At 31.7% G+C, this 219,783-nt stretch carries 198 protein-coding genes, 3 tRNA genes and 1 pseudogene (1 of these 202 only partly in view); 83 read left to right on the top strand and 119 right to left on the bottom strand.

All coding sequences use genetic code 11. The features are described 5' to 3' along the window. Positions 1-2 precede the first annotated feature (2 nt). The 7 genes from MK851_RS02965 to bioA all read left to right on the top strand — a co-directional run bounded on the left by MK851_RS02965 (position 3) and on the right by bioA (position 4,773). Positions 3-76 (top strand) — tRNA-Asn (locus MK851_RS02965). Positions 77-136: 60 nt separating this feature from the next. After that, positions 137-210: transfer RNA gene (locus MK851_RS02960), tRNA-Asn, on the top strand. Between the two features lie 47 nt (positions 211-257). Further along, positions 258-1,406, top strand: coding sequence for a pyridoxal phosphate-dependent aminotransferase family protein (locus MK851_RS02955; protein WP_320241259.1), 1,149 nt, complete (start codon positions 258-260; stop codon positions 1,404-1,406). Then, a complete protein-coding gene (locus tag MK851_RS02950; RefSeq protein ID WP_320241258.1) occupies positions 1,396-1,776 on the top strand; it encodes a putative signal transducing protein in 381 nt (126 codons plus the stop codon). The genes MK851_RS02955 and MK851_RS02950 overlap by 11 nt, the downstream gene beginning before the upstream one ends. Further along, positions 1,773-2,381 (top strand): dethiobiotin synthase, encoded by a 609-nt coding sequence (gene bioD / locus MK851_RS02945; protein ID WP_320241256.1) that lies wholly within the window; start codon positions 1,773-1,775, stop codon positions 2,379-2,381. Before MK851_RS02950 ends, bioD begins: the two co-directional genes overlap by 4 nt. After that, complete coding sequence (locus MK851_RS02940; protein WP_303505494.1) at positions 2,382-3,530, top strand: hypothetical protein; 1,149 nt, start codon at positions 2,382-2,384, stop codon at positions 3,528-3,530. It begins immediately after the preceding gene. Next, positions 3,508-4,773: an adenosylmethionine--8-amino-7-oxononanoate transaminase gene (gene bioA / locus MK851_RS02935; RefSeq protein WP_320241255.1), complete on the top strand. Its 1,266-nt coding sequence runs from the start codon at positions 3,508-3,510 to the stop codon at positions 4,771-4,773. The genes MK851_RS02940 and bioA overlap by 23 nt, the downstream gene beginning before the upstream one ends. Here bioA and MK851_RS02930 read toward each other — a convergent pair. Next, a complete protein-coding gene (locus MK851_RS02930) occupies positions 4,759-5,196 on the bottom strand; it encodes a cytochrome c oxidase assembly factor Coa1 family protein (RefSeq protein WP_320241253.1) in 438 nt (145 codons plus the stop codon). The genes bioA and MK851_RS02930 overlap by 15 nt on opposite strands. Positions 5,197-5,284: 88 nt before the next feature. Between MK851_RS02930 and MK851_RS02925 the strand changes: the two genes are divergently transcribed. After that, complete coding sequence (locus tag MK851_RS02925) at positions 5,285-6,448, top strand: beta-ketoacyl synthase N-terminal-like domain-containing protein (protein ID WP_320241251.1); 1,164 nt, start codon at positions 5,285-5,287, stop codon at positions 6,446-6,448. 106 nt (positions 6,449-6,554) lie between these two features. After that, positions 6,555-7,652, top strand: coding sequence for a biotin synthase BioB (bioB, locus tag MK851_RS02920; RefSeq protein ID WP_320241249.1), 1,098 nt, complete (start codon positions 6,555-6,557; stop codon positions 7,650-7,652). 21 nt (positions 7,653-7,673) lie between these two features. Here bioB and MK851_RS02915 read toward each other — a convergent pair whose 3' ends face one another. Then, positions 7,674-8,264: a methyltransferase domain-containing protein gene (locus MK851_RS02915; protein WP_320241247.1), complete on the bottom strand. Its 591-nt coding sequence runs from the start codon at positions 8,262-8,264 to the stop codon at positions 7,674-7,676. 81 nt (positions 8,265-8,345) lie between these two features. Here MK851_RS02915 and MK851_RS02910 point away from each other — a divergent pair, with 81 nt between their 5' ends. Beyond that, on the top strand, positions 8,346-9,218 hold the full coding sequence (locus MK851_RS02910; protein ID WP_320241245.1) for a cupin-like domain-containing protein: 873 nt from the start codon (positions 8,346-8,348) through the stop codon (positions 9,216-9,218). Positions 9,219-9,249: 31 nt separating this feature from the next. Here the strand turns inward: MK851_RS02910 and MK851_RS02905 are convergent, their stop codons facing one another. From MK851_RS02905 to panB, 6 genes are read right to left on the bottom strand one after another with little or no spacing between them, the layout of a single operon-like run. Beyond that, a complete protein-coding gene (locus MK851_RS02905; protein WP_320241243.1) occupies positions 9,250-9,612 on the bottom strand; it encodes a hypothetical protein in 363 nt (120 codons plus the stop codon). Positions 9,613-9,637: 25 nt separating this feature from the next. After that, positions 9,638-9,907 carry a TM2 domain-containing protein gene (locus MK851_RS02900; protein ID WP_320241241.1) on the bottom strand — a complete coding sequence of 90 codons (270 nt, stop codon included), beginning with the start codon at positions 9,905-9,907 and terminating at the stop codon, positions 9,638-9,640. 35 nt (positions 9,908-9,942) lie between these two features. Further along, on the bottom strand, positions 9,943-10,335 hold the full coding sequence (locus tag MK851_RS02895; RefSeq protein ID WP_320241240.1) for a VOC family protein: 393 nt from the start codon (positions 10,333-10,335) through the stop codon (positions 9,943-9,945). Between the two features lies 1 nt (position 10,336). Further along, positions 10,337-10,795, bottom strand: a complete 459-nt coding sequence (locus tag MK851_RS02890; RefSeq protein WP_320241239.1) for a DUF1801 domain-containing protein — start codon at positions 10,793-10,795, stop codon at positions 10,337-10,339. Positions 10,796-10,819: 24 nt separating this feature from the next. After that, positions 10,820-11,758: a 2-hydroxyacid dehydrogenase gene (locus tag MK851_RS02885; RefSeq protein WP_320241238.1), complete on the bottom strand. Its 939-nt coding sequence runs from the start codon at positions 11,756-11,758 to the stop codon at positions 10,820-10,822. 39 nt (positions 11,759-11,797) lie between these two features. Further along, on the bottom strand, positions 11,798-12,616 hold the full coding sequence (panB, locus tag MK851_RS02880) for a 3-methyl-2-oxobutanoate hydroxymethyltransferase (protein ID WP_320241236.1): 819 nt from the start codon (positions 12,614-12,616) through the stop codon (positions 11,798-11,800). A 166-nt stretch (positions 12,617-12,782) separates the two neighbouring features. Here panB and MK851_RS02875 point away from each other — a divergent pair, with 166 nt between their 5' ends. The 5 genes from MK851_RS02875 to MK851_RS02855 all read left to right on the top strand — a co-directional run bounded on the left by MK851_RS02875 (position 12,783) and on the right by MK851_RS02855 (position 15,790). After that, a complete protein-coding gene (locus tag MK851_RS02875) occupies positions 12,783-13,253 on the top strand; it encodes a nuclear transport factor 2 family protein (protein WP_303505460.1) in 471 nt (156 codons plus the stop codon). 8 nt (positions 13,254-13,261) lie between these two features. After that, positions 13,262-14,182, top strand: coding sequence for a hypothetical protein (locus MK851_RS02870; protein ID WP_320241233.1), 921 nt, complete (start codon positions 13,262-13,264; stop codon positions 14,180-14,182). Positions 14,183-14,197: 15 nt separating this feature from the next. Then, positions 14,198-14,770: a sigma-70 family RNA polymerase sigma factor gene (locus MK851_RS02865; RefSeq protein WP_303505456.1), complete on the top strand. Its 573-nt coding sequence runs from the start codon at positions 14,198-14,200 to the stop codon at positions 14,768-14,770. A gap of 7 nt (positions 14,771-14,777) precedes the next feature. Then, on the top strand, positions 14,778-15,038 hold the full coding sequence (locus MK851_RS02860; protein WP_303505454.1) for a hypothetical protein: 261 nt from the start codon (positions 14,778-14,780) through the stop codon (positions 15,036-15,038). Positions 15,039-15,148: 110 nt separating this feature from the next. Beyond that, positions 15,149-15,790: an O-methyltransferase gene (locus MK851_RS02855; protein WP_303505452.1), complete on the top strand. Its 642-nt coding sequence runs from the start codon at positions 15,149-15,151 to the stop codon at positions 15,788-15,790. 85 nt (positions 15,791-15,875) lie between these two features. Here MK851_RS02855 and MK851_RS02850 read toward each other — a convergent pair whose 3' ends face one another. The 8 genes from MK851_RS02850 to MK851_RS02815 form a co-directional block, all read right to left on the bottom strand. Further along, complete coding sequence (locus MK851_RS02850) at positions 15,876-16,157, bottom strand: twin-arginine translocase TatA/TatE family subunit (RefSeq protein ID WP_303505525.1); 282 nt, start codon at positions 16,155-16,157, stop codon at positions 15,876-15,878. A 99-nt stretch (positions 16,158-16,256) separates the two neighbouring features. Then, entirely contained in the window at positions 16,257-16,550 is a 294-nt protein-coding gene (locus MK851_RS02845) for a FoF1 ATP synthase subunit delta/epsilon (protein WP_115899854.1), read from the bottom strand. Between the two features lie 71 nt (positions 16,551-16,621). Beyond that, entirely contained in the window at positions 16,622-18,133 is a 1,512-nt protein-coding gene (gene atpD / locus MK851_RS02840) for a F0F1 ATP synthase subunit beta (protein ID WP_320241226.1), read from the bottom strand. 170 nt (positions 18,134-18,303) lie between these two features. Beyond that, positions 18,304-19,659: an OmpA family protein gene (locus tag MK851_RS02835; RefSeq protein ID WP_303505443.1), complete on the bottom strand. Its 1,356-nt coding sequence runs from the start codon at positions 19,657-19,659 to the stop codon at positions 18,304-18,306. Between the two features lie 119 nt (positions 19,660-19,778). Then, positions 19,779-20,972 (bottom strand): glycine C-acetyltransferase, encoded by a 1,194-nt coding sequence (kbl, locus tag MK851_RS02830; protein ID WP_320241223.1) that lies wholly within the window; start codon positions 20,970-20,972, stop codon positions 19,779-19,781. Positions 20,973-21,018: 46 nt separating this feature from the next. Further along, positions 21,019-24,144: a UvrD-helicase domain-containing protein gene (locus MK851_RS02825; protein ID WP_320241221.1), complete on the bottom strand. Its 3,126-nt coding sequence runs from the start codon at positions 24,142-24,144 to the stop codon at positions 21,019-21,021. A 76-nt stretch (positions 24,145-24,220) separates the two neighbouring features. Further along, a complete protein-coding gene (locus MK851_RS02820) occupies positions 24,221-25,057 on the bottom strand; it encodes a ZIP family metal transporter (RefSeq protein ID WP_320241219.1) in 837 nt (278 codons plus the stop codon). Positions 25,058-25,075: 18 nt separating this feature from the next. Beyond that, complete coding sequence (locus MK851_RS02815; protein WP_320241217.1) at positions 25,076-25,735, bottom strand: metal-dependent transcriptional regulator; 660 nt, start codon at positions 25,733-25,735, stop codon at positions 25,076-25,078. 131 nt (positions 25,736-25,866) lie between these two features. Here MK851_RS02815 and MK851_RS02810 point away from each other — a divergent pair, with 131 nt between their 5' ends. The 5 genes from MK851_RS02810 to MK851_RS02790 all read left to right on the top strand — a co-directional run bounded on the left by MK851_RS02810 (position 25,867) and on the right by MK851_RS02790 (position 33,770). Further along, positions 25,867-28,197, top strand: coding sequence for a TonB-dependent receptor (locus tag MK851_RS02810; protein ID WP_320241216.1), 2,331 nt, complete (start codon positions 25,867-25,869; stop codon positions 28,195-28,197). 134 nt (positions 28,198-28,331) lie between these two features. Beyond that, positions 28,332-31,148 carry a TonB-dependent receptor gene (locus tag MK851_RS02805; RefSeq protein WP_320241214.1) on the top strand — a complete coding sequence of 939 codons (2,817 nt, stop codon included), beginning with the start codon at positions 28,332-28,334 and terminating at the stop codon, positions 31,146-31,148. A gap of 44 nt (positions 31,149-31,192) precedes the next feature. After that, positions 31,193-32,392, top strand: coding sequence for a multidrug transporter (locus MK851_RS02800; protein WP_320241213.1), 1,200 nt, complete (start codon positions 31,193-31,195; stop codon positions 32,390-32,392). A 152-nt stretch (positions 32,393-32,544) separates the two neighbouring features. Next, positions 32,545-32,904: a hypothetical protein gene (locus MK851_RS02795; protein WP_320241211.1), complete on the top strand. Its 360-nt coding sequence runs from the start codon at positions 32,545-32,547 to the stop codon at positions 32,902-32,904. After that, complete coding sequence (locus tag MK851_RS02790) at positions 32,898-33,770, top strand: thrombospondin type 3 repeat-containing protein (protein WP_320241209.1); 873 nt, start codon at positions 32,898-32,900, stop codon at positions 33,768-33,770. Before MK851_RS02795 ends, MK851_RS02790 begins: the two co-directional genes overlap by 7 nt. Positions 33,771-33,817: 47 nt before the next feature. Here MK851_RS02790 and MK851_RS02785 read toward each other — a convergent pair whose 3' ends face one another. From MK851_RS02785 to rimP, 4 genes are all read right to left on the bottom strand, one after another. Further along, positions 33,818-34,243: a hypothetical protein gene (locus MK851_RS02785; protein WP_320241207.1), complete on the bottom strand. Its 426-nt coding sequence runs from the start codon at positions 34,241-34,243 to the stop codon at positions 33,818-33,820. Between the two features lie 378 nt (positions 34,244-34,621). Next, positions 34,622-37,513, bottom strand: a complete 2,892-nt coding sequence (infB, locus tag MK851_RS02780) for a translation initiation factor IF-2 (protein ID WP_320241206.1) — start codon at positions 37,511-37,513, stop codon at positions 34,622-34,624. Positions 37,514-37,636: 123 nt separating this feature from the next. Further along, positions 37,637-38,893 (bottom strand): transcription termination factor NusA, encoded by a 1,257-nt coding sequence (gene nusA, locus MK851_RS02775; RefSeq protein ID WP_303505418.1) that lies wholly within the window; start codon positions 38,891-38,893, stop codon positions 37,637-37,639. A gap of 12 nt (positions 38,894-38,905) precedes the next feature. Then, positions 38,906-39,367: a ribosome assembly cofactor RimP gene (gene rimP / locus MK851_RS02770; RefSeq protein WP_115899840.1), complete on the bottom strand. Its 462-nt coding sequence runs from the start codon at positions 39,365-39,367 to the stop codon at positions 38,906-38,908. 164 nt (positions 39,368-39,531) lie between these two features. On the opposite strand from rimP, the gene MK851_RS02765 reads away from it, so the two are divergent. Next, positions 39,532-40,359, top strand: a complete 828-nt coding sequence (locus MK851_RS02765; protein ID WP_320241202.1) for a universal stress protein — start codon at positions 39,532-39,534, stop codon at positions 40,357-40,359. Positions 40,360-40,391: 32 nt separating this feature from the next. Here MK851_RS02765 and MK851_RS02760 read toward each other — a convergent pair whose 3' ends face one another. Further along, entirely contained in the window at positions 40,392-41,096 is a 705-nt protein-coding gene (locus tag MK851_RS02760; protein WP_303505412.1) for a glycosyltransferase, read from the bottom strand. Positions 41,097-41,147: 51 nt separating this feature from the next. Beyond that, entirely contained in the window at positions 41,148-42,083 is a 936-nt protein-coding gene (locus MK851_RS02755) for a hypothetical protein (protein WP_320241199.1), read from the bottom strand. Positions 42,084-42,185: 102 nt separating this feature from the next. On the opposite strand from MK851_RS02755, the gene MK851_RS02750 reads away from it, so the two are divergent. Genes MK851_RS02750 through mscL form a run of 3 tightly spaced genes read left to right on the top strand, consistent with a single transcriptional unit; the run spans position 42,186 to position 44,349 of the window. Then, positions 42,186-42,800, top strand: coding sequence for a thymidine kinase (locus MK851_RS02750; RefSeq protein WP_303505407.1), 615 nt, complete (start codon positions 42,186-42,188; stop codon positions 42,798-42,800). Further along, complete coding sequence (gene alr / locus MK851_RS02745; protein ID WP_320241197.1) at positions 42,793-43,896, top strand: alanine racemase; 1,104 nt, start codon at positions 42,793-42,795, stop codon at positions 43,894-43,896. The genes MK851_RS02750 and alr overlap by 8 nt, the downstream gene beginning before the upstream one ends. A 51-nt stretch (positions 43,897-43,947) precedes the next feature. Then, the gene (gene mscL / locus MK851_RS02740) at positions 43,948-44,349 is read left to right on the top strand and encodes a large-conductance mechanosensitive channel protein MscL (RefSeq protein ID WP_320241280.1); all 402 of its coding nucleotides are present in this window, start codon (positions 43,948-43,950) and stop codon (positions 44,347-44,349) included. Between the two features lie 63 nt (positions 44,350-44,412). Here mscL and MK851_RS02735 read toward each other — a convergent pair whose 3' ends face one another. Then, complete coding sequence (locus tag MK851_RS02735) at positions 44,413-45,003, bottom strand: carboxymuconolactone decarboxylase family protein (protein ID WP_320241196.1); 591 nt, start codon at positions 45,001-45,003, stop codon at positions 44,413-44,415. Between the two features lie 119 nt (positions 45,004-45,122). Between MK851_RS02735 and MK851_RS02730 the strand changes: the two genes are divergently transcribed. From MK851_RS02730 to MK851_RS02720, 3 genes are all read left to right on the top strand, one after another. Beyond that, the gene (locus tag MK851_RS02730) at positions 45,123-45,548 is read left to right on the top strand and encodes an OsmC family protein (RefSeq protein WP_320241194.1); all 426 of its coding nucleotides are present in this window, start codon (positions 45,123-45,125) and stop codon (positions 45,546-45,548) included. Positions 45,549-45,569: 21 nt separating this feature from the next. After that, complete coding sequence (gene recJ, locus MK851_RS02725) at positions 45,570-47,255, top strand: single-stranded-DNA-specific exonuclease RecJ (protein ID WP_320241193.1); 1,686 nt, start codon at positions 45,570-45,572, stop codon at positions 47,253-47,255. Positions 47,256-47,329: 74 nt separating this feature from the next. Beyond that, complete coding sequence (locus tag MK851_RS02720; protein ID WP_303505399.1) at positions 47,330-47,674, top strand: hypothetical protein; 345 nt, start codon at positions 47,330-47,332, stop codon at positions 47,672-47,674. Between the two features lie 32 nt (positions 47,675-47,706). Here the strand turns inward: MK851_RS02720 and MK851_RS02715 are convergent, their stop codons facing one another. Continuing rightward, entirely contained in the window at positions 47,707-48,756 is a 1,050-nt protein-coding gene (locus MK851_RS02715; RefSeq protein ID WP_320241190.1) for an endonuclease/exonuclease/phosphatase family protein, read from the bottom strand. Positions 48,757-48,942: 186 nt separating this feature from the next. Between MK851_RS02715 and MK851_RS02710 the strand changes: the two genes are divergently transcribed. Continuing rightward, positions 48,943-51,702 (top strand): TonB-dependent receptor, encoded by a 2,760-nt coding sequence (locus MK851_RS02710; protein WP_320241189.1) that lies wholly within the window; start codon positions 48,943-48,945, stop codon positions 51,700-51,702. A gap of 13 nt (positions 51,703-51,715) precedes the next feature. Further along, positions 51,716-53,689 (top strand): DUF5689 domain-containing protein, encoded by a 1,974-nt coding sequence (locus MK851_RS02705; protein WP_320241187.1) that lies wholly within the window; start codon positions 51,716-51,718, stop codon positions 53,687-53,689. Positions 53,690-53,805: 116 nt separating this feature from the next. Here the strand turns inward: MK851_RS02705 and MK851_RS02700 are convergent, their stop codons facing one another. Genes MK851_RS02700 through tssD form a run of 5 tightly spaced genes read right to left on the bottom strand, consistent with a single transcriptional unit; the run spans position 53,806 to position 57,871 of the window. Then, a complete protein-coding gene (locus tag MK851_RS02700; protein WP_320241185.1) occupies positions 53,806-54,390 on the bottom strand; it encodes a hypothetical protein in 585 nt (194 codons plus the stop codon). A 56-nt stretch (positions 54,391-54,446) separates the two neighbouring features. Further along, complete coding sequence (locus MK851_RS02695; RefSeq protein WP_320241183.1) at positions 54,447-55,328, bottom strand: hypothetical protein; 882 nt, start codon at positions 55,326-55,328, stop codon at positions 54,447-54,449. Between the two features lie 3 nt (positions 55,329-55,331). Continuing rightward, the gene (locus tag MK851_RS02690; RefSeq protein WP_320241181.1) at positions 55,332-56,465 is read right to left on the bottom strand and encodes a GIY-YIG nuclease family protein; all 1,134 of its coding nucleotides are present in this window, start codon (positions 56,463-56,465) and stop codon (positions 55,332-55,334) included. A 51-nt stretch (positions 56,466-56,516) separates the two neighbouring features. After that, on the bottom strand, positions 56,517-57,071 hold the full coding sequence (locus tag MK851_RS02685) for a hypothetical protein (protein ID WP_320241179.1): 555 nt from the start codon (positions 57,069-57,071) through the stop codon (positions 56,517-56,519). An 8-nt stretch (positions 57,072-57,079) separates the two neighbouring features. After that, a complete protein-coding gene (gene tssD, locus MK851_RS02680; RefSeq protein WP_320241176.1) occupies positions 57,080-57,871 on the bottom strand; it encodes a type VI secretion system tube protein TssD in 792 nt (263 codons plus the stop codon). 270 nt (positions 57,872-58,141) lie between these two features. Between tssD and MK851_RS02675 the strand changes: the two genes are divergently transcribed. After that, a complete protein-coding gene (locus MK851_RS02675) occupies positions 58,142-58,876 on the top strand; it encodes a hypothetical protein (protein ID WP_320241174.1) in 735 nt (244 codons plus the stop codon). A gap of 266 nt (positions 58,877-59,142) precedes the next feature. Here MK851_RS02675 and MK851_RS02670 read toward each other — a convergent pair whose 3' ends face one another. After that, a complete protein-coding gene (locus MK851_RS02670) occupies positions 59,143-61,227 on the bottom strand; it encodes a M20/M25/M40 family metallo-hydrolase (protein WP_303505379.1) in 2,085 nt (694 codons plus the stop codon). Between the two features lie 191 nt (positions 61,228-61,418). Between MK851_RS02670 and MK851_RS02665 the strand changes: the two genes are divergently transcribed. The 3 genes from MK851_RS02665 (at position 61,419) to MK851_RS02655 (ending at position 66,104) form a co-directional block, all read left to right on the top strand. Continuing rightward, positions 61,419-62,303, top strand: coding sequence for a metallophosphoesterase (locus MK851_RS02665; RefSeq protein WP_320241170.1), 885 nt, complete (start codon positions 61,419-61,421; stop codon positions 62,301-62,303). 264 nt (positions 62,304-62,567) lie between these two features. After that, positions 62,568-63,770, top strand: a complete 1,203-nt coding sequence (locus tag MK851_RS02660; protein WP_303505375.1) for a porin — start codon at positions 62,568-62,570, stop codon at positions 63,768-63,770. 72 nt (positions 63,771-63,842) lie between these two features. After that, positions 63,843-66,104: an inorganic phosphate transporter gene (locus MK851_RS02655; protein ID WP_320241167.1), complete on the top strand. Its 2,262-nt coding sequence runs from the start codon at positions 63,843-63,845 to the stop codon at positions 66,102-66,104. 63 nt (positions 66,105-66,167) lie between these two features. Here the strand turns inward: MK851_RS02655 and MK851_RS02650 are convergent, their stop codons facing one another. The 6 genes from MK851_RS02650 to MK851_RS02625 all read right to left on the bottom strand — a co-directional run bounded on the left by MK851_RS02650 (position 66,168) and on the right by MK851_RS02625 (position 73,733). Then, positions 66,168-67,037 carry an acyl-CoA thioesterase II gene (locus MK851_RS02650; protein ID WP_320241165.1) on the bottom strand — a complete coding sequence of 290 codons (870 nt, stop codon included), beginning with the start codon at positions 67,035-67,037 and terminating at the stop codon, positions 66,168-66,170. A 30-nt stretch (positions 67,038-67,067) separates the two neighbouring features. Beyond that, the gene (locus MK851_RS02645; RefSeq protein ID WP_320241163.1) at positions 67,068-68,081 is read right to left on the bottom strand and encodes a GNAT family N-acetyltransferase; all 1,014 of its coding nucleotides are present in this window, start codon (positions 68,079-68,081) and stop codon (positions 67,068-67,070) included. Positions 68,082-68,321: 240 nt separating this feature from the next. Continuing rightward, positions 68,322-69,278: a hypothetical protein gene (locus tag MK851_RS02640; RefSeq protein ID WP_320241161.1), complete on the bottom strand. Its 957-nt coding sequence runs from the start codon at positions 69,276-69,278 to the stop codon at positions 68,322-68,324. 106 nt (positions 69,279-69,384) lie between these two features. Beyond that, the gene (locus tag MK851_RS02635) at positions 69,385-69,852 is read right to left on the bottom strand and encodes a hypothetical protein (protein ID WP_320241159.1); all 468 of its coding nucleotides are present in this window, start codon (positions 69,850-69,852) and stop codon (positions 69,385-69,387) included. A gap of 85 nt (positions 69,853-69,937) precedes the next feature. Beyond that, positions 69,938-70,390, bottom strand: coding sequence for a hypothetical protein (locus MK851_RS02630; RefSeq protein ID WP_320241157.1), 453 nt, complete (start codon positions 70,388-70,390; stop codon positions 69,938-69,940). A 106-nt stretch (positions 70,391-70,496) separates the two neighbouring features. After that, positions 70,497-73,733, bottom strand: a complete 3,237-nt coding sequence (locus MK851_RS02625; RefSeq protein WP_320241154.1) for a leucine--tRNA ligase — start codon at positions 73,731-73,733, stop codon at positions 70,497-70,499. Positions 73,734-74,129: 396 nt separating this feature from the next. On the opposite strand from MK851_RS02625, the gene MK851_RS02620 reads away from it, so the two are divergent. Next, the gene (locus MK851_RS02620) at positions 74,130-75,128 is read left to right on the top strand and encodes a phytanoyl-CoA dioxygenase (protein ID WP_320241153.1); all 999 of its coding nucleotides are present in this window, start codon (positions 74,130-74,132) and stop codon (positions 75,126-75,128) included. A gap of 66 nt (positions 75,129-75,194) precedes the next feature. On the opposite strand, the gene MK851_RS02615 is transcribed toward MK851_RS02620, so the two are convergent. The 6 genes from MK851_RS02615 to tyrS form a co-directional block, all read right to left on the bottom strand. Further along, entirely contained in the window at positions 75,195-75,737 is a 543-nt protein-coding gene (locus tag MK851_RS02615; protein WP_320241151.1) for a DUF2911 domain-containing protein, read from the bottom strand. Between the two features lie 121 nt (positions 75,738-75,858). After that, a complete protein-coding gene (locus MK851_RS02610; protein WP_320241149.1) occupies positions 75,859-76,845 on the bottom strand; it encodes a transporter in 987 nt (328 codons plus the stop codon). Beyond that, positions 76,808-77,839 carry a cytochrome-c peroxidase gene (locus MK851_RS02605; protein WP_320241147.1) on the bottom strand — a complete coding sequence of 344 codons (1,032 nt, stop codon included), beginning with the start codon at positions 77,837-77,839 and terminating at the stop codon, positions 76,808-76,810. The genes MK851_RS02610 and MK851_RS02605 overlap by 38 nt, the downstream gene beginning before the upstream one ends. 99 nt (positions 77,840-77,938) lie before the next feature. Continuing rightward, a complete protein-coding gene (locus MK851_RS02600) occupies positions 77,939-78,727 on the bottom strand; it encodes an MbnP family protein (protein ID WP_320241145.1) in 789 nt (262 codons plus the stop codon). Positions 78,728-78,887: 160 nt separating this feature from the next. Then, complete coding sequence (locus MK851_RS02595; RefSeq protein WP_303505343.1) at positions 78,888-79,256, bottom strand: hypothetical protein; 369 nt, start codon at positions 79,254-79,256, stop codon at positions 78,888-78,890. Positions 79,257-79,692: 436 nt separating this feature from the next. Then, entirely contained in the window at positions 79,693-80,997 is a 1,305-nt protein-coding gene (gene tyrS, locus MK851_RS02590; protein WP_320241144.1) for a tyrosine--tRNA ligase, read from the bottom strand. A gap of 61 nt (positions 80,998-81,058) precedes the next feature. Here tyrS and MK851_RS02585 point away from each other — a divergent pair, with 61 nt between their 5' ends. Then, a complete protein-coding gene (locus MK851_RS02585) occupies positions 81,059-82,060 on the top strand; it encodes an NAD-dependent epimerase/dehydratase family protein (protein WP_320241142.1) in 1,002 nt (333 codons plus the stop codon). A gap of 5 nt (positions 82,061-82,065) precedes the next feature. Here MK851_RS02585 and MK851_RS02580 read toward each other — a convergent pair whose 3' ends face one another. The 3 genes from MK851_RS02580 to MK851_RS02570 are packed head-to-tail and all read right to left on the bottom strand — an operon-like array spanning position 82,066 to position 84,619. Beyond that, positions 82,066-82,554 (bottom strand): DUF4296 domain-containing protein, encoded by a 489-nt coding sequence (locus MK851_RS02580; RefSeq protein WP_303505336.1) that lies wholly within the window; start codon positions 82,552-82,554, stop codon positions 82,066-82,068. Next, positions 82,555-83,892, bottom strand: a complete 1,338-nt coding sequence (locus MK851_RS02575) for a dihydroorotase (protein ID WP_303505333.1) — start codon at positions 83,890-83,892, stop codon at positions 82,555-82,557. 4 nt (positions 83,893-83,896) lie between these two features. Next, positions 83,897-84,619: a polyprenol monophosphomannose synthase gene (locus tag MK851_RS02570; protein WP_303505331.1), complete on the bottom strand. Its 723-nt coding sequence runs from the start codon at positions 84,617-84,619 to the stop codon at positions 83,897-83,899. 77 nt (positions 84,620-84,696) lie between these two features. Between MK851_RS02570 and MK851_RS15650 the strand changes: the two genes are divergently transcribed. From MK851_RS15650 to MK851_RS02550, 5 genes are all read left to right on the top strand, one after another. Next, positions 84,697-85,335 (top strand): DUF4271 domain-containing protein, encoded by a 639-nt coding sequence (locus MK851_RS15650; RefSeq protein WP_303505329.1) that lies wholly within the window; start codon positions 84,697-84,699, stop codon positions 85,333-85,335. A gap of 14 nt (positions 85,336-85,349) precedes the next feature. After that, entirely contained in the window at positions 85,350-86,096 is a 747-nt protein-coding gene (locus MK851_RS02565; RefSeq protein WP_303505327.1) for a uroporphyrinogen-III synthase, read from the top strand. A 117-nt stretch (positions 86,097-86,213) separates the two neighbouring features. Then, positions 86,214-87,206 carry an anion permease gene (locus MK851_RS02560; protein ID WP_320241139.1) on the top strand — a complete coding sequence of 331 codons (993 nt, stop codon included), beginning with the start codon at positions 86,214-86,216 and terminating at the stop codon, positions 87,204-87,206. A 38-nt stretch (positions 87,207-87,244) separates the two neighbouring features. Continuing rightward, positions 87,245-88,129 carry a sterol desaturase family protein gene (locus tag MK851_RS02555; protein ID WP_303505323.1) on the top strand — a complete coding sequence of 295 codons (885 nt, stop codon included), beginning with the start codon at positions 87,245-87,247 and terminating at the stop codon, positions 88,127-88,129. A gap of 90 nt (positions 88,130-88,219) precedes the next feature. Further along, positions 88,220-90,313, top strand: coding sequence for a S46 family peptidase (locus MK851_RS02550; protein WP_320241136.1), 2,094 nt, complete (start codon positions 88,220-88,222; stop codon positions 90,311-90,313). Positions 90,314-90,423: 110 nt separating this feature from the next. Here the strand turns inward: MK851_RS02550 and MK851_RS02545 are convergent, their stop codons facing one another. The 5 genes from MK851_RS02545 to MK851_RS02525 all read right to left on the bottom strand — a co-directional run bounded on the left by MK851_RS02545 (position 90,424) and on the right by MK851_RS02525 (position 93,607). Further along, a complete protein-coding gene (locus tag MK851_RS02545) occupies positions 90,424-90,906 on the bottom strand; it encodes a hypothetical protein (RefSeq protein ID WP_320241133.1) in 483 nt (160 codons plus the stop codon). Between the two features lie 22 nt (positions 90,907-90,928). Beyond that, positions 90,929-91,723 (bottom strand): POTRA domain-containing protein, encoded by a 795-nt coding sequence (locus MK851_RS02540; RefSeq protein WP_320241131.1) that lies wholly within the window; start codon positions 91,721-91,723, stop codon positions 90,929-90,931. Next, a complete protein-coding gene (locus MK851_RS02535; protein WP_320241129.1) occupies positions 91,707-92,714 on the bottom strand; it encodes a glycoside hydrolase family 113 in 1,008 nt (335 codons plus the stop codon). The genes MK851_RS02540 and MK851_RS02535 overlap by 17 nt, the downstream gene beginning before the upstream one ends. Positions 92,715-92,750: 36 nt before the next feature. Then, positions 92,751-93,371 (bottom strand): transporter, encoded by a 621-nt coding sequence (locus tag MK851_RS02530; RefSeq protein WP_320241128.1) that lies wholly within the window; start codon positions 93,369-93,371, stop codon positions 92,751-92,753. Positions 93,372-93,484: 113 nt separating this feature from the next. Continuing rightward, entirely contained in the window at positions 93,485-93,607 is a 123-nt protein-coding gene (locus tag MK851_RS02525) for a hypothetical protein (RefSeq protein ID WP_320241126.1), read from the bottom strand. Between the two features lie 137 nt (positions 93,608-93,744). On the opposite strand from MK851_RS02525, the gene MK851_RS02520 reads away from it, so the two are divergent. The 6 genes from MK851_RS02520 to MK851_RS02495 are packed head-to-tail and all read left to right on the top strand — an operon-like array spanning position 93,745 to position 100,717. After that, positions 93,745-95,088, top strand: coding sequence for an FAD/NAD(P)-binding oxidoreductase (locus MK851_RS02520; protein WP_320241124.1), 1,344 nt, complete (start codon positions 93,745-93,747; stop codon positions 95,086-95,088). Position 95,089: 1 nt separating this feature from the next. Then, entirely contained in the window at positions 95,090-96,712 is a 1,623-nt protein-coding gene (locus MK851_RS02515; protein ID WP_320241121.1) for a 4Fe-4S binding protein, read from the top strand. Beyond that, positions 96,702-97,178, top strand: a complete 477-nt coding sequence (locus MK851_RS02510) for a hypothetical protein (RefSeq protein WP_320241118.1) — start codon at positions 96,702-96,704, stop codon at positions 97,176-97,178. Before MK851_RS02515 ends, MK851_RS02510 begins: the two co-directional genes overlap by 11 nt. A 3-nt stretch (positions 97,179-97,181) precedes the next feature. Continuing rightward, positions 97,182-97,874, top strand: coding sequence for a glycosyltransferase family 2 protein (locus tag MK851_RS02505; RefSeq protein WP_320241116.1), 693 nt, complete (start codon positions 97,182-97,184; stop codon positions 97,872-97,874). Then, complete coding sequence (locus tag MK851_RS02500; protein WP_320241114.1) at positions 97,874-99,364, top strand: cellulose synthase family protein; 1,491 nt, start codon at positions 97,874-97,876, stop codon at positions 99,362-99,364. Before MK851_RS02505 ends, MK851_RS02500 begins: the two co-directional genes overlap by 1 nt. Further along, entirely contained in the window at positions 99,365-100,717 is a 1,353-nt protein-coding gene (locus MK851_RS02495; protein ID WP_320241112.1) for a mannosyltransferase, read from the top strand. Positions 100,718-100,841: 124 nt separating this feature from the next. Here MK851_RS02495 and MK851_RS02490 read toward each other — a convergent pair. From MK851_RS02490 to MK851_RS02455, 8 genes and pseudogenes are all read right to left on the bottom strand, one after another. Next, positions 100,842-101,412 (bottom strand): annotated as a pseudogene (locus tag MK851_RS02490) (N-acetyltransferase). A 48-nt stretch (positions 101,413-101,460) separates the two neighbouring features. Further along, entirely contained in the window at positions 101,461-102,204 is a 744-nt protein-coding gene (locus tag MK851_RS02485) for an energy transducer TonB (protein WP_303505300.1), read from the bottom strand. Positions 102,205-102,311: 107 nt separating this feature from the next. Further along, on the bottom strand, positions 102,312-103,034 hold the full coding sequence (locus MK851_RS02480) for an energy transducer TonB (RefSeq protein WP_320241108.1): 723 nt from the start codon (positions 103,032-103,034) through the stop codon (positions 102,312-102,314). Positions 103,035-103,097: 63 nt separating this feature from the next. Continuing rightward, the gene (locus MK851_RS02475; protein ID WP_303505296.1) at positions 103,098-103,478 is read right to left on the bottom strand and encodes a VanZ family protein; all 381 of its coding nucleotides are present in this window, start codon (positions 103,476-103,478) and stop codon (positions 103,098-103,100) included. Further along, complete coding sequence (gene gcvH, locus MK851_RS02470; protein WP_303505293.1) at positions 103,444-103,824, bottom strand: glycine cleavage system protein GcvH; 381 nt, start codon at positions 103,822-103,824, stop codon at positions 103,444-103,446. Before gcvH ends, MK851_RS02475 begins: the two co-directional genes overlap by 35 nt. A 25-nt stretch (positions 103,825-103,849) precedes the next feature. After that, entirely contained in the window at positions 103,850-110,920 is a 7,071-nt protein-coding gene (gene sprA, locus MK851_RS02465; protein WP_320241104.1) for a cell surface protein SprA, read from the bottom strand. A 21-nt stretch (positions 110,921-110,941) separates the two neighbouring features. Beyond that, positions 110,942-111,523: a Holliday junction branch migration protein RuvA gene (gene ruvA / locus MK851_RS02460; protein ID WP_115899789.1), complete on the bottom strand. Its 582-nt coding sequence runs from the start codon at positions 111,521-111,523 to the stop codon at positions 110,942-110,944. Between the two features lie 64 nt (positions 111,524-111,587). Continuing rightward, positions 111,588-113,882, bottom strand: a complete 2,295-nt coding sequence (locus MK851_RS02455; RefSeq protein WP_303505284.1) for an NADP-dependent malic enzyme — start codon at positions 113,880-113,882, stop codon at positions 111,588-111,590. A 137-nt stretch (positions 113,883-114,019) separates the two neighbouring features. On the opposite strand from MK851_RS02455, the gene MK851_RS02450 reads away from it, so the two are divergent. Both MK851_RS02450 and MK851_RS02445 read left to right on the top strand, forming a co-directional pair. Further along, on the top strand, positions 114,020-114,637 hold the full coding sequence (locus tag MK851_RS02450; protein WP_303505282.1) for a PAS domain-containing protein: 618 nt from the start codon (positions 114,020-114,022) through the stop codon (positions 114,635-114,637). Positions 114,638-114,959: 322 nt separating this feature from the next. Beyond that, complete coding sequence (locus MK851_RS02445; protein WP_303505280.1) at positions 114,960-115,598, top strand: PAS domain-containing protein; 639 nt, start codon at positions 114,960-114,962, stop codon at positions 115,596-115,598. 40 nt (positions 115,599-115,638) lie between these two features. Here MK851_RS02445 and queG read toward each other — a convergent pair whose 3' ends face one another. Next, complete coding sequence (gene queG, locus MK851_RS02440; protein ID WP_320241100.1) at positions 115,639-116,562, bottom strand: tRNA epoxyqueuosine(34) reductase QueG; 924 nt, start codon at positions 116,560-116,562, stop codon at positions 115,639-115,641. Between the two features lie 119 nt (positions 116,563-116,681). On the opposite strand from queG, the gene MK851_RS02435 reads away from it, so the two are divergent. Beyond that, positions 116,682-119,282: an AsmA-like C-terminal region-containing protein gene (locus MK851_RS02435; RefSeq protein ID WP_320241098.1), complete on the top strand. Its 2,601-nt coding sequence runs from the start codon at positions 116,682-116,684 to the stop codon at positions 119,280-119,282. 129 nt (positions 119,283-119,411) lie between these two features. Continuing rightward, positions 119,412-121,877, top strand: a complete 2,466-nt coding sequence (locus tag MK851_RS02430) for a DUF5686 and carboxypeptidase regulatory-like domain-containing protein (protein WP_320241096.1) — start codon at positions 119,412-119,414, stop codon at positions 121,875-121,877. A gap of 82 nt (positions 121,878-121,959) precedes the next feature. Here MK851_RS02430 and MK851_RS02425 read toward each other — a convergent pair whose 3' ends face one another. Both MK851_RS02425 and MK851_RS02420 read right to left on the bottom strand, forming a co-directional pair. After that, a complete protein-coding gene (locus MK851_RS02425) occupies positions 121,960-122,148 on the bottom strand; it encodes a hypothetical protein (protein ID WP_320241094.1) in 189 nt (62 codons plus the stop codon). 4 nt (positions 122,149-122,152) lie between these two features. Beyond that, positions 122,153-122,929: a hypothetical protein gene (locus MK851_RS02420; protein ID WP_320241092.1), complete on the bottom strand. Its 777-nt coding sequence runs from the start codon at positions 122,927-122,929 to the stop codon at positions 122,153-122,155. Between the two features lie 460 nt (positions 122,930-123,389). Here MK851_RS02420 and MK851_RS02415 point away from each other — a divergent pair, with 460 nt between their 5' ends. Then, on the top strand, positions 123,390-123,632 hold the full coding sequence (locus MK851_RS02415) for a MoaD/ThiS family protein (RefSeq protein WP_320241091.1): 243 nt from the start codon (positions 123,390-123,392) through the stop codon (positions 123,630-123,632). 113 nt (positions 123,633-123,745) lie between these two features. Here MK851_RS02415 and MK851_RS02410 read toward each other — a convergent pair whose 3' ends face one another. From MK851_RS02410 to recO, 3 genes are read right to left on the bottom strand one after another with little or no spacing between them, the layout of a single operon-like run. Further along, on the bottom strand, positions 123,746-124,027 hold the full coding sequence (locus MK851_RS02410) for a DUF3817 domain-containing protein (protein WP_320241089.1): 282 nt from the start codon (positions 124,025-124,027) through the stop codon (positions 123,746-123,748). 11 nt (positions 124,028-124,038) lie between these two features. After that, positions 124,039-126,504 (bottom strand): TonB-dependent receptor domain-containing protein, encoded by a 2,466-nt coding sequence (locus MK851_RS02405; RefSeq protein WP_320241087.1) that lies wholly within the window; start codon positions 126,502-126,504, stop codon positions 124,039-124,041. 1 nt (position 126,505) lies between these two features. Beyond that, positions 126,506-127,228, bottom strand: coding sequence for a DNA repair protein RecO (gene recO / locus MK851_RS02400; protein ID WP_303505261.1), 723 nt, complete (start codon positions 127,226-127,228; stop codon positions 126,506-126,508). Between the two features lie 92 nt (positions 127,229-127,320). Here recO and MK851_RS02395 point away from each other — a divergent pair, with 92 nt between their 5' ends. Continuing rightward, positions 127,321-127,791, top strand: coding sequence for a CYTH domain-containing protein (locus MK851_RS02395; protein ID WP_320241085.1), 471 nt, complete (start codon positions 127,321-127,323; stop codon positions 127,789-127,791). Positions 127,792-127,847: 56 nt separating this feature from the next. Here MK851_RS02395 and MK851_RS02390 read toward each other — a convergent pair whose 3' ends face one another. The 3 genes from MK851_RS02390 to MK851_RS02380 form a co-directional block, all read right to left on the bottom strand. Continuing rightward, positions 127,848-130,463, bottom strand: coding sequence for a zinc-dependent metalloprotease (locus MK851_RS02390; RefSeq protein ID WP_320241083.1), 2,616 nt, complete (start codon positions 130,461-130,463; stop codon positions 127,848-127,850). A 153-nt stretch (positions 130,464-130,616) separates the two neighbouring features. Then, positions 130,617-131,258 (bottom strand): PAQR family membrane homeostasis protein TrhA, encoded by a 642-nt coding sequence (gene trhA / locus MK851_RS02385; RefSeq protein WP_320241081.1) that lies wholly within the window; start codon positions 131,256-131,258, stop codon positions 130,617-130,619. Continuing rightward, positions 131,230-132,021: a lysophospholipid acyltransferase family protein gene (locus MK851_RS02380; RefSeq protein WP_413788378.1), complete on the bottom strand. Its 792-nt coding sequence runs from the start codon at positions 132,019-132,021 to the stop codon at positions 131,230-131,232. The genes trhA and MK851_RS02380 overlap by 29 nt, the downstream gene beginning before the upstream one ends. Positions 132,022-132,193: 172 nt before the next feature. On the opposite strand from MK851_RS02380, the gene trpS reads away from it, so the two are divergent. The 4 genes from trpS to MK851_RS02360 all read left to right on the top strand — a co-directional run bounded on the left by trpS (position 132,194) and on the right by MK851_RS02360 (position 134,418). Next, on the top strand, positions 132,194-133,162 hold the full coding sequence (trpS, locus tag MK851_RS02375) for a tryptophan--tRNA ligase (RefSeq protein WP_320241079.1): 969 nt from the start codon (positions 132,194-132,196) through the stop codon (positions 133,160-133,162). A 274-nt stretch (positions 133,163-133,436) separates the two neighbouring features. Then, complete coding sequence (locus MK851_RS02370) at positions 133,437-133,559, top strand: hypothetical protein (RefSeq protein ID WP_320241078.1); 123 nt, start codon at positions 133,437-133,439, stop codon at positions 133,557-133,559. 91 nt (positions 133,560-133,650) lie between these two features. Further along, on the top strand, positions 133,651-133,956 hold the full coding sequence (locus MK851_RS02365; protein ID WP_320241075.1) for a DUF6370 family protein: 306 nt from the start codon (positions 133,651-133,653) through the stop codon (positions 133,954-133,956). Positions 133,957-134,235: 279 nt separating this feature from the next. After that, on the top strand, positions 134,236-134,418 hold the full coding sequence (locus tag MK851_RS02360) for a hypothetical protein (protein ID WP_320241073.1): 183 nt from the start codon (positions 134,236-134,238) through the stop codon (positions 134,416-134,418). A gap of 73 nt (positions 134,419-134,491) precedes the next feature. Here MK851_RS02360 and MK851_RS02355 read toward each other — a convergent pair whose 3' ends face one another. Both MK851_RS02355 and MK851_RS02350 read right to left on the bottom strand, forming a co-directional pair. Next, positions 134,492-135,532 carry an NADP(H)-dependent aldo-keto reductase gene (locus MK851_RS02355; RefSeq protein WP_320241276.1) on the bottom strand — a complete coding sequence of 347 codons (1,041 nt, stop codon included), beginning with the start codon at positions 135,530-135,532 and terminating at the stop codon, positions 134,492-134,494. A gap of 156 nt (positions 135,533-135,688) precedes the next feature. Then, positions 135,689-136,876 carry a phosphoglycerate kinase gene (locus tag MK851_RS02350; protein WP_320241071.1) on the bottom strand — a complete coding sequence of 396 codons (1,188 nt, stop codon included), beginning with the start codon at positions 136,874-136,876 and terminating at the stop codon, positions 135,689-135,691. A gap of 109 nt (positions 136,877-136,985) precedes the next feature. Between MK851_RS02350 and MK851_RS02345 the strand changes: the two genes are divergently transcribed. After that, entirely contained in the window at positions 136,986-137,408 is a 423-nt protein-coding gene (locus tag MK851_RS02345; protein WP_320241069.1) for a molybdenum cofactor biosynthesis protein MoaE, read from the top strand. A 29-nt stretch (positions 137,409-137,437) separates the two neighbouring features. Then, a tRNA-Ala gene (locus MK851_RS02340) sits at positions 137,438-137,511 on the top strand. Between the two features lie 4 nt (positions 137,512-137,515). Here the strand turns inward: MK851_RS02340 and MK851_RS02335 are convergent. Next, positions 137,516-140,272, bottom strand: coding sequence for a PD-(D/E)XK nuclease family protein (locus tag MK851_RS02335; RefSeq protein ID WP_320241067.1), 2,757 nt, complete (start codon positions 140,270-140,272; stop codon positions 137,516-137,518). A 68-nt stretch (positions 140,273-140,340) separates the two neighbouring features. Between MK851_RS02335 and MK851_RS02330 the strand changes: the two genes are divergently transcribed. Then, positions 140,341-141,126 carry an amidohydrolase gene (locus MK851_RS02330; RefSeq protein ID WP_320241065.1) on the top strand — a complete coding sequence of 262 codons (786 nt, stop codon included), beginning with the start codon at positions 140,341-140,343 and terminating at the stop codon, positions 141,124-141,126. Positions 141,127-141,156: 30 nt separating this feature from the next. On the opposite strand, the gene MK851_RS02325 is transcribed toward MK851_RS02330, so the two are convergent. The 10 genes from MK851_RS02325 to MK851_RS02280 form a co-directional block, all read right to left on the bottom strand. After that, positions 141,157-142,137, bottom strand: a complete 981-nt coding sequence (locus MK851_RS02325; protein ID WP_303505230.1) for an acyl-ACP desaturase — start codon at positions 142,135-142,137, stop codon at positions 141,157-141,159. 32 nt (positions 142,138-142,169) lie between these two features. Continuing rightward, a complete protein-coding gene (locus MK851_RS02320) occupies positions 142,170-142,898 on the bottom strand; it encodes a lysophospholipid acyltransferase family protein (RefSeq protein ID WP_320241063.1) in 729 nt (242 codons plus the stop codon). 141 nt (positions 142,899-143,039) lie between these two features. Further along, positions 143,040-143,462 carry a hypothetical protein gene (locus MK851_RS02315; protein WP_320241275.1) on the bottom strand — a complete coding sequence of 141 codons (423 nt, stop codon included), beginning with the start codon at positions 143,460-143,462 and terminating at the stop codon, positions 143,040-143,042. A 99-nt stretch (positions 143,463-143,561) separates the two neighbouring features. After that, positions 143,562-146,345 (bottom strand): TonB-dependent receptor, encoded by a 2,784-nt coding sequence (locus tag MK851_RS02310; protein ID WP_320241061.1) that lies wholly within the window; start codon positions 146,343-146,345, stop codon positions 143,562-143,564. A gap of 211 nt (positions 146,346-146,556) precedes the next feature. Then, positions 146,557-148,134, bottom strand: coding sequence for a glucose-6-phosphate isomerase (gene pgi, locus MK851_RS02305; RefSeq protein ID WP_320241059.1), 1,578 nt, complete (start codon positions 148,132-148,134; stop codon positions 146,557-146,559). Positions 148,135-148,136: 2 nt separating this feature from the next. Next, on the bottom strand, positions 148,137-149,417 hold the full coding sequence (locus tag MK851_RS02300) for a peptidoglycan DD-metalloendopeptidase family protein (protein WP_320241057.1): 1,281 nt from the start codon (positions 149,415-149,417) through the stop codon (positions 148,137-148,139). A 97-nt stretch (positions 149,418-149,514) separates the two neighbouring features. Continuing rightward, positions 149,515-150,291 (bottom strand): DUF3108 domain-containing protein, encoded by a 777-nt coding sequence (locus MK851_RS02295; protein ID WP_303505219.1) that lies wholly within the window; start codon positions 150,289-150,291, stop codon positions 149,515-149,517. 102 nt (positions 150,292-150,393) lie between these two features. Continuing rightward, positions 150,394-151,311 carry a tryptophan 2,3-dioxygenase family protein gene (locus MK851_RS02290; RefSeq protein ID WP_303505216.1) on the bottom strand — a complete coding sequence of 306 codons (918 nt, stop codon included), beginning with the start codon at positions 151,309-151,311 and terminating at the stop codon, positions 150,394-150,396. A gap of 96 nt (positions 151,312-151,407) precedes the next feature. Continuing rightward, positions 151,408-152,568, bottom strand: coding sequence for a 4-hydroxyphenylpyruvate dioxygenase (gene hppD, locus MK851_RS02285; protein ID WP_303505214.1), 1,161 nt, complete (start codon positions 152,566-152,568; stop codon positions 151,408-151,410). 84 nt (positions 152,569-152,652) lie between these two features. Next, positions 152,653-153,810 (bottom strand): homogentisate 1,2-dioxygenase, encoded by a 1,158-nt coding sequence (locus MK851_RS02280; RefSeq protein ID WP_303505212.1) that lies wholly within the window; start codon positions 153,808-153,810, stop codon positions 152,653-152,655. Positions 153,811-154,176: 366 nt separating this feature from the next. Here MK851_RS02280 and MK851_RS02275 point away from each other — a divergent pair, with 366 nt between their 5' ends. From MK851_RS02275 to MK851_RS02245, 7 genes are all read left to right on the top strand, one after another. Further along, positions 154,177-156,525 carry a TonB-dependent receptor domain-containing protein gene (locus tag MK851_RS02275; RefSeq protein ID WP_320241051.1) on the top strand — a complete coding sequence of 783 codons (2,349 nt, stop codon included), beginning with the start codon at positions 154,177-154,179 and terminating at the stop codon, positions 156,523-156,525. A 50-nt stretch (positions 156,526-156,575) separates the two neighbouring features. Further along, on the top strand, positions 156,576-157,304 hold the full coding sequence (locus MK851_RS02270) for a DUF4198 domain-containing protein (RefSeq protein ID WP_320241049.1): 729 nt from the start codon (positions 156,576-156,578) through the stop codon (positions 157,302-157,304). Between the two features lie 100 nt (positions 157,305-157,404). Continuing rightward, positions 157,405-159,804: a TonB-dependent receptor gene (locus MK851_RS02265; RefSeq protein ID WP_320241047.1), complete on the top strand. Its 2,400-nt coding sequence runs from the start codon at positions 157,405-157,407 to the stop codon at positions 159,802-159,804. An 88-nt stretch (positions 159,805-159,892) separates the two neighbouring features. Next, entirely contained in the window at positions 159,893-160,222 is a 330-nt protein-coding gene (locus tag MK851_RS02260) for a hypothetical protein (protein WP_320241045.1), read from the top strand. A 1-nt stretch (position 160,223) separates the two neighbouring features. Then, a complete protein-coding gene (locus MK851_RS02255) occupies positions 160,224-160,526 on the top strand; it encodes a hypothetical protein (RefSeq protein WP_303505203.1) in 303 nt (100 codons plus the stop codon). After that, a complete protein-coding gene (locus tag MK851_RS02250) occupies positions 160,526-162,601 on the top strand; it encodes a PepSY-associated TM helix domain-containing protein (RefSeq protein WP_320241042.1) in 2,076 nt (691 codons plus the stop codon). The genes MK851_RS02255 and MK851_RS02250 overlap by 1 nt, the downstream gene beginning before the upstream one ends. Before the next feature lie 118 nt (positions 162,602-162,719). After that, positions 162,720-163,613, top strand: coding sequence for an AraC family transcriptional regulator (locus MK851_RS02245; protein ID WP_320241041.1), 894 nt, complete (start codon positions 162,720-162,722; stop codon positions 163,611-163,613). A 1-nt stretch (position 163,614) separates the two neighbouring features. Here the strand turns inward: MK851_RS02245 and MK851_RS02240 are convergent, their stop codons facing one another. From MK851_RS02240 to MK851_RS02145, 20 genes are all read right to left on the bottom strand, one after another. Then, a complete protein-coding gene (locus MK851_RS02240; protein ID WP_320241039.1) occupies positions 163,615-164,445 on the bottom strand; it encodes a crotonase/enoyl-CoA hydratase family protein in 831 nt (276 codons plus the stop codon). Positions 164,446-164,458: 13 nt separating this feature from the next. Further along, positions 164,459-165,388: a sterol desaturase family protein gene (locus MK851_RS02235; protein ID WP_320241038.1), complete on the bottom strand. Its 930-nt coding sequence runs from the start codon at positions 165,386-165,388 to the stop codon at positions 164,459-164,461. Between the two features lie 7 nt (positions 165,389-165,395). Then, positions 165,396-166,421 (bottom strand): alpha/beta hydrolase, encoded by a 1,026-nt coding sequence (locus tag MK851_RS02230; protein WP_320241036.1) that lies wholly within the window; start codon positions 166,419-166,421, stop codon positions 165,396-165,398. Between the two features lie 2 nt (positions 166,422-166,423). Further along, positions 166,424-167,533, bottom strand: coding sequence for a heparan-alpha-glucosaminide N-acetyltransferase domain-containing protein (locus MK851_RS02225; RefSeq protein ID WP_320241033.1), 1,110 nt, complete (start codon positions 167,531-167,533; stop codon positions 166,424-166,426). A 3-nt stretch (positions 167,534-167,536) separates the two neighbouring features. Beyond that, positions 167,537-168,121, bottom strand: a complete 585-nt coding sequence (locus MK851_RS02220; RefSeq protein ID WP_320241032.1) for a nitroreductase — start codon at positions 168,119-168,121, stop codon at positions 167,537-167,539. A gap of 1 nt (position 168,122) precedes the next feature. Next, positions 168,123-169,943: an IucA/IucC family siderophore biosynthesis protein gene (locus tag MK851_RS02215; protein WP_320241030.1), complete on the bottom strand. Its 1,821-nt coding sequence runs from the start codon at positions 169,941-169,943 to the stop codon at positions 168,123-168,125. Continuing rightward, positions 169,933-170,523: a GNAT family N-acetyltransferase gene (locus MK851_RS02210; protein ID WP_303505185.1), complete on the bottom strand. Its 591-nt coding sequence runs from the start codon at positions 170,521-170,523 to the stop codon at positions 169,933-169,935. The genes MK851_RS02215 and MK851_RS02210 overlap by 11 nt, the downstream gene beginning before the upstream one ends. 2 nt (positions 170,524-170,525) lie before the next feature. After that, positions 170,526-172,943 carry a GNAT family N-acetyltransferase gene (locus MK851_RS02205; protein WP_320241029.1) on the bottom strand — a complete coding sequence of 806 codons (2,418 nt, stop codon included), beginning with the start codon at positions 172,941-172,943 and terminating at the stop codon, positions 170,526-170,528. 3 nt (positions 172,944-172,946) lie between these two features. After that, positions 172,947-174,140: an MFS transporter gene (locus MK851_RS02200; RefSeq protein WP_320241028.1), complete on the bottom strand. Its 1,194-nt coding sequence runs from the start codon at positions 174,138-174,140 to the stop codon at positions 172,947-172,949. Next, positions 174,127-175,449: a lysine N(6)-hydroxylase/L-ornithine N(5)-oxygenase family protein gene (locus MK851_RS02195; RefSeq protein ID WP_303505179.1), complete on the bottom strand. Its 1,323-nt coding sequence runs from the start codon at positions 175,447-175,449 to the stop codon at positions 174,127-174,129. Before MK851_RS02195 ends, MK851_RS02200 begins: the two co-directional genes overlap by 14 nt. A gap of 5 nt (positions 175,450-175,454) precedes the next feature. Continuing rightward, the gene (locus MK851_RS02190; RefSeq protein WP_320241027.1) at positions 175,455-176,963 is read right to left on the bottom strand and encodes an aspartate aminotransferase family protein; all 1,509 of its coding nucleotides are present in this window, start codon (positions 176,961-176,963) and stop codon (positions 175,455-175,457) included. Positions 176,964-177,137: 174 nt separating this feature from the next. Next, a complete protein-coding gene (locus tag MK851_RS02185) occupies positions 177,138-177,470 on the bottom strand; it encodes a 2Fe-2S iron-sulfur cluster-binding protein (protein ID WP_115899741.1) in 333 nt (110 codons plus the stop codon). Between the two features lies 1 nt (position 177,471). Further along, positions 177,472-178,374, bottom strand: coding sequence for a sterol desaturase family protein (locus tag MK851_RS02180; RefSeq protein WP_320241024.1), 903 nt, complete (start codon positions 178,372-178,374; stop codon positions 177,472-177,474). Positions 178,375-178,376: 2 nt separating this feature from the next. After that, positions 178,377-179,432, bottom strand: coding sequence for an NAD(P)/FAD-dependent oxidoreductase (locus tag MK851_RS02175; RefSeq protein WP_303505172.1), 1,056 nt, complete (start codon positions 179,430-179,432; stop codon positions 178,377-178,379). A 191-nt stretch (positions 179,433-179,623) separates the two neighbouring features. Further along, positions 179,624-179,860 carry a NifU family protein gene (locus tag MK851_RS02170; RefSeq protein WP_303505170.1) on the bottom strand — a complete coding sequence of 79 codons (237 nt, stop codon included), beginning with the start codon at positions 179,858-179,860 and terminating at the stop codon, positions 179,624-179,626. Positions 179,861-179,866: 6 nt separating this feature from the next. Further along, positions 179,867-180,997 carry an Mrp/NBP35 family ATP-binding protein gene (locus MK851_RS02165; RefSeq protein WP_115899737.1) on the bottom strand — a complete coding sequence of 377 codons (1,131 nt, stop codon included), beginning with the start codon at positions 180,995-180,997 and terminating at the stop codon, positions 179,867-179,869. 227 nt (positions 180,998-181,224) lie between these two features. Beyond that, entirely contained in the window at positions 181,225-181,770 is a 546-nt protein-coding gene (locus MK851_RS02160; RefSeq protein WP_320241021.1) for a DUF4269 domain-containing protein, read from the bottom strand. After that, complete coding sequence (locus tag MK851_RS02155; RefSeq protein WP_320241019.1) at positions 181,767-182,090, bottom strand: MGMT family protein; 324 nt, start codon at positions 182,088-182,090, stop codon at positions 181,767-181,769. The genes MK851_RS02160 and MK851_RS02155 overlap by 4 nt, the downstream gene beginning before the upstream one ends. Before the next feature lie 153 nt (positions 182,091-182,243). Then, positions 182,244-182,915 carry a tRNA (guanosine(46)-N7)-methyltransferase TrmB gene (gene trmB, locus MK851_RS02150; RefSeq protein WP_303505159.1) on the bottom strand — a complete coding sequence of 224 codons (672 nt, stop codon included), beginning with the start codon at positions 182,913-182,915 and terminating at the stop codon, positions 182,244-182,246. Positions 182,916-182,927: 12 nt separating this feature from the next. Continuing rightward, positions 182,928-183,149, bottom strand: a complete 222-nt coding sequence (locus MK851_RS02145; protein WP_115899732.1) for a DUF6341 family protein — start codon at positions 183,147-183,149, stop codon at positions 182,928-182,930. A gap of 42 nt (positions 183,150-183,191) precedes the next feature. Here MK851_RS02145 and MK851_RS02140 point away from each other — a divergent pair, with 42 nt between their 5' ends. Then, positions 183,192-184,097 carry a DUF6427 family protein gene (locus MK851_RS02140; protein WP_320241014.1) on the top strand — a complete coding sequence of 302 codons (906 nt, stop codon included), beginning with the start codon at positions 183,192-183,194 and terminating at the stop codon, positions 184,095-184,097. A 1-nt stretch (position 184,098) separates the two neighbouring features. Here the strand turns inward: MK851_RS02140 and upp are convergent, their stop codons facing one another. Beyond that, the gene (upp, locus tag MK851_RS02135) at positions 184,099-184,752 is read right to left on the bottom strand and encodes a uracil phosphoribosyltransferase (RefSeq protein ID WP_303505152.1); all 654 of its coding nucleotides are present in this window, start codon (positions 184,750-184,752) and stop codon (positions 184,099-184,101) included. Between the two features lie 43 nt (positions 184,753-184,795). Then, positions 184,796-185,569, bottom strand: a complete 774-nt coding sequence (locus MK851_RS02130; RefSeq protein WP_320241012.1) for an alpha/beta hydrolase — start codon at positions 185,567-185,569, stop codon at positions 184,796-184,798. 39 nt (positions 185,570-185,608) lie between these two features. On the opposite strand from MK851_RS02130, the gene brnQ reads away from it, so the two are divergent. Next, entirely contained in the window at positions 185,609-186,895 is a 1,287-nt protein-coding gene (gene brnQ, locus MK851_RS02125) for a branched-chain amino acid transport system II carrier protein (protein ID WP_320241010.1), read from the top strand. A 102-nt stretch (positions 186,896-186,997) separates the two neighbouring features. On the opposite strand, the gene MK851_RS02120 is transcribed toward brnQ, so the two are convergent. The 3 genes from MK851_RS02120 to MK851_RS02105 all read right to left on the bottom strand — a co-directional run bounded on the left by MK851_RS02120 (position 186,998) and on the right by MK851_RS02105 (position 190,056). Continuing rightward, a complete protein-coding gene (locus MK851_RS02120; RefSeq protein WP_303505144.1) occupies positions 186,998-187,501 on the bottom strand; it encodes a DUF3575 domain-containing protein in 504 nt (167 codons plus the stop codon). A gap of 215 nt (positions 187,502-187,716) precedes the next feature. After that, entirely contained in the window at positions 187,717-189,822 is a 2,106-nt protein-coding gene (gene feoB / locus MK851_RS02110) for a ferrous iron transport protein B (protein WP_320241006.1), read from the bottom strand. 3 nt (positions 189,823-189,825) lie between these two features. After that, entirely contained in the window at positions 189,826-190,056 is a 231-nt protein-coding gene (locus MK851_RS02105) for a FeoA family protein (RefSeq protein ID WP_303505137.1), read from the bottom strand. Between the two features lie 115 nt (positions 190,057-190,171). Here MK851_RS02105 and MK851_RS02100 point away from each other — a divergent pair, with 115 nt between their 5' ends. From MK851_RS02100 to MK851_RS02085, 4 genes are read left to right on the top strand one after another with little or no spacing between them, the layout of a single operon-like run. After that, positions 190,172-191,323 carry a DNA polymerase III subunit delta' gene (locus MK851_RS02100; RefSeq protein ID WP_320241005.1) on the top strand — a complete coding sequence of 384 codons (1,152 nt, stop codon included), beginning with the start codon at positions 190,172-190,174 and terminating at the stop codon, positions 191,321-191,323. A gap of 2 nt (positions 191,324-191,325) precedes the next feature. Continuing rightward, positions 191,326-191,796, top strand: coding sequence for a hypothetical protein (locus tag MK851_RS02095; RefSeq protein ID WP_320241004.1), 471 nt, complete (start codon positions 191,326-191,328; stop codon positions 191,794-191,796). A gap of 50 nt (positions 191,797-191,846) precedes the next feature. After that, positions 191,847-193,259 (top strand): sensor histidine kinase, encoded by a 1,413-nt coding sequence (locus tag MK851_RS02090; RefSeq protein WP_320241003.1) that lies wholly within the window; start codon positions 191,847-191,849, stop codon positions 193,257-193,259. Between the two features lie 7 nt (positions 193,260-193,266). After that, positions 193,267-194,049: an enoyl-CoA hydratase/isomerase family protein gene (locus MK851_RS02085; RefSeq protein ID WP_320241002.1), complete on the top strand. Its 783-nt coding sequence runs from the start codon at positions 193,267-193,269 to the stop codon at positions 194,047-194,049. 198 nt (positions 194,050-194,247) lie between these two features. Here MK851_RS02085 and MK851_RS02080 read toward each other — a convergent pair whose 3' ends face one another. Both MK851_RS02080 and MK851_RS02075 read right to left on the bottom strand, forming a co-directional pair. Beyond that, positions 194,248-194,901: an HD domain-containing protein gene (locus MK851_RS02080; RefSeq protein ID WP_320241001.1), complete on the bottom strand. Its 654-nt coding sequence runs from the start codon at positions 194,899-194,901 to the stop codon at positions 194,248-194,250. Between the two features lie 64 nt (positions 194,902-194,965). Beyond that, positions 194,966-195,973 carry an aspartate-semialdehyde dehydrogenase gene (locus MK851_RS02075; protein WP_303505125.1) on the bottom strand — a complete coding sequence of 336 codons (1,008 nt, stop codon included), beginning with the start codon at positions 195,971-195,973 and terminating at the stop codon, positions 194,966-194,968. A gap of 223 nt (positions 195,974-196,196) precedes the next feature. On the opposite strand from MK851_RS02075, the gene MK851_RS02070 reads away from it, so the two are divergent. From MK851_RS02070 to dinB, 5 genes are all read left to right on the top strand, one after another. After that, entirely contained in the window at positions 196,197-197,228 is a 1,032-nt protein-coding gene (locus tag MK851_RS02070; RefSeq protein WP_320240998.1) for a rhodanese-related sulfurtransferase, read from the top strand. Next, positions 197,228-198,475 carry a peptidase U32 family protein gene (locus tag MK851_RS02065; protein WP_320240996.1) on the top strand — a complete coding sequence of 416 codons (1,248 nt, stop codon included), beginning with the start codon at positions 197,228-197,230 and terminating at the stop codon, positions 198,473-198,475. The genes MK851_RS02070 and MK851_RS02065 overlap by 1 nt, the downstream gene beginning before the upstream one ends. Beyond that, the gene (locus MK851_RS02060) at positions 198,475-198,705 is read left to right on the top strand and encodes a ferredoxin (RefSeq protein ID WP_073182300.1); all 231 of its coding nucleotides are present in this window, start codon (positions 198,475-198,477) and stop codon (positions 198,703-198,705) included. The genes MK851_RS02065 and MK851_RS02060 overlap by 1 nt, the downstream gene beginning before the upstream one ends. Before the next feature lie 107 nt (positions 198,706-198,812). Continuing rightward, positions 198,813-199,211: an ACT domain-containing protein gene (locus MK851_RS02055; RefSeq protein WP_303505116.1), complete on the top strand. Its 399-nt coding sequence runs from the start codon at positions 198,813-198,815 to the stop codon at positions 199,209-199,211. A gap of 9 nt (positions 199,212-199,220) precedes the next feature. Beyond that, the gene (gene dinB, locus MK851_RS02050; protein ID WP_303505114.1) at positions 199,221-200,303 is read left to right on the top strand and encodes a DNA polymerase IV; all 1,083 of its coding nucleotides are present in this window, start codon (positions 199,221-199,223) and stop codon (positions 200,301-200,303) included. On the opposite strand, the gene MK851_RS02045 is transcribed toward dinB, so the two are convergent. The 5 genes from MK851_RS02045 to MK851_RS02025 form a co-directional block, all read right to left on the bottom strand. Then, positions 200,300-202,222 carry a tetratricopeptide repeat protein gene (locus tag MK851_RS02045; RefSeq protein ID WP_320240994.1) on the bottom strand — a complete coding sequence of 641 codons (1,923 nt, stop codon included), beginning with the start codon at positions 202,220-202,222 and terminating at the stop codon, positions 200,300-200,302. The genes dinB and MK851_RS02045 overlap by 4 nt on opposite strands. Further along, entirely contained in the window at positions 202,223-202,960 is a 738-nt protein-coding gene (locus MK851_RS02040; RefSeq protein ID WP_303505111.1) for a LytR/AlgR family response regulator transcription factor, read from the bottom strand. Between the two features lie 369 nt (positions 202,961-203,329). Next, on the bottom strand, positions 203,330-203,590 hold the full coding sequence (rpmA, locus tag MK851_RS02035; protein ID WP_115899715.1) for a 50S ribosomal protein L27: 261 nt from the start codon (positions 203,588-203,590) through the stop codon (positions 203,330-203,332). Positions 203,591-203,612: 22 nt separating this feature from the next. Further along, positions 203,613-204,098: a 50S ribosomal protein L21 gene (rplU, locus tag MK851_RS02030; RefSeq protein WP_115899714.1), complete on the bottom strand. Its 486-nt coding sequence runs from the start codon at positions 204,096-204,098 to the stop codon at positions 203,613-203,615. Positions 204,099-204,198: 100 nt separating this feature from the next. Beyond that, complete coding sequence (locus MK851_RS02025) at positions 204,199-204,654, bottom strand: hypothetical protein (protein WP_320240990.1); 456 nt, start codon at positions 204,652-204,654, stop codon at positions 204,199-204,201. A gap of 215 nt (positions 204,655-204,869) precedes the next feature. Here MK851_RS02025 and MK851_RS02020 point away from each other — a divergent pair, with 215 nt between their 5' ends. Together MK851_RS02020 and MK851_RS02015 are read left to right on the top strand one after the other, a co-directional pair. Beyond that, a complete protein-coding gene (locus MK851_RS02020) occupies positions 204,870-206,186 on the top strand; it encodes a pitrilysin family protein (RefSeq protein ID WP_320240987.1) in 1,317 nt (438 codons plus the stop codon). Between the two features lie 21 nt (positions 206,187-206,207). After that, complete coding sequence (locus MK851_RS02015) at positions 206,208-208,262, top strand: insulinase family protein (protein WP_320240985.1); 2,055 nt, start codon at positions 206,208-206,210, stop codon at positions 208,260-208,262. Between the two features lie 80 nt (positions 208,263-208,342). Here MK851_RS02015 and MK851_RS02010 read toward each other — a convergent pair whose 3' ends face one another. Next, positions 208,343-209,215: a DMT family transporter gene (locus MK851_RS02010; RefSeq protein ID WP_320240983.1), complete on the bottom strand. Its 873-nt coding sequence runs from the start codon at positions 209,213-209,215 to the stop codon at positions 208,343-208,345. Positions 209,216-209,304: 89 nt separating this feature from the next. Between MK851_RS02010 and MK851_RS02005 the strand changes: the two genes are divergently transcribed. After that, complete coding sequence (locus tag MK851_RS02005) at positions 209,305-209,829, top strand: cation transporter (protein WP_320240981.1); 525 nt, start codon at positions 209,305-209,307, stop codon at positions 209,827-209,829. Between the two features lie 85 nt (positions 209,830-209,914). Beyond that, a complete protein-coding gene (locus MK851_RS02000; protein ID WP_320240979.1) occupies positions 209,915-210,934 on the top strand; it encodes a COX15/CtaA family protein in 1,020 nt (339 codons plus the stop codon). Positions 210,935-211,501: 567 nt separating this feature from the next. Here the strand turns inward: MK851_RS02000 and gldD are convergent. The 4 genes from gldD to mutY are packed head-to-tail and all read right to left on the bottom strand — an operon-like array spanning position 211,502 to position 214,915. Beyond that, entirely contained in the window at positions 211,502-212,056 is a 555-nt protein-coding gene (gene gldD / locus MK851_RS01995) for a gliding motility lipoprotein GldD (protein ID WP_303505088.1), read from the bottom strand. After that, positions 212,049-213,377 (bottom strand): gliding motility-associated protein GldE, encoded by a 1,329-nt coding sequence (gene gldE / locus MK851_RS01990; RefSeq protein WP_320240976.1) that lies wholly within the window; start codon positions 213,375-213,377, stop codon positions 212,049-212,051. Before gldE ends, gldD begins: the two co-directional genes overlap by 8 nt. 19 nt (positions 213,378-213,396) lie before the next feature. Then, a complete protein-coding gene (locus tag MK851_RS01985) occupies positions 213,397-213,831 on the bottom strand; it encodes a single-stranded DNA-binding protein (RefSeq protein ID WP_320240974.1) in 435 nt (144 codons plus the stop codon). Between the two features lie 37 nt (positions 213,832-213,868). Continuing rightward, entirely contained in the window at positions 213,869-214,915 is a 1,047-nt protein-coding gene (mutY, locus tag MK851_RS01980) for an A/G-specific adenine glycosylase (RefSeq protein ID WP_320240972.1), read from the bottom strand. A 133-nt stretch (positions 214,916-215,048) separates the two neighbouring features. Between mutY and MK851_RS01975 the strand changes: the two genes are divergently transcribed. Together MK851_RS01975 and MK851_RS01970 are read left to right on the top strand one after the other, a co-directional pair. Beyond that, positions 215,049-215,339, top strand: a complete 291-nt coding sequence (locus tag MK851_RS01975) for an HU family DNA-binding protein (protein ID WP_028891679.1) — start codon at positions 215,049-215,051, stop codon at positions 215,337-215,339. Between the two features lie 290 nt (positions 215,340-215,629). After that, entirely contained in the window at positions 215,630-217,174 is a 1,545-nt protein-coding gene (locus tag MK851_RS01970) for a ribonuclease E/G (protein WP_320240968.1), read from the top strand. A gap of 59 nt (positions 217,175-217,233) precedes the next feature. Here MK851_RS01970 and MK851_RS01965 read toward each other — a convergent pair whose 3' ends face one another. Further along, complete coding sequence (locus MK851_RS01965; protein WP_320240966.1) at positions 217,234-219,423, bottom strand: patatin-like phospholipase family protein; 2,190 nt, start codon at positions 219,421-219,423, stop codon at positions 217,234-217,236. After that, on the bottom strand, positions 219,420-219,783 hold the 3' end of the coding sequence (uvrC, locus tag MK851_RS01960; RefSeq protein WP_320240964.1) for an excinuclease ABC subunit UvrC. Its footprint extends 1,433 nt past the window's final position; the window shows 364 of its 1,797 coding nt (coding positions 1,434-1,797); its start codon lies off the right edge, out of view — the gene reads right to left on this strand; it ends in the stop codon at positions 219,420-219,422. The genes MK851_RS01965 and uvrC overlap by 4 nt, the downstream gene beginning before the upstream one ends.

The raw sequence follows: 219,783 nt of genomic DNA, 5'->3' as shown, positions 1-219,783 counted from the left end.
ATTCCTCCTTAGCTCAGTTGGTTAGAGCATCTGACTGTTAATCAGAGGGTCCTTGGTTCGAGTCCAAGAGGGGGAGCAAAGGCAACGTAGAAGCCGATAATTTCTACAACATACATATATTGTTCTAAAAGAACATTCCTCCTTAGCTCAGTTGGTTAGAGCATCTGACTGTTAATCAGAGGGTCCTTGGTTCGAGTCCAAGAGGGGGAGCAAAAAAAAGACTTACACTACGTAAGTCTTTTTTTTATTTTTACATCATGCAATTTCCTAAAAAACTACAACAAAAAATTACGCAAAGAATAACCCAAAACTCTTTGAGGAGACTCGGTAAAGAAAATTTACTTATTGATTTTTCTTCTAACGATTATTTAGGTTTTGCTAAATCTGAAATTATTTTTAATAAAACACATCAATACTTAATTAATAATAACTTCAAAATTAATGGAGCAACAGGTTCTCGATTGCTTTCTGGAAACCATAAACTATACACAACAGCTGAAAAGCAGCTAGTTAAACTCCATAATACAGAAGCTGCTCTTATTTTTAATTCAGGCTATGATGCCAATGTTGGCTTTTTTTCTTCTGTACCTCAACGTGGTGATATTATTTTGTATGATGAGCTTATTCATGCTTCTATAAGAGATGGAATTCAATTATCTAATGCAAAATCTTTTAAGTTTAAACATAACGACATAAAAGATTTAGAAAAAAAAATTATTCGTTTTGTCCAAGACAATAATTCAGAAGTTTACATAGTTACAGAATCTGTTTTTTCTATGGATGGAGATTCTCCTGACTTAACAGCAATGTCACAAATAATCCAAGAACATACGAATGTACATTTTGTTATAGATGAAGCACATGCTGTGGGGGTATTTGATTTTGGGTTAGTTCAAAAATTACATTTAGAAGATGTAGTTTTTGCCCGAATTATTACTTTCGGAAAAGGGTTAGGATGCCATGGAGCAGCCATTTTGGGAAGCAAACAACTACAACAGTATCTTATTAATTTTTCACGCAGTTTTATTTACACTACTGGATTGTCTCCTCATTCGTTGGCCACCATAAAAATTGCTTATGATGAATTAGTTATTAGTAATTCCAAAGAACAACTTCAACAAAACATTCAACACTTTATTAAGGAATCAAACAGGCTACAATTAAGTTTTATTGAGAGTAACTCAGCCATTCATTGTTGTATTATTTCTGGAAATGAACGCGTAAAAAGCATCGCTTTACAATTACAACAAAAAGGATTTGACGTAAAGCCAATTTTATCGCCTACAGTTCCTCCAAATCAAGAACGTTTACGTTTTTGCTTACATTCTTATAATTCTAAAGAAGAAGTCATCAATGTTTTAGAGAACCTTGCTACTTTTGTTAAAAAAAAACACAATGCAAGATAATCACACCATTTTAGCAGTATTCGAATACTCTACCGAAGCACAAGTTGTAAAGACTAAGTTAGATTCAGAAAACATCAAGACCCTGTTAATGGACGAAAAAACAATTGATTCTGACCCGTTGATTAGTCAAGCTATTGGTGGAGTAAAATTACTGGTACACAATAATGATTTAGAAAAAGCTGCTACTATTTATAATGAAATAAGAGAGTACACAAAAGATGAAAACGGAAATAACACTCATTGTCCTAAATGTAATTCAACAAAAATATTAGTTGCCGATTTACAACGTAAAAATATCTTTTTTATGCTCTTTCCTTTTTTTGAAAGCAAAAAATTCATCTGCAACGATTGTAAAACAATTTTTAAATGAAAAAATATTTTATCACAGGAATCTCTACGGAAGTAGGAAAAACCGTTGCTGCTGCTATTGTCACAGAAGCTTTGGAAGCCGATTATTGGAAACCTATTCAATCGGGTGACTTAGAATATTCCGACACTCATAAAGTTGAAAAATTAATTTCTAACTCAACAACTGTTTTTCATCCAAACTCGTATGCATTACAAACACCAATGAGTCCGCATGCATCCGCAGAAATTGATGGAATTACCATTGAGATTGACAACATAAAAGAGCCTATTACTAAAAACCATTTAGTTATCGAAGGAGCTGGCGGATTACTCGTTCCTTTAAATGATAAAAACACCTTGTTAGATGTTATCAATCCCAACTATAAAGTCATTGTAGTTTCTCGTCATTACTTAGGAAGTATTAATCACTCCTTATTAACAGTTAACTTACTAAAAGAAAAAGGGTTTGAAGTTTCCTTAATTTTTTCAGGAAACGAACATAAAACAACAGAAGATATTATTAAAAAAATGACTGGAGCACCTGTAATTGGTCGTATTGAAGAAGAACCTTATTTTGATAAAAATGTGATTAAAGAATACGCAGAACTACTTAAAGACAAATTATAAATGAAACCTGTTAGTGTAAAACATCTTTGGTCTTTTCCTTTACTTTTTGGTTTTTTAGGAGCCATCATAGGATTAGTCTTGCGGTATGCTTTTACTGGTAGTATTTCTGGATTTCCTTTTAAGTTTGTATTACATTCCCATTCTCACATTATGTTATTAGGGTTTGTTTTCAACGCTTTAATTGTATTACTCTTTACACGTTTTACCAACGGAATTGATAAAATTTCTTACCGACTCTATCTTGCATTACAAATTTGTGTAGCTATCTTATTAGTTGGGTTTATCATTCAAGGGTATGCTTTGGTAACCATTATTTTTTCTACCCTACACTTATGGATTAGCTATTGGTTACTACTACGATTATGGAAACGTTTGCAGGGTAAAGAATCAGATGTAACATTAATTAAAACAGGAATTGTTTTTCATTTCATTTCATCAATTGGTCCTTATGCTTTAGGTCCGCTAATGGCTATGAAAATGCAAACTTCTCCTTGGTATCAACAAGCTATTTTTTTCTATTTACATTTTCAATATTTCGGTTCCTTTTTTCTTTGGATGCTTGCCGTATTCTTTCAAAAAACAGCAATTAAACTATCAAAAAATCAAATTCTACTTATAGTTTTTTCTTTGATATTACTATATGCACACTCATTGAAATACAGCTTCAGTTATCTGGCTATTCAAATTCTAGGAGGTATTGGTGCAGGAATATTAATCATAATACTTTTCAGACTTAAAAACTTATTCTTACATCAAAAATTACAATACCAATTATTTTTTGGAATTCTACTATTAATTGGAGTTTTGAACTGTTTTGGTAGCATCCCTTACTTTTCAAACTTAGTTGTAACCAATAGGTTTATGCTAATTGCTTGGTTACATCTACTCTTTTTAGGAATGTATCTCCCTTTTATTTGGATAGAATTAAATAAAAACATTCATAAAAGCATCTGGATTTCTTACACTTTTTTCTTACTTATATCTGAACTGTTTTTAGTATCTCCCGCTTTTTTTTCTGAATTGTTTTTAACCCCTATTATGTGGTTATTGTTTATTGCCTATTTCGGAGTGGTTTTATGTATTTCTATTGTACATTTGACAGCTCTTTTTCAAAAGAACGAAACCTATGAACTTACAAGAACGCGATAAAAAACATTTGTGGCATCCACTAAAACAACATCAAACACACCCCAATAGTTTGGGTATTGTAAAAGCAAAAGGATGTGTACTAACCGATGAACACGGAAATGAATATATCGATGCTATTTCCTCTTGGTACACCTGCATGTTTGGTCACTGTAACGATTTCATCACCAATCGTGTTTACCAACAAATGCAAACCTTAGATCAAATTATGTTTAGCGATTTTACCCATGAACCTGCGGTAAAATTATCTGAAGAGTTGATTAAAATTCTACCCAAAAATCAAAATAGAATCTTTTTTAATGATAACGGATCTACTGCTGTAGAAGCAGGTATTAAAATGGCTTTACAATACTATTTTAATAAGGGTGAAAAGCGCAACACTTTCATTGCTTTTGAAGATGGATTTCATGGCGATACGTTTGGAGCCATGTCTGTTTCTGGTTTATCTGTGTATAATGGTCCTTTTGAAGATTTTTTAATGGATATTCAACGAATTCCTGTTCCAAATGGAGAAAACAATGAGGCTATTGCACAAAAATTACAACAGATTATTTCAGAACACAATGTTGCCGGGTTCATTTACGAACCTTTAGTACAAGGAGCTGCTGGAATGAAAATTCACAAAGCCGAAAATTTGAATAGTATCTTAGCTATTTGTAAAGAAAATGACGTGTTAACTATTGCTGATGAAGTAATGACAGGTTTTGGAAAAACTGGTAATCATTTTGCTTCTGATGAAGTCGCTACCAAACCAGACATTATATGCTTAAGCAAAGCATTGACCGCTGGATTGGTTCCTATGTCAATTACTTCATGTACCGAAGAAATTTATAGGGCTTTTTTAGATAACGATATTGCCAAAGGTTTTTTTCATTGCCATACCTATTCTGCAAATCCTATAGCTTGTAGTGCTGCATTGGCTAGTATTGAGCTTTTAAAAACTCAAGAAATCCAGGACAATATTCAGTTTATTGAAAAGTCTAATAAAACTTTTGCCAAAAAAACAGAAAATCATCCAAAAGTAAATTCAACAAGAGTCAAAGGAGTTATTTTAGCTATTGATTTAAACACCAATTCTGGTCGTTATGGAACGTTGCGTGACCAGCTTTTAAAATCTTTTATGAATGATGGAGTTTTCTTACGTCCGCTAGGAAACACAATTTACATTCAGCCGCCTTATGTGATTACTAAAAAACAACTTGACAAAGTATATACAACTATAGAAAAGGTTCTAGATACTCTCTAGAATCTTTTCTTTCTCTAGTAAATTAATTTCTTCTTGGGTTTCTTTTATTATCACATATAAATCTTCATAAATCCATTCTCCATCTATCTTAATTCCTCTAACAATAAGAGTTCCTTCTCCTTTATCTCCTCTTATCGGAATAGAAAAATCTACATTTCCATCATCATTGGTAAGAGAAATATTTCCTGATGGAATTCCGTATTTTTCAATAGGTTGACCTAAGTTTTCAATAACCAACTTATTTTTAGATGCCTGCTCAATAGCATATTCAACAGGAGTTGAACTTGTCATTATTTTTGACACACCAAAAAATGCTGCACCTACACCTAAAACAATCAATAAAATAAACCCTAAACAACCTGTTAATGGAATAAACCACAACCAATTTCTACTAAACCAACTTTTTTGATGTTGCTCACTCATAACTTCAATAATTTTATCACAAGATAAATATTTTTATTTTCTTTAGAATACTTGATTTTACCTTTATTTTTGCTGAAATTTTATCGTATTGAAAGAACTCATCTCAATAACATCTTTTGCATCTGTTTCAGCCTTGGGAAGTACTCCAGAAAAAATATGGGAGAACTACCTGGATAACCAACATTTTTTAACCTTAAAAGAGTTTAAAGAGTCTAAAACATGGGTAGCACAATTAACTGATGAAGATAAACGTACTATTGAAGGTGTTAGAAACTCTGACAATAAGTATAAGAATTTAGATCCTTCCGTTTTATATACGCTCTTTGTTGCCAGAAAAACAATGGAACAAACAGACTGGAAGCCTGAAGATAACTTCGGAATTAACATTGGTTCTTCTCGCGGAGCAACTTCTCTATTTGAAAAATACCATAAGGAGTTTTTAGCAACAGGTAAGTCATCTACCTTAAGTTCTCCAACTACTACTTTAGGAAATATTTCCTCTTGGATTGCACATGATTTACAGAGTAACGGACCTGAAATTTCACATTCTATAACTTGTTCAACCGGATTACATTCTTTATTGAATGGAGTTGCTTGGTTGCAATCGGGAATGTCAGAAAAATTTATGATTGGCGCTAGTGAAGCTTCACTAACTGATTTTACCATCGCGCAAATGCAAGCATTAAAAGTATATTCTAAAGAAAATGATGAATATCCATGTAAAGCTTTTAACCTCAACAAAACCAAAAACACCATGGTATTGGGAGAAGGTGCTTCTGTGTTTTGTTTAGAGAGTGGAAGTAAAGAAAATGCCATCGCTTTTATTGAAGGGGTTGGATATGCAACTGAAGTATTAAAACACAATACTTCTGTAACAACAGATGCAGAATGTTTTCAAAAATCAATGAAAATGGCTTTAGGAACAATTTCTCCAGATGAAATTGACGCTATTATAATGCATGCCCCTGGAACCATTAAAGGAGATCAATCAGAAATTAATGCGATTCAAAAAGTATTTTGTAAAAAAACTCCGTTTTTAACTACTAATAAATGGAAACTCGGTCATACTTTTGGTGCTTCTGGTTTGTTAAGTTTAGAATTAGCCGTACTAATGCTACAACACCAACAAGTTATTGAAGTTCCCTTTGCTGAACCTCAACACACTCCAAAAAAACTCAATAAAATACTAGTAAACGCTGTTGGTTTTGGAGGAAATGCGGTTTCTGTTTTAATCACAACGAAGAACACTTAAAAACAATCGATAAGAGAGATTCTCTTGCCAAAAAAAAATAAGAGTCATAAAATTCCGCTTTCGAAGCGGAATTTTTTATTTTTACCACCACAAACAACTCGAATTTATGACTGAAATTAGACACGATTGGACGAAAGAGGAAATTCTAGAAGTATACAATAAGCCTTTAATGGAGCTTTTGTACGAGGCTTCAACTATGCATAGAAAATATCACGACCCAAATGCTGTACAGGTAAGTACGTTAATCTCTATCAAAACTGGTGGATGTTCTGAAGATTGTGGTTACTGTCCGCAAGCAGCACGTTATCATACTAATGTTGAAGGAAATGATTTAATGACTGTTAACCAAGTTAAAGCACAAGCTTTACGTGCCAGAGAAGGTGGTTCATCAAGAGTTTGTATGGGTGCGGCTTGGAGAAACGTAAAAGACGGACCAGAATTTGACCAAGTCTTAGAAATGGTGCGTACTATTAACAAGCTTGATATGGAAGTGTGCTGTACCTTGGGTATGGTTACCGAAAACCAAGCAAAACGTTTGGCAGAAGCTGGGTTGTATGCTTATAACCACAATATTGATACTTCGGAGGATTATTACGATGATGTAATTTCTACTCGTGCCTTTAAAGATAGAGTAGACACTATTGAAAATGTACGTAAAACAAATGTAACCGTTTGCTCTGGAGGTATTATTGGTATGGGAGAATCGTTAGAAGATAGAGCGGGAATGCTTGAAACTTTAACTCGCTTCTCTCCACATCCTGAATCTGTACCAATTAATGCTTTAGTAGCTGTGGAAGGGACTCCATTAGAAGAACAACCTCCTGTAAACATTTTTGAAATGGTTCGTATGGTAGCTACGGCTCGTATTGTATTACCAGATTCACAAGTACGTTTATCAGCAGGTAGAACACAAATGAGTAGAGAAGGTCAAGCAATGTGTTTCTTTGCAGGAGCTAATTCAATTTTTGCAGGAGATAAATTATTAACTACTCCAAACCCTGATATTAACGAGGACATGAAAATGTTTGAAGATTTAGGGTTAAACACTCAGAAACCGTTCTTTAAACACGAACAACGAGAATCTGTTGAAGCAGAGAATTCTCAATACGAAGCATTGGGTGAAAAACCAAAATGGACGAGACCAGATCATAAGATTGAACGTAACGAACAAAAAAAGCAAGAGGCTAAAGAAGTAAGAGCCTAATTAAATAAAAAAAACGTCAAATTAATTTGACGTTTTTTTTGTCATTTTAATAAATAGTTCCATTCCTTGTCTGCTTACCGATGAATTGTAACAAGGTTCCATACTTCCTTTAAAATATGGTATAAAGTGTCCTTCATATTCTTTTTTACTTCCTCCAAAAGGCGGATGATCTTCATTTAGTACTGCATCAAATAGCAAACCAACTAACTTTCCCTCGTCGGTTAATAATTCATTTACTTTTTGCACATACTTTGGTCGTAGTTTAGGGTTAATAGCGCAGAAAAAAGTTTGTTCTATAATTAAATCAAAAACATTTTCTAATTCAAAAAAATCAGCATGAATCAAATTTCCCTTTGGAAAGCTAGGGGCTCTATTTTGTATTCTCTTTAAAGGTTCTTCGGCAATATCAACTACAAAAACATTATTGAATCCTTTATTAAATAAATATTCCGCTTCGTATGAGTTTCCTCCTCCTGGTATTAAAATCCGAATACTTTTATCTTCTAATTGGTTAAAATATTCTTTTAACGGATTTGAAATCTCTCCTAAATCCCATCCTGTTTTATTATGTAGGTATTTATTGTTCCAAAACGTCTCGGATAGTTCTATCATCTATTTTAACTTTTATCTCGCAAATTTAGGAATAAAACGTCGTAACAATTTATTAACTTTGCTTCTCGAAAAATTGAATGTATGGGATTACAGTTGCAACAAATAGACAGAGTAGAAACCATTACTAAAGAAGACTTCATAAAAAAATACTTCAAACCTCAAAAACCTGTGGTTATTGAACGTTTTATTGAAGACTGGCCAGCATACTCTAAATGGTCTTTAGATTATATGAAAGAAGTAGCAGGTGATAAAACTGTACCTTTATACGATAATAGACCTGTAGACTATAAAGATGGGTTTAATGAGCCTCATGCAACCATGAAAATGAGTGAATATGTAGATTTACTAAAGCGCGAGCCTACTAAATTTAGAATTTTCTTATGGAATGTTTTAAAAGAAGTTCCACAACTACAAAAAGATTTCACTTTTCCAGATTTTGGTTTACGTTTAATGAAAGGGTTACCAATGCTATTTTTTGGAGGGCGTGATTCGTATACATTTATGCATTACGATATCGATTTAGCAAATATTTTTCATTTTCACTTTGAAGGAAAAAAGAAGTGTATTTTGTTTGACCAAAAACAAAACAAACACTTATATAAAATTCCACATTCATTAATTACTCGTGAAGATATTGATTTTAACGATCCTGATTTTGAAAAATGGCCTGCACTTAAAAACGCTGAAGGTCATGTTACTGAACTTGAGCATGGTAATGTATTGTACATGCCTGAAGGATATTGGCATTATATGCGTTATATAACTCCTGGTTTTTCAATGAGTTTACGTGCTATTGCTCGCAATCCAAAAAACTTAGGAAAAGCCGTTTACAATGTTTTTGTTATGCGTACGATAGATAATGTTATGCGCCGTATTAAAGGTCAAAAATGGATTGACTGGAAAAACGAACAAGCTGTTGTTAGAACAAATAAAGCAAATAATATTGCATCATAAAAAAAGCGCCGATTGGCGCTTTTTTTTATCCTTATTTTCCAAAGAGTCTTTGAAAAAAACTTTTCGTTTTGGTTTTTGTTTCTTTAATTTCATCTTTTGCTTCTTCAGCAAAATCAACTACATGTTCACTAACTTCTCCAACAACCTCAGAAGCTTTCTCTGTTAAATCAGATAACACTTCTTTAGCTTCATCAGCTAATTCGTTTGTTTTAACTTTAGCTTTTTGAATATTTTCATCAGAAACAATTTCTTCAACTTTTTCTTTTACATCCTCTACCATGTCTACTAAATGCTCACTTACTTCTCCAGCCAACTCACTTGCTTTTTCTGTTACGTTATCCATAACCTCTTTAGCTTTATCTAAGTTGTCCTTTGTGTTTTTATCTTCCGACATATATAAAGTATTAAAAAAAGAATGTTTAGAACCAACCTTTTTTATTAACTTGGTATGTTTCTACAAACTCTTCATCAGATTTTGTTAAATACATAATTCCTTCAATAAAAGGTATAATACTTGCAAAACCACAAGTTACAAAAGTTGCTATAAGTTGTATGATTCCTTCTTTAGTATATCCCAGTACAAATTTATGTACACCCAAATATCCAAAAATCAAACCTAAAACACCTGCTAACACACGTTTACTTTCTTGATTAGGAACAGTATTCCCATTTTCATCAATTACATTCATTTTTTTATTTTTTTATTTATTAGACGGTGCTAAATTTATAAAAAAGCTTCGTCTTTTGGCTCCCATAGTTCAATTTTATTTCCATCTAAATCTACAACCCATCCAAACTTGCCATAATCGTACTCTTCTACCTTGTCCATAACAGTGACTCCTTTTTCTTTTAGTTCTTCTAGTAATTCTACTAAATTTTCTACTCGATAGTTAAACATGAAGTCTTTTTTAGAAGGTTCAAAGTAATTAGTGTCTTTACTAAACGGACTCCATTGTGTTGAAGCTTTTTTACCTTCATTGTCTTTCCACCAAAAAGTACAACCCCAATCATCGGTATTAAAGCCCAAGTTGTTTTTATACCAATCTTTCGTTGCTTTAGTATCTTCAGTTTTAAAAAAAACTCCTCCAATTCCTATTACTTTACCTTTTTTCTTCATTCTATTTCTTTTTTATTACGGATTCATAAATATTTACCCATTCATCAACGGACATTTTTGTACATAGTTTCGCAACTAATTCATACGGAACATCATCCATCTTTTTAAAACGGATACAACTTTTACCCATATCTAGCTTTCTTTTAGAGTGTTTAGGATATTCTGCTACAAACCAATCGTGTAACTCTTTTTTAGCATAAATTCCACTATGATAAAGATTCACTGAGTTTTTTTGTGAAGCAAAATTTATAAAAGGCAAGGGGAGTTTTGGGTCACAATGATAACCATTCGGGTACTTTGAGTGTGGAACATAATAACCAATCATATTATAATTGATTCCTTCTTCAAACCCTTTAGGTAAGTTTTTACGAATAACTGTCTGTAGTTTTTTTACTACTTCTTGCCTTTCATTTGGTAATTGACTAATGTATTCTTCTACTGTAAATGCTTCGTATTTCATGTTTCATGAATTTAAAGCTACAAATTAGCAAAATTTTACTTTGATTTTATCTACAATAGTCTGCGCTAGTTTTTCTTTACTTTCTATAGTCCAACCTGCAACATGAGGAGAAAGCAACACATTTTCAGCATGAATTAAATACTTAAATGCTTCTGACATTTCTTGATCTGTAAATAGGTTTTCGAAGGATTTTTTTTCATACTCCAATACATCTAACCCTGCTCCTAAAATTTTCTTTGATTGTAACGCTGTTACCAAATCTTCTGTTACTACTGATTTTCCTCTAGCTGTATTTAACAACCAGAAAGGTTTTGAAAAATTATTAATGAACTTATCATTTACCATATTTAAAGTACGTTCAGTTTGAGGGGTATGTAAACTCAGCACGTCAACTTTTTCTTGTAATTCTTTTAAAGAAACTTGTTTACAATTTTTGTCGCCAACATTTGGTTTAATATCATAACAAATTACTTCCACATCAAAACCTTGGAGTTTTTTAGCAAAGGCTTTCCCCATGTTTCCATAACCGATAATTCCAACTGTTTTTCCATCAAGTTCAACGCCTCTATTCTCTTCACGAAACCACTTTCCTTCTCTCACCTCTTTATCTGCCTTATTAAGCTTATTAAATAAAGAAAGTAACATTCCTAACGCATGTTCTCCTACAGCGTTTCTATTCCCTTCTGGTGCTGAAATTAAGTTTATTCCTTTCTTTTCAGCATAATCACAGTCAATATTTTCTAACCCAGCTCCAACGCGTCCTATAAATTTAAGATTTGTCGCTTTATCTAAAAATGATTTATCAATAGTAAATCGACTACGGATGACAATTCCGTCATACTCGTGAATTTTGTCTTCAATTTCTGGTTTTGAAGAGGTGTAATCTTCATAATTTTCAAAGCCACTCTCTTTTAACTGGTTAATTAAAAGAGAATGGTTTGTATCTAAATGTAAAATTTTCATCACTACATTTTCAAATTATCAAATTGATACATTGAAAAACTAATACTGTTCTTCTTCGTTTGGAAAGTCTTGACTCTTTACATCTGTAATATACTGTTCAAATGCATTTGTCATTCCTGTATATAAATCTAAGTATCTACGTAAAAAACGAGGGTTAAACTCGTGTGTCATTCCTAACATATCGTGAGTTACCAATACTTGTCCATCTACTCCTGCTCCTGCTCCAATTCCAATAACTGGAATCGTTAAAGCTTCCGATACTTTTTGTGCTAACTTAGCTGGAACTTTTTCTAACACGATAGCAAAGCACCCTAATTTTTCTAACATTAAAGCATCTTTCATTAACTTTTCTGCCTCTTCTTCTTCTTTTGCTCTTACGGTATAAGTTCCAAATTTATAAATAGATTGTGGTGTTAATCCTAAGTGCCCCATTACAGGAATACCTGCATTTAAAATTCGTTTAATAGAATCTTTTATCTCTTTTCCTCCTTCTAATTTAATCGAATGCCCACCACTTTCTTTCATTATGCGAATTGCAGAACGTAATGCCTCTTTTGGGTCTGATTGATAACTCCCAAAAGGCAAATCGACTACTACTAAACAACGATCAACTCCTCTTACCACTGAGCTTGCATGATAAATCATTTGATCTAATGTAATAGGTAATGTAGTTTCATGACCAGCCATTACATTTGATGCTGAATCACCTACTAAAATCACATCTATACCTGCACCATCAACAATTTTAGCCATGGTATAGTCATAAGCTGTAAGCATTGAAATCTTCTCTCCATTTGCTTTCATTTCAACAAGAGATTTAGTGGTAATTCTTTTATATTGTTTTTTTGCTACTGACATTTCTTTTATTTTATGGTTTGTAAAAATACATAATTATTCAATGGTTTTATTTATTATAAACCTATAAGCGTTTCGTTTTTTACCTTTTTAACCTCGTTAATCTTCTGTTAATTAAACTTTATCCATTCATTTTTTTAATAGTTTTACCTAACTAAACCAAACTAACATGCAAAAAACATGTACTCTATTAATTATTTTTGCTCTTTCAACAATGGTAAATGCGCAAGAAAATCCAGAAAAAAAAGCAATTAAAAATACTATTGAAACTTTTTTTGAAGGACTTCACAAAGGTGACAGTACTTTAGTAAGCTCTACACTTAATTCTACAATTAATATCCAAACTACGCATACTAATAAAGAAGGTAAAAAAATATTGATTACAGAAAGCAAAACAAAACTACTAACCGGTATTGCTAATAAAAAAGCTGAACATATCTATTTAGAAAAATTTTTGTCTTGGGACGTCAAGATTGATGGGAATTTAGCCTCAGTTTGGACTCCTTATGAATTTTATTTAAACGGAAAATTTAGCCATTGTGGTGCTAATTCTTTTCAACTTTTTAATAATAACGGAAAATGGGAAATTATATACTTAGTTGATATGAGACGTAGAAGTAATTGTAAAACAATTAAATAATAATTTTTATGAAAAAAATTTACTTTTTATTTTTATGTATTTCTAGTTTTAGTTTTGCTCAAGAATCTGAATTATTTCTTCCTGAATTATTTAATGGGTTGCCTAATGTTAGAGATTTTTCAATGAGTAAAAATCAAAATGAGTTTTATTTTACTGTTGAAAGTTATGCTAAAGAATATTCTTTTATAGCCTATTCGAAAAAAGTTAACGGGAAATGGCAAGAACCTGAAGCTGTTAGTTTTTCTGGTCAGTATAAAGACTTAGAACCCTTTTTATCTCCTGACGGATTGAAGCTTTTTTTTGCTTCTAACAGAAAAAACAACACCTCTAACGAGGTGAAAAAAGACATGGATATTTGGTATGTATCGCGAAAGTCTCTGTCTGATAATTGGTCTAACCCTATAAATGTAGGTGCTACAATTAATACTTCTGCTAATGAGTTTTACCCTTCAGTAACAAAAAAAGGAGATTTATTTTTCACCGCTGAATATAAAAACTCTAAAGGAAAAGAAGACATTTATGTAAGTAGATTTATTAATGGGAAATATACAACTCCTACTCCTCTAGATTCAAGCGTAAACTCTGAGAAATATGAATTCAATGCTTTTGTTGCTCCAGATGAAAGTTTTATTATTTTTACTTCGTACGGAAGAAAAGATGATTTAGGTAGAGGTGATTTGTATATAAGTAGAAAAGGGAATAATAACGAATGGTTACCTGCGAAACACTTAACTAATATCAATTCAAAAAAGCTAGATTATTGTCCTTTTGTAGATCTTGCAAATAATAAAATTTACTACACAACCAGTAAAAGTAAAATCTCAAATAAATTAAATGAAAAGAAAAACTTTAAAGAAATAATTGATTTTATTCAAAATAATCCTAACGGACTAAGTAGGGTTTACGTTACTTATTTCAATAAAAAATAACTTATCTTTGATTTAATGAATCTAACAAATCCTTCAAATACTTTATTTCCTGATAAATGGGTGGACAATTATGCTGACTACTTGTTTAATTACGCTATTGTACGTGTAAATAACTCAAATATTGCTAAAGATTTAGTGCAAGAAACATTTTTTGCAGGATTAAAATCAGCAAAGAATTTTGAAGGGAAGTCTACAGAACGAACATGGTTAATTTCTATTTTAAAAAGAAAAATAATCGATTACTACCGAAAAATAAATTCAAAAAAAGGACAAGCTGAAGTGCGAATGAATTTTTATGATAGTGGTGAAAATGAAGGGGATTGGATTGAAGAACGAGTACCACAAACCTGGGGTAACGATGCAGACAAGGATATTGAAAATGAAGAATTGAAAAACCAATTAGATTGGTGTATTGATAATCTCCCTGAAAAGTATGCTATGGTATTTAAAATGAAAACCATACAACAGTTTGAAACTGAAGATATTTGTAAGGAGCTAAATATTTCTCCGTCAAACCTATGGGTTATCATTCATAGAGCCAGAACACAATTAAGAGACTGTATGGAAAAAAATTGGTTTAATAAGTAAAAAAATAATGTTTAAATTTTTTAAAATTACATGTGATGAGGCCACAACCATTTGCGACAAGAGTCAATATGGAGAAGCTTCAGTATATGAAAAATTACAACTTAACTGGCACTTACTAACTTGTAAAATTTGTGCTTTGTACACGAAACAAAACAGAAAAATGTCTGATCTTTTTAAATTAAAATCAAAAGACTGTAAAAAACATACTGCTTGCTTGTCGAGTAAAGATAAGGAAAACTTAAAGGAACAATTAAATAAACTTAATTAGACGATTTTGGTTTTTAAAAAACCATTTTTTGATTTTTTGTTAGATTGAAACGGAATTTATTATAGTGATAAATTCCGTTTTTTTAATTTTGCACACTAAAAACGACTTATATGCACTTTTTACCTGAAGAATTAGATAATTATGTTGTTAAACACTCTCAAGCTGAACCCAAAATACTACAAGAACTAAGTAGAGAGACTTGGCAAAAAGTATTAAACCCTCGCATGTTAAGCGGAGCTTTTCAAGGAAGAGTTTTATCTATGATTTCAAAATTAATTCAACCTAAATCAATTTTAGAAATTGGTACTTATACAGGCTATTCTGCTTTATGTTTAGCTGAAGGGTTATCAAAAGAAGGAATGCTTTATACTGTCGATAAAAATGAAGAGTTAGAAGAACTTCAATACAAGTATTTTCAAAAGTCTGAATATAAGAACCAAATAGCGCAATACATTGGTAATGCTTTAGATATTATTTCTACTATTGATTCTAAATTCGATTTAGTATTTATAGACGCTGACAAGTCTAATTATGTAAATTACTTCCATTTAATCATTGAAAAAATGAATAAAGGTGGCGTTATTTTATCTGATAATGTCTTATGGAGTGGAAAAGTCGTTGAAGAGCTAGACTCTAAAGATATTGACACTAAAATACTTTTAGAATACAATAGACTTTTAAATGAAGATAGTCGCTTAGAAACCGTATTACTACCTATAAGAGACGGATTAACTATTAGTAGAGTTATTTAAAACAAAAAGTAAACCTTAGGATTTACTTTTTGTTTATTTACAATGACACACTTTATGGGATAGTGTCGTTTCTTATTATTGTAGCTTAACGACTTCTTTTTATAGGCCCAGTAAAATCGTCAATATTGTCTTTTACTTCGTTTACCTCTTTATTAATATCTCTTACAAAGTCTGTGTCTATACCTTGATTTTTTGCACTATCATTAATCTCTTTTTTAATATCATTAGTAGCGTCTTTAATTTGACGTATACCTTTTCCTAGCCCTCTTGCTATTTCTGGAATCTTATCTGCTCCAAATAACATGACTACAATTAACAAGATTACAAAAATCTCGGGTCCTCCAATAAATAAAAATATTCCATTCATCACTGCAAAGATAATTAAATTCAATCTGGTATTCTTTACTGAATAAAAAAAAGCCAAACAATATTTGCTTGGCTCTTAATTTTTATAATTTAAAACGTCTTAATCTGCAAGAATAATTGTTTTATTGTCTTTCATTTCTATAGTTCCAGATTTAATTTTTAAAGTTAAAACTTTATCATCTTCTGGTAACCTTTCAATGCTTCCATGTAAATCATCAAAAACTAAATGATCTTGTGTGTGTACGTGTACTTTTACTTTTCCTTCATTTAAAATAGATACCACTGGTGCGTGATTATTTAAAATTTGGAATTCTCCATTCACACCTGGCACTACTACAGAATCAACTTCTGATGAGAATAAAATAGCTTCTGGTGTTACGATTTCTAAAAACATAGTTTTATAGTATTGAGTATTGAGTTTTTTAGAAGTACTCACCTCTAAATTCTCAGATATTATTACTGGGTTTATGCTTCAACTAACATTTTCTCTCCAGCATCAATTGCTTCTTGAATTGACCCTTTTAAGTTAAATGCTGCTTCAGGGTATTTATCTAACTCACCATCCATAATCATATTAAATCCTTTAATCGTATCTTTAATATCTACTAACACTCCTTTTAAACCAGTAAACTGCTCAGCTACGTGGAATGGTTGAGATAAGAAACGTTGTACACGACGTGCTCTATGAACTACTAATTTATCTTCTTCAGATAATTCTTCCATACCTAAAATTGCAATAATATCTTGTAATTCTTTATAACGTTGTAAAATTTCTTTTACTCTTTGTGCACAGTTATAGTGTTCATCTCCTAAAATATCAGCAGTTAAAATTCTTGAAGTAGAATCTAATGGATCTACCGCTGGGTAAATACCTAACTCTGCAATTTTACGAGATAATACAGTAGTTGCATCTAAGTGAGCAAACGTTGTTGCTGGTGCAGGGTCAGTTAAATCATCTGCAGGTACGTAAACCGCTTGTACAGATGTAATAGATCCTTTTTTAGTAGAAGTAATACGCTCCTGCATAGCTCCCATTTCAGTTGCTAATGTTGGTTGGTAACCTACCGCCGATGGCATACGACCTAATAATGCTGACACCTCAGAACCTGCTTGTGTAAAACGGAAGATATTATCAACAAAGAATAATACGTCTTTTCCCTGCGCTTCACCTGCTCCATCACGGAAATACTCAGCAATTGTTAATCCTGATAAAGCTACACGAGCACGTGCTCCAGGTGGCTCATTCATCTGACCGAATACGAAAGTTGCCTTTGAATCTCTCATTCCTGGCTTATCAACTTTTGATAAATCCCATCCTCCTTCTTCCATAGAGTGCATGAAATCATCACCATACTTGATAATTCCAGACTCTAACATCTCACGCAATAAATCGTTTCCTTCACGAGTTCTTTCTCCAACTCCTGCAAATACTGATAAACCTCCGTGTCCTTTTGCAATGTTGTTAATTAACTCCTGAATTAATACTGTTTTTCCTACTCCTGCTCCTCCAAATAATCCAATTTTACCTCCTTTTGCATAAGGCTCAATTAAATCAATTACTTTAATTCCAGTAAATAACACTTCGGTAGAAGTTGATAATTCTTCAAATTTTGGTGCTTGACGGTGAATTGGTAAACCATCCTTACCTACTTTAGGTAAATCTCCTAATCCATCAATTGCCTCACCTGTTACATTAAATAAGCGACCGTAAATATCGTTCCCTATTGGCATTTGAATTGGGTTTCCTGTAGCGATTACTTCTGTACCTCTACTTAATCCATCAGTTGCATCCATAGATATTGTACGTACCGTGTTTTCACCTATATGTTGTTGAACTTCTAAAACTAAGATAGAACCATCAGCTTTTTTAATTTCTAACGAGTCATAGATCTTTGGTAATTCAGCATTTCCTGTATTAAACTCAACATCGATTACTGGACCAATAATTTGAGAAACTTTACCTGTTATTGTAGACATTACTATATGTAATTAAAGTTATTTTATTTACTATATGAGTTTTAACTCATTTTTTCAAGGTGCAAAGGTAATTTTTTTAGTGGAATTTAAAAAACCTTTCGGAGTATTTTTCTATAAAAAAAAGCCTCACAAATGTGAGGCCTTTTATTGATATTATGATTGTAATTAAATTACTTTACTAATTTAATCTCAACACGTCTGTTTTCAGCTCTACCAGCTCTTGTTTTGTTATCAGCAATTGGGTAGTCTTCACCAAACCCAGCAGAAGTTAATCTTTTTGAATCAATTCCACCTTTAGTGATTAAGTAATCTAGAACAGCTTTTGCTCTTCTTTCAGATAATCTTTGGTTTAGTTTATTTGATCCTGAACTATCTGTATGCCCTTGGATGCTAAAGTTAGCTTTAGGGTATTCTTTCATAATTCCAGCGATTAATTCTAATTTACCAGTAACTCCTTTTCTAAAAGTGGTTTTTCCTGAGTTAAAGTAGATAGCTCTTGCGAACTCGTTTAATTTCTTAACAGCTTCTTCCTTAATTACTACCTCAGGACACCCGTTGTTAGATGCTACACCTGCTTCTTTAGGACATTTGTCGTCTTTATCTAATACTCCGTCTCCGTCAGTATCTGGCCAAGGACATCCGTTGTTAGCTGCTGGACCAGCAGTATTAGGACACTTATCTTTTCCGTCTACAACACCATCTCCATCAGCATCAGGACAACCGTTATTAGCTTTAGTTCCTTTTTCAGTTGGACAAGCATCATCTTTATCAGCAATACCGTCACCATCAGCATCAGGACAACCATTTAAAGCAGCTAAACCAGCAACTTCTGGACATGCATCGTCAGAATCTTTGATTCCGTCTCCGTCAGTATCAGGACATCCGTTGAATTCTTTTAATCCAGCAACTTCTGGACATGCATCATCTTTGTCATATACTCCGTCTCCGTCAGTATCTTTTCCTCCAAATTTAAATACTAAACCAATTGAGTGTTGGAAATGATCTTGAACTTTATCAGCAAATTCTTTCTTTCCTCCAGATTGGAAGTTTAACCCTAAATTATCGTTAAACCAAGTATTAAATCCTAAACCAGCATTTAACATTCCTTCTCCTTCGTCAGCTAAAGATGTATAACCTCCACCAACATATACATAAGGATCAAACCATCCTGTTTGACCAAATAAGTTGTTTAAGTCATACTTTACGTTAGCATCGATAGCCCAGTAAAGCTCATCCATATCATCTTCTTCACGGAAAGTTTCGATTTTATTTAACGATCCTGCTAATTGTAATGTAAAACCATCATTTAAGTATCTGTCTACAGTTACTCTTGAAATTGATGGTAAGATATTCCAGTCACTAGTACCGATGTAATCTTTAGCATAATCTCCAAATTCCGTAGGGATCCTAACGTCTACTGCGTTAACCCCGAAACCAACCGCCCAAGGGTTGTCTGAATCCTGTGCGCTAACGTTTATTGCGGCAAACGCAAATAAAGCCATCACAGCTAATTTTAATTGTTTCATTATTAAAAATTTAAATTAAAAGTTCGTTTATATATTACGCAAATGTAAGTTGTTCAAACTTATTTACAAAAACAAATCTACAAAAACTTACAATAAATGCAAGTTTTTGCACAAGATATTTATATCACTTTTAGCTCTTTCCCAACCTTACTAAAAGCTTTTATTGCTCTGTCTAAATGTTCTTTTTCATGAGCTGCAGATAACTGCACTCGAATTCTTGCTTGCTCTTTCGGTACAACTGGGTAGAAAAAACCTATTACATAAATACCTTCTTCTAACAACTTATTTGCCATTTCTTGAGACAGCTTCGCATCATATAACATAACAGGTACTATTGCTGCATCAGCTCCAACTAAATCGAAACCTGCCTTTTCCATTTCAGTACGGAAATAATTTGTATTCCATTCTAATTTATCACGTAATGTTGTATCATTTGATAATAAATCAAATACTTTTAATGAAGCACCTACAATTGCTGGGGCTAATGAATTTGAGAATAAATATGGACGTGAACGTTGGCGTAAAATCTCTATAATTTCCTTCTTTCCTGTAGTATAGCCCCCCATAGCTCCTCCAAGAGCTTTACCTAAGGTCCCTGTAACAATATCAACACGATCCATTACATTTTTAAGTTCTACTGTTCCTCTTCCTGTTTTACCAATAAATCCAGCGGCATGACATTCATCAACCATTACCATAGCATCGTATTTATCAGCTAAGTCACATATCTCATCTAGTTTCGCTACGATTCCATCCATAGAAAACACTCCATCAGTTACGATAATTTTAAATCGGTGACCTTGTTTATTCGCCTCAATTAATTGCTCTTCTAAAGAAGTCATGTCATTATTATTATATCGGTAACGTGCTGCTTTACACAAACGAACTCCATCAATAATAGATGCGTGGTTTAAACTATCAGAAATAATAGCATCTTCTTTGGTTAATAAAGGTTCAAAAACCCCTCCATTTGCATCAAAAGCTGCTGCATATAATATGGTATCTTCTGTTGTATAAAAATCAGCTATCTTTTGCTCTAATTGTTTATGAATATCTTGTGTCCCACAGATAAATCGTACAGAAGACATTCCAAAACCATGCGTATCCATGGTGTCTTTTGCTGCTTGAATTACTTCTGGATGATTTGACAATCCTAAATAATTATTGGCACAAAAGTTAATCACTTCTTCTCCTGTAGATATTTTAATAACTGCATCTTGTGACGAAGTAATAATACGCTCTGATTTATACAATCCAGCATCTTTTATATCCTGAATTTCTTGTTCTAATTGTTCTTTAATTTTTCCGTACATAATTTATGTTTGAAAGTTGTTTGCTATAAAAGCCCAAAGTTAGTTGTTAAACTTCTTCAACCAAAATTTCTTCGTCAATATATACTAGTATTTTTTTTAACACTTCAATATTTATTGACTTTAATACTCGTTCATATTTTAACAGCTGTTGATGGTATGCTTTGGATGGCTTTCCTGTTTTGTAATCAACAATCACTACTTCATTTTTTTGATTAAAAATCAACCGGTCTGGAATTATAATTTGATTATCAACGTCTACAATTTCTCTTTCATTAAACACTGTTACTTCTTTAGAAAAGTATTCTCTTAACTCTGAATGATTTACAATTCGTTGTATATCTTTTATTACTTCGGATGATTTTTCTTGCGGCAACACTCCTTGTTGCTCATAACGATAAACAACCTTTTCCACATCATCGTTAGTAATAATTTCTGCCATCATTTCATGAATCAAATTACCAAACTCAATAGCCTTTCCTTGCTCAGTATCCCACAATTTTGATGCACTTGCTAACATATGTATATTATGTTCTTTCCAAGGTGTAGATATAAAACCTTGTTGTATTTGGACTTGTGATATTTTTTCTTCTCGAACACTTACTCTTTCTTTATTTCCAAAGGAATACTCTAAAGCATCATCACTCCATTCATCTATTTTTTTTAAATAATTTATAAAAACTCCAGAGTAGAAATTGGTGTTTTCTTCTCCTTTAGACGAAATCTTCTTTTCCGTTACTATATATAATTGCTCAACTGCTCTAGTAAGGGTAACATATAGTAGGTTAAAATTATCTAACTCTAACTCTTCTCTTTGTTGTTGATAAATTTCCAAACCTCTGTCGTTTACATAATTCAAGTCTTTATTGAAAGGAACCAATAACTCTTTGAAGCCATCATAGTTTTCTGGCAATTCATTTAACCAAACCTTTGGATTCACTTGTCGGTACACATCTAAATCATATGGAAAAATAACCACAGGAAATTCCAGTCCTTTTGACTTATGAATAGTCATAACTTGTACTGCATTTCCGCTCTCTGGGGCTACAATACTTAGTTTGTCTTTTTTATCTGACCAGAAATCTAAAAACTCTTGAATACTTGTTCCTTTTCGTTGTTGTTCTAAAACTACATCTAAAAAGAATTGCACATAAGCATCTGAAGAAACAATTAATTGAAATCCACGTATAATTTCTTCTATCTTTTCATAAAATGGTAACTGATGAAACATCGATAACTCAAAAGACGTTCCGTAGCTTTTTATTTCTTGAAAAAGCTTTTCGTTTGGTTGATGAATCAACTTAGCTATAAACGAGTGTTTATCTTCTACAACTTTTAAGTGATTATGTAAAAAATAAAGAACTTCTAAACAGGTTTCTTTATTTTTTGGATGTTGAATTACTTGTAAAATGTTTGCTATGAAATTAACCTTTGAACTGTTTTCTAACAATAATGTTTCTGAAGAAATGATATCAACTCCATGTGCTGATAAATAATTAGCTACAGCAATTCCGTCTTTCTTTTTACGAACTAAAATACAAATCTCATTCAAAGAAAAATCAGTTTCTAATTCTTTAACAAACTCTAAAATTTTCTTCGGATATTTAAATTTTTCCTCCTCTTTATCTTCTTCTTTTTCTAGAAAAGATAGTGATACAAAACCTCCTTTTTTAGTGGTTATTAATTGTTTATTTCCTTCAATAAACAATTGTTTATACGATTCGTTTTGAAGAAAGGTTGCTGTGTGTTGAAAAAACTGATTATTAAAATTAATTACCTCAGCATAACTCCTAAAATTGGTTTCTAAAGTTTTTATTTCCTTCGTAACTTGAAACGGATTATCTTTTGCTGATCCTAATCCTATAAATTGTTCTGACTTCCCTCCACGCCAACGATAAATTGCTTGTTTCCCATCACCTACCAATAATAGATTGCTATTTTCTTGCGCCAATGCATTATCAATTAATGGAATTAGGTTTTGCCACTGCAAGGTTGATGTATCTTGCATTTCATCAATAAAATAATGCATAAACCGCTGCCCAATTCGTTCATAAATAAATGGTGCTGGCTGATCTTTAATATTATCCGAAATCAAATGATTAAACTCAGCATTCAACCGTAAATTATTTTCTTCTTTTAAGTGCGATAATTCTTGATTGATATTATTTAAAACTGCTAACGGAATAATACTTTTCAATGCTAATTTGTTCATTGAAAACTGTTGATATAACTGTTCTGATTCTGTATACAATCTCAACAAATCTGGTAAAACTCCTTCAATCGCTGCTTTTATATCTTCTGATTTTGACTTAGAATAAAAATTACTCTCTTCAATTCGTTCTCTTAATTTACTTTGATCAAAAAACTTTGCTTTTTCTGGGTTTTGGGCCAACGCTACAAAATGATTTGGCAACATCGATCGGTAAAAATCTTTATGATCTAACTGTACTGCTTCAATTACCTGTAAACCTTCTTCTCCTAACTCTTTAAAGCGACCAACAATTTGCTTTTGGTGCTTTTGTAACTTATTTTTAAGTGAAGTAAAATCGTTTAATTTCTTATCTGCTAGTTTTTTAAAGTGTTTTGTATCATCTTCATTCAGCAAAATTTTAGCAAATTCATTGAGTTCACGAGAAATATCCCATGACTTATCATCATCAGCTTTATCTAAAGAAAAATCAATCAGTAATTTAGTTAACGCTTCATCACTTCCTATTTTAGAAATCAATACATCTACAGCTTCGTTTAACAAAGAAACTGCATCCATTTCCACTTCAAAATTAAGTGGTAGTCCTAAATCATAAGCAAAACTCTTAATAATTTTATGGGTAAAACTATCAATAGTAGTAATTGAAAAAGCAGAATAATTCCGAAGAATTTCATCCAGTATTTTTTTACTTCGATCTTTTACAACAGTTCTATCAAGCAATGTTTCTTCTAAAATAATCTCTAGTAAATCGTTTGTTTCTCCTTCTGCAAAAGCTTGTAAGTTATCCAATACACGCTCTTTCATTTCTCCGGCAGCTTTATTGGTAAATGTAATTGCCAATATTTTTTGAAAGCGAAAAATATCTTCGGATTGTAATAAAACTTTCAGATACTCCTTTACCAGAGTAAATGTTTTACCACTTCCCGCAGAAGCATTGTATACTTGAAAAATGGATGGTTTATGCACTAGTTAAATTTTATGCAAAATACAAAAAGCTAAACAGGATTTGTTTAGCTTTTTTAAGTTTATTCTTATTTAGTTCCTATCCTAAACCAACATCCAACGACATCATTACAATAAACCCTCCAATGAAGCCTAGAGTTGCGATATCAGTATATTTATCTCGTTGTGTTTCTGGAATTACTTCTTCAACTACTACAAAAATCATTGCTCCTGCTGCAAACGCTAATGCGTAAGGTAAAATCGGTGTAAAAAAAGATACTGCTACAGCTCCTAAAACAGCTGCCATAGGCTCCACAATAGCTGACAATTGTCCGTACCAAAAACTTTTAAAACGCCCCACTCCTTGTCTTCTTAAAGGCATTGCAACTGCAAATCCTTCTGGGAAATTTTGAATTCCAATACCAATAGCTAATGAAATAGCAGCGATAATCATTTCGGTTTGCTCTACTCCTACCATTGTAGAAGCCGCTCCAAACAACACTCCAACTGCTAAACCTTCTGGGATATTATGTAAAGTAATTGCCAACACTAATAAGGTTGTTTTGTGCCAACTTGTTTTTACACCTTCAACTTCATGCTCTTTAAAATTAATATGTAAGTGCGGTAATATTTTATCCATACCAAACAACGCTACAGCCCCCAAAGCAAAACCTATTGCTGAAGGAAACACCTTTACAAACCCTTCTCCTGGGCTGTTATCTATTGCCGGTGCCAGCAAACTCCAAAAACTTGCTGCTACCATTACTCCACCTGTAAAACCTAGCATTCCATCTAAAACAGCTCGGTTCATTTTTTTGAAAAAGAACACTAAACTTGCTCCTAAAGCGGTCAAACCCCATGTAAAAAGGGATGCATATAAAGCTGCTTGAATTGGGTGCTCTTTTCCAAAAGCTACTAATTGATCAAATGTATTCATATGTTTTTATATAATTTTTTAATGTGTTTTTTGCAGATATAAATTACTTGCTATTTTATTGGACACAGAAAGTATTTTCCCTTCCATCTCTATTATTAAAGAACCATCAAAAGGTTCTTTTTCTATTATTTTTATTTGTTTTCCTAAAGCGATTCCTTGTTTATCTAAAAAACGTAAAAATTCTGAAGAGCTGTCGTCTACCCCTACACAAACTCCTATTTCTTCTTTTTTAAAAGTGGATAACAAACTTTTTTCTATTATTTGCAAGTTTCCTTCTTTATCTGGAATAGGGTCTCCATGCGGGTCTCTTTTTGGATAATCTAAAAAAGCATCTAGTTCATTAATTAATTTGGGAGATTTAATATGTTCTAGCTGCTCTGCAACTTCGTGCACTTCATCCCAAGAAAAGTTTAATTTATCTACTAAGAAAACTTCCCATAATCGATGTTTACGAACAATATTTGCAGCTATTTTTTTCCCAAAATCGGTTAACGTTACTCCTTGATACTTTTTATAACTAACCACATTTTTTTCTGATAGTTTTTTAACCATATCTGTTACCGAAGATGCTTTTGTATCTAGTTTTTTTGCAATTGCATTCGTACTGATTCCTTTTTTATAATCAGCAGCCAAATGATACATTGTTTTTATATAATTTTCTTCAGACTGACTAAACATCTCTATTTTTTTAGGTATGCAAATATATAGTTTTTGATTTAATTAAACATATTTTTAGTCTAGACTAAAAATTAATTTATATTTGCGTAAAATTTTATTTTAAAACTGTTTAACAGGAAACTATTTTCAACATGAAAAATCACATTGCCTTAGCTTTAATATTAGTATCAAGCATTGTAAATGGACAAACGATTAAAGGAAAAATTACTTCTTCCTCAGGAGAAACCATACCGTTTGCTAATGTATTTATAAAAGGAACAGAAGACGGAACTACCACAGATGAATTAGGTAACTATAGATTAGAGACAACAAAAAACAAATTTGTCTTAGTTGCATCTAGTGTTGGTTTTTTGTCAGAAAGAAAAACCTTCACTCTAAATCCTTCAGAAGAAAAAACAGTCAATTTTACATTAACAGAAACTACTGAAATTTTAGATCAAGTCACTGTTACAGGTACTCGTACCGATAAACGTAGAACCAATAGCCCTGTTATTGTAAATGTTATCAACAGTCAAACCTTGGCAGATGTACAAGCATGTAACTTATCGGAAGGATTAAAGTTTCAAACTGGTTTACGTGTAGAAACCGATTGTCAAACTTGTAATTATACACAACTCCGAATGAATGGTTTAGCTGGCGGATACTCTCAGATTTTGATTAATGGTCGTCCTATTTTTAGTCCGTTAACTGGATTGTACGGATTAGAACAAGTACCTACCAACATGATTGAACGCATTGAGGTAGTACGTGGTGGTGGCTCTGCCTTATATGGCTCTAGCGCTATTGGTGGTACGGTGAATGTAATTACCAAAATCCCGAAGAAAAACAATTACAGTATAGGTTACACCTATCAGAATATTAAAGGTACTTCAGATCATATTATTGCCGGAAATGCTACTGTTATAAATGAAGACAGAAATGCTGGTGCTTCATTTTTTATCAATAACAGAAAAAGAGAACTGTATGATGCTAATGGTGATAATTTTTCTGAGCTACCTGAGTTAAAAAATAACTCATTTGGAACTAATTTGTTTTTCCTTCCGACAGACAATCAAAAAATAGAAGTCAATTTTAGCAAAATGAATGAATATCGTTATGGTGGAGAAATGGTTGATAAAGCGCCTCATTTTGCAATGCAATCTGAAGAACGTGTACACGATGTTTATGTTGGAAATATTGATTATCAAATTAATTTTAACGATGATAAAAGTTCAATTATTTCTTATTTTGCCACACAATATACCGACAGAGAGCATTATACAGGAATTCGTCCAGATGTTGGCACTCCTCAAGACACAGATCATTTAGCAAAACCTCCGTATGGAAACTCAACTACAACTACTTTTCAAGGTGGCTTACAATTCAACCATCAATTGGAAAAATCTTTAGGCGGAAGTAATGTACTTACTTTAGGAGGTGAATTTGTACAAGACGATGTTTTTGATGTTATTGAAGCATACGAATACAAGGTAGATCAATTAACTCAAAACTTCGGATTCTTTTTTCAAAGTGATTGGGAAATAAACAAACAGTTAAATCTACTAACGGGTGTTCGTTACGACAATCATAAATTGAATGCTTTGAAACAAGACGGAACTCAAAAAACCATTGTTAACAATGTAGCTAGCCCCCGAGTATCTTTATTATTTAAACCTTTTGAAAACACACAAATTAGAGGAACATGGGGAACCGGGTTTAGAGCACCTCAAGCATTTGACACCGATTTGCATATTGCCTTTGCTGGTGGTGGGATTTCACGAGTACTATTAGCGGATGATTTAAAAAGAGAACGTTCTAACAGTTATACTTTATCCTTTAATTACGACAAACCTACCGAACATTATATTTACGGGTTCACCTTTGAGAGTTTTTACACAAATTTAAAAGATGCTTTTTATTTAGAATCTATTGGAGAAGATGCTTTTGGTGAAGTTTTTGAAAAAAGAAATGGTGATGGTGCCGTAGTAAAAGGAATCACTTTAGAAACACGATTAAATTATGATGGTATCTTGCAACTAGATGCGGGCTTTACCTATCAGTCAAGCAAGTATAACTCAGCCGTTAACAATTCAGACGAACTATCTTTAAAAAAAGAGTTTTTACGTACACCTAATACCTATGGGTATGCTACTGCGACTTATACTCCAAACCAAAAATTTAAAACAGCTTTAAATTTAGTGTATACAGGAAATATGGAAGTATTGCATTTAGCTTCTCCACAAAATCTAACAGCAGATGAGTACTTTACCTCTCCTTCTTTTTTTAACTTAGGAATTAACACTAGTTATAATTTTAATTTAGAAAAACTAAGCACTAACCTAGAGCTTGCTACTGGAATTAAAAATATTTTTGATGCATATCAATCAAAGTTTGATATAGGTAAAGAGCGTGATAGTAATTTTATTTACGGTCCAGCTACACCGAGAACCTTTGTTATTGGGTTAAAATTCTCTAGTAATTAATATTTAGATAACATACATTTCTCTGGTTAACATTTAAGAAACATTCTAATAATACAATAGTAATTTCTAACTAACATTAGGTTTACAATACCACATCACTTTTGCAGGGTATTTAAGAACACAAGTTAGTTAGAATGAAAAAAATAATTATTATTACTCTTTTAAGCCTTTGCAACTTTGCATTTTCGCAAAGTAAAGGTACTGTAACAGGAACTGTGACAGACAAAGAGATGAGTGGTGAGGCATTACCGTTTGCTAATGTCTTTATTAAGGGAACTTCAATCGGGGGGACAACCGATATGGATGGTAAGTACACGCTTAGTGTGCCTACAGGAAATCAAACTATTGTTTTTAGTTTTGTTGGTTATCAAACAGTTGAAAAATCAATATTAGTAAAAGCAAACGAAACAACAACAGTTAATCAAGAGTTAGCCGCAAATGAAGGGGTTGCGTTAGATGAAGTTGAAATTAAAGCTTCTACCAGTAAGGATAAAGCAAGTGCTTTATTATTAGAACAAAAGAAGGCAACAGTTATCAAAGAAAGTATCGGAGCAGAAGAGCTTTCCTCTAAAGGTATTTCTAATGCTGCGGGCGCTGTTTCAAAAATATCTGGTGTTTCTAAACAAGAAGGATCAAGTAATGTATATGTACGTGGTTTAGGCGATAGATATTTAAACACAACGATGAACGGTCTTTCATTACCTTCTAATGACATCGCCAAGAAAAATATAGACCTGAATTTATTCCCTTCTGATATAATTCAAAACGTATCAATTAGCAAAGCTTATTCATCAAGCTTTTACGGAGACTTTGCCGCTGGTAATATTAATATCTCTTCTAAAGAGTACAGAGGAAATGGTTTTGTAGAAGTGAGTATAGGTTCAGGTGTTAATTCCAGAGCTATGGGAGAGGGCTTCAGAAAAAGCGAAGGAACTGGAAACTTCGGTTATTACAATCGTTTTAAACACAACCCTTTTGCAGTAGTTCTTTCTCATGGAGTTGATCCTGTAAAAGCAGGAAGCCCAATCAACAATTCTATTGGCTTAAACGCTGGTAAATCATTCGATTTTGAAAACGGTAGTAGATTAAGTCTTTTTGGTACAGCATCATTTAGCAGAGGTTTTGAATACAGAGAAGGACCTATCGTAGACTTTTCAAATGTATTTAAAAAAGAATATCCTAACGCTAAAGAATACGAGTACTCTACTTCAACAACAGCAATGTTAAGTGCTCTATACAGAATTGATGATAATAATAAAGTCAAGCTTACATCTTTATTTTTAAATAACTCAGGTGACGAAGTAGGTTACTACGGTTTTAAAGGATTAGGTAAAAACAGAGATGCCTTAAATAATACTGATGAAGGTTTCTATCAGATGAATGTTCAGTACAATCAAGATTTAGTATTTGTTAATCAATTAACTGGAGAACATAACTTTGAAGACAACAAACTTAAAGTAAGCTGGGGAATTGGCTATAACAATGTATTTGCTCATGAACCAGACAGAAAAAGAATTAGTTTAGAAAATTTTCAAAACACTTTAGATAATGACCCGAATACAAATGCAGTTTTTTATACAAATAACTCATTTGACAACCAACGTTACTTCCAAAAAATTATTGATGAAGAACTAAATAGCCGAGTTAATTTAGCTTACCAAGCTACTGACAACTTAACATTCAATTTTGGGTATAATGGAAGAATTAAAGAAAGAGACTTTAACAATATTAGATATGGTTATGATATTTTAGATTCAAAATATGAAGTTTCTGATGTAAATAATTTTAACAATATTTTCAACATTAACAATGCTCAAATATTTAAAAACCAAACAGGAAAAATATTTAAACTAGATGTTTTCAGAAAGTTACCTGGTTTTGAAAACAGCAATATTGCTAGTTTACCTGGTTTATATGAAAACACCTATAACGGTACATTAAAAATACATGCAGGGTATATTTCAGGAGAAATTAAATCTGGTGAAAAATGGGTATTTGTTCCTGGTATTAGAATAGAGTCTTTTAACCAAGAAATTTCTTACGATGTAATTAACATTAACCCTAAAGACCCTGGTTTTAGAAATGCATCTGAAACATTTTTCTTACCTAGTTTAAATATAAAGTATGCTGTAAACGAAGATCAAAATTTACGTTTCAACTTTAGCCAGACTATATCTGTACCTGAATTTAAAGAGGTTGCACCATTTATTTATGAAGGAATTGGGCAAAGAATTGGAGGTAATCCAGATTTATTAGACAACCCTTCATTCTCAAAAATCTTCAACTTAGATTTAAAATACGAGTGGTTTATTTCAAGAGATGAATTACTATCTATTGGAGCTTTTGGTAAGCAAATCAACGATCCAGTAAACTTAGTAATTGCAAATAGTGCCGCTGGTAACCAACGTTATTTCAGAACTGGAGATAAAGCTACTGTAGCTGGTGTTGAAATTGAAGTACGTAAAAACTTAGTTAAAGACGAAGATGATGATACTGTTATGTCTGCAGGTTTTAACTTCACTTATATGCATACTGATCAAGACTTAAAAAAAGAAATTAAAGGAGTTTCAGGGTATGCTACAACATTTAACAGAGATAGTGATGAATTACAAGGGGCTTCTCCTTTCTTAATCAATGCTAACTTAAACTACACACCTACTCAGTTTAAAAACTATAAACCAATAACCTCTTTAGTATTCTCTTACTTCTCTGATAGAATTGATGCTTTGGGAGCTGGTGAATTAGGTAATATTATTGAAAAAGGAGTTCCTAGTATCGATTTTGTTTGGAAAAATAAATTCGGAGAAAACTGGGAAGTTGACTTAAAAGCCAAGAACTTATTAGATCCATCTATAAAAAGAGTTAGAGAAAACACTTCAATTGGAGATGTAACTCTATCTGAATACAAAAGAGGAACTAACATAAGCTTAGGACTTAAATACAAATTTTAACAAAAATAAACTCAATAAAAGAAATACAATTAAACTTTAAAACAATGAAAAATAATTTTTTATTAGGATTAGCTTTAGCCGCTACTTTATTTGCTTCATGTGGGGATGATGATACAGCAGATATTATTATTAATGACAATAGTGTTACAAATAACACAAATAACAACGGAGATGGATCAAACAATAATGATGCAATCGAGTTAAAAGGAAATTACACTACTGATTTAACATTAGATGCTTCTAAAGCATACACAATTACAGGACCAACTATATTTGAAGATGGTACTACTTTAACAATTCCTGCTGGAACAGTTATTAAAGCTGCTGCAACAGGTGCTGATGTTTATTTAGCTATCTCTCAAGGAGCAAAAATTATAGCAGAAGGAACTTCTAGTCAACCTATTATTTTTACTTCTAGCGCTACTACTCCTAATGCAGGTGACTGGGGAGGATTAATCTTATTAGGTAAAGCTCCTATCAACTCTGTAACTGGAGGTACAGCTACTTCAACTTCTGAAATTGCAAGCTTACCTTATGGTGGAAATGTAGCTGACGATAATTCAGGTACTTTACGTTATGTAAGAGTTGAATACTCAGGAGGTAAAGCAGATGGACAATCTGAAAACAACGGGTTTTCTTTCTACGGAGTTGGTAATGGTACAACTGTAGAGTATATTCAAATGTTTGAAGGAAAAGATGATGGTGTAGAATTCTTCGGAGGAACTGTAAATGTAAGTAATGTATCTATTGTTAATGCTGAAGATGACTCTATCGACTGGACTGAAGGATACTCTGGTACTATTACAGACGCTTATGTAAAGCATGGTACTGACCATGATAAAGGAATTGAAGCCGATGGTTACAACACTGATATAGGAAACTTATCTGACCCTAAATTTTTCTCTAAACCAACAGTAACTAACTTAACTATTGAAGGGTTAGGTTCTGGAACTGCAAATGAAGCTATCCGTTTAAGAGCAGGTACTCAAGGTATTTTTAACAATGTTTTGTTAATAGGTTTTGCTGAAGGATTTGATTTAGATGGTGATGCTACTGATAACCCTACTGGTAATGGTGTTACTTCTGGTGACTTAAAAGCTACTGATGTAAAATTTGAAGATGTTACAGTAAAAATAAAAAATGATACAGGTGTTGCTTTTGCTGATGCTGATTTCGTTACTGAAAATGCTACTGCTACTGGTACAGACTATGCTACTTGGGGAGCTGGATGGACTAGACAATAAAAACTTACATCTCCAAACAAAAACAAAAAACCGAGCAATTTGCTCGGTTTTTTTGTTTTATAGTTTATTTACTTTTTAGTAATCTCTGGTTAACTCATAAACGAGGGAAAATCTTGATTTTTATAGCGATTAATTTATAAAATATAAAAACTATGAAAAAAATTACATTAATTACATTATTCATTTTAAGTTTCTCATGCTTTTCTCAGGCCATAGATGTTATAGACTTTAAGGTAAATGAAACAAAAGGACTAGCCTTTCCTGCTGGCACAAGATTTGATTTTGAATTTAAAATTAGAGGTGACTATAGCTATGGAACACATGGATACCATCAAGTAGACGTAATTGTTTACAAAGACGCTGTAAACTCTTCAAATGAAATAGCCAGAAGTTATTGGAACCGTGAGGATGATGTTGACTTAATATTCTCTTCTTATACTTTAAAAAATTGGTGGAACAATTCTCTTATAGATTACTCTACCCAACTAAATAAAAAGTTTTTTTGGTGGTAAAATATGCTGGTTTAACTAAAACCTTCACCTATATATTTCCTGATGGAGATAATGATGGAGATGGTGTTTTGAATAGCCAAGATAACTGTATAAGTATTTCAAATAGTAATCAAAGCGATATGGATAATGATAGTATAGGTGACGTTTGTGATTCACAGGATAATAGAGATTCTGATGGTGATGGAGTACAAAACTGGCAAGACAACTGCCCTAACCAAGCAGGTCCTTCTTCTAACAATGGATGCCCTGTAGGAAATGCTGATTTAATTATCAATACTAGTAATTCAACTACTGGTGTACCTGGTGAAAGCACAACAACAAAATCATTAAGTTCTACTAACATTACACATTATCTATACACAAATGATGAACTACAAATCTATTTACAAATTGACAATGAAGGTAACACTAGTTCTGGTAACAGTAAAATAGGTGTTTATTTATCTACAGAGAATGATATAAATAAAGCTAAAGAGATTAAAGTATATGATCTCAGTAATGTTAACCCTGGAACATCACAAACAAGAAGTTACAGTTTATCTTATTGGGGACTAACAAGCACTTACGGTATATCAGGTCAAGCCTATTTACATATAAAAATTGATAAAAATAATGACGTAGACGAAGGCTCAGATGGAGAACAAAACAACACTTACTCTTCTAGAAATTTATACTTTTACAACACCCAAAGAAAAAGTGCTAAACTCCCCACTAAATTAACTATTCATGATGTAAACGGGAATAAAATTAATGAAACTACAGTCAACAATAAAACAGAAGAAACTGATGTTATTAAAAGCCTACCTGAAGGTTTCTATTTTATTGATAAAAACGGTAAAAAAAGTAAAATTTATAAAAAGAATTAATATTCTTTCTTTTAACAAAAAACCGAGCAAATTGCTCGGTTTTTTATTTATTCTTTTAACCCTGAAAGGTTATAGAAAAAACCTTCTAGTTTTTTTAATTCTTTTGGCGGATTACCAGCATCGAATATGCTTGATTTATATTCCTTATCAGCTATTTTAATCGTAAATACCGCATGCAAGGCTCCATCAGTTATTCTTTTTTCACTTGGTGCTTTTAGATCTCTTATTTCCTCTAAATTTAACTCATTAACTATAGTCTTTAATTCTTCTAGTTGTTCTTTAGTTACTTCTTTAGCCCCTTCCTTTTCATACGTTTTGTACGATAACTTATTTCCTTCAACAGTTAATTGCACCAAACTTCCTCTTGTTTGAGCTTCATAAACTATTTTGTCAAACTCTTTTGTTTGATTCTGTGCTACACAATTCATCATTAATAAAAACACTACAGGAACTATTATTTTTAGGTATTTCATCTATTCTTACTTTTTTAGTTTATGATAATATTAAGACGCTCTTTTAAATAAAGAACGTCTTAATATATGAATTTCGTATTAAAATAAATTAATCTGCTATAGTAGCTCTAAATCCTCCTAACACAAATACTGTATCCTTGCTAGTTTTTTTGACCTTCTGTAAACATACACATACAGCTATCATCACAATAATTCATAAAATAATAGTTCCTGTAGCATTTTAAGGCTTTTAAACATCACTTGCTAGCAATAATTGACAATAACATCTTTTTTTAAAACACCTAGTAATAAACAAATATAAAAATCCAATTTTAGATGCTAAATACAAAAAAAGGCACCCAACTAGGTGCCTTCTATGTTCTATATTAAAGTAAGTGATTACTTAAGTTTTTTCTTAACTGCAACTTCAGTATAAGCTTCTAGTGTATCTCCTTCTTTAATATCGTTATATCCTTTTATTTGAAGACCACAATCGTATCCTTTAGTTACTTCTTTAACATCGTCTTTAAAACGTTTTAACGACGTTAATACACCATCATGAACTACAATTCCATCTCTAATTACACGAACCTTAGAATCTCTTGTAATTTTCCCTGTCATCACCATACATCCTGCAATGTTACCAACTTTAGAAATTTTATAAACTTCTCTAATTTCTACATTACCAAGAACCTCTTCTTTCATCTCTGGAGATAACATTCCTTCCATGGCATCTTTCAAGTCATTAATAGCATCGTAGATAATTGAATATGTTCTGATATCAACCTCTTCTCTATCTGCTACTGAACGTGCATTTCCTTGTGGACGTACGTTAAATCCTACTATAATCGCGTCTGAAGCAGTTGCTAATAATACATCAGACTCGGTAATTGCTCCAACTCCTTTATGTAAAATATTTACTTGGATTTCTTCTGTAGATAGTTTCTGGAACGAATCTGTTAAAGCTTCTACTGAACCGTCTACATCTCCTTTTAAGATGATGTTTAATTCTTTGAAGTCTCCTAATGCAATACGTCGACCAATTTCTGCAAGCGTTAATGTTTTTTGTGTTCTAACTGATTGCTCACGTTGTAACTGAGAACGTTTAGCTGCTATTTGTTTAGCTTCACGCTCATCTTCAAATACATTAAATTTATCACCTGCTTGTGGTGCTCCATCTAACCCTAAAATTGATACAGGTGTAGAAGGTCCTGCTTCTAATACTTTTCTTCCTTTATCATCAAACATAGCTCTTACTTTACCACTATGCTTTCCTGCTAACATATAGTCTCCAATTTTTAAGGTACCTGCTTGTACTAAAATTGTAGATACATATCCTCTACCTTTATCTAATAAAGCTTCTACAACAGCTCCATTTGCATTCTTATCAGGGTTAGCTTTTAACTCTAATACTTCTGCTTCTAATAATACTTTTTCTAGTAATTCATCAACTCCTTGCCCTGTTTTAGCAGAAATTTCTTGTGATTGAATATTACCTCCCCAGTCTTCTACTAATAAGTTCATAGAAGAAAGTTGCGTCTTAATATTATCTGGATTCGCGTTAGGCTTATCTATTTTATTTATTGCAAAAATAATTGGAACTCCTGCTGCTTGTGCATGAGAAATTGCCTCTTTTGTTTGTGGCATTACATCATCATCGGCAGCTACTACAATAATTACTAAATCGGTAACTTGAGCTCCACGTGCACGCATTGCTGTAAAGGCCTCGTGACCTGGTGTATCTAGGAAAGCTATTTTTTGATCTCCCACATTTACTGCATAAGCACCAATGTGTTGCGTAATACCTCCTGATTCCCCTTCAATTACATTCGCTTTACGAATATAATCTAATAATGAAGTTTTACCGTGATCTACGTGTCCCATTACTGTAATAATTGGTGCACGAGTGGCTAAATCTTCTGGCTTATCTTCAGTTTCTTCTATAGATTCCTCTACTTCAGCACCTACAAATTCAACTGTATAGTTAAACTCTTCTGCTACAATTTGTAATGTTTCAGCATCTAAACGTTGGTTCATTGTTACCATCATTCCTAACATCATACAGCTAGAAATAATCTGGGTAACAGGAACATCCATCATCGTAGCTACTTCGCTTACCGTAACAAACTCTGTTACTTTTAACACTTTACTTTCTGCTTGTGCAGCTTGTAATTCAGCCTCACTTTGCTGACGGTGTGCGTCTCTTTTGTCTCTACGGTATTTTGCACCTTTTCCTTTTTTAGATTTACCTTGAAGTTTCTCTAAGGTTTCTCTAACTTGTTTTTGGATTTGTGCTTCTGTTAATTCTTCTTTTGGAGCTGTAGCTGGTCTTCTACCTCTTTGACCTCCTCTGTTTCCACCTCTTTGGCCTCCTCGATTTGGACCACTTCCTCTATTATTTCCTTGAGGTCTTGCTCCTGTACCTGTACTTGGGGTACCTGGTTTACTAATCCTTTTACGTTTCTTTTTATCTCCGTCAGTTTTAGCTTCTGGTTTCTTCTTCTTTGGTCTTTCAAATTGTTTTAAATCAATCTTTTGACCTGTAAAATTAGGACCTTCTAATTTCTTATACTGAGTTTTAATTTTCTCAGCATTTTCTGGAGTAACCTCAGTCTCTTTTTCTGATTGCTTCACCTCTTTAACCTTTTTATCAACAGTCTTTTTTACTTCTTTAGGCTGTTCTTTTTTCACTTCCTTTTTAGGAGTATTAACTGTTTGTTTTTTGGGTTTTTCAGTTTTTGGAGGCTCTGGCTTTTTCTCTTCAACTTTTACTGGTTCTTCAACTTTTTTTGTTTCTTGAACTGGTTGAACAGACTCTTCTTTCTTAGGTTCTTCTACCTTCTCCTCTTTTTTTGCAGGCTCTACTTTTACTGGTTCAACTTTAGTTGACTCATTTTTAGTTGGTTTTGGTTTTTCTTCAACAGCTTTACCAGTTTCAACATCTATTTTACCTACAGTTTTAAGTTCTAACTTTTCAGCTTTGGCTTTTAAAACTTCTTGTTTTTTTGCTTCTTCTTCTAATCGCTTTTTTTCTTGCTCTTGTTCTAATTGCTGACGAATTGCCTCTTTCTCTTTTTTCTTTTCTTCGCTAACTTCTTTAGAGGCCACCTTTTTAGATTTATCAGTTTGAAAACCATCAAATAAAATTTGATATTCTTTATCTGATATTTTGGTAGTAGGGCGAGCTTCTATGTCATAGCCATTTTTAGCTAGGTGTTCTACAGCTCTATCTAAAGAAATGTTTAGTTCTCTTAAAACCTTATTTAGTCTTAATTTTTTGCCTTCAGCCATATATTATTTTATACTTTTTTATTGAAAAAACACACTTTATACATGCTAAGTATAGTTATGCTTTTTTTCTCTTTTTTGCTAGATTTTGCATTAAAAACAGGAAACTAGCTTCCTTTATATATTTTAGTCTTCGAATTCTTCTCTTAAAATTCGTTGAACATCTAATATTGTTTCTTCTTCTAAATCAGTTCTCTGTACTAGCATTGATACGTCTTTTTCTAAAACACTCTTTGCTGTATCTAAACCTATCTTCTTGAACTCTACAATTACCCAAGCTTCGATTTCGTCTGAGAATTCTGTTAACTCTACATCTTCTTCTTCAATTCCTTCTCTTTGAACATCTATTTCGTAACCTGTTAATTCACTTGCTAAACGAATATTAACACCAGCTCTACCAATTGCTTTTGATACTTCTTCTGGCTTTAATAAAACGTTTACACGTCCTTTTTTACCATTCTTCTCTTCTTCGTACATCTGAATATCTACAGAAGTAACTTTAGCAGGACTTAATGCTCTAGAAACAAACAACTGTTCGTTTTTAGTGTAATTGATTACATCAATATTTTCGTTTCCTAATTCACGTACAATACCATGAATACGAGATCCTTTTACACCAACACAAGCTCCAACAGGATCAATTCTATCATCATAAGAATCTACTGCTATTTTTGCTTTATCTCCAGGAATTCTTGCAACACCTTCAATAGTGATTAAACCATCAAAAACCTCAGGAATTTCTTGTTCAAATAATTTCACTAAGAACGCTGGCGAAGTTCTTGATAAAATAATAGCGGGCTTATTACCTCTTAACTCTACTGATTTTATCACTCCTCTAACTGCATCTCCTTTTCTAAAGAAGTCAGAACGAATCTGTTCACTCTTTGGTAAAACAATCTCATTTCCTTCATCATCCAACAAAATTACAGCATTATGACGAATATGGTGTACTTCTGCACTATAAATTTCTCCTTCTAAATCTTTAAATTGCTTAAAAACGTTTGTACTATCGTGCTCGTGAATTTTAGAAATTAGGTTTTGACGCAATGCTAAAATGGCACGTCTTCCTAAATCTACTAGCTTTACTTCTTCAGAAACATCTTCTCCAATTTCAAAATCTGGTTCAATTCTTCTTGCTTCTGAGAGTTCAATTTCCTCATTATCGTCTTCAGACATTCCATCTGCTACCACCACTCGGTTTCTCCAAATCTCTAAATCTCCTTTATCTGGGTTAATAATGATATCAAAGTTCTCATCTGACCCAAACCTACGTTTTAAGGCTGCACGAAATACTTCTTCTAAGATAGACATTAATGTTACTCTGTCTATACTTTTATTATCTTTAAACTCCGAAAATGATTCAATTAACGCAATATTTTCCATTTCATTCTCTAATTAAAATATGATCTTCACTTTTGCTTCTTTAATATCTTGATACGCTAGTGTTTTTGTTTTCTCTACCGTATGCTTTCCTTTACCTACTGGTTTAGGCTCTCTTGCTTTCCAAAATAAGGTAATAGTGTCTTCTGTTACCTCAGTTAATGTTCCTTCAAATTCTTCAGTTGCTGTTTTAACTTTTAGAATTCGATTGATATTCTTTTTATACTGACGCTTTACAGCTATTGGATGTGCAATATCTGGCGTGGTAACTTCTAACGAAAAGTCTTCTTCTTCTCTATCCAAGTTATGTTCTATATTTCTACTAATACGAATACATTCGCTTAGTGGCACACCTGAATCACCATCTACTATTACTTTTATTTTATTATCTGCCAAAAACTGTAAGTCAATTAAATATAACGACTCATTTTCTTGTAAGGCTTCTTGTAATAATTCTTTAACTCGTTCTTGATTCATCTTAGGTATAAAAAGAGGGGACTCACGTCCCCTTCATCTATCTGATTAATAAATTTGCTGCAAATATAGTAAGTTATTCATTAACACACAAATATCTTTTCCTTGTTACATTAAGTTGTTTTTTCGTATATTTAAATGACTATCTCTCTTTAAATCTTCTTATTATGAAAAAAATACTAGTACCAATCGATTTTTCAAAACCTTCTGAGTACGCTTCGAAGTTAGCCTCGACAATAGCTAAAAAAGCTAACAGCGAAGTTCACCTACTTCATATGGTTGAACTTCCTACTGGATTTGTAGATATGGGATCAGGAGTTAATTTCAGTATCCCAGAAAGCATGTTGTATATTAGAAAAGTTCGCGACAGGATGCTTGATTACAAAAAAATGTTTTTTCCTAAAAACGACAATATCAAACATGCTATCCGATTTCAGACCCCTTATGATGGAATTCAAGATTATTCTAAAAAAAACGGAACAGATCTTATTGTTATGGGAGCCAAAGGTCACACGAATTTAGAGGAAATTCTTATAGGCTCTAACACCGAGAAAGTTGTAAGAAACTCTAATATCCCTGTTATCGTCACCAAAAAAAATGGAGATGATTTTAACCCTGAGAACATTGTTTTTGCTTCAAGTTTTAAGCCTAATAAAAATCAAGCCTTTGAGCGGTTTTTAGATTTTGCTAAAAGTTTTGATAGTACAATTCACTTATTAAAAATAAATACTCCTCAAAAATTTGAAAACACTCAAGAAACCAATCAACGTATTAAAAAATTCATCGATAAATATGGTTTAAAAAACTACACTATAAATGCTTATAATGATTCTTCTATCGAAAAAGGGATTTTAAACTTCTCTACTGAAATTGATGCAGATATTATTGCATTAGCCACTCATGGAAGAAGTGGTTTATCTCACATATTCAATGGAAGTATTACTAAAAACCTATCAAAAAATGCAATACGACCAATGCTTACTTTTAAAGTTTAAAAAAGTGCACTATTTAAGTGCACTTTTCTTTTTTATTTCCAGTATTTCTCTACCCAAGGAGCTGCTTTTACATATCGGTACCATTTTCCTCTTCCTCCCTTTATTGCTTTATGTGGATTAATTTCCCCATGAAAAATAATAATTTTTGCCCCTTTAGGTATAACTGGTGTTTTCCAAAATGCCAAAGGAAACCTAGACACACAATCGTACTTAAAACTTGGACACCATTCTTTTGGCCAATATTCCAAATGCCCTCTATCGTTAATACTGTGAGTTAAATATTCTTGTTCGTTCCTGTGTACTTTTCTTATTTCTTCAAATTTCTCTAAAAAATCATCGAAGACATACCCATGTTTCCCTATCTGAAATCTATATACTGATGAATTCCCCGTAATTCTCCATGTTCTCCAACTATGATCTTTAATTATTCTAAAAGTTCCATCTACTTCAAAAAAACAATCTATGTTATCAACTATAACTATATCTAAATCTAAAAAGAGAGCCGTTCCTTTTAAACCATAAAGATTTTCTTTTAAAGTTGTTAGTTTCTTCCACATCCTTTCTGGAATATCCGTACGAATATTCATTTCGGGTATTTCATAACAGTCAACCTCTTCAATAATTCCTTTTTTATCATCAGTAAAACAAACCATTTTAAAATCATAGGTTAAATTTCGTTTCACCATCGAATATAATCGGTTTACATATTCTGCTCCGTACAATGTACCCCACTTCATGCAAAAAATATACTTCTGCTCCATATTTTTGTTATTAATCTTAATTATGTTTTAAGCAAATCTTCTTTCAATAATTTCTAACAGTCTATTTTCATATTCTTCTTTTTCAGACCAATCATAGTCTGGTTTAATCATTTTATTAATGAACTTTTTTGCTTCTTTTTCTGTTTTAATGGTATTCAACTGAGATATTACTCTATTAAAATCGTTTTGATCTCCGTTAAATAAATGTTTCACAAAAGCAATTCTATCATTTAAATCTATCTGAATCGTTTGTTGAAAATGATCGTTTAGTGATTTCTTAGGTTCTGCTTTGGTAAATAAATCTGTCATTACATCTACCGAAATCGTACCTTGTAACTCATCTTCTAAAGTTGGTATTTTCCTTTCTCCTACATCTTTTACATCATTCTTTACATCTTCAGCATCGCCATGTAGCAACTCTTCTAATTCACCAAAAGGTTGTTCAATGATATCGTTAGTAGTTATTTCTTCATTAATCCCTTGAATTACTTTCTCAGCTATTTCATCTGCTTCTTGCTCAAAACCTTCTTTTAAATCTTCTTCTAAGTGATGTACTTTTCTCTCCTCTAAAAGTTCTCCCTCCTGTATCTTTTCCTCTACAGGTTCCTCTACTTTTATCTCTTCTTGAATTAACTCTTCCTTTTTTTCTACCTCAGCTTTCAAGTCTCTTATAACTTCCTCCTTAGACTCAACACTTATCTTTTCTTCCTTAGAAGTAACTTCTTCTACGACAACTTCTGCTTCCTTTTTTTCTTCAGCAAGCAACACATCTTTTAACAACTCCTCTTTAGTTTTTGTAGGATTAGGAGTGTTATTTATATATTCTTCTACATACGCTAAAACCGATAGTTTTTCGTAAACCTCATATGCCTTTTGCTTTAACTCAAACACATCTTCCCTATTTTTCATCTGTAAGATACTGTGTGCTAAACTGGTTAAATCCGATGCTAGTTTTTTGTGCATAAGTTGTTGTTTGATTTTAATTTTTGCTGTTAAATTTTAATAAATTTGTTCCTTATTCGAAAGTAATACAAAAATCAATAATTTAGAGCTTAAAATTACAAAATGTTTCTTGAAAATACAGTAAATCATACAGAACAATTTGGTTGGATTGAGGTAATTTGTGGCTCAATGTTTTCGGGAAAAACCGAAGAATTAATCCGTAGACTTAAACGTGCTCAGTTTGCTAAGCAACGTGTTGAAATTTTTAAACCTTCAGTTGATACTCGATATGACGATGAGGAAGTTGTATCTCACAATGAAAATAGGATTCGTTCTACACCAGTTCCTGCATCTTCAAATATTAGGTTATTAGCTAATGATGTTGATGTTATCGGAATAGACGAAGCACAGTTTTTTGACGATGAAATTGTAGCTGTTTGTAACGATTTAGCTAATAGAGGAATTCGTGTTATTGTAGCTGGTTTAGACATGGATTTTAAAGGAAAACCTTTTGGACCAATGCCTGCTTTAATGGCTACTGCAGAATACGTTACTAAGGTACATGCTGTTTGTACTCGCACAGGAAACTTAGCCCACTATAGCTACAGAAAAGCTCAAAGTGAGGATTTAGTATTTTTAGGCGAAACCCAAGAATACGAGCCACTAAGTAGAGCTGCCTATTACAAAGCTATGAAAGAGCACAAAACGCATAATAAAAAAGAAAGCAAAAATGAATAATAATCACGTTACCGTATTAGAAATTGACCCTAAAGCTGTACTACACAATTTAGCCTATTTTAAACAAAAGCTACAACCTACCACAAAAATATTAGTAGTTGTTAAAGCTTTTGGTTACGGAAGCGAATCAACAGAGATTGCTAAAATTGTACAAGACCAAGTTGATTATTTTGCGGTTGCTTATTCCTACGAAGGAATAATATTACGTGAAGCAGGGGTTACAACTCCTATTTTAGTTCTAAACCCTCAAATTCAAAACTTAAAAGATATTGTTAAGTATCGTTTAGAACCCAATCTATATAATTTTAAAATTTTTGATGCTTTTTTAAAGCTTGCTGATGAAGAGCCTTTAATGAATTACCCTATACACCTAAAATTTAATACGGGATTAAATCGATTAGGCTTTTGGCATACTGATATTCCTTCTATTGTTGCTGAGCTAAAGAAATCAAACAACATAAAAGTTGAATCAATATTTTCTCATTTAGCTGCTAGTGAAGATCCTAATGAACAAAATTTCACTATAGGTCAAATAAATAACTTTGCCTACATCGTAAAACAAATTTATGAGCATTTAGGGTATCAACCCATGATACATATTTTAAACACCTCTGGAATTATCAATTATCCTCAAGCTCAATTTGACATGGTTCGCTTAGGCATAGGATTATACGGTTTTGGAAATGATAAACAAGAAACCTCTCAACTTAAAAATACACATACACTTAAATCTATAATTTCTCAAATCAATATAGTTCAACCAGGTGAAACAGTTGGTTACAATAGAGCTTTTGTTGCTAGTCAACCTACAAGAAGTGCAACCATTCCTATAGGACATGCAGATGGTATATCAAGAAAACTAGGAAATAAAAATGGATTTATGTTCATTAATAATCAACCAGCTCCTATCATTGGAAATGTTTGTATGGATATGATTATGGTAGATGTTACCAAAATTGATTGTAATGAAGGTGACGAGGTTATTATTTTCAACCATCAACAACACGTAGAATATATGGCTCATAAGTGTGAAACTATTTCGTATGAAATACTTACTGCCTTATCTCAACGTATAAAAAGATTGGTTAAAAACTAATTTTTTTATATTTTTCAGTTCAATTAACTATTAAAAATCAAAAATATGGGAATGCTCAAAGAGTTTAAAGACTTTGCGATGAAAGGTAATTTAGTAGACATTGCAGTAGGTTTCGTTATGGGGGCTGCTTTCAAGCAAGTAGTGACTTCTTTCACTGGAGGAATTGTTTCTCCTTTAATTGGACTAATTTTTAACGCTGATTTTAAAGATTTAAAATACATAATCTCAGAAGGTGTTGCTGATGAAGCAGGTAAAATAACAGGAGAAGTTGCCATATTATATGGTGAATTTTTAACCAATGTTATCGATTTTATTATTGTAGCTTTTATTATGTTTATGGTAGTAAAAGCGGTAAACGCAATGAAGAAAAAAGAAGAACCGGCTCCAGAGACTCCAAAAGGACCTAGCCAAGAAGAATTATTAGCCGAAATTAGAGATTTACTTAAAAAGTAATTCTTAAAAAAATGTAACAAAAAAGCTCGCAATTGCGAGCTTTTCTATTTCTAATAATTCTATCTACACATGCTTTCCTTTCTCCCAACCATGTTTTCCTAAATATTGTTCACCACTTTCAACCGCACCATCTTCAATACTTGTTCCCATAGAATCATTCCAACGATTTAAATATCCGAAGAGAGAAATAACTCCAAGCATTTCCACAATTTCTCCTTCATTCCAATACTTATATAATTCCTCTTTAATCTTTTCATCTACCATATTTGGAACCATTGAAGCTGCTAATGAAAAATCTAACGCCGCGCGTTCCGCATCAGAAAAAGCAGAGTGTATTTTATACTCCCAAATATTATCTAATTGCTCTTGTTCTGCTCCATAACGTTCGGCAGCACGAATTGCATGAGCTTGACAATAACGACAACCTGTAGCATTACTACTTACCCAAGCAATCATCCGTTTTAAAGCAGAAGTTACGCGACCGTGATTAGCCATTACTGCTATGTTTAAATTGATAAATGCTTTGGAAATTTCTGGTCGTCGTTGCATAGTTAATACCGAATTCGGGCAAAAACCTAAGGTTTCATTATAAAAATCAGATAATTGTTTCGTTTCTGCATCATGATTTGGATCTAAAGGAGTTACTAAAGGCATAGATTTATTTTTTAAGTTTTTAATACTAACTTTTTACTGTAAGTTTGTGTTACTATTTAGACAATTAAGTCGAAACGCACATCGACTTACTTACGCAATAAACAAAAAATTATCAAGATATGGCAACAAACACAGTTACAACCGTTTGGAAAGAAAACATGCAATTTGAAAGTGATAACCCAAGTGGGCATTCAATAGTTATTGATACTTCTGAAGAGCACGGAGGAAGTAATACTGGTTTACGACCTAAAGCTATGATGCTTTCATCGTTAGCAGGTTGTTCTGGTTTAGACATTGTACCTATGCTAGAAAAAATGCGTGTAAAGATTGACGATTTTAAAATTGTAGTTACTGGTGAATTAACCGAAGAGCATCCAAAATATTACCACAAAGTATTAGTTGATTATCATTTTTACGGAAGTGATTTAGACGAGAAAAAAATTAACAAAGCAGTAGATTTATCGATAGAAAAATACTGTGGTGTTATGGAAATGTTTAGAAAATTTGCTGATGTAACTACTGCTATTCACTTACATAATAACTAATCTATTTTCGATAAAATTGCTATGCGCTGGACATTAAAACCGCAACCAGACACCAATAAAGTAAAACAATTAGCCAAAGAACTAGCCATCGATACAACCTTGGCTAAAATCTTAGTACAACGTGGGATAGAAACCTTTGATGAAGCTAAACATTTTTTTCGTCCTTCGTTAAGTGATTTACACGATCCTTTTTTAATGAAGGATATGGAAATCGCTGTGCAACGTGTAGAAAAAGCTATAATAAACAACGAAAACATCTTAGTTTTTGGCGATTACGATGTTGACGGAACTACCGCTGTTTCTTTACTATCTTCTTACCTAAAAACAATACATCCTAATATTGCAACCTATATTCCTGATCGATATGAAGAAGGATATGGTGTTTCTTATCAAGGAATTGATTTTGCCGAAGACAACGGATTTTCACTCATCGTAGCTTTAGACTGCGGAATTAAAGCTATTGATAAAGTTGCCTACGCTACTGAAAAAAATATCGATTTTATTATTTGTGATCACCATAAACCTGGGAACGAAGTTCCAAAAGCGGTTGCTGTTTTAAACCCTAAGCAAATAGACTGTAACTATCCGTATGATGAATTATGTGGTTGTGGTGTTGGCTTTAAATTAATTCAGGCATTAGCTTCAAAAAGAAATCAAACGATTGAAGATTTAATCCCCTATTTAGATTTAGTTGCTACAGCCATTGCTGCTGATATAGTTCCTATGACTGGTGAAAATAGAGTCTTAGCGTATCACGGGCTACAAGTTATCAATTCACAACCTAGAAATGGCATCAAAGCCATCATCCATCAGTTGCAAAAAAAAGAACTTACCATTACCGATGTAGTTTTTATCATTGCTCCGCGGATAAATGCCGCTGGACGTATGAAACACGGAAACTATGCCGTTGAATTATTAACCGAAATGGATTTTGATTCAGCAATAGAATTTGCTTCTGCTATTGAAAAATTCAATTCTGACAGAAAGGAACTGGATAAAGCAATTACCCAAGAAGCCTTACTTCAAATTGAAAATAACAACGAGCAAGAGAAATACACCACAGTAGTTTTTGATGAAAATTGGCACAAAGGGGTTATTGGTATTGTAGCCTCTCGTTTAACCGAAACCTATTACAGACCAACTTTGGTATTTACTAAAAGTGGAGAAAAATTAGCCGCCTCTGCTCGTTCAGTAAAAGGGTTTGACGTGTATAATGCTTTAGAAAATTGTTCAGAGTTCATTGAACAATTTGGTGGACATAAATATGCAGCGGGACTAACTTTATTACCCGAGCAATATGAAAACTTTAAAAATAAATTTGAAGAAGTGGTTGCTTCCACCATTGACAAAAATTTATTAACGCCAGAAATTACGATTGACACTGAGATTGACTTATCAGAAATTACTCCTAAGTTTTTCCGTATTATTCAACAAATGGCACCTTTTGGCCCACTAAATATGAAACCCATTTTTACTACTTCAGCGGTAAGAGATAACGGTTATGGTAAACAAGTTGGCGCAGATAAGAGTCATTTAAGATTGAATCTCATTTATGGTTCAGACCAAAAAACATATAATGCTATAGGTTTTGGTTTAGGAAATAAAATAAACCTTACCCAAAATGATTTTGACGTTGCTTATACGTTAGATGAGAACACTTGGAATGGACATACTTCTATTCAGTTAATGTTAAAAGATTTAAAATAGTAAAAGACCTATATTTTTTTATTTAGAATAATTCCAAATAAACTTTTATATTTGTTATCGATATAAATATAGTTATGGACGGAATTACTAAAATATACGACAACAACATAGGCATTTCTTTTCACTGGAAAGAAAACAACTTAAACTTAGTTCAATTAATATTTAGAGATACAGGATTTCATTTAACAGAACAAGAAATAGAATTATTTTTAGATAAGGTAACGGACTCTAAGCTTCAAAAAAATTGTGCTACTTGTAGTAAAGGAAAAGACTGTAGGTCTATTTTACTACAAACTCCTTCAGATAAAGTTAGCATAGCAGTTTCTTCAGTTGAATTATGGCAAATAGACGATCTTTTAAAAGGAACTTTATTCCAGTTAAGAATGAATAATTATCTAAATGACATATGTAAAAACTAAAAAGGCTCACAAAAATTGTAAGCCTTTTTAATCTAATCTTCTTTAATTAGGTACATATATACTGGATAGTGATCACTATACCCTCCGGTATATTTTCCATAAGAAAAACTCCTAAAAGGGTACCCTTTATAACGACCACTCTTCTGAGTTAAAAAACGTTTATTAAAAATCCCAGACTTAAACATTTTATAGGTTGAAAAATCTTTTTCTCCTTTGTCTAATAGTTGAGAAGTAAACATTATTTGATCAAACAAATTAATATTGTCTCTATACCCTAATGTATTAAATCCACGACGAAACATATCTTCGTACGGATTATAAATATCGCCCTCTTTTACATTCTTCTTCTTACTCTTAGTTTGTAAAACAGATTTAAAGCTAGAATTGATAGGGTCATCGTTAAAGTCACCCATTATTAACACTTTCGGATTTGGGTCATTCAGTTTAATTTTTTCAATAATTTGCTTCACTTTATAAGCCGCTTTTTCACGTAATGGTCTACTCTTTGCTTCCCCACCTCTTCGAGATGGCCAGTGATTAACAATAATATGTATCAATTCATCATCTAAATATCCTGATACCAACAAAATATCACGTGTATAAACTTTATAATTCTGGTCATATATATTAGGGTTGAATGCCTCGAAATGAATTGGCTTAAAATAACGTGATTGATATAACAATCCCACATCAATCCCTCTTTTATCTGGAGAATCAAAATGAATGATACTATAACGCTTCTTTTTTAATTTTTCAGATGCTACCAAATCTTCTAAAACTTTTTTATTCTCAACCTCAGCTACACCTAAAATTGCTGGACTAGTTCTAGCCTTTTCCACTCCTAATTGAGAGATTACCTCTCCAAGTTTGTCAATTTTATCCCAATAAACCTCTTCTTTATCTCCTTTCATTTCCATGATAGGACTTGCTTCATCATTCTTTTCAGGATCATTCTTGGTATCAAAAAGGTTTTCTAAATTATAAAAACCTACCGTTCTTATTTTATATTTTTTTTGATTTTGTTGTGCATAAATAGAAAATGCAACAAAAATAAACATTAAAAAAGTAGTTATGTTTCTCATTTTATAAATTTTAGGTGGCAAAAATAAAACAATTTTCGAGCCAAAACCCATAATTAATATAATGTTACCTTTCATAATATTAACTTAATATTAACATAATTAGATTTTTCGTAGTTTTGCTTCCCTTTTGCCGCATTTCTCGGCCATGGGAATTAACATATTCAAATATTTTATAAAAAATTATTTATGAGAAATTTTACGATAACAATGTTATTGTTTCTTTCAGGCATGCTTGGCTTGAATGCGCAAAATATTGTAAAGGGAATCGTAATAAACGGCGATTCCGAAAAACCTATGCAAGGTGTTTCTGTAAGTGTAAAAGAAGCTAACGTCTCCAGTACTACAGACGCTAGTGGTGCTTTTACACTAAATGGCTTACCAAACGGAAGACAAATTGTAACGGTATCATTAAACGGGTATGAAACCCAAAACTTTCCAGTAGAACTATCTAGAAAAACAGTAAATTTAGGTACAATCTTTATGTATGAAGATTTATCTGAAGATCAAGATTTAAGCACCATTACTATTACAGACGATGAATTAAATGATGATACAAGTGCTGCTGATAACATTTCTGGTTTATTACAAGCTTCTAGAGATGTTTATTTACGTACTGCTGCTTTTGAATGGAGTGGTTCTTTTTACAGAGTGCGTGGTTTAGATTCTGAAAACGGTAAAGTTTTGATTAATGGAATTGAGATGAACAAATTATACAACGGAAGACCTCAATGGAGTAATTGGGGAGGTTTAAACGATGTATTACGTAATCAGGAATTTAGTAATGGATTGACTCCTTCAAACTACGCTTTTGGTGGTGTTTTAGGTTCTACAAACATTAATACCAGAGCTTCAGAATATAGCGAAGGAGGACGTATTTCTTACGCTTCTTCTAATAGAAGTTATAGTCACCGTTTAATGGCTACATACTCTACTGGTTTATTAGCAAACGGATGGGCAATAACTGTTTCTGGTAGTAGAAGAGCTGGTAATGAAGGGTATGTTGATGGTACTTTTTACGATGCTAACTCTATCTTTTTGTCACTTGAAAAACAAATTAACGATGCGCACAGCTTAAACTTAACAGTGATTGCTGCAGAAAACGAAAGAGGAAAATCTTCACCAAATACTCAAGAAGTTTTTGATATTAAAGGAATTCGTTATAACTCATATTGGGGAAAACAAGGAGACAAAAACAGAAACTCAAGAGTTAAGAGATTATACGAACCAATTGTTATGTTGAACCACTATTGGAACCTTTCTGAAAACACTACATTAAACACTAATATTGGTTTTCAATTTGGAGAAATCGGTAATAGTCGTTTAGATTATAATGGTGCTAACAATCCTGATCCTACGTATTACAGAAAGTTACCAAGCTGGTATTTATCAGATCCTAATGGACCAGATTATGAAAATGCCTATAAATCATTAACTGGTTTCCAAAATGATGGACAAATTGATTGGGATGAATTATATATTGGAAACCAAGGAAACCCAGAAAATGCTCGTGTAATTTTATATGAAGATAGAAACGATGATCAGCAATTAACAGCTAATATGATTTTATCTTCTGAATTAAACGAAAATATTACACTAACAGCTAGTGGTGAGTACAGAAAGTTAAAATCTGAAAACTTTGCTTCTCCAATAGATATGCTTGGGGCTACAGGCTATCTGGATGTAAATACTTTTGGTGATACTTTTGACCAACAACAAAGTAACCTTTTAACTCCTAATAGAACAATTGGTTTAGGAGACCGCTTTAAATACAATTATATCTTCAATTCTGAAGTATATGGAGGTTTTGCTCAGTTACAATTCAAATACAACAAAGTTGATTTTTATGTAGCAGGACAAGCGAACAACACTACGCACCAAAGAGAAGGTTTGTTCCAAAATGGATATTTCCCAACTAACTCTTATGGAAAATCGAACAAGTTAGATTTCTTTAACTACGGAGCTAAAGGTGGATTAACCTATAAAGTTTCTGGTCGTCACTTAATTGATGTAAACGGAGGTTATATTACAAAAGCACCATCTCTGCGTAACTCTTTTGCCAACTCAAGGTCTAACAATAATACTGTTGCGGATGTTGCCGAGTTAAATAGTGAGAAAATATTATCTGGAGATGTTAGCTATGTTTTTAGAAGCCCTTTAATTACTTCAAGAATTACAGGTTATTACACGGATATTAAAGATGCTACTGAAATTTCATTCTTCTTTGCTGATGGTATTGGAGGAGATACTTCGGCATTTATCCAAGAAATCTTAACTGATATAGACAAAAGACATTTTGGTGTTGAGTTTGGAATTGAAGCGCAGGTTACTCCTACAATTAAATTAAAGGGAGCAGCTAATATTGGTCAGTACACCTATAATAACAATCCAAATCTTGTAATTACTACTGAAAACGCTAATACAGAAGGCTTTGTTGATGGTAAAAGAGATATGGGACCTGCTGCTCTTAAAGATTATAAACTAGCTGCAGGACCTCACAAAGCATACTCTTTTGGTTTTGAGTATAGAGATCCAGATTATTGGTTTATTAGTGTTACAGCAAACTATATGGATGAAGCTTATGTAGATGTTTCTCCCATTAGAAGAACTGCTAATTTTATAAGTGATGCAGACGGAGCTGCTTTTGCAGATTACGACCCAGTGTTAGCTAGACAATTATTAACTCAAGAGCAATTTGATGATTATATGGTTGTAAATGCTATCGGTGGAAAATCTTGGAAAGTAGGCGATGGTAAATACATTGGTTTATTTGCTAGTGTTAGTAACCTATTCAACCAAGAGTATAAAACAGGTGGCTTCGAACAAGGAAGAAATGCAAATTATCACCAATTACGCGACGATAATGCTAACGGTACACCAACCTTCGGAAATAAATACTGGTACGGTAGAGGTACTACTTATTTCTTAAACTTAAATTATAGATTCTAAAAAAACACTCAAAATGAAAAAAATAAATTTATACAAGATTTTTGCAATACTTTTTATTGCAATCTCTGCTTCATGTGTTGATAACAACGACTTTGAGTTACCAACAATAGGACCAGATAAAGAATACAAGAACTTAAAGTCTTTAGACGAAATTATTGCACAATACAATGGCGATCCTGTAGAGTTTACTGAAGACGTTACTGTTTATGGTTATGTAGTTTCTGACGATAGAGAAGGTAATTTTTTTAAATCAATTATTATTCAAGATAAACCAGAAAATCCAACTGTAGGTTTAGAAGTAAGAATAGATGACACTAACCTAGGAGCTCGTTATAATGTGGGTAGAAAAATATACATTAAATTAAAAGGACTTGCGTTAAGTAAATACTTTGCTTCTTTTCAAATAGGTGTTTTAAATGGTTACAGTACGGATAGAATTGATGCAAACGATTATATCGACTTTATTGATAGATCTTCTGAAATTGCTGAAATAGTACCAACCAACTTAACAATTGGAGAGTTAACTGATGCTCACATCAATACATTAATTAAAATTGATGGGGTACAAGCTCAAGAAAAAGGATTAACCTATGCTGACCCTGACCCTAACAACACTTCTTCAGTTAACAGAAACTTCGTAAGTTGCGAAACTTTTGAATCTATTATCATGAGAACTAGTGGTTTCTCAACTTTTAAATCATACCCTATCCCAGATAAAAAAGGAAGTATTACTGCTATTTTAGGAAAGTTCAGCAGCGATTACCAATTATTTATTAGAGATACTAACGATGTTAACTTTACTGAAGAATATGGTTGTAATACACCTCCTGTTGATGCTACTTTAAATGAAGTTAAAACCTTTTATAAAGGTAGTGGAGAAGCAACAGTTACAAAAAACTTAAAAATAAAAGTAGTTATTACTTCTGATTTAGCTTCTGGTAACTTACATTCATTAAGTGCTTTTGCTCAAGATGCTACTGCAGGTATTGCTTTACGTTTTAGTGGAGATCACAACTTAAACTTAGGAGACGAAGTAGAAATCGCAGTTGGAGGCGCTAAATTAAGTGAGCATAACGATTTATTACAACTAAACCTTTCTCCATCAAGTATCATAAGCCAAACAGCTGGTACCTTACCTACTCCTGAGACTATCACTTTTGCTCAAGCTTTAACTGGTGATTACGAAAGTAAATTAGTACAAATTGATGGAGTACAATTCAAAGACAATACCAAAATTTATGACGGTAACAATGAGTTAATTGCTGAATGTGATGGCACTCCATTAACCACTTATGTTAGAAAAGAGGCAACTTTTGCTAACAATAATGTAAATGATAAAAAAGGAGCTATAACAGGTATTATGACTGTTTATGAAGGTACTCCTCAAATCTATTTAAGAAACGAAGCTGATATTAATTTTACTGAAAATTATACTACTTGTGGAGGTGGCACTACTACCAATACTATTTTCTTTTCTGAATTAGCAGACCCTAACAACAATGCTAATGCAAGATTTATAGAATTATATAATTCAGGAACTGACGCAATAGACTTAACAGGTTGGACAATTAGAAGATATACAAATGGTGCAACTTCATCAACCTCTTCAATTGACTTATCTGGTAAAACCATAGCTGGAACTAGTACTTTTGTAATTGCCAAAAATGCTGCAGAACTCTCAAGTATATATGGTGTTACTGCTGATATGGAGTCTACTTCTGCTGCAGCTGATTCTAATGGAGACGACCAATTAGAATTGGTAGATCCAAGCGGAACTGTAATTGATATCTTTGGAGTTATTGGGGAAGATGGATCTGGTACAAATCATGAATTTGAAGATGGTAGAGCTTACCGTAAAGCTTCAGTAACACAAGGAAACCCAACATATACATTCTCAGAATGGGATATTTGGAATGATACAGGAGATGCAGGTACTACAAATGCACCTCAAGATGCTCCTGGTGCCTTTACACCTGGAGTAAGATAATTAAATTACTATATCTAAACACAAAACAACCCAAGTATTGAATACTTGGGTTGTTTTTTTAGGTAAACCACACTACATTTATACTCTTAGTTTATTAAATAATCACAAAATATTTATCAAAATGTAAGTAGATGAGTTTTCCACACGTTTTTATTTTTATGATAACTATGTAAAGTTAAAAACACTTTTTCTTCTTTGCCTTTTATTAATCGACCACCAAGCTCTTTAAAGTTTTTCCCTAGAAAACTATAATAATCCTCTTGCGTTAATTCATCTATAGGCTTTTTTAATTCAACTGAAAACATACTACTGTTAAACAGACCAGATCCCATAAGCTCTTTGCTATAACAATATAACTTATTACTACTTGAGTCTTCTATATATAAATAATCATATACGCTCATAAAAAAAGGCTTTGACTTCTTTTCTAACCTTAATCCTTTTGCTGTTTTTACAATTGTATTAACCCCATTATTTATCTTGATTCGTAATTCTTCATTAAAATATATATTTCCAACAGAATCTTTTATATGATAAGAGGGATTCAAATCTTTATTATAGAGACTTTCCCATATACAAAGCAGTAGAGTACTAAAAAAATATAAATCATACTCAGGGTTTGATTTACTTAAACCATCTATTCTTAAAACTACAGATGGATTGATAAGTTTCTCTATTTGTTTATCTATATTCTTTTTCATCTGTAGCAGTTTTTTTTCGAGTATCAACATAATGAATAGTTAAAACTAAACACTAACTATAAATAACTACTCCAAGATTTTTGTCCTTCCTGTATTTCTTTTTCAGGATATTGTTTGTTGTACTTTTTATATTGACTTCCAAAAAATACAGGCATATTTTCAGCAGGAGTCGTATCAAAATCGTTTATAATAGTCGTTCCTAAAGTATATAATTGTCTTAAGTTAGGCATACCTTTAATAAACTTAATAGACGCTAAATTTTTACAATCTAAAAGTTTTAAAACCTCTAATTCTTTTAACTCTCCAATAGAGCTAAAGTCTTGCAATTTCCAACAAATATCAAATTCTAAATATTTTAACTTTTGTAAAGTTGTTATATCTGAAATGTCTATTAAACTTCTAACACCACCAAAAGACACACACTTTAAATTGGTTAAAGTTTCAATACCTTTTAAAGACTTTATTTTTGCTGTTTTAAAACTTAGACTTTTCAAATTGGTTAACGCACTTAATTTAGTTAAATCTTTTTCATCGTAATCTGAAATGGTTAAGTGTTGTAAATTAGTATTGTTTAATGCTTCAATATTTATGATTTTTTTCTTTGAATAGACTTGAAGATGCAATGAATAAAGTGATTTTGGTAATTTCTTACAATCTAAAATAAAATCAGTGTCTTTGTATAAGGGAATAACTAGTCCTTCTAAACATGATAATTTATAAACAAATGAGTTGTCTTTATTTCCACCATATTTATTTCCAATATCTAAATTTTTAACTGTTTTAAATTTTTCTATAAACTCTTTTAAAAACTTATTCTCAAATTTACCAGAAAGTCTGACAGTATATTTGTTTTTCAAAAAATCAGGATTTATATTTTCTAAATCCGAATCTGGTTTAATCATTAAATATGGAGAGTGTTTAAATCCTGATAAATACATAGTTTAAAAAGTTATTGGGTCAAATTTTGTTGGTAAATTATATTTTTTTGCAACTTCTAACGCTTTTTCATTAAATAATTCTTTTCCAGCATCAGTGTTTAATTTAAATCTACCACCAACTGGATTTACTTTGTTTAAAAGTTTATGTAGTTCGCTACTTCCTTTTTTAGTTATATCTCCACCATATTTCTCTAAAATAATGTATTGTTCATAAATTTCTCTTTCAAGCTTTGTAGAACCTTTCATTTTATGAATTACAGAGCCGCTCTCAACAACGTTATGCAGTAATTTACCTCTTTTTGGATTAAAATGTTGAGTAAAACGTTGAAAGACATTACCAGACTGTCCTACATACCCTTGTATATCATCTCCATTTTTAACAATCAAGTCGTATACCCCTTTTGCTTCATCGGCTTTTGTTATCTTTTTTAGAGCTTTTGCTTTTTTTACAATTTTTGCTGCTGTTGCAGTAGTTCCAAAAAAAGGAATCATTGCTGCAAAACTTAAGGCAGCATCAGCATAGTTTCCTCTAGCAAGTGATATAACTCCATTAATACAATCTGCTACTTCTCCAACAGCAGGAATCATACCCACAATATCTAAAGCAGTTTGTGTTGCATCCATCCATTTATCCCAAGTGGTTGGTTTCCCTTCTTTTTCTCCATCATATTCATTAATGGTCTCCCATTGTAGAGGCTGAGAGCTTGGTATAATTGAATTATTCCTAAATTCGGGATTGTCTACATATTGTTTATCTGGTAATTTTAATTCTCCAAAGTCTACATCTGGAAAAGCTACTTTAGCCTCTGCTAAAGTTCCTTCAAAAGTTCCATTAGAGTTTTTATAATACCAAACCTCTTCACCTCTCGAAGTTACTTCTTGCTTAAACTGACTAACCACAATTGTTCCTCTTTCAGTTACCGTTGCAGCTGTATTATACTTAATCTGAGCAATACTTTCACCTACATTAACAAACTCATGTTTTACTTGCATTAATGAAGTTCCTTCTTCATTAACTTTAACAATGTTTGTTCCTTTTTTTTGGTCTTTTATTTCTCTGTCAATATCTTGAACAGGGATAGTAGTTTCTTTTTCTACTTTACCTTTATAAATAACTTGAAATTTATTTTCACTCATTTTATTCTATCTATAATGTTTTGAACTTGTTTATTTTATATTCTAAACACTTTATTTAAATAAATTGTTGAAGAATCGTTTCAATTTATTTTCATTTGTCTTTTTATATTTTCCTCTAGCAAGTAAAATAACATTATCTATACATTCAGAGAATACATCCTCTTCTCGATTTAAACTTAGTTCATCTAATGCTTTTTCCACAGCACTACCCCACTCGCTCCAAGAAATAGGTTCATTACTCTCGTAATTGTTGTTATTATCCCATTTTAAAGGTTTTACAACAGTAAAACTAGGCTGAATTAATGAGAGATTTAATTTATCAAAATCAACTTTTTCAAAAGCACTTTTTGCTTCTTTTATACCTCCTTCAAAAATTGCTGTATCATTGCTAAAATAGAATACTTCGTCTCCTCTTGAGGATATTTCTTGCTTAAATTGACTAACTATAACAGTTCCTTTTTCCGACACCTTTACCGAAGTATTATATTTTACTTGTGCTAATGTTTCCCCTACATTAATAAATTCATGTTTGATTTGATTTAAAACAGTTTTATTATCATTAATGTGAATGATATTTGTTTCATTTTTATTTTCTGATACTTTCATAGTCTTTTTTAATCTAATTCTTCGTTATCTTCAGATATTACAAATACAGGGATTTTATCTGTATCTGATTTTATTTTATACCCTTCTATCGTATTATTTTTAATTCTCTTGTTATTATAGGTGAAATCAATAACCTTATCATTTAATTTTAAATCTACAGTTTCTCCAACCATATTTTTACTTTCTAAAACTAAATAGGCTTTTTCTCCATAAGTTAGTTTTGTTCCTTTCTTGTTGTTTTCATCCGTATAATAGAAATCAACTATTTGAGGTTTCTTTATCGATTCATTATTCTCTTTCGCTTTATAAGGAGTATCTTCTATAGGTGGTATAAAACTCTCTTGCCACGGTTTTATATAACGAGTTTTACTTTTTCTACGCCAATCGGTACTATTGTTAAAAAAACGATAGTCTTGCATTGCAGGCGATATGGTTAAGGTAACCTGCATACCTTTTTGATTATCAAAAATCTCATGGTAATTTATAAGTACACCGTCTTGAAAATTGTATTGGAATAGCTCTACACCATCAAAATCATCTTCATAAAAAACCACTTTTCCATCTCTTAATAAATAAAGATTAAAAGGATGACGTATTTTTTTATTGTCCTTTCTATCGGCTATAATCCATTCAATAAAGGCATCATCGTACATTTCTGGTTTAAAAGTAACCGTAAAAGCACCTCCCATTAGGGCTGATGTAGGTTTACCATTCCAATCGGTAAGGCGAATGTAATTTAAACTAGTAGCAATTAATTCTCGTTCCTCTCCGCACACAAAGAGTTTGGCTTTTATATTCATAGTAATTTTCTTTATAGCTAAATACTGTTATACAGAAACTTAACAGCCTCTACATAAAAACATTGATAACAAATTTAATAGAAATAAAATAAGAGCAAAAAAATAGATAGAAAAATAATTTAAAAAAACTACTATATTTAAAGTGCTTAACAAAAAGAAGTTATAAAAATTGCTTTTGTATTTAAATTGCTATATACAATAAAAATTAACATACTTTATAACCCATAAGGTTAAGCAAAAAACAATATAATAACTTAAAATTACAATCTTATGGCATCAATTTCAGAAACAGGTCATGCAAAAAATGTAGCTAACTTTCAAGAACTAATATCTTTTTGTAAAGGATATGCAGAAACGTATAACCCAGTAAATACACGGTTAACTATTACTGAATTAGAAAAACTATATACCACTGCCTCAGAAAAATTAGAAGAAGTAGCCACCGCAAAAGCAGCGTATAGTAACGCAGTGAACAATCGTAAAAATGCGTTTGCAAACTTAAAAACACTAGCAACAAAAACACTTAATAGTTTTATAGTATCTGGCGCAGATGCCTTAGCTATTCAAAATGCAAAAACAATTAACAGAAAACTACAAGGGTCGTCAAAAAAAACAACAGTAGAAAAAGAAAAAACAATAGAAGAGTCAACAAACAAAACAATTTCCACCTCACAACAATCTTACGATCAGTTAATCAACCACTTTGCAAACCTCATACAAATTTTAGTACAAAATACCATTTACAACCCAAACGAAGAAGAACTAAAAACAACTTCATTACAAGCTAAACTTAACCAGTTACAAGAAAACAACACAAAGCTAATTAATGCCTATACACAGTACAGCAATGCAATGATTCAAAGAAACAACACACTATACAATCCATTAACAGGCTTAGTACAAACATCAAAAGAAGTAAAACTTTACGTAAAAAGTATATTCGGCACCAAAAGCCCTAAATACAAACAAATAAGTGGGTTAGAATTTAAAGTTATAAGAAAATAACTAATAGCTTTATTATTAAAGCAAACTGCAGTTACACTTTGTGCAACTGCAGTATTTTTTTTATGAATGGTAAAAATAGTTAAGTTAACTGAATTTATTATTTTACATACTTCAATTATACTTTTTATAACTTCTTTAATATTGTAGCTTACTACAATGTTATTTTTATCACAAACATTTATAAAACTATAAACTTAAATAATAGATAAAGAAGTTGCAATAATAATTATACTAACTTAAAGTTTTATTTTTACACTTTGTAAAACCTATTTTTTAACTAATTGCTTAGTATACCTTTTCCCTGTATCATCTAAAGACACAAAATAAATTCCTGCTGATAATTTTGAAACATCTACATTATTATTTCTAGAACTCATTTTTACTTTCGTAAGCAACCTTCCGTTAGCATTATAAATAGCAACCTCTCTATTTTTCCACAGCTCATTATTTACTTGTAAAACCATAAAACTATCCTCAATAGGATTAGGTGAAAAAACAATTACATCCTTATCATTTACTAAAACACGTTCCGTATTTAAATTAGAGGCTTTAGCACTACCACAATTTCCAATATTATTCCATCCATTTGAAGTTCTCTCATACAAAACATTAAAATAAACAACCCTATCACCAACCTGGTAATTTTGAGAAGAATCATATTCAGGCACCCCATCACAAATATTAGTAGTAGTCCCTCCATCACCCTCAATAATAGTTATAGTATAATCTTCAACCTCACCGTAATCAAATGAACCACAAGAAGCAGGAGTATTATTGTATCGCATAGACACCCTCATTCTTGTATTACCTAGTTTTGCAGTAGTAGGTACGGTAAACGTACCATTAACAGAACTATCAGAAGAAGCACTTTTAACCCACACTTGCTCTCCACTATCTTCAAAATCAGAATCCTGATTATAATCAATCCAAACAGCATATCCCTCTTTGTAAACAGTACCTGTCCATTTAGGAGTAACAGTAATAGTATTAGAACTACCTTGCTCTAAATTAGTAGAAATACTAGTAAAATCCTCATATCCATTAGAAGCTCCTGAATTATTATTAATAGCCCCAAGTGTTACATTCTGAATATATTCATCATTTACATTATTTCCTTTTGATTCACAATACGTTGTTGGTACACTAACACTTCCTTTACTTTTCGCTACCTCAATTAAATACTCTAAACCAAGTTTAGCAAACTTTGCTGCGTGCGTAGCATTGGCAGTTGGAAACCTACTAGATGTATCATTTACAGTATGAATATAAGGGCTTGAATCATTAAAAGAAGCCTCAAAAGGAAAAGCAGCATCATATCCTTGTTGTGCCCAACTATAATGATCGGAACAACCGTAATTACATCGTGTATAATCGTAAGTAAATTGATGACTTCCTGAAGCATTATAATGATCCATAAGACTAGCTAAAAAAGCATTAAGAGTGCTACTATTATAACTATCATCAGAAATATAAACATCCTTTGGTGACCCTTTATAATTCGTCATATCAAACTGCACATACGACAACACATTAACATTTCTATTTTTATAATCTTCAGCAATCTCTTTAGAGCCTCTTAACCCAACCTCTTCGGCAGCAAATGCCATAAGCTCTATAGTTCTTTTTGGTTCAAAATTCATTTCAAAAAGTACTCTAGCCATTTCAGTAATTGTAGCAATACCAGAAGCATTATCATCAGCACCAGGCGCATTCGTTTCTCTTTCTGGGCTAACAGAATCAATATGTCCACCTATAATTACATACTCATTAGGAAGATCACTTCCTTGAATAGTCATAACAACCGAAGGCATTGTAGTACTACTGTGGTTAACTATTCTCACACTAACATCAGACCTACCACTAGCCATAGTTTCCCATTTTTGTTTTAAATCCTGAACAGCATCTTTTGCCTTTTGTGTAGTATGATATCTAGTACCATAGTTTTCAAGCTCTACTATTTGATTGGCAATATTTGTATTATTCACCAAGCCCAAACTTTGATTTACAACTTGATCTTCACTAATAGTATACGATGCTCTCTGTTGATACCTTTTTTTACTCTGGAGTTTCTGAATAGTTTGTAAAGCTTGTTTTTCAGAAGGCTCATAAATAAACCCAGGACCATGAGTTAAAATCATATGATGCAATTTCTCAGCTGCATGATGACTTAACTTTACTGCACTAAAACCATTGGTGGAGGAAAGAATTTTAATATCAGAAGGAGCAACTTTTTGTAGTTTTAAAGCATCGTTGGTTTCAATAGTACCATAAAACATTTTTTCTTGGCTGTAAATAGTAGAAAAACTAAGGCACAGCAATAGTAACGAAAGTAGAAAATACTTTTTTTTCATTTTTGAAGGGTATTAATGTTAATTTAAAATTTCACGTAAGTTATTAAAAATTAACATTATAGAGTGAAATTATTTTTAATTATCACTTAACCATAAGCTTAAATCTAAAATTTATTCATTCTATCACTCAACAAGTTTTGTGGTATATTCCTTTTTTTGCATCTTTATATGTACACAAACTTTCGCTATAAATGTTTTCAAAACATAGAATAACCAACGCTTTTAAAAAAGCAAAAAAACTACCTTTAAACAAGTATACTAAATACATTTTATTTTCTGATTGCCATAGAGGTGATAACAGTTTTGCCGATGATTTTGCTCATAATCGAAAAATATATCACTATGCCTTATCTCAATACCTTCAAAAAGAATTTACCTATATAGAATTAGGAGATGGTGATGAACTTTGGGAAAATAAATTCGTGAATATTTTCAATGCAAATAAAGACATCTACTTATTACTTCAAAAATTCCATCAACAAAACAAGCTACATTTTATTTGGGGGAATCATGATATGAATTACAGAAAACCTAAAAATGTTGCTAAAAACTTTAATTCTTATTATGATACTATTGACGGAAAGAAAAAAGAATTAATGCCCAATGCCTCTTTTTCTGAAGCAATTAAATTGATACAAGAAAATGGGAAGTCTATTTTTTTACTCCACGGTCATCAAGCTGATTGGTTCAATTATACTTTTTGGAAATTTAGTAGATTTTTAGTTCGTGTTTTATGGCGACCACTACAAATACATGGAATTAAAGACCCTACAAGTCCCGCTCAAAACTTTAAAGAACTCATAAAGGTAGAGAAACATTTAGAAGAATGGATTAAAAACAATAACAACCAAATGATTGTTACAGGACACACGCACCGTCCTCGGTTTCCATCAGAAAACGAGCTTCCACATTTTAATGATGGCAGTTGTGTACATCCAAGATGTATTACTGGTTTAGAGATTGAAAAAAATGAAATAACCCTTATTAAATGGCACGTAGTAACCAATAAAGATGGCACCATGCAAATTACAAGAACAGTTCTTGAAGGACCTAAAAAAATAACTAACTACATTTAACTTCGTAACTTTTTATTAACTCAAAACCACACATCACATAACAGTTTGTTAAATTGTACTTAATATTTACATTAAAAAAAGAGAATACTTTTGATTCACCTCTAAAGAGGAGTAGTCATTATAAATTTATTAGTTTTTGTCGACTATTTATTTGACTTACTATATACTGCCTTGAAAACAAGGCAGTTTTTTAATATTAGGTTAACACTAAATTAACATTAAGGTTTGTTATTTGCCGCGACAAAAACTAGTAAACAACATCTAATGAACTGTAAAACAATACTTACGTCTGTAAGTATGTTTGTGTTACTTTACACACATGCACAACAAACAAGCGCACCAAAATTTGGAAAAGGTATATTTAACCTAGTAGGAAAAGATAGTACTTGGTCTATGAAAATGGGAGCTAGAATGCAATTTTTAGCAACTGCCGAATGGGATTCTAACAAAGACGGCTTATACAACCCATCGTCTTCAATGTTGGTTAGAAGAGCTCGTTTAAAATTTAATGGATTTGCTTTTTCTCCTAAATTAAAATATAAAATAGAACTTGGGTTATCTAATAGAGATATTAGTGGTGCTTCAGAACATACAGGAAACGCTCCAAGGTATATTTTAGATGCTTTTATAAAGTGGAATTTCCATCAAAACTTCGAGCTATGGTTTGGACAAACTAAATTACCAGGAAACCGAGAACGTATTATTTCTTCTGCAAATATGCAATTAGTAGATCGCTCTTTATTAAACAGTCGTTTTAATATTGATAGAGATATGGGACTACAATTAAGACACCATTTTAATTTATCTGATAAGTTTATTGTAAGAGAAGCATTAGCTTTTTCACAAGGTGAAGGAAGAAATGTTACTGTAGGTAACCTAGGAGGACATCAGTATACTGCTCATCTTGAATTTTTACCTTTTGGAAAATTTGAAGGTAAAGGTGATTATACAGGTGGAGACTTAAAAAGAGAACAAACCCCTAAACTTGCTATTGGTATGAGTTATGACTTTAATAACAATGCCGTAAAAACCAGAAGTAATCAAGGTACCTATATGGTTAATGATGAAGGATATTATCAAACAAATATTTCAACCTTTTTTATGGATGCTATGTTTAAATACAAAGGATTCTCTTTTATGGGCGAATATGCATATAGAGACGCCAAAGATCCTATTGCAAAAAATTCAGATGGCACACCTACAGGTGAAATTGTACAAGTAGGAAGTGGTTTAAACCTTCAATCAGGATATTTGTTTGCTAAAAACTGGGAAATATCAGGTCGTTTTACCAATATTTCTTTAGACGAAAACATCACAGGAAAAGGAACTGAAAACCAATACACATTAGGATTATCAAAGTACATCGTTGGTCATAAATTAAAAGTACAAACCGATATTAGTTACCTAGATGTAGCCACAGCTACAAATCAATTAATGTATAGATTACAAGTAGATATCCATCTTTAAATGATAACATAAACATAACACGAGAGCATTCTTGTGTAACTAAATTTGCAAAACTTAATTAAAAACTAAAAAATGGGAGATCCATATATTTTGATGCTAGTCGCTTTAGCTGTTTTAGCTATTGTCGACTTGGTTGTGGGAGTTAGTAACGATGCTGTAAACTTTTTAAATTCAGCAATCGGTTCTAAAGCAATTAAAGTAAGAAATATTATGATAATTGCGAGCGTTGGGGTGTTTTTTGGAGCAGTTACCTCAAGCGGTATGATGGAAGTAGCACGTAAGGGTATTTTTAACCCTAACATGTTTATGTTCCAAGATATCATGTTTATTTTTATGGCAGTTATGATTACTGATATTTTACTGTTAGATATCTTTAATTCATTAGGTATGCCAACCTCAACAACGGTTTCTATTGTATTTGAATTATTAGGTGCAGCAGTGTGTATTTCGTTAATTAAAATTGCTGCCAACGATGCACATTCTATTTCTGATATTTGGACTTATATCAATCATCAAAAAGCTATTCAAATTATAAACGGAATTCTACTCTCCGTAGTTGTAGCCTTTTCTGTAGGAGCCATTGTACAATTCTTTTCTCGTTTAATTTATTCATTTAATTTCGAAAAAAGACCTACATATATTAACTCATTATTTGGTGGTTTTGCAATTACAGCAATTACTTATTTTATCATTATCAAAGGAATGAAAGGAACTCCTTTTTATAGTGATGTAAAACACCTAATTGAAGGAAACACTATACTTATCATAGCTGGGAGTTTTATTTTTTGGAGTGTTGTATCTCATCTTTTAATTCAGTTTTTAAAAGTTAATATATTAAAATTAATTATTGGTATTGGTACTTTTTCGTTAGCCATGGCGTTCTCTGGTAACGATTTAGTAAACTTTATTGGTGTACCAATTGCTGCTTGGAACTCATACCAAGCTTGGGAAGTATCTGGTGTTGCTCCTGATGCTTTTTCTATGGGTATTTTAGCTAAAAAAGTACCTTCTAACGTATGGTTATTATTATTAGCAGGAGCCATTATGGTGGTTACTTTATGGACTTCTAGTAAAGCAAGAAACGTAATTAAAACTGGTATTGACTTATCTCGTCAAGGAGACGGGCATGAGAAATTTCAACCAAATCCATTATCAAGAATTGTTGTTAGAACAGCGATGGGTATAAATGCTGGTATTAGCTTTGTTGTACCTAAAAAAGCTTTAAACTTTATAGATTCTAAGTTTCAAAAACCTGTAATTGAATTACCTAAAGACAAAACGTATGAAATGCCTGCCTTCGATTTAGTAAGAGCATCTGTAAACTTAATTGTTGCTGGTATTTTAATTTCTATTGCAACTTCAATGAAGCTGCCTTTATCAACTACTTATGTAACATTTATGGTAGCAATGGGTACTTCCTTAGCTGATAGAGCTTGGGGACGTGAAAGTGCTGTTTATAGAGTTGCTGGTGTAATTAATGTTATTGGTGGGTGGTTCTTAACTGCCATTACAGCTTTCTTAACAGCTGCTTTAGTAGCTTATTTAATTAGCTGGGATATGGTAATGATTCCTGTATTGTTATTAGTAGTTGCTCTTTTAATTGCAAGAAATACTTTACAACACAGAAAAAAATCTAAAGAAGAAAAGAAACAAGTACATATGGAAAGAGCAGAATTAATCACTATTAATGGTGTGATTGAAGAAAGCTCAGATCATATTGCTGGTGTTGCTCATCGTATTAACAAATTATACTCAAGTGTTGTGAAAGACCTTGCTACTCACGATTTAATAAAACTGCGTAAAACTGACAAGCACGTTACTAAGTTAAACGATGAAATAGATAGTTTAAAAGACGGAGTATTCTACTTTATTAAGTCATTAGACGATACTTCGGTACAAGCCAGTAGATTTTATATTTTAATTTTAGGGTATTTACAAGACGTTGCACAATCTATTAGCTATATTTCTAGAGCTACATTCAAGCATGTTAATAACAACCATAAACACCTTAAAAAGGGACAAATTAAAGATCTTAAAAGTATTGACAATACACTTTCTAAACTATTAGCTGATATTGGAGATACTTTTGAAAATAGAAGTTTCGATAATTTAGAGCATATTATTAACGAAAAGAAAGAATTATTAAAGGATGTATCTAAATCTATTGAAAAACAAGTAGATCGTATTAGAACAGACGAAACAAGTCCAAAAAATACTACATTATACTTTAGTATTTTAATAGAAACACAAGATTTAGTTTCTGGATTAATGAGTTTACTGGAAACCTACGAAGAGTTTCATATTAGTACAAAATCAGCAGAAATAGAAGCTTAATCAAGCAAAAGCCGAGTTAATAACTCGGCTTTTTTATTTCTTTATTTTTATAAATTATAATTGTTACTTCTTTTTCATGGGACGCATTAAACCTTCTTGTGCTACCGAAGCAATCAGTTTACCTTCCCTTGTATAAATATTTCCGCAAGCAACCCCCCTAGCTCCATTCGTATTAGGGCTTTCTACCGAGAACAACATCCAATCATTAAAATCAAAATCACGATAAAACCACATCGAATGGTCTAAACTTGCCATTTGTGTGTTTCCAAAGTTAGCTACGCTTGCATTCGGGTTTAAACAAGCCGTTAAAATATTATAGTCTGATATATACGTTAATATTTGTTGTTTAATTCCTAACGATAAATCAGAAGCTTCTCCTTTTAATTTAAACCAAACATCTACTACTGGAGGTAAATCTTTTCGGTCTAACGGATTTACGATCTGCACTGGTTTAAAATCAATAGGTCGCTCAATACTTAAAAAATCTTTCATTTTCTTTGGTAAAAAAGCTCCAAATTGATCTAACATATCTGTCCAACTCAACAACTCTTCAGGTTGTTTTAAATCTTTTTTTATAGGCATTTGATGCTCATATCCTTCTTCTTCTTTATGAAAAGAACAAGACAGTATAAAAATCGTTTTATCTTTTTGATGTGCTGTAACTCTACGTGTAGAGAAACTACCTCCATCACGAATAGTTTGCACATTGTAAGTTATAGGCAACTCTAAATTTCCTGCCTCTAAAAAATACGAGTGTAACGAATGTAATATACGTTCTTTAGGTGTTGTTCTATACGCTGCATTTAGTGCTTGCGCTAATACTTGACCTCCAAAAACATTTGGACTTCCTATATCTCTACTTACTCCGTTAAAATTCCCTTCACCTAAATCGTCAAGGGTAAGTATATTTAATAATTCTTGTGTGTTTTTCATTTGTTAATACAGTAAAAGGGGTTTAATTCTTTATACTTTTTTTGTTTTAAAAGGCTTTATTAACCGGAATTCTGTTGGTTTAATTCTATTCAAAAATAAGCTTAAAATACGATTTGGAATGCTTTTTCTATGTCGCAAATAAATTGTTAAGTCCTGTGGTGTTGCTCCTACTGAACTTTTTATTTCGCTAGCTGTTCTTCCAAAATTTATAGTTTTTATATTATTATCTATACCCAATAATATATAATCGTATAACATTCGTTGGTAAATAGCATAGCTTTTATTAACGGTATAATCAATTCCTACAAAATGGGCATCTAATGAGTTTTGATTTTTTATTCCTGATAAAAACCCAACTAACTTATCTCCTAACCAATATACCTTAATAACATAGTCATCTTTTAAATTTTCTTTTAAAGATATATACGTTTCTATATTAAAATATCCTAAATTAAAACTCGCCTTGTTTGATACATTTTTATACAGTAACGTCATATTTGGCAATAATTGCTTCAAAGAATCAATAGTTACTTCTTCCGTTCGTAAGTCTCTACTCTTCTGTAACGCTTTTTTTGCCTTTACCCTATACTTTGTTTTTAATACTGCTAAATAATCATCAAAAGTATTCCAATTATCATCTAACGTTAACATCATATTTGGATCTACATTAAACGAATTATACCCCACGCTATGTAATGCATCGGTAATAAAAAGAGATTCATTTACAAAATCTTTCAACATAAAAGCATCTATTATTTCTTTTGAAATATCTTTTTCAAAGGCTACAATAGCTTTAGCAAGTTGTTTTACAATTTGTTTTTTATCTTGATTTGGTTTGATGAATATTCCGTGCTCTCCACTTACAAAAGTATTACCACATGTAAGTATTTTAAATGGTTTTTGAGGAGACAATAAATGTAGTTTCCTCCCCATACATCGTATCCATTCTACAACCGATTGTAAATCGTTTTGAACACTTTCTAAATAAAAATCTACCAATTGAATAGTAGCAAAGGCTATTGCTTCTTTTTTTTCATCAAACAATAAAATATAAGAAAACTGTATTTGCTGATTATTCTTTTCTAAAGCTTCTAAATACGCTGGTTGAAAGTATAAATTATCTACACAGTCAAGCTCTTCCCAAACCTTTTCTGGTATGTCTTTTACTGAGGAAAAGTAACATATATTGGATATTTTTTTTCTACAGGATAAAATAATAACAGCGTTTATGGTTTGTATTTGTGGTAAATTAGTAAAAGTTTATTAATTATTCTATTAATTGTTTTAAACGACACCATTATTCCAAACAGGTACTTTTAAAAATCTACTTATTTTTACCATATCGCTCAACAAATATTCTTTGTCTCCGTGGTTTAATAAATTATGACGTTCTCCACCTTGAGTAACTAAATTTACCTCGTAACAGTAATAACCTCCTGACTTATTTCCTTGAACAAATTTTGATAACACTTGTAAGGCATATACTTGCTGAAAAGGTATTATTTCACCATCAACTACTATTTTTCTCTTTTGAGAGTTTAAAACTGCTTTAGCTCCAAAAGAAAACAGTAAGAAAATCCCTATTAATACAAAGGGACCTCCAGAAATAAAAAATAATTTCCCTCCATGCATAAACGTTAATGGTTCTTTTGAAAACTCAAAGAACTCAATATACGACCAAACTACATAGTTTAAGCCCATTAAAAGGAAACTCCAAGCTACAAATTTCAGATAAGCACTAGAGGTAATTTTGTATCCAAAAGCTGTTTTTCGTAAACGTTCACTTAAAAAATTGCTTCCTGAACCTTTAACCGCATTCCAAGAGACATGTTGCCCAATAGCATCAGTTGTAAAATCATCAAAAGAAAATTCTATTTGCCTATTGCTCGATGAGTTTTTCTTTCTTTTTGCCCAATAGCTAGAACCAAACATACCAATAAACATAAAAGCTAAAACGGCTAACATACCACCTGTTTTATAGTAAGTATATCGCTGTTTACTTATACTTAACTGATGGATTGGAACGGTAATTTCAAGACGTTTTATATTGTTTAAATCTTTTCTTGTAGGACTTGTAAGTTGTTGTAACGAGTCTAATTCTTGTGCTTTTTGCTGTACTTCTAAATCTCGCTTATGAAATGATTCATACATATTTTGAAACTGTGGAAGCGCTACGAAAATAAAAATCCCGATTGGGATTATTGCAAAAATCCAAGTATTATTAAGGGATACTTTTTTCATATTTATTTTTTTGGGAAAGCAAATTTGCGAAAAGTTTTTGGTTTTGTCGTATAAAAAAAGACCTTTACATAAATGTAAAAGTCTTTCTAAATTATATTTTAAAACTCTATTTGCAGTATTCTACTTCAAATGAACCAGATACTTTATTTTGTTTATCGATTGATTCAGCTTCTATTTTTAAATTAATTTTAGAATCTGAAATACTTACAACTTCAACATTTGACCCCAAAACATTAAGTAAGTTTCCTTCTCCATCTTTGAAAACAACATTTACATCATTATACGTTCCTACTTTACCTTCTACTAATAAAGAAACTTCTAACTTATAATCAAAAATATCTGAATCACAACCTACCTCTTCGTTTGTAATATTAATTGAAACTTCTCCATCTTTTCCTGAGGCAAATGACTTTCCCCCTTTGGCAGTAAAATCTTTTCCATAAACTTTACCTTTTAAAATAGTACTAGGTATTGAGGTATCTACGTTGTCCGTATTATCATCATCTGAACAACCAGTCATTACCAATGTTAAACATACTAAAGCTACATAACTAATTTTGAAAAACTTTTTCATTTATTAAATATTTATTATTTTTTTAGAGGCGCTAATATAACCTAAAATAAAAAAGCAGCAAATAATAAATAGTTTATTGTTATTATTACTCACAAAAAGGAACCGTAAAAAAACCTTCTACCATATTATCAGCACTTGAATTTGCTTTTATTTTTAAAGTTAGTTCACTATTCGTAAATCTTACAACCTCAACAACTCCTTGAAGGTAGTTTAAAGGATTCGCTCCTTTCTTGTTAAAAACTACATTCACATTGTCATAAACTCCTAACTCTGCTTTCACATAAGTTGCAATTTTTAATTCGTAATTAAGAACATCAGAACTACAATCTGCTTGAATATTGGTAATATGTACTGAAAGCTCATTATTTCCCGTCATAAATGCTTTACCTCCTTCAGCCGTAAAACTTGTTCCATGTATTTTTCCTGATAATTTTGTGTTTGCTATTCCAGCTGGATCATTATCACTATCTGAACAACTACTCATCACTAGGGTTAAACACACTAAAACCGCATAGCTAATTCTAAAAATCTTTTTCATTCGTTTAAATTTTAATTTGTTTTTCATCAGGCGCGAATATAGTTTAAAAATAAAACCCCACAAACAATTAATTGTTTGTGGGGTTTGTAGTTATTATAAAGTAAGTTTATCCTACAATATTGATAATTTTACCTGGAACTATAATTACTTTTTTAGGCTCTCTTCCTTGTAATTGTTGTTGTGTTTTTTCATGTGCCATGACTGTTTTCTCAATTTCATCTTTGCTCATGTCTAACGGTAATTCTAAAGTAAAACGCATTTTACCATTGAAAGAAACAGGATAGTTCTTCGAGCTTTCTACCAAGTGCTTTTCTTCAAAAATTGGAAAAGCTACAATTGCAATAGACTCATTGTGTCCTAACTGACTCCATAATTCTTCTGCGATATGTGGTGCATATGGAGAAATTAATACTAACAACGGTTCTAAAATAGCACGTTTGTTACATTTTAACGCTGTTAACTCGTTTACTGCAATCATAAAGGTAGAAACTGACGTATTGAACGAGAAGTTCTCTATATCTTCTTCTACTTTTTTAATGGTTTTATGTAAGGTTTTTAACTCGTCTTTAGTTGGTTCTGCATCAGAAACATTGATACCATTTTCATCAGTAAATAATTTCCATAATTTCTTTAGGAAAGAATACACTCCTGAAATACCTGATGTTTTCCAAGGCTTAGTTTGCTCTAACGGACCTAAAAACATTTCGAATAAACGTAAACTATCCGCTCCGTATTCTTCACAAATTAAATCTGGATTTACCACATTGTATTTCGATTTCGACATTTTTTCAATTTCACGTGAAACTTTAAAAGTTCCATCTTCTTCATAAATGAATTTTGAATCTTTAAATTCTGACCTCCAATTACTGAAAGCTTCGGTATCTAATTCATCCGAAGCATTTACAAAAGAAACGTCAGTATGAATAGGTGAAAAATTAAGTTTATGTATTAATACTCCTATGTTTTGATTTTGTATATCATTTGCTACTACATTAAGTATTTCATGATATAAGTTTAATGTTTTCTTCTGCTCTCCATCTAAAATATTATAAAAAGATGTTTCTTCAACTACAGATGCCAATCCTTTTGTATAACCATTTCCATTTGTAAGTTCATTCTTTTTTTCAGCAGATAGTCCAGCAGAGTTTATTATAAAATTGTATAACTCTTTAAACTTTTTAAAATAGCCATGACTCACAAAAATAGGTTTGGTTAACGAAGGAGTTCTATGCTCTTCACCTGTATGACTCCAACTATAATCAACATCTACTCTATACACAAAAGCAGAAGTTCCTAAAATCATTCCTTGGTTGATGAGTTTTTTAGCAAATTCATCCACAGGTAATAATCCTCTATCAAATAAGAATTTTTGCCAAAAACGTGCATATAATAAGTGTCCTGTAGCATGCTCAGAACCTCCAATATATAAATCTACTTCTTTCCAATAGTCAACCGCTTCTTTGCTAACAAACTCTCCTTCGTTATTCGAATCCATATAGCGGTTAAAGTACCAAGAACTTCCTGCCCACCCTGGCATGGTATTTAATTCTAATGGGAAGACTTTGATATTATCAATAAGTTCGTTGCTAACTACCTCTGCGGTTTCGCAGTTCCACGCCCAAACATCAGCATTTCCTAATGGTGGTTTTCCATCTTCAGTTGGTAAGTATTTTTCAACTTCTGGTAATACGATTGGCAAATGCTTTGCATCAATCATTTGCGGCATTCCGTCTTTGTAATATACTGGGAAAGGTTCTCCCCAATAACGCTGACGGCTAAATACTGCGTCGCGTAAACGATAGTTTATCTTTCCGTAACCAAATCCACGTTTTTCTAATTCGTAGATTACAGTTTTCATTCCTTTTTTATAGTTTAAACCGTCTAAGAAATCAGAATTGGCTAATTTAATTCCATCTTTAGCATCATTTGCTTTTTCAGAAATATCAACATCTGCAAAAATATTTGGAATCTCTAATCCGAAATGTTTTGCAAAATCGTAATCACGTTGGTCACCACATGGTACAGCCATAACCGCTCCAGTACCGTAGCTTGCTAATACATAATCACCAATCCAAATAGGCACTTGCTTTCCTGTAAATGGGTGTAACGCATACGCCCCAGTAAACACTCCTGAAATAGTTTTTACATCTGCCATACGATCACGCTCTGAACGTTTTGCTGTAGCTTCTACGTAAGCTTCAACAGCCTCTTTTTGTTCTGCAGTGGTAATTTTCGCTACCAAGTCATGCTCTGGAGCCAAAGTCATAAAAGACACTCCAAAAATAGTATCAGGACGTGTTGTGAATACGTCTATTTTAGCATCATATCCATCAACATCAAAAGCAACCATCGCTCCTTGTGAACGACCAATCCAGTTGGTTTGAGAATCTTTTAATGGTTGTGGCCAATCGATATGTTGTAATCCGTCTAACAAACGTTGTGCGTATGCAGAAATTCGCATAGACCATTGAGTCATTTTTTTACGAACTACTGGATGCCCACCACGTTCTGAAACTCCATTTACAATTTCATCATTTGCTAATACTGTTCCTAGTGCTGGACACCAGTTTACTTCAGTATCTGATAAAAAAGTTAAACGGTATTGTAATAATATTTCTTGTTGTTCTTTCTCTGAAAAGTTCTTCCATTCATCCGCAGAAAAAATAGTAATGTCTTCATCAGCAACTGCATTTATATTCGCATTTCCTTCTGCTTCAAATTTGGCTACTAAAGTTGCAATATCTTCTGCTTTATCAGTGTCTTTATTGTACCAAGAGTTGAACAATTGAATAAAAATCCACTGCGTCCATTTATAATACTCAGGATTTGAAGTACGGACTTCACGAGACCAATCGAATGAAAATCCGATGTTGTCCATTTGATTTCTGTAACCCTTTATTACAAAATCCAAGTGATTTTCTAATTTGGTAGATATTTTTTCTCCCTTTTTGATTAATGCCTCATCCTTAATAAATCCATCTTCATCAATATACTTCTCATCTAATTTACCTTCTTCATTCAAACAACCATCAATATTTATAATAGTTGTATTTTTCGGATGCTGTCCTGTTTGAATCGCATATTGTTCAGCAGGTAACCCGAAAGAATCGTATCCTTGTGGATGCAATACATTAAACCCTTTATGACGTTTGTAACGGGCGTAAATATCAGAGGCAATATACCCTAATGGATGCCCGACGTGTAATCCTGCTCCTGATGGATAAGGAAACATGTCTAACACATAATATTTTGGTTTATCAGAATTATTTTCAGCTTTAAATGTACCTTGATTTGCCCAGTACTTTTGCCACTTTTTTTCTATCTCTTGGTGATTGTATTGCATTTGTAATCGCTTGTTTTAAAGGATGCAAATTTACAGTTATTGTTGATAAGTAAAAAGTTTAGTGCTTTTAATACTTTGTATAAACTTAAATAAACACAAAAACCTCACAATCCTTAAAAGGTTTGCAAGGTTTAAAATTGAAATAAGAGAGATATTTATATTATCCTAATGCTGGATCTGTTAAAATTACTTTTAATGTTCCTCCGCGTTCTGATTGTTTAATATTTGGTTATCATTTACAAAATATTAATTAAGCAATTATAGAGGCTAAAAAATACCTTTACCAACTATTTTTAAGGAATAAGCGATCTAATTTAAGCTTCAAAAAACTCAGTATGATTTAACTATAATCTACTTGTATTTTATAATTTAGAGAACTTAACAACTAACCAAACTATGAGTGAAAATGTAACTGCTTTCAATATCAAAGAAAAAGTATCGACTTTACTTAAAGATTCTCTTGAACAGCCTGAAATTGAAAATTTAATTAACGAAATACATTCTTATTTCCGTGAACTAATTCAACTTACTGGATTTGACCAGAACATGGAGCACCTAGCAGCCGTAACAACTGCAAAAGGAAAGGCTTTAGGGTTAAATCATGCTGCACAATGTTTGTTAGACTATAAACGAACTGTGAAGTTTTTAAAAGCTATGGTGACGGCGATTAAAGAAAAGCAACAAAACCCCCCTGATAAAACTATCAATATTTTTTACGCGGGTTGTGGACCGTATGCCCCATTTGTTACTTTAATTGCTCCACTTTTTAGTCCTGAAGAAGTACAGTTTTCTTTACTAGAAATTAATAATAAGTCTCTAGAATATGCCAAAACCCTTATTCAAAAATTAGAACTTACCAATTATGTAACAAACTACTACAATACAGATGCAGTTACTTTCAAAGTCCCTGAACCTGAAAAGTTTCATATACTCTTTAGTGAAACGTTAGATGCTTTGCTATATAGGGAGTGCTATGTTCCTATTTTATTCAACTTGCTTCCTCAGCTACCAAAAGATATAACTGTAATTCCAGAAAACGTATTGGTAAAAATGAGTTTAGCAACTAATACTATTACTGATGCTAAACATACATCTGTAGAAATTGATACTGTTTTAAATGTTAGAAAAGCTATTTCGTCAAACGAAACCAATACTATTCCTACACAACTTCCTGATAAAAAAATAGCTGTAAACTCAATTAATATTGAAGAATACAACTATTTACTATTGGACACACTGGTACATGTTTATAACGATATTTGGTTAACAAGAAGTGAATCTTCATTAACATTAGCTCTTGAAATGCATATAGAGCATCCTATTAATTTTGGTTCTATTGTATTTACTTATCTGATGGATTCTAATATTGAATTAAAATACAGGTTAGAAGAATAATACTTAAAAAGCAAAAAGCATAACCAAATTGGTTATGCTTTTATTTAATTTTAAATATTCTTTTACTTACTCTTTTATAGGTACGGTAACAATAACATTATCCCACCCAATATACATATTGAATGCTTCATCTTCACCATCAAAAGCAATAGAGAAAGCCTCTATTGTTTCATCTGATTTGGAAGTAGGAGCAGTTATTCTAGCTACATCTTCACTTTCATTATAAAAGTAAGATCCCCAAACATTTTTGGCTGTGTTTAAAATAAGAGTCCATTCTTTTTCTCCTGGAATTGTAAATAAGGTATAAGTTCCTGCTTTTACTTTTTTACCACCAAAGGTTATTTCTTTATAAAATGTAATTTCAGCTGCTTCATTAGCTCCTGTTCTCCATACTTTTCCCATAGGAGCTAGTTTTGATAACGATCTTCCTTTTAATTGTGGACGGCTATAAACAACTTTTACTTTTTTATCTGAAATTCTATAACTACTAGGAAAAGCAGCTGCATCCATTGGACTTTTATCTAAATTCGCGAATTTTTGAGCTGTTACTTCGTTTGAAAACACTAAGGCTACAGCGAATACGATAATTGATAAAATTGATTTTTTCATGTTCTTATTTTTAATTGTTAACTGAGGGTTTGTCACCAAATTTAAGAATCCTTACGTAAAATCCGCTCTTTTTTTTAAACAATCCTATTTTTTGATTCTAAACAAACAGAGAATAACTTTTTTAAAAATTGTAATTCAAGTAAATAGATGTTCTATATTTTACTTCTATAGTTCCTTGCGCTAAGTTTTGCTGTATTGGATACATTGCTAAGGCTCCTACTGTTAATTTTTTTGCATTATACTCAGCTCCTAAGCTAGAAAACAATGCATGACCTTCAGTATTTTTAACTTTTAACCCAATCATTTTATTACTTTCATAGAATTCTCCTGAAACTCCTACTGAAGGTACAAAACTATTTTGCTTACTATCTTTAAAAGCATAAAAGAAAGTACTATTGAAATTAAATTGATTTCCAAATCGATACTCTTCTTTATTTGTAGTTTTTATGTAATAATTAAGGTAATTTGTAATTCCGAAATTATTTCTCTTAAATACATACTGAAGATTCGTAATTACATCTGTACTACCTGTTCCTAATTGAAAACTAGGGTTTATTGAGTTATTAATTGCTTCGTTATAAGTTCCTGTTGGTAACTTTAACCCTCCACCAATTTTTAATAGATGGTTAGAAGATATAACCTTGTCTTTTTCTTCCTTATAATTTCCTGTATTTTTATTTAAAACAGTATAATTAATTAAAAAAGATATATCTCCTAAACCATCAATAGCTGTTGTTTTATCAACATAGTCTCTTGAATGAAAATGAAAGGGAACAAAAACTTGGGCTTCTAAATACTCTTTAATAATTGGAATTCGAGACCAAACTTGTACTGTATTAAAATACTCATTTATAATTGGAGAGTTATTAAAAATCCCATCTTTTGATTGGTATTTTTGGTGTAGATAACGTACTCCAACAAAATTATTATCTATAATTCCTCCCATTCCTAAACTACCTCCGCTGTTACTACAGCCACAAGCATCGCAGTCTAAAAATAGCTCATATCGCTTAGGAAACGTGTCCGCTTGTATTTGTACTGAAATTAATAATACTAATATGAGTAGTACTTTATTCAGCAAATCTTTTATCTGTGATAAATTCTTCATCTGTTAATGTTTTTAAAAAGGCTATAATGTCTTCTTTTTCTTGTTCGTTTAATGGTATTCCAGTTTTTCCATTCTCATTTTTAAGAATTGGATCTAGATTTTGAGTTTCTTGAACTCCTGTTGCATAAAAATTCAATACTGATTTTAAAGACCCAAATCGACCGTCGTGCATATACGGAGCAGTAAGTTCAATATTTCTTAGGCTGGGTACTTTAAACTTGTATTTGTCTTCTTCTAATAAGGTAACCGTCATTCTTCCTAAATCGTTAATTTCTGGGTTGATTGGTAAACCATTATTTCTAAAAGCATCGTCTGTAAACAAATCTGAAGTATGACAAGAAGCACATTTTGCTTTAAAAAGCTCTAGTCCCTTTTTTTCTTGTTTAGAAAACTCTCCTCCTTTTTCAACTCGAACGTATTTATCGTACTTTGAGTTGGCTGAGACCATCATCAACATAAATTGAGACATCGCCTTAAACGTATTGTCAGCATTGATTTGTCCATCTTCAAAAGCTTGGCTAAATAGTTTTTTATAAGCCGCATCTTCTTTTAGTTTTTCAAGAATACTGCTTACTGTTTCATCCATTTCTACTGGATTTGTAATTGGTATTATTGGAAATATATCTAAGTGAAAAGCTGCTCCATCCCATGAAAATTGTTTTTGGAAAGCCATATTTTGAACTGGTGGCGTATTTCTAGTTCCTTCTCTATCTTCAACTCCGTGACTTAATTGATGTCCGTGATGTGTAAACGCAAACTTTTGCTGATGACAAAAAGCACAAGAAACCACTCCGTCTGATGATAGTTTTCCTTCATAAAAAAGCTTTTTCCCTAACTCAAATCCCTTTTCTGTAATTGGATTCGAGCTTAAATTATAATGAGGTTCAGGAAAGTTGCTTGGTTGTTCAAAAGCTAGTTCTACATTGGTATACACATCTTCCTGTTTACAGCTGAAAAAAGAACACACTAGCAAGACAATCATTATTTTTTTCATTACATACGGTATTAGTAGCTAATTGAAAACAATTAACCTATTACACTTAAAAAACCTAAAGAATAGAGCTTTCACCCTATTCTTTAAGTGTATTTATTATTAATGATGATTTGTGTGATGTACATGGTGAACCATGAACATCTCAGTATAGTTCTCTGCTATTAATGACGCTTTATCTCCTCCCATAATAGTTGCTCCTTCTGAAAGTTTAATTTTAGATTTACCATCTAACATTGTATTAGCATCTACTTTAATATGCAACTGTGGTGATTGTTCTTTACTAACAATAGCTACATCCATAGGTAACTCTACTTCTTTGTATAAATCTACTGTTGTTCCTCTACTTGCAATATGTAACATAAAAGGATTTTCAGTTGCATCTTCTTTATAGTTTCCTTCTAAAACCACAAACTTATATCCTGCTTGCCAGCTCCAAGTTAGGTTATAACTTTCAGCTAAAGTCCAAAAGTCTTGTTGTACTGCTTGTCCTTCTATAAATCGTTCTTGGTCTACACCAATTCCGAATTTAACTTTTGTATACTTTCCTGCTGGTACGTCTTTAAGTGATATTTGAATTTTCTTAGGCTTATCTCCTCCTCCTTCACTAATTATAAAGTAACTTTCATTTTTAGGGTATACAAATTCCTCTCCTTCTTCTGTTACAAGTACAAAATTACTTACGATATAATCGAAAGAATTTACAGTTAATACTTCTCCATTTCCGTTAGTGTATGTTGAAGTGCCTAGTAAAAGTTTGTCTTCTGCAAAACCGTTATCAAACTCTATTACTACTTCGTTTTTTCCTTCTAATTTATCATTAATTATTTCATCGTCACTACATGAAGTGAACACCATAGCAAAAGCTATGATAGCTAATATTTTTTTCATCTTTTAAATTTTATATACTACAGTACTTCTTTAACAATGCTGAGCATCATTAAAAATCTTTGTCTGTAAATTGTATTTAAGTTTTGTTATTATTTTACAATAGCCTACTCTTTTGATTACGTTATTTGTAACCAATTAGTAGTTTTTTTATATGTAAAAATTAAGCAATAGGAGGATGAAATACTTCTTTGTTGAATAAGTAATGGTAGTTTTTCTTATAAAAAAATGTTCCTTTCTCTTTTATAAGCTGTTTTTCTTCTAAATCTATATTAAGGATAGAAACAAACCCAATAGGGTATTCTTCCATTGAAATTCGTAGTGATTTAAAGTCGTCGTCTTGTTGTTTTTCAAGCTCCATCATTAACTGACACTTACCGTTACAATTTAACTCTGGTTTATCTTTATTAATACATAAAACCTTTGATATATAATCATAATTTATTGCATACTCAACAAAAGGAGCTATTGGGCGCAACATGGCTATCATGTACAGTGCAACAAAAAAGTATATGCTTAGTTTTTGTAACAAAAAGAGGGCTTTTTACTAGAGCAAAGATACTACTATCTCTACTGATAAACAACAATAACATTTCACGTTTTTTTCTTTATTTTAATTTATTCTAAATAAAAAACTTATATTTGCACAGATTTTACTGAAGAATAATGATTGTTTTTTATACTGAAACCAAGAAAGTTACCTCTGAAACTTCCGTTAAGACATTAGAAAGAACTACTCTTTGTAGTTCCTCGTGTACAAGTAACTGTATTAAACCTAAAAGTAAATGCTGTAATAAATATCAAAAGAAAGGTGTTAATTGTAAAAGATGTCCTTTAACATTTGATTTAAAAGCAGTTTCATAATAACGATTTACCCCACCCCCTTTGTTTGTTTATATATTACAAACAGAAAGCCCTTAAAAGAAATTTCTTTTAAGGGCTTTCTTAGTTTTTGTCTACAATTTTCTTTATACTACCTTTAACAAAAAGTAATTTTTCTTTCCTCTTTGTAATAAAACATACTTATTGGCAATTAAATCTTTTGAAGTGATAACAAAGTCTTCATTTACCTTTTCTTTATTTACTGATATTGAATTCTCTTTTAAAGCTCTTCGCGCATCTCCGTTTGATTTTAAGAACCCTGTTTTAGCGGCTAAAGCTGCAATCATATCTAATCCTTCAGCTATATCTTCAGACGTTACCTCAGCTTGTGGTACTCCATCAAACACATCTAAAAATGTTTGCTCATCTAAATTCTTTAAATCTTCAGCTGTTGACTTTCCAAATAAAATGTTTGAAGCAGCAATCGCTTTATCTAACTCTTCTTTAGAATGCACGAAAATTGTTACTTCTTCAGCTAACTTCTTTTGTAATGCTCTTTGGTGTGGTGCTTCTTTATGTTCAGCAATTAAAGCATCAATAGTTTCTTTATCTAAAAACGTAAATATTTTAATATACTTTTCAGCATCTTCATCCGAAGTATTTAACCAAAACTGGTAAAACTTGTAAACTGATGTTTTATCTGCATCTAACCAAACATTTCCTCCTTCAGACTTTCCAAATTTAGAGCCGTCAGCTTTTGTAATTAATGGGCAAGTTGCTGCAAATGCTTTTGCTTCTTCTCCTGGTGTCATTCTACGAACTAGCTCTGTACCTGTGGTAATGTTTCCCCATTGGTCAGAACCTCCCATTTGCAATTTACAATTTAAGGTTTTATATAAGTGATAGAAATCATACCCTTGAATTAATTGATACGTAAACTCTGTAAAGCTCATTCCGTTACCTGCTTCTCCTGTAATACGTTTTTTTACAGAATCTTTTGCCATCATGTAGTTTACAGTAATTCTCTTACCAACATCTCTTACAAACTCGATAAAAGAAAAGTCTTTCATCCAATCGTAATTGTTTACCAATAAAGGAGCGTTTTTAGTTCCATTATCAAAATCTAAAAAGCGACCTAACGTTCTTTTTAAACCTGCAACATTTTTAGCTAACGCTTCTTCATTTAATAAATTACGTTCGTCTGACTTCCCTGTCGGATCACCAATCATACCAGTAGCACCTCCTACTAAAGCCACTGGCTGATGCCCTGCTTTTTCAATGTGAACTAGTAAAATAATTGGAACTAAACTACCAATGTGTAACGAATCTGCAGTTGGATCAAAACCAATATAAACCGATGTCATTTCTTTTTGAAGTTGTTCTTCGGTTCCTGGCATAATGTCGTGAATCATTCCACGCCATTGTAATTCTTCTACTAAATTCTTGGTCATTTTATTCTATTTTAAAGAAGCAAAGATAAGTTTATCAGCCAAAATAAACTAAATTCGCTTTATGATTTTAGTTACAGGAGGTACAGGTTTAGTAGGCTCACATTTATTATATTATTTAAGCCAAAAAAACGACAAAATTCGAGCTGTTTTTAGAACAGATGAAAAGCGTGAGCACGTAAAAAAAATCTTTTCTTTTTATACAGACGATGTACAAGAATTCTTTTCAAAAATTGAATGGGTACAAGCCGACATTACCGATGTACCTTCTTTAAAACCCGTATTTGACAATATTACACAAGTGTATCATTGTGCTGCATTAGTTTCTTTTAACCCGAAGGATTACAGAAAAATGCGTCAGGTAAATATTGAGGGAACTGCTAACTTAATCAATTTTGCTATTGATGCGAATGTAGATAAATTCTGTTTTGTGAGCTCCATTGCTTCTGTTGGGAATACTATTAACGGACAACCAATTAATGAAGAAAATGAATGGGTAGATGATGACGAAAATAATGGATACGCTATTACAAAATACGGTGCTGAAATGGAGGTTTGGAGAGGTAGTCAAGAAGATTTAAATGTCGTAATTGTAAACCCTGGTGTAATTTTAGGCGGTGGTTTTTGGGGTGAAGGCTCTGGAAAAATGTTTACACAAATAAATAATGGATTTAAATTTTATACAGAAGGTATTACTGGATTTGTTGGAGTAAGTGATGTCGTAAAAGCAATGATAAATCTGATGGATTCTAATATACAAAATGAACGTTTTATTTTAGTTTCTGAAAACAAAACGTTTAAAGATGTTTTATTTAGTATTGCTGATAATCTAAATAAAAAAAGACCTTCAAAAAAAGTAGGAAAACTGATTACTTCAATATTTTGGAGAGTGGATTGGCTTTTAACAATACTTACAGGTAAAGAGCCTTTGTTAACTAAAAACTCTGCTAAACCTGCTCACAACGAATCGTTCTATACTTCTGAAAAAATTACAGAACAACTTGATTTTGAATTTGAACCTATTAATGATGTAATTGCTAGAATTTCTAAAGAGTTTAAAAAGTAAATTACTTAATCTTCTTTAAGTCTTTTTTTTTCAAAGCCTCTATCTTCTCTTTTTATTAACTCTTTAGGAGCATCATCCAATAATAGTTCTTTATTTAAAATAGTATCTTTTTTTAGTTTCCCTCCCTTTTTAATCCCTTTTATGGAGTCTTGAACTTCCTGCTTTTTTCTATATAAAACGTCTAATGAATCGATATTACCTTTTACTTTTTTTAAGATTTCTGCATACTCATCAACCTTAGAGGTATAATATGTATTACTAGCATCAAACCGAGTACTATCAATTTTATACTTTTCATATACTAAAATCATATAGTTTTTCTCTCGCTTTAGAAACTTGTTTTTTTGGTTTTTTGCTGATGAGGCAACATACATATCAGTTAATAATGAAACCATTGAATCTTTAGGGATTAAATCCTCAGGTTTTTCGTATATCGTATTACTTGTACACGACACTATAAACAAACCAATACATATGTAAAAAAAAGACTTCATTTATCTATTGAATAACAATCGTTTTCCTTTAATTTCTTCGTTAAACACACCTTCGTTGTACATTAAGTTTCCGTTTACAAATGTCTGTGTTATCTGACTTGAAAACTCAACTCCTTCAAATGGAGACCACCCACATTTATACAATACGTTTTCTTTATCTACTGTCCATTTTTTATCAGTATCAACTAAAACTAAATCAGCATAAAAACCTTCTTTTATGAAACCTCTTTTTTCAATTTTGAAGATTTTTGCTGGGTTGTGACTCATCTTCTCTACCGCTTTTTCAATTGGCAACACTCCTTCTTTCACCTTTTCTAAAATTGCTGTAACTGCATGTTGTACTAACGGACCTCCACTAGGGGCTTTTGTATACACGTTGTCTTTTTCTTCTAAAGTATGCGGAGCATGGTCAGTAGCAATGATATCAATTCTATCATCTAGTAATGCTTTCCATAATCCATCTTTATCTTTTTGTGTTTTCACAGCAGGATTCCATTTAATATGTGTTCCTTTTTTATCATAATCTGCATCGGTAAACCATAAGTGATGTACACAAACCTCAGCGGTAATTTGCTTTTCTTCTAACGGAATATCATTTCTAAATAAATGCGTTTCTTTTTCTGTAGATAAATGGAAAATATGTAAACGGGCTCCTGTTTTCTTTGCCAATTCAATCGCTCTTGAAGACGATAAATAGCAAGCTTCTTCACTACGAATTAACGGATGGTATTTTATAGGAATATCATCTCCAAATTTTGCTTTGTATTCCTCTGTATTTTTTCTAATGGTTGCTTCGTCTTCACAATGCACAGAGATTAACATTTTAGTTGAAGAGAATATTTTCTCTAATACTTCTTCATTATCAACTAACATATTTCCTGTTGAAGAACCTAAGAATAGTTTGATTCCCGCAACATCTTTTGGATTCGTTTTTAATAGTTCTTCTAAATTATCATTAGTTCCACCAAACATAAACGAATAGTTTGCGTATGATCTTTTACTTGCAATATCAAACTTATCTGCTAATAATTCTTGAGTTGTTGCTTGAGGTACTGTATTTGGCATTTCGATAAACGACGTAATTCCTCCAGCAATTGCTGCCTTACTTTCTGTAGCAATATTAGCTTTATGTGTTAAACCTGGCTCACGAAAATGTACTTGGTCATCAATCATCCCAGGAATTAAAAACTTACCTTCGGCATCTACCATTAACACATTATCAGTAGGAATTATGTTTTCTCCTATCTTTTTAATAAATTCTCCTTCTATTAAAACATCGCCTTTAAAAACCTTGTTTTCGTTAACGATTTGTGCGTTTTTAATTAAATATGATTGCATGTTGTTATTTTGGTAATCCGTTAATTCTCATTTTTATCACACCGAAGACAGCTTCTTTAATGATTCCTTTGCTTAGCTTTGACTTCCCTAAGACTCTATCAGTAAAGATAACTGAAACCTCTTTAATGTTAAATTTATGCTTCCATGCCTTGTATTTCATTTCTATTTGAAATGCATAGCCTACAAACTTAACTTTATCTAACTTGATTGTTTCTAACACTTTTCTTTTATAACACACAAAACCTGCGGTAGTATCATGAATAGGCATTCTCGTGATTAAACGCACATATTTTGAAGCAAAGTATGATAACAACACCCTACTCATTGGCCAGTTAACTACATTTACTCCTACCGAATATCTTGATCCTACAGCAACATCTGCCCCTTTATTAGCACATTCGTTATACAGTCGAATTAAATCGTTAGGGTTGTGTGAAAAATCGGCATCCATTTCTATGATATAATCATATTTATTTGAAATTGCCCATTTAAATCCGTGAATGTACGCTGTGCCTAAACCACTTTTTCCTTTTCTTTTTTCAATGAAAAGCTGATTTGGAAATTCTTTTTGTAAGTTTTCTACGATTGTTGCTGTTCCGTCAGGGGAATTATCATCAACAACCAACACATGAAATACTTTTTCTTGACTAAAAGTTGCTCGAATTATAGCTTCGATATTTTCTTTCTCGTTATACGTAGGAATTATGACTAAAGCGTCTGACTTCATGTAATTTTCATATAATTCTGAGCAAAGATACACTTATTTATTACTAATTTTGTGTTAATTAAAAAGTATAAAAGCAATTGCAAGCAATAGAACGAATTACAAACCATGATAGTTGGATTACCTTAGTTATTGTATTAGCTATTGTGTTGTTAGCTATGATGAAATCGTTAAAACCAACTAAACTATATGGGTATTCTGTTGCTTTTATAACTCCAGGTTTTTTTCATAAGAGAATGGAAGAAGGTGCTTCTTTTTTTTCTCCTTTTAAATTACTCTTATTTTCTTTTTCATCAATTGTTATTTCTCTGTTTTTATTCTTGACTTTAGTATCGGAGATATACTCTCATAGCTTTTTAGCTTTTATAGGATTACTTCTATTCGTCATTCTGTATTTCTCACTACGTTTCTTAATAGATTACGCATTAGCAAACACTTTAGGTTTATCATCAATTATAAATTATTTTTTACATACAAAATCAGGGTATTTATATGTTCTTTGTATATGGTTACTTCCTATTATTATACTGTACCAATACACTTTTACTAATAAACTTTTTTTAATTTATTCTTTCGTTATCCTGCTTATTTTTAGGGCTTTTTTAATTTTAACAAATAATAAAAAGCTTGTTATTAGTAAGTTGTTTTATTTTATTTTGTACTTTTGCACCCTTGAAATAGCACCGCTATTAATTCTTTATAAAACAACAACTACGTAATAAAGAGAAAGTTTATGAAAGTGAAAACTATTTTAGTCTCTCAGCCTAAACCGAAAACAGAAACATCGCCATATTTTGATTTGGCAGAAAAGCAAAAGGTAAAGGTTGACTTTCGCTCGTTTATTCATGTCGAGGGAATTCCTGTTAAAGAAGTAAGAGCTCAAAAAGTTGATTTAAACAATTATACAGCAATAATACTTACTAGTAGAAATGCTGTTGATCATTTTTTTAGAATTGCTGAAGAAATGCGCTTTACAGTTCCTGATGACATGAAATACTTCTGTCAGTCTGAAGCTGTAGCATACTATTTACAAAAATACGTTGTGTATCGTAAACGTAAAATTTATGTTGGTAGTAGAACATTTCCTGAGTTAACTAAATTAATTAAGAAACATAAAGATGAAAAGTTTTTACTTCCTTCTTCGGATAAGTTAAAACCTTTAATTCCTGATGAACTAGATAAACTAGGTGTAGATTGGAAACGAGCAGATTTATACCGTACTGTTGTAAGTGATTTATCTGACTTAGAAGATGTTTTTTATGATATTTTAGTATTCTTTAGCCCGTCTGGAATTGATAGTTTATTTAAAAACTTTCCTGACTTCAAACAAAATAATACTCGAATAGCCGTGTTTGGTAACACTACCATTAAAGCTGTTGAAGATAGAGGGTTACGTGTAGATATTGCTGCACCAACACCTGAAACACCTTCAATGACGATGGCTTTAGAAAAATATATTAAAGAAGCTAACAAGAAGTAATTTATTTATTTTTAGCAATTAAAACAGCCATCAAAGTATTTTTGATGGCTGTTTAAGTTTACACATGTAAGTTTAATTTAACTCTACCGTCAAAGGAATCATACTTAAATTAAACTTATGATTTTTTTACTACTTTTTTTAGCTGCTAGTTTTCTTGCATATAGTAATGGAGCAAATGACAATTTTAAAGGTGTTGCTACGCTATTTGGATCAGGGACAACCAATTACAAGAAAGCTATTAATTGGGCTACCTTAACTACCTTTTCTGGTTCTGTAGCAGCAATTTTTTTGGCAGATGAATTAGTAAAAAACTTCTCAGGAAAGGGTTTAGTTCCAAATGATTTGATTCAAACACCAATATTTGCCATAGCCATCGCTATGGGAGCTGCTATCACCGTATTTTTAGCTACAAAAATAGGAATGCCTATTTCTACTACACATAGTTTAGTTGGAGCTTTATTTGGTACAGGAATTATAGCTGTAGGGAATGCTTTTAACTTCAAATTATTAACTAGCACTTTTCTTTTTCCTTTAATTGTTAGTCCTTTAATAGCTACAATTTTAAGCTTAATCGCTTATCTTATTTTTAAATCTATACGAAAACAAATTCCAAGTTTAAACAAAAGCAACCTAACTTTATTTAGTTTTTCTTCTGTAAAAATCTTAAATAGTTTACATTATTTGAGCTCGGGTATTGTTAGTTTTGCTAGAGGGTTAAATGATACTCCAAAGATTGTAGGTCTATTAATTATTGCCAATACTATTGACTTAAAATGGAGTATGATATTAATTGCAGTAACCATGGCTTTAGGTGGATTGTTAAACGCAAAAAATGTAGGTGAAACTATGAGTATAAAAATTACTAAAATGAATGCTGGGCAAGGATTTACTGCTAATATTGTTACTGGCTTACTCGTAACCACTGCCAGTATACATGGTTTACCTGTCTCTACTACACATGTGTCAGTTGGCTCTTTATTTGGAATTGGAACCGTTACCAAAAAAGCCAATTATAAAGTAATTACTAACATTTTACTATCATGGATACTTACTTTACCTATTGCTGCTATTATAAGTGCTGTAATTTTTAAAATCTTAGAAATAATTTAACTAATTTATATTTTGTAATTGCTACTTTTAGTTTCTTTATGGATACCTACACAAACATTATAAAAAACTCATACACTGGTTACTTGAATTACATTAAGCAGTCAGTACTTATGGAGTTAAACTGGGATAATTATTTTTATGGTTTAATTCTAATTTCTCTTATTGTTTGGGGGTTAGAAATTATCTTTCCTTGGCGAAAAAATCAACCTTTATTCCGTAAAGATTTTTGGCTGGATACTTTTTACATGTTTTTCAATTTCTTTTTATTAAATCTTATTGTACTTATAGCTCTATCAAACACGGCAGAACAATTATTTAATGATATTCTTGGTCTTGTTGGATTATCGGTTGCTAGCTTTCAACTATTCGATATTAACTCCTTTCCTTATTGGGCAAGAATTGTAGTTTTTTTTATTAGTATTGATTTTGTGCAGTGGTTTACACACACTTTACTCCATCGTTATGAATTTTTATGGAACTTTCACAAAGTACATCATTCCGTAAAACAAATGGGATTTGCAGCACACCTTCGTTATCATTGGATGGAACCTGTGGTATACAACTCTATGAAGTATATTCCGCTTGCTATTATGGGCGGATTTACAGCACAAGACGTTGCTATTGTTCATTTTTTCAACATTACTATTGGTCACCTTAATCATGCCAATATTAACTGGGATTACGGTTGGTTAAAATATATTCTGAACAATCCAAGAATGCATATTTGGCATCATGCAAAAGAGCTTCCTGAAGACAGAAAAATGGGAGTAAACTTTGGAATTACGCTAAGTATATGGGATTATATTTTTAAAACTAACTACATTCCTTACAATGGGCGTGATATTGAGCTAGGTTTTGACGGGGATGAAAAATTCCCTAAAGATTTTATTCACCAAGAAATATATCCAATAGGAAAAAAATAACATTTTAAGTCTTTTTTAACCTATTACTTCATACTTTCAATTAGCTGTTTTGCTGCCAATTTGTATCTTTAGCTTTTTAAAAATAAACAGATGAAGTATATAAAAATTCTATTCTTATTTATTGTCGTTCAGGTTACTGCACAACAAGGTGGTATGTGGATTCCTTCACTTTTAGAAGGAATGAACGAACAAGAAATGACTTCTTTAGGAAGTAAATTAACCGCAAAAGACATTTACGATGTAAATAACTCAAGTTTAAAAGATGCTATTGGGCATTTTAACGGAGGTTGTACTAGTGAAGTAATTTCTCCTGAAGGATTAATTTTAACCAATCACCACTGTGGTTTCGGACAAATTCAATCGCACTCTTCTTTAGAAAATGATTATCTAAAAGATGGTTTTTGGGCAATGAGTAAAAAAGAAGAATTGCCTAATGAAGGCTTATATGTTGAGTTTATTGTTCGTATTGATGATGTAACTACCAAAGCATTGAATGGGGTTACTAATACTATGACTGAACGTGAAAAACAATCGACCATTGATAAAAACATCAATGAAATTACTAAATCAGCAAAAAAAGAAACTTGGCAAAATATTAAGGTGAAGCCTTTTTATAAAGGAAACCAATATTTCTTATTTGTTACTGAAAAATTTGAAGACGTTCGTTTAGTAGGTGCACCACCAAGTAGTATTGGAAAATTTGGTAGTGATACCGATAACTGGGTTTTTCCACGTCATACAGGAGATTTTTCATTATTTAGAATTTATGCTGATAAAAACAATCGTCCTGCTAAATACAGTAAAGACAACGTTCCTTACAAACCAAAACATTTTTTACCAGTTTCTTTAGATGGAATTGAAGAAGGTGATTTTACTATGGTTTTTGGTTTCCCAGGTCGTACTAATGAATATTTACCTGCTGTTGCTATTAAACATATTACACAAGAGTTTAACCCGAGTAACATTGCTATTCGTGAAGCTGCATTAAAAGAAATTGATGCACAAATGAAAGCTAGTGATGCTGTTCGTATTAAATATGCTTCAAAACAAGCACGTATTGCAAATGCTTGGAAAAAATGGATTGGTGAAAATTTAGGAATTAAAAAAAGTAACGCTATTGCAGAGCGTCAAGCTTTTGAAGCTACCTTCAAAAAAGCACTAAAAGAAAAAGGGTTAGAAAAAACCTACGGAAATATTCTTCCTGAGTTTGAAAAATTATATGCAGACTTTGCTGACATTAATATTAAAAGAAGAAACTTTATTGAAGTTTTCTTAGTTACCAACGAGTTGATGCAAATGACTTTTAGGGCGTATCAGTTAGAACAAGTAGCTTTAAATAAACCTGAAAAGTTTGAAGAAGCTAAAACTTCTTTGGTGAATCGAATTAAAGGAATTCATAAAAACTTTGATGTAAATGTTGATAAAGGAGTATTTAAAAATGTAATACCCTTATACAATCCTACTAATGTAGATGCTTCTATTTATGACAAAACAAATTTTACTGATTTAGATAAAGCTTTACAATTATTAGAAGGAGACGCTAAAAAGGTTGTAAAAAACTTAAAAAAAGATGCTGCTTACCAATATGCAAAGCCTATGATTGAAGAATTTTACACAAAAATCAATCCTGAATTTCAACAGAAAAACCAACCAATTACAGCGTTACAAAAAACATACATGAAAGCATTAATGGAAGCATTACCAAATGCACGCTATTTTCCTGATGCTAACAGTACTTTACGTGTTACTTATGGTCAAGTTCGTGGATACTCTCCTAGAGATGCTGTATACTACAATCCTGTAAGTTATTTAGATGGTGTTATTGAGAAATACGTTCCTGGTGATTATGAGTTTGATGTACCTCAAAAGTTACGCGATTTATACGACGCTAAAGATTTTGGACAATACACTGATAAAAATGGAAAAGTTCCTGTTTGTTTCTTAGGAACCAATCATACCACAGGTGGTAATTCTGGTAGTCCTGCTATTGATGCTCACGGAAACTTAATTGGTTTAAACTTCGACCGTGTTTGGGAAGGAACAATGAGTGATATGAATTACGATCCTGAAATTTGTAGAAATATTATGGTTGATGTTCGCTATGTATTATTTATTGTTGATAAATATGCAGGAGCAAAACACTTAATTGAAGAAATGAAGTTAGTACACCCAAAGAAAAAATAATACATTTTTCTACATAAGAATAGCTTAAAAAACGAGGTTTATATTTCACAACCTCGTTTTTTTTATGCAAATAAACAACTCATTCGAGGTTGAACTTTGGCTATCTGGGATTAAAAATATTGACCTATTCCAAACACAAATCCTTTTGATGCATTCTTTGTAAGCCCATGTCCATAATCAATTCTAAAAATTGCATTAAATATTTTTTTATTAATGAAACGTAAACCTATACCTGAATAAACTTTCATATTATCACTATTGATAAAATCATCAAAACTTCCTCCTGGATTACGCCATGTTCCGGCATCTACAAACACATTACTCTGAATAACAAACCATTTTTTTTCATACAGCGTATGCCTATATTCGGTATTGCACACAATACTCCCAGTACCACGATCAACTAAAATACCAACGCCTCTTAAATTCAAATTATTATCCAAAGCAAATGGGGCGAATGGAGTATCATCATTAGATGACAAACCAACACGTAACCTATTTGCCCAATTTCCTTTTTTTCCTAGCCTTTTGAAGTAAAAAAAGTCATTCAAAAAAATTAAAAAATCGTCTTGGTATTTATTTTCTGAAGTCACGTATTGTCCGTGAAACTCATTTTTAAACCCGTTGATGTATTTGATAATTATAATCTAAATTATCAAAAGTGTAAATTAGCTTTAATAACTTTTTATCAACATTAAGCTCAGTCGGAACCTCAGAAGAAGTACTTCCGTTTAAGTAATGATACTTTTCCTTAAAAAAGTTAATTCCAAGCTGTAGCTGATTTTTAAAATTGTGTTGGTATAAAGCCAAAGCTTCATAAGAAATATTCTGATACTTATAATTGGCTGATTCACTACCAAAATAAAGTGGTTCTTCACTTATCCAGTTTTGATGATTTAATGACACTCCCCATTTTGCTGAAAATAACGTAGGCGCCCTAAAGTTAATTCCATAAGAATCAAAACCATTATATTGATAAAACCCTCCTAAGGTTATATTCCTACCCAAAAAGTTATACTCACCTACTCCTATTCTGTAAGTTAGCTTCTGATTAATAGTTTTATGAAAATTGACTTCTGGAATTATGGTAAAATTCTCTTCTACCGTTACAACAACACCACATTTGTTATCAGCACAAAATATTTGAAAGTTTGCATTAGAAATTGCTGGTAAGCGTTTTAAGCGAATCATATCTTCACTTAACACAATTGAGTCAAAAACTTGACTTTCTTTTGAACTTAGTATTTTTTGTAAAACATGTATTTTAGTTTTTTTAACTCCTGAAAAAGTAATTTTTTCTATTCTTTTTTCTTGTGAATAGCTATTTACAGACGACCAAAACACTGCAAAAATTATTATTTTTAGAAGAAACAAGTGTTGCTTATCATACTTCTTACCTACTACTTTCATACATCTTTTTTATAGTCAATTCTGCTGGTTTGTTTTGAGGTGTAAACCTATTGTTATCTTCCCCTCCAACTTCTTTATGATTATGAAACCATTTCCAAACAAAACCACCAGCAAACCAATCTTCTTTCCAAAATTGATTATATAAGGCTTGTAATGCTTTTTCTTGATTCGCTAAGTTCACACTTCCTTCAATTTTACCTGAATTCCAGGGTTCTTTTCCCGCAAAGTCAACACTCCTATATCCGTACTCAGTAAATAAAACTGGTTTATAAAACTTACTTTGAACTTCAATAACTTCATTCTTGTGAGGTTGCCATCCTCTTTCTAAATCTTTTATACTTGGAGATTTTTGATCACTCAATGGAAAGTAAGCATCAATCCCTACAAAATCTAAATCTTCCCAAAAGTATATTCGCTTAAATTCATCCCAATTTGCTGCGTAAGTCAATTTTCCCGAATATACTTTTCTAATTTTTTTAATAAGTTTTTTCCAGTATTCTGATCTGTTTTTTACAAAATGTTCCAATTCTGTTCCAATACAAAAAATTTCTGCATTAATTTCTTCAGCTACTTTGGCAAAAGCAAGGATAAAGTCTTCATAAGATTTCTCTAGTTCTCTCCATTTAGCTTCAGAATCCATTTTTATAGCTCCTGTATACACACCATTCCAAACCCAAATTTGTGGTTTCAACATAATCTTTATCTTACTTTGTTGAAACTCTTTGGCATATTGTTTCACACCTTCTTTTGTCTCTCCAAACCATTGCTTTTTGGAGTCATAAATTACATTTGGAGAAGACAAGCTTTTAACAAAAGCAAAAGGCATCAACGTTACATAATTTGCTGATACCTTTTTTACATCATTAATATGTTTACTAGTTATCTTTTTTGAAGAAGCAACAAAACTAACACCGTTTATCTTTTTTGATTGACTCGTACAAGAGTTTACCAAAAAAATACAACTTATAAAAAGGAGTTTTAGAGTTTTCATTACTCCTCTAATTTACTATTTTTAAAATAATGATCGTTATCCTACATTAAAACTTTGTCCTAGCCCATTGTTGTTTCCTCTAACAAAATTACTGTACAATACCTCCAAGTTTAAAACACTGGTTAATTGATATTTTCCTCCCAAACCTAAAGCTGTATAATCTTGTGTAAAATCTCCAAATCTTTGTGAATGCTGTGTAAAAGCCAAAACTGTAGACTTTTCATTTGGAAAATAACTAAAGAAGATTCCTGGAGCTAATAAAAAAGTATTGTTCGCAAAGCTATCCTCATCACCAAAATTGTACTCCGTATTTAACTCTGTAAATAACTGCCATTTTCCACTAGAAAAAGTATAATCATAAAAGAATCGATTTTGAAAAGTCCAAGCTGTTTGATCTAAAAACACATCTTTTTCTGTTTCATTGCTTACTAAAGGGATGTGTATTGCTGATTGAACAGAAAAGTTTCCAACATTTTTTAGTGGTTGAAACTTAATTGCTGGCGCAATTGATGTTATTCCTTTCCTTTCAATATTTGGGTTATCTTTTAAACTAAATACTGATAATGCTTGACGTCCTCCTATTGTATTGGAACGAAACTCTACAATTGCTCCTACGTTAATACGGTTATTTTTAGAAATTCCAGTGAAAGCCTCCAACGTTGAAGTAAAATAATTCTCTCTTGCTTTCGATTTGGTATTACCATCTGCATCAGCAAATTTTGTTTCAGTATATAGGTTATTAAACCATTTAATATCCCACTGACTATTATTTAAAAGTTTAGATGGTGTATATATGTTTGAATATTTGATTTTTCTGCTTTATCATCCTGAGCATTTGAAATTTGCGCTACAAAAAACAATAAAATTGAAAAACTTACTAATTGTCGTTTCATATGGTTAATTTTTATAAATCATGAGTCGCCACAAAAAAACTTCACTTACAAAAGCCTTTTATTTAAAATCATTCTAAATTTAATTCCTTCATTAAGTTCTTAACTTTAGCAACGACCTAAATTGCAAATCAACATTTATGGAGCACGTTGTTATTATTGGTAATGGAATTTCTGGGGTTACGGCTGCAAGACACATCAGAAAATTATCAGACAAAAAAATTACCATTATTTCTTCTGAAACTAATGAGTTCTTTTCAAGAACCGCTTTAATGTATGTGTACATGGGACACATGAAATTTGAACATACACAACCTTATGAATCTTGGTTTTGGAAAAAAAACAATATTGATCTCAAAAAAGGTTTTATTTCAAAAATACATTCATCAAAAGAAGAAGTAGAGTTTAGTACTGGGGAGAAATTGTCTTACGATAAATTAATTATTGCCACCGGTTCAAAACCTAACAAATTTGGTTGGCCAGGTCAAGATTTAAATGGTGTTATGGGAATGTATCATAAACAAGATTTAGAAGCTCTTGAGAAATATGCTCCAAATAATGATGTATGTAAAAGAGCTGTAATTATTGGTGGAGGTTTAATTGGTATTGAACTTGCTGAAATGCTTCATAGCAGAAATATTCCTGTTACCTTTCTAGTTCGTGAAGATAGTTTTTGGAATAAAGTATTGCCTTCAGAAGAGTCTGCTATGATAAACCGTGAAATTTTAGGAAGTCATATCGATTTACGTTTAGGCGCAAACTTAAAAGAAATCAAATCGGATGAAAACGGACAGGTAAAATCTGTAATAATTGAAGAAACTGGAGAAGAAATACCTTGCAATGTTGTTGGTTTGACCGCTGGTGTTTCTCCTAACGTTGACTTTTTAAAAGATTCGGAAATTGAACTTGGTAGGGGTGTTAAAGTCAATCGTTTTTTAGAAACCAATATCAAAGATGTGTATGCAATTGGAGATTGTGCAGAACAACATGAAGCCATTGGTTTACGTCGTCCTATTGAAGCTGTTTGGTATACTGGTAGAATGATGGGGGAAACTGTTGCGCAAACTATTTGTGGCAACCGAATTGAATACAAACCAGGTCATTGGTTTAATTCTGCAAAATTTATTGATATTGAATATCAAACTTATGGTTGGGTATGGACGCAGCCTAAAGAAAATGAAACCCATTTTTACTGGGAGCACGAAAATGGCAAAAAATGTATCCGAATTAATTATGATAAACACACAAAAAAATTTATAGGTATAAATACATTAGGTATACGTATGCGTCATGATTTTTTTGACAAGGCTTTGAATGAAAAGCAATCTGTAAACTATGTTTTAGAGCATTTAGCAGATGCCAACTTCGACCCTGAATTTTACAAACTTCATGAGTCAGAAATTGTGGCAAAATTCAACAAAGAAAACAATACCAATATTCAATTAAAAAAGAAAAGCTGGAAGCGAATTTTCAGTAGAGTTTAGTATGAAAATAATAAAACAAACAGGTTTACTTCTATTCTTAATAGGATTAATCATTTTTTCAGGAGTAATTTTTACGGGTTCTTTTAGTTTAAATCAATCAGAATTAGACTCATTTGTTGCTGAAAAAGGATATAAAAGCGAAATTATAAAAGAGGAACTCAGTAAAGCTATTATTATTAATGAAAGCTTGAATATTTTTGAGTTTTCTAGCCGAGTTAGAAATGCTTATGAAGCATCTAACAATCATTACAATACTTTAATTACTAAATACGATGCTGAAAAAAATTGGGATAAAAAAGGTGAACAATACCAATATTTAATCTACGGTAAACCCCATACGTTGAGTTATGAATTGGCTAAAAAAGCTGGAAATGGTTTTGTTAAAAACAATTCAGGTATGTTATGGTTACTTACTTTTGGTTTAGGTATTTTGGGAGCGTTGTTATTTATACTTCCTAATTTTATTTTACTCGGTCCAAAAGGAATAAAGAATAATGGTATTTATTTAGAAGCTAGTACAAACCGAGGATGGATAGCTTGGTTAGTTTTAATTTACTTAGTTGTTTTTTACTTGTTGCTTTATTTTTTTCCTGATTATGTGGTTAATTGGACTTTTATATTAGACCCTATCAGTAAATTTTTAAACGGTGGAGAAGCTAGCCAATGGTTTGTATATGGTTTTTTATACTGTGTTATTATGCTTACAATGGGAGTAAGAATGTATATAAAATACAGACACAATAAATATCAAGTCATTAGAACAACTTCTGTATTATTCTTTCAAATTGTATTTGCTTTTCTTATCCCAGAAATAATGACCAGTTTAAATATGCCTGGGTATGATTTTAAAAATGCTTTTCCGTTAGACTATGATTTCTTTTTTGAATGGAATTTAGATAGTTTAAGAAATAGTGGAGCTATAGGCTTATTCATTTTAGTTTGGGGCATTGTACTTACTTTAGTTATTGTACCTGTAATGGTATATTTCTTCGGAAAGAGATGGTATTGCTCTTGGGTTTGTGGTTGTGGTGGTTTAGCTGAAACTTTAGGTGACCCATATCGCCAGCATTCGAACAAAAGTATGAATGCATGGAAGCTAGAGCGCTGGTTAATACATAGTGTCTTAGTGTTTTCGTTAATAATGACTGTTGTAACGTTATACTGTTACTTTACTGGTGCACAATCTTTCCTTGGAATCAACTCCCAATGGATAAAAGATACCTACAGCTTTTTAATAGGAGCTTGGTTTGCAGGAGTTATTGGCACAGGATTTTATCCAATTTTTGGAAACCGTGTTTGGTGTCGTTTTGGCTGTCCGTTAGCCGCTTATTTAGGAATTGTACAACGTTTTAAATCTCGATTTAGAATTACTACCAATGGCGGACAATGTATTTCTTGTGGAAATTGTTCTACGTATTGTGAGCAAGGTATTGATGTACGTTCATATGCCCAAAAAGGAGAAAATATTGTTCGTGCAAGTTGTGTTGGATGCGGAATTTGTTCAGCAGTATGTCCTCGTGGTGTTTTAAAGCTAGAAAATGGTCCGGAAAAAGGACGCATCAATCCAACAGAGATTTTATTAGGTAACGATGTTGATTTAATGAAATTAGTGAATGAAAAGTAATGTTTTCATACTATGCTTTTTTATTACTTTCTATTTAGTTGGGCAAAAAACATATCATAAATCATTTTATGAAGAAGGAACACTAAAAGAAGAAGGCTGGCTTGAAAATAATAAAAAAACCGATTATTGGATTTTTTATTATAAAAATGGAAACATTAAAAAAGAAGGTAGTTTCAAAAATAACCTTCCTGTTAAGTATTGGCTTTTTTATTATGAAAACTCTTTTAAAAAAAAGGAAGGACATTTTATTAATGGATTACCAAACAAATGGTGGGTCTTTTACAATAATAAAGGAGATATTTATCAAAAATGTCAAATCAAAAACAATAAAAAAAACGGATATTGTTTGTTATACAAAAAACATAAGTTAACAAAAGCGATAAAGTTTAAAGAAGGACTGAAGTTAAAAGAATGGAATAATTTGTCTTCTTTTGCAAAAGAAAATAATTTCAACAACTTAAAATAATTAATGAATCCACTTATAAAAGTTATTATTCCTGCATATAATGAGCAAGATTCTATTGTCCATGTAATTAATGACATTCCTTCCATTGTAGACGAGGTAATTGTTATTAGTAATAATTCAACAGATAATACAGAAATCAATGCTAGAAACGCAGGAGCAATAGTACTTTCTGAAAATAGAAAAGGCTACGGATATGCTTGTTTGAAAGGGATGGAATACATTTCTATAAAAAACGAAAAACCGGATATCGTTGTTTTTTTAGACGGAGATTATTCTGATTACCCTGAACAACTTACTGAGCTTGTTGCTCCAATAATAAAAGATAACATTGATTTTGTAATTGGTGCTCGTGTGCAGCAACTACGTGAAAAGGGGTCTATGACTCCTCAACAAGTTTTTGGTAATTGGCTAGCAACCTTTTTAATGAAATTATTTTTTGGAGCAACTTTTACCGACTTAGGTCCTTTTAGAGCTATTAAGTATGATAAATTACTTGCTTTAAACATGGAAGATAAAACGTATGGTTGGACAGTAGAAATGCAACTAAAAGCTTTAAAACAAAAATTAACGTATACAGAAATCCCTATGAAATACAGAAATAGAATTGGAGTTTCAAAAGTTTCAGGAACTGTAAAAGGTAGTATATTAGCCGGCGTAAAAATTTTAGGTTGGATCTTTAAATATAGTTTTAAATAATGGTTTTAGAATACATAATAATTACGCTATACACCATATCATTAGTACTTATATTGCTATACGCTATAGCACAGTTAAACCTGCTTATAAATTACTTAAAAGCTCAGAAAAAAAAGGAAAGCACACCCAAATTAGATTTATCTGACATTAACAAAGTTCCGTATGTAACCATACAGCTTCCTGTTTATAATGAGCTATATGTAATGGAGCGTTTATTACACAATATTGCTCAATTAGAATATCCACGCGAAAAGTTAGAAATTCAAGTATTAGATGATTCTACCGATGAATCAGTTGAGAGCACAGCTAAACAAATTAAAGAGCTTCAAAAAACAGGCTTAGACATTCAACATATTAGACGTGAAAACCGTCAAGGATTTAAGGCTGGCGCATTAAAGGAAGGACTTAAAACTGCCAAAGGTGAGTTTATTGCTATTTTTGATGCTGACTTTTTACCTAAGGAGAACTGGTTACTTGAGACTGTTCCGTATTTTAAAAATCCTGAAATAGGCGTAGTTCAAACTCGTTGGGGGCATATTAATAGAAATTATTCAACTTTAACAAAAATTCAAGCGTTTGCTTTAGATGCTCATTTTACGTTAGAACAAGTAGGTAGAAATAGTCAAGGACATTTTATAAACTTTAATGGTACTGCTGGTATATGGCGCAAAGAATGTATTTACGATGCTGGAAACTGGGAGGGAGATACTTTAACAGAAGACTTAGATTTAAGCTACCGTGCACAATTAAAGAATTGGAAATTCAAATATTTAGAAAATGTTGTTACTCCTGCTGAATTACCAGTAGTTATTAGCGCTGCTCGTTCACAACAATTTAGATGGAACAAAGGAGGTGCAGAGAATTTTCAAAAAATGTTGAAGAGAATTATTACAAGTCCTACTATTCCCTTTAAAACAAAACTTCATGGAACGCTACATTTACTAAATAGTTCAATGTTTACTTGTATCTTTTTAGTCGCTGTTTTAAGTATACCTATGTTGTATATTAAAAATGAATATGCTCATTTAAAAATTTACTTTTTAGTCATGAGTTTTTTTATTGTAAGTACCTTTATTTTCTTTATCTGCTACTGGTTTATGTATAAAAGGACTTATGGAGGAGGTTTCTGGAACTTCATCAAATATATTGGTGCCTTTTTCGCTTTTTTCTCTATTGCTATGGGCTTTTCTTTACACAATACAATTGCTGTTTTAGAAGGTCATTTAGGTAAAAAAAGTGAATTTGTAAGAACTCCTAAATTCAATATTAAGTCATTAAAAGATAGTTGGAAGAACAATAAATACATTCGTAAAAGACCTTCTTTACATGTAATTATAGAAGGATTGTTAGCGCTTTATTTTGCTTTTGGAATGTATAGTGCTTTTATTGTTGGAGATCAAGGAGGAGATTTTGGTTTATTTCCTTTTCACCTAATGTTATTTGTTGGTTTTGGATACGTGTTTTTTAAATCGATTTTCTCAAAAGCTTAAATGTTTTTTTTAAAAAAATATAGCTCAATTATACTAACCTTAGTTAGTGTAGTGCTCTATTTTCTATTTGCTTATACAATTGAACGCACCGAATTTAACAAGTTACTTTTTCTCTGGATTAGCCTATTTACTTGTTATTTTGCTCTTTTACGGAATAAAGAATTATCGTTTACCTATTTAGCTGGGATTGCTATTTTATTTCGATTGATTTTCTTTTTTGCTATTCCGAATTTATCACAAGATTTTTATCGGTTTATTTGGGATGGACGTATGATTTCAGAAGGATTAAACCCTTATTTATCATTGCCTCAAACATTTATTGAGCAACACAGTTATCCTATAAACCAAGCTACTGAGCTGTATCAAGGAATGGGAGCCTTAAACGGAAGTCATTACACCAACTACCCTCCAATTAATCAGTTATGCTTTTTAATAGCTACTATCTTTGCAAAAAACAGTATTATTGGAAGTGTAATTGTAATGCGAGTACTAATTATCTTAGCTGACATCGGTATTTTATATTTCGGAAAGAAGCTCTTAGAAAGATTACAATTACCTATTAAAAATATCTTTTTATATATTTTAAATCCATTTGTAATAATTGAATTGACTGGAAATTTACATTTTGAACCTGTTATGTTATTCTTTCTGGTTTGGAGTATTTATACACTACATAAACAGAAATGGTTTTTAGCAGCTATACTACTGGCTTGTTCTGTTTCTGTAAAACTGATTCCTTTACTCTTTTTACCTTTATTTTTTCAATGGTTTGTAAAGAATGATTTTTCACTCCTTAGAGGATTCAAAAAATTAGCATTCTTTTATGGAACTGTGGTTCTTACAATTGTTCTACTTTTTCTTCCTTTTTACTCTCCAGAATTAATTTCAAACTACACTAACTCTGTTGGTTTATGGTTTAGAAACTTTGAGTTTAATGCTAGTTTTTACTATTTAGCTAGAAAAATTGGTTATCTATTTAGAGGCTATAATGAGATTGCTATTATTGGTAAGACAATTCCTATTCTTACCGTTTGTTTTTTATTAATTCTTACTTTTTTTAAAAAAAACAAGTCTGCAAAACAGCTAACTGCAAGTATGTTATTTACTTTATCATTCTACTACTTTTTAACAACAACAATGCATCCTTGGTATATAGCAACGCTTTTAATTTTATCTGTTTTTGCTCAATATCGTTATGCTGTTTTGTGGAGTTTAGTCGTTATTCTAAGCTATCAGGCGTATGCTAATTCTCCTTGGAAAGAAAATCTTTGGTTAATTACTTTAGAGTATATTATTCTATACAGTTACTTTATATGGGAAGTTTTTGTAAAAAGAAAACCCACTCAAAATTGAGTGGGAAAAATTGCTATGAAAAAGAAAAAGAAAGTGGTTTTTAAACCACCATTCAAATATAAATAAGATTTTTATTTTCACAAATATTTTTTTCAAAAAATATTTACTTTTTTTAAACTTTAACTTAAAATTTTCTTAACTCATTGTTTTTCAATACATATTTTTCGCCTCTTTCTGGACAAGTAGCTAAGCCTTCATTATTAAAGGTTAAACGATGTCCGTATTCACTAATCCAACCTATTTGTTTTGATGGATTTCCAACAAGGTTGTACCTCTATGGTTACTACAGCTCCTGCTCCTATAAAAGCATATTCTCTAATATTATTACTGCATATAATTGTTGCATTAGCCCCAATACTTGCTCCTTTTTTCACAACAGTACTTAAGTATTCATTTTGTCTTTTAATTGCACTACGAGGATTAATTACATTAGTAAAAACCATTGAAGGTCCTAAAAACACATCATCTTCACATATAACACCCGTATATATAGAAACGTTGTTTTGAACCTTTACATTATTTCCTAAAACAACTTGAGATGATACCACGACGTTTTGCCCAATATTACAACCATCTCCAATAGTACAATTTGACATAATATGACTAAAGTGCCATATTTTGATTCCTTTTACAATTTTACAACCGTCATCAATAACTGCTGGTTCGTGCGCAAAAAACGTTTTATTTGTATCCATATGTAACAAAAGTAAAAAAACTCAACCAGTTGGTTGAGTTTTTACTTTTTACTCTACTTTAAAAGTAATTGGTAACGTGTATTTTACTTTTACTTCTTTATTATTCTGTTTTCCTGGAGTAAACTTTGGTATTTTGTTTACAACCCTATCAGTTTCATTTTTTAGTTTAAAATGTGGAGCTCTAATTTTAACATCAACTACGTCTCCTTTTTTATCAATTATAAACTGAGTTATTATTTTATACTTTCCTGAGCTTAACCCTACTTCTTGTGCTAGTTCTAAGTTAAAATTACGTTGTATGTGTTGTTGTATTTTTCTTTCAAAGCATTTTATATTTTCTTCTTCTGATAATCCTTCACAACCTTTAAAAACAGGAGTGTTTTGTACGTTATTAATTGATACCGGGTCGTCACTATCTTTTATAGTTTCTATTTCTTCTGACTCAGGGATTTGATCAACATCAATTGGCGTTTCTTCTATAGGCAAGTCTATTACAGTAGTAACTTCCGTATCATTATCTATCACTTCAGGTTTAAACACCTCCTTAATTACTTGCTTTTTCTTTGGTTTTTCAATTTCTTTTACTTCTTTTTTTATAATAATAGGGGTATTAAAAGTGTAAACTTTCTCATAAACCTGTGCATTAGTAGGTTCAACTATTGCTGCGTCTTTCGCTGTTTCGTGTTCTAAAACAAGAAAAACTACAAACAGCGTTAACACTAAGCCTAATTGAGTAAAAATAGTTGAGAATTTTTCTAATTGCTTTTTAGCATGTTTCTTAGGTGCTTTCATAGTACTATATTTTTATGTTAATGCTTTGTTAAAAACAAGAAGCGTGCCAATAAAAAAGAGCAATCCGAATTGGATTGCTCTTTTTTTATTTTATTAAGTGGTTGTTACTATTCTACATTAAATGTAATTGGTAATGTATAACCTACTCTTACTGCTCTACCTCTTTGTCTACCAGGTTTCATTTTAGGTATCTTTCTAGCAACTCTTTCTGCTTCCTTCTTTAATCTTGGATGCGGAGCTCTAGCCGCTACATTTGTAATAGAACCATCTTTGTCAATTTTAAATTGAACATAGATTCTTTTCTTTCCTGGAGATAAACCTAACTCATTTGCTAGTTCAGCATTAAAGTTACGTTGAATATGTCTTTGTAATTTTTTATTTAAACATGCCTTCTTTTGAGCCTTAGTTCCACTACAGCCTGGAAATACAGGAACTTCTTCAATAATAGCGAAAGGTACATCTTCTACTACTTCTTCAACCTCTTCAACCTCTTGAATGTCTTCAACTATGATTTCTTCAGATTCATCTGTTTCAGTAGATTCTATAACTGTTTCTTCTATTTCTTCCTCGTCTTCTACTACTTCAATTTTTTCAGGAGCTGGTGGTGGAGGTGTATTTGGTTTTGGCTTTGGTGGCTCAATTTGAAGCTCAATAGTTTCTTCTTCAATTTCAGAAGCCATATTAGCCATACCTAACTCTCCATACTCTTTATCATATGTTTTATTTTCAATAGCAACATACGTTACAAATAAAGCTAAAACCAAACCTATTTGCATAAATAGTTTACTATAGTTCTCTAAGTTTGATTTTGGATTTTTCTTGATTTCCATCCTAAATGTTTTTAATAGTTCGCTAATTTAATTAATTTATTTCAACTTTTACAAGCTTAATCTTTAAATAGCTTTATTTTTCTTAAAAAAAGAGTTATAAACAATGAAAGCTATTAAAATACCCGTCGTGTTTGCTAATATATCTAAAATCTCTCCTGATCTATATGACGTAGTTGTAACTTGTAGAGTCTCAATAATTATGCCGTAAAAAAAACAACAAAAAACTATAATATATTTATTAATTTTTGTTGTTCTTAAAGCTAATAACCATACCAAACTTAACACAAAATAAGCGAAAGCATGTTCTAATTTATCTAAATGGTTAATTTGTATAGGTGCTTTTCCTAGTTTGATTAAACTAATAATAGCAATACTTATGGTTATTAGTATTGCTATTATAATTATTAGTTTATGCTTTAATAAGTTCTTTATATGCTTCAGCACTTAATAAGTTTGCTACTTGTGAATCGTCTGATAACTTTACCTTTATCATCCATCCATTTCCATAAGGATCTGAATTTACCAATTCTGGTTCGTCTTCTAATGCTTCGTTAAATTCTACTACTTCTCCTGATAAGGGCATAAAAAGATCTGAAACTGTTTTTACTGCTTCTACTGAACCGAAAACTTCTTCAGCGTCTAATTCCTCATCTAATGTATCTACATCAACATATACGATATCTCCTAACTCTCCTTGTGCAAAATCAGTAATACCAATAGTTGCTACACCATTTTCTACTTTAACCCACTCGTGGTCTTTGGTGTACTTTAATTCTGATGGAATGTTCATTGTAATTATTTTTATTGTGTTTGTTTTAATTTCCTAAGTTATATACTAAATTAATTCCTGCATTAATAGATTGTCTTGGGAAAGTTGTAGAAACTGCATATTCAAATGTTTGGTGATTATAATAAAAGGATGCTGTTAAATTGCTACTTAAATTATAGTCGGCAATAAATTTTAATCCAAATAACGTCTCGCCTCCTGTAATCTGACTATTCTCTTCATCTACACTTCTTATCAACGTTAAATTGTCTCTTAACGAAATATCAGCTCTTAAATTTATATCTCCTTTTAAGGTTTCTTTCTTTCCTGTAAATCTGGTGACAAATTTAACATCTCTAATCTTATATCCAAATCCTAAAACATATTCTGTTCCTTTTATATCTGTTAAAGTATTGTTGTTAAAATTTAATGTTAACGATCTGTCTCTTCTTACCTCTCCTTTGAATGAAACTGAATTTTTCATTCTAAAATCTACTTTTATTAATGGTGAAAACTCATCAATTAAAGTTGCCGACGAAATTAAGAGTTCTGGCTGATAATTACCAGAAGTATTTGTATTTGTTTCTCTATTATTTGAATCATACTGCAAGTTATTACTATAGTTACCTATTGTATACGATGATTTGTAACCATGTGATAAGGTAAACGAAGAAAAGTTTTTCTTAAACCACTTATACTTCATAAACCCATTATAACGTAACGTCCAGTTAGGAATTGGAATATTTTTAAAGATTCCTGTACTTACCGAATTCGGACTATTTCCTGAATATGCAGCAATAAATGCTGGCAACATTGCTTGCTGTCCGTTTGTTTGATATGCTGCTGTACCAGAATTAGGCAATCCTGTTTCTGCCGACAACCTATTTGAAATAGTACTTCTATAATCTAAGAAGTTTTGATACAATGTTTCATTATCAGTAAAAATAGTTCCTAACATAAAATGGCTAATGCTATAATTACCTGTTTCAAAAGGTTTAATATTTGGGTCTTGTTCAAAACCTCCGCTACCATTTGAAACAACATCTAACTGTTGTGTTAAATTGCTTGTTTGAATTCTGTTTCCTCGTAAATCAATAGTTAAATCTCTAAAGGGTTTTACAGATACGTTATAATCTAGTTTTTTATACCTTGTTTTAGCATAATTCTTACTATAATATTCATCTCCTGAATTTCTAGTAATTAACCAGCCATTTTCAATTGCTGTGTTTAAAATATCTGTTTGACTACCAAATACAAACCCTAAGGTTGGAGCTAAACCTCCATCAAAACTATTTCTTCCTAAGAAACCAACCGAAGGTTTATAACCTTGCAATAAGGTTCCGTTATTTTGAGAATAACTAATTTTTGCTCTCTTTACCGATGTTAATACATCATAAACACCTTTCCCTAATTTCTGACTAAAAGTAGCTTTCTTTTTAAGCTTTGCTTTTTGTGCTACTTGGTTTCCTCCTAAGGTGGCTGCTCCCCTTTGAGTAGGTTGTTTTTTTGTTCCCTTTAACAATAGTTTATCTACTCCTACAATTTTATAAAAGCGGCCAAAATCTATATTCGTGTTTAAATTATGTGTATTGGCATTTTGAATCATGTTTCCAACTTGTTCAACATAACTTTGTGATCCTGCTTTCCAATCAAAATCAGCTGTATACCCATAATCTGCATTTATAAAGTTCAAAAAAGGAAACTTATCTAATGGTAACTTATAGGTAGCGTTTAACTTCTGATGATAATTATCTGGCCTTCCTATATCAAAAAACTGATCGTACACTTCTAAGTTCTCATCTTCTCCAAAACTATCATAAATATAATTGTTAGCAGCATTGAAATTTAGTTGTAGTGATTTTGTTAAATCGAAACCAATTGTATAATCCCAATTAAATAAAAACCTTCGTTGGATTAATTCAGGTTGTGCAGGTAAAGGGTTTATAGGGTCAATAATTAAGTTCCTTGATTGTTGACTATTATAATTTCTATTAATTCGTGAGTTTAATGCTATTGTTTTTGGTACTGGGTTAAAATTTAAGTCTTTAATAAATTGTAAGTATCTACTTTTAAATCCTTCCGATTTTTTAAATGGTTCTATACTAAAAGGAACGAAAGTAAAATTATAACTAGCCCCAGCCATTACATTTGTATTCACATATCTTTCAATATTGTAATCTTTATGAAACTCTTCACTATGTGCATACGAAGCAGAGAAGTTTTCTACATCATAAAACTTAGGTTTCTTCTTACTCTCCGGGTTTCTATTCTTTTTTACATTGATAAAACTAATACTCTTTCTTCGTGTATAGTCTTGAGCATTTTTACTATTAGGGTTTTTATCAATAGCATCTTCTAATTCTACATCTTGAAATTGTGGATCGTATTTTGGATCTCTAAACTCTTCTCCATAGCTATAATTCATCGGTACTTGCATGTTCCATTTTTTAGGCATCATTTTACCTAATTGAATGTTAGTAGCTACACTGTATTGTTTTATTTCTTCAATACTTCTTTGTTGTACACGATCTTCTACATTACCAAAACCTATGGTAGACATTCTTCCCGCTAAAGAGACATCCATTACATCAGCCATATTAGCATCAGCATTTACCACAGCTGCCCATCCTCCTTTATTATCAAAATCAACAGCACGTAATTCGTTAAACCAAACCTCAACAGTTTTATCATCGGCAACAGTATTTTTTACTCCTAGCATTACCGTTCTTACTTGTGCTAATGTTGGATTACCTCTCACAGAAATTTTTAACCCATTAGAACTTGTTGACGAATATACATCAGTAAGGTTACTACCTGTTGGTCTTTCAATTTTTAAGTTAGCTAATTCTTCTAAAGGAATATCTAAATTATTTTCTTTAGGCCAAACATCTAGAGATGATGCATTTGATGTAGATATTTTTAATGGTTTTTCTACTTGATAATAGTTATCATTTAAATCGGTACCTAAACGTATAATAGCAACCATATCATCATCATTAGCTCCTGTTACGCTATTTTGATTTTCAGCATGTAAAAACATACGTAGCTTTTTATACCTACGCATATCAATACTAATATTTTTATAAATAGTTCTAACCTCATCTGCTTCTAAATCTGTTACTTTTAAGGTAACTGATTGTTCATTTTGACGTTGAACTCTATTTGTTCCTTGTAAACGTTCTCTTTGAATTCCTGGTGGTAACTTATAACGATCTTGATTTTGCTCAATGCTTACTACTCCTACTTCAAATTTGTTTAATTCGTCTGCATCCAAATCTTCAGGAGGAATGCTTGTATCTGGTAATGTTTTTGTATAACGTCTCCAGTCTCCTCTTACTAATTCTAACTCTCCAAAACGTAGTACTACTGGCATTTTGAATTGTGTTAAAAACATTCGTATAAAACGGATGCTATTGAAATCGGTAATTCCATTAATTTTTTGAGCATCAGTAACGTTTCTTACAGGAATTCTAAATTGATACCACTTGGTAGTTCTTGTCGCTCCATTTAACAAAGTTACATTTTGTGTTTTTTCATCAATAATATGATTTTGCCCTACTATTAAATCTGTTTTGTTTAATGAAACCTCGTATTCAAAATAACTATTCACAGGATTCATTGTTTGATCCTTATTGATATCTTCCGTATCTGGATATGTAGTAGATGATGTTGGGTACGACTCTCCAGATTGACTGGCAGTTGGCGAGTTTCCTTCTGTACCGTTAAAGTTTTTATATCTAGATAAAACTGATGGATTGGTACTCTCTATAGCTCCTCCTCTAAAAAATTGGAAGTTATCTCCTGCTGGATCATCTAACCCTGCAAATGCAGGGAATTTTATTCTTTCTTCTTCATCGCTTAAACCATCTAAACCAATATCTTGATTCGTTCTTGCATCATTACTAGAATCGAAAGCATATAAAATAGAAGGATTTATAGGTGTATCTCCCCAAATAGACGTTTGAACATTTCCTCCATCTGCTTTTTGCCCATCAGCAGGAAGTCCATTTTCATACTGTTTTCTTCCGTCTTTTAAAATATCTTCGGAAACATTACCTAAGTTTATAAATAATTTCCCTACTTGATTCGTTGGATCATTTGGGTTTACTCCTACTGGTAAACCTTCTTCTGTTGTAATTGAATAGTTTTCATACGGATCCATTAACCAAAACTGAATGTATTCAACATTCGCTTGTTCAAAATTATTTGTAGTTAACGATCGCATAATACCTCCCCAACGTTCTTCTGATGTTACAGTGTTTGCATTCTCATTATAGTTATACGGACCTCTTTCAGCTGGATAGTAAGCTAAATCTAAAGTTCTTACTAAATTTTGCTGTGTAATATCCAAGTCAGTATTTGGAAACAACTCATTGTAACGAATTTGACGTACTTCATCTCTCGACAATTCATTTTCATCAATATTATCTGGTCTATTTCCACTTCCATAGAATAGTTGATCAATATTATACCAAGCTAATTTTCCTCTTTTGTAATTGTACTCTAAACCAAATGTACCTCCATCAAATCCTTGAGATTCTGGTGTACTGGCTAAAAACCATTGTTGTGGTGAATTTAAATTAATTGGTATTTGTGATGCTTCAAAATCATCTAAATATGAAGTTGCTGTACCATCTACATTAATTCCACTTGGAGAACCTGGTAATAAATATGCCATGTCTGCTCTAACCGAAACATTTGAAGGTGCTTCTGTTTCAACAAAAGGTAATTTATTTGCTAATTTTGTTAAATAGGGTACTTCTGAAGAATAGTCTAAGTTCAAACCTAACATGATATTATCTATAGGCTCTCCTCCTAAATTAACCTTTGGTGTAATTGGTTTTTCACTAACATTTAAAAAAGTTCCTCCTAAAATAAAATCTTCAGAAAAACGGTGCTCAACATCTATTCCTATAAATGTTTTTCGTTGTTGGTTAAAGAATGTATTATTTTCTACCGATGCGTTAATTGGAATTCCTGAAGCTTCTAAACCTGGGTCTAAAATTTGCACACGACCTAATTGATAATCTACCACATAATCTATTCCTTCAACCAATTGTCTTCCTCCAGCTGTAACGCGAACTGACCCTCTTGGAACATTGAAAGCCCCCAAAGAGATACCTCTACTCGTTTCTGATTTAAAATATCCTTTTAAAAAGAATTTATCTAAGTTCTGATACTCGTTTTTAGCTTGAATTTTTGTGGTTAAGTACAATTCTTCAAACACATATTTATTTTGATCTGCTGGGTTGGTAAGTTCATCTTTTAAATCATTACCAAACGGTTCTGGTTCGGGAAATAAAATATACCCTCTTTCAGAGTTAACCGTTATTCCTTCCACATAATCAAAAAAACCATCTCCATTCGTAACTGCATATTCACTTTGATCTAACTTATCTAAGTTTAAAATACGTAATAACGGTTTATCCGTTATACCAGGAGTTTGTGCTTTTTGGAGGGTATTTTGCAAAGTTCCTGTTTCATCATCACGATATAATAATTCAAAACGAAATCCATCACGCTGTAATGGAAAAGCCCCTAAAGCATACACGTTTTTCATCATCAGTCTCCACGTTGGGAATGCTTCTGTATCATCTCCAGGTCTTGTCGTATTTAAAATTTCACTACGCAATAGCTTAACTGCAATATTTGCAGGAGCTACAATTCCATCATTTGAAAATTCTCCTACTTTAAATACTGTTTCATTATTAGAGGCTCCTACCACAGTATATTCAAAAGCCACCGCTAAAACTTCTCCATCGTTCAGTCTTCTGTTTAACGAGATAAAACCTAACTGTGAATGTAGCTTAAACTCATTAGGTTGTAACCTACGAGCATTTTGTAAATAGGTGTAGTTAAACCCTTGTCGTGCAGGAACTCCAATACCATTAATAGCAGCATCAATAGTTGCAACATCTCTAATTCCTCCTGAATTTGTTGCTAATAGAGAACTCAAATTATTCACCCCATTATATGGTATAATATTAGAGTTAACTGATATGGCCCCAGGTGTTGTTGTAATTTCTGATGGATTTACTTCGTTTACATCATCTGATTCTCCTAAATCGGCAAGAGCAACAATACTACGGTAATCACTTACATTTTGATTCCTATTCGTAACCCATACTTCAATTCTTGTAATATTTATAGGACTATTAACTAACGGATAATTATCTAAAGCTTTCTTGTAATTTTCTCTAAAATATTGTGATAAGAAAAAATGTCGATCATTATCATAATCAGAAGCTCGTAATTCAAAAGGTTCAATGGTTGCTCCTCCTTCGGCAACTACCGTTTTAGATTGTGAATTCTGTTGTGAAAAAGCTGCTGTTATATGTGTTTTTCCAAATTGTAATTCAGTTTTTACCCCAAATAACGATTGTGCACCATTAATTAATGAATTCTTAATAGGCATACTAATATTACCTGCCTCTATATTTCTAATGATATCATCTTCTGTTGGAGTATATTCTAACTTAATAATGTTTTGAAAATCAAAAGTAGATTGGGTATCATAATTTGCAGTCACCTTTAATCTCTTACCTACTTTTGCTTGTAAGCTTGCACTAATTTGTTGATCGAAATCAAAAGTAAAACTACTTTGGTTTTCTACAGAAATTTGAGGGTTTTCATTATTTTGATATACTCCTCCAAGCTTGATATTTATCTGCCCCGTCGGATTTACCTCAACAGTATTGCCTCCAAAAACAGATTCGAAAAATTTAGAGTTCACATAGTATTTGGGTAGTAAGTTCTTACGAGCTGCTTCACTTCCTTTCTTTTTAGGGTTAGTAGCATCTACTTTTTCTTTGAAGTAATTTTTTAAATCATTTTTTAAACGGTATTCATCGTACTCTTTAGGAGTCATAAAAATAGGGGTTCCAACATAATAGTCTCCTATTTTTTCGACAACCATAAACTTATTCAATGCCTTATCATAAGTAACTACTTTTTGAGTAGGATTATTTAAGTAAAGTGTTCCGTTTTGATTGTATTTAAATTTGTATTTGAGGGGAGTTACAGTATCTTTTTTAACAGGATTAATGCTATCCTTTTGCGTGTTTTGCGAAAACGAAACAACACTTACCAAAACAGTAAGTGCTGTAAGTAATCTATTCATAACTGCTTTTTCCAACCTTTTTTATAAGTTTTTTAACGCCTGTTTTATCAGTATTTCAACACTTGCATCAGGTGTTTCTTTTAATATATTCCCTATTACCTTATCTGCTTGCTTCCGCGCAAATCCAAGAACCTCTAAAGCAGATAACGCTTCTTCTTTATTTGTATTGTTCTGAACCACAGAAACTTCATCTACATCAAAAGTTTTTAAAACTTTATCCTTTAAATCAACAATAACTCGTTGTGCTGTTTTAGCTCCAATACCTTTAACTGTTTGAATTAGTTTCACATTTTCAGAAGCTATTGCTTGTGAAACTTCTTCTGAAGTCATTGAAGACAACATTGTTCGTGCAGTACTAGGTCCTACTCCAGAAACCGAAGTTAGCAATCTAAAAACTTCTCGTTCAATTTTCGTTGAAAATCCATATAGTGTATGTGCGTCTTCTCTAATAGATAAGTGTGTATACAACAACACATATTCATCGTTTGGTAATGATGAATATGTGTTTAAAGAAATATGCATTAAGTATCCTACTCCACCACAGTCAACAACTGCGTATGTAGGATTTTTTTCCACAAGTTTTCCCCTTATTTGTGTTATCATCCAGCTATTTTTTCTATTTGTCTAAAATAGACAAAATTATCTTTTAAAAAAACTTCTCTTTTAGCTATTGAGAAATCTTGTTTTTAGCTTTCTTTTCTTTGTTTTGAGCGTCTACAACTGCTACCGCAGCCATATTTACCATTTCATCAACACTTGCTCCTAATTGCAAAATATGTACTGGTTTACTCATTCCTAGTAAAATTGGCCCTATCGTTTCTACTTCATCAACGGCTTTCATTAACTTATAGGTAATGTTAGCCGACTCTAAATTAGGGAAAATTAATACGTTTGCTCTTTTTCCATTTAATTTAGAAAAAGGGAATTCTTTTGCCAATAATTCAGGGTTCAAAGCAAAATCTGCTTGTAACTCACCGTCTACCACAACATTTGGATGATGACGGTGAATGTAAGAAACCGCCTCTCTAATTTTAGTTGAGCTTTCTGATTTTGATGATCCAAAGTTTGAGAAACCTAACATTGCAACATGAGGTTTCATTCCAAACATTTTAGCCAATACTGATGTTAACTGTGTAATTTTAGCTAAATCTTTTGCTGTTGGATTGATATTGATTGTTGTATCTGCTAAGAATATAGGTCCTTGTTTAGTCAACATCATATTGGTTGCCGCCACCCTTGTTACTCCATGATCTTTTTCAATCAACTCTAACATTGGCTTTACTACTGATGGATAGGGTCTTGAATACCCAGTAATTAAAGCATCTGCTTCACCAGAATTCACCATCATCGCAGCAAAGTAGTTGCGTTCACGCATCCATTTTTGAGCTTCTAAAAAAGTTACTCCTTTACGCTGTCTAGTTTTCCAAAAAGCCTCAGCATAACGATTTCTCCTTTCCTCTTCTTCATCTGTTTTTGGGTCTATAATTGGTACATCAGCATCAAAACCTAATTCTTCTTTTAATTCTAATATAACTTCTCGTCTCCCTAATAAAATTGGCTTACCAATTCTTTCTTCATACACTCTTTGTGCTGCTTTCAACACATCTAAATGATCTGCTTCAGCAAACACTAATCTTTTGGGGTTCTTCTTAGCTCGGTTATGTAATAATCGTACTTCTTTACTTCCTGTCCCTGAACGATCCATTAACTCTTCACGATACTTATCCCAATCATCAATTGGTTCTTGAGCTACTCCTGAGTCCATCGCTGCCTTCGCAATTGCTGGTGGAATTTCATAAATCAACCTAGGATCAAACGGTTTAGGAATTATGTATTCTTTCCCAAAAGAAAGACTTACTTCATCATATACAATATTTACTTGTTCAGGCACTGATTGCTTTGCTAAATCTGCCAAAGCATGTACAGCTGCCATCTTCATTTCTTCGTTAATCTTCTTTGCACGAACATCTAATGCCCCACGAAAAATAAAAGGAAACCCTAACACATTATTCACCTGATTAGGATGGTCTGATCTTCCTGTAGCCATGATAATATCATCTCTTGTAGCAATTGCTAAATCGTATTCTATCTCTGGTTCTGGATTTGCCATTGCAAAAACAATAGGATTTTTCGCCATTGCTAGCAACATCTCAGGAGACACTACATTTCCTTTTGACAAACCAATAAACACATCAGCATTTAACATCGCTTCTTCTAAAGTATTCACATCTTTATCTGTAGCAAACTCCGCTTTCTGTGAAGTTAAGTTGTCTCTATCTTTTCTGATAACTCCTTTACTATCACACATAACTACGTTTTCACGTTTAGCTCCTAAAGCTAAATATAAACGTGTACATGAAATTGCTGCTGCTCCTGCTCCGTTAACAACAATTTTTACATCCTTAATGTTCTTTTCATTAATTTCTAATGCGTTTTTTAAGGCTGCTGCAGAAATAATTGCTGTACCATGCTGATCATCGTGCATTACAGGAATGTCTAACTCCTCTTTTAATCGTCTTTCTATTTCAAAAGCTTCAGGAGCTTTAATATCTTCTAAGTTAATTCCTCCAAAAGTTGGAGCAATTGCCTTAACAGTTTCAACAAATTTATCTACGTCTGTTACATCTACCTCAATGTCAAAAACATCAATATCAGCAAAAATTTTAAACAGCAACCCTTTTCCTTCCATTACTGGCTTAGATGCCTCAGGACCAATATCTCCTAGCCCTAAAACTGCTGTTCCATTTGATATAACGGCTACTAAATTGCTTTTTGAAGTGTATTTATAAACATTGTTTTTATCTTTAGCTATCTCTAAACAAGGCTCAGCTACTCCTGGTGAATATGCTAACGACAAATCATGTTGAGTTGCATATTTTTTGGTAGGTACTACTGCTATTTTTCCGGGCTTCGGCTTAGCATGATAAAGTAGTGCTTCATGCCTTTTTCTAGAATCTCTCATAGGTTCGTTCTTGTTTGTTTGAACTTACAAATATACATTTTGTTATGAAGTAAAAAGAATTTGTAACCTGATAAAAGTCATATTTCATCTTTAAAAATTTCCTGAATTTTGCCATAACCTTAAACCAAAATAAAAAAATGGAAACTACACAAAGACACATTATTGACGAAGAAGTACAATGGGACAAAACAAAAACCATTGTGAGTAAAACCGATATTTACGGAACTATTTTATATGCTAACGATGTTTTTTCTAACACCTGTGAATATAGCACTATTGAATTAGTTGGTGAACCTCATAATATTATTCGTCATCCAGACATGCCTAAGGTAGCTTTTAAAGTACTATGGGATGCTCTTAAAAAAGGCGAAAACTTCCACGCTATTGTTAAAAACCTAACAAGAACGGGTAGATATTACTGGGTTATTACCGATTTTACTATTGATAGAGATGAAGAAGATAAAATTGTCGGATACACAGCCAGAAGGAAAGCAGTTCCTGATGGTGTTGTTAAGAAAATTAAACCTATATACAAAACACTTTTAGATATTGAAAAACTAAAAGGTGAAAAAGCTAGTGAAATGTATTTTCAAGCTTACTTAAAAGAAGAAGTTGGTAAAACATATAATGAGTTTGTCGTTGACTTGTTTAACGAAGAACTTTCTAAAGAAGAGGCTGAAAAAGTTAAGAACGAAGCAAACCCTTTAAAGAAAGGGTTGAACTGGTTTTTCTTCGGAGAAACTAACCCTAAGTAAATTATCCCCTTAATAATCCTCTTAAATTAAATTTTCTTCAAAAGAGTCAAAACATATGTTTTGACTCTTTTTCTTTTAATATTAACCTCCTCTATATACTCTTATTCTGAATATATAACACTATCCTATTACTTCACTAAAAAAACTAATACAATACAGTGATTTAAAAATTACTATTTTAGATTAAATAAAAATTGCCTGTTTTTAACAACTTTTAACTTAACTAAAAATCAATTCAAAACACTCTCCCACATCAAAAACCTTATATTTGTTGATTATTTTTTTGAATAAACCACCCCGAATAACTATTAAAACAAAAAAAATGCACACAAACAATTCTCTTAAACCTTCTAAAGTTATAGATGAAGAAGTAAAATGGGACAAATCAAAAACAATTATTAGCAAAACAGACCCCGTAGGAACTATTTTATATATGAACGATACTTTCGAAGAAGCTTCGGAATATAATAAGATAGAGCTTATTGGAGAACCTCACAATGTTATTAGGCATCCCGATATGCCTAAAGTAGTCTTCAAAGTATTATGGGACAACCTAAAACAAGGAAATAATTTTCATGCTATTGTTAAGAACTTAACAAGAACAGGTAGATACTACTGGGTTATTACTGATTTTGATGTAGAAAAAGATGATAGTGGAAAAATCACTGGATATACTGGAAGAAGAAAGTCTTTACCTGAAAATGTTGTAAAAAAAATAGAACCTTTATACAAAACGCTATTAGAAATTGAAAAAGTTAAAGGTGAAAAAGCAAGTGAGTTATATTTCAATTCTTTCTTACAAGAAGAAGTTAACGCCTCATATGACGAATTTGTTGTAAACCTATTTGAAGGAGAAACTGCTAACTTAAAAGAAGCAAACAAAAAGGCTGTAGTAAAAGAAAGTGGAATGATTAAAAAAGGACTTAATTGGTTTTTCTTTGGAGAAACAAATCCTAAATAATTTATAGGATATGAGAAAAACCGCTTTAAAAGCGGTTTTTCTATTTTAGAAAATCAATATTTCTTAACAAACCTGAAAATTTTGTTCGTTTTACGGCTGATTTTTTAAACACCTTACTAAAGGTTTCTTGTGTCAACTCTTGCCAATCACGTTTTGTCATTTGCAATAAACTTTCTTGCGGTGTAAACAAATTTTCTTCGTGTGGTTGTGAAAAACGATTCCAAGGACATACATCTTGGCATACATCGCAACCAAACATCCAGTCTTGCATTTCTCCTTTAAACCCTGATGGAATTGCATCTTTTAATTCAATAGTTAAATACGAAATACATTTGCTTCCATCAACTGTATTGTTAGGTAAAATAGCTTGTGTTGGGCAAGCATCAATACAGCGAGTACAACTACCGCAATGATCTGTTTTAAAAGGTTCGTCATATTCAAGTTCTAAATCAATAATTAATTCTGCCAAAAAGAAAAACGACCCTTGTTGCTTTTGAATTAACAACGAATGTTTTCCACTCCAACCCAATCCTGACTTTTTCGCCCAAGCTCGTTCTAACACAGGAGCAGAATCAACAAAACAACGACCAGAAACTTCTCCTATTTCATCATTTATTAACTGTAACAATTCACGCAGTTTACCTTTAATGATATGATGATAGTCTTGACCGTAAGCATATTTAGAAATCTTATAACTTCCTTCTTGCTGAACTTCTGAAGGAAAATAGTTGTACGACAAAGAAATTACCGATTTTGCGCCATCAACCAACAATCTTGGGTCTAAACGTTTGTCAAAGTGGTTTTCCATGTAGTGCATTTCACCATGATACTCATTTTGTAACCATTGCTCTAAACGAGGTGCTTCTTCTTCTAAAAAGTCAGTTTTTGCAATACCACAACCTAGAAAACCCAAACGTTTTGCTTGTGTTTTTATAAAATTTGAGTATTGCTGTTTCTTATTCAAAATACATGGTTTTACCGCCGCAAAATTACCAAAAGAAAAATTATAATTTTATTCACTTTCTATTTACAAATAAATGTTGAAATTTGTTCGTTAGTATTACATGACAAACTTTATTCATAATGAAAAAGATATATAAAATAGTATTAGGTGTTGTAATTTTTTTCTTCATCCTTTTGATTAGCATTCCCCTGTTATTTCAAGATAAAGTGATGAACTTAGTAAAAACTACAATTAACAACAACGTAAATGCACAAGTTGATTTTAGCGACTCTAGCCTAAGTTTACTTAGAAACTTTCCAAACGCATCTGTTCAATTATCAAACCTAACGGTTATTAACAAAGCTCCTTTTGAAGGTGACACCTTGGTATATGCGAAAGAGGTAAACTTAGCATTAAAACTTACAGAGCTTTTTAAAGCTTCTTCTGATCAATTAAACATCAAATCTTTTTCTATAGATGATGCTTTGGTAAGTGTATTAGTTGATGAAAAAGGAAATGCCAATTACGACATTGCAAAGCCCTCAGAAACAGAAGAGAATAAAAATGAAGAACCATCAACTTTTGGATTATCAATTAATTCGTACGCTATTAACAATGCTACGATAAAATATAATGACAAACAAGGTAAGTTAAATCTTGAGCTTACTGAATTAAATCATAGCGGAAGTGGTGACTTTTCTCAATCAAATACAGAATTAGACACCCAAACTTCAACTTTAGTTTCTTTTGGAATGGATGGAAACTCGTATGCCAAGAATCAAAAAATAGAGTTAGATGCTATTTTAGGAATGGACTTAACCAATATGAAGTTTTCTTTTTTAAAAAATGAAGCTAAACTAAATAATCTTCCATTGGTTTTTGATGGTTTTGTTCAAATAAATGAGAACAATCAAGAAGTTGACATTAATTTTAAAACTCCTTCATCAGACTTTAAAAACTTTTTAGGATTAATTCCTGAAGCCTATACTAAAAGCCTTGCTGGTGTAAGCACTACTGGTAATTTTAGTGTGAATGGAAAAGTAAACGGAATTATTGACGACAACCATATTCCGAGGTTAGACATTTCTATGAAGTCAAATAACGCTTCATTTAAATATCCTGATTTGCCTAAAAGTGTTCAAAACATTAATATTGATGCACAAATAAAAAACACTACTGGTAAAACTGAAAATACGTTTGTTACTATTAATGGTCTTTCTTTTAAGATTGATCAGGATACATTTTCTGGAAAAGGAAATATCTATAATCTAACTACCAATCCAAAAATAAACGCTAGTTTAAAAGGTGTTTTAAACCTCGCCAATATTAACAAAGCATATCCTATTGATTTAGAAAATGAATTAAGCGGGATTTTAAAGGCTGATTTGCATACGGAGTTCGACATGAAAGCGATTGAAAACAATACTTTAAGTCGTATTAAAAATAATGGAAAAATGGAGGTAATCGACTTTATTTTTTCTTCTAAAGATGTTGTAAATCCACTTCATATTAAAAACACAGTCGTTAATTTTACACCTGGCACCATTACCTTAAGTAAGTTTGATGCTACCTCAGGAAAAAGTGATTTAAATGCTACAGGAACAATTAAAAACCTGTTAGGCTTTTTACTTTCTGACAAAAAACTACAAGGAAATTTCAAGCTAAACTCAAACAATTTTTATGTTAGTGATTTTATGCAAGAAAATCCTGAAGCTGCTGAAAGTAAAGAGGAAACATCTAAAAAAGACACACCTAAAGAATCTTTAAAAATTCCTGCATTTTTAGATTGTGCTGTTTCTGCAAACGCTCAAACTGTATATTACGATAATTTGACTTTAAAAAATGTAAGAGGAACATTGCTTTTAAAAGACGAAAAAGCCATTTTACAAAACATGAATGCTGGTATTTTTAATGGTCAAATTGCTTTAAATGGAGAAGTTAACACACAGCAAAAGAAACCTACATTCGATATGAAATTAGGCATCAAATCTTTTGACATTGCTCAATCATTTACTAACTTAGACTTATTACAATCATTAAGCCCTATTGCCGGAGCTATGAATGGTAAATTAAATTCTGACATTGATTTAATGGGGAGTTTGAATGACGATTTTACCCCAAACCTTACCTCAGTTTCTGGTAATGCTTTAGCTGAATTATTAACAACTAGTATTAATCCTGAAAAAACAAAAGCACTTAGTTTATTAAACGATAAATTATCTTTTATTGATTTAAAAAAGCTAGATTTATCTGATATTAAAACATATTTATCTTTTAAAGAAGGTAAAGTAGCTGTAAAACCATTTGATTTAAAATATAAAGATATTGGTATTACTATAGGAGGTAGCCATGGATTTGATAAAACAATGAACTACAACGTTACTCTTAATGTTCCTGCTAAATATTTAGGTAATGAAGCACAAGGATTACTTTCAAAATTAAGCGCAAAAGATCAACAAAACATTACTGTTCCTATTACCGCAAGTATTGCTGGAAATATGACTAATCCTTCTGTAAAAACCGATTTATCTTCATCGGTTACTAAGTTAAGCCAGAAATTAGTTCAACAACAAAAAGACAAGTTAGTTAACAATGCTATAGGTAGCTTATTAAGAAATAAAAAGAAAGATAGCACCAGCACAACCAGTAAAAAGGAAGAAACTGTTAAAAAGGTAACAGACGTTTTAGGTGGTTTATTCGGAAAAAAGAAGAAAAAGCAACAAAAAGATACGGTTAAGTAATCTTTTGTAACATTTTTTCTTTTTCATAGTCTTACATTATATTAAGAGAACTTTGTAAGTTATTTAACACTTCTTAAATACACTTTACAAAGTTCTTCTTTTATGTTTGTTAACAACAACCAACTGACTATGAAAAATATAACTACATTTTTATTTTTAGTATGCTCTTCAATTGCTTTTTCTCAAATTACAGGAAAAGTTACCGATACTAAAAACCAGCCTCTTTCTTTTGTAAGTGTATATTTAGAAAATACTATTACAGGTACCACAACCAACACAAAAGGTGACTACGAATTAGCTTTTAACTCAACAGGAGAGCACACTGTAATATTTCAAATGCTAGGGTATAAGACTCTAAAAAAAACTATTGAAATCAACTCTTTCCCTTTTACTTTAAATATTACATTACCCGAAGAAGAGGTTACTTTGGATGAAGTAATTATTTCTTCTGAAGAAAATCCTGCTAACAAAATTATTAGAAATGCCATTGCTAGCAAGGCAAAAAACACGGATAAGTTTGCTGAGTATACTGCCGACTTTTATTCTCGTGGTTTGTTTAAGGTAAAAGATTTCCCCAAAAAATTTTTAGGACAAGATATTGGTGACATGGGTGGCGGATTGGATTCTACCAGAACAGGTATCGTTTACCTGTCTGAAACCGTCTCTAAAATCTCATTTCAAAAAAGACCTAAAAACTTTAAAGAGCATATTATAGCTTCAAAAGTTAGCGGACAAGACAACGGTATTAGTTTTAATCAAGCAGAAGAAGTAAATTTTAACTTTTATGAAAACTCTTTTGATTTAGGTGACGTTAAGGTAGTTTCTCCTATTGCAAATGGTGCCTTTGGCTATTACAACTATAAACTAACGGGTGTTTTTTATGATAAAAATGGAACACTAATTAACAAAATTCAACTTTTACCAAAACGTAAAAACGATCGGGTTTTTAGTGGGTTCATCTATATAGTTGAAGATAATTGGGCTATTTATGGTGCGGATGTTATTGTCACTGGTGCACAAATAAGCTTGCCTATTGTAGATTCACTACATATTAAACAGAATTATAATTTTTCTACTAAAAACAAAGCTTGGGTGCCCGTTACGCAAACCATAGATTTTAAAGCTGGGCTTTTTGGGTTTCATTTTAACGGACGATTTTCTGCTGCTTATTCTAACTATAATTTTAATCCTAATTTTACTAAAGACACTTTTGGTAACGAGGTTCTTTCATTTGCTGAAAATGCTACTGAAAAGGATTCAACATATTGGAAAAAAATTCGTCCTGTAACTTTAACTTCTGAAGAAATATCGGATTACAAATTAAAAGACAGCATAAAAACCATTCGAAAATCGAAGAAATATTTAGACTCTATAGATACCAAAAATAATAAGTTTAAACCGTTGGATATTCTTTCTGGTTATACTTACCGAGATTCTTACAAAAAGTGGTCGATAAGCACTTCTTCTCCTATTGAAAATCTTAACTTTAATACGGTGCAAGGATGGAATTCTTCTTTAGGTATTAACTACCGAAAATCATTGAACAAAAAAGGAAAACATTTTAGTATTGGGGCTGATATTAATTATGGTTTTTCAGAGAAAAAAGTGCGTCCTACAGCCAACTTTAACTATCGTTGGAATAATACTACACGACCCATTTTAATGATTTCTGGAGGAGTTACCACACCACAATTCAACTCTAAACAACCTATTTCTAAGTTTTGGAACACGATAAGTTCTATTGGTTTTGAACGAAACTATTTAAAAATTTATGAAAAGACATTTGCCAAAACAACCTTTTCACAGGAAGTAACGAACGGAATACGTATGTTCTCTTCTTTAGAGTTTGCAGATAGAAAGCCTTTATTTAATACAACTGATTATGTAATGTTTCCGCAAGACAATGTAGACTACACTTCTAATAATCCGCAAGATCCTGCTGATTTTTCAACAGGTTTTACGCCGCATCAAATGTGGACTTTTTCTTTAGGAGCAAATATTAGTTTTGGTCAAAAGTACTTATCATATCCTGATGGAAAATATAACGTTCCTAATAGTAAGTATCCGTCGCTGTATATTGGTTATCAAAAAAACTTCGGGTCAGGAAACTCTGAATGGAATTCAGATGTAGTTTTTTCTCAACTATATCAACAAATCAATTTGGGTAATTGGGGTGAGTTTGCTTACAAAGTGAAAGGAGGTGTGTTTTTAGAGAAAAAAGACATTCCGTTTATAGATTATGCTCATTTTAACGGAAACCGCTTGTTAATAGCCCCAAAAGACAACTATTTGAACAACTTTTATATGCTTCCGTATTATAAGTTAAGTTCTAATGATAAATACGCTGAACTTCATGGAGAATATAATTTTAAAGGAGCATTATTAAGCAAGGTTCCTTTGTTAAATAAACTTAACTTTCATCTAGTTACTGGAGCAAAAGGACTATTTACAGCAGGCAACAAACCTTATTCTGAATTTGCTATTGGTTTAGATAATGTTGGCGTTGGAAAATGGCGTTTTTTACGTGTAGATTTTGCTCGCTCTTACTTTAATGGAAAATCTGAAAATAGGATTGTTTTCGGGATAAAATTGTAATAATTATTTTTCTGAAAAATAGCAGAAAAGAAAACCAACTATTTCTATCAGTAATTCTTTTCTACTATATTGTAATCACATTCTATAAATTTTTCTTTTTGTACATTTTGCACAAAATATACGTAGCTGAACCTAATATATAAAAATCAACTACTAATTTTCCTACTATTGACAACCAATCTAATTCTTTAAATTCTACGGCTACGCAATATAAATCATAAAAAGAAAACAATGTAATTGCAACAACAGGTACAAGCCAGTATTTTTTCATAAACCTATGGAATTAGAAGTAACGGAATATTTATATCATCTGGAAACTTTATTTCAAGTTTTTCTTTTTGCAAAAATGGAACTTCTATTGTTTCATGAACTCTTACCTCGCTACAAGCTGCTATAATATTATAAGTAGACCATCCTTTAGCTGCAAAAAAACCTATCGCTGCTGGTAAAGATGCTCCTCCTGTTGCAATTGTAACCCCTGCAAATATTGCTGTTACAACCAAAGTTCCTACAACTGCTCTTCCACAGCCACTACCTCTGGCTTGTAATAGTTTACTCGAAACTAATTGATTGTTTAACACTAAATACTTATATACTTCTACATAATAAAAAAGCACATCAGCATCTTGTCGGTTTTCAATTGAAAATCTTGAATATAATTTAGAATATAAGTCAACATCATTAATATTCTCAATCGCCCATTCAGCCATGCTAATTAGTTCGGGGTTTAAACCATATTGTAAGAACAATTTTTCTACATCATTTTCTAATACATATTTATAATTTACATCATAAACATCATCTACATATTCTTTCATTATTTGTTCTTTAACATAGATTTCTTCTTCTGGGCCTACCTCTATTTCGTCCCTGTAACCAAAGCTATATTTCTTATTAATTGACAAATCATCAAACTTTTGTTTTATCCCTTGATGTATGTTTTTTAACCTGTCAGAATTCATAACACTTTCTGCCTCTTTTAATATAGGCTTTTCCTCGGTACAACTAATAATTGTTGAAAGCATTAAAAATAGAATTAAATATCTTTTCATTTTTTTAATTTTTAATTTTTATTAATAAATATCCATACTCTATCTATAAATAATTAAGAGTATAGTCAATTTTACAAAACAAAAAGAAAAATGTGCGCAATTTTATAAACATTCTTCTTCTTTTACTAGCTAGTAGATAATACTAAAAAGTGATCAAATTTTTAGTATTACCTTCCTCAAACATATAAAATTATTTTTTAACAAATGTTAAAGCCTATCAGGGGAAACCCTGAGTTGGCACCATTTTCTTCTCAGGGTTTCCCCTAATTTAGTTTTTTTTTACATTGATAATCAGTGGCTTGTGATAAATGTTAAATCTTTGTTAAATTCAGTGTTTATAAAAATTAGTGGTATTTTTATGTTTTGAAACCGACATGTTTAAAATCATTATTAAACACACAACGAAATGATTATTTTAAACATCAAAATAAAGGACCGTTGATAAAAATAAAATAAACACATGAAAATAAGCATTCTATTTTTCGGTATAGCTACAGACTTGATTGATAGTTCTTCATTAGAAATTGAACTTCCTAACAAAAGTACTATTGCTAGTTTTAAAAAGTTTCTTGTAGCAGAATTTCCTGAGCTACAAAAAATGAGTTCGTATGCTGTGGCTATTAACGAAAGTTACGCTACAGATGATGTACTTATACAAGAAAATGATGTAATCGCAATTATTCCTCCAGTTAGCGGAGGGTAATTTTCGCAATGAGTAAATGAATCAATTATTTAATGTAGCAATGAGGGTTTTTGTTTCGACTTCGCTCAACAAACTACTTTAGTTGGTTTTTACATTACTACATTGAAAAAACACTAAGCTGTTCCCTTTTTTAAGTATTTACCAACGAAAAATGTTCCGAAAGGTAAAATAGAAAGTAAACAAACAATTCCGAAAGTTTTACCGTTCCAATTTAGCTCGTACTTTAGCATAATAGCTAATACGATATAACCAACAAATAATAATCCGTGAGGCATACCAAGCATTTTAACATACTCTGGATTTCCTTGTAAGTATTTAATTGGCACAGCAATAAAAAGTAATAAAATGTAAGATATCCCTTCTAATAAACTTACTAACTTAAAAAAATTAATCATTTGTATTTTACTTAAAAATTGGTTAGCAAAGATACTGAAATATTACGTCCTGCAGCTGAAACTCCCGACGCAAATTCTTTATAATGCTCATCAAATAAATTAGACAATTGAGCTTGTAAAGCAATGTTTTTGGTAAACTGATATTTCCCATACAATCCAACAGTCATCCAGCTAGGAGTTCCATAATATTCGTTAATATCTTCAGTTGCATTAGGATTCACAATTGGTGTCTGTTCATGGTTATCAATCCCTTCTGTTATGTTATAATCTGAAATATCTTTTTTAGCATTAAAAACTAAGTTGGCTCCACCTTCTAACTTCTTGCTTACGTAACTTACATCAAAACGACCAAATAATGGTGGAATAGACGACATTGGTTCGTTGGTATCATAAGTTTTTCCATACGTATAGGTAACAAATCCTGAAGTATTCCAATTTCTATGTAACTTTCCTTGATAACTTACTGTAGCACCCGTAACATAAGCTGTTCCTTTATTAACATTAGCTACAATAGCTCCTTCTTCTCCGTCATACTCAATAGTTGAGCTTCCATTCAACTCAAAACTCTCTCTATAAATATAATTATTCAACAAAGTATAATACACGTTAGCTCCAACTCTAAACTTTCTATTATTAAAGTATTTTTGAACTCCAATTTCAGCATTATATGCATGTTCTGGTTTTAATTTTATATTGGGTATTGTTACTTTTCCATTTTTCTCTCTTATTTTTCCTACGTCGTCAATATTTGGTGATCTAAAACCAGAAGATAACACCGTATTTAATTGCCAAGTTTTATTTGGTTTGTACACATACCCTATGGTTGCTGTTAACGATTGATTATCTAGTTTTATATCATTTTGAGGAATATCTATAAACGTTTCATCAAGCCATTTTGCTTTCAACACAGTATTGGTACCTCTAATTCCTGTGTTTAATGTTGATTTATCATTAATATCTTGACGATAATCTACATAAAAAGCTGAACTTAAATAACTGCTTCCTCCATCAGGATATCGAGATTGCACGGTAAAATCATCATCAAAACCAATAATTTTATTACCATTAACACGCAATGTTTTCCCATAAGAATTTGATGCTACATCATTGTAAGTAACTTCTACTCCATACCCTAAATTCCTTCTTTTAGCTAAGGGTATTGTAAAATCTCCATTCAAACTAAAAACATCTACACTTTCATTTCTGTAAGACCTATCTAAGCTTCCATACTTTCGTTGTATACGACTTTCTTTTATGTTTTGATACGCTAAAGTTATTGTACCATTATCCATCCATTTTTTCTTAGGATTGATAATTAACTGCGGAGATATTAACAAACGTTCTTGAGGTCCGTAATACCATTCAGCAAACTTTAAGCTTCCACTTTTCAACTCTGTTAACTTATCAAAACGGGGAATGTTTGAAGAGGTTGAATATTGTAAGTTTAATTTAAAGTCTGTGTTTTTTGAAAAAGGAACATAAAACTTTTGCAATACATCTGTTTGACTGTAACCTGTATTTCTTTGTAAGTTGTGGTCAGAATTAACAACCGGTGTCTCGTTATAAAAAGTATTAGTATTATTAGAGTAAAAAGGTACTTTTCCCCAGTTTTCAAAACCATGAGAACGATTTTCTCCCATCTTTAAATCTCCAAAATTACTATGAGCTACACTTGTAAAAGATGCCCATTTTTTAAATCTTAACTCAGCAGAAACTACATTAGTTATTTCATTATTTGCTGAACTATATCTTAAAAATGTATTTCCTTTAACTTCACTTCCTTTTTTTGATAACTTCGGAGTTTTGGTATAGTAGTGAATTACCCCACCTAATGCATCAGAACCATAAATTACTGATGACGGACCAAAAACAACTTCTGTTCTATCTAATAAATTTGGAGCTACTGTAATTGAGTTTTGTAAGTGTCCTTTTCGGTAAATTGCATTATTCATACGAACACCATCAACTACCAAAAGTACTCGGTTACTTTCCATTCCACGCAAAACAGGACTTCCTCCTCCAAACTGTGATTTCTGAACTTTAATTCCTGGTACACTTGCTAATAAATCTGCTGAAGTCTGTGGAGATAGTTTCTCTATTTCTTTTGAAGAAACCACTGCTATTTGCTCTGCAATTCGATTGGTTTTTTCTCTATTTTTAAAAACTGAAACAACTACCTCATCTAACTGCTCAGAGTTTTTTGATAAAAAAACGTGGTAGTTATTCTTTTTTATTGCTGATTTTTTTTCTTGATATTCTGCATACGACACGTGTGCAAACGTAAGCACCTCATTTTTTTTAAAATTAGAAACATCTACTTTCCCAAACTCATCACTTACTGCCGATGTTACTTTGCTTTTATTAAACACTGCAACAGCCTCTACAGGCTTACCTGTTTCAGCATCAATAACAGTAATAGTTTGAGAAAAAATTGTGGTAATAAATAATAAAAAAAATACAGTAATTCTTTGCTTCATATTAATTAAATACGGTTTCTAAAACATCTAATGACTTAGGTTCTCTAAATCCCTCCAAATGTAATTCATAATATTGAACTATAATTCGGAGAATAATTTGTCTTTCTTTTTTTGAATAAGAAATTGAATTTATTGCATCAAAATTTATGCCTAATATACCTTTAAAAAGAAGTAATTTTTTTCCCGATAGAGTTAGCTTTTCATATTCCGTATCGGTAAAACCTCCTTCTAATAAATTAAAGGCTAATCTATCAATATTGGTCGTGTCTGGATAAAAGCCAAGATACCTAGATAAATTCAATAAAAACAATATATGAAAGTTTGCTACTTCACCATGTGTGTCTAACCAAATTAAAGAAGTTTCAATATAACTATATAAAGGATTGTTTTCTTCTTCCTCTTGAAGGATATACGATAACACTTCTGATAAAAAAAGTACAATGGTTTGTTTAACTACGGAAGTATGAATAGTTTCATACGAATGAATTACTTGCACTTCTTTAATAGAATGTAATGAACTTTTATTGCTATGGTTTGCAGTAAGATTTAACTGTGTTAATGGTTGAAAGTGTGCAGGTTTTAATTTTCCTTTTTTTGATTTTAGCACACCTTTTATCATATACGATTTTACTCCTTCTTGTAAAGTAAAACATTTTACAATTAAACTGGTATCTCCATATTTAAGAGAGCTTAAAACAATGGCCTTTGTAGTTATTAATGCCATTTAATCAAGTTTAACTATTAAAATCATTAATCAAAGATATTCAATAATATCAACAAAAATGGTACATTCGTATAAATTTGATTCCGTTTTGTATGGCTATAGAAATAGAGCGAAAGTTTTTAGTTAAATCCACAGATTTTAAGAAAAAAGCTTTTCAAAAAAACTACATAAAGCAAGGTTTTTTAAATTCAGATAAAGAGCGCGTAGTACGAATTCGAATTAAAGACAGCACAGGTTTTTTAACTATCAAAGGAGCTTCTAACACTAACGGAACTACTCGTTTTGAATGGGAAAAAGAAATTGACAAAAAGGAAGCTGATACTCTTTTTAATTTATGTGAAAAAGGAATTATTGAAAAGTACCGTTATTTAGTAAAAGTAGACAGTCATACTTTTGAAGTAGATGATTTTTTGGGAGAAAACAACGGTTTATTAGTTGCCGAAGTAGAACTAGAAAACGAAAACGAACACTTTACAAAACCTGAATGGCTAGGTGAGGAAGTTACCGGAATAGCCAAATACTACAATTCTAACTTAAGCAAATTCCCTTATAATAAATGGTAAAAAAACTGCTTGAAAATATTTCAAACAGTTTTTACTCCCCTAATAAAACTCTTTTCTTATTTTTTAAGAATACTAAGAGTTTTTATTTGTTTTCCTGATTGGATTTTTAATAAATACATTCCTTCTCTTTTAATTACACTATCATCAATTAGTATAAATGTAGATGGTGATTGAATGTCTTTACTGTGTATATGCCTTCCCAATAAATCATACACATCTAATCGTATGGCTCCATCTTTAGAAAGACTAGAAACATCAATTTTAGTTTGTGATATAAATGGATTGGGGGTTGCAGAAATAATTCCACTATCATTTAACTTTTCATCACTAGGTCCCACAACTCCACTTCTTGTTACTGTTGTAATTGCCGCATTTGCCGTTTTATTGTAAGCGTAATCTGTCAACGTATAAGATTGTCCATCACTTGCAACCGAAATATGGAACCATCCATAGTGCGGATTTCCATTTATTTTAAAAGTAAACCCAATAAAACCAGTCTTCCCATTCCACGATGTATAATCAGAAGAACTAACCGTATAAGGATATGAGTTTGCTACAAAATTACTTGGTGCTCCAACCGAAACACCTTCTGCTAAATAGGATGCATTGCTAGTCGTACTTTCACAAACAATATCTTTATTATAGGTTTCTAATCGTACAGAATTGCTAGTATACCAAGCTCCATAATCAGTATCGTCTCCTACTTCAATTCTAAAAAACTTCCAAGGGTCATTTGAGGTTACCGTTAGGTCATCTATGTTAACATATACTACATCATCATTTGTGCTACAAGGCTCACATGAACCACCACAATCAACTCCTGTTTCATCTCCATTTTGAATGCCATCATTACAAGTTGATCCTCCATCCCAAACTTTGCTTCCTGCCTTAATGGCTCCATAAGGCTCTGTACTATATGCATAATCTAACAAACTATACGAAGTCCCATTATTGTTAACACTAACTCTGAACCAACCATAATTAGTTTTTCCTGGGTATAACTCTAATTGAAAACCTATGTAAGTGGTTTTACCATCCCAGGAAGTGTAACTAGCATCTCTAATTACATGTAAATCAGGATATCCTCCTCCATCTACCCAAGAACTTTGCTCATCAATTACTGTATTTAACTCAACTGGTTTTACATTTCTAGTTCCTGATTGACATATTAATGCTTTTTTATACGTCTCTAATATCAATGAACTATTTTCATAAAACGTTCCAAATCTATTATTACTAGCACCATTTATTGTAAAAAATATCCAAGTACTTCCTGAATTAGCCGTGTAATCTTGATTATCAAAATACACCACTTTATAAGAATCATAAAAAGAGAAATTAAACGTTACTTTATCTGAGTTTAAAGAGGATGTTCCTCCTGAAATTGCTGCATTTTTAAAGGTAATTGTACCTGTTGAATTATCAGATTTAGCATGATTTAATGCTTGACCTGTAAATTTTACATTTAACTTTTGATTATCTACTACCGTAATTTGTGCTGATACCCCTTGAGGTAGACTTGTATCAAAATGTGTTCCTTCAAATAAACTTCCAGAACTAACGGTAAAAGCACCTCCTTGAAGCGTAACATTTTTAGCTTCATTAACTATCGCTCCATTATTTGATAAGGCTTCTTCCACTATTGGACTATCTACGACTAAAGACGCTCCTGTTAAATCTACCCCTGTAGATGTTAAGTTAGCTGGTTGCCATAAAGGTTTACGTGCTGGATGTTGTAATGCCGTGAGCATTCTATCTATTTGTCCTTGAGTAAACATTTTTCCACAGCCAGCAGCGGCGTCATAGCCCATATAATTTTCATAATTAATTAAATTACCACAATCACTAGCACCAACGGTACAGCCATCATCTCCAGAATTAGAATCTTCTTTTGGCGTATCGTCTACATAGTCTCCATTTGGATCGTTACATCCACCTTCAAACGTGTGTATAAGGTTTAACCAATGACCAAATTCATGTGTTAATACCGAAGCAAATTCTTTATTTGTATTACCATGAATATAACGCCCATTATAAACCACTCTAGCGGTATTATTATCAGACATCGCTGTATTAGGGTACCATGCAACTCCAGAGTTTGTCGCACTTCCATCAGCATACAAATCTCCCATAATGTATACATTCATATACTTATAGTTATTCCAAGCATCGGCTGCTATTTGGGCATCATAACCTGAACCATTTCCATATCCAGCTTTTTCTGGATGAAATACAACACCATTGGTACTACCTCCATTAGGGTCTATTTTTGCCAAAGCAAATCGAATACTAAGAGTACCTCGTCTTCCTGAAAAAATGGGATCAACAGTATTGAAGTCATCATTAAGCCCGTTGAAATCCTCGTTCAGTTTATCTAACGCAACTTCTATTTTTTCATAAGTTACGGTTTGCCCATGTTGAACTGAACCATAAACATGTACAACCACTGGAATGGTATAGGTCTCTTCTGCTCTATTTAAAAGCGAAATTTGTTTTTTTCTAACTACATTTTTTGTGTAGTTATTAAATTTGTCAAATTCTTTTTTTGATTCAGGGTATTTTAAAAATACCTTTTGATTTTCACTTGTAACCTTACAGTCTTGAGCCAGCATAGCTTCAACACAGAAAAACAACAAAAAGAAGAAGGGTAACAAAATAATTTTTTGTTTCATAATTGATTGATTTTAAATTACTTAAAACAAACCTACAGTTATAAAACAAATCAACTTAATACAATACTAACCAATACAGGCAATAAATTACCTATTAGCATTATTTTAACTTTAAATTTACAGATATTTATTTTTTTTAACAGTAAAACAAAATTAATCAATATAAAAAATCGCTAAAAAATGACTTAAACTTCCTAATAACACAAAAACATGGAAGGTTGCATGGCTATATTTCAATTTTTTAATGGAATAAAAAATCGCTCCAACAGTATAAAAGATCCCACCAAGAAAAAGATATAACAACCCTTCTTTTGATAAGTTTTCCATTAAAGGCTTTATTACAAAAACAACTTGCCATCCCATTAGCAGATATAAAGCTGTTGACAATTTATCGAACCGTCCAGTAAAAAAAAGCTTCAATATAACACCAGTAATAGCAAATAACCACACAAAAACAAACATATACCAACCCAGTTTTGGTGGCAGTACAACTAAACAAAAGGGCGTATACGTTCCGGCAATTAATACATAAATAGCAGCATGATCAAAAATATTAAGCCTCCGTCTAAGTTTAGGTTCTTTAGACGCATGGTAAAAAGTAGAGGCTGCATATAGAATTACTAAACTCAATCCGTAAATACAAAAACTAGCTACTTTCCAGAAGCTATGATAACTAAGTGATTTTTGTACAAGAAAAGGAAAAGCTACAATACTAAGCAGTAACCCAAATCCGTGGGTGAGTATATTTAACTTTTCTTCTTTTTCACTATAATGGTGATTTAAACTCTCGCTCATTGTTTAGTCGATTGGTATCTTTCATATACAACTCATCATTTATCAATTCATTGTATATCACATTATATGTTTGCTCTTTAAGCTTTTTCTTATCCCCTGCAACTAAGTATTCTGTTTCAATAAATTCACATTGCTTAACTCTTAGTGTTCCTGGACTGCCTTTGAAAAAATCCCAAGAAAATAAACGTTTTCCATCATAATACACTTGTGGTACAATAGGTATTTGATGTTCTATAGCTAAACTAAATGCCCCATTCTTAAACGGTGCTAAAACGATATTTTCAGCAGGCACTAACCCTTCAGGGAAAATAGCAACACTTGTTCCATTTTTTAATCTGCTATGGGCTTGTTCATAGACTTTTTTTCTACTTTCTAAATCACTTCTATCAACTACAATTACTACTTTTTTATAAAAAAAACCAAAAATTGGAAACTTTGCTAATTCTTTCTTTCCTACAAAAACTATTGGATTTTTACTCATAGCTATTAAAATCCATGGATCTATAAATGACGCATGATTAGCACAAAACATATAACTTTTATTTCGATCTAGTTCTTGATCTTTTTCAACTTTTAATCGAAACCCCATCCCATAAATTAAAAAGAAGGCCCAAGCTCTCACTACTTTCCAAAAAACTGGATAATATTTTTCATCTGAAGTTAAAACCAGCATAAAAGGTGCCATTAACAATATTGAAATTACAATTAACACATAGAACCAAACACGCCAAATAAACCGAACAGGAAAAAATATATACTTCAAACCTTTTTAATTATAATCAACTACCTAACCTTATACTTCTTTTTCTCAAGAAAACTTAGTAACAAGGTTCCCCTAAGATGCGAATGTAGTAATTTCTTTTGTTTGATAAATTTTAAGCTTATTTTTGCTCACTTAAGCAAGCACTTATTTAAAAACATTTCAAAACAGACTTATGTCAAGAATTTTAACAGGAGTACAAAGTACAGGAACCCCACATTTAGGAAACTTATTAGGAGCAATTTTACCTGCAGTTGAAATGGCAAATGATTCAAAAAACGAATCATTTATTTTCATTGCCGACATGCATTCTTTAACCCAAATTAAAGATGGAAATGAATTGCGTGAAAACACCTATAGTGTTGCGGCTACTTGGCTTGCTTGTGGTCTTGACATTAACAAAACCGTGTTTTATCGTCAAAGTGATATTCCTGAAACTACTGAGTTAACCTGGTACTTAAGTTGTTTTTTTCCTTTTCAACGTTTAACCTTAGCACATGGTTTTAAAGATAAAGCTGACCGTTTAGCTGACGTAAATGCTGGTTTGTTTACTTACCCAATGTTAATGGCTGCAGATATTTTATTATACGATGCTGAAGTTGTTCCTGTTGGAAAAGATCAGTTACAACATTTAGAAATGACACGTGATGTTGCTAATAGGTTTAACAATATTGTTGGAGAAACTCTAGTTCCGCCTCAAGCTAAGATAAATGAAAACACGAAACTAGTTCCGGGAGCTGATGGTGAAAAAATGAGCAAATCTCGAAATAATTTCATCAATATTTTCTTAGCAGACAAGAAATTACGTAAACAAATTATGGCTATTCAAACAGATAGTAAAGCTTTAGAAGACCCAAAAGATCCAGATACTGACAATGTATTTGCATTATATAAATTATTAGCTTCAGAAGAGCAAATAGCTGAAATGCGTGCTAATTATGAAAATGGAGGCTATGGATACGGACACGCTAAACAAGCACTTTATGAATTAATTGTAGATAAATTTGCTGATGTTCGTGCTAAGTATAGTCACTATATGGAAAACCGTCATGAAATTGACGAAGCTTTAGCTATAGGAGCAGAAAAAGCTCGTGTAATTGCAAAAGATGTACTACAAAGAGTTCGAGGTAAAATAGGATATTAATTAGATATAACCCCTTAATAAATAAGTCCTTCTATCTTTAAAAAATTAGGAGTATATCCCTGTTAAAAATGGGAAATAGGCAACCCTGTTAGATTGTGTTTTTTGATAATTTTACACAACTATTAACCCAAACTAACATATTATGCCACATTATGCACAAGGAACAACAGGATGGACAAAATTAAAAGGCTATCAAGCTTTATGAGATCCTAAAATTGATTTAGGTAAATTTTACTTTACGACATTTCAGGGGAAAAGACAGGAAACTCCATATATGACAGCAGATAATTTCGCAAGAGTGATTGACATTCTAAGAAATGAAACTCCTGTTTACGGAAACGCAACTACTGGCTCTGTAACCACACAAAGTGAACTTGTTGGTGAAGAAGAAAGTTAGGAGGTTATAAATACCATAATTAACCCAACTTAACCCAACCCAGAATAGATTTATTCTGGGTTTTTTGTGCTTATTTATGTATATTTAACCTATGAAAAATATACTAATTTTTGCACTCTTTGGAATTGTTGCTTGCAGCTCCCCTAAAGAAAAGACACAAATCGTAGAAGCCTCTTGCGGGCAATGTAAATTTGGTTTAAATAGCCAACAAGGATGTGATTTAGCCATAAAAATTGACCAAAACGCCTATTTTATTGACGGTGCTCACATAGATGATTTTGGAGATGCTCACGATAAAAATATTGGTTTCTGTAATGTAGTTAGAAAGGCAGAAGTTACTGGGAAAGTTGAAAACGGAAGATTTAAAGCTACCTCTTTTAAAATAATAGAGGAATAGATTTTAGATACAAAGTTTAGAAAACAGATAAAAAAACCGAAGTAAGCTTACTTCGGTTTTTTGTTACTCCTTCAAAAACCTTTTCATTTTTATAATGATTCACTTTGCTATCTCATCAAAAGCACTCCAGCAGAATCAAGTCCCTGATTTCGTGAATATTCCCAATAAAAATGGTATTTTTAAACTCATTAAAATTCTTTCGCGAGAAAAATAGACATAAACCTTGAGTGTCTATAAAATGTTCAAGGATTTAATCAAATTAATTAAATCGTTATTATTATGAAAAAACAAATTTTAAATCTAGGAAAAAGATTAAGCAGAAAAGATCAAGAAGAGATTAAAGGTGGTAGAGCATTTTTTGATTGTGAAGATTTTTGTCGCTCTAGTTGGAGAGATAGAGATTATTACATACAAGATCAAATAGAAAATTATGGTTTAGATTGGTCTCACTGTGTTTGTTAGTATCAAAATGCATTGATATAAAAAGACGCCTAAAAATATTTTTAGGCGTCTTTCATTTTAACCCTTACCCTAACTATGGCACTGGATTTGGAATTGCTTTATGCACAGCTTCTATCTCAGCTAAAATAGCATCAGACAATTCAATATTAATAGAATTAATATTTTCTTTTAACTGACTCATCTTCGTAGCTCCGATAATGTTACTCGTTACAAATGGTAACTGATTAATATATGCTAGCGATAGCTCCGTCAACGTTAATCCGTGTTTATTTGCTATTTTTTGATATTCTAAAACCGCTTTTTCTGAGCCTTCATTTTTATATCGTGCGATAAAGCGTGGAAATAAGGTTCCTCTCGCTCCTTCAGGAGTTTTTCCATCAATATACTTTCCTGTTAATACTCCTTGTGCTAACGGAGAATACGCTAACAAACCAATATTTTCTCGCATAGAGACTTCAGACATTCCCACTTCATACCCTCTATGAATTAAAGAATACGAATTTTGAATCGTTACCATTCTAGGCAAATCATGTTGTTCTGCTGTTTGTAAATATTTCATCGTTCCCCAAGGTGTTTCATTAGATAAACCAACGTGTTTTATCTTTCCTTGTTTTACAAAGTCATTCAAGGTTTCTAAAATCTCTAAGTGCTTTTCAGCTTCTTCTGTTGAAGTTTTATACGGATAATCACGTACTCCGAAACAATTCACCCCACGATCTGGCCAATGTAATTGATACAAGTCGATATAATCTGTTTGTAGACGTTTTAAGCTATCTTCAATTGCTTCGCCTATATTCTTCCTATTAAAACCACCTGTTCTAATATGCGCCGTATAATCACCACCTCCAGCAATTTTAGAAGCCAACACTACTTTCTCTCTGTTGCCTGTTTTTTTAAACCAAGAACCAATAATTTTTTCTGTTGCTCCGTATGTTTCTGGTGTTGCTGGAACTGAATATAATTCTGCAGTATCAAAAAAATTCACCCCTTGTTCTAAGGCATAATCCATTTGCTCGTGACCTTCTGCTTCGGTATTTTGTCGTCCCCAAGTCATAGTTCCTAAACATATTTTAGAAACTTTAATATCTGTAGTTGGTAGTGTTGTATATTTCATCATATTCTGTAATTGTTAAAGGTGTTATTATTGATTTATTTAATAAAACAACAACGGTCATTTCGAACTTGAGTGCAACGGAAGTGAGAAATCTTAAAAAACGTAAGTTACTATCTTGAATGAGGTTCCTCCTCGTACCTCGTTCGTAATGACGAATTATTTTAAAATTGCTTCAATTCCTGGTAAGGTTTTTCCTTCTAACATTTCTAACATCGCTCCTCCTCCTGTAGAAACATAACTTACTTTATCAGCAAATCCAAATTGTTTTACTGCAGCAACCGAGTCTCCTCCGCCTACTAACGAGAACACTCCGTTTTTAGTAGCTTCTGCTATCGCATTTCCTAAACCAATCGTTCCTTGTGCAAACTTTTCCATTTCAAAAACCCCTAGAGGCCCGTTCCATAAAATAGTTTTAGATTTTGCAATAACTTCTGCAAACTTCTCCACGGTTTTAGGTCCGCAATCTAATCCCATCCATCCATCAGGAATTTCATTCGTATCCACCACTTGTGTATTCGCATCGCTTGAAAAAGCATCTGCAATAATCGCATCTACTGGTAAATGAATTTCTGTATTATTTTCTTTAGCTTTAGCTAAAATTTCTAACGCTAACGCTAACTTATCATCTTCTACTAACGAATTCCCTATCGTTCCTCCTAAAGCCTTGATAAACGTAAACGTCATTCCACCACCTACAATAATATGATCTACTTTTTCAATAATATTTTCAATCACTCCTATTTTAGACGACACTTTTGCTCCTCCTAAAATAGCAGTTACTGGTTTTTCTGAGTTGTTCAATACTTTATCAATGCTTTCAATTTCTGTTGCTAACAAATTTCCGAAACATTTATTCTCTGGAAAAAATTGTGCAATAATTGCAGTGGATGCGTGGGCTCTGTGAGCAGTACCAAAAGCATCATTTACATACACATCTCCTAATTTAGATAACTGTTCAGCAAAAGCAACATCTCCTGCTTTTTCTTCTGGGTAAAAACGTAAGTTTTCTAACAATAAAACTTCTCCACTTTTTAAGTTTGCCACAGCTTCTTCAACTGTTGAACCGATACAATCGTCCACAAATTTCACTTGTACACCTAATACTTCTGTTACACTACTAACAATATGACGTAACGAAAAATTATCTTCTTTAGCTTTTGGGCGCCCTAAATGTGACATTAAAATACAACTTCCTCCATCTTCTAGTATTTTAATAATGGTTGGTTTTGCTGCTTGAATTCTTGTATTGTCAGTTACTTCAAAAGTATCGTTTAAGGGTACATTAAAATCTACACGGATTAACGCTTTTTTATTTTCGAAATTGAAATCGTTCAATGTTTTCATCTAAGTTGTGTTCTTTGTTTCAGCAAACAAAAATAATTATTTAAATCTGATTGGTTTCTATTCTTTTTGAGCTTTCAATCTTATATCTTTGTTAAACTTACATACAAATATGAATATAACCTCTATAAAAATAACATCTGAAAAACTCAATTTACAAGAGTGTTATGATTTTGTAACTGACCCTTCTTGCGGCGGAATTGCTGTTTTTGTAGGTACTGTAAGAGACGCTACTCAAAATAAAAAGGTTACACAGCTTGATTTTTCCACATACAAACCCATGGCACTTAAAGAAATGCAAAAGATTGCAGATGCTGTTTTGAAAAAATTTGGAGTAACAAAAATAGCCATACACCATGCAGAAGGCTTGTTAACTATTGGTGCTATCCCAGTAATTATTACAGTTTCTTCTCCTCATAGAAAAGCGGCTTTTGATGCTTGCCAGTATGCTATTGATACTTTAAAAGAAACAGTGCCTATTTGGAAAAAAGAGTTTTTTGAAGATGGTGAGGTTTGGGTAAATGCGCATCCTTAAAAATACTATATTTGGAAGACACTTTTTTTGGGGCATTAGCTCAGTTGGCTAGAGCGTTTGAATGGCATTCAAAAGGTCATCGGTTCGACTCCGATATGCTCCACTATTTAATACGGCAAATCAGCAGGTTCAACAAAATTTATCGTTGGATTGTACAACTCTATCAACACTGCTTTTATTTCCCCCATAAACTCTTCTAATTTTTCTTCTGTAATAGCGTTATCTGGTGTTCGGTAATTGGATGAAAAATTCATTTGTAAAAAACCATTTTTTAAGTTTTTAAACGAGATTATCCCAGCGGCTAACGGTTTGTCAAAATTAAATTGTGTGTGTTGGGTATATAAAAAGGCATATAACATTACTTGTATAGCTTTGTGATATTTTAAATCGCGTATGGCTTCAAAATCGAGTACTTTTAAATTTGTACTATCTACCATTCCTGTTTTATAGTCGATAATTCTAGTAACTCCATTTAGCTCATCAATACGATCTACAATTCCTTTTATTTTTATAGGAAAGTCAATTCCTTCTACCTTAATTTCTGAGGACAACTCTTGCTCTGTAGCTACTATTTTCAGTTGATTGTTTTCATTTTTCAACAAGTGCTTCTCTTTTGCTAAAAAATTCTCTACAAAACGATTCGCTACTTCAAAAATCAATCGGTTTTTTCCTGTGGTTAAATCTCCGTTTTTAAAATGTTTCGAAAAATAAAAACTCACCAGTTCTTTTGTTTTTTTTTGCATAACTTCAACATCTTCTGCATGCAAAAATTTTCCTTCAAAAGGTTTATACAATTCTTCTAAAGTATCGTGTACAACAGTTCCCATAGTATTTGCTGCAACGGTTTCTTCAACATCTTCTAATTCATTAATTTTTAAAATTTTCTGTTTGTAAAAGGCTATCGGATTGTACAAATAATTGGTCAATGCTGACGGAGAAATTCCTTTGTTTGCTAATTCCCGTAACCGTTCTAATACTTTTTCATCCTTTTCAATTTCTTTTAACTGAACAGGTGACGTTACTACTTTCGGACTGATAATTTTTTCTGTAATATCGTCTCGCATCATTTCTAATTGCGTTACAAAACGGCTTTTTTCTCCACTTCCAAAAACATCATGTTCGGTATTGTACAAGATATAAATGTTTTTAGCACGTTGTAACAATCGGAAAAAGTGGTATGAAAACAGTGCATCTTTTTCTCTATACGTTGGCAACCCAAACTCTATTTTTACATCAAAAGGAATAAAGGTGTTTTGCTGTTGATTGGCTGGTAAAATCCCTTCATTTACTGAGGTTATGATTACGTTTTCAAAATCTAACACACGTGTTTCTAACACTCCCATTAACTGTAATCCTTGTAACGGTTCTCCTTGAAACGATAAACTTTCCGACTGGATTAATTGTCTAAAAAACTGGTGCAAGGTTTTTAAATCTTGTACATAGCCAAATTCGTTGTGTAAGTTTTGTAACTGAGTAAATGCTGTATAAAAACGGAATAAATATTCTTTTTCTAGTTCATTCGCATTTTCTTTTAGCAAATTAATCAGCTCAATTATTCTATTTAAGAATTCACTAATTGATGAAAACGGATTAAAAACACTCTTTATAGTTTTCTTTATTTCTTCACTTACAGGGGATAAAAATGTAACTATCTCTTCTTGGTTTACAAATGTATTATTTTCTTTGGCTATTGCTTCTGAAATTACATCTGCAATATTCTTTTCTTCATTTAATTGTAGTAATGTATAAATTGTTGCGTCTTTTACTAACCTGACTACATCTTTATGATAAAAAAGATTGCTTTCTTTCTTTTCTAATTTCTCTTGGTTAATAAATAAATGAAAAATTGCAAATACTAAACTCGTTGTCGGAATATCTTTTAGCGGATATCCCATTGTAATGTTTACTGCATTTACAGTTGCTGGTAATGAGTTCAAAGTGATTGGCAATAGTGTTTCATCTGCTAACACCAATGCTGTATTATTATAATTAGGGAGTTTTGCTAAAATTTCGCCTGCGTGTTTTATCTGCGTAATGTTTTTGGACGCTCCAATTACTTCGATATGTTTCTCTTCTGAAAAATACTCTTTAATGGTTTGAATTGGATGTTGTTGATAGTATTTCCAGCGAGTTTTGTACTTTCTTAAAAAGCTTCCTGCTTGGTGTTGAATCTCATAAAACGTTCTATCAATATCCCAGTAGGCTTCTGCATTTCCGTTTAATAAAAACTGTTCAAACAAGAACTCTTCTGCAGTATTTAAAGCATTAAACCCTATAAAAAAACACTTTTTTTCTTTGTTTTTACTAATAAATTTTGCGACTTTTTTAGTCGCTTCTCTATACAAAACCCCTTGGTATCCGATATTATTTTCAAGTAAAAACTGATAAAAGGCATCATAATATTTATTTAACTTTTCCATGAAAGCAAAATGATCTTTCATCAGTTCAGTTTCATGAAATCCTCCTTTTACTGACCATTTTCGTAAACGGTGGATATCTCGTAAATACACAAATATCTCTCGTGTATTAATTAAGTGCTGATCGATTTCATTGAAATCTTGTAACACTGTAAATGCCCATGACGAAAACACATCAAACGAATCTGGGTTCTCTTCTTGTTCTTTATAAATCATATAAAAATGAAAAAGGAGCTGTACGGAATCTACTTTTTTCATTTCAGAAATTTCTTCAACAAAATCACCAATATTGATAATTTTTGGTAAAAAACCTGCAGAAATTTTATTTTTAAATGTTTCTTTTACAAAAACTCCCGCTCTCTGAGATGGCAGTATAAACACAACGTTTTCAAACGATTTGGTGTTTTGTAAAATAGTATCTAATGTTTCTGAAATAAAAGACTGCATACCTTGATTTTATTGTAAGCAAAGTACAATTTTTATCCTATTTTTGATAGAACAAACAACGTATATTCATGAGTGCAACGAATACTTTACAAGTGGCTTTGATTCAATCGGATTTAGTTTGGGAAAATCCGACAACTAACAGAAAACAGTTTGAGCAGAAAATTAACTCGTTATCTACTACTATCGATTTAGTTGTCTTACCTGAAATGTTTACTACAGGTTTTACTATGAATGCTTCAGCTGTTGCTGAAACAATGGAAGGTGAAACGGTGCAATGGCTACAAGATTTAGCTCAAAAAAAATCTATTGCCATTACTGGGAGTATCATTGTTAGTGAGAACTCTACTTTTTACAATCGTTTGTTATTTGTACATCCTTCAGGAAAAATCGATTTTTATGATAAAAAGCATACGTTTACCTTAGCTAGTGAGCATGAAACTTTTTCCGCAGGAACTGAAAGAATTATAGTTGATTATAAAGGATGGAAAATCTGTCCGATGATTTGTTATGATTTACGCTTCCCTATATGGACTAGAAATACCGAAAATTATGATTTATTGCTGTATGTGGCGAGTTGGCCTAAACCGCGTATTGAAGCTTGGGACAGTTTATTAAAAGCGCGTGCTATTGAAAACATGAGTTATACGATTGGTGTGAATAGAGTAGGAGTAGATGCCAATAATTATGAATATACTGGAAATACGGTTTGCTATGATACTTTAGGAAACTGTTTGGCTAAAAATGGTGAAGGAACTGAGGAAATATTAATTGTTGAGTTAAACAAACAAGAGCAAACAAAAATCCGTAATCGATTTCGATTTTTAGATGATAGAGATGAATTTATACTTCAATAAAAAAGCAACCTTTCGGTTGCTTTTTTATTTTTATGCAGGAATCATCCATTTAAAATTAAACTTGGTATCGGGTACTACGATACGTTCTGTAATTCGATACATCCTGTCTGGTAATTTCATTAAGAAATCACGTGCTTTTTCTGCTTCTGGAGTTAAATTGGTAATCTTATCAATTTCCCATGTAGTATTTAATTTTCTCAAAATATCTACATAATCAAAACCAGTATACACACCTACTCTTTGTGCTACTGTTGAGAAGTCATCAAATAAGCTTCCTTTTTCTCCAAATGATTCTCTTAAATGCATTGCAGGCATTACTATTTTGTGTTTCATCATGTGTTGAAACGCTAACATCATCTCACTTGGGTCTATCTTAAAAATCTCTTTAACAAACTCCGTATACGCCATATGGTGACGCATTTCGTCTCCTGCAATAATTTTAGACATTTTAGCTAATGCTTTGTGTCCTTGTTTTTTGGCTATTTTAGCTACGTTATTATGTGAAACATACGTTGCTAATTCTTGAAAACTTGTGTATATAAAATTTTTATACGGGTCGGTAGCAGTACCAATATCAAATCCATCGGCAATTAAATGCTGTGTAGATACTTCTACCTCACGCATATTTACTCTACCTGAAAGATATAAGTATTTATTTAACACATCTCCATGGCGGTTTTCTTCTGCTGTCCAAGCTCGTATCCATTTTGCCCAACCATTATCTGGTTGTTGGGTAACTCCATCTAAATCTAATAACCAAGATTCATATGTTGGTAGTGCTTCTTCGGTAATAGTATCACCTACTAAAACCACCCAAAAATCATCGTCAAGTTCTTTTGATAGTTCTTGAATTTCTTTTACTTCTTCTATAAAAGAATCTTGTTGTGAATTGGGTAAAAAATCTGTCGGTTGCCAAATTTTTTCAATTGGCATTAAGAATCTGTCTACAAAACTGTCAATGTTTTTTTCCAGCGTTTGCATTACTTCCTTTCTAATGTTTTGTATTGACATAATTTAGGTTAAGGGTTTATATTTATTGTTGTTTAGTATATAGCTGATTTTACAGCTGTTTCTGTCTTAGAAACTAACTCCTCAAACGGTAAACTATTTACCTTTATTGGCTCGTGAGTTGTTATTTTTATTGGGCTTCCTATTCCTAACGGAAATTTTCCATATTTAAATACTTTCCATGAGTTATTGACTGATAACGGAACTACATAGGCCTCTGGGTTGTATTTAGCTAACATTTTAAGTCCGTTTACAGAAAACGCCTTAGGTTTTCCTGTTTTACTTCTTGTTCCTTCCGGAAAAATAGCTGCAGACCATTTGTTTTCGTTTATTCTCTTAGCAAACTTCCCCAATTCTGACAAAGCTTGTTTGGCGTCTTTTCTATCAATTAAAGCAGCTCCTCCATGTTTTAAATTGAAAGAAATACTAGGAATTCCTTTTCCAAGTTCTTTTTTTGATACAAATTTGGGGTAGTGTTTCCTAAGATACCAAATAATTGGCGGAATATCAAATGTACTTTGATGATTTGCTACAAAAATTAATGTTGTGTTTTCTGGTAAGTTGTGTTTGTTTTCAAATTGAACTCTAATTCCTAAAATCAATAAAGACTTTATCAAAAACCAGTTCATAATGTTTACCACATTCTGATGCCCTTCTTGACCAAAAAGTTTTAACCCAATCCATTGTAATGGATGAAAAATTAATAGTAAAGAAAAAAACACCAATGCAAAGATTGATGAGAGTATATAACTTAAAATCTTCATTCTATTTAGTTATTTTGTTGTTTGTTTAGTTCTATTATTTAATAGGTTAAAATCGTCATCAAATCATACCGATTTCATTATTAAAACATTACTAGTGCGCAAAAATAGAAAATCCCGCGGAAGCGGGACTATAATTTTATCTTAAAACCAATTGCTCCAAGGAATTCTTGCGAGAATTAGTACCAAAGCTAAGCCATAAAAGATAGCAAAGGTTTTAAACTTAGCTTCGCTTTTTACTTGTTTTTTGTGTTTAGACCATCCTATCGTGATTAATACAATAGCAATGATCATCATTAATGGATGCTCGACAGCTAGTAATCTTGCCCCTGGTTCTTTCATTACCTCTCCTCCATTTGCTTTTAAGGCTTTATACCAAGGAGACATAAAATACCACCCTAAACCTATTAATAGTTGAATATGAGTTGTGATTAAAGTAAACAGCCCTAAACGGAACTCTTTATGAGTAAATTCTTTTTTTTGTATTAAGCCTATAATAGCATTTACCACTGTAAATATTAAAACTGCTAATACAATGTATGCCCAATAAGAGTGCAAAGTTTTCATCATGATTTGTTAATTTTTTGTACTTGTAAAAGTACTGAATTTTCAGCATAAAAAAACCACCTCATGTGAGGTGGTTTTAAGTTTTATTTTGTTTTTGGACTAGAAAGTATAAGTCAATCCTAAATTCCAAGTTCTACCGTAACCGAAAAATACTCTGTTAGATGTATTAATACCATTCCAAGTTGTATCTCCAGGACGAGCAGCATTATTTGTATCTGCTTCTGAAATATATAACTCATCTGTTAAGTTATTTACGTTAAAACGTAATCCTAAAGAGTTATCATTCTTGAATGTGTATTTATACGAAATTCCAGCATCAGTTAATGAATAACCAGGTAATTTTAATGATTTAGAATCCTGAGCAGTGAATCCATCTGCATCAATAGATCCATATAAATTAGCTACATAGAATTGGCTGATATCAAACTTTAAGTCTTCAATAACCTCATAATCAAACCCTAACCTGAAAGTAGTATGAGGTACATCACCAACTTTTTTATCTTCTAAATACAATGTTTTCTCTTGTTCTACTCCTCCAACAATAATTGGGTTATTAGATTCATCAAAATAAGTTGCAACAACATCAGAACCATACTGATAGTTACCGATAGATCCCATTAAATTAACTGTTAAGTTACCAAACTTAGCTGTTGCCTCTAACTCAACTCCCATATGAATTTGCTCAACTCCTTGTAAGTTTGCTGTTCCTCTAATATCATCTCTATCATCACTAGGTGTATTATTAATATCAAATTCACCAGAAGCTGTCAAAAATCTGTCTTTCCAAGATGTTCTATATAAGTTAATATTTACGTTATAGTTTTCATGTCTGAAACCATACCCTACTTCAAGACCTAAAATCTTTTCGTTAGTTAACCCCTCACTTACAGTGTTAGAGTTATAATCTGGAAAAACAGCATCAAATAAAGGTTGCTTAGAGTAATAACCTGCATTTGCAAACACATTGTGTTGTTCATTTATATTCCAGTTAATTCCACCTTTAATATTACCTCCCCAAAGGTTTTGCCAATCCGATGCCTGATCTGGATCAGAATCTAAATAGTTAAAGTAATCTATTCTTTGGAACCCTTGACGAGAAACTGCTCCTTGAATAAACGCAGAGATATCATCTTTACTATACTCTAACTGAGTAAAAGCTCCCATCCAATTTACTTTTCCGTCATTATAATAATCTATCTTTTGCTCATCATCTACACTTTTGAAAACATTCCAAATATTTGAAATCTCTGGAGCATATGTTTCAGTAATTATAGCACCAGCAGGGGCATTTATATTATCATAATCAACATAACTATCAGCTCCCATTAAATCCACTAACCTTCTATAATGAATTCCTTTATAAGTCCTTAAGTCAACTCCAAAATCTAATGTTAACTCTTCCGTTAATTTAGTATTAAAGTTTGAAATTGCTCCAAACCAGTTATGAGAATTCATCGAAGATCTTTGAGAAATACCATTATCACTTCCGTATTTACCTCCACCTGTAGGATGACCATCATTACCTGTATTAACATACGCGCCATTGAATTGACTTCTCATAGTAGGATCATTATATTGTCCTCCACCAAAATCAACTACCTCTTCTCCTTTGTTCCATCTTACAATATCATCAATACGAACTAAACCATTTTCATCTTTTAATTTAGAACCAAAAGATTGATTTCCATTAATGCGTCCGATAGACCCAACTGATCCTCCTCTACCTAAAGAGGCATATAATACTGTAGATAATTTAGAATTATCGTTTATTCTCCAATCCCAGTTTAAAGAAGCAACAGGCTTGTGGTAAAAATTCCCACTAAAAGTTTCTTCTTTACCATTTCTGTATCCCCAATCAGAGTTATACTTCCTGTTAGGGTCTACTCCATCACCATAATTAATATAATCATTCAATGACGGTGCATAACCTCTACCATTATGTCTTTGAGGGGCTCCTGTTACTGTGAACTGAAAGTCGTGATTTTCATTAGGTTTGTAACCTAAGGCTAAGTAGAAGTTATACCCCTCAAACTCAGTACCATCAACATAACCATCTCCAGCCACTCTACCGAACAAAGCTGAAACAGATAAACCATTTTCTAACAAACCTGTATTGTAAGAAACAGTTGTTTTTAAATAATTATCATTCCCTACACTTGCATAAACTCTACCTCCTTCTTTTTTATCCGCAGAACTAGTTAATACGTTTATAGTACCACCAACAGAAGAAATAGCTAATTTAGAAGACCCTAAACCTCTTTGCACTTGCATAGCAGAGGTCACATCAGCTAAACCAGCCCAGTTAGACCAATATACCCAACCATTTTCCATATCGTTAACAGGCATCCCGTTAATCATAACAGCTGTATTTCTTTGATCAAAACCACGAATATTAATTCTTGAATCTCCAAAACCACCACCTTGTTTAGTTGCATAAACAGATGGAGTTGTGTTTAAAATCTCAGGAAACTCCTTAGATCCTAATTTTTCTTGAATTTCTTCTGCTCTAATAGTAGAAACAGCAACAGGTGTCTTTCTATCTTTTGCAATATCAACAACCCCTGTAATTATAACTTCACCTAACACATTTGAAGGCTCTAAGGCAATTGTCCCTAAGTTAGAAACTCCTGAAAAAGACACCTCTTTATTAGTATACCCAACAAACGATACTATTACCACTCCTGAGCTAGAACTAGCCTTTAGCATAAATTTTCCATCAAAATCAGTAGCCGATCCGTTTGTAGTCCCTTTTACTACAACATTAGCTCCTGGTAATGGCTCCCCCATTTCGTCAACTACTGTACCAGTAATTTTTGTTTGACCTAAAACTGTAGCTGTTACAAAGAACAAAGCTACAAGTAATACATTTTTAAATGTTTTCATTTTTTAATCTAATTGTTATTAAATGCAGGTGCAAATATCCTGCTTTTCATTAGTGTTAATATTAATTTAATGTTAAGTTTTAACAAGAATTTAAGACACTACAATATACAAAAAATGATTTCAAACACTGGATTACAACGTTTTAAAAACCAACAACATTGTTAACAACAATCTATATATAAGTTAAAAAATGTAAAAGAGATACGATTGACTAGAGTTTAGTCGTTTGTAAGTTTTTTTGGGCTAATTCTTTTCCTAATTCTACACCAAATTGGTCGTATGAAAATATATTCCATATAATGCCTTGAGTAAAAATTTTATGTTCGTACATAGCTAAAAGCATTCCTAAAGAAAAAGGAGTTAGTTTTTTAAAGAGTATTGAACTACTAGGGTGATTCCCTTTAAATACCTTATATGGTAAAAGCTTATTAATCTGATTTAACTGATTATTTGTTTTTAAGTCTAAATGTGCTTCTTCTTTAGTTCTTCCATAAGCTAATGCTTCTTGTTGAGCAAAATAATTTGCAAGCAATTCTTCATGATGATTTTCTAAATCATGTAATGGCTCTTTAAAACCTATAAAATCAACAGGTATTAATTTAGTCCCGTGATGTAACAATTGCATAAAGGCATGTTGTGAATTAACACCTGTTCCTCCCCAAACAATAGTCCCTGTTTCATAATTAACTTCTTTTCCGTTTCTATCAACACCTTTACCATTACTTTCCATCACAGCTTGTTGTAAATATGCTGGAAGTTTTTCCAAGTATTCACTATAAGGCAGTACCATTTCCGTTTCCGCATCAAAGAAATTATTATACCAAACACTTAAAAGAGCTAAGATAACTGGTATATTTTTATCAAAATCAGCAGCCTTAAAATGGTCATCCATTTTTTCAGCTCCTCTTAATAGTTCATTAAAATTATCAAAACCTATGGATAGAGAAATTGACAATCCTACAGTTGACCAAAGTGAAAATCGACCACCAACCCAATCCCACATTGGAAATACGTTTTTCTTATCAATGCCAAAATTATCAACTGCTTTGGTATTGCACGAGACTGCGACAAAATGTTTAGATACATCAAAAACTGTTGCTGATTTTAAAAACCAATCTCGTATTGTATTAGCATTATTAATCGTTTCTCGAGTTGTAAAACTTTTGGAAACTATAATAAAAAGTGTTGTTTCTGGATTTATTTTTTTTAAGACTTCAGAAACATGGTCACCATCAATGTTTGACACAAAATGTGTATTCAATTTATTTTTATAAAACTGTAACGCTTCTACAACCATTTTTGGTCCTAAATCAGAGCCTCCAACACCTATGTTAACAATATCAGTTATTGATTTACCTGTATAGCCCTTCCATTTTCCTGAAGTAACTTTATTACTAAAAGCTTTCATTTTTCGTAAAGCTGTATTTATTTTAAGCTTTACATCTTTTCCTTCTACAAGAATAGGAGTATCTGAACTACTTCTTAAAGCTATATGTAATACTTCTCTATTTTCTGTAACATTAATTTTATCTCCTGAAAAGTATTTTTCTATAGCATCTTTTAATTTAACTTCTTCTGCTAAAGAGATTAATAAATCGATTGTTTCTTGAGTTATTCTGTTTTTAGAATAATCAACACTTAATTCATCTAATAAAATAGAAAAGTCATCTTCCCTATTTTTATTCTTACGAAACAATTCTTTTAACTCATAATTTTTCGCTTCATTAAAATGTTCTGTTAACTTTTCCCAAGCTGCAGTTTCTGTTGGGTTAATATTTTGTAAAGGCATAATTAATTTGTAGCTAAAATTTCTTTTTCTTTAAATGAAAGTGGTTCAGGTTGTGGCAATTTTATACTATCTAATTGTCTTTTTAATGGTTTTATATACTCTAAATACGTTGGTTTAATGTTTGGATCTAAAGGTTCTGCCGAAGGTAATTTTTCACGAAACGGATCTACTTGTCGTCCATTTTTCCAAAAGCGATAACAAACGTGAGGTCCACTAGTGTTACCTGTCATACCTACCCAACCTATAATATCTCCTTGCTTTACATACTCACCAACTCTAACTTTTCGCCTTTTCATATGTAAGTATTGAGTCGTATAGGTACTATTATGTTTTACTTTTACATAATTTCCATTACCACCTCTCCTTGCAGACTCAACAACTGTTCCGCTTGCGGTAGACATAATTTCCGTTCCATATCTGGCAGCAAAATCAGTTCCTTTATGAGCTCTTATCCTATTACCATATAACTTAATCCTTCTTCTTAAATTATATCGTGAAGAAATTCGATACTGGAATTTAATTGGTGATTTTAAAAATGCTCTTCGTAGCATGTTCCCGTCTTGATCGTAATATTCAGGAATTTTTTTTATCGAATCGGCAACAAATCTGTAAGCATATAAATCTTCTCCATTATGTTTAAAAATTGCGGCTTTTACCCTACCATAACCAACAAAAACAGTATCATTGATAAACTTTTCTTCAAAAATTAACTTAAATGTATCTCCTTTTTGCAAACGGTAAAAATCTAAGGTCCAAGCATAAATATCTGCTACAGTATTTGTTAGCGTTGGCTTTAACTGTAAGCTATCCATTGTTATGGATAAATTAGAATAAATTTCACCTGCTATTTCTTTTTCAACAGTTTTTATCTTTTTTCTATGTTTATATGCAGATATTATTGAGTCTTTAAAATCAATAACTGTAGCTTCTACTTTGTTATGCTTATAGATAAAAACTTGGGCTTGATCTAAACTATCTTTTGAAGTTAAAATTGTATACGCCTTTCCTGATCGTATTCTCCTTACATCAAAAGTGTCTTTAATTTTGGTTGCTATTTCATTAATTTTCGGATACATTACATGGTGTCTATCCATAATAACTCCAAAACTTTCTCCACTCTTAATTGTGTCGTTAATGACCTTATAGTTGTCTAAATTAAAACCGTAAATTTTAATGGGCTTCGGTTTTTCAACTTTAACTGGTTCTTGTACGACAACTTTCTTTTCTTCTTTACACGAAAGGAAAAGACATAAAATAATGAATGTAAGAATGAGTTTTTTCAAAAAAAGCTGCTTTAGATTTGAGTTTATGCGCAAAAGTACAAATAAATACTATTTTTCCTCCCACTTTAACAATTCTTAAACAGCTTATATCATTTTTTTAATCAACTATTACTTCAAAAGGATTTGCTAACCCTTTATAAGCATCTAATTCTGCACGTAGTGAACCTACTGCTAGGGAAGCTTTCATTTTTATTGGTACTTTATTATCATCCGCTGAAATCCAAATGGTAACACTTTCTTTTGCCTTAAAAACTCTACCTGCTTGTACTAATGGTCTAAATTTTTGTGTTTTTACTTTACCAAATTTTGTTTTTAATGTTTCATAGCCTAAAAACCGTAATTTAAATGGGTAGCTTTTATTATCAAAAAACATATCAAGTTTAATTTCATCTCCTTTTCTTAATTTTTTTGTATTCTGACTTCTTAAAAAATAAAACGTAGAAATCATATCTTGAGGAGACTTAATAGAAATTAACGTATCTTTTTGTTTACGGAAATCTTGAACGTACGCTGTTTTTTTCTTGTGATTAAAGGTTATATGTCGATTTTTTTTATGTCCGCCCTCATCTATTTTCCTTTTAAATAAATAAGGCTGTACTTTATCAATTCCAAAGTAACTTTCATATCTATCATCAACTTTAAAGAACCAACTAATAACACCAGTTGTTTTACCTGTTCCTATAGCATGTAGTACTTTTTGGTTATTTAGGTTCTTCTCTTTTAGTTGTAAAACAGCTGTTCCTGCTTTTAAAAAACCACTGTAACTCATATCAAACCGAAGCCACTCTCCGCTTTTGTATGCTTTTGGTTGACTTTGTGCAAAAAAACTTTGTGCAACGATTAAAAATGTAAAAAACAATATTCTTTTTCTCATAATGTTCAAACTTATAAAAATTGATAGACAATTACCATTCCAAAAATTAAAAAAACTGTTTAACAGAACATTATGCTTCTTTTATCTTCTTGTTACTAGAGTTTAAAAAGTTCCCCAATTTTTCAACTCTTCTTTACTCCATAGATATGGGAAGAAAATTCTTCTTTGATACTTCGGATGCAAATATTTACGCCAATTGCTTCCTCCCGTTGCTTCCAAATCACCATCACTTCCTCCCAAATATTTTCCTGCTGCATTGTAGTGAGCCATTACCCATTTTACATTTACTGTATAATCGTAATGTCGCATTGCTTTGATTAATTCTTCATTTTCTTGAACTTCTTTAGGTAGTTGCTGGAATTTTTTTGAAAGATTACAATCATTATAATCTTCCATAAAATCAATAAAATCACCCATATATTTTTTCTCAAACAACGTTAATAAAGTTGTTTTTTGACCTGTATTATAGTTTTTACCAGCTGCTTGCCAATATAGATGGTCATAGGCGTTTTTAAACGATGAATTTCTATCTATTGTATCTCGATAACGAGCATCTATTAAATTGATAAGATCTGTAGACGCGAACTCAATCTTACGGTATTGTGCACTTTGAAATCCACTTGCTGGTGTTAGTGTATTTCGGAATTTTAAGTATTGCTCTACATCCATTCCATCACCCATAACTGTAAAAGAACTACATAGCATATCAAAATAACGACTAACACGCATTAAGTGCTTTGAGAATTTTTCTGGTGAAATTTCAGAGGATTTTGCTACTTGTTCAATTTCCCACAATATCATTTTAAATAATAATTCATTTACTTGGTGATACATGATAAAAACCATTTCATCTGGTAATGTGGTTCTAGGAATTTGCAACCCTAAAAGTGCATCTGTTTGTATATAATCCCAGTAAGTTATGGGTTCACTCCAGAGCAACCCTTCCAACATTGCTTCGACAGGAACTCCTAACTTATCGTATTTTTCTTCTATTGCTTTTAATATTTCTTCTTTACTCATTTTCTTGTTTTTTTGAGAAAAAAGAAAAGAGAAAAGAGAAAACAGACAGTCTAACTATCTATTTTCTTTTCCCTTTTTTCTATTATCTATCTTAGTCTATAAAGTTCCTCTTAATTGTTGTTCTCTTTCAATTGATTCGAACAATGCTTTAAAGTTTCCTGCTCCAAATCCGCGAGCTCCCATTCTTTGAATAATTTCGAAAAATAAAGTTGGGCGATCTTCTACTGGTTTTGTGAAGATTTGTAATAAATATCCTTCTTCATCAGCATCAATCATAATTCCTAAAGATTTTAGCTTTTCAATATCTTCTCTCAATTCATGACTAAATTCTTCTAACCTTTCAGGAACTGCTTTATAATATGCTTCTGGTGGAGTTGATAAAAACTCTACTCCTTGAGACCTTAATTGGCTTACTGTTTTTATAATATCATCAGTAGCAACCGCAATGTGTTGTACTCCTGCTCCTTCATAAAAATCTAAATACTCTTCAATTTGAGAACGTTTTTTTCCTTCAGCTGGTTCATTTATTGGAAATTTAATTCTTCCATTTCCGTTAGACATTACTTTACTCATTAACGCTGAATATTCTGTATGAATTTGCTTATCATCAAATGATAAAAAGTTTTCAAACCCCATTACATCTTCGTACCATTTTACCCAAACATCCATCTGGTTCCAACCAACATTACCTACCATGTGGTCGATATATTTTAATCCTGCTGCTGGTGGATTATAATCTGATTTCCACTCTTTAAAACCTGGCAAAAATGTTCCGTTGTAGTTTTTACGCTCAACAAACATATGCACAGTTTCTCCGTACGTGTAAATCCCAGCTCTTACCACTTCTCCATGTTCGTCTGTTTCAACAGTTGGCTCCATATATGATTTTGCTCCACGAGATGTTGTTTCTTCATACGCTTTTCTTGCATCCTCAACCCAAAGTGCCACCACTTTAACTCCATCACCATGTTTTACAATATGATCATTAATTGGAGATTTACTGTTTAATGGTGTTGTTAAAATTAATTTGATTTTATCTTGTTTTAACACATAACTTACTTCTTCTGTAGAACCTGTTTCCAAACCTTTGTATGCATACGATTGGAAACCAAAAGCTGTTTTGTAAAAATGCGCTGCTTGTTTTGCATTACCTACGTAAAATTCTACATAATCTGTTCCTAAAAGTGGTAAGAAGTCTTGTGCTCCTTCAAATATTTTTTCTAAACCGTAGTTTACCGATTTTATTTCTTTTGACATTTCTCTCTATTTTGAAAATTTGATAATTAATTAATTTGAAAATTGAATTGACACATTTTCAAATTGTCACATTAATATACTGAATTACTCTAGCCAAGATTTATAATAATCTTCATCTGCTATTTTCATAGCTTCTTCAGTTACTTTTAAAGGCTTAAAAGTATCTACCATTACCGCTAATTCTTCAGTTACTGTTTCTCCAATACTTCTTTCTACAGCTCCTGGGTGTGGACCATGTGGAATTCCTGCTGGATGTAACGAGATATGACCTGCATCTATATCGTTTCTACTCATAAAATCTCCATCTACGTAGTACAATACTTCGTCAGAATCAATATTACTATGATTGTATGGTGCAGGAATTGATTCTGGATGATAATCATATAACCTCGGAACAAAACTACAAATTACAAAAGCATCTGTTTCAAATGTTTGGTGTACTGGTGGCGGTTGGTGAATACGCCCTGTTATTGGTTCAAAATCATGAATTGAAAAAGCATATGGATAGTTATACCCGTCATATCCAACAACATCAAAAGGGTGTGTTGCATATACCATTTCAATAATTTCGTTTTGCTTTTTTACATTGATAATGAAATCTCCTTTTTCGTTATGTGTTTCAAGCTCTTCTGGCCTGCGAATATCACGCTCACAAAATGGCGAGTGTTCTAACAATTGACCAAACCAGTTACGATATCTTTTTGGAGTGTACACTGGGCGATACGACTCTACGATAAACAACCTGTTATCTTCTGTATCAAAATCCAATTTATAAATAACTCCGCGAGGAATTACTAAATAGTCTCCATACTTGAAATCTAAGTTCCCAAGCATTGTGCGTAATTTTCCTGTTCCTTTATGAATAAAAATTACTTCATCTGCATCCGTATTTTTATAAAAATAGCCTTTAGTAGATTCTTTTGGAGCCGATAAGATAATATTACAATCAGAATTTGTAAGTACTACTTTTCTACTTTGTAAGTAATCGTTTTCTGGTGGAACTTGAAAACCTCTAAAACGATACGATTGGATATTATTTTCTTTCGCTACTTTCGGAGCAATAGAGTATTGCTTCCGAATTTCTTTAACCATCGTTGGTCTATATTCATGATAACTATTGGTTGACATTCCGTCAAAACCAATTGTACCAAATAATTGTTCGTAATATAAACTTCCATCTTCTTTACGAAACTGAATGTGTCGCTTGTGTGGAATTTTTCCTAATTTATGATAAAAAGGCATCTTTAATTAATTTGATTATTCAACAATTCGTTAATTATACAATTAACTCTCTTTCTTTATTAGCCTATTATTTCTACTTATTGTAAAAACAATAGCTAAACCTCAAAATCAAACAACAATAGCTACTCCGGATTCCGTTTTATCATGAATTTTAAATGCGCTAAAAGATCTTTCCAATGCATTTTAATAGGTTTTTAGTTGTGTTTTACAAATATACCAAAATTAAAAAGATGTTGATATCTCATTAAATTTCAAAATTTTAGATTTTTTTATTTAAAATTAATCTAAATAAGTTTTGTTGTTAAATTTTGTTAAAATACTTTTGCTTCATAAAATAAACTTATTAAATCTAAATAATAATAAAAAATGAAAAAAATCATACCCATATTGTTGGTATTGTTTTTATTTATTACAACATCAATAGTCGCTCAAAACAGCTCTATTAAGGGTGTTATTGTATCAGAAAACAATAACTTCCTCTCTTCTGTGAATATAACTTTAAGTTCTACAAATCATGGAATTATTAGTAATGAAAAAGGAGTATTTGAGTTTAAAAACTTAAAAAAAGGTAAGTATGTAATTAATTTATCAATGGTTGGTTTTGAGAAAAAATCAATTACAGTAAGACTTAAAAATAATGAATCTAAAAATCTTGGTAGGATTCTTCTTAAAGAAGCTATCGATGAGTTAGACGAAATCACCATTAATGGAGTAAAAAACAGATACGCTAAGAAGAAGGTATCTAATTCTTTACGCTTGCAAACACCTATTAAACAATTACCCCAAAACATTCAGGTAGTTGGGTCAGAGGTTTTACAAGATCAACTTGTTACAAATATGCTCGAAGGAGCTTTTAGAAACGTAAGTGGGGTTAGTAACATAGAGCATTGGGGAAATTTCGCACGTGTTAACATGCGTGGGTTTAGATTACCAGCTTTTAGGAATGGTGTAAATATTCAAGACTCTTGGGGACCTTTGTCTGAAGATACTTTTATGATAGATCGTATAGAATTTGTCAAGGGACCTTCAGGCTTTATGATGGCTGCGGGTGAACCTGGTGGTTTTTATAATGTGGTTACAAAAAAACCTACCGAAGAAAAAATAGGGGCTATAAACTTAATGGCAGGCAGTTTTGATACATATCGAGCTGCGGCAGATTTTGGTGGATCTTTAACAAGTGATAAGCGTTTACTAGCTCGTTTGAACGTTTTATATCAAAACACTGGAAGTCATAGAAAGTTTGAGGATAGTGAACGTATTGGTGTTGCTCCTTCATTATCATATAAAATAAGTGATAAAACAGACTTCTTAACTGAGTTTTCTTTTCAAAAACTAAACACTCTTTTAGGAGCTGCTTATATTTTTGCTCCTTTAGATAAAGGATTTGGGAGTCTTCCTAAGAACTTTTCTATGGTTGACAGTAATTTTCCTGATACTGATATTAAAGAAGTTAGTTTATTAAACCAACTAACACATCGCTTTAATAATAACTGGTCAGTAGAAGCAAAATATGTTACTATGTTGTATACTCAACAGGGAGCTTCTGCATGGTTAAATAGTATGCAAAATAATGGTGATGCTATTAGAAGTGTAAGTATTTGGGATGCTATTTCTGAAAGTGAATATTTTCAATTATACGCTAACGGAAAGTTTAATACCGGAGCAGTAACCCATAAAGTTATGGGAGGGTTTGATTATACGGATAAAGAGTATTTTGCTGATTTTTATCAAGGTGGTGCAGTAGACACTCCTAAAAACCCTTTTAATATATACAATCCAACTTACGGAGATCGTATTTTTCCTGTATTTGATAGAAGTACACCTTTAAAAGACCGTACACCTTCTTACTCTTATGGAACAAAAATAAACTCTATATATGCTCAAGACGAAATAGGATTTTTAGAGAATAAAATACGTTTGACATTGGCGGGTAGATACACTCAATTAACTCCTAAAGGAGATATTACAACTAAAAAATTTACTCCTAGAATTGGTTTGAGTGCTGATATAATTCCTCAAATTACCGCTTATGGATTATATGACCAATCATTCTTAGCAAATGATGCTATTGATAATGCAGGAAAAAGGTTTGACCCTATTGAAGGAACTATTTACGAAGCTGGTTTAAAAACCAATTGGTTAAATCGCAAAATAAACGCTTCTTTAAGTGCATATATTATCAATAAAAACAACATTACTACTAGCGATCCTACCGACCCTACTCGTCAGTTTAGCATTTTACTTGGAGAAGTAGAATCAAAAGGTTTTGAGTTTGATATGCAAGCGCACATTACAAGTGAATTAGACTTATTATTAAATTACGCTAACACAAATGTGGAAATCGCAAAATCAAACTTACCAAATGTAATAGGAACACGAATTGCAGGACACGCTAAGCATATTACCAATGGTTGGTTAAACTATAATTTTAATCAAGATTCTGCCTTAAAAGGTTTTGGTATTTCTTTAGGATATCAATATCTAGTAGATAGAACTTCTTGGACAATAGGAGCTAATAATAATGCAGAACTTCCTGACTATTTTAGAATGGATGGTGGTGTGCATTGGAAAAACAACAAACTCCGTATTGCTTTAAATATTAATAATATTTTAAATAAACATTTATATTCTGGTACCAAAAACGATAAATTTCTTTATTGGCAATCTGAACCAGGAATCAATGGTAGGATTTCTCTTACCTATAACTTATTCTAACAACCCAAAAACCACCTAAAATTTAGGTGGTTTTTATAAATTATTAAAAAATGAAAAAATCAATTCTTACTTTATTATTCTTAGCTGTATTTAGTAACTCTTTTGCCCATTACATTTGGATTGAAACTAGCTCTACAGGAAAATTAAACAACGAACACAAAATTAAAATTCGTTTTGGAGAGTTTTCAGAAAGTGTAATCGAAAAAGTAGGCGGTGAGAACTATAACAATGTCAAAGATTTTACTATTTGGTTAATCGCTCCTGATGGAACTAAAACAACTTTACAAACAATAGCTAAAGACGATTATTATAGTACCTCTTTCCTTCCTAAACAAAAAGGAACATATACCATTTCACTTGACAATAAAAATATAAAAGTGTTTGATTATACAAAATACGATTATACTACCTTTAAACCCCAGTATCATGCTAAAGCTAGAGTTGTCGTAGGTACATCAATAACAGAATTAAAAAGTACGAATCCAGAAGGAATTGAGATTATTGATATTACTCCAAAACAACATACAAATGCTGATGAAATTATCTTAAAAGTATTGTACAAAGGTACTGCCCTTAAAAAAGGAGAAATTACTTTATTCACTCAAGGAAAATGGTCGGTAAAAGAAAAAACCAATGAAAAAGGATTAGTAACATTTAAACTACCTAAAAAGACTACTTATACCGTAGAAGCTACACATGAAGAAAAGACACCTGGTACATACAACAATGTTAACTATAACATTATTTGGCATTGTGCGACTTACTGTATAAAAAACTAATGTTAAAATTTATTTAAAATAATTCTAAATAAATTTTGGTGTTAATTTTTCTTAAAATACATTTGCCTAATTATATTTATTAAATCTAAATAAAGAAAAAATGAAGGGCTTATTAACTACCATTCTATTATTTTTAGTAGTGGTAAACACAGTAGCACAAGAGAGAAATATTAGTGGTACTGTACTAGACAACAACAATGAACCTTTGGTAGGGGTTACTATTATTGTTAAAGGGACAAAAAATGGAGTACAAACTGACATTGATGGTAACTTTACATTATCTAATACAAAGGGAGAAATAACATTAATAGTGTCTTATGTTGGCTTTAAAACGAAAAACATAAGTACTAATAGTGGTACAAAAAACTTAGTAATTACCTTATATGAGGGTAACGAGATACTTAATGAAGTTACTATTGACACTCATAGAAAAAATAAATTCTCAAGAAAGAAAACAGCTTATGTAGCTAAATTACCTTTAAAAAATATTGAAAATGCTCAGGTATATAGTACAGTTACCAATCAACTATTAGTATCACAGTCTGTTACTAGTTTTGAAGAAGCTTTAAAAAACACAACAGGTGTTGAAAAGTTATGGTCATCTACTGGTAGAGGTGGTGATGGAGCAGGTTTTTACTCTATCCGTGGTTTTTCTGTTCAACCACAATTAGTGAATGGTGTTCCTGGAATTACAAATGGGTTTATAAACCCAGACAATGTTGAAAGAATTGAAGTTGTAAAGGGACCTTCTGCTACCTTATACGGTAGTACTGTGACTTCTTACGGCGGTTTAATTAATATTGTCACTAAAAAACCATACAAAGGAACAGGAGGAAATATTACCGTTGGTGGAGGCTCTTTCGGGTTTAAAAAACTAACAGTAGATCTTAACACAAACTTTGAGGATAATGAAAACATCTCATTACGATTAAACGCTGGATATCAAACACAAGATAGCTTTCAAGATGCTGGGTTTAGAAAAGCATTATTTTTAGCCCCATCTGTTTCTTACAAAGTAAATAATAGGTTAACTTTAAACTTTAATTATGAACTTTCTTCAACAGATCAAACAAATCAGGCTTTCTTATTTTTAAACAGGTCAGCCCCGCTTACCTATAAAAATTTAGAAGAATTAAACTACGATAGAAATAAATCATTTACAAATAATGATATCTCTATTAAAAATCCAACGCAAAACTACAGAGGGGAAATAGCTTATAAAATTACTGACAATTGGTCTTCTCAAACAATTATAGCTGGCGGTAATGCTAAATCTAAAGGATACTATACATATTTGTACAATGTTCAAAATGATTTGTTTGGAACGTATGCTATAAAATCAGATGCAGAAACAAATACACTTACATTACAACAAAACTTTACTGGTGATTTTAAATTAGGTTCTTTAAGAAACAGGTTAGTTATTGGTGTTGACTATCTAGATTCTCAAATTTTAGACAATAGTACTGATCAAAGAGGAATTAATGTTGTAAACCCTCAAGGTCAATTAATACCTGTACCTCCTGCTTTTGGTTTTCCTAATTTACCAACTACAAGAGCAAATATTGATGCTGTTTTAGCTAGCTCTGCAAGGGCTGATTCTGATATTAATCAAAATGTTCTTAGTGGTTATATTTCTGATGTTGTAAACATTTTACCAGAACTATCGGTAATGGCAGGGGTTCGTTATGATAGGTTTAATTATAAAGGTGATGCAAACGACCCAAGTGACGATGAAAAAGAATATACTAAATCTACTTTTTCTCCTAAATTCGGAATTGTTTACCAACCAATTTTAGATCAACTATCTGTTTTTGCTAATTATCAAAATGGTTTTTCTTATGTTAATCCAAAAAGAATACTTGTAGATATTTCAAACCCTAAAGGGCCTACTAAATTACAATCTTATGATTTAGAACAAGCAAACCAACTAGAGTTTGGTGTAAAAACAAATTTATTTAATAATAAACTGGAAACTACTTTGAGTTATTACGATATTACTGTGAAAGATAAAGTAATGCTTGATACTAATCTACAAGATGGTACAGTAAGAAGTAAAGGTTTTGAACTAGAAATGAATGCTAACCCTGTCGACGGATTAAACTTACGTGGTGGTATTAGCTATAATGATGCTAAAGTAACAAAATCAAAATCTAGACCTGATTTAGTTGGTAAACGTTTAGCTGAAGCAGGCCCTGAAACTTCTTATAATTTTTGGGCTGATTATAAATTCCAAGAAGGAGCTATTAAAAATGTAGGATTAGGTTTTGGGTTAAACGGTGCAAGTAAATATAATACTATGGTAGGTTATCCTGCTGCAGGTGATTTTTACCTGCCTGCCTATACTATTTTTAATGCCTCAATTTATTATGAAGTTGATAAATTTAGAATTAGTGTAAAAGGAAATAATTTAGCAAACGAAGAATATTATACAGGATGGAGTACCATTACTCCTCAAAATCCAAGAGCCTTCCTTGGAACTATAAGTTATAAGTTTTAAATATGAATATCTATTTGAATTATTAAATGTTGCAAACACAAAACTCTGAACTTTTATGTTCAGGGTTTTGTTATTTCATTGAACTACTATGAAAACAGTTACTCTTTTCCTTATTTTCATTGGGTGTTATGCCTTATATAGCACTTCTGAAAAAGCTTTTTTAATTAAGAACACCCTCTTACAAAAATGGTTTCATAATAATAAACGTAATACCAAGATAATTGGAACAATTACATTATTGATAGGTTTGCTCTTCTCAATAAACTTTTTTGGTCTTTCTGCTGGAATTATTACTTGGATTGTAACTGCCTCTTTGTTTTTAAGCCTTATCGTACTCATCACTCCATTAAGAGTGATAAACTATGCCTTTTTATATGTCTTATTTACGTTAACTTTTTTAATAGAACTCTTATTTTAATATGCCTGCTAATTCCAAATATTTAAACCAATCCCCTTGGCAACAATTTGCAAAAATCTCTGCAGGTCTAATTGGTGGATATATCATAAGTGCCTTATTACATATGTGTTTAGTTTTATGGCTACCAAACCCAAAAGAAGTACTAATCACATCTATCTATACCATTTTTATTGCTTGGGGAGCTCTGTTAATTGTTCCTTTCTTATTTAAAAATGGATGGAAAGCTTGGGTAATATATCTCACAGTTTCAATAATCCTATATGTAATTTATTACTTAGGAAACCAACAAAATCCGTTTATATAATGAGTAATAGGAATTACAATGTGTTCTTTAACACACATACAGTTAGCGGTATTGTTATAAGTGTAGCCTTGTATGTTATCTTTTTTACAGGTGCTTTTGCCCTTTTTAAAGATGAAATTGCTTCTTGGGAAGACGGTAAACATTCACAAAATATTGCTAGAGAACATATAGATTATGATTCTTTGTTAAAAAAACTCTCAGAAAATCATCATTTAACAAGTAGAGATATTCGTTTTTACTTAGGGCATAAAAACGATGAAATATATGTATTAACTTATCCAGCAAAAGACACAGTAAATATTCCTAATGAGGCTAAGTATCAAAATTATCAAGCAATAAATATTCATACTGGGGAAACTGCTTCTTATGTAGAAAAATATAGCCTAGGAGAGTTTTTATATCGTCTACATTTCTTTACTCAAATACCTACTATTGGAATTTACCTTGCTGGTTTTATTTCTTTATTCTTTTTGTTTGCTATTGTTACCGGAGTCATCGTTCACTGGAAAAAAATCATTTCAAACTTTTATCAGTTCAATCCCAAAATTGCTTTAAAAAGAGTGTGGACAGATGCACACACTGCATTAGGTATTATTGGACTCCCTTTTCAATTTATGTATGCTGTTACTGCGGCTTATTTTTGCCTAAGCCTTTTTGTTTTACTACCTGCTAACTTTTTATATGGGGGAGACCAAACAAAGTTAATGGAAGATTTACGCCCCGACCGTAAAACTTATGAATGGGTTGCTAAAACTGACAAAACACTTCCAAGTGTAAATAAATTTGTAGAAGAAAACACCAATCGCTGGTCTCATTTTAACCCTACCTATGTTTTAATTAAAAATTACGGAGGTTCCAATATGAAATATTTTCTTATTGGAGAGTTGGATTATAAAGAACGTTTTTTAAGTTCAGGAATGGTAATTTATGATTTAGAAACTAATAAAACTTCAGTGATAAGAAACCCTAATGAAAGTAAATACACAGACGATATTCAGCTTTCTATGGGACGTCTTCATTATGGAAATTTCGGAGGAGTTACCGTAAAAGTTATTTATTTTCTTTTAGCACTTATTACATGCTTTGTAATTATAACTGGTGTGTTGATTTGGATAGAAGCTCGTAACAAAAAAAGCATGAGTTTAAAACAACGTCTATACACTGCCAAGGTAGGACATATTTATCTTGCTATTTGCTTGTCTTTGTACCCTGTTACCGCTTTATTTTTCTTGGTAGTAAAACTTTTACCTGAAACTTATCAAACCCAAAAAATGAGTCTTTTATACACTTGGTTTTTTGTCGTTTGGTTATTAGCAACCCTATATTTTAGATTTAAACGAGATAATTATTTCACAAACAAAGCTACTTTGTTAGCAGGAGCTGTTCTTGGGTTTTTAGTTCCTGTTGTTAGCGGTATTGTTTCCAACAACTGGGTTTGGAATACCTATAAAGCTAAACAGTTTGACATTCTTACAGTCGATTTATTATGGATAGGTATTTCTGCTACAGCACTATTTATCTACCTTAAAATTAAACCTGAAGTAAAGACTAAAAGTGCTTTTACAAAACATCCTATAGATTATAAAAACCGTAAAAAACTGTTAGCTGATGAGGCTGAAAAAACGGCTCAAGTTACAATAAGTACAGAAGACAAGAATAAATTATTAAAAGATAAAAACTACATACCTATGAGAACAAAAATTAGTATCCTTTGGATATTTTTAGCAATTGGCTGGATAGTTCACCATATATATGGGCTATTCAATATATACTACAATGAAACTTTAGTAATGGAAGGTGCAACAGGTGAAGCTCCTTTTGTACATCACATCTACCGTATTTTATTTGAAGGAATGTGCTTACTTTTTGGTTTGCTAACTATTGAACTTTCTAAAAAATGGTTTAAGGTAACTTCACTGGTTTGGGCAAGTATTGCCGGTTTATACAACGTGTACCATTTCTTTGAAGCTATTCTTCACGAAGCTAATAATATATCTGAGATATTTATGCTTCTTTTGGTAGCAATAGCTAGTATATTTTTAATTATTAATATTTATAAGTGGATTAAAGACTAATAAAAACCTAGTATAGGCTCATTCCCCATTTCCTATATCCCCCGTATTTATGGAAATAGTTACTGCCAACAACAAAAAGTCACAGTTAAAAAAATTTCTGTGCCTTAAAATAAAAAGTATGGACTGTGGTATAAAAACTTCAGTCTATACTATTAATTCTCTTTATGGTAAAGGGACGATAATAAGTTATTATTTTGATGGCTTACTAATCAATTTAATTAATGCTAAACTTAAAGAAGATTTTCTTTTTATCTCTAGCAACGATAGTAATAGTTTTAATACTTTAGAACTTTCTGTTTTAATAGATGGAGAAAAAATTATTCGTTTTTCTAATCTAGAAAATGATCTTATTATAGAAAAAAGTGAAAGTTATTTATTACATGATAATGGTGATGATAAAATTGTTTTTTACAGAAATAAGCATATAAATGAAGTTAAAATTAAGATGTATGATTCGTTTATTAAAAAACATCAAATGCAAACGCTTTTTTCTAGTAACAAAGTTTCTAACTTAAGTACTGCACAGCAGCTAACTTCAAATATGGAAAGAATAGTTAATGATATGCTCACTAACTCGCAAAAGGGCTTGTTAAAACGTCTTTTTTTAGAGTCAAAAGTATTAGAATTAATACATTTACAACTAAACATTCATTCTAAGAAAGGAAATAGTTCTAATGAAAACACTCTTAAAAAAATATATAAAGTAGAAGCTATACTCCAAACCAACATTCATGAGCAAATATCAATTCAGCAACTTGCTCGTAAAGTACTATTGAATCAAAATGTTTTAAAAAATGAATTTAAGAAATTGTTTGGTGAAACTATTTTTAATTACACCAAAAATTTAAGAATGCATAAGGCAAAAAACTTATTAGCCTATACTCAAAAACCTATTTACGAGATAGCCGATATGGTAGGATATAAAAACCCTACACATTTTACAGCTGCTTTTAAAAAGTTTGAAAAAACAACTCCAAAAGAGTTTCGAAAAAATTATAATTACAAACCATAAATTAAGATTTTAACTCGTACTTCAATTTTCTTAATTGTGCATTTATAATCAATTCCATTCTACGTAAACTCTCACTTTCTAAATTCAAACAAGCATCTACCCACATAGCAGTAATATCTTTCAACTCTTTCTTCTGTAAGGGAAAAACTCTTTTTATACATTTATAGTGATTGTATTGAAAACTAAAGCTTGATTTTTTTATATAATTTATAACAGATGACATTCCCGTTTCTTCATTAAAAACACAATCTACCAAACCCATTTCTTCTAGTTCTTCAGCCTTGTATGTATTTCCTGTATATAATACATTAAGAGCTGTTTTTATATTTAGTTTCCTACATAAAAAGCTATAAGCTCCCATACCCGGAAAAAGATGAAACTTGTTTTCTGGTAAACAAAATTTAGCCGACTTATGAGATAGTATAACATCATGCGCCATTACACATTCAAAACCTCCTCCGTAAGCATTTCCTTCAACCAAAGCGATGCTTAGTGCAGGCAACCCAAAAGTATTATAGATGTTGTAAATAGCATCTATACATAAATTAGCGTATTCTGATAATGCTTCTTTATTTTCAGATTTGATGTTTTTTAAAAAATAGGGTAAATCCCCTCCTAAATTATATACCTCTTTATGTGTAGAGGCAGATACAATATATTTTAATGGATAAATCTTGTCTGCAAACATCATTTTTAAATCTTTAGCAAAGTCTTTAAATTCCCATAATATTTCTGGTGAAAAATTAGGAACGCCTTTTGACTTAATGCTCCAAACAATCATCTCATGTTCTGGATAATAGTCTACCTTAAAATTTTCATATTGCTTTATCATCCTTTTTTTATTTTTAGCGTGTACTTAATGAGTTCTTTTTAAGCCTAAATTTCCAAGCTTCGTCTCTATATTCTTTTGCTTTTTTTCCTCCGTCAATGTGATTCCAACCTGGTGGCATAAAAAGGTATTTTATTTTATCTAGTAACGTAGGAGCTTTTTTTACATCCAACCATAATTCTTTCCATAGTAAAAATTGCACATGCCATAAGCTCTCACTATTAAGTTTCTCATGCATGATTCCGTACACTATTTTTTCATTATCCAATTCTTTTTGAAACGTTTTAAATAAACGATCCCAAATACTAAAGGTTTCACCGTAATTTCTATCTAAATAAATATGGTTTTTTGCATGATGTACTCTATGGACTGACGGTGTTATTAATAGTTTATCTAACCATTTTTGCTTTCCTATAACTTTTTCATTTACATGTGTTAGTGTTGCATAAAGACGTGCAATAGGTTCAATTACAAAAATCATTAATGGGTGAAAACCTAGTATTGGAAGCCATATAAAGTTAAACGGTGTAAAAAACACATCAAAAATTGATCCTCTAGCAACCACGGTTAAATTCATTTCTTCTGCCGTATGATGTACTCCATGAATACACCATAAAACTCGAACTTTATGTCCTAAAAAATGAATAAAAAACACTGTAAAATCATATAAAAAATATGCTACAATCCATATATACCATTGAAAACCTAGAGTAAAGATTCTATTTTCATACAACCAAAACATAGTGCCAACAATAAATATTTTTGATAATAAGAAGTAAGGAATACTTTGTATTAGATACGATATAATACTTACTACTCCTTCTTTATTTTTTTCAACATAACTTGTTACAATAAGCACTCCCCATTCAACAAGCATTAAAACGAGTACTATTATACTCATATGTTCTAGTTTTCCTACAAGTATTTCTATAGATGATAAATTCATATTTAAACTATTTCTTAGAAAAATTCTTTTTTAAAAACGTAGCTATTTGTGCTACTGCTGCCTTTGATGCTACTGTTTCTCGCAAGGAGTTCAGTACAATAAAATCATGTATTGTTCCCCCATATCTAGTTGAAACTACTGGTACACCTGCCATTCTTAGTTTTCTTGCATAGGTTTCTCCTTCATCTCTTAACACATCATATTCTGCAGTTATTAAAAGTGTTTTAGGTAAGTTTTTAAGCTCTTCTAAAGTTGCTTTTAACGGAGCTACAGTTGCTAATGAGTATAATTTTTTTTCTGGTACGTAAACATTCCAAAACCATTTCATTGTTGCTCTCGTTAGATAATGTCCTTTTGAGAATTGTTCATACGATTTCGTATTTAAGTTGTTATCGGTAACTGGGTATAATAATAGTTGTCCTAGCAACTTAGGAGTTCCTTTTTGTTTTGCCATCATAGCTACAACTGTTGCCATATTTCCTCCCACACTATCTCCTCCAACAATAATTCTATTTGTATCTAACCCATATTGTTTTCCATATTTTGAAATGAACAAAGTTGCCGCATATCCTTCTTCATTTGCTATGGGGTATTTAACCTCTGGTGCTCTTGAATACTCTACAAAAACAATTGCTACATTTGCTTTTAAAGCTAAGTCTCGCATTAATCGTTTATGCGTTTCAAAACTATTAAACACCCATCCACCTCCATGAAAATAGAGTAGTACAGGTAGTGATTTTTCAGCTTTTTTAGGCTTTACAATTACTGCATTTACTTGTTTACCTTGTTCTTTAAAAGAAACCTTGGTAAAGGTTACTTTATCGTAGGTTAAGGTGGAATCTTTTTGCATGTTTTCCATGGCATTCCTTCCTATATCTAAAGGTAGGTCCTGCAACGGTGGACCTTGATAAGAATGAATAACTTCTAAAAATTCTTGAACCTGTGAATCTAAGCCATCGCTTCCTGCTAAATTTACTTGTGTATATGTTTTTACTCCTATAAACAAGCTTAGTATCATAACTATTTTTTTCATAACTATGTAATTGCTTGTTTTACTCTTTTTGTAGATGAAGATTGTTTTTGCTTTGCTATTAGTTTAATTGCTCTCTTCTTTGCCCAAAGAACACCAAATGTTAGCAATGTAATTCCTATAATAATTGCTAATAGTTTTAACTGACTTGTTTGTGATGAATATCCAAAAAACAATACTCCCCAGTATATAAGTACCCACTGTACTAAATAAAATGTTGTTACATTTTTACTTGAGTAATAAATTACATCGTACAGTTTATTGTGTGGAATACAGGTTACTAATATATGCCCAAACCAAACTAAAAATAAATTCACTCCAATAAAAGCTATGGTTCCTCCTGGCCCTAAATGATAGTAATCACCAAAGTGATATTCGTAATTATAATAGCATAATACTACACCTATACACGTAAATAAAACACCTGAAATTAGCATTCTTTTATATGTTAAAACAATATTATTATTACTTTCTTGATACCACATTCCAAAGAATAATCCTATTAAAATAAACGACATCCATGGAAATACAGGAAAGTAAACATTGTAGGTTTTTCCCCATAACAGATCACATATATAATCTAACCCAACAATGTTAGGTTTATAACCACTTAATTCTCCTGTGAAAAAAACAATAAGTAATGCTAAAGTTAAAGCCGCATACTTGTTTTTAATAAACTTGATTATAACCCCCATTATAATCAAGGAAATCCCAGCTAACTGCAAGATATCTCCCAATAAAATAAAAAACAGATAATTATATGAATCTCCTAGAGTTAGCCCATTGCCTTCTATAAAAGCTCTAGGGAATCCTCCAAATAACAACATAGGTACTGCAAATCTTAAAATATTAAGTAAATACCCTTTTGCTAAAATATTTATTCCTCTTTTAAAGATTTTAAACATGCTTAACTTACTTGAAAACACAAAAGAAAACCCCATTACAACTAAAAACATAGGAGTTCCTTTTTCTAATACTTGAACTACCTTTCCTAAAAAAGAATTATTCCAAGTATCCATTGTAGAATATATAATCATGGAATGAACAGGTATCATAGATAAAACACTAATTCCTCTTGCCATATCTATGGCTAATACTCTCTTTTTTTGTTCCATTTTTTATTCTTTAAAATGCCAGCTTAATTTTTTAGATAGTGGCTTTCGTTTTCTATTTACTTTAGGAAGATTTTCTTTTACATGTCCTATAAAAAAAACACCTAAAAATTGTTCATTTTCTTCTAAGCTAATTTCTTTTTCACCATACTTTATAGTTGCTATACTGGTATCCCAATAGCTTCCTAAATTTAGACTTGTACAGCTTAACCACATGTTTTGTACTGCGCTTGAAATAGCTGCAATTTCTTCCCATTCCGGTAGTTGTGCTCTTTTACTAGGTTTAAAAATCACTCCTATCATGCAGGCTTTACTGGCATACCTCTTTGTTTCTTTATAACGTTCGTTAGAAAACTCTTCTTCTGAATATATTTTTCGATAATAATTAGCCATAAACTCACCTAATGCTTCTCTATGTTTTCCTTCTAACACTACAAACCTCCATGGTTGGGTTAATTTATGAGTTGGTGCCCATAGTGCATTGGTTACAATTGCTTCAATCGTTTCCTTTTCTATTTTTCTATCCAAAAAATCATACGCGTAAGTGGTTTTTCGTTCTTGTATAATTTTAGTTATCTGTTTAAAACTCATATTAAATACTTTCTAAAGATTGTACCGTTTTTACTATTTCTTTTTTAAACCTTGCAAGTGGGTTTTTTAATACTCCTTCTAACTTTAGACTCTCAATCGGATTAGCCAAACTGAGCATTTGCTTGGTATTACTTAACTGCAACCTATTCAAACAACAGCGATCAAATTCTTTAACAAATAAATCGTATTGCTTATATTTTTCTGAAAACTCAGGATGCTGTTCTTGATATTCATACACACAATCTGCCACTAATTGCCAAAAATTATCCTCTGAAAAACTTGAATAACAATCTAACTGTTGAGCCATAAAACGGAAGAAGCAATCAAACACATCAGTAAAAATTGAAAGCACTTTCATTTTATCTGAAGTCTTAACAAACAATCTTTTAGCATGCTCCGGTAAGTGCATTGTTTCGTTAAAAACAATAACCTCTTCTGTAATATCTTTCATTAATACATGCACTGGTGTATTTTCTTCTAGCACTAGAATTAGGTTTTCTCCATGTGGCATAAACACAAACTCGTACTTATAAAAACAGTGTAATAAGGGTGCTAAATAGGCTTTTAAATAACGTTGAATCCAGGTAGTTGTGTTATAAGGTGAAACTTCTATTAAAGCTGCTAACAATGATTTATCTTGGTAATCTATATGCAATAAAGCAGCCATCGTAAACACGCGTTGATTAGAGCTTATTTTTGTAAACGGGCTCTCACGCCACAAAGCTGATAACATTTTGTTATGCGGATTCGTTTTCCCTAAAGTTTCATAATAATGATTGTGATACCCCGCTGTTGCCACTTCTCCTAACATAGTAAACCCGTTGTTTTGTAGGTAGATGTCATCTGCTAACAAATCAGTTATCCATTGGGTAATATGCGGCGTACTTTGCATGTAATATGGAGAAAGTCCACGCATAAAGCCCATGTTTAAAATAGACAGAGCTGTTTTTGTGTATAACTTTTCTGGATGTGACGCATTAAAAAGTGTTCTAATAGATTGCTGCGCAGAGAATTCATCATCACTTTCTCCTACTAAGATGATATTTTTTTGAGCAATATCTGCTCCAAAAACAGCTACAATTTTGTTTTTCCATTGCCATGGATGCACAGGCATAAAAATGTAATTTTCAGTAGCTACATTTTGCTTCTTTACAACTTCTTTAAATGATGTTAATTTTTCTTTTCCTAATTCGCTCTCTAAAAGTTTTTCATACTCATAATTTTTAACAGCCGTGTAGGTAGCATATTTTTTATGAGCTGCTATCCATAAAAGGTTAAACGGTTGATTGCTTTCTGGTGCATATTTTTGATAATCTTTAATATTGAATCCTATTCTCCCATTGTTCGCTACAAAACATGGGTGACCTTCAGTCATAGCATGTTCAATTTCTTGAAAAGTTTTTTCAGCTAATTCATTGGCTGAAAATTTCTCGTTAACATACTTATATGCTGCTCCTGAAAGTGTACTTGTTATTTCCTCTAAATAAGTTGCTAAAAACTCATCAGGGATACCAAGAGTATTTTGAAACTCTGTTATAAAATGTAATGCATCTAAATAAACTTCATTCAATACATTATTTTTTTTAATAATGCTTTTTTCATCTATCAACCAATGATCGAGAGCATACTTTTTTGCTTTAAATTGATACGTAAACTCATTATTATCTGAGGTAACCTGGTATATACAACCATCTGTTTCTTCTAAAATAAACTCAGGAGTTAAAATAAGCTCATGTGAAAATTCACTTATTGCTTTTTTTATTAATTGGCGATTTACAAAACTCCATACCTCTGGTTGTAAATGGGCTATATTATTTGTCATGTTGTTCTAGTTTAATTAAAGCTGATTGATACGTCTCTCTTGTACAAAAAGCTAAGGCTGCTTTTTTATGAGGTAACTCAATTTCTTTTTGGTATTTAAAACCAGCTTTTTTATTTAGCGTATGAATTTTTTCGTTATTCACATCCGGTTCTACAACAATTCTTTCCACTTGTGGTAAACTGAAAAAATAATCGATAATAGTTGAAAACACATGCCATGTAAACTGTGGTATTCTTTTTTCTACAGGCGCTACCAAAACATGCATACCATAATCATTCTCTTGTACATCGTAATAGTCTGCTATGCTATCTTTTGATGCTTTGTAGCGCTCCATTAAAAACACTGGGGTATTCCCTATCATTCCTACATAACTATGATGGTGTTGATTATTTTCTATTTCTTGGTATTCTGCATGTATTTCTTCTACAGACTTATTTAACATCCCCCAGTATTTTGCATAGGGTTGAGTTACCCAACGATGCAATATTGGTGTATCTGTTTCTAATTGAAATGGACGAATATTGATTACCCCCAACCCAATAATTTCTTTACTAAATATTTTTTGATACGTTTGAACCATAATTATACTTCTTGGTTTTTAAATACCGCTATTGGGTTTTTTAACTTTCCTGCAAATTGGAGTAGGGCAACAGGGTCATCTAAATCAATCATTTGTTTATGATTATTTAATTGCAACCTGTTTAAACATGAAAGTTTAAAGTCTTCAGCAAACAAATCATACTGTTTAAACTTGCCTGACAGCTCAGGAAACTGCTCTTGATATTCTTGAATATTTTCTGCTACGAGTTCCCAAAAACGATGTTCTCCATAATTTGCATGTTCTTCTAAAATTGGTGCTAGAAAACGGAAAAAACCATCAAACATATCTGTAAATATGGATAGTAATTTGACATCTTCTGGTACTGGCGCATACATTCTTTTTAACTCTTCTGGTAGCTCAACTTCAGAATTTAAAACACAAGCTTCTTCCGTAATATCCTTTAGTAAAGCATATACAGGAATGTTATTTTCTAATACCAAAATAATGTTTTCTCCATGTGGCATAAACACCAAATCATAATAGTAAAAACAGTGTAACATGGGACTTAAGTAAGCTTTTAAATAGCTTCGTAACCAGTTATCTATTGAAACTCCAGAGTCTTTAATAATCTCTGGTAACAATGCTTTTCCGTAATGATCTATATGTAATAATGCTGCCATCGTTAGTGGTTTTTGGTTTTCTTTAACCACAGAATACGGACTTTCTCTCCATAATGAAGCTAGCATTTTATTGTAATCGTTATGTGGTCCAAACTCTTCAAAATATGGATTCACATAGCTAACCGAGCCTATTTCACTTAACATTCTAAATCCGTTTGTCTTTATATAAGCATCGTTATATAACAAGTTTTCTAACCAAACTGCCATTTTTGGAGCTGTTCCTAAGTAGTATAAAGGCAATCCTCTCATAAAGCCCATGTTTAAAATAGACAATGCCGATTTGGTATAAAATTTCTGCGGATTGCTTATATTGAATAACGTTCTAATTGATTGTTGTGCTAAGTATTGATCTGGTCCGTATCCTAAGCAAATTAAATCTCCTTTTGCTACTTCTGAAGCAAAAATTGTAGCTAGTTTGTTAAACCATTGCCATGGATGAACGGGTATAAATAAGTAGTCTTTTGGACTGAAGCCTTTTTCTTCAATTATTTTGTTGAATTGTGCTATGGTATCAACATCTAATTCCTGATGTATTAAGCTTTCATAAGGCAATGCTTCTATCGCTGAGAAAACTGCTTTTAGCCTATGTCCTGCCAACCATAATAACGAAAAAGAATTTCCCGCTTCTGGCGCATAGGAACGATAATCGCTGCTGTCAAACCCTATTCTACCATTATTTGCTACAAACCCTGGATGCCCTTCGGTCATAGATTGTTCTATCGTTTGAAAATCGGCCGTTGCTAATTCTTCTACAGCAGGGTTTCCTTTGGTAATTTTAAATGCACTTCCGTATAGTGTACTTATAACTTCTTCTAAATACACAGGCATTTTTTCATCAGCAATTCCCAGCGCTTTTCTAAACTCTTTTATAAAAGTAATTGCATCAATTTCTTCTTCAATTTCTTTTATATATTTTCTTATTGAGTTTTCATCAATCATCAAATGATTCAAAGCCATTGGTTTTGCTTTAAACTCATATTGAATTCCTGTGTCATCTGCATAAACTTTATACAGTTTATATCCGTTATCTAATTCTTGAATTATTACTGGTTGTATTAATAGTTCATGCGAAAACTCACACAATGCTTTTTTCACTAGTAATAAGTTGGCTTTTTGCCACACTTTTGGTTGTATATGTTGTGTTGATTGTTGTGGAGAAACCACATTGTCTAAGGTATTCATGGCGCTTCTTTTTGATGGTGAAAAGGATTGTATTTTTTGTTGGTAATTGGCTTTAGTTAAAAATGCTAATTGCGCTGTTTTGCTAGGAAGTTCTATTACATTCCCTAGTTCAAACCCTATACGTTGACACAGTGCAAACATTTTTTTGTTTCGAATATCGGGTTCTACTACTATTCGATTAATCGTAGGATTTGTATAAACAAAATCCATAATTGCTCGAAACATAAACCACGTAAAGTTTGGTGTTTTAGTGGTTTTTGGCGGTGCTATAATGATATGTACACCACAATCAGTCGTTTTTGCTTTGAAAAAGCTATTAATAATATCTAGTTTCGGATTGTAACGCTCTACTATAAATGCGGGTTCGTTATGAAACATTCCTACAAAAACATCGTAATGTTCTGGTGCTGTTAATTGGCTATATTCTTCTTCAACTTCTTTTACCGTTGCATTTTGCATTCCCCAAAAAACAGCATATTCTTTAGTTACCCATTGCTGTAAAAAAACGCTGTCTTTTTTTATTTGAAAAGGACGGATGGTAATTGTTCCAAAATCTTTATACTCTTTTGAAAAAACTATGGTATCTGTTGTTATCATAATTTAGGTTTTAGCTAGTTGTTTATGTACTTTCCGTACCGATTTAAATACGATAAAGTACAAGACTAATGTGAGTGTAAAACCTCCTAACGCAATGATAAAAGGTACTCGTAAACCGAAACCATCAACTATAATCCCTACATTTAAAGATGCTAGTAATACCCCTAAGTTTTGAAAGAAGTGTATTTTACTATAATCTACTGAGTATGATTCTGGCGTACTTAATTCAAATAATAAAATGTCGAATTTCACAACTCCTTGAAAAATTGCCCAACCATAAATAATTCGCCCTAAAACAACTACTGATTCATTGGTTATTCCTTGTAGCATAAGTCCAATTAACCCTATAAACAAGGCATTTATAATTCCTTCATGCCCTTTTGATTTTCGCTTATTATTAATCCATAATGCTACCAAGGCTACAAAACCTGGGATAGCATATATAGTGCCTGAAACCAATTTGCTTTTGTACGTTGAAAAACTTTCCCAATATGATGAAAAGAAAGGCCTAATTAAAAAGTCGCTGAAGTACAATATCAACGTAATTAGTCCTAATTTTAAGATAAATCCTTTCGGAATTATCTTTTTATCAGTAGCAGTAGATTCTTCTGAAATGATTAAATCGGTAGCATACTTTTTACTTTTTAATAAATAACCACTCATAGCCATTTGAATAAAATCTCCTGCTGCCATTATTAAAAAAATGCTACTTGGGTTTATATAATCTACTGTTATACCTCCCAGCACCGCTCCTAAAACACCTCCTAAATGTACCACTACTGAAAGCAATCCTATCGTACTTGGATGTTCTTCTTTTGTAATGATTTTTAAAATGTACGGATATACCAGTAAATAACTTCCTTTAAATAGTACCATGATAAGAGATACAACCCAAAAATTAATGTACGATGTAGTATAGTAACAATACAATGCTAATACGCCTGCAACTGCTTGGGTGTACACTAGAATATTTAATTCTGATATTTTTTTAGAAATATATGCCCAAAATGGAAATGCAATCATTACCATAAAACAGATGGCTGCAAAGTAATATCCTACATTTTTAGGGTTTGTCATTCCGAAGCGAAGCTCAAAAAATTGTGGATAAAATGGATGCAGTAAATAATCACTTACTACTGCAACCAACGTCATTACTATTAAAAATGTTTTTAACTTCATACCCTTATGCAAAGACATTGAGTTCTATTTCTTCCTCTTGTGTAACCTCAAACTGCTGAAATGCTATCTTTTGCTCAATAGGATAATGCTCTACTCCTGTTATTTCTTTGATTATATAAGAATTTCTGTAGGCAGCCATCCCTAAATCTGGTGTAACAAATCCATGCGTATATAGTTCTACATTTTGAACAAAAATTTCATTATGATTTTCATCAATTGAATAGTTACGCTGCACATCAAATCGATTTTTAACATCCCACAGAATTCTATTTGAAATTCCTTCAATAAACTCTGGTAATTTATATTCATATCCTGTGGCAAGGACAAGTCCGTCAGTTTCGTGTTTAAAATATTTATCTTGTTCTACCTGATGAAACTCTAAGTTAATTCCTTCATCTAACACCTTGCTAGTTTTCAATTCAGAATTGGTACGTAATGAAACTTTTAATGGTTCTTTTGACACTACTCGTTTTGCGTATAACGTATCGTGAATAGCCCCTATTAAATCTTGATTAATTCCTTTGTATAAATGCTTCTGATTTTTTATTAGTGAATCTCTTTTTGATACTGGCAAGTTGTAAAAGTAATCTACATACTCTGGAGAAGTCATTTCTAATGTTAGCTTAGCATACTCTAACGGGAAGAAACGAGGTGAACGGGTAATCCAATTCAATTCATATTCTTTGGTATCTATTTCTTTTAATAAATCAAAAAATATTTCTGCTGCACTTTGTCCGCTACCTAATACTGTTATTCTTTTTTGCTTTTGTAACTGTTCTTTATTAGGTAAATATTGTGATGAATGAACAGCAGTCTCTTTCAACTCTTTACAACAAGTAGGAATGTATGGTTGTGTTCCTGTTCCTAAAACTAGCTTTCTTGTTTTATAAATTTTAATTTTTTGAGTTTTTGTACAAGTACTTGTTACTATATAAATCTTGTTCTGTTGATCATAATCTATATTTGTTACTTCTGTATTAAAATATACATTAGATAGCTTGCTTATTACCCATTGACAATATTGATTATACTCGTTTCTAAGTAATAAGAAATTTTCTCGTATATAAAAAGAATATATTCTACCCTGTTCTTTAATATAGTTTAAAAAACTAAAAGGGCTTGTAGGATCAGCAAGAGTTACTAAATCTGCCATGAAGGGAACTTGTAAAGTTGTATCTTCTAATAACATTCCTGGATGCCAATCAAATTTTTCTTTTTTATCAAGAAATACTCCATTTAAACCTTCAATAGGTTCTGATAAACATGCCAGCCCTAAGTTAAAAGGCCCTATACCTATCGCTATAAAATCTACTATAGTATTCTTCATCTTTTTTAGTTTGTAATTTTGTATTGTTCTCCTGTTGTTTTAATCATTTCTATTATGTTCAGAAGGTTATTAATTGTGTTTTTAGGGTTTAGAAGTGTAAATTTCAGGTAGATGTTACCTTGTAGTTTTGTACTCGCAATTGATGCTTTTCCTGCTTTGTACAAAGTGTTTTTGATATATAAATTAATCGAGTTATGAATTACATCTTCAGTTATTCCCTCAGTTTTATATCGAAATACTACGGTACTGAGTGCTGGTTCGTGAACAGTTTCAAAACATTCTTGATCTTTTATGTTATCATATACTGTTTTTGTTAAAGAATGTACCTCTTCTAAATAATTAGCAATTGTTTTTGTTCCTAATGTTTTTAAGGTTAGCCAAACTTTTAAAGCGTCGAATCGGCGTGTTGTTTGAATTGACTTTTCTATAAGATTAGGTCGTTGTGGATCTTTATCTTCAATAGGGTTTAAATAATCTGCGTAATATGATACATACTGAAAATGTTGTTTATCATTTACTAGAAATGCACTACAACTTACTGGCTGAAACAATGTTTTATGAAAATCTATGGTTATAGAATCAACTAACTCAATGCCCTTAAAGTAATCTTTATGAGTATTCGTAAGCGCATAACAACCTCCATAAGCACCATCAGCATGCAACCACATATTGTGTTCTTTTGCTACTTTACCAATGGTTTGTACTGGATCAAAGCTTCCATAATCAGTGGTTCCTAATGTTGCTACAACTGCTATTGGAATATTACCTTCTTGTTTTGTCTTTTCTATCGCTAATACAAGTTCGTTAACATCCATCTGCATTTTCTTGTCAACTTTTACAGGTATAACTGCATCATATCCCATACCTAATAAAGCTGCACTTTTTTGAATACTAAAATGTGCCTTTTCTGAGCAAAAAATTCTAAACTTATTTATTTCACTTCTCCAACCATGTTGTTTAATGTTGATTTTGAAATGCTTGAAAGCATAATTGTCTCGAGCCATTAACATGGCCATAAAGTTAGATTGTGTTCCTCCACTTGTAAAAACGCCATCTGAATTTTCAGATAGATTAAATACGTTGGTTATCCAATGAATTACTTCTTGTTCTATAAAAGTTGCTGAAGTACTTTGATCCCATGTTTCAACTGCAGTATTAATTGTGGTTGTAATCATTTCTGCGATGATTGATGGTAATGTGATTGGACAGTTTAAATGTGCTACATATGTTGGATTATGGAAGGCGATTGCATTTTTTATATACAAATCATTTAACTCTTCTAGAGCACTATCTATCGTTTGATTACCCTCAATATTTACCAGTTTAGCTTGCTCTTTATTTGCTAGAATTTCTTCAAGATTGTCTCCTTGATAAAAGGTTCTGTTTGATAAAAATTGCTGAATGTAGGAGGCTGTTTTTTGAATATACTCTTCGTATAAATTCATCGATTCATCACTAAACAAATAACTATTTAATGATAATTCTTTTAATGAAGGGTGTGATTTAAGAATCATTTATTTTTATTTAGTCTTAATAATTAAAAACAAAAATATATTTAGACCGAACAAACTAAATGACGTAACTGGAATTTAAAATGACGTAACTGGTATTTTTTTATAAAAAAGAAAGTGTAGTACTTTAAGTTTAACTTAAAATACTACACTTTTAAAAATCTATTTATTTATTCTTTAACTCTCTGGGGCTAACTCTACTTCTAAACCATCTAAATCTGGTGTCATTTGTATTTGACAACCTAATCGACTATTGTCTTCTACATAAAACGCTTCTGCTAACATCGCTTCTTCTTCATCTCCCATTTCTGGCAATTCATGATTTGATTTTACATAGCATTGACAAGATGCACACATTGCCATTCCTCCACAAATACCAATGGTTCCTTCAGGGGCTAGCTCATACGAACGAACTACTTCCATCAAATTCATAGCCATATCTGTCGGTGCTTGTATCTCGTGTATTACCCCATCACGATCGGTAATTTTTATAGTAATATCTTGTTCCATTTTATTTTACAAATTCATTTTTTTTTCGAAGTGTTTTAGCTCTCTTGTCTTCTCCATCATGTGTCCAACCTGGTGAATTGAATATATAATTGAGTTTATCACTCCATCTATCAGCTCTTTTTACATCTTTCCATATAGCAGCATATTCATGCGTTGCTACTTTTACAGGATTAAAGGTTTCAATGTTTATGGTTAAACCATATACAGGTTTTTCTACTTCTTTAAGCTCTTCAGAAAAAGTACCAAACATACGATCCCAAATAATTAAAATCCCTGCATGATTACAATCTAAATATCGAATATTAGAAGCGTGATGTACTCTATGATGTGACGGTGTATTGAAAATTAATTCAATTGGTTTCGGTAGTTTATCAACTAATTCTGTATGTACAAAAAACTGATAGATTAAACTGATTCCCATCATGGTAAACATCATTAATGGATCAAATCCTAATAGCGGAATTAACATCCAAAAGAAAAACTTATGGATACGTTCACCCACGCCTTGACGTAGCGCTGTTCCTAAATTCATATAAACTGATGAATGGTGTGGTACATGCCCTGCCCAAAATAGGCGTACTTCATGATTTAAACGGTGAAACCAATAGTAAGCAAAATCATCAACAAACAATAATAAAACCCAAGCCCACCATTGACGCTGAACTATATCTTTTAACGGACTGATTTCATGTAAATAGAAAAAAGCTACAAAGGCTAAAATTTTTGGAATAAATTCAACAATGGCAGAAAAAACCATCATTAACAAAGAGACTCCGGTATCTTTTCTATGATATTTTTCTTTTGCTATTCTGTACTCTATCAACATACCTACAAAAAAAATAGGCAGCGCAAAATACAAGAGTTTATCTTGTGATAATTGTTGTATATATTCTGTCAGAGACACCTTTAATTAATTGCTTTAACTACTGCTTTCGGTGCCTCTTTTCTTGTTCCATCAAAACCATCTACACCCCCTACAGTTGTATACTTCATCACATACTTTTTATCTGGATGAATACGTTTATAAGCACTCTGACACATTAACGTTGCTTCGTGGAATCCGCATAAAATTAACTTTAATTTTCCTGGATACGTATTTACATCTCCAATTGCGTAAATACCCTCTACGTTGGTTTGATAATCTAATGCATTGTTTACTTTAATGGCATTTTTCTCTATTTCTAATCCCCAATTTGCGATAGGGCCTAGTTTTGGAGATAACCCAAACAACGGAATAAAATGCTCACAAGGCAAGGTAAACGGTTCTTTATCTTTTTGTTCTACCAACACACCTTCTACCTTTTCTTCACCGACAATTCCTTTGACTTCTGCAGGTGTAATTAGCATTAATTTTCCTTCATTCTTTAACTCTTGTACTTTGTCAACAGAATCTAAAGCTCCACGAAATTCATTTCTTCTATGAATTAAAGTTACTGATTTTGCTACATCGGTTAAGAAAATAGACCAATCTAAAGCCGAATCTCCACCCCCAGCAATTACCACATCTTTATCTCGATACAGTTCTGGTTCTTTAATCATGTACTCGACTCCTTTATCTTCAAAGTTTGCAATGTTTGGAATCGGTGGTTTACGTGGTTCAAAACTTCCTAATCCTCCTGCAATAGCTACTACAGGTGCTTGGTGTTTTGTTCCTTTATTAGTCGTTACAATAAACGTTCCGTCGTCTTGTTTTTCAATAGTATCAGCTCGTTCTCCTAAGGTAAACCCTGGTTCAAATTGCTTAATTTGTTCTAGTAACTTATCAGTCAAATCGCCTGCTAAAATCTCTGGATAAGCTGGGATATCGTAAATAGGTTTTTTAGGATAGATTTCTGAGCATTGCCCACCTGGTTGCGGTAAGGCATCAATTAAATGACAACGTAATTTTAACAACCCTGCTTCAAAAACCGTAAATAACCCTGTCGGTCCTGCTCCAATAATTAATATGTCTGTTTGTATCATTTTGTAACAAAATTCTCTTATTTATACTGAGATTCCTGCCTTTTGAAGTAAGGCAGGAATATTTATGCGTTAGTGATTGAGTGGCTTGTCTGAGCTCTCCCGGTATTTTTATCGGGAAGCGAGAAACAAAAGCACGCTCGAACGCCCAAAATTAAAGCATGAACTTTTCTTAAAAGCTGATTTTTGTCAGCTTATGCTACATTAATTACTTCTGTAATTTCTGGCGCGTATTTTTTTATAGTTGCTTCTACTCCGTTTTTCAACGTCATTTGATTGACTGAACAACCGCTGCAAGCTCCTTCTAATTGTACTTTTACCGTACTGTCTTCTATAGATAATAATTTAATATTACCTCCATCACTTACTAAAAAAGGTCGGATTTCTTCCAACGCTTTTTCTACGTTATTTCTTATGTCTTCTATTGCCATAACTGCTTATTTTGAGCTACAACCACTCATGGTAGTAATTCGTACTACTTCTGTTGGTGGTAAGTTTGCATTTCTTTTTAATAGTTGCGAAACCATTTCTTTGGTTACCTCTGTAAAAGCTTCTGCCAATGGTGTATTTTCTTGTAAAGCTACTGGATGCCCAGCATCTCCTGCTTCACGTATGCTTTGTACTAATGGTATTTCTCCTAAGAAACTTGTTTCAATATCTTCTGCTAAATTTTTAGCACCTCCTTGTCCAAAAATATAATATTTATTGTTAGGAAGTTCTGCCGGTGTAAAATACGCCATATTTTCAACGATACCTAATACTGGTACGTTAATACTTTCTTGTTTAAACATTGCTACTCCTTTTTTAGCATCTGCTAAAGCAATGTTTTGCGGTGTACTTACTACAACTGCTCCGTTAATTGGTACTGCTTGTACTATTGATAAATGCACGTCTCCTGTTCCTGGAGGTAAGTCGATTAGTAAGAAGTCTAACTCTCCCCAATCTGCATCAAAGATTAATTGATTTAATGCTTTTGATGCCATTGGTCCACGCCAAATTACTGCCTGACTTGGGTCTGTAAAGAAGCCTAATGATAATAACTTTACCCCGTAACTTTCAATCGGCTTCATTTTTGAACGTCCATTTACATTTACAGCTAATGGTTTTTCTTTTTCTACATCAAACATTAAGTGTTGTGATGGCCCATACACATCAGCATCTAATACCCCTACTTTAAAGCCCATTTTAGCTAATGAAACTGCCATATTTGAGGTAATGGTAGATTTTCCTACTCCTCCTTTACCTGAGGCAATAGCAATAATATTCTGAATATTAGGAATTTCTTTTCCTCTAATTTGGTTCGGGTTTTCTTTTTGTTGAACTTCCACCTTCACATTCACTTTTACATCAATCTTTTGATCAACATGTTGATGAATTGCTTTCATTATCTCAACTTCTACCTTCTTCTTAGCCTGTAACGATGGGTTAGCAATAGTAACATCAACGACTACTTCATCTCCAAACGCAACTACGTTGGTTATGTTCTCGTTTTCAACCAAGCTTTTACCTTCACCTGGTGCAGTTATCGTTTCTAATGCTTTGTATATATCTTGTTTTTTAAAACTCATGTTTTATGCTATATGCTTTAAACAGCAAGCGATAAGCTCGTTGCTTATTTTTATTTAATCTTAACTGCAAAGATACGTTTTAGCCCTCAGAAAATAAAGTCTTTAGATTGGTAATATTTATGGGTTAATAAGTTGGTCTTATCGATGAGTTTTGGATACCGTTTCCTTACAGAAAATCACTTATAGTGACAATTGTAATTTGATGTTTTCTATGAGTTCTTTAAAAGCTAGGAAATATAACCTTTTTGAAGTCCGTAGCTTAATAACTCCTCATAAGGGTTTCCTCCTAAATTTAAGAGTTTGGGAAAAGCGGGTTCTGTTTTAAGCCCTTGTTCTTTTAAGTCTATAATTTTTAATCTAAACACTTCTTTTTCTTTTAATAAAACCTGATATTCAATAAGCATGTGTAAATATGAGTCTTGCTCTTCTGGAAGTTTATTTTGTATAAAAATCTCTATTGGAAAGGTTTTATACTCAAGTGTAATAATTGTTGTTTTTAATTTTTTATATGATGGAATTGTTTTTATCTCAAACCCTAGAAGTTTTCCATATTTCTCTCTCACAACTTTTACAATATCTTCATGATTTTCACTTTGACAAATAATATCTAAATCGCTTAACTCTACATCAATATTGATAGGTATTGTACCTACCAAAATAGGGTTAAAGTTTTTTAATAGTTCAAAAAGATTTAACTCTAATAATACTTTATAGGCTTCTTTTTGTCGAGCTGTTCCAGCTTTTAAATACGATATATTCTTGAAGTTTATCACAATTCTTCACTTGGATTCCAAAATACTTTTTCAAAATTTTGAATTTGATTATCAATGACGTCTATTCCTTCGTTTTCTAACAATTGTTGCATAAGGTTTGTCCCATCAAAATGGTGTTTTCCTGTTAACAACCCTTTTCTGTTTACTACTCGATGTGCTGGCACTTCTTTTGTTGAAGAATTATTCACTGCCCAACCAACCATTCTTGCTGAACGTGCTGCCCCTAAATAGGCAGCTATAGCCCCGTAGCTTGTAACTCTTCCGTGTGGTATTAAACGAGCTACTTCGTACACTTTTTCGAAGAAATTCTTATCTGTCATATAATGTAAATATAAGAATTTACCAACACTAGAAGAGGTTTAAGAATGTGAGACTTCTCGTTTCACTCGAAGTGACAAATACGCGTTAGCGATTGTAGAAAGTGCAACCCAAAGGGAAACGCTCAAAACAAAAAACCCTGCTTATTTGCAGGATTAATAGTTTAGTTTGAATTTTATATAGGTAATAGGTTTTCCTATTTCTAAATATTGTTTTTCGTAGAATGTTTGTGTGCCCGTTACTTCTTTTGGACTGTACACATTTTTATATACATCGTGATTAGCGTGTAAAATTTCGTGACCTTCTCCATGCAATAAACCTAAAGTATAGCCGTGCATGAATTCACTATCGGTTTTTAAGTTAACTGTTCCTTCTGAATTTAAAATACCATGGTATTTTTTTAAGAATTCAGTGTTAGTCATACGGTGTTTGGTACGCTTATATTTAATTTGCGGATCTGGAAAGGTTATCCAAATTTCAGAAACCTCATTTTCAGCAAAAATATAATCTACTAATTCTATTTGAGTTCTGATAAAAGCAACATTGTTCATGTTATTTTCTAGTGCTGTTTTAGCTCCTCGCCAAAATCGCGCACCTTTAATATCAATTCCAATAAAATTTTTATCAGGATTTTTTTCTGCTAAAGCAATTGTGTATTCACCCTTACCACATCCTAACTCTAAAACAATAGGTTTGTCGTTTTTAAAAAAAGTGTTCCATTTTCCTTTGTAAGGAAAACTAGAAGTTACTTCTTCTCGCGTAGGTTGAATAACGTTAGCAAACGTTTCATTTTCTTTGAAACGTTTTAGTTTGTTTTTACTTCCCAAAGTATATAGAAATTAGGCTCTATCTTCTGTTCCTTCTCTTTTAAAACGAGCAGCTTCTTTCATCCAATAAGCAAATAATACTAATAGGACTAATAAAAAGAACCAGTTTACAGCGTTTGAGGTCCACCAACCTGCATCTGATTTAGCTACTGTTAAACGTAACCAATTGAATGGTGCAAATAAAAAGTCGGTAAATAAACTACCAATCCATCTAAAAATATTGCCTGCTATCATATCTTAAGTATCTTTACAGCTGCAAAAATATAAAAAGAAACAATGTTAGCCAATTTTTTCGGTAAATCTAAACCTATAAATTTTATTGTACTATTTGTACTGTTTTTAGGGTATTTTGTTTTTAGTATTTTTTCTAAGGAATTATCTTTCAACCTTGTTAAAGAACTTGGTTGGTTTTTAGTTGTTTTTTCAGTGTACAATTTTATCATTGCAAAAAACCTATTGACTTATGATAATTCTTTTGCTTTTTTATTTTTTGTAATATTAATTGGTTTTTTTCCTAATACGATACAGGTAAATAAAACTTTTTATGCCAACTTAACTATACTTCTTTTCCTACGAAAAGTATACAGCTTACAATCTTCAAAAAACATTTTTCACAAGTTGTTTGACGGTGGTTTGTGGCTTGGAATTTCATTTTTAATAGAGCCTTATGCTCCTCTATTACTTATACTACTTTATTTGTCTATATTTTTACACCAACGTTTTACCTATCAAACACTTCTAACCCCTGTAATTGGTTTTTTTGCTCCTGTTTTTTTGTACTTTACATACTATTATTGGTATGACGGACTTGATAAGTTTTGGTTGCTTTTTGATTGGAATTTTTATCCTGATTTAAGCTTCTACTCTCATGAAAAGTACTTATTCCCTATTCTTTTTATAAGTTGTTTTTTAGTAGCTTCTATTCTTTTAAAAAGCCCTAAAGCACTCTCTGTTAAGAATAAGTTTAGAAAAAACTGGATATTGATTCTTACTCATCTCGTAATTACTACTGCTATTTTGCTTTTAGTTGAAGATGGTTCTGGAAGCGAGTTTTTATATGTGTTCTTTCCTGTTTCTGTTATTCTAGCTAATGGAATAGAGTTTTTTCAAAAAAAATGGTACGCTGATGTTATTATTATTCTATTCTTAACAGCTTCGTTTACTGTAAGCACTATCGTGTAAACTATAATTTAACTCCGTAAGCTAAATCTCCAGCATCTCCTAAACCTGGTACTATATAGCCTTTATCATTTAATTTTTCATCAATGTCGCCAATCCATAAAGTAGTACTTTCAGGTAAATGTTTAGCAACGTATTCTACACCTTCAACTGAACCAATAACTGAAGCTATTATTATTTCTTTTGGTGTTCCATACTTTTTTATCCCTTCATAAACCTCAACCATTGATCGACCTGTTGCCAACATCGGATCGACAAGTAATAATGTTTTTCCATCTATTGAGGGCGAAGCAAAATAGCCTACCACGATTTCAAACTTCTCGTCATTATTAGGGTGATGACGATATGCTGAAATAAACGCATTTTCTGCATCATCAAAATAATTTAACATTCCATTATGTAGTGGCAGTCCTGCTCTGAGAATAGAACACAATACTATATCATTTGCTGGTAACTCTACCTTTTTCGTTCCTAAAGGTGTTGTTATTTCTTTGACATTATAGTCTAACTCTTTACTTAATTCGTACCCTAAAACTTCACCTATTCGTTCAATATTTCTACGAAAACGCATTGAATCTTTTTGAATAGAGACGTCTCTAAGTTCTGCTAAGAATTTATTAAGAATAGAGTTTTGTTTGGCTAAGTGATGAATTTTCATGAAGTATATTCTTTTTGTATCCTACAAAAGTAACAGAATTTTATCAAGCTCTTATAAAGTTGATTAATGCTTTTAGTAATTCTTTTTTAGCTTCTACATGACTCATATGCCCATTTGGCAATGCAATTAATGGAGTATTGGTATTCTTAGCTTCTTCTTCAAGAATCATATAATTTAAGATTGGATCATTTTTTCCTGCTATAATCAATCTCTTTTCTATTGTTTGTAAAACAACTTCCTTGTTTTTTCGCAAACGCATTCCTTCTGTTCCTGCAATATATCCTCTAACTGGAGTTTTTAGAGCTTCCCCTCTTATTTTCTCTATTTCTTTAGATAATTGCAAGCGCATATTTTCTGAAAATAAGTTACTTATCGACATTTTCACTAATGTCTCGTAGTTTTCTTTTGCCATTTCATTTGCTCTAATTCTTAGTTTTTTTCGCTCTTTACTATCTTCTTGAGCGGTAGAGTTCATCAAACATATTCCTTTTACATTTTTCGAATATTTTTCTGCAAAAGCTAAAGCAGCATAACCTCCCATTGAATGTCCTACAAAAATAGCTCGACGGATTTTTAATTCTCTTAACACAGATTTAACTGCTTCAGCCATCTCTTCCATAGTATGAATATACCCAACACATCCTGTTTTCCCATGCCCCAATAGGTCTATGCAAACCAAACGGTTTTTTTTAGACAATTCTTCAACTACGGCATTCCACATCGTACTGTTTTCTAGAAACCCATGTAATAAAACAACACAGTTTCCTTTACCAGTATCAGTGTAAAAAACGGTTGTTTCTTTAAATTTTGCAATCATTTTTTAATGTATATTCGTCGCTTACTAATTTGTTAGGCAATGCACAAAACTAAGGAGATATTTATAAACGGATTTGCTTTATTTTCAATGTTTTTTGGAGCTGGTAATTTAATTTTACCTCCTTTTTTAGGAAAAAATGCTGGTGATTTGTGGTTTTGGGTAACTATTGGTTTTTTTATTACTGCCATTTTTATTCCTATGCTAGGTATTTTAGCACATGCTAAACTACAAGGTACTATGTATGATTTTGGTAAAAAAGTGTCTCCTTCTTTTAGCCTTATTTATTGTTTTGTTGTATACACTATCTGTATTGCTTTACCTGCACCTAGAACAGCATCAGTTACTCATGAAATGGCTATTGCTCCTTATTTTAGTAACAGTAGTTCTTTAATTACTAGTACAATTTATTTTGGACTTGTTTTCCTTTTTACCTTGAACCGATCAAAAGTACTAAGCCTATTAGGTAAGTTTTTAACCCCTCTTATTATATGTATTTTATTGGCTATTATTTTTGTTGGAGTTTTTACAGCTCCTGATACAATAATTTCAACTACTTTTAAAGCTCCTTTTGTTGATGGCTTACTAGAAGGATACCAAACCTTTGATGCTATCGCTTCTATAGTTGTTGGTGGTGTTTTAGTTATTTCAATGAATTTTAATACAAACACAACTTTTGAAGAGAAAAAAGAGCTAATTACCAAAGCTGGCTTTATTGCTGGTATAGGATTGTTAATTATTTATGCTGGTCTTATTTATAACGGTGTTTTATTTAGTTCTACCTTTTCTGAAAGTGCTAATAGAACAGAGATCTTAAACTCTTTGAGTAATCAGACTTTAGGAAATATAGGAAGTGTTTTTCTTAGTGTTTTAGTTGCTTTGGCCTGTTTTACAACTGCTGTTGGAATTATTACAGGTACTGCCGATTATTTTAAAGGGATTAGTAATAACTCTCAAAAGGTTTTTACAATTACTGCTATTATTTCCTGTTTACTAGGAATTGTTGTAGGTCAGTTTGATGTAAAATACATCATCAATATTGCACTACCTGCTTTAATGTTTATTTATCCAATAACTATTATTTTAATTGTACTAAATGTACTTCCTGAAAAATACACCTCACCTTTAGTTTTTAAAATTGTTGTGGGAGTAACCTTTCTATTTAGCATCCCTGATTTTTTAGGGTTTATTATCAACCCTAACTATTTAATTGAAATAAAAAACATTATTCCTTTTGCCAATCATAATTTGGGCTGGGTGTTGCCTGCTATCTTGAGTTTTGTCTTTGCTAACTTGATTAAATACAAAAGGTCAATTTCAAATGAATAGTCCCTTAGTTATTAAGTTTTTTTGTCAATTGAAATAACATTATCCCCATAAACTAAAAAAGCTCGCTATTGCGAACTTTTTATTTTATTTAAGTGAATATCCTTAAAAACGATATCCTAAATTTATTCCAACTCTAGGTACTATTGAACGAGCCTCTGAAGTAAATAGATTTCTCCCTAAACCTCCATATACATCAAGAACAAAACCACCTGAAGACACATATTTTGAACCAAAAGCTAACCCTAAAGCTCCGTCTGTATACTCCTTATATTGTTTTGTTGTACTTCCTTGAACTTCAACTTCTCTTTCTCCTGTATTAATTCCCATAAAAACTTCTCCAAAATAATTCCAATTACTATTATTGGTAAAATAATGACGGAAAAACGGAGTGAACATTCGTTCTTCGTTATATCTAAAATCTGCTGATTTTTTTTCAAAGTTAAATAACGCTGAAATACCAACTGAAGAACGATCAGTTGTATAATATTCGTAAGATACCTCTAGCGTTTTAAAAGCTAATGCGTCTAGTAAATCTACTTTTACCTCTTGCTGTGCATACGTAAAAGAGCTAACAAAAACCACAACTGCTAATACTATTTTTTTCATTTTTTTTTAACTAAATTACAAATCACCTGTTAACTACAAGTATAACACTGCAAACATACATTTTTTTATAAAAAGTAGTAGTGCTATTTATTTTCTCTTTTACGAGCAATTGCAGTTAGTATCACAACCACTACTTTTTTTAGGTTTGAAAAAGAATTTTTTCACTAAAAAAATAACGGCTCCACAAACAACTGTATATGTTATAATTTCTTGCATTATCTTAAGATTTGATAGGCTATAAATGCTGACAAATACGCCAAAGCTCCCATACTTACTAGTTGAACTATTGGCCACTTCCAACTTCTTGTTTCTCTTTTTACAATTGCCAATGTTGCCATACACTGCATTGCAAATGCATAAAACAATAATAAAGAAATTCCTGTAGCAAGATTGAATCTCTTCTCTCCTGTAACAAGATTCACCTCCGATGCCATTTTTTGTTTTATCGTAGTAGTATCTTCTCCATCATCTTCAACACTGTAAATAGTTGCTAACGTACCTATAAACACCTCTCTTGCAGCAAAAGAACTAATTAACCCAATACCTATTTTCCAGTCATAACCCAATGGTTTAACAACTGGTTCTATTGTTTTTCCTGCAATTCCTATATACGAGTTTGCTAACTTAGCAGATGCTATTTTTTTAGCTAAATCTTCTTCTGATAATTCTTGATTTGCTATACTTTCTACCACATTTTTTTCGGCATTTTCATAAGATGATGGTCCATGAGATGCTAAAAACCATAATACTATTGAAATTGCTAAAATGATTTTTCCTGCTCCAAAAACAAATGCTTTTGTTTTATCCAACACATCAAAAAACACATTCTTTACTGATGGTATTTTGTAGTTAGGCATTTCAACTACAAAAAGTGAATTATTTTTAATCTTCAATGTTTTATGCAATACATATGCTGCAATAATTGCTGCTGCAAATCCTAAAACATATAAAGCTAACAAAGTAAATCCTCGTAAGCTTAAAAAACCAAACAGCTTAGTATCAGGAATAATTAATGCTATTAAAATTGCATACACCGGTAATCGTGCTGAACAGGTTGTAAAAGGTGTTACCAAAATGGTAATTAAACGTTCTTTCCAACTAGCAATGGTTCGAGTTGCCATAATTGCTGGAATAGCACAGGCTGTTCCTGAAATTAACGGAATTACACTTTTACCACTCATCCCAAAGCGGCGCATAATTTTATCCATTAAAAACACTACTCGACTCATATAGCCTGTTTCTTCAAGAATGGATATAAATAGGAAAAGAATGGCTATTTGAGGTATAAAAATTACCACTCCACCAACTCCAGGGATAATTCCTTCGGTAAGTAAATCGGTAAACATTCCTGCTGGTAGTTGTGCTTTTGTAAATTCTGCAATATTTGCAAATAAACCATCAATAAGATCCATTGGAGTAGATGCCCAATCGAAAATAGACTGAAATATCAACAATAACAATCCAAAGAAAATAACATATCCAAATATTTTATGGGTAAAAACTCTATCTAGTTTACTACGTACATCAGTTGCTTTAGAGGCATCTACTTTATATGTTTTAGTTAAAATAGCATTTATTTGCTGGTATCTATATATAGTTTCTTTATGTTGATACTTTTTTTGCTTTGTAATTTCTCCTTCAAACTCTTTTATTCTTTCTTTTTCTAAGGAAGAAAGTAACGGAGTATGGTTTTTCGTTAGCATCATCCACAACTCATACGAAGTAAACTCTTTACTTATAGTAGCTAACTTTTCAAAATAAGTGGCATCTATTTTTTTAGATAGCTCGTTAAAGTTTGAATGTACTTTTAACGATTTATAATTAACTACTTCTTCTTTTAAGTCATTAACTCCTTCATTAGTTCTTGCCGACATTAACACTACTTTGGTGTGTAGCTCTCTCTCTAAGGCAGGAATGTCAATAGAAATTCCTTTTCGCTGTAATTGATCCGCCATATTTAGTGCTAAAATCGTCGGAACTTCTAAATCTTGAATTTGTGAAAACAGTAATAAGTTTCGTTTTAAGTTTTCAATATCCGCAACTACAACAATAACATCAGGCTTTTCCTCTTGATGAGTTGTCATTAATGCTTTTAAAACAATACTTTCATCTAAAGAAGTTGGATTTATGCTGTATGTACCCGGTAAATCGGTAATCGTTGCACTTTTACCATTAGGCAACTTGCAAACACCTTGCTTTTTATCAACAGTAACTCCTGGATAATTTCCTACTTTTTGATTTAAACCTGTTAACTGATTAAACAATGATGTTTTCCCTGTGTTCGGATTTCCAATTAACGCAACATTAATACGATTACTCATCAGCTATAGTTTAATGATTGAAATTTGACAAGCCGTTTCTTTTCGAATCGCTAAATGACTTCCATTTACACATATATACATCGGGTCTTTTAAAGGAGCTATTTGAAGTAATTCAACTTCACTTCCAGGTAAACACCCCATTTCTAATAATTTTAACGGAATTTTATCTAAGCACTCCTCAGATATAATTCCTTTTTCCCCTAAATGTAACGATGCGATAGTACTCAAAAACATATATTTTTAGCTTGCAAATATACTAAAATAGAATCATTCTAAACAGTATATCAACACAATATATGATTTATTTACAATAGGTTGTTCTCTTTGTTTGATGTCTTATATTTGTGGTATGACTTTCGACGATATTATTGGGCAAGAACACATAAAAAAACACTTACAGCAATCAGCTGAAAACAATAGAATTCCGCATGCACAACTATTTGTTGGCAAGGAAGGAATCGGAACTTTACCCATGGCAATAGCCTATGCTCAATTCTTATTATGTAACTTCTCCGATAATGTAGAAGCCTGCAACATTAAATGTAGCAAACTACAACATCCTGATTTACATTTTGCTTTTCCAGTAACTACGAATGATTCAGTAAAAAAACACCCTGTTAGTAATTTATTTTTAGAGGATTGGCGTACTTTTATTAAAGAACAACCTTATGGAAGTTTGTTTAATTGGTTACAACATATTGGTGTTGAAAACAAACAAGGTCAAATTGGTGTTGATGAGGCAGAAGACATTGTGAAAAAACTACAATTAAAATCGTACGAAGGTGGTTTTAAAGTAATGATTATTTGGATGGCTGAAAAAATGAATATTGCTGCCTCCAACAAATTATTAAAACTGATTGAAGAACCACCAAGTAAGACTGTTTTTATTCTTGTTACTGAAGATGAAGAACAGATTATTAACACCATAAAATCTCGATGTCAAGCATTACATTTTCCTGCGTTAAGCGAAAGTGACATAGCTAATAATCTAGTTCAACAAAAAGGTGTATCAGAAAATGAAGCAGTAAAAATCGCCCATCAATCGGAAGGAAACTACAACAAGGCACTACATGTTTTAAACAACAACTCTAACGATTTAGTTTTTGAACAATGGTTTATTACATGGATTCGAGCTGCGTTTAGAGCTAAAGGAAATGCTGCTATTATTCAAGATTTAATTGGTTGGTCAGAAGAGATTGCTAAATCTGGTAGAGAAACTCAAAAACAGTTTTTACAATATTGTTTACAGTTTTTTAGACAAGCTTTACTATTTAACTACGGAACTCCAGACTTGGTGTTTTTAGAAACTCAATCTGCAAACTTTGACCTTGCTAAATTTGCTCCGTTTATTCATAGCGCCAACATCTTAATCATTGAAAAGGAAGTAAATGACGCGCAATATCATATTGAAAGAAACGGAAATGCTAAAATTATTTTGTTAGATTTATCTATCAAACTAACACGCCTTCTACACACCAAAGAAGAAAAAATTCAATCCTAATTATGAAAACAAAACATACAATTACCGCACTGATTTTCGGAATACTTTTTGTTGCTTGTAAACAAGAAAAAAAAGAATCATTGTTAAAAGAATATTTGATTGGAAGTTGGGAAACTACGTATTTAAAAATTGAATATTTATCAGCGAACGAAACTGATAGTACTTCTGTTTTTGAAGATGATTTTAGCAAGCCTAGTTCTGGAAAAGCTCAATCCACCTACAAAAATGATGGTACTTTCACTGCATGGTTTGTGCAAGCGGATGGAAAAAAAGTTAGTGAAACAGGAGGAAAGTGGAAAACTAGTGGCGATAGTTTATTTGTTGATTATTCGTATTTAGGAAAACAAGTACAGGCTTGGTATAAAATTACACAAACCAACAATGGATTTAGTGCTACTTCTACCTACGACTGGGATAGTGATGGAGAAGATGATGATACTTTGCTTATGAAAACTAAAAAAATAGAATTATAAAATTGCGTATTTTCAACAACATATCGCTACGAATTAGAATCTTCTTGTCAATGATACTTTTAGTGCTATTGGCATCAATTTTAATTGTAATGGTTACCATATACCAGTACGACGAGCAAACAAAAGATTATAATATTTCACGTTTTGAACGTAAAGAGTTCTCTACAAAACAAGATATTGAAATAGAACTAAAACGTAGAACCACTTATCCAGTAACTACTGAGAATTTAGCTAAAATTTTTCAAGATAGGATTTACGATATTGCATACGTTCATAAACTTACTATTTCTATGTATGATATGGATGGAAAACTTTTAAAATCTTCCATTCCTTATAACTTTGACAAAAAAGAAGGTCAAGATCTAACCAACGAAACTGTTAGAGATTTAGCCAACAATTCAAACCATAAAATTTTAAAAAGTAGAACTGAAAAAAGTATTACTTATCAATCTTCATACACCTACTTAAACGATCCTCGTTTCAAGCGAATAGGAATCTTAGAGTTACAAATTGCGCAAAATAATGAAGAACAAGAACATGAACTAAGAGAGTTTATCTCACGCTTATCTTTAGTCTACTTACTAATGCTCATTATTGCAATTGTTTTAGCATATTTCTTATCAACTTATATTACTCGATCAATTCAAACTATTTCACAAAAGATAAACGAAACTCGCTTAAATAAGCGTAATGAGAAAATTATATTAAACTCTGCAAGTTCAGAAATCAACTCTCTTGTTGCTGCATACAACAATATGATTGATCAACTAGAGGAAAGTGCTGTAAAATTAGCTCAAAGTGAACGTGAGCAAGCCTGGAGAGAAATGGCTAAGCAAGTAGCTCACGAGATTAAAAATCCGTTAACACCTATGCGTTTATCCGTACAAAGTTTTGACAGAAAATTCAACCCAGAAGACCCTAACATCAAAGAAAAAATGTCTGAATACAGCGAAACCCTTATTCAACAAATTGATGTAATGAGCTCTATTGCATCTGCTTTTTCTGATTTTGCTAAAATGCCAACACAACGCCGTGAAAAACTGAATGTTGTTGATATAGTTAAACACTCTTTAGATATTTTTACTGAAGATTACATACATTATTTTCCTCAAGAACACGAGTTATATGCTAGTTTAGATAAAACTCAACTAATACGAATTGTTACCAACTTAGTTAAAAACTCAATTCAAGCAATAAAAGACACTGATAAAAACCCTAAAATAGAAGTTAAAGTAGCTTCAGAAGGGAACAGCGTTAAAATTACAGTTTCCGACAACGGAAAAGGTATTAGTGATGAAAATAAAGAGTTAATTTTCGAACCCAAGTTTACTACTAAAACAAGTGGAATGGGCTTAGGTTTATCCATTATAAAAAATATAATTGAAGCATATGACGGTACAATATCCTTTACTTCAACCAAAGGAGTTGGAACTGTTTTTACTGTAATATTACCTAAAACATAAACATAGTATGAATTTTGAAAATATTTTAGTTGAACAAGCTAACGCATTGGCAACTATTACAATTAACCGACCAAAAAAATTAAACGCTTTAAACAAAGCTACTATCGAAGAGCTACACGATGCTTTTAAAACTTTAGAAAAAGACACTGCTGTCAAAGTAATTATCATAACAGGAAGTGGAGAAAAAGCATTTGTTGCTGGCGCTGACATTTCAGAATTTGCACATTTCTCTGTTGAAGAAGGAGGTAGATTAGCTAAAAAAGGACAAGAAATTTTATTTGATTTCGTTGAAAACCTATCTACTCCAGTGATTGCTGCTGTAAATGGTTTTGCTTTAGGTGGCGGATTAGAGTTGGCGATGGCTTGTCACTTTAGATTAGCCTCAGACAATGCTAAAATGGGCTTACCTGAGGTTTCTTTAGGAGTCATTCCTGGATATGGCGGTACGCAACGTTTACCTCAATTAGTTGGCAAAGGTAAAGCTATGGAGTTAATTATGACAGCGGGTATGATTTCTGCTGAAGAAGCCAAAGAAGCTGGATTAGTAAATCATGTTACCTCACAAGAAGAACTACTACCTTTAGCTCAAAAGATAGCTTCAAAAATTATGCGTAATTCTTCCATAGCTATTAGCGCTGCAATCAAATCTGTAAACGATAATTTTAAAGATGGTATAAATGGTTTTGAAAGCGAAATCACAGAGTTTGGAAATTGTTTTGGAACAGAAGATTTTAAAGAAGGAACTACTGCTTTTTTAGAAAAACGCAAGCCTGAATTCCCAGGAAAGTAATTTTCACAAAAATAATCTGTATAAAAAAAATAGCATCTAAAATTCTATTTAGATGCTATTTTTACAATAAGGGGATTACATTAATAAATTGGGGGTTATTAACTGAGACAAATATATACCAAATTCAATAACATCCAAATTTTAACGTAAACTTTTTATTAAAGCAATACAAAATTTATATTATTAACACAATAAAAGCTAAATAATTCCATTCCATTCATTATAAAATTGATTTAAAAACGTTTCCATGTAGGTATGTCTTTCCTTTGCTATTGCTTTTCCTGCTGTAGTATTCATTTTGTCTTTTAACAGCAGTAGTTTTTCGTAAAAATGATTAATTGTTGGCGCTGTAGACTTTTTATATTCCTCTTTGGTCATCTTTAAATTTGGAGGAACCTCTGGATTGTATAATTCTCTATTTTTAAATCCTCCGTAGTTAAAGCAACGAGCAATTCCGATGGCTCCAATAGCATCCAAACGATCAGCGTCTTGAATTACGTCTAGCTCAAGAGATTTAAAGTTTTGTTTAAAATTCCCTCCTTTGAAAGAAATATTAGTAATGATATTTTCAACATGAATAATATCCTCTTCAGAAACTTGTTGATTTTCAAGAAAAACTCTAGCTTTTTGAGGCCCTTTGGTTTCATCGCCGTTGTGAAATTTACTATCTGCAATATCATGGAGTAATGCACCTAACGAAATCACAAATTCATCAACATTTTCATCTTTTGCTATGAGTAAAGCATTTTTGTAGACTCTTTCAATATGAAAAAAATCATGTCCTCCTTCTGCTCCTTCTAAGGTTTCTTTTACAAACTCAATGGTGTTTTGTATTATCTGTTCTTTATTCATAATCCAAAAATAAAAATCCTGCACTTATAAGTACAGGATTTTAAAAGTATTATTATAATTTATTTTATGCAGTAACCGATGGTTTAACCAAATTGTTAGCCACTAAATATTCTGCTATTTGAACAGTGTTTGTCGCCGCTCCTTTACGTAAGTTATCAGCAACAATCCACATATTTAAAGTATTTGGTTGAGATTCATCTCTTCTAATTCTACCTACAAAAACCTCATCTTTATTATTTGCTAAAATTGGCATTGGGTATACATTATTTTGCACATCGTCTTGTACAACAATTCCATCAGTTTTACCCAACAGTTCACGAACCTTTTCCAATTCAAAATCATTCTCAAACTGTACATTAACTGCTTCAGAATGCCCTCCAGCTGTAGGTATTCTAACTGCCGTAGCCGTTACTGAAAAAGAATCGTCTCGTAAAATCTTTTTAGGCTCTTTTACTAACTTCATTTCTTCTTTGGTGTATCCATTCTCTAAAAACACATCACAATGAGGTAATGCATTTCTTCCTATTGGATGTGGGTACGCCATTTCTCCTCCAATTCCTGCTTCTTCATTATCTAATTGTTGAACTGCTTTTACACCTGTTCCTGAAACTGACTGATATGTTGAAATTACCACTCGTTTCATTTTATATTCCTTATGTAAAGGCGCTAAAGCCATTACTAATTGAATTGTAGAGCAGTTTGGGTTTGCGATAATTTTATCTTCGCTAGTTAACACATCTCCATTAATTTCTGGAACCACTAGTTTTTTTGTTGGATCCATTCTCCATGCTGATGAGTTATCAATTACGGTTGTACCAACTGCTGCAAATTTAGGAGCCCATTCTAAAGAAGTATCTCCTCCAGCTGAAAACAATGCAATATCTGGTTGCATAGCTACTGCAGTTTCTAAACCTACTACTGTATAATTTGTTCCTTGAAATTCAATTTGATTACCTACCGAACGTTCCGATGCAACAGGAATTAATTCTGTTATCGGAAAATTACGTTCTGCTAATACTTGTAACATTACATTACCTACCATACCGGTAGCGCCTACTACTGCTACTCTCATCTTTTTACTATTTGAGTATAAAATTATTATTAACGAGTTACAAAGGTTTAAAAAAAACGAATTAGTTGTATTTATTTTCTATGAAAAAATACGTTAAAGTTTAAAATATATCGTTTTCAACTAAAAAGTATTGTTTTAAACAGTAAAACTCAAAAAATCAGTACATTTGCATCGATTTTTTGTTGAAATTACAACATATTTGTTTAACTTAAAAAAGTATAGCATGCAACTGTACAACAAGTTAAGCGCTGAAGAACGCGCTAAATTAATAGATGAAGCGGGAAAAGACCGCATTACAATCTCATTCTATCAATATCATAAGATAGAAAACCCAACTTTATTTAGAAATAAATTATTCCTAGAGTGGAATGAACTAGACGTTTTAGGAAGAACCTATGTTTCTTCTGAAGGAATCAATGCTCAAATATCTGTTCCTTCCGAAAACTTTTTAGCCTTAAAAGATCAATTAGATAGTGTCTCTTTTTTAAATGGAATTCGTTTAAACGTAGCTATTGAACATGATAATAAATCTTTTTTAAAACTAAAAGTAAAAGTTCGTAACAAAATTGTTGCTGACGGATTAAATGACAATACTTTTGACGTAACTAATAAAGGTGTTCATTTAAACGCTAAAGAGTTTAATGAGATGTTAGCCAATCCTGATACGGTTTGTGTAGACATGCGAAACCACTATGAAAGTGAAATAGGTCATTTCGATGGAGCTGTTACTCCAGATGTTGATACGTTTAGAGATTCTTTAGATATTATTGAAGAAGATTTAAAAAACCATAAAGAAGATAAAAACTTATTGATGTATTGTACAGGTGGGATTCGATGTGAAAAAGCTTCTGCCTACTACAAACACAAAGGTTTTAAAAATGTTTTTCAGTTAGAAGGAGGGATCATTGAATATACACGCCAGGTAAACGAAGAAGGTTTAGAAAACAAGTTTTTAGGCAAGAACTTCGTGTTTGATCACCGAAGAGCTGAAAAAATATCTGATGATGTAATTGCCAATTGTCATCAATGCGGAAACTCTTGTGACACACATACCAACTGTGCTAACGAAGGGTGTCACTTATTATTCATTCAATGTGATGACTGTGCTGAAAAGATGGAAAACACTTGTTCTCCTGAATGTCAAGAAATCATTCATTTACCATTCGAAGAACAAAAAGAATTGCGTAAAGGAAAGCACGCAAGCAATAAAATATTTAAAAAAGGACGTTCAGAAGCTTTAAAATTTAAAAAGTAATGCAAAAGATTGAGTTAATGGCTCCTGCTGGTAATCTTGAATCATTACAAGCAGCTTTAGACAACGGATGTGATTCTGTATATTTTGGTGTAGAGCAATTAAATATGCGTGCTCGAGCATCTATCAACTTTACCTTAGATGATTTAGAAGAAATTTCTCGTAAGTGTTCAGAAAAAAATGTTCGTACATATTTAACATTGAATACGATTGTGTACGACCATGATTTATCGATTGTAAAAACTTTAATCAAAAGAGCCAAAGAAGCAAACATTACTGCCGTAATCGCTATGGATCAAGCTGTAATTGCCATGGCAAGAGCAGAAGGTATGGAAGTCCATATTTCTACTCAAATTAACATTACCAATATAGAAACGGTTAAGTTTTATGCCATGTTTGCCGACACTGTGGTATTGAGTAGAGAATTAAGCTTACGTCAGGTAAAAAAGATTACTGAGCAGATTGAAAAAGAAGAAATTAAAGGACCATCTGGTCGTTTGTTAGAAATTGAAATTTTTGGTCATGGTGCTTTATGTATGGCTGTTTCAGGAAAATGCTATATGAGTTTACACTCGCATAATTCTTCTGCAAATAGAGGTGCTTGCAAACAAAATTGTCGTAAAAAATACACGGTCATTGATCAAGAGTCTGGTTTTGAAATGGAATTAGACAATGAGTACATCATGTCTCCTAAAGATTTATGTACCATCGATTTTTTAGATCAAGTTGCGAATGCTGGAATTAAAGTATTGAAGATTGAAGGACGCGGTCGTGCTCCTGAATATGTTGCTAAAGTTATCAAGTGTTATCGTGATGCCATTGACAGTTTATACAATGGAACTTACAACAAAGAGAAAGTAATTAGCTGGATACAAGAACTTGAAAAAGTATACAATCGTGGTTTTTGGAATGGATATTATTTAGGTCAGAAATTAGGAGAGTGGAGCAAAGAACCTGGTTCGCATGCTACTCAAAAGAAAGTATACTTAGGAAAAGGAACCCACTATTTTCCGAAAGCAGAAGTTGGAGAGTTTAAAATTGAAGCCTACGATTTAGCAATTGGTGATACTATTTTAATTACAGGACCAACAACAGGTGCTCAAGAAACAGAATTAAAAAGCATGTTTGTAAATGACAAAGAAGCACAAACTGCTACTAAAGGTGATGAAGTTACTATGAAACTAGATTTCAGGATTCGTCCATCAGATAAATTATACAAAATTGTAAAAACCGAATTTGCTAAAAACTAATGGTCGTAATTACGCTACAAAGAAACAAATGTATTGGTTGTAATTATTGCGTGGAGTTAGCTCCAGCACAATTTCAAATGTCGAAAAAGGATGGAAAATCTGTTTTATTACATTCTACAGAAAAGAAAGGTTTCTTTACCATAAAATCACACGATGATAGTATTTTTGAAGCTTCTTATGAAGCAAAAAAGGCGTGTCCTGTTAAAATTATTGAAGTAAAACAAGTGTAATTTTAACAAAAACTACTTCCTGTTAGAAAAAATCAAAACTAATGAAAGCTCTCTTATGAGGGCTTTTATTAGTTTAAAAAAATGTATTTTTATCTAAAATAAGCACCATGACTGGAGAAAAAAATTTATCCGTACTTATCAGAGAAATGAAGCCTTTTGTAAATAAAGGAGAGTATGTTTTTACTACGGTAAAAGATATACACAACATTAATAAAGAAGATATAGTTGGTCAGTTCAAAGAAGCAGAAGGAATCACTTTAATTCTTGAAAAGAAGGTTGCAGATAATTTAGAATTGGCTTACAGTTTTATAGCGTCTTGGATTACCTTAAAAATTCACTCTGCTTTAGATGCAGTTGGTTTAACAGCTGCTTTTTCTTCTGAACTTGCTAAACATGATATTAGCTGTAATGTTGTTGCAGGTTTTTATCATGATCATATTTTTGTTGACAAGAAAGATGAAACAAAAACTATAAATGTTTTAACAAACCTATCTAAATCTATTTAGATTGTATTGATGGAATTACAGCCTCCTTTTCGTAAAATTATTCATGTAGATATGGATGCTTTTTATGCATCTGTTGAGCAATTAGATAATCCTGAATTGCGAGGAAAACCAGTTGCTGTTGGTGGTAGAGAGATACGAGGTGTAGTTTCTGCTGCCAGTTACGAAGCTCGAAAATTTGGGGTGCGTTCTGCCATGAGTGGTGTTTTGGCAAAACAAAAATGTCCGCATATTATATTCGTCCCTCCAAGATTTGATCGTTACAAAGAAATTTCATCTAAAATTAGAAAGATTTTTTACGATTATACCGATTTGGTGGAACCTTTATCATTGGATGAGGCTTATTTAGATGTTACTGAGAACAAAAAAGGAAATCCGTCGGCTAGCATGATTGCTCAAGAAATTCGTCAACGTATTTGGGACAAATTAGAATTGCGAGCATCCGCAGGTATATCTATCAATAAATTTATTGCTAAAGTTGCTTCCGACATTAATAAACCCAATGGACAAAAAACCATTAATCCTGAAGAGGTTCTTGAGTTTCTAGAACAGCTTCCTGTAAATAAATTTTATGGTGTAGGTAAGGTAACTGCTGCTAAAATGCATAACTTAGGCATCTTTACAGGTTTAGATTTAAAGCAAAAATCACAGGAAGAACTTTCTAAATTATTTGGAAAGTCTGGGATGCATTATTACCATATTGTTCGAGGTATTCATAATTCAGTAGTAAAACCTAACCGTATTCGAAAATCAATTGCTGCCGAAACTACTTTTAGAGAAAATCTATCTTCAGAGGTTTTCATGTTAGAGCGACTTGATAAAATTGCTGATGAGTTAGAGCGTCGCATGAAAAAATCGAATACTAAAGGAAAAACAGTAACCTTAAAAATCAAATACAGCGATTTTACACAACAAACTCGCAGCAAGACTACCGACCATTACCTACAGTTAAAAAAAGAATTCTATCCTATTGTAAAAGAGCTACTGTATCAAGACACACTTAATAATTCAGTTCGATTGTTAGGTATTTCTTTTAGTAATTTAAATACTGAGAAAAAAAAACCTGTTTGGGTACAGTTACGGTTTGATTTTTAAAGTATCGGTATTTTTAACGATACTTTGGTTCCTTTCGGGTTTCCTTTCTCATCAATTATATCCGTATAGATTAATGAATAATTATTAGCATACTCGTTGGCAAAGTTTCGTAATCGTTCTTTGGTTAAATCTATACCTATCGATCTGCGATTTAACGATTTGTTTTTTCTAATTTTCATAGCCTCATCCCTACCAATTCCATTATCTACAATATCAATTTGTATAAATTCGTCTGATATTTTTGTAACCGATAACGAAACTTCTTTTTCTCCTTTCTTACACGAAAGTCCATGCCAAATAGAATTTTCTAAAAAAGGCTGCAATATTAATGGTGGAACTTTTATTCTTTCTATGTTTACGTTCGAATCTACTTTTTCAACATAATTAACTTCATTAGATAATCGAATATTTTCGATACTCATATATAAATTCATAGTTTTTAGCTCCTCACTCAACGTTACTTCTTTTACAGATGAAGACTCTAAAATACTTCTAATTAGTTTTGAGAATTTATTTAAGTAGTATACCGCATTTTTTTGTTCATTATTTATAACATATAGTTTAATAGAATTTAATGCATTAAACACAAAATGCGGATTCATTTGAATTCTCAAAGCTTCCTGCTCTAACATCAATATTTTTTTATCGTTGTTTAACAAGCGTTGTCTATACATCGAATACAGCAATACTCCTAAAAAGGCTATAGAAACTAATGCTATAATTAAAACATTTCTATTTCGTAATAGTTTTAATGTTGCAATTTCATTCTCTTTTGCTAAGTTTTTTATTTTATTTCTACTAACCTCATTATCATACTTATTAATAAGGTTGTTTACGTATAGTATGTTTTTGTCATTAAATGTTTTACGTTCTCCTTCAATAGCCTTCTTGTAAAAACCATATGCTTTTTCATAATTCTTTTTTTTCTCATATAACTCAGATAAGTATAATTTGGACTGGTTAACTCCTGATGGAATTTTATGCTTATTAGCAACTGCTAAACCTTTTTCTAAATATATTTTTGCTTTATCCAGGCTATCCAACTTTAACTGTACATTACCTAAAGTAATATATACATCTGAGGTATAATATTGGTTACCTGTTTTTTCTGAAAGAGACACGACTTCGCTTATATACTTATAAGCTTCTTCATACTTTCCTTGCAACAATAAAACATTGCTGATGCTATTATGGCAAATGACCTTTCCTATACTTGAATTATTTTCAATATTATATTGTAAAGATTTATTGTAGTGCTCTAATGCTGCATCAATATCTCCTAAGTTTTGAAAAGCCAACCCCATGTTTTGATGATTGATTGCCAATCCTCTTTTATCGCCAGTTTTCTCTTGAATTAAGATTGCTTTTTTAAACTTTTCTAACGCTAATTGATATTGTTTAAGAGCTAAATAGATGTTACCAATACTATTATTTGATATACTTATACTTATTTTGGTATCAACATCTGGAAGTTCAATTTTATCAGCTAACTCAAGTGCCATTTGGTGATAATTCAAAGCACTTCTAATCTTGTCTTGTCTCCTATATACTACCCCTATTTGATTTAGCGTAACTATCTCTGCATTAACATCTCCTATCTCTCTTGATAATTTCAGTGCTTTCAAATGATTGTCTATTGAGCTATCAAAAAATGAGTTATTTCTGTAATGCCATCCAAGTAAGTTATAAGCATATACTTCTCCTAACCTATATTCTCTTCGTTCACTTTCTTTTAAAAGAAAACCTATATCTTCTTTCTTAAATAGTTCTTCTTTAAAAAAACGATACAAGTCATAATAATCATCTATTTTTTTTTCTATTACTAGCTGTATTAAACTATCTATACGTCTCTTTTCTTCTTGTGAAAAACAAGAAAACACTGTGAAAAATAAAAAAGCGATTGTTATTAATTGTTTCATTTAAAGTTTTTCTAAGAAATCTGACTTTCTTTGTCTAGAAACAGGAATTTTATGATTATTTTCTAGCACAACATAACCATCTGATTTTAAAAATTCTTTTATTTTATTTAAGTTGATTATATATGAGTTATGTATTCTAAAAAAATGGTCTTCAGGAAGTAGTAAATTGATTTCTTTTAGTTTTTTAGTTACTACTATTTTTTTATTAGATCCTGTGGTATATATTGTTGAATAATTACCGTCTGACTCTACAAATAAGATTTCATCTTGAGATAAAAAAACTAGTTTTCCATCTGTATTAATAGTTATCTTTCTTCTATTAAACTTCCTGTTAAAGCTTGATAATATTTTTTCAACCTTTTCAGTATTGTTATTCTTCTTATAATGCTGCTTAACTCTTCCTATTGTTTCCTCTAGGTCATCAGAATCTATCGGTTTAAGAAGATAATCAATTGCTTGGTTCTTCAATGCCTTAATTGCATACTCATTATATGCAGTTGTAATAATTATGGCAAAGTCTTTATTCTCTAATTTTTCTAATAATTGGAAACCATCCATCGTAGGCATTTCAATATCTAAAAAAAGGCAATCAATACTATTCTCATTTATAAATTTAATTGCTTTTTCTGCTATTGTAAATGTTTCTATAACTTCTATATCATTTTCAAAGGTTGATAACTCCCAAGAAAGTCCTTGTATTGCTTTTGGTTCGTCATCAACTATAACTGCTCTTAACATTTTATGTACATTTATACCAAATGTAACAGATAATATTTTAAAAATAAAATATAACCAATACGGTTTTAGCAAAGAAATAGGCTAAAACTGTATGATAACTATAATCTTTTTACCATTTACACAAAAAAACAAACCATTTATACATCCATTACTATAAAAAATATTTTTTCCTCTGATATTTGTAGTGTAATACACAAGGGGAATCATATTGATAAATTGGGGGATTAATCAATAATGATATTAAGTTAAGAAACACCACTTTAAAAAGTGGTGTTTTTTTTATATAAATTTTAATGTTCAAGTTTATGTACACAAAAAAGCTCAACTATTTTTAGTTGAGCTTTTATCTTATTCTAATCAGTTAGTTTCTTAAGCCTCGAATGGAGTTACAGAAACGTATGATTTATCATCTCTTTTCTTTTGGAATTTAACAACACCATCAACTTTAGCATGTAAAGTATGATCTTTACCCATGTAAACATTTTCACCTGGATTGTGTTGAGTTCCTCTTTGACGAACAATAATGTTACCTGCTATTGCGGCTTGTCCTCCAAAAATTTTTACTCCTAATCGTTTCGATTCTGATTCACGACCGTTCTTCGAACTACCGACACCTTTCTTATGAGCCATCTTTGTAAGTTTTTAAAGTTAATTATTTACTTAATGCTTCAATTAATTCTGCTTTCTTTAAAGAAGTATATCCTGTAATACCTTGCTCTTTAGCTAAAGCCTTTAATTCTGCTACAGTCATTGAACTTAAATCCTTCGATTCTTCTTTTGTTTCAGCTTTAGGAGCTTCTTTTTTAGCGGCTGCTTTTTTTACTCCTGACGCAGAAATTCCTTCGATTTGGATTTCAGTTAAATACTGTCTGTGTCCATTTTTCTTTTTGTAACCTTTTCTTCTTTTCTTCTTGAAAACGATTACTTTATCACCTTTTAAGTGACCTAAAATTTTTGCAGTTACTCCTGCACCTTCTATAGCTGGGGCGCCAATAGTAACGTTTCCTTTATCTTCAATAAGCATTACATTATCAAAAGTTACTTTTGATCCTTCAGCCTCTTGTAAACGGTGTACGTATACTTTTTGGTCTTTTGCTACTTTAAATTGCTGCCCTGCTATCTCTACGATTGCGTACATACTATTTGTTTTGCGTTTATACTTCAAATTCACACTTTCTTAATAAAAATGCGGGTGCAAATATACATATTTTTTAAACACATTAAAATGTATTTCTGACTTAATTCAATTGAAAATCAAAAACTAAGGTCATTCCGCTTTTAACCTCCAATACTTCACTTATTGACGATCCTTTATGTAAGCTGGGGATATAACTTGTTTCGTTATAGTAGTTTGACCAGTTCTTTGTAGAAAAATCATATTCTCCTCCAGCATAATCATAGTTGTTATCCACATAATAATATTCAAGAGTATAATCATATACACCACTTTGTACATTAGAAAAAGAAACTTGTCGATTCCCTTTACCACTTACAGTTCTTTCTTGATCACCGATAGGACCATGTATTATTATACGAACATGACCTGTATAGTGATTCTGCGGAATATTAAAATTAACAGCTCCAGTAATAGTAGAAGTCCCTATACCTCCATCCATATAAGAACTTTTTATTTGTTCAATGTCATCACTCTCACAGCTAACAATAGTTAATGTTAAGCAACTAAAAAGCATCAAAAAAAGTATTTTTTTATCTTCATAATTATGAATTTTATTTAATAACGAGCAAGCAAAACTATATACTAACCTATTATAAAAGATAAAAAAGAAAGTTATTTAACTTCAAATTAACGAGGCTTTTTATTTTTTTCAAAAAACCTTGTTAAAAACGTAACAAAGTAATTAAATTCACGTCATATACACGAAAATTATTAAAAATTAAACTTTAATCAATGAGAAAAAGAGTTATCGCTCTAACTTCAGCTTTTATGGCATTTCATTTTACGTATGCTCAAAAGGTTGATTTTGAAGAGTATGATTTAAGCAATGGAATGCATGTTATTTTACATCAAGATAATACAGCACCAGTAGTAACAACATCTGTTATGTACCATGTAGGCGCTAAAGATGAGCAACCAAATAGAACAGGAATGGCTCACTTTTTTGAGCATTTATTATTTGAGGGTACAAAAAACATTAAAAAAGGAGAGTGGTTTAAAATAGTTTCTTCTAATGGAGGTACTAACAATGCCAATACTACCGATGATAGAACGTATTATTACGAGGTTTTTCCTTCTAATAATTTAGAATTAGGGATATGGATGGAATCTGAACGTTTATTACATCCAATTATTGGTCAAGAGGGTGTAGACACACAAAACGAAGTTGTAAAAGAAGAAAAACGTTTACGTGTAGATAACCAACCTTACTCTCGTTTTTTAGAGAATGTTAAGAAAAACATGTTTAAAAAACATCCATACAAAGGAACTACTATAGGTAAGATGGAACATTTAGATGCTGCTACCTTAGAGGAATTCTTAGCATTTAATAAAAAATATTATGCTCCTAATAATGCTACTTTGGTAGTTGCAGGAGATTTTGAGTTTAAAGAAGCTAAACGACTTATAAAAGATTACTTTGAACCTATACCTAGAGGTAAAGATATTGTAAGAAATTTCCCAAAAGAAGATCCTATTACAAAAGAGTTTTTTGCCAAAGCTTACGACCCTAACATTCAAATACCTGCAATTATGGCTGCTTATAGAACTCCTTCTATGAAAACCAGAGATGCTAGAGTGTTAGATATGATTTCTACTTACTTAAGTGGTGGAAAAAGCTCTGTACTTTATAAAAAATTAGTTGATACTAAAAAAATGGCTTTACAGGCTGGTGCAATAAACCTAAGTCAAGAAGATTATGGAACCTATATTTTATTTGCGCTTCCATTAGGAAATAACTCTTTACAAAGTTTAGTAAAAGAAATTGATGAAGAAGTGGTAAAACTACAAACAAACTTAATTTCAGAAAAAGATTATCAAAAATTACAAAATAAATTTGAAAATAATTTTGTGAATGCCAACTCAAGTGTAGAAGGTATTGCTAATTCATTAGCTCGTTATAATGTGTTGTATGGTGATACTAATTTAATAAATACTGAAATTGATATTTACAGATCAATTACACGTGAGGAAATTAGAGACGTAGCAAAAAAATACTTAAACACTAACCAACGTTTGGTAATGGAATATTTACCAGAATCAAAAAAATAATTCAGTAATAAGACATTCAATATGAAAAAAATAATAATAGCAGCATTAGCAGTTGTAAGCATGTCTTTTGCTGTAAATGCTCAAATAGATAGAAGTGTACAACCAAAGCCAGGGCCAGCTCCTAAAATTAAGTTAGGGAAGGCTGAAAAGTTCAAATTAAACAATGGCTTACAAGTAATTATGGTTGAAAACCATAAATTACCAAGGGTTTCCGCTTCATTAACAATTGATAACCCAATTTATTTAGAAGGTGATAAAACAGGTGTTTCTCAAGTTATGGGAGACATGCTAGGCAACGGTACAACAAATATGCCTAAAGATGAGTTTAATGAAAGGGTTGATTACCTTGGAGCAAATGTTTCTTTTAGAAGCAATGGAGCCTCGGTAAGATCATTAACAAAGTATTTTGGAGAGGTTTTAGGTTTAATGGCTGACGGTGTTAAAAATCCTAAATTTACACAAGAAGAATTCGATAAAGTAGTTGAACGTACTTTAGAAGGAATTAAATCTAACGAAAAAAGTGTAGAAGCTGTTGCTAGTAGGGTTGAAGATGCTTTAGTGTATGGTAAAAATCATCCGTATGGCGAGTTCATAACTAAAGAAAGTATTAAAAATATTACACTACAAGATGCAAAAAACAATTACAATACTTATTACAAACCAAACAACGCATATCTTGTAATAGTTGGAGATATTAATCCTTCTAAAACCAAAACGTTAGTTAAAAGTTTATTCAACGACTGGAAAAAAGGAACCATACCTGCTACTAATTACAATACACCTACCAATGTTGAGACTACCGAAATTAATTTTATAAATATGCCAAATGCGGTACAATCTCAAGTAGCTGTAATTAACACAGTTGATTTAACATTAGGTGATAAAGATTATTACGCAGCTTTATTAGCTAATAATATTTTAGGAGGCGGTGGTACTGCGCGTTTATTTATGAACTTGCGCGAAGATAAAGGCTATACTTACGGGTCTTATTCAAGTCTTTCACAAGATAAAAATAAAAATGCCGGAATTTTTAAAGCAAGTGCAGCTGTAAGAAACATAGTTACAGATAGTGCTGTGGTAGAAATTCAAAAGGAAATTAATAAAATTCGTTACCAAAAAGTAACACCTGAAGAATTAAAAAACTCTAAAGCAGAATACATAGGTAGTTTTGTACGTAATGTTCAAAAACCATCTGTAGCAGCTAATTTTGCATTAAATATTGCTCGTTATAACTTGCCAAGTAATTTTTATGAAAAATATTTAGAAAACATTAATTCTGTTACTTTAGACGATGTTCAAAATGCAGCAATTAAGCACTTCAAAGGAGATAAAGCTCGTATAATTATTACAGGTAAGGCAATTGATGTTTTAAAAAACTTAGAAAAAACATCAGAATATAAAATCAATTATTTTGATGCATATGCCAATCCTACTGAAAAGCCTGAAATGAGTTTACCTATTCCAGCAGGTACTACAGCAAGCTCAGTTGTTGACAACTACTTTAAAGCCATTGGAGGTAAAGACAAAATAGCAAGCATAAATTCTCTAATGATTTCTTCTGAAGCTAAAGTTCAAGGAATGCAATTAAGTTTAATCCAAAAAAGCGCCACTCCTAATAAATCTTCTGTAGTTGTTTCTATGATGGGTAACGTAATGCAAAAAGTAATTTTTGACGGAACTAAAGGATATCAAGAAGTTCAAGGTCAGAAAAAAGAAATGACAGGTGAAGATTTAGAAGAAGTTAAAAACACTGCTGCTCCTTTTGCTGATAAAGCTTATAAAACAGGGACTTTGGACAGAATTGAACCTATAGACGGAAACAATGCTTATGTGATTAAGCATGGTAAGAAAGAAATCTTTTATGATGTAAAATCTGGGTTAAAGGTTAAAGAGGTTAAAACCGCTAAAGGACCACAAGGAGAAATGAAAGTACCTGTTGTTTTTTCAGATTACAAAGAAGTAAATGGAATTAAATTTCCTCATAAAATGACTCAAAAGAATGGACCAATGACTTTTGAGTTCATCACGAAAGAAATTAAAATTAATGAAGGGGTTTCTGACGCTGATTTTAAATAACAATTAGACTTAAATCTATAAAAACTAAAAGAGCCAAAATGCAATATTTTGGTTCTTTTTTATTTTAAGTAATTTTAAAGCTATCTAGCCTTATTAACCAACCAAACACCAAACAAAATAATCCCTCCTGCTAACAACTGAATTAAACTTAACTTTTCTCCATCAATAATTCCCCACATCACAGCAACTACTGGAATTAAATATGTTACAGAAGCAGCAAAAACAGGTGAAGATAAGTGTACCATTTTATTAAATAACACTTTTGCTACTCCTGTACCTACAACAGCTAAAATTGCTACATAACCTAATGCAAAAGTAGTTTCTGTTGTTATTTCAAAAGTTGAAAAAAAGTCAGAAAAAGCTAAAACTAAGAATGCTGGAACAGTAAGCACTACAAAATGTCCAACTGTAATTGCTAAAGCATCCAAATCAAATAAGTATTTTTTTATTGTATTAACGTTAAAAGCATAACCTATTGATGCAACTACTACTAATAATGCATACCAATAATTTTGGTTAGGATTTAACTCTGCTCCTTTTAAAATTAAAATTAAAGTACCTATTAAACCTATTAAAATTCCAACTAATTGTTTCTTTTTAAAAGAAAACCCAAAAACTAATGCTCCAAAAACAAAAGTGTTAAAGGGTGTAAGCGAATTTAAAATAGCAGCTATTGAGCTATCTATTCCCTGTATTGCAAATGCGAATAGAAATACAGGAAAAAAAGTTCCTAAACCAGCCGTAATTATCACATACTTCCAATGTTTTTTTTGAATTCTTTTTAAACTCTTAAACCCAACTAACAATAAAAAAAATGCTGTAATTAACATTCGTAAAGCACCTACCTGAATTGGAGTTAATCCAATTAATGCCTTTTTCATTAAAATAAAAGAACTTCCCCAAACTAGCGAAAGCACTATTAAAAACAACCATTTTTGTTGTTGATTATTCATTTTCAATTAATTTAAGCACAAAAGTCGTTTATTTCTGTTTTTATTTTTGATTTTATTGATAAATTTGCTGAATAACTCAATAAATAAAAATGATGAAAATTCATAAAATATTATTCATTTTAGCCATCGTAAGCTTTTTAGCTGTTGGATGTAAAAATGAGGCTAAAAAAGAGGAAGCTACTCAGGAGCAAAAAACGGAAATTGCTGCTGACACTAAAGATCTTTCACTAAATATTTCAGGAATGACTTGTGAAATAGGTTGTGCTAGAAAAATAGCTTCTGACTTAAGTAAGAAAGAAGGTGTTTTAGAAGCAAACGTTGTTTTTAACGATAGTATTGCAACTATAAAATATGATGCTAACAAAACAAGTAAAGCTGATTTAATTGCTTTTGTTGAAGGAATTGGAAGTGGTGATATGTACAAGGCTTCAGAAGCCGCTAAAAAAACTTGTAAAACAGATTGCACAATGGCTTGTTGCGCTGCTAAAAAAGCAGACAAAAAATCTTGTGAAACCGATTGCAAAAAAGAGTGTTGTACAAAAACCGAGACTGAAAAGAAAGCTTGTAAAGAAGGTTGTACTATGGCTTGTTGTACTGAAAACAAAAAAGCATAATTGTTAATTCAAACAATATCGAAAGCTCCTAAAATTAGGAGCTTTTTTTATGCCATTTAAGTATCTTTGCTAAAATTTTCTTCTGATGAAAAAACACTTTACCCTCATTGTAAAAATCTCGTTAATTGCGGTATATGTTATTTTTTTAGCTGGTTCAGTTGTTCGTATGACAGGTTCAGGAATGGGGTGTCCTGATTGGCCAAAGTGTTTTGGATATTACATTCCCCCGACCTCTGAAAAACAAATTACATGGCAACCTGATTCTGAATATAAAAAAGGGATAATTATCGTAAAAGATGAAGTCTTATTTGTAGCAGGACACGATATAAAAACTACTCAAGAGTTCAATAGCAGTAACTGGGAAAAATACACAAAGCACGACTACGCAAAATTCAATAAATTTCATACCTGGACAGAGTACATTAACCGATTGAGTTCTGCTTTGGCGGGTATTCCTTTTCTATTTTTAATTTTTGTTTCTGTTAAATTTTGGAAAGAAAACAAACAAATTACGCTTTTATCATTCGGAGCATTCTTTTTGATGTTATTTGAGGCGTGGCTTGGTAAGACTGTAGTAGATTCTAACTTAAAACCAACAATAATTACCATTCACATGGTTGGAGGGTTAGTTATTGTTGCTTTGTTATTATGGCTGCTTTACATTGTTTCCGATCGAAAAAAAACATCCTACAAATACAATTCATTATTTAGTAAGTTAGTAATTCTTTCAGCTATATTTTCATTAATTCAAATTGCTTTAGGAACTCAGGTACGCCAATTTATTGACGAACAAGTAAAACTACATGGGTTTGAAAACAAACATTATAGCTTGATGGATCCGAACATTAAATTTTATATCCATCGTTCATTTACTATAGCTATTGTATTGGTTAACTTGGGATTATTTTACTTAAATCAGGTGAAAAATTTAGGTTACAAACTAGTAAATTGGATAGTATTCTTAATCTTTTTGGAAACAATTACAGGTATTTTAATGTACTATGCAGACTTTCCTTTAGGAACCCAAGCTATACACTTATTATCAGGTGCTATTTTATTCGGGTTACAGTTTTATTTGTGGCTTCAATCATACAAAATAAATTAAGAACTATTAATTAGTAATTAACTCAAAAAACAATTTACTTGATTTTTTACTTTCTGTAACAATGGTATAATACGCATGAATATCTAACTTACAAGTAAATATTTCTTCATTTTTTATATTCTTTATTTTAAAATTTAAAAAATGCTGTGTCTTTCTTTTTTTTATACTTTGATATTTACCCCATCTTTCTGGAGTTCTAGAAAAAGAAGAAGATATTGTACAAGTCGTTTCATAATCTAATTTTTCTTTCTTTTTTTCGGAATGGACTCTAAATCTTCCTTTAAAGGATCTGTAGACGATAATTCATAATTAAACCCTACCTTTATTTTATTTTTTCTAGCTTCTTTTTTTATTTTTTCTCTAAGCTCTAAATAGTAATTAATTAAATGTGTATCCCCTTCGAATATAAAAAGAATTGATTTTGGTGTAACAAAATTTTCCGTCTTTTTTTCTCTACAATTCTAACTCCTTTTTCAAAAGAAATATCAGATTGTGAGAAACAAAATTCTGACACAAGAACAAATACACAAAATAAAAATATCTTTTTCATCTAGCTAATATAACACTTTACTTCTTCCACTCTAATGTTTCCATCATGTGAATCATATCTTTTTTAATGTATTCAACTGCTGGTAAAATAGAATCATAATTTGGTTTTGTATAGAAAAATAAAGAGCCTTTTAAAAAGTGTTTAGAGCTATCTGTTGCATGAAATTGCACTTGTGAAGCAGCATTCCCTAGAATTTGGTATAAACTCCCGTAAACTTTTGTATTTGGGTTTGTATATTCAACTGGAGCAGTAATTTGATCTGCTTTTATAGCATGTTCAAATACTAGTTTCTCAGATTCTATTAATAACTCTCTTAAATTCCCTTCAATGGGACGATACGTAATATCTACCGAGGCTTTTAAACTTGGATATTCAACTTTTATCCAATTTTTTGGCAAATCTTTAGCTTGAGCTATTTGAGCTATTTCAACCGTATACGGTTTATTTAAATTTGCTTTCTTGTAGGTTTTATGAGGATACTCTAAACTTAGATAACCTTTTGGCTTAGGCAAGGTTTCCTCACCACAACTTATTAAAAATATTGCTGATATCAGCAAAGAGAGTTTACGCATTTCGGGTAACTTTTACTTGTTTTATACGTTTTTTAGCCAACGCTTCAATAGTAAACGTATAATTACTAAAGTTTATTTTTTCACCTTTTTTTGGAAATTTACCTGAGACTTCTAAAATAAAACCTGCTATAGTTTCACTTTCTCCTTTAGCCTCTTCAAATTTTTCCTCATCTTCATCTTCTAAGACACGGCAAAAATCTTTAATAGTTATTTTTCCTTCAAAAATATAATTATTTTCATCAAGTTTTGAGTAAGTGAGGTCTTCATCGTCAAATTCATCATTTATATCACCTACTATTTCTTCTATTACATCTTCTAATGTTACAATTCCGCTTGTACCCCCGTACTCATCGACTACAATTGCCAAATGTTTTTTCTTTTCTTGAAACTCTACTAGCAAATCATCTAGTTTTTTATTTTCTGGCACAAAAAATGGTTCTCTCAACAACTTTTGCCACTTAAACGTTTTCTTACTCAAGTGCTCTAATAAATCTTTAGCATATAAAACTCCAGTAATATTATCAATACTTTCATGATATACTGGATTTCTTGAATATCCGTTTTTTAAAATAGTTTGTAACACCTCTTCGTAACTAGTATCATCTGCTATTGCACATACATCTGTTCGAGGCTTCATAATTTGTACCGTTTCAGTATTCCCAAAACTTACAATTCCTTCTAAAATTTTTTGTTCTTCTTTCGTTGTTGCATCATCAGACGTTAACTCTAACGCTTGTGACAAACGCTCTACAGAAAGATTATTATTCTTATTCCCTAACTTATTTTCAACAACGCTTGTTATTTTGATTAATGGCAGGCTTAACGGAGTTAATAACGTATTTAATACCTGAATAGGCTTAGCCATGAACTCAGCAAACTGTAATGATTTTCTACTAGCATATACTTTTGGCAACACTTCACCAAACAATAAAATTAAAAAAGTAATAAGTACTATTTCAACTAAAAAAAGTACTGATACGTTAAAAAAGTAAAAGTTTAATTCATAATTTAATCCAGCAAACAACACTTTACCAATACTTGCAAAAAGCAACACGATAAGAATATTAATAAAGTTATTAGTTATTAAAATAGTTCCTAATAATTTTTTTGGATCATCAAGGAGTTTTACTACGGTATTTTCTTCTTTTGAATTTGTTGATAGCTCATCTAATTCAGTTTGCGAAATAGAAAAAAAAGCAACTTCAGTTCCTGAAACTAACGCAGAACAAATCAATAATAAAAGTAGCAATAAACAGTTGATGGCAGTCAACCAATCAAAACTTGATAATACTAAAAGTAAAGGTTCGGGTTCTGGGTCCAATTTTTAAAATTTAATTAAACTAAAATGGCAAATCATCTTCTTCTTTAGCTACACTTGGTGGTGTGGGGTTAGAGTTCCCTTGAATTGGTGATTCATTTGACTGCGCATTATTCGGGTCTTTTTTTGTAGACAAGAACGTCATGTCTTGCACATGAATTTCGGTTGTATATCTTTTTTGTCCATCAACTTCATACTGACGTGTTTTTATACGCCCCTCACAATACACTCGATCTCCTTTGGTTAAATATTTTTCACAGATTTCAGCCAATTTATTACGTACTACTACATTATGCCATTCAACATTTGTTATTCTTTCTCCTGTTTGACGGTTTGTATAGGTTTCATTAGTTGCTAAAGGAAAACGCCCAATTGAATTTCCTCCTTCAAAATAATGCATTTTAACCTCATCTCCTAAATGACCTATTAAAATAACTTTGTTTATTGTTCCTGCCATAGCCTTATAGTTTTGTGTAAAATCAAATATACAAATTTTAAGATTCTTTGTTTAAATATTCTTCTAAAAACTTATCAATTAACACCGGTACAGGGCGTTTTTTTACTGTAGTCCAGTCCATAGTTTTTGTATTTACATCTATGGTTTTTACTATCCAAAACTTAGTAATCAAATGTTGGTGCGATAATTTATGAATAATGTCTTCATTATTAAAAAGAGAAATCGTTGTTTCTTTAGGAAAAAGCTTTGTAAACTGTTCATTCTCTATTAACTCTTCTTCGTTTGTTTTCTTTTGTGTTTCTATTAAAGGAAATTGATACAGTCCTTGCCAAATTCCTCTCCCTTTTCTTTCTTCTAAAACAGTTTCGTTGCTTTCTGTAACTGGCACTAAATAGTTAAAGTATCGTTTTTTTATTTTTATTTTTTTTTCTTTTACTGGAAGCTCTTTTATTTGATTTTTTGCTAAAGCTACACAACTGTCAGCTAACGGACACTCATTACACAACGGGTTCCGAGGTTTACAATGCAACGCTCCAAAATCCATTATAGCTTGATTATATACTCCTGGTTGTGTTTCGTCTATTAACGTTTGCGCTAACTCTTTAAATTCTTTAATTCCTTTTATTGAATTAATTGGAGTATTTACACCAAAATAACGCGATAAAACCCTATAAACATTACCGTCTACTACAGCAACTGGTTCATTATAACAAATAGAAGCTATTGCAGAAGCTGTATAATCACCTACTCCTTTTAATTTGAGTAACTCTTTATATGTTTTAGGAAATACACCATTCAACTCTTCCACTATAAACTTAGCTGTAAAATGTAAGTTTCTAGCTCGTGAATAATAACCTAGCCCTTGCCATAACTTCAACACTTCAGTTTCATCTGCTTTTGCTAAGTCAAACACCGTTGGAAACGCTTTTGTGAACTTAAAAAAATAAGGCTGCCCTTGTGCTACACGTGTTTGCTGTAACATAATTTCGCTTAACCAAACACGATACGGATCCTTAGTTTTTCTCCAAGGCAAGTCTCTTTTGTTTTGTAAATACCAGCATACTAACTTCTTAGATAAAATCATTTATGTAAATTGTGGTTGCAAAATTAGTATATTTAATTTAGATATTTTTATTCTTATTTTTTCCGGAATGAATTAATTATCATATATTTGCACCCTCAATTTTTTAAAGAAAACAAACAAAAATATATTTATAATGACAAAAGCAGATATCGTATCTAAGATTTCAGATAAAAGTGGAATTGAAAAAGCGGATGTTTTGGCAACTGTTGAAGCATTTATGGACGAAGTAAAAGATGCATTAGAGAATGGGGATAATGTATATTTAAGAGGTTTTGGTAGCTTCATCATTAAAACAAGAGCAGAAAAAACTGGTAGAAACATTTCTAAGAATACAACTATCAAGATTCCTGCACACAATATACCTGCTTTCAAACCTTCTAAAGTGTTTACTGAAGGAGTGAAGACAAAAGTAGCTGTTAAGTAATTAAAAAATTATTAACCCAAGACCTTTATTTAAAAGGTTTTACAAAACATTTTAACTATGCCAAGTGGTAAAAAAAGAAAGAGAGCTAAGATCTCTACACACAAAAGAAAGAAAAGAGCAAGAGCAAACCGTCATAAGAAAAAGTAAGCAATAGCTTACTTTTTCGTTGCTTTTATAAGCTACGTTCATTGACAGTAAGGTTTTAACACCTTAAAATGGTATAAACATATACCTGTTTACAAATTTTAATCCGTCTGCGTAATTTTCGTTGGCACAAAACCATATTCAGAATGAAAACAGAATTAATAATTCGTTCCAATTCTTCTGATATTGATTTCGCCTTACTAAGAGATGGTAAACTTATTGAGTTAAACAAAGAAACAAGCGACAATAATTTTTCAGTTGGTGACATTTTCCTTGCTAAAATAGGAAAGGTAATGACTGGTTTAAACGCCGCTTTTGTAAATGTTGGTTACCCTAAAGATGGTTTTTTACACTACCACGATTTAGGACCACAAGTACAATCTTTAAACAAATTCATTAAGAAAGTAAGCACGGGTAATTACAAAGAATTCACTTTAAAAAACTTTCGCTTTGAAGAAGACATCAACAAAGATGGAAGTATTAATGATGTACTAAAATCAGGTCAAAATTTATTAGTACAAATTGTAAAAGAACCTATATCTACCAAAGGTCCGCGTATTAGTTCGGAACTTTCTATTGCAGGTAGGTTTTTAGTTTTAGTTCCTTTTTCTAACCGTATATCGGTATCACAGAAAATAGCAGATCCGAAAGAAAAGGAACGTTTAAAAAAATTAGCAAAAAGTATCAAACCTAAAGGGTTTGGACTTATTCTACGTACTGTTGCTGAAGGTAAAAAGGTAGCAGAACTTGACAAAGATTTACAAAACTCACTTGACCGTTGGAAAACAATGTGTAAACGCATTGCTAATAACAATACACCAACAAAAATATTAAGTGAGTTAAACAGAGCATCTTCTATCTTAAGAGATGTTATGAATGATTCTTTTACAAGTATAGTAACCAACGATGAAACTCTTAAGGTTGAAATTAAAGAGTACTTACAAGAAATATATCCTGAAAAGGAAAACATCGTAAGACTCCATCGTTCTGATGTACCTATTTTTGAAAAATATGGTATTGAGCGACAAATAAAAACATCGTTTGGTAAAACAGTTTCAATGAGCAAAGGAGCTTATTTAGTTATTGAACACACCGAAGCTTTACATGTTATAGATGTAAATAGTGGTAACCGTTCTAACAAGTCCTTAAACCAAGAAGAAACTGCTTTAGAAGTCAATTTAATTGCAGCCAGTGAAATAGCTCGTCAGTTACAGTTACGAGATATGGGTGGAATTATTGTTGTTGACTTTATTGATATGAAATCTGCTGAAAATAGACAGAAATTATATCAGCATTTAAAAGATGCAATGTCTTTAGATCGTACTAAACATAAAATTTTACCTCCGAGTAAGTTTGGTTTAGTGCAAATTACAAGACAACGTGTACGACCTGAATTAGAGATAAAAACACGTGAACCAAACCCAAATAAAAATGGAGAAGTTGAAGCTCCTATTGTGTTATTAGACAAAATAGAAGCTGAATTAGAACGCATACTAAATAGCGGTAAAAAATATAAGGAAATCACATTAAATGTGCATCCGTTTATAGCTGCTTATTTAACAAAAGGCGTTAATTCAATCCGTTTTAAATGGTTTGTTCAACACAAAAAGTGGATTAAAATATTACCTAGAGACGCTTACCAATACTTGCAATATAAGTTCTATTTAAAAAAGAATAAAAAAAGTAAGTAAGGCAATCTTATTATGAAATAAAAATCCCGTATCGAAACGATACGGGATTTTTTTATCTCTTAAAACCAAAAACCAAGGTTAAACAACCAATAATTCTCTGAGTGGTCTGGTGACCATGTATATTTTAACTCTATAGGACCTAAAAATGTTTCTACACTGTACCCTACTGCATATCCAGACTTCGTATTCTTAAATAAATCTCCATCTTCAAATATATCTTCTTCTACACGTGCGTAATTAGCTATAAACATAGCATAGTGCTTTTTATAAACTTCATAACGAAAGTTAAACTCTGATCTTAAATAAGACTGATTATTTAACCCTCCTGTATCATATCCATACATTGGAATAAAATTATTAATATAATTTTGATTGTAACCTCCTAAGTGATAATTAAATATTTCAAACGATTTTTTCCCTAGTGTGTATCCTCCTTGCGAAGTGTATTGGAATGTTAACTTATCATAAAAAGTTGTTGCAAACCCTAATGTTCCTCCTAATTGAGAAAATTGATGAAAGGGTCCACTATTTTCTATTAATTTATCTAACCGGTTATCTCTATCTGACCATAAAAACCACTTAAACCCTACATCTGCATAAAAGCCTTTTGTAGGAAACATTTCTTTGTTGTAAGTGTCTAATTTTAAAAATGCGAAGGTGTTTACATAGTTACTTTTATCAAAAAAGTCTTCTTTTCCTTCTGTTGAAATATTTTGTGTGCTTGCATTAATATTTTTATGCTCTGCTCCTATACCTATTGCAAACTTTTTATCAAATGTTGTTTGTAGGTATAATGAAGTAGAAAAATCTCTATACCTCCCATTTATGAGTTCTGTATCATGTATAAAATCACTGTTAAACACATTGTACCTTGTTCTGAAGCCATAACTTGGTAACAAACCATTATCAACAAAATACTCAAGATTATACCTAATTTTATCTCCTACACCTACATCCAAAGAAAACTCGTCATTCTGAAAAAGCATTTTTTTATGATTGTAATTTAATAACACAGCTGATTTATATAGCAAATCATAGTGTAAGCCTAATCGTAAAAAAGATTGTATTTTTTCTTCTTTAACTGTTAGCTCTAATTTTTTTCCTTCAAAAGACTTCTCAAAATGATAGTCTATTCTTTTAAAGTTTTTTGAAGCTGTTAACGTATTAATTTTTTTAGAAATTTCTTTATAGGACACACTATCTCCTTCACGTAATTGTAACTTTCCTAAAATATAATTATTTGTATAGTTTTTATTTCCTTGTATAATAATTCTATCAACTAAAAATCTTTTTCCTTTAGGTGATATTTTTGATATTTTATTTTTTTTAGGTTGCATCTTTGCTATACTATCAAAAACCACTCTATATGTTTTAGCTACTTTTTCTCCTTGCGCTAAAATTTCCTTCTTTGCATCAAATGAAATGACGCTATAATCAATCACATTAGGTCTTATATAAATATCTAATAATTCAATCTGCTTATCTGATTTCTGATACATTTGAAAATTAATTATTTGCATTAGCAGAGATGCTATAGATGTTAATTCTTCTCTTTTTAAAAGTTCTCCTTGTACGCTTACACCTATAACTATATCAACATCTTTCTTTTTCATTACATCTACAGGGAAGTTGTTAACCACTCCTCCATCAACTAATAACTTACCATCAATATCTACTGGATTTAATAATGAAGGGAAGGCTGCACTTGCTCTAAGAGCAAGAGGTAACGAACCACTTTCTAACACTTCTTCTTTACCAGTTTCTATATTTGTTCCTATACAATAAAAAGGTATGGGTAATTTAGAAAAATCCGTAACCTCATCAACTGGAGCTAACAATTCTGTCAAGAAATTTAACACATTCTGTCCTTTAGACAAACCTAAAGGTAATCCTAAGTTACCTTTTTTTATTGGCAAAGAAATAGCATATTTTTCACCATGTTCTTTACTAAAAAAAGGTTTTTGTCTTCTAGAAACTTTATCTTGTAATAAATCAATGAAATCTGTTTTAAGAACAGCGTCTTCAATTTGATCGGCAGTATAACCTGAAGCATACAAACCTCCGACTATAGACCCCATACTTGTACCTCCGATATAATCTATTTGTACACCTGCTTTTTCAAGCTCTTTTAAAATCCCTATATGGGCAATTCCTTTTGCACCTCCTCCACTTAATACCAGTCCTACTTTAGGTTGGTTTTGCGCCAACATAAAGATTGGCAGCAATAATAAAATTAATAACTTTTTCATTTCCCTTTTTTTTGATAGTGTTTGTATATTTTTTGAGCTCTAGCATTTCCAACCACCTCTTTCAGTTCTTCAAAAGTAGCTACTTTTACTCTTTTGGCTGATTTAAACTTACGTAGTAAGTTAGTAATAGTTTGTTTTCCTATATCAGGAATTTGTTCTAATTCAGATTGTATCGCGCTTTTACTTCGTTTATTTCTATGGAAAGTAATTCCGAAACGGTGTGCTTCATTACGCAAATACTGAATTATTTTAAGTGTTTCTGATTTTTTGTCCAAATACAACGGAACTGGGTCTCCAGGATAAAAAATCTCCTCCAATCTTTTTGCAATACCAATAATGGCTATTTTCCCTCTTAAACCT

The organism is Tenacibaculum sp. 1B UA, from assembly GCF_033978845.1.
Taxonomy (GTDB): Bacteria; Bacteroidota; Bacteroidia; order Flavobacteriales; family Flavobacteriaceae; genus Polaribacter.
Note: the sequence above shows the minus strand (reverse complement) of the source record. Positions and strands in the feature narration are given on the sequence as shown.

Excerpts from the sequence above, each read along its gene's own strand:
- brnQ (WP_320241010.1), top strand. The coding sequence starts at position 185,609 with ATGCACAAAACTAAGGAGATATTTATAAACGGATTTGCTTTATTTTCA.
- MK851_RS02480 (WP_320241108.1), bottom strand. The coding sequence starts at position 103,034 with ATGGAAATCAAGAAAAATCCAAAATCAAACTTAGAGAACTATAGTAAA.
- trhA (WP_320241081.1), bottom strand. The coding sequence starts at position 131,258 with ATGAGCGAGAGTTTAAATCACCATTATAGTGAAAAAGAAGAAAAGTTA.
- MK851_RS01985 (WP_320240974.1), bottom strand. The coding sequence starts at position 213,831 with ATGGCAGGAACAATAAACAAAGTTATTTTAATAGGTCATTTAGGAGAT.
- MK851_RS02275 (WP_320241051.1), top strand. The coding sequence starts at position 154,177 with ATGAAAAAAATCATACCCATATTGTTGGTATTGTTTTTATTTATTACA.
- MK851_RS02625 (WP_320241154.1), bottom strand. The coding sequence starts at position 73,733 with ATGCAATACAATCACCAAGAGATAGAAAAAAAGTGGCAAAAGTACTGG.
- MK851_RS02660 (WP_303505375.1), top strand. The coding sequence starts at position 62,568 with ATGAACTGTAAAACAATACTTACGTCTGTAAGTATGTTTGTGTTACTT.
- MK851_RS02200 (WP_320241028.1), bottom strand. The coding sequence starts at position 174,140 with ATGTCTTTGCATAAGGGTATGAAGTTAAAAACATTTTTAATAGTAATG.
- MK851_RS02520 (WP_320241124.1), top strand. The coding sequence starts at position 93,745 with ATGGAGCACGTTGTTATTATTGGTAATGGAATTTCTGGGGTTACGGCT.
- MK851_RS02845 (WP_115899854.1), bottom strand. The coding sequence starts at position 16,550 with ATGTTTTTAGAAATCGTAACACCAGAAGCTATTTTATTCTCATCAGAA.
- infB (WP_320241206.1), bottom strand. The coding sequence starts at position 37,513 with ATGGCTGAAGGCAAAAAATTAAGACTAAATAAGGTTTTAAGAGAACTA.
- kbl (WP_320241223.1), bottom strand. The coding sequence starts at position 20,972 with ATGTACGGAAAAATTAAAGAACAATTAGAACAAGAAATTCAGGATATA.
- MK851_RS02950 (WP_320241258.1), top strand. The coding sequence starts at position 1,396 with ATGCAAGATAATCACACCATTTTAGCAGTATTCGAATACTCTACCGAA.
- MK851_RS02800 (WP_320241213.1), top strand. The coding sequence starts at position 31,193 with ATGAAAAATAATTTTTTATTAGGATTAGCTTTAGCCGCTACTTTATTT.
- MK851_RS02585 (WP_320241142.1), top strand. The coding sequence starts at position 81,059 with ATGATTTTAGTTACAGGAGGTACAGGTTTAGTAGGCTCACATTTATTA.
- MK851_RS02205 (WP_320241029.1), bottom strand. The coding sequence starts at position 172,943 with ATGATAACAACAGATACCATAGTTTTTTCAAAAGAGTATAAAGATTTT.
- MK851_RS02225 (WP_320241033.1), bottom strand. The coding sequence starts at position 167,533 with ATGGAACAAAAAAAGAGAGTATTAGCCATAGATATGGCAAGAGGAATT.
- MK851_RS02055 (WP_303505116.1), top strand. The coding sequence starts at position 198,813 with ATGACTGGAGAAAAAAATTTATCCGTACTTATCAGAGAAATGAAGCCT.
- MK851_RS02445 (WP_303505280.1), top strand. The coding sequence starts at position 114,960 with ATGCACACAAACAATTCTCTTAAACCTTCTAAAGTTATAGATGAAGAA.
- MK851_RS02705 (WP_320241187.1), top strand. The coding sequence starts at position 51,716 with ATGAAAAAAATAAATTTATACAAGATTTTTGCAATACTTTTTATTGCA.
- upp (WP_303505152.1), bottom strand. The coding sequence starts at position 184,752 with ATGAAAATTCATCACTTAGCCAAACAAAACTCTATTCTTAATAAATTC.
- MK851_RS02505 (WP_320241116.1), top strand. The coding sequence starts at position 97,182 with ATGAATCCACTTATAAAAGTTATTATTCCTGCATATAATGAGCAAGAT.
- MK851_RS02420 (WP_320241092.1), bottom strand. The coding sequence starts at position 122,929 with ATGAAAAGATATTTAATTCTATTTTTAATGCTTTCAACAATTATTAGT.
- MK851_RS02755 (WP_320241199.1), bottom strand. The coding sequence starts at position 42,083 with ATGCACAAAAAACTAGCATCGGATTTAACCAGTTTAGCACACAGTATC.
- MK851_RS02710 (WP_320241189.1), top strand. The coding sequence starts at position 48,943 with ATGAGAAATTTTACGATAACAATGTTATTGTTTCTTTCAGGCATGCTT.
- MK851_RS02455 (WP_303505284.1), bottom strand. The coding sequence starts at position 113,882 with ATGAGAGATTCTAGAAAAAGGCATGAAGCACTACTTTATCATGCTAAG.
- MK851_RS02655 (WP_320241167.1), top strand. The coding sequence starts at position 63,843 with ATGGGAGATCCATATATTTTGATGCTAGTCGCTTTAGCTGTTTTAGCT.
- MK851_RS02365 (WP_320241075.1), top strand. The coding sequence starts at position 133,651 with ATGAAAAATATACTAATTTTTGCACTCTTTGGAATTGTTGCTTGCAGC.
- MK851_RS02245 (WP_320241041.1), top strand. The coding sequence starts at position 162,720 with ATGGACTGTGGTATAAAAACTTCAGTCTATACTATTAATTCTCTTTAT.
- MK851_RS02435 (WP_320241098.1), top strand. The coding sequence starts at position 116,682 with ATGAAAAAGATATATAAAATAGTATTAGGTGTTGTAATTTTTTTCTTC.
- MK851_RS02910 (WP_320241245.1), top strand. The coding sequence starts at position 8,346 with ATGGGATTACAGTTGCAACAAATAGACAGAGTAGAAACCATTACTAAA.
- MK851_RS02240 (WP_320241039.1), bottom strand. The coding sequence starts at position 164,445 with ATGATAAAGCAATATGAAAATTTTAAGGTAGACTATTATCCAGAACAT.
- MK851_RS02855 (WP_303505452.1), top strand. The coding sequence starts at position 15,149 with ATGCACTTTTTACCTGAAGAATTAGATAATTATGTTGTTAAACACTCT.
- gldD (WP_303505088.1), bottom strand. The coding sequence starts at position 212,056 with ATGCGTAAACTCTCTTTGCTGATATCAGCAATATTTTTAATAAGTTGT.
- MK851_RS02785 (WP_320241207.1), bottom strand. The coding sequence starts at position 34,243 with ATGAAATACCTAAAAATAATAGTTCCTGTAGTGTTTTTATTAATGATG.
- MK851_RS02575 (WP_303505333.1), bottom strand. The coding sequence starts at position 83,892 with ATGCAATCATATTTAATTAAAAACGCACAAATCGTTAACGAAAACAAG.
- MK851_RS02175 (WP_303505172.1), bottom strand. The coding sequence starts at position 179,432 with ATGATACAAACAGACATATTAATTATTGGAGCAGGACCGACAGGGTTA.
- MK851_RS02120 (WP_303505144.1), bottom strand. The coding sequence starts at position 187,501 with ATGAAAAAAATAGTATTAGCAGTTGTGGTTTTTGTTAGCTCTTTTACG.
- recJ (WP_320241193.1), top strand. The coding sequence starts at position 45,570 with ATGCGCTGGACATTAAAACCGCAACCAGACACCAATAAAGTAAAACAA.
- MK851_RS02550 (WP_320241136.1), top strand. The coding sequence starts at position 88,220 with ATGAAGTATATAAAAATTCTATTCTTATTTATTGTCGTTCAGGTTACT.
- MK851_RS02355 (WP_320241276.1), bottom strand. The coding sequence starts at position 135,532 with ATGAAATATACAACACTACCAACTACAGATATTAAAGTTTCTAAAATA.
- MK851_RS02335 (WP_320241067.1), bottom strand. The coding sequence starts at position 140,272 with ATGCAGTCTTTTATTTCAGAAACATTAGATACTATTTTACAAAACACC.
- MK851_RS02580 (WP_303505336.1), bottom strand. The coding sequence starts at position 82,554 with ATGAAGTCTTTTTTTTACATATGTATTGGTTTGTTTATAGTGTCGTGT.
- rplU (WP_115899714.1), bottom strand. The coding sequence starts at position 204,098 with ATGTACGCAATCGTAGAGATAGCAGGGCAGCAATTTAAAGTAGCAAAA.
- MK851_RS02765 (WP_320241202.1), top strand. The coding sequence starts at position 39,532 with ATGAAAAAAATACTAGTACCAATCGATTTTTCAAAACCTTCTGAGTAC.
- MK851_RS02165 (WP_115899737.1), bottom strand. The coding sequence starts at position 180,997 with ATGAGTTTTAAAAAACAAGATATATACAAAGCATTAGAAACGATAACT.
- tssD (WP_320241176.1), bottom strand. The coding sequence starts at position 57,871 with ATGAATATAAAAGCCAAACTCTTTGTGTGCGGAGAGGAACGAGAATTA.
- MK851_RS02570 (WP_303505331.1), bottom strand. The coding sequence starts at position 84,619 with ATGAAGTCAGACGCTTTAGTCATAATTCCTACGTATAACGAGAAAGAA.
- atpD (WP_320241226.1), bottom strand. The coding sequence starts at position 18,133 with ATGTCTACAATAACAGGTAAAGTTTCTCAAATTATTGGTCCAGTAATC.
- MK851_RS02000 (WP_320240979.1), top strand. The coding sequence starts at position 209,915 with ATGAAAAAACACTTTACCCTCATTGTAAAAATCTCGTTAATTGCGGTA.
- MK851_RS02635 (WP_320241159.1), bottom strand. The coding sequence starts at position 69,852 with ATGAAAAAGTTTTTCAAAATTAGTTATGTAGCTTTAGTATGTTTAACA.
- MK851_RS02735 (WP_320241196.1), bottom strand. The coding sequence starts at position 45,003 with ATGCCTTTAGTAACTCCTTTAGATCCAAATCATGATGCAGAAACGAAA.
- MK851_RS02060 (WP_073182300.1), top strand. The coding sequence starts at position 198,475 with ATGGTCGTAATTACGCTACAAAGAAACAAATGTATTGGTTGTAATTAT.
- MK851_RS02675 (WP_320241174.1), top strand. The coding sequence starts at position 58,142 with ATGGCATCAATTTCAGAAACAGGTCATGCAAAAAATGTAGCTAACTTT.
- MK851_RS02760 (WP_303505412.1), bottom strand. The coding sequence starts at position 41,096 with ATGAAGTGGGGTACATTGTACGGAGCAGAATATGTAAACCGATTATAT.
- panB (WP_320241236.1), bottom strand. The coding sequence starts at position 12,616 with ATGTCAGTAGCAAAAAAACAATATAAAAGAATTACCACTAAATCTCTT.
- MK851_RS02895 (WP_320241240.1), bottom strand. The coding sequence starts at position 10,335 with ATGAAGAAAAAAGGTAAAGTAATAGGAATTGGAGGAGTTTTTTTTAAA.
- feoB (WP_320241006.1), bottom strand. The coding sequence starts at position 189,822 with ATGAGTAATCGTATTAATGTTGCGTTAATTGGAAATCCGAACACAGGG.
- MK851_RS02105 (WP_303505137.1), bottom strand. The coding sequence starts at position 190,056 with ATGTTTTTGAGTACTATCGCATCGTTACATTTAGGGGAAAAAGGAATT.
- MK851_RS02805 (WP_320241214.1), top strand. The coding sequence starts at position 28,332 with ATGAAAAAAATAATTATTATTACTCTTTTAAGCCTTTGCAACTTTGCA.
- MK851_RS02390 (WP_320241083.1), bottom strand. The coding sequence starts at position 130,463 with ATGAAACAAAAAATTATTTTGTTACCCTTCTTCTTTTTGTTGTTTTTC.
- MK851_RS02515 (WP_320241121.1), top strand. The coding sequence starts at position 95,090 with ATGAAAATAATAAAACAAACAGGTTTACTTCTATTCTTAATAGGATTA.
- mscL (WP_320241280.1), top strand. The coding sequence starts at position 43,948 with ATGCTCAAAGAGTTTAAAGACTTTGCGATGAAAGGTAATTTAGTAGAC.
- MK851_RS02720 (WP_303505399.1), top strand. The coding sequence starts at position 47,330 with ATGGACGGAATTACTAAAATATACGACAACAACATAGGCATTTCTTTT.
- MK851_RS02685 (WP_320241179.1), bottom strand. The coding sequence starts at position 57,071 with ATGAAAGTATCAGAAAATAAAAATGAAACAAATATCATTCACATTAAT.
- MK851_RS02715 (WP_320241190.1), bottom strand. The coding sequence starts at position 48,756 with ATGAGAAACATAACTACTTTTTTAATGTTTATTTTTGTTGCATTTTCT.
- MK851_RS02885 (WP_320241238.1), bottom strand. The coding sequence starts at position 11,758 with ATGAAAATTTTACATTTAGATACAAACCATTCTCTTTTAATTAACCAG.
- MK851_RS02330 (WP_320241065.1), top strand. The coding sequence starts at position 140,341 with ATGAGTGCAACGAATACTTTACAAGTGGCTTTGATTCAATCGGATTTA.
- trpS (WP_320241079.1), top strand. The coding sequence starts at position 132,194 with ATGTCAAGAATTTTAACAGGAGTACAAAGTACAGGAACCCCACATTTA.
- MK851_RS02045 (WP_320240994.1), bottom strand. The coding sequence starts at position 202,222 with ATGAAACAATTAATAACAATCGCTTTTTTATTTTTCACAGTGTTTTCT.
- MK851_RS02155 (WP_320241019.1), bottom strand. The coding sequence starts at position 182,090 with ATGACAGATAAGAATTTCTTCGAAAAAGTGTACGAAGTAGCTCGTTTA.
- MK851_RS02835 (WP_303505443.1), bottom strand. The coding sequence starts at position 19,659 with ATGAAACAATTAAAATTAGCTGTGATGGCTTTATTTGCGTTTGCCGCA.
- MK851_RS02665 (WP_320241170.1), top strand. The coding sequence starts at position 61,419 with ATGTTTTCAAAACATAGAATAACCAACGCTTTTAAAAAAGCAAAAAAA.
- tyrS (WP_320241144.1), bottom strand. The coding sequence starts at position 80,997 with ATGACCAAGAATTTAGTAGAAGAATTACAATGGCGTGGAATGATTCAC.
- alr (WP_320241197.1), top strand. The coding sequence starts at position 42,793 with ATGAATAATAATCACGTTACCGTATTAGAAATTGACCCTAAAGCTGTA.
- MK851_RS02525 (WP_320241126.1), bottom strand. The coding sequence starts at position 93,607 with ATGAAACGACAATTAGTAAGTTTTTCAATTTTATTGTTTTTTGTAGCG.
- hppD (WP_303505214.1), bottom strand. The coding sequence starts at position 152,568 with ATGTCAAAAGAAATAAAATCGGTAAACTACGGTTTAGAAAAAATATTT.
- MK851_RS02270 (WP_320241049.1), top strand. The coding sequence starts at position 156,576 with ATGAAAAAATCAATTCTTACTTTATTATTCTTAGCTGTATTTAGTAAC.
- MK851_RS02865 (WP_303505456.1), top strand. The coding sequence starts at position 14,198 with ATGAATCTAACAAATCCTTCAAATACTTTATTTCCTGATAAATGGGTG.
- MK851_RS02005 (WP_320240981.1), top strand. The coding sequence starts at position 209,305 with ATGATGAAAATTCATAAAATATTATTCATTTTAGCCATCGTAAGCTTT.
- MK851_RS02650 (WP_320241165.1), bottom strand. The coding sequence starts at position 67,037 with ATGAAAAACACACAAGAATTATTAAATATACTTACCCTTGACGATTTA.
- MK851_RS02070 (WP_320240998.1), top strand. The coding sequence starts at position 196,197 with ATGCAACTGTACAACAAGTTAAGCGCTGAAGAACGCGCTAAATTAATA.
- MK851_RS02250 (WP_320241042.1), top strand. The coding sequence starts at position 160,526 with ATGAGTAATAGGAATTACAATGTGTTCTTTAACACACATACAGTTAGC.
- MK851_RS02930 (WP_320241253.1), bottom strand. The coding sequence starts at position 5,196 with ATGAGTGAGCAACATCAAAAAAGTTGGTTTAGTAGAAATTGGTTGTGG.
- MK851_RS02345 (WP_320241069.1), top strand. The coding sequence starts at position 136,986 with ATGAATATAACCTCTATAAAAATAACATCTGAAAAACTCAATTTACAA.
- MK851_RS02450 (WP_303505282.1), top strand. The coding sequence starts at position 114,020 with ATGGAAACTACACAAAGACACATTATTGACGAAGAAGTACAATGGGAC.
- MK851_RS02310 (WP_320241061.1), bottom strand. The coding sequence starts at position 146,345 with ATGAAAACATTTAAAAATGTATTACTTGTAGCTTTGTTCTTTGTAACA.
- MK851_RS02555 (WP_303505323.1), top strand. The coding sequence starts at position 87,245 with ATGGATACCTACACAAACATTATAAAAAACTCATACACTGGTTACTTG.
- MK851_RS02410 (WP_320241089.1), bottom strand. The coding sequence starts at position 124,027 with ATGATTAATTTTTTTAAGTTAGTAAGTTTATTAGAAGGGATATCTTAC.
- MK851_RS02265 (WP_320241047.1), top strand. The coding sequence starts at position 157,405 with ATGAAGGGCTTATTAACTACCATTCTATTATTTTTAGTAGTGGTAAAC.
- MK851_RS02615 (WP_320241151.1), bottom strand. The coding sequence starts at position 75,737 with ATGAAAAAATCAATTTTATCAATTATCGTATTCGCTGTAGCCTTAGTG.
- MK851_RS02850 (WP_303505525.1), bottom strand. The coding sequence starts at position 16,157 with ATGAATGGAATATTTTTATTTATTGGAGGACCCGAGATTTTTGTAATC.
- MK851_RS02750 (WP_303505407.1), top strand. The coding sequence starts at position 42,186 with ATGTTTCTTGAAAATACAGTAAATCATACAGAACAATTTGGTTGGATT.
- MK851_RS02145 (WP_115899732.1), bottom strand. The coding sequence starts at position 183,149 with ATGATAGCAGGCAATATTTTTAGATGGATTGGTAGTTTATTTACCGAC.
- dinB (WP_303505114.1), top strand. The coding sequence starts at position 199,221 with ATGGAATTACAGCCTCCTTTTCGTAAAATTATTCATGTAGATATGGAT.
- MK851_RS02620 (WP_320241153.1), top strand. The coding sequence starts at position 74,130 with ATGAGTGAAAATGTAACTGCTTTCAATATCAAAGAAAAAGTATCGACT.
- MK851_RS02860 (WP_303505454.1), top strand. The coding sequence starts at position 14,778 with ATGTTTAAATTTTTTAAAATTACATGTGATGAGGCCACAACCATTTGC.
- MK851_RS02325 (WP_303505230.1), bottom strand. The coding sequence starts at position 142,137 with ATGTCAATACAAAACATTAGAAAGGAAGTAATGCAAACGCTGGAAAAA.
- MK851_RS02870 (WP_320241233.1), top strand. The coding sequence starts at position 13,262 with ATGAAAAAAATTTACTTTTTATTTTTATGTATTTCTAGTTTTAGTTTT.
- MK851_RS01975 (WP_028891679.1), top strand. The coding sequence starts at position 215,049 with ATGACAAAAGCAGATATCGTATCTAAGATTTCAGATAAAAGTGGAATT.
- MK851_RS02535 (WP_320241129.1), bottom strand. The coding sequence starts at position 92,714 with ATGAAAACTCTAAAACTCCTTTTTATAAGTTGTATTTTTTTGGTAAAC.
- MK851_RS02820 (WP_320241219.1), bottom strand. The coding sequence starts at position 25,057 with ATGAATACATTTGATCAATTAGTAGCTTTTGGAAAAGAGCACCCAATT.
- MK851_RS01970 (WP_320240968.1), top strand. The coding sequence starts at position 215,630 with ATGAAAACAGAATTAATAATTCGTTCCAATTCTTCTGATATTGATTTC.
- MK851_RS02320 (WP_320241063.1), bottom strand. The coding sequence starts at position 142,898 with ATGAAGATTTTAAGTTATATACTCTCATCAATCTTTGCATTGGTGTTT.
- MK851_RS02215 (WP_320241030.1), bottom strand. The coding sequence starts at position 169,943 with ATGACAAATAATATAGCCCATTTACAACCAGAGGTATGGAGTTTTGTA.
- MK851_RS02015 (WP_320240985.1), top strand. The coding sequence starts at position 206,208 with ATGAAAAAAATAATAATAGCAGCATTAGCAGTTGTAAGCATGTCTTTT.
- MK851_RS02255 (WP_303505203.1), top strand. The coding sequence starts at position 160,224 with ATGCCTGCTAATTCCAAATATTTAAACCAATCCCCTTGGCAACAATTT.
- MK851_RS01965 (WP_320240966.1), bottom strand. The coding sequence starts at position 219,423 with ATGAAAAAGTTATTAATTTTATTATTGCTGCCAATCTTTATGTTGGCG.
- MK851_RS02370 (WP_320241078.1), top strand. The coding sequence starts at position 133,437 with ATGACAGCAGATAATTTCGCAAGAGTGATTGACATTCTAAGAAATGAA.
- MK851_RS02360 (WP_320241073.1), top strand. The coding sequence starts at position 134,236 with ATGAAAAAACAAATTTTAAATCTAGGAAAAAGATTAAGCAGAAAAGAT.
- mutY (WP_320240972.1), bottom strand. The coding sequence starts at position 214,915 with ATGATTTTATCTAAGAAGTTAGTATGCTGGTATTTACAAAACAAAAGA.
- MK851_RS02010 (WP_320240983.1), bottom strand. The coding sequence starts at position 209,215 with ATGAATAATCAACAACAAAAATGGTTGTTTTTAATAGTGCTTTCGCTA.
- MK851_RS02230 (WP_320241036.1), bottom strand. The coding sequence starts at position 166,421 with ATGAAAAAAATAGTTATGATACTAAGCTTGTTTATAGGAGTAAAAACA.
- MK851_RS02350 (WP_320241071.1), bottom strand. The coding sequence starts at position 136,876 with ATGAAAACATTGAACGATTTCAATTTCGAAAATAAAAAAGCGTTAATC.
- MK851_RS02235 (WP_320241038.1), bottom strand. The coding sequence starts at position 165,388 with ATGAATTTATCATCTATAGAAATACTTGTAGGAAAACTAGAACATATG.
- MK851_RS02560 (WP_320241139.1), top strand. The coding sequence starts at position 86,214 with ATGATTTTTTTACTACTTTTTTTAGCTGCTAGTTTTCTTGCATATAGT.
- MK851_RS02395 (WP_320241085.1), top strand. The coding sequence starts at position 127,321 with ATGGCTATAGAAATAGAGCGAAAGTTTTTAGTTAAATCCACAGATTTT.
- bioB (WP_320241249.1), top strand. The coding sequence starts at position 6,555 with ATGACTGAAATTAGACACGATTGGACGAAAGAGGAAATTCTAGAAGTA.
- MK851_RS02500 (WP_320241114.1), top strand. The coding sequence starts at position 97,874 with ATGGTTTTAGAATACATAATAATTACGCTATACACCATATCATTAGTA.
- MK851_RS02600 (WP_320241145.1), bottom strand. The coding sequence starts at position 78,727 with ATGAAAAAAATATTAGCTATCATAGCTTTTGCTATGGTGTTCACTTCA.
- MK851_RS02220 (WP_320241032.1), bottom strand. The coding sequence starts at position 168,121 with ATGAGTTTTAAACAGATAACTAAAATTATACAAGAACGAAAAACCACT.
- MK851_RS02915 (WP_320241247.1), bottom strand. The coding sequence starts at position 8,264 with ATGATAGAACTATCCGAGACGTTTTGGAACAATAAATACCTACATAAT.
- MK851_RS02900 (WP_320241241.1), bottom strand. The coding sequence starts at position 9,907 with ATGAATGTAATTGATGAAAATGGGAATACTGTTCCTAATCAAGAAAGT.
- MK851_RS02190 (WP_320241027.1), bottom strand. The coding sequence starts at position 176,963 with ATGATTCTTAAATCACACCCTTCATTAAAAGAATTATCATTAAATAGT.
- MK851_RS02430 (WP_320241096.1), top strand. The coding sequence starts at position 119,412 with ATGAAAAATATAACTACATTTTTATTTTTAGTATGCTCTTCAATTGCT.
- MK851_RS02605 (WP_320241147.1), bottom strand. The coding sequence starts at position 77,839 with ATGAAAAAAATAATGATTGTCTTGCTAGTGTGTTCTTTTTTCAGCTGT.
- MK851_RS02905 (WP_320241243.1), bottom strand. The coding sequence starts at position 9,612 with ATGTCGGAAGATAAAAACACAAAGGACAACTTAGATAAAGCTAAAGAG.
- MK851_RS02690 (WP_320241181.1), bottom strand. The coding sequence starts at position 56,465 with ATGAGTGAAAATAAATTTCAAGTTATTTATAAAGGTAAAGTAGAAAAA.
- MK851_RS02280 (WP_303505212.1), bottom strand. The coding sequence starts at position 153,810 with ATGCCTTTTTATCATAAATTAGGAAAAATTCCACACAAGCGACACATT.
- MK851_RS02185 (WP_115899741.1), bottom strand. The coding sequence starts at position 177,470 with ATGGAACAAGATATTACTATAAAAATTACCGATCGTGATGGGGTAATA.
- MK851_RS02940 (WP_303505494.1), top strand. The coding sequence starts at position 2,382 with ATGAAACCTGTTAGTGTAAAACATCTTTGGTCTTTTCCTTTACTTTTT.
- MK851_RS02630 (WP_320241157.1), bottom strand. The coding sequence starts at position 70,390 with ATGAAAAAGATTTTTAGAATTAGCTATGCGGTTTTAGTGTGTTTAACC.
- MK851_RS02075 (WP_303505125.1), bottom strand. The coding sequence starts at position 195,973 with ATGAGAGTAGCAGTAGTAGGCGCTACCGGTATGGTAGGTAATGTAATG.
- MK851_RS02700 (WP_320241185.1), bottom strand. The coding sequence starts at position 54,390 with ATGAAAAAGAATATAGATAAACAAATAGAGAAACTTATCAATCCATCT.
- MK851_RS02425 (WP_320241094.1), bottom strand. The coding sequence starts at position 122,148 with ATGAAAAAATACTGGCTTGTACCTGTTGTTGCAATTACATTGTTTTCT.
- MK851_RS02315 (WP_320241275.1), bottom strand. The coding sequence starts at position 143,462 with ATGAAAACTTTGCACTCTTATTGGGCATACATTGTATTAGCAGTTTTA.
- rimP (WP_115899840.1), bottom strand. The coding sequence starts at position 39,367 with ATGAATCAAGAACGAGTTAAAGAATTATTACAAGAAGCCTTACAAGAA.
- MK851_RS02210 (WP_303505185.1), bottom strand. The coding sequence starts at position 170,523 with ATGGTTCAAACGTATCAAAAAATATTTAGTAAAGAAATTATTGGGTTG.
- MK851_RS02140 (WP_320241014.1), top strand. The coding sequence starts at position 183,192 with ATGTTAGCCAATTTTTTCGGTAAATCTAAACCTATAAATTTTATTGTA.
- MK851_RS02810 (WP_320241216.1), top strand. The coding sequence starts at position 25,867 with ATGAAAAATCACATTGCCTTAGCTTTAATATTAGTATCAAGCATTGTA.
- MK851_RS02095 (WP_320241004.1), top strand. The coding sequence starts at position 191,326 with ATGAAAACAAAACATACAATTACCGCACTGATTTTCGGAATACTTTTT.
- sprA (WP_320241104.1), bottom strand. The coding sequence starts at position 110,920 with ATGAATAGATTACTTACAGCACTTACTGTTTTGGTAAGTGTTGTTTCG.
- MK851_RS02730 (WP_320241194.1), top strand. The coding sequence starts at position 45,123 with ATGGCAACAAACACAGTTACAACCGTTTGGAAAGAAAACATGCAATTT.
- MK851_RS02795 (WP_320241211.1), top strand. The coding sequence starts at position 32,545 with ATGAAAAAAATTACATTAATTACATTATTCATTTTAAGTTTCTCATGC.
- pgi (WP_320241059.1), bottom strand. The coding sequence starts at position 148,134 with ATGCCTTTACAAAATATTAACCCAACAGAAACTGCAGCTTGGGAAAAG.
- MK851_RS02085 (WP_320241002.1), top strand. The coding sequence starts at position 193,267 with ATGAATTTTGAAAATATTTTAGTTGAACAAGCTAACGCATTGGCAACT.
- MK851_RS02090 (WP_320241003.1), top strand. The coding sequence starts at position 191,847 with ATGATACTTTTAGTGCTATTGGCATCAATTTTAATTGTAATGGTTACC.
- MK851_RS02565 (WP_303505327.1), top strand. The coding sequence starts at position 85,350 with ATGAAAGTGAAAACTATTTTAGTCTCTCAGCCTAAACCGAAAACAGAA.
- MK851_RS02695 (WP_320241183.1), bottom strand. The coding sequence starts at position 55,328 with ATGTATTTATCAGGATTTAAACACTCTCCATATTTAATGATTAAACCA.
- MK851_RS02170 (WP_303505170.1), bottom strand. The coding sequence starts at position 179,860 with ATGGCAATAGAAGACATAAGAAATAACGTAGAAAAAGCGTTGGAAGAA.
- MK851_RS02415 (WP_320241091.1), top strand. The coding sequence starts at position 123,390 with ATGAAAATAAGCATTCTATTTTTCGGTATAGCTACAGACTTGATTGAT.
- nusA (WP_303505418.1), bottom strand. The coding sequence starts at position 38,893 with ATGGAAAATATTGCGTTAATTGAATCATTTTCGGAGTTTAAAGATAAT.
- MK851_RS02040 (WP_303505111.1), bottom strand. The coding sequence starts at position 202,960 with ATGTTAAGAGCAGTTATAGTTGATGACGAACCAAAAGCAATACAAGGA.
- MK851_RS02875 (WP_303505460.1), top strand. The coding sequence starts at position 12,783 with ATGCAAAAAACATGTACTCTATTAATTATTTTTGCTCTTTCAACAATG.
- ruvA (WP_115899789.1), bottom strand. The coding sequence starts at position 111,523 with ATGATAACACAAATAAGGGGAAAACTTGTGGAAAAAAATCCTACATAC.
- MK851_RS02610 (WP_320241149.1), bottom strand. The coding sequence starts at position 76,845 with ATGAAGAATTTATCACAGATAAAAGATTTGCTGAATAAAGTACTACTC.
- MK851_RS02130 (WP_320241012.1), bottom strand. The coding sequence starts at position 185,569 with ATGATTGCAAAATTTAAAGAAACAACCGTTTTTTACACTGATACTGGT.
- MK851_RS02020 (WP_320240987.1), top strand. The coding sequence starts at position 204,870 with ATGAGAAAAAGAGTTATCGCTCTAACTTCAGCTTTTATGGCATTTCAT.
- rpmA (WP_115899715.1), bottom strand. The coding sequence starts at position 203,590 with ATGGCTCATAAGAAAGGTGTCGGTAGTTCGAAGAACGGTCGTGAATCA.
- MK851_RS02955 (WP_320241259.1), top strand. The coding sequence starts at position 258 with ATGCAATTTCCTAAAAAACTACAACAAAAAATTACGCAAAGAATAACC.
- MK851_RS02890 (WP_320241239.1), bottom strand. The coding sequence starts at position 10,795 with ATGAAATACGAAGCATTTACAGTAGAAGAATACATTAGTCAATTACCA.
- MK851_RS02495 (WP_320241112.1), top strand. The coding sequence starts at position 99,365 with ATGTTTTTTTTAAAAAAATATAGCTCAATTATACTAACCTTAGTTAGT.
- MK851_RS02065 (WP_320240996.1), top strand. The coding sequence starts at position 197,228 with ATGCAAAAGATTGAGTTAATGGCTCCTGCTGGTAATCTTGAATCATTA.
- MK851_RS02260 (WP_320241045.1), top strand. The coding sequence starts at position 159,893 with ATGAAAACAGTTACTCTTTTCCTTATTTTCATTGGGTGTTATGCCTTA.
- MK851_RS02815 (WP_320241217.1), bottom strand. The coding sequence starts at position 25,735 with ATGTTTAGTCAGTCTGAAGAAAATTATATAAAAACAATGTATCATTTG.
- bioA (WP_320241255.1), top strand. The coding sequence starts at position 3,508 with ATGAACTTACAAGAACGCGATAAAAAACATTTGTGGCATCCACTAAAA.
- MK851_RS02640 (WP_320241161.1), bottom strand. The coding sequence starts at position 69,278 with ATGAAAAAAGTATCCCTTAATAATACTTGGATTTTTGCAATAATCCCA.
- gcvH (WP_303505293.1), bottom strand. The coding sequence starts at position 103,824 with ATGAACATTCCATCAGAATTAAAGTACACCAAAGACCACGAGTGGGTT.
- MK851_RS02485 (WP_303505300.1), bottom strand. The coding sequence starts at position 102,204 with ATGAAAGCACCTAAGAAACATGCTAAAAAGCAATTAGAAAAATTCTCA.
- MK851_RS02295 (WP_303505219.1), bottom strand. The coding sequence starts at position 150,291 with ATGAGAAAAAGAATATTGTTTTTTACATTTTTAATCGTTGCACAAAGT.
- bioD (WP_320241256.1), top strand. The coding sequence starts at position 1,773 with ATGAAAAAATATTTTATCACAGGAATCTCTACGGAAGTAGGAAAAACC.
- MK851_RS02290 (WP_303505216.1), bottom strand. The coding sequence starts at position 151,311 with ATGAGTAAAGAAGAAATATTAAAAGCAATAGAAGAAAAATACGATAAG.
- MK851_RS02080 (WP_320241001.1), bottom strand. The coding sequence starts at position 194,901 with ATGAATAAAGAACAGATAATACAAAACACCATTGAGTTTGTAAAAGAA.
- MK851_RS02670 (WP_303505379.1), bottom strand. The coding sequence starts at position 61,227 with ATGAAAAAAAAGTATTTTCTACTTTCGTTACTATTGCTGTGCCTTAGT.
- MK851_RS02540 (WP_320241131.1), bottom strand. The coding sequence starts at position 91,723 with ATGAAAGTAGTAGGTAAGAAGTATGATAAGCAACACTTGTTTCTTCTA.
- MK851_RS02195 (WP_303505179.1), bottom strand. The coding sequence starts at position 175,449 with ATGAAGAATACTATAGTAGATTTTATAGCGATAGGTATAGGGCCTTTT.
- MK851_RS02100 (WP_320241005.1), top strand. The coding sequence starts at position 190,172 with ATGACTTTCGACGATATTATTGGGCAAGAACACATAAAAAAACACTTA.
- MK851_RS02510 (WP_320241118.1), top strand. The coding sequence starts at position 96,702 with ATGAAAAGTAATGTTTTCATACTATGCTTTTTTATTACTTTCTATTTA.
- MK851_RS02405 (WP_320241087.1), bottom strand. The coding sequence starts at position 126,504 with ATGAAGCAAAGAATTACTGTATTTTTTTTATTATTTATTACCACAATT.
- recO (WP_303505261.1), bottom strand. The coding sequence starts at position 127,228 with ATGGCATTAATAACTACAAAGGCCATTGTTTTAAGCTCTCTTAAATAT.